General features: G+C 55.9%; 207 protein-coding genes and 4 tRNA genes (2 of these 211 running past the window's edge). 99 read left to right on the top strand and 112 right to left on the bottom strand.

Annotation, left to right across the window (positions count from 1 at the left end):
- From AC5TBW_RS03790 to AC5TBW_RS03755, 8 genes are all read left to right on the top strand, one after another.
- A protein-coding gene (locus AC5TBW_RS03790) for an alpha/beta hydrolase (RefSeq protein WP_495510792.1) crosses the window boundary here: on the top strand, positions 1-1,102 show its 3' portion. 50 nt of this gene lie to the left of the window's left edge; only the last 1,102 of its 1,152 coding nucleotides appear in the window; its start codon lies off the left edge, out of view; its stop codon occupies positions 1,100-1,102.
- A gap of 44 nt (positions 1,103-1,146) precedes the next feature.
- The gene (locus tag AC5TBW_RS03785) at positions 1,147-1,527 is read left to right on the top strand and encodes a hypothetical protein (RefSeq protein WP_495510791.1); all 381 of its coding nucleotides are present in this window, start codon (positions 1,147-1,149) and stop codon (positions 1,525-1,527) included.
- 88 nt (positions 1,528-1,615) lie between these two features.
- Positions 1,616-2,140 carry a TetR/AcrR family transcriptional regulator gene (locus tag AC5TBW_RS03780; RefSeq protein WP_495510790.1) on the top strand — a complete coding sequence of 175 codons (525 nt, stop codon included), beginning with the start codon at positions 1,616-1,618 and terminating at the stop codon, positions 2,138-2,140.
- Positions 2,124-3,332: an MFS transporter gene (locus AC5TBW_RS03775; protein WP_495511908.1), complete on the top strand. Its 1,209-nt coding sequence runs from the start codon at positions 2,124-2,126 to the stop codon at positions 3,330-3,332. Before AC5TBW_RS03780 ends, AC5TBW_RS03775 begins: the two co-directional genes overlap by 17 nt.
- 702 nt (positions 3,333-4,034) lie before the next feature.
- A complete protein-coding gene (locus AC5TBW_RS03770) occupies positions 4,035-4,463 on the top strand; it encodes a DUF2231 domain-containing protein (RefSeq protein WP_495510789.1) in 429 nt (142 codons plus the stop codon).
- The gene (locus AC5TBW_RS03765) at positions 4,460-5,749 is read left to right on the top strand and encodes a PQQ-dependent sugar dehydrogenase (RefSeq protein ID WP_495510788.1); all 1,290 of its coding nucleotides are present in this window, start codon (positions 4,460-4,462) and stop codon (positions 5,747-5,749) included. The genes AC5TBW_RS03770 and AC5TBW_RS03765 overlap by 4 nt, the downstream gene beginning before the upstream one ends.
- Positions 5,750-5,829: 80 nt before the next feature.
- Positions 5,830-6,375: a hypothetical protein gene (locus tag AC5TBW_RS03760; RefSeq protein ID WP_495510787.1), complete on the top strand. Its 546-nt coding sequence runs from the start codon at positions 5,830-5,832 to the stop codon at positions 6,373-6,375.
- 79 nt (positions 6,376-6,454) lie between these two features.
- Positions 6,455-6,751, top strand: a complete 297-nt coding sequence (locus AC5TBW_RS03755; protein ID WP_008957813.1) for a DUF1330 domain-containing protein — start codon at positions 6,455-6,457, stop codon at positions 6,749-6,751.
- Between the two features lie 111 nt (positions 6,752-6,862).
- On the opposite strand, the gene AC5TBW_RS03750 is transcribed toward AC5TBW_RS03755, so the two are convergent.
- The gene (locus AC5TBW_RS03750; protein ID WP_495510786.1) at positions 6,863-8,989 is read right to left on the bottom strand and encodes a TonB-dependent siderophore receptor; all 2,127 of its coding nucleotides are present in this window, start codon (positions 8,987-8,989) and stop codon (positions 6,863-6,865) included.
- 269 nt (positions 8,990-9,258) lie between these two features.
- Between AC5TBW_RS03750 and AC5TBW_RS03745 the strand changes: the two genes are divergently transcribed.
- The 5 genes from AC5TBW_RS03745 (at position 9,259) to AC5TBW_RS03725 (ending at position 13,806) form a co-directional block, all read left to right on the top strand.
- The gene (locus tag AC5TBW_RS03745; RefSeq protein WP_495510785.1) at positions 9,259-10,254 is read left to right on the top strand and encodes an iron-siderophore ABC transporter substrate-binding protein; all 996 of its coding nucleotides are present in this window, start codon (positions 9,259-9,261) and stop codon (positions 10,252-10,254) included.
- Positions 10,211-11,302: a FecCD family ABC transporter permease gene (locus tag AC5TBW_RS03740; protein ID WP_495510784.1), complete on the top strand. Its 1,092-nt coding sequence runs from the start codon at positions 10,211-10,213 to the stop codon at positions 11,300-11,302. The genes AC5TBW_RS03745 and AC5TBW_RS03740 overlap by 44 nt, the downstream gene beginning before the upstream one ends.
- Complete coding sequence (locus AC5TBW_RS03735) at positions 11,299-12,342, top strand: FecCD family ABC transporter permease (RefSeq protein WP_495510783.1); 1,044 nt, start codon at positions 11,299-11,301, stop codon at positions 12,340-12,342. The genes AC5TBW_RS03740 and AC5TBW_RS03735 overlap by 4 nt, the downstream gene beginning before the upstream one ends.
- Complete coding sequence (locus AC5TBW_RS03730; protein WP_495510782.1) at positions 12,339-13,178, top strand: ABC transporter ATP-binding protein; 840 nt, start codon at positions 12,339-12,341, stop codon at positions 13,176-13,178. The genes AC5TBW_RS03735 and AC5TBW_RS03730 overlap by 4 nt, the downstream gene beginning before the upstream one ends.
- 115 nt (positions 13,179-13,293) lie before the next feature.
- Positions 13,294-13,806 (top strand): cupin, encoded by a 513-nt coding sequence (locus tag AC5TBW_RS03725; protein ID WP_495510781.1) that lies wholly within the window; start codon positions 13,294-13,296, stop codon positions 13,804-13,806.
- Between the two features lie 61 nt (positions 13,807-13,867).
- Here the strand turns inward: AC5TBW_RS03725 and AC5TBW_RS03720 are convergent, their stop codons facing one another.
- From AC5TBW_RS03720 to AC5TBW_RS03710, 3 genes are read right to left on the bottom strand one after another with little or no spacing between them, the layout of a single operon-like run.
- Positions 13,868-15,391, bottom strand: a complete 1,524-nt coding sequence (locus tag AC5TBW_RS03720) for an MFS transporter (protein ID WP_495510780.1) — start codon at positions 15,389-15,391, stop codon at positions 13,868-13,870.
- 4 nt (positions 15,392-15,395) lie between these two features.
- Positions 15,396-18,515: a multidrug efflux RND transporter permease subunit gene (locus tag AC5TBW_RS03715; RefSeq protein WP_495510779.1), complete on the bottom strand. Its 3,120-nt coding sequence runs from the start codon at positions 18,513-18,515 to the stop codon at positions 15,396-15,398.
- An 18-nt stretch (positions 18,516-18,533) separates the two neighbouring features.
- Positions 18,534-19,697, bottom strand: a complete 1,164-nt coding sequence (locus tag AC5TBW_RS03710; RefSeq protein WP_495510778.1) for an efflux RND transporter periplasmic adaptor subunit — start codon at positions 19,695-19,697, stop codon at positions 18,534-18,536.
- Positions 19,698-19,866: 169 nt separating this feature from the next.
- On the opposite strand from AC5TBW_RS03710, the gene AC5TBW_RS03705 reads away from it, so the two are divergent.
- Genes AC5TBW_RS03705 through AC5TBW_RS03690 form a run of 4 tightly spaced genes read left to right on the top strand, consistent with a single transcriptional unit; the run spans position 19,867 to position 22,180 of the window.
- Positions 19,867-20,598 carry a response regulator gene (locus AC5TBW_RS03705; RefSeq protein ID WP_495510777.1) on the top strand — a complete coding sequence of 244 codons (732 nt, stop codon included), beginning with the start codon at positions 19,867-19,869 and terminating at the stop codon, positions 20,596-20,598.
- Positions 20,595-21,659, top strand: coding sequence for an ATP-binding protein (locus AC5TBW_RS03700; protein ID WP_495510776.1), 1,065 nt, complete (start codon positions 20,595-20,597; stop codon positions 21,657-21,659). The genes AC5TBW_RS03705 and AC5TBW_RS03700 overlap by 4 nt, the downstream gene beginning before the upstream one ends.
- A gap of 54 nt (positions 21,660-21,713) precedes the next feature.
- On the top strand, positions 21,714-21,890 hold the full coding sequence (locus tag AC5TBW_RS03695; RefSeq protein ID WP_495510775.1) for a hypothetical protein: 177 nt from the start codon (positions 21,714-21,716) through the stop codon (positions 21,888-21,890).
- Positions 21,890-22,180, top strand: coding sequence for a hypothetical protein (locus AC5TBW_RS03690; RefSeq protein WP_495510774.1), 291 nt, complete (start codon positions 21,890-21,892; stop codon positions 22,178-22,180). Before AC5TBW_RS03695 ends, AC5TBW_RS03690 begins: the two co-directional genes overlap by 1 nt.
- A 110-nt stretch (positions 22,181-22,290) precedes the next feature.
- Here AC5TBW_RS03690 and AC5TBW_RS03685 read toward each other — a convergent pair whose 3' ends face one another.
- Together AC5TBW_RS03685 and AC5TBW_RS03680 are read right to left on the bottom strand one after the other, a co-directional pair.
- A complete protein-coding gene (locus tag AC5TBW_RS03685) occupies positions 22,291-23,241 on the bottom strand; it encodes a DUF808 domain-containing protein (RefSeq protein ID WP_495510773.1) in 951 nt (316 codons plus the stop codon).
- A 206-nt stretch (positions 23,242-23,447) separates the two neighbouring features.
- On the bottom strand, positions 23,448-24,332 hold the full coding sequence (locus tag AC5TBW_RS03680; RefSeq protein WP_495510772.1) for a LysR family transcriptional regulator: 885 nt from the start codon (positions 24,330-24,332) through the stop codon (positions 23,448-23,450).
- A gap of 108 nt (positions 24,333-24,440) precedes the next feature.
- Between AC5TBW_RS03680 and AC5TBW_RS03675 the strand changes: the two genes are divergently transcribed.
- Positions 24,441-25,280 carry an SDR family oxidoreductase gene (locus tag AC5TBW_RS03675; protein WP_495510771.1) on the top strand — a complete coding sequence of 280 codons (840 nt, stop codon included), beginning with the start codon at positions 24,441-24,443 and terminating at the stop codon, positions 25,278-25,280.
- A gap of 178 nt (positions 25,281-25,458) precedes the next feature.
- Positions 25,459-25,767: a hypothetical protein gene (locus AC5TBW_RS03670; RefSeq protein WP_495510770.1), complete on the top strand. Its 309-nt coding sequence runs from the start codon at positions 25,459-25,461 to the stop codon at positions 25,765-25,767.
- 331 nt (positions 25,768-26,098) lie between these two features.
- Here AC5TBW_RS03670 and AC5TBW_RS03665 read toward each other — a convergent pair whose 3' ends face one another.
- The gene (locus tag AC5TBW_RS03665; RefSeq protein ID WP_495510769.1) at positions 26,099-27,004 is read right to left on the bottom strand and encodes a LysR family transcriptional regulator; all 906 of its coding nucleotides are present in this window, start codon (positions 27,002-27,004) and stop codon (positions 26,099-26,101) included.
- A gap of 111 nt (positions 27,005-27,115) precedes the next feature.
- On the opposite strand from AC5TBW_RS03665, the gene AC5TBW_RS03660 reads away from it, so the two are divergent.
- Positions 27,116-27,712 (top strand): flavodoxin family protein, encoded by a 597-nt coding sequence (locus AC5TBW_RS03660; protein WP_495510768.1) that lies wholly within the window; start codon positions 27,116-27,118, stop codon positions 27,710-27,712.
- 237 nt (positions 27,713-27,949) lie between these two features.
- On the top strand, positions 27,950-28,324 hold the full coding sequence (locus tag AC5TBW_RS03655) for a GFA family protein (protein ID WP_495510767.1): 375 nt from the start codon (positions 27,950-27,952) through the stop codon (positions 28,322-28,324).
- 65 nt (positions 28,325-28,389) lie between these two features.
- Here AC5TBW_RS03655 and AC5TBW_RS03650 read toward each other — a convergent pair whose 3' ends face one another.
- Entirely contained in the window at positions 28,390-29,313 is a 924-nt protein-coding gene (locus AC5TBW_RS03650) for a LysR substrate-binding domain-containing protein (RefSeq protein WP_495510766.1), read from the bottom strand.
- 93 nt (positions 29,314-29,406) lie between these two features.
- Between AC5TBW_RS03650 and AC5TBW_RS03645 the strand changes: the two genes are divergently transcribed.
- Positions 29,407-30,327 (top strand): DMT family transporter, encoded by a 921-nt coding sequence (locus AC5TBW_RS03645; protein WP_495510765.1) that lies wholly within the window; start codon positions 29,407-29,409, stop codon positions 30,325-30,327.
- Positions 30,328-30,545: 218 nt separating this feature from the next.
- On the opposite strand, the gene AC5TBW_RS03640 is transcribed toward AC5TBW_RS03645, so the two are convergent.
- The 7 genes from AC5TBW_RS03640 to guaB form a co-directional block, all read right to left on the bottom strand.
- Positions 30,546-31,484, bottom strand: coding sequence for a nucleotidyl transferase AbiEii/AbiGii toxin family protein (locus tag AC5TBW_RS03640; protein ID WP_495510764.1), 939 nt, complete (start codon positions 31,482-31,484; stop codon positions 30,546-30,548).
- Complete coding sequence (locus AC5TBW_RS03635) at positions 31,468-32,286, bottom strand: type IV toxin-antitoxin system AbiEi family antitoxin domain-containing protein (protein ID WP_495510763.1); 819 nt, start codon at positions 32,284-32,286, stop codon at positions 31,468-31,470. Before AC5TBW_RS03635 ends, AC5TBW_RS03640 begins: the two co-directional genes overlap by 17 nt.
- A gap of 213 nt (positions 32,287-32,499) precedes the next feature.
- Positions 32,500-32,763 (bottom strand): DUF4172 domain-containing protein, encoded by a 264-nt coding sequence (locus tag AC5TBW_RS03630; RefSeq protein WP_495510762.1) that lies wholly within the window; start codon positions 32,761-32,763, stop codon positions 32,500-32,502.
- A 448-nt stretch (positions 32,764-33,211) separates the two neighbouring features.
- The gene (locus AC5TBW_RS03625; protein WP_495510761.1) at positions 33,212-34,078 is read right to left on the bottom strand and encodes a RelA/SpoT-related domain-containing protein; all 867 of its coding nucleotides are present in this window, start codon (positions 34,076-34,078) and stop codon (positions 33,212-33,214) included.
- Positions 34,078-36,207: a hypothetical protein gene (locus AC5TBW_RS03620; RefSeq protein ID WP_495510760.1), complete on the bottom strand. Its 2,130-nt coding sequence runs from the start codon at positions 36,205-36,207 to the stop codon at positions 34,078-34,080. Before AC5TBW_RS03620 ends, AC5TBW_RS03625 begins: the two co-directional genes overlap by 1 nt.
- 237 nt (positions 36,208-36,444) lie before the next feature.
- Entirely contained in the window at positions 36,445-38,022 is a 1,578-nt protein-coding gene (gene guaA / locus AC5TBW_RS03615; RefSeq protein ID WP_495510759.1) for a glutamine-hydrolyzing GMP synthase, read from the bottom strand.
- Between the two features lie 96 nt (positions 38,023-38,118).
- Positions 38,119-39,588: an IMP dehydrogenase gene (guaB, locus tag AC5TBW_RS03610; protein WP_495510758.1), complete on the bottom strand. Its 1,470-nt coding sequence runs from the start codon at positions 39,586-39,588 to the stop codon at positions 38,119-38,121.
- 222 nt (positions 39,589-39,810) lie between these two features.
- Here guaB and xseA point away from each other — a divergent pair, with 222 nt between their 5' ends.
- A complete protein-coding gene (xseA, locus tag AC5TBW_RS03605; protein ID WP_495510757.1) occupies positions 39,811-41,151 on the top strand; it encodes an exodeoxyribonuclease VII large subunit in 1,341 nt (446 codons plus the stop codon).
- Between the two features lie 56 nt (positions 41,152-41,207).
- Here xseA and AC5TBW_RS03600 read toward each other — a convergent pair whose 3' ends face one another.
- From AC5TBW_RS03600 to AC5TBW_RS03585, 4 genes are all read right to left on the bottom strand, one after another.
- The gene (locus tag AC5TBW_RS03600; protein WP_495510756.1) at positions 41,208-41,402 is read right to left on the bottom strand and encodes a hypothetical protein; all 195 of its coding nucleotides are present in this window, start codon (positions 41,400-41,402) and stop codon (positions 41,208-41,210) included.
- 275 nt (positions 41,403-41,677) lie between these two features.
- Positions 41,678-42,727 carry a DUF3618 domain-containing protein gene (locus AC5TBW_RS03595; protein ID WP_495510755.1) on the bottom strand — a complete coding sequence of 350 codons (1,050 nt, stop codon included), beginning with the start codon at positions 42,725-42,727 and terminating at the stop codon, positions 41,678-41,680.
- A complete protein-coding gene (locus tag AC5TBW_RS03590) occupies positions 42,724-43,161 on the bottom strand; it encodes a phage holin family protein (protein WP_495510754.1) in 438 nt (145 codons plus the stop codon). The genes AC5TBW_RS03595 and AC5TBW_RS03590 overlap by 4 nt, the downstream gene beginning before the upstream one ends.
- 22 nt (positions 43,162-43,183) lie before the next feature.
- Positions 43,184-43,720 (bottom strand): hypothetical protein, encoded by a 537-nt coding sequence (locus AC5TBW_RS03585; protein ID WP_495510753.1) that lies wholly within the window; start codon positions 43,718-43,720, stop codon positions 43,184-43,186.
- A 513-nt stretch (positions 43,721-44,233) separates the two neighbouring features.
- Between AC5TBW_RS03585 and AC5TBW_RS03580 the strand changes: the two genes are divergently transcribed.
- Positions 44,234-45,088: an SDR family oxidoreductase gene (locus tag AC5TBW_RS03580; RefSeq protein WP_495510752.1), complete on the top strand. Its 855-nt coding sequence runs from the start codon at positions 44,234-44,236 to the stop codon at positions 45,086-45,088.
- 95 nt (positions 45,089-45,183) lie between these two features.
- Here the strand turns inward: AC5TBW_RS03580 and AC5TBW_RS03575 are convergent, their stop codons facing one another.
- Positions 45,184-46,071 carry a MurR/RpiR family transcriptional regulator gene (locus AC5TBW_RS03575; protein ID WP_495510751.1) on the bottom strand — a complete coding sequence of 296 codons (888 nt, stop codon included), beginning with the start codon at positions 46,069-46,071 and terminating at the stop codon, positions 45,184-45,186.
- Positions 46,072-46,232: 161 nt separating this feature from the next.
- Here AC5TBW_RS03575 and AC5TBW_RS03570 point away from each other — a divergent pair, with 161 nt between their 5' ends.
- Complete coding sequence (locus AC5TBW_RS03570; RefSeq protein WP_495510750.1) at positions 46,233-47,558, top strand: aspartate aminotransferase family protein; 1,326 nt, start codon at positions 46,233-46,235, stop codon at positions 47,556-47,558.
- Between the two features lie 45 nt (positions 47,559-47,603).
- Positions 47,604-48,170, top strand: coding sequence for a carboxymuconolactone decarboxylase family protein (locus tag AC5TBW_RS03565; protein ID WP_495510749.1), 567 nt, complete (start codon positions 47,604-47,606; stop codon positions 48,168-48,170).
- Between the two features lie 22 nt (positions 48,171-48,192).
- Here the strand turns inward: AC5TBW_RS03565 and argA are convergent, their stop codons facing one another.
- The 3 genes from argA to AC5TBW_RS03550 form a co-directional block, all read right to left on the bottom strand.
- Complete coding sequence (gene argA / locus AC5TBW_RS03560; RefSeq protein WP_495511907.1) at positions 48,193-49,506, bottom strand: amino-acid N-acetyltransferase; 1,314 nt, start codon at positions 49,504-49,506, stop codon at positions 48,193-48,195.
- A gap of 217 nt (positions 49,507-49,723) precedes the next feature.
- Positions 49,724-50,989 (bottom strand): inorganic phosphate transporter, encoded by a 1,266-nt coding sequence (locus tag AC5TBW_RS03555; protein ID WP_495510748.1) that lies wholly within the window; start codon positions 50,987-50,989, stop codon positions 49,724-49,726.
- 10 nt (positions 50,990-50,999) lie between these two features.
- Positions 51,000-51,680, bottom strand: a complete 681-nt coding sequence (locus AC5TBW_RS03550; protein WP_495510747.1) for a TIGR00153 family protein — start codon at positions 51,678-51,680, stop codon at positions 51,000-51,002.
- 137 nt (positions 51,681-51,817) lie between these two features.
- On the opposite strand from AC5TBW_RS03550, the gene AC5TBW_RS03545 reads away from it, so the two are divergent.
- Both AC5TBW_RS03545 and AC5TBW_RS03540 read left to right on the top strand, forming a co-directional pair.
- Positions 51,818-52,717, top strand: a complete 900-nt coding sequence (locus AC5TBW_RS03545; RefSeq protein WP_495510746.1) for a CYTH domain-containing protein — start codon at positions 51,818-51,820, stop codon at positions 52,715-52,717.
- Positions 52,718-52,768: 51 nt separating this feature from the next.
- Positions 52,769-53,662 carry an ion transporter gene (locus AC5TBW_RS03540; RefSeq protein WP_495510745.1) on the top strand — a complete coding sequence of 298 codons (894 nt, stop codon included), beginning with the start codon at positions 52,769-52,771 and terminating at the stop codon, positions 53,660-53,662.
- Positions 53,663-53,675: 13 nt separating this feature from the next.
- Here the strand turns inward: AC5TBW_RS03540 and AC5TBW_RS03535 are convergent, their stop codons facing one another.
- A complete protein-coding gene (locus AC5TBW_RS03535) occupies positions 53,676-54,299 on the bottom strand; it encodes an L-threonylcarbamoyladenylate synthase (RefSeq protein WP_495510744.1) in 624 nt (207 codons plus the stop codon).
- Between the two features lie 68 nt (positions 54,300-54,367).
- On the bottom strand, positions 54,368-55,282 hold the full coding sequence (locus tag AC5TBW_RS03530) for a PHP domain-containing protein (protein ID WP_495510743.1): 915 nt from the start codon (positions 55,280-55,282) through the stop codon (positions 54,368-54,370).
- 150 nt (positions 55,283-55,432) lie between these two features.
- Between AC5TBW_RS03530 and AC5TBW_RS03525 the strand changes: the two genes are divergently transcribed.
- Both AC5TBW_RS03525 and mnmC read left to right on the top strand, forming a co-directional pair.
- On the top strand, positions 55,433-55,732 hold the full coding sequence (locus AC5TBW_RS03525) for a YciI family protein (RefSeq protein ID WP_495510742.1): 300 nt from the start codon (positions 55,433-55,435) through the stop codon (positions 55,730-55,732).
- 158 nt (positions 55,733-55,890) lie between these two features.
- Positions 55,891-57,960 (top strand): bifunctional tRNA (5-methylaminomethyl-2-thiouridine)(34)-methyltransferase MnmC2/FAD-dependent 5-carboxymethylaminomethyl-2-thiouridine(34) oxidoreductase MnmC1, encoded by a 2,070-nt coding sequence (gene mnmC / locus AC5TBW_RS03520; protein WP_495510741.1) that lies wholly within the window; start codon positions 55,891-55,893, stop codon positions 57,958-57,960.
- A gap of 9 nt (positions 57,961-57,969) precedes the next feature.
- On the opposite strand, the gene AC5TBW_RS03515 is transcribed toward mnmC, so the two are convergent.
- The 4 genes from AC5TBW_RS03515 to AC5TBW_RS03500 all read right to left on the bottom strand — a co-directional run bounded on the left by AC5TBW_RS03515 (position 57,970) and on the right by AC5TBW_RS03500 (position 63,647).
- Positions 57,970-58,245: a YheU family protein gene (locus tag AC5TBW_RS03515; RefSeq protein WP_308320442.1), complete on the bottom strand. Its 276-nt coding sequence runs from the start codon at positions 58,243-58,245 to the stop codon at positions 57,970-57,972.
- Entirely contained in the window at positions 58,245-60,278 is a 2,034-nt protein-coding gene (ligA, locus tag AC5TBW_RS03510) for an NAD-dependent DNA ligase LigA (RefSeq protein ID WP_495510740.1), read from the bottom strand. Before ligA ends, AC5TBW_RS03515 begins: the two co-directional genes overlap by 1 nt.
- A gap of 154 nt (positions 60,279-60,432) precedes the next feature.
- Positions 60,433-62,292: a cell division protein ZipA gene (gene zipA, locus AC5TBW_RS03505; RefSeq protein ID WP_495510739.1), complete on the bottom strand. Its 1,860-nt coding sequence runs from the start codon at positions 62,290-62,292 to the stop codon at positions 60,433-60,435.
- A gap of 485 nt (positions 62,293-62,777) precedes the next feature.
- Positions 62,778-63,647 carry a LysR family transcriptional regulator gene (locus tag AC5TBW_RS03500; RefSeq protein ID WP_495510738.1) on the bottom strand — a complete coding sequence of 290 codons (870 nt, stop codon included), beginning with the start codon at positions 63,645-63,647 and terminating at the stop codon, positions 62,778-62,780.
- 98 nt (positions 63,648-63,745) lie between these two features.
- Here AC5TBW_RS03500 and AC5TBW_RS03495 point away from each other — a divergent pair, with 98 nt between their 5' ends.
- Positions 63,746-64,915, top strand: coding sequence for a mandelate racemase/muconate lactonizing enzyme family protein (locus AC5TBW_RS03495; RefSeq protein ID WP_495510737.1), 1,170 nt, complete (start codon positions 63,746-63,748; stop codon positions 64,913-64,915).
- A gap of 12 nt (positions 64,916-64,927) precedes the next feature.
- On the opposite strand, the gene smc is transcribed toward AC5TBW_RS03495, so the two are convergent.
- The 10 genes from smc to ccmA form a co-directional block, all read right to left on the bottom strand.
- Positions 64,928-68,422 (bottom strand): chromosome segregation protein SMC, encoded by a 3,495-nt coding sequence (gene smc, locus AC5TBW_RS03490; RefSeq protein ID WP_495510736.1) that lies wholly within the window; start codon positions 68,420-68,422, stop codon positions 64,928-64,930.
- A 24-nt stretch (positions 68,423-68,446) separates the two neighbouring features.
- On the bottom strand, positions 68,447-69,694 hold the full coding sequence (gene ccmI / locus AC5TBW_RS03485) for a c-type cytochrome biogenesis protein CcmI (protein ID WP_495510735.1): 1,248 nt from the start codon (positions 69,692-69,694) through the stop codon (positions 68,447-68,449).
- A complete protein-coding gene (locus AC5TBW_RS03480; protein WP_495510734.1) occupies positions 69,691-70,161 on the bottom strand; it encodes a cytochrome c-type biogenesis protein in 471 nt (156 codons plus the stop codon). Before AC5TBW_RS03480 ends, ccmI begins: the two co-directional genes overlap by 4 nt.
- Entirely contained in the window at positions 70,152-70,679 is a 528-nt protein-coding gene (locus tag AC5TBW_RS03475) for a DsbE family thiol:disulfide interchange protein (protein WP_495510733.1), read from the bottom strand. The genes AC5TBW_RS03480 and AC5TBW_RS03475 overlap by 10 nt, the downstream gene beginning before the upstream one ends.
- Positions 70,676-72,685 carry a heme lyase CcmF/NrfE family subunit gene (locus AC5TBW_RS03470; protein WP_495510732.1) on the bottom strand — a complete coding sequence of 670 codons (2,010 nt, stop codon included), beginning with the start codon at positions 72,683-72,685 and terminating at the stop codon, positions 70,676-70,678. Before AC5TBW_RS03470 ends, AC5TBW_RS03475 begins: the two co-directional genes overlap by 4 nt.
- Positions 72,686-72,736: 51 nt before the next feature.
- Positions 72,737-73,246 (bottom strand): cytochrome c maturation protein CcmE, encoded by a 510-nt coding sequence (gene ccmE, locus AC5TBW_RS03465; RefSeq protein ID WP_485874924.1) that lies wholly within the window; start codon positions 73,244-73,246, stop codon positions 72,737-72,739.
- On the bottom strand, positions 73,243-73,434 hold the full coding sequence (gene ccmD / locus AC5TBW_RS03460; RefSeq protein ID WP_495510731.1) for a heme exporter protein CcmD: 192 nt from the start codon (positions 73,432-73,434) through the stop codon (positions 73,243-73,245). The genes ccmE and ccmD overlap by 4 nt, the downstream gene beginning before the upstream one ends.
- A complete protein-coding gene (locus AC5TBW_RS03455; RefSeq protein ID WP_495510730.1) occupies positions 73,434-74,201 on the bottom strand; it encodes a heme ABC transporter permease in 768 nt (255 codons plus the stop codon). The genes ccmD and AC5TBW_RS03455 overlap by 1 nt, the downstream gene beginning before the upstream one ends.
- A 14-nt stretch (positions 74,202-74,215) precedes the next feature.
- Entirely contained in the window at positions 74,216-74,929 is a 714-nt protein-coding gene (gene ccmB, locus AC5TBW_RS03450; protein WP_495511906.1) for a heme exporter protein CcmB, read from the bottom strand.
- A 72-nt stretch (positions 74,930-75,001) separates the two neighbouring features.
- Positions 75,002-75,643 carry a cytochrome c biogenesis heme-transporting ATPase CcmA gene (ccmA, locus tag AC5TBW_RS03445; RefSeq protein WP_495510729.1) on the bottom strand — a complete coding sequence of 214 codons (642 nt, stop codon included), beginning with the start codon at positions 75,641-75,643 and terminating at the stop codon, positions 75,002-75,004.
- A 197-nt stretch (positions 75,644-75,840) separates the two neighbouring features.
- On the opposite strand from ccmA, the gene AC5TBW_RS03440 reads away from it, so the two are divergent.
- Positions 75,841-76,245, top strand: coding sequence for a LexA family protein (locus AC5TBW_RS03440; protein WP_495510728.1), 405 nt, complete (start codon positions 75,841-75,843; stop codon positions 76,243-76,245).
- On the top strand, positions 76,245-76,862 hold the full coding sequence (locus AC5TBW_RS03435) for an IMPACT family protein (protein ID WP_495510727.1): 618 nt from the start codon (positions 76,245-76,247) through the stop codon (positions 76,860-76,862). Before AC5TBW_RS03440 ends, AC5TBW_RS03435 begins: the two co-directional genes overlap by 1 nt.
- A gap of 85 nt (positions 76,863-76,947) precedes the next feature.
- On the opposite strand, the gene AC5TBW_RS03430 is transcribed toward AC5TBW_RS03435, so the two are convergent.
- The 3 genes from AC5TBW_RS03430 to AC5TBW_RS03420 all read right to left on the bottom strand — a co-directional run bounded on the left by AC5TBW_RS03430 (position 76,948) and on the right by AC5TBW_RS03420 (position 80,443).
- On the bottom strand, positions 76,948-78,270 hold the full coding sequence (locus AC5TBW_RS03430) for a sodium ion-translocating decarboxylase subunit beta (RefSeq protein ID WP_495510726.1): 1,323 nt from the start codon (positions 78,268-78,270) through the stop codon (positions 76,948-76,950).
- A 10-nt stretch (positions 78,271-78,280) separates the two neighbouring features.
- Entirely contained in the window at positions 78,281-80,095 is a 1,815-nt protein-coding gene (gene oadA, locus AC5TBW_RS03425) for a sodium-extruding oxaloacetate decarboxylase subunit alpha (protein ID WP_495510725.1), read from the bottom strand.
- A gap of 90 nt (positions 80,096-80,185) precedes the next feature.
- A complete protein-coding gene (locus AC5TBW_RS03420) occupies positions 80,186-80,443 on the bottom strand; it encodes an OadG family protein (RefSeq protein ID WP_495510724.1) in 258 nt (85 codons plus the stop codon).
- A gap of 183 nt (positions 80,444-80,626) precedes the next feature.
- Between AC5TBW_RS03420 and AC5TBW_RS03415 the strand changes: the two genes are divergently transcribed.
- The gene (locus AC5TBW_RS03415; protein ID WP_495510723.1) at positions 80,627-81,577 is read left to right on the top strand and encodes a tRNA dihydrouridine synthase; all 951 of its coding nucleotides are present in this window, start codon (positions 80,627-80,629) and stop codon (positions 81,575-81,577) included.
- A gap of 180 nt (positions 81,578-81,757) precedes the next feature.
- Here the strand turns inward: AC5TBW_RS03415 and AC5TBW_RS03410 are convergent.
- From AC5TBW_RS03410 to AC5TBW_RS03370, 9 genes are all read right to left on the bottom strand, one after another.
- Positions 81,758-81,834: transfer RNA gene (locus AC5TBW_RS03410), tRNA-Arg, on the bottom strand.
- Between the two features lie 109 nt (positions 81,835-81,943).
- A tRNA-Arg gene (locus AC5TBW_RS03405) sits at positions 81,944-82,020 on the bottom strand.
- A 49-nt stretch (positions 82,021-82,069) separates the two neighbouring features.
- Positions 82,070-82,162: transfer RNA gene (locus AC5TBW_RS03400), tRNA-Ser, on the bottom strand.
- Between the two features lie 121 nt (positions 82,163-82,283).
- On the bottom strand, positions 82,284-82,472 hold the full coding sequence (csrA, locus tag AC5TBW_RS03395; RefSeq protein ID WP_007111501.1) for a carbon storage regulator CsrA: 189 nt from the start codon (positions 82,470-82,472) through the stop codon (positions 82,284-82,286).
- 194 nt (positions 82,473-82,666) lie between these two features.
- Positions 82,667-83,917 carry an aspartate kinase gene (locus tag AC5TBW_RS03390; RefSeq protein ID WP_495510722.1) on the bottom strand — a complete coding sequence of 417 codons (1,251 nt, stop codon included), beginning with the start codon at positions 83,915-83,917 and terminating at the stop codon, positions 82,667-82,669.
- 96 nt (positions 83,918-84,013) lie between these two features.
- Positions 84,014-86,623 carry an alanine--tRNA ligase gene (alaS, locus tag AC5TBW_RS03385; RefSeq protein WP_495510721.1) on the bottom strand — a complete coding sequence of 870 codons (2,610 nt, stop codon included), beginning with the start codon at positions 86,621-86,623 and terminating at the stop codon, positions 84,014-84,016.
- A 223-nt stretch (positions 86,624-86,846) separates the two neighbouring features.
- Positions 86,847-87,311, bottom strand: a complete 465-nt coding sequence (locus AC5TBW_RS03380; RefSeq protein ID WP_495510720.1) for a regulatory protein RecX — start codon at positions 87,309-87,311, stop codon at positions 86,847-86,849.
- Positions 87,312-87,335: 24 nt separating this feature from the next.
- Complete coding sequence (gene recA / locus AC5TBW_RS03375; protein ID WP_495510719.1) at positions 87,336-88,409, bottom strand: recombinase RecA; 1,074 nt, start codon at positions 88,407-88,409, stop codon at positions 87,336-87,338.
- A 90-nt stretch (positions 88,410-88,499) separates the two neighbouring features.
- Positions 88,500-89,033, bottom strand: a complete 534-nt coding sequence (locus AC5TBW_RS03370) for a CinA family protein (protein ID WP_495511905.1) — start codon at positions 89,031-89,033, stop codon at positions 88,500-88,502.
- 147 nt (positions 89,034-89,180) lie between these two features.
- On the opposite strand from AC5TBW_RS03370, the gene mutS reads away from it, so the two are divergent.
- A complete protein-coding gene (gene mutS / locus AC5TBW_RS03365; RefSeq protein WP_495510718.1) occupies positions 89,181-91,742 on the top strand; it encodes a DNA mismatch repair protein MutS in 2,562 nt (853 codons plus the stop codon).
- Positions 91,743-92,061: 319 nt separating this feature from the next.
- Complete coding sequence (gene fdxA / locus AC5TBW_RS03360; protein ID WP_071695439.1) at positions 92,062-92,385, top strand: ferredoxin FdxA; 324 nt, start codon at positions 92,062-92,064, stop codon at positions 92,383-92,385.
- Between the two features lie 529 nt (positions 92,386-92,914).
- Here fdxA and eno read toward each other — a convergent pair.
- From eno to pilM, 12 genes are all read right to left on the bottom strand, one after another.
- On the bottom strand, positions 92,915-94,204 hold the full coding sequence (gene eno, locus AC5TBW_RS03355) for a phosphopyruvate hydratase (RefSeq protein ID WP_495510717.1): 1,290 nt from the start codon (positions 94,202-94,204) through the stop codon (positions 92,915-92,917).
- 81 nt (positions 94,205-94,285) lie between these two features.
- A complete protein-coding gene (gene kdsA, locus AC5TBW_RS03350; RefSeq protein ID WP_495510716.1) occupies positions 94,286-95,137 on the bottom strand; it encodes a 3-deoxy-8-phosphooctulonate synthase in 852 nt (283 codons plus the stop codon).
- 12 nt (positions 95,138-95,149) lie between these two features.
- Positions 95,150-96,805 carry a CTP synthase gene (gene pyrG, locus AC5TBW_RS03345; RefSeq protein WP_495510715.1) on the bottom strand — a complete coding sequence of 552 codons (1,656 nt, stop codon included), beginning with the start codon at positions 96,803-96,805 and terminating at the stop codon, positions 95,150-95,152.
- A 263-nt stretch (positions 96,806-97,068) separates the two neighbouring features.
- Entirely contained in the window at positions 97,069-98,487 is a 1,419-nt protein-coding gene (locus tag AC5TBW_RS03340; protein ID WP_280105755.1) for an FAD-dependent oxidoreductase, read from the bottom strand.
- 36 nt (positions 98,488-98,523) lie between these two features.
- Entirely contained in the window at positions 98,524-102,966 is a 4,443-nt protein-coding gene (gene gltB / locus AC5TBW_RS03335) for a glutamate synthase large subunit (protein WP_495510714.1), read from the bottom strand.
- Positions 102,967-103,492: 526 nt separating this feature from the next.
- Complete coding sequence (aroB, locus tag AC5TBW_RS03330; protein ID WP_495510713.1) at positions 103,493-104,599, bottom strand: 3-dehydroquinate synthase; 1,107 nt, start codon at positions 104,597-104,599, stop codon at positions 103,493-103,495.
- Positions 104,596-105,180, bottom strand: coding sequence for a shikimate kinase AroK (aroK, locus tag AC5TBW_RS03325; protein WP_495510712.1), 585 nt, complete (start codon positions 105,178-105,180; stop codon positions 104,596-104,598). The genes aroB and aroK overlap by 4 nt, the downstream gene beginning before the upstream one ends.
- The gene (locus tag AC5TBW_RS03320; protein WP_495510711.1) at positions 105,180-107,264 is read right to left on the bottom strand and encodes a type IV pilus secretin PilQ; all 2,085 of its coding nucleotides are present in this window, start codon (positions 107,262-107,264) and stop codon (positions 105,180-105,182) included. The genes aroK and AC5TBW_RS03320 overlap by 1 nt, the downstream gene beginning before the upstream one ends.
- A 14-nt stretch (positions 107,265-107,278) precedes the next feature.
- The gene (locus AC5TBW_RS03315) at positions 107,279-107,797 is read right to left on the bottom strand and encodes a pilus assembly protein PilP (RefSeq protein ID WP_495510710.1); all 519 of its coding nucleotides are present in this window, start codon (positions 107,795-107,797) and stop codon (positions 107,279-107,281) included.
- Positions 107,798-107,829: 32 nt separating this feature from the next.
- Positions 107,830-108,489, bottom strand: coding sequence for a type IV pilus inner membrane component PilO (locus AC5TBW_RS03310; protein ID WP_495510709.1), 660 nt, complete (start codon positions 108,487-108,489; stop codon positions 107,830-107,832).
- A complete protein-coding gene (locus tag AC5TBW_RS03305) occupies positions 108,486-109,088 on the bottom strand; it encodes a PilN domain-containing protein (RefSeq protein ID WP_495510708.1) in 603 nt (200 codons plus the stop codon). The genes AC5TBW_RS03310 and AC5TBW_RS03305 overlap by 4 nt, the downstream gene beginning before the upstream one ends.
- Entirely contained in the window at positions 109,085-110,146 is a 1,062-nt protein-coding gene (gene pilM / locus AC5TBW_RS03300) for a type IV pilus assembly protein PilM (protein ID WP_495510707.1), read from the bottom strand. The genes AC5TBW_RS03305 and pilM overlap by 4 nt, the downstream gene beginning before the upstream one ends.
- 203 nt (positions 110,147-110,349) lie before the next feature.
- On the opposite strand from pilM, the gene AC5TBW_RS03295 reads away from it, so the two are divergent.
- On the top strand, positions 110,350-112,878 hold the full coding sequence (locus AC5TBW_RS03295) for a penicillin-binding protein 1A (protein WP_495510706.1): 2,529 nt from the start codon (positions 110,350-110,352) through the stop codon (positions 112,876-112,878).
- Positions 112,879-112,999: 121 nt separating this feature from the next.
- Here AC5TBW_RS03295 and AC5TBW_RS03290 read toward each other — a convergent pair whose 3' ends face one another.
- From AC5TBW_RS03290 to AC5TBW_RS03280, 3 genes are read right to left on the bottom strand one after another with little or no spacing between them, the layout of a single operon-like run.
- Positions 113,000-115,018 carry a TRAP transporter permease gene (locus AC5TBW_RS03290; RefSeq protein WP_495510705.1) on the bottom strand — a complete coding sequence of 673 codons (2,019 nt, stop codon included), beginning with the start codon at positions 115,016-115,018 and terminating at the stop codon, positions 113,000-113,002.
- A 32-nt stretch (positions 115,019-115,050) separates the two neighbouring features.
- Positions 115,051-115,563 (bottom strand): DUF1850 domain-containing protein, encoded by a 513-nt coding sequence (locus tag AC5TBW_RS03285; RefSeq protein WP_495510704.1) that lies wholly within the window; start codon positions 115,561-115,563, stop codon positions 115,051-115,053.
- Positions 115,564-115,591: 28 nt separating this feature from the next.
- Positions 115,592-116,551: a TAXI family TRAP transporter solute-binding subunit gene (locus AC5TBW_RS03280; protein WP_495510703.1), complete on the bottom strand. Its 960-nt coding sequence runs from the start codon at positions 116,549-116,551 to the stop codon at positions 115,592-115,594.
- Positions 116,552-116,871: 320 nt separating this feature from the next.
- Between AC5TBW_RS03280 and csiR the strand changes: the two genes are divergently transcribed.
- The 6 genes from csiR (at position 116,872) to gabT (ending at position 123,564) form a co-directional block, all read left to right on the top strand.
- Complete coding sequence (gene csiR / locus AC5TBW_RS03275) at positions 116,872-117,591, top strand: DNA-binding transcriptional regulator CsiR (protein WP_495510702.1); 720 nt, start codon at positions 116,872-116,874, stop codon at positions 117,589-117,591.
- Between the two features lie 154 nt (positions 117,592-117,745).
- Positions 117,746-118,924 carry an acyl-CoA dehydrogenase gene (locus AC5TBW_RS03270; protein WP_096282008.1) on the top strand — a complete coding sequence of 393 codons (1,179 nt, stop codon included), beginning with the start codon at positions 117,746-117,748 and terminating at the stop codon, positions 118,922-118,924.
- A gap of 67 nt (positions 118,925-118,991) precedes the next feature.
- The gene (locus tag AC5TBW_RS03265; protein ID WP_495511904.1) at positions 118,992-120,206 is read left to right on the top strand and encodes a CaiB/BaiF CoA transferase family protein; all 1,215 of its coding nucleotides are present in this window, start codon (positions 118,992-118,994) and stop codon (positions 120,204-120,206) included.
- 249 nt (positions 120,207-120,455) lie between these two features.
- Entirely contained in the window at positions 120,456-121,265 is an 810-nt protein-coding gene (locus AC5TBW_RS03260; protein WP_495510701.1) for an EAL domain-containing protein, read from the top strand.
- On the top strand, positions 121,252-122,190 hold the full coding sequence (locus tag AC5TBW_RS03255; RefSeq protein ID WP_495510700.1) for a sensor domain-containing diguanylate cyclase: 939 nt from the start codon (positions 121,252-121,254) through the stop codon (positions 122,188-122,190). Before AC5TBW_RS03260 ends, AC5TBW_RS03255 begins: the two co-directional genes overlap by 14 nt.
- 96 nt (positions 122,191-122,286) lie before the next feature.
- Entirely contained in the window at positions 122,287-123,564 is a 1,278-nt protein-coding gene (gene gabT, locus AC5TBW_RS03250; protein WP_495510699.1) for a 4-aminobutyrate--2-oxoglutarate transaminase, read from the top strand.
- A gap of 103 nt (positions 123,565-123,667) precedes the next feature.
- On the opposite strand, the gene AC5TBW_RS03245 is transcribed toward gabT, so the two are convergent.
- From AC5TBW_RS03245 to AC5TBW_RS03230, 4 genes are all read right to left on the bottom strand, one after another.
- Complete coding sequence (locus AC5TBW_RS03245) at positions 123,668-123,916, bottom strand: YkoF family thiamine/hydroxymethylpyrimidine-binding protein (protein WP_038481590.1); 249 nt, start codon at positions 123,914-123,916, stop codon at positions 123,668-123,670.
- 9 nt (positions 123,917-123,925) lie between these two features.
- Positions 123,926-124,753, bottom strand: coding sequence for an alpha/beta fold hydrolase (locus AC5TBW_RS03240; protein WP_495510698.1), 828 nt, complete (start codon positions 124,751-124,753; stop codon positions 123,926-123,928).
- Between the two features lie 128 nt (positions 124,754-124,881).
- Positions 124,882-125,928 carry a DNA polymerase IV gene (gene dinB, locus AC5TBW_RS03235; RefSeq protein WP_495510697.1) on the bottom strand — a complete coding sequence of 349 codons (1,047 nt, stop codon included), beginning with the start codon at positions 125,926-125,928 and terminating at the stop codon, positions 124,882-124,884.
- Between the two features lie 43 nt (positions 125,929-125,971).
- Complete coding sequence (locus tag AC5TBW_RS03230; protein WP_495510696.1) at positions 125,972-127,435, bottom strand: protein adenylyltransferase SelO; 1,464 nt, start codon at positions 127,433-127,435, stop codon at positions 125,972-125,974.
- Between the two features lie 95 nt (positions 127,436-127,530).
- Here AC5TBW_RS03230 and AC5TBW_RS03225 point away from each other — a divergent pair, with 95 nt between their 5' ends.
- Entirely contained in the window at positions 127,531-128,142 is a 612-nt protein-coding gene (locus AC5TBW_RS03225) for a DNA-3-methyladenine glycosylase (protein WP_495510695.1), read from the top strand.
- Positions 128,143-128,315: 173 nt separating this feature from the next.
- On the opposite strand, the gene AC5TBW_RS03220 is transcribed toward AC5TBW_RS03225, so the two are convergent.
- Entirely contained in the window at positions 128,316-129,071 is a 756-nt protein-coding gene (locus AC5TBW_RS03220) for an SDR family NAD(P)-dependent oxidoreductase (RefSeq protein ID WP_495510694.1), read from the bottom strand.
- Between the two features lie 143 nt (positions 129,072-129,214).
- Here AC5TBW_RS03220 and AC5TBW_RS03215 point away from each other — a divergent pair, with 143 nt between their 5' ends.
- Positions 129,215-130,111, top strand: coding sequence for an AraC family transcriptional regulator (locus tag AC5TBW_RS03215; protein ID WP_495510693.1), 897 nt, complete (start codon positions 129,215-129,217; stop codon positions 130,109-130,111).
- 51 nt (positions 130,112-130,162) lie between these two features.
- Here the strand turns inward: AC5TBW_RS03215 and AC5TBW_RS03210 are convergent, their stop codons facing one another.
- Positions 130,163-131,029, bottom strand: coding sequence for an NAD-dependent protein deacetylase (locus AC5TBW_RS03210; RefSeq protein ID WP_495510692.1), 867 nt, complete (start codon positions 131,027-131,029; stop codon positions 130,163-130,165).
- Positions 131,030-131,135: 106 nt separating this feature from the next.
- On the opposite strand from AC5TBW_RS03210, the gene AC5TBW_RS03205 reads away from it, so the two are divergent.
- Positions 131,136-132,308, top strand: a complete 1,173-nt coding sequence (locus tag AC5TBW_RS03205) for a UbiH/UbiF/VisC/COQ6 family ubiquinone biosynthesis hydroxylase (protein ID WP_495510691.1) — start codon at positions 131,136-131,138, stop codon at positions 132,306-132,308.
- Between the two features lie 110 nt (positions 132,309-132,418).
- Here the strand turns inward: AC5TBW_RS03205 and AC5TBW_RS03200 are convergent, their stop codons facing one another.
- A complete protein-coding gene (locus AC5TBW_RS03200) occupies positions 132,419-133,381 on the bottom strand; it encodes an alpha/beta fold hydrolase (RefSeq protein WP_495510690.1) in 963 nt (320 codons plus the stop codon).
- Between the two features lie 92 nt (positions 133,382-133,473).
- Here AC5TBW_RS03200 and AC5TBW_RS03195 point away from each other — a divergent pair, with 92 nt between their 5' ends.
- Together AC5TBW_RS03195 and AC5TBW_RS03190 are read left to right on the top strand one after the other, a co-directional pair.
- A complete protein-coding gene (locus tag AC5TBW_RS03195) occupies positions 133,474-134,046 on the top strand; it encodes a CGNR zinc finger domain-containing protein (RefSeq protein WP_495510689.1) in 573 nt (190 codons plus the stop codon).
- Positions 134,047-134,219: 173 nt separating this feature from the next.
- A complete protein-coding gene (locus tag AC5TBW_RS03190; protein WP_495510688.1) occupies positions 134,220-135,413 on the top strand; it encodes an E22 family MetX-like putative esterase in 1,194 nt (397 codons plus the stop codon).
- A gap of 94 nt (positions 135,414-135,507) precedes the next feature.
- Here AC5TBW_RS03190 and AC5TBW_RS03185 read toward each other — a convergent pair whose 3' ends face one another.
- Positions 135,508-136,161, bottom strand: coding sequence for a DsbA family oxidoreductase (locus AC5TBW_RS03185; RefSeq protein WP_495510687.1), 654 nt, complete (start codon positions 136,159-136,161; stop codon positions 135,508-135,510).
- Between the two features lie 99 nt (positions 136,162-136,260).
- On the opposite strand from AC5TBW_RS03185, the gene vapB reads away from it, so the two are divergent.
- From vapB to AC5TBW_RS03170, 3 genes are read left to right on the top strand one after another with little or no spacing between them, the layout of a single operon-like run.
- Positions 136,261-136,491: a type II toxin-antitoxin system VapB family antitoxin gene (vapB, locus tag AC5TBW_RS03180; protein ID WP_495510686.1), complete on the top strand. Its 231-nt coding sequence runs from the start codon at positions 136,261-136,263 to the stop codon at positions 136,489-136,491.
- Complete coding sequence (gene vapC / locus AC5TBW_RS03175; RefSeq protein WP_101145769.1) at positions 136,491-136,889, top strand: type II toxin-antitoxin system tRNA(fMet)-specific endonuclease VapC; 399 nt, start codon at positions 136,491-136,493, stop codon at positions 136,887-136,889. The genes vapB and vapC overlap by 1 nt, the downstream gene beginning before the upstream one ends.
- A gap of 34 nt (positions 136,890-136,923) precedes the next feature.
- A complete protein-coding gene (locus tag AC5TBW_RS03170) occupies positions 136,924-137,346 on the top strand; it encodes a hypothetical protein (RefSeq protein WP_495510685.1) in 423 nt (140 codons plus the stop codon).
- A gap of 176 nt (positions 137,347-137,522) precedes the next feature.
- Here AC5TBW_RS03170 and AC5TBW_RS03165 read toward each other — a convergent pair whose 3' ends face one another.
- Positions 137,523-137,954 carry a MarR family winged helix-turn-helix transcriptional regulator gene (locus AC5TBW_RS03165; RefSeq protein WP_485750497.1) on the bottom strand — a complete coding sequence of 144 codons (432 nt, stop codon included), beginning with the start codon at positions 137,952-137,954 and terminating at the stop codon, positions 137,523-137,525.
- Between the two features lie 59 nt (positions 137,955-138,013).
- Here AC5TBW_RS03165 and AC5TBW_RS03160 point away from each other — a divergent pair, with 59 nt between their 5' ends.
- Both AC5TBW_RS03160 and AC5TBW_RS03155 read left to right on the top strand, forming a co-directional pair.
- Positions 138,014-138,391 (top strand): VOC family protein, encoded by a 378-nt coding sequence (locus AC5TBW_RS03160; protein ID WP_495510684.1) that lies wholly within the window; start codon positions 138,014-138,016, stop codon positions 138,389-138,391.
- A gap of 1 nt (position 138,392) precedes the next feature.
- Positions 138,393-138,821, top strand: coding sequence for an EVE domain-containing protein (locus tag AC5TBW_RS03155; protein WP_495510683.1), 429 nt, complete (start codon positions 138,393-138,395; stop codon positions 138,819-138,821).
- Positions 138,822-138,959: 138 nt separating this feature from the next.
- On the opposite strand, the gene AC5TBW_RS03150 is transcribed toward AC5TBW_RS03155, so the two are convergent.
- From AC5TBW_RS03150 to AC5TBW_RS03110, 9 genes are all read right to left on the bottom strand, one after another.
- The gene (locus AC5TBW_RS03150) at positions 138,960-139,922 is read right to left on the bottom strand and encodes a ribonuclease Z (protein WP_495510682.1); all 963 of its coding nucleotides are present in this window, start codon (positions 139,920-139,922) and stop codon (positions 138,960-138,962) included.
- 227 nt (positions 139,923-140,149) lie between these two features.
- Positions 140,150-140,965: a hypothetical protein gene (locus AC5TBW_RS03145; protein WP_495510681.1), complete on the bottom strand. Its 816-nt coding sequence runs from the start codon at positions 140,963-140,965 to the stop codon at positions 140,150-140,152.
- A 751-nt stretch (positions 140,966-141,716) separates the two neighbouring features.
- Complete coding sequence (locus AC5TBW_RS03140; protein ID WP_495510680.1) at positions 141,717-142,403, bottom strand: DUF4145 domain-containing protein; 687 nt, start codon at positions 142,401-142,403, stop codon at positions 141,717-141,719.
- A 153-nt stretch (positions 142,404-142,556) separates the two neighbouring features.
- Positions 142,557-143,426: a DUF7281 domain-containing protein gene (locus tag AC5TBW_RS03135; protein WP_495510679.1), complete on the bottom strand. Its 870-nt coding sequence runs from the start codon at positions 143,424-143,426 to the stop codon at positions 142,557-142,559.
- Positions 143,423-144,667: a hypothetical protein gene (locus tag AC5TBW_RS03130; RefSeq protein ID WP_495510678.1), complete on the bottom strand. Its 1,245-nt coding sequence runs from the start codon at positions 144,665-144,667 to the stop codon at positions 143,423-143,425. Before AC5TBW_RS03130 ends, AC5TBW_RS03135 begins: the two co-directional genes overlap by 4 nt.
- Positions 144,664-145,299 (bottom strand): condensin complex protein MksE, encoded by a 636-nt coding sequence (locus AC5TBW_RS03125; RefSeq protein WP_022520046.1) that lies wholly within the window; start codon positions 145,297-145,299, stop codon positions 144,664-144,666. The genes AC5TBW_RS03130 and AC5TBW_RS03125 overlap by 4 nt, the downstream gene beginning before the upstream one ends.
- A complete protein-coding gene (locus tag AC5TBW_RS03120; RefSeq protein ID WP_495510677.1) occupies positions 145,296-148,961 on the bottom strand; it encodes an ATP-binding protein in 3,666 nt (1,221 codons plus the stop codon). The genes AC5TBW_RS03125 and AC5TBW_RS03120 overlap by 4 nt, the downstream gene beginning before the upstream one ends.
- A gap of 101 nt (positions 148,962-149,062) precedes the next feature.
- On the bottom strand, positions 149,063-150,085 hold the full coding sequence (locus tag AC5TBW_RS03115; RefSeq protein ID WP_495510676.1) for a histone deacetylase family protein: 1,023 nt from the start codon (positions 150,083-150,085) through the stop codon (positions 149,063-149,065).
- A 7-nt stretch (positions 150,086-150,092) separates the two neighbouring features.
- Positions 150,093-150,788, bottom strand: coding sequence for a GntR family transcriptional regulator (locus AC5TBW_RS03110; RefSeq protein ID WP_495510675.1), 696 nt, complete (start codon positions 150,786-150,788; stop codon positions 150,093-150,095).
- 215 nt (positions 150,789-151,003) lie between these two features.
- On the opposite strand from AC5TBW_RS03110, the gene AC5TBW_RS03105 reads away from it, so the two are divergent.
- The 6 genes from AC5TBW_RS03105 to AC5TBW_RS03080 all read left to right on the top strand — a co-directional run bounded on the left by AC5TBW_RS03105 (position 151,004) and on the right by AC5TBW_RS03080 (position 158,659).
- On the top strand, positions 151,004-152,560 hold the full coding sequence (locus tag AC5TBW_RS03105) for an ABC transporter substrate-binding protein (protein ID WP_495510674.1): 1,557 nt from the start codon (positions 151,004-151,006) through the stop codon (positions 152,558-152,560).
- A gap of 63 nt (positions 152,561-152,623) precedes the next feature.
- Entirely contained in the window at positions 152,624-153,604 is a 981-nt protein-coding gene (locus AC5TBW_RS03100) for an ABC transporter permease (protein WP_495510673.1), read from the top strand.
- Positions 153,601-154,434 (top strand): ABC transporter permease, encoded by an 834-nt coding sequence (locus AC5TBW_RS03095; RefSeq protein ID WP_146876019.1) that lies wholly within the window; start codon positions 153,601-153,603, stop codon positions 154,432-154,434. The genes AC5TBW_RS03100 and AC5TBW_RS03095 overlap by 4 nt, the downstream gene beginning before the upstream one ends.
- A gap of 9 nt (positions 154,435-154,443) precedes the next feature.
- Positions 154,444-156,084: an ABC transporter ATP-binding protein gene (locus tag AC5TBW_RS03090; protein WP_495510672.1), complete on the top strand. Its 1,641-nt coding sequence runs from the start codon at positions 154,444-154,446 to the stop codon at positions 156,082-156,084.
- Between the two features lie 27 nt (positions 156,085-156,111).
- Positions 156,112-157,494 (top strand): FAD-binding oxidoreductase, encoded by a 1,383-nt coding sequence (locus AC5TBW_RS03085; RefSeq protein ID WP_495510671.1) that lies wholly within the window; start codon positions 156,112-156,114, stop codon positions 157,492-157,494.
- Positions 157,495-157,534: 40 nt separating this feature from the next.
- Positions 157,535-158,659 (top strand): pyridoxal phosphate-dependent aminotransferase, encoded by a 1,125-nt coding sequence (locus AC5TBW_RS03080; protein ID WP_495510670.1) that lies wholly within the window; start codon positions 157,535-157,537, stop codon positions 158,657-158,659.
- 206 nt (positions 158,660-158,865) lie between these two features.
- Here the strand turns inward: AC5TBW_RS03080 and AC5TBW_RS03075 are convergent, their stop codons facing one another.
- The 9 genes from AC5TBW_RS03075 to AC5TBW_RS03035 form a co-directional block, all read right to left on the bottom strand.
- Positions 158,866-159,819, bottom strand: a complete 954-nt coding sequence (locus tag AC5TBW_RS03075; RefSeq protein WP_495510669.1) for a branched-chain amino acid transaminase — start codon at positions 159,817-159,819, stop codon at positions 158,866-158,868.
- The gene (locus AC5TBW_RS03070; protein ID WP_495510668.1) at positions 159,816-160,922 is read right to left on the bottom strand and encodes a class II histone deacetylase; all 1,107 of its coding nucleotides are present in this window, start codon (positions 160,920-160,922) and stop codon (positions 159,816-159,818) included. Before AC5TBW_RS03070 ends, AC5TBW_RS03075 begins: the two co-directional genes overlap by 4 nt.
- Positions 160,919-161,950, bottom strand: coding sequence for a histone deacetylase family protein (locus tag AC5TBW_RS03065; protein WP_495511903.1), 1,032 nt, complete (start codon positions 161,948-161,950; stop codon positions 160,919-160,921). Before AC5TBW_RS03065 ends, AC5TBW_RS03070 begins: the two co-directional genes overlap by 4 nt.
- A 28-nt stretch (positions 161,951-161,978) precedes the next feature.
- Positions 161,979-163,253 (bottom strand): TRAP transporter large permease, encoded by a 1,275-nt coding sequence (locus AC5TBW_RS03060; protein ID WP_495510667.1) that lies wholly within the window; start codon positions 163,251-163,253, stop codon positions 161,979-161,981.
- Positions 163,250-163,795 carry a TRAP transporter small permease gene (locus tag AC5TBW_RS03055; protein ID WP_495510666.1) on the bottom strand — a complete coding sequence of 182 codons (546 nt, stop codon included), beginning with the start codon at positions 163,793-163,795 and terminating at the stop codon, positions 163,250-163,252. Before AC5TBW_RS03055 ends, AC5TBW_RS03060 begins: the two co-directional genes overlap by 4 nt.
- Positions 163,796-163,851: 56 nt before the next feature.
- The gene (gene dctP / locus AC5TBW_RS03050) at positions 163,852-164,925 is read right to left on the bottom strand and encodes a TRAP transporter substrate-binding protein DctP (RefSeq protein ID WP_495510665.1); all 1,074 of its coding nucleotides are present in this window, start codon (positions 164,923-164,925) and stop codon (positions 163,852-163,854) included.
- Positions 164,926-165,015: 90 nt separating this feature from the next.
- On the bottom strand, positions 165,016-165,957 hold the full coding sequence (gene lhpI, locus AC5TBW_RS03045) for a bifunctional Delta(1)-pyrroline-2-carboxylate/Delta(1)-piperideine-2-carboxylate reductase (RefSeq protein ID WP_495510664.1): 942 nt from the start codon (positions 165,955-165,957) through the stop codon (positions 165,016-165,018).
- A gap of 1 nt (position 165,958) precedes the next feature.
- Entirely contained in the window at positions 165,959-166,315 is a 357-nt protein-coding gene (locus tag AC5TBW_RS03040; RefSeq protein ID WP_495510663.1) for a RidA family protein, read from the bottom strand.
- Between the two features lie 204 nt (positions 166,316-166,519).
- The gene (locus AC5TBW_RS03035) at positions 166,520-167,287 is read right to left on the bottom strand and encodes a helix-turn-helix transcriptional regulator (protein WP_495510662.1); all 768 of its coding nucleotides are present in this window, start codon (positions 167,285-167,287) and stop codon (positions 166,520-166,522) included.
- Between the two features lie 196 nt (positions 167,288-167,483).
- On the opposite strand from AC5TBW_RS03035, the gene AC5TBW_RS03030 reads away from it, so the two are divergent.
- Positions 167,484-168,866, top strand: a complete 1,383-nt coding sequence (locus AC5TBW_RS03030) for a glycosyltransferase (protein ID WP_495510661.1) — start codon at positions 167,484-167,486, stop codon at positions 168,864-168,866.
- A 109-nt stretch (positions 168,867-168,975) separates the two neighbouring features.
- Here AC5TBW_RS03030 and AC5TBW_RS03025 read toward each other — a convergent pair.
- A tRNA-Leu gene (locus AC5TBW_RS03025) sits at positions 168,976-169,062 on the bottom strand.
- Between the two features lie 114 nt (positions 169,063-169,176).
- On the opposite strand from AC5TBW_RS03025, the gene queA reads away from it, so the two are divergent.
- The 5 genes from queA to secF all read left to right on the top strand — a co-directional run bounded on the left by queA (position 169,177) and on the right by secF (position 174,866).
- A complete protein-coding gene (gene queA, locus AC5TBW_RS03020; protein WP_495510660.1) occupies positions 169,177-170,208 on the top strand; it encodes a tRNA preQ1(34) S-adenosylmethionine ribosyltransferase-isomerase QueA in 1,032 nt (343 codons plus the stop codon).
- Positions 170,209-170,301: 93 nt separating this feature from the next.
- Positions 170,302-171,420, top strand: coding sequence for a tRNA guanosine(34) transglycosylase Tgt (gene tgt / locus AC5TBW_RS03015; protein ID WP_495511902.1), 1,119 nt, complete (start codon positions 170,302-170,304; stop codon positions 171,418-171,420).
- A 157-nt stretch (positions 171,421-171,577) separates the two neighbouring features.
- Entirely contained in the window at positions 171,578-171,904 is a 327-nt protein-coding gene (gene yajC / locus AC5TBW_RS03010) for a preprotein translocase subunit YajC (RefSeq protein ID WP_007111584.1), read from the top strand.
- A gap of 132 nt (positions 171,905-172,036) precedes the next feature.
- Complete coding sequence (gene secD / locus AC5TBW_RS03005) at positions 172,037-173,890, top strand: protein translocase subunit SecD (RefSeq protein WP_495510659.1); 1,854 nt, start codon at positions 172,037-172,039, stop codon at positions 173,888-173,890.
- A 49-nt stretch (positions 173,891-173,939) separates the two neighbouring features.
- Positions 173,940-174,866, top strand: a complete 927-nt coding sequence (gene secF / locus AC5TBW_RS03000; protein WP_495510658.1) for a protein translocase subunit SecF — start codon at positions 173,940-173,942, stop codon at positions 174,864-174,866.
- Between the two features lie 130 nt (positions 174,867-174,996).
- Here secF and AC5TBW_RS02995 read toward each other — a convergent pair whose 3' ends face one another.
- A complete protein-coding gene (locus tag AC5TBW_RS02995) occupies positions 174,997-175,791 on the bottom strand; it encodes an inositol monophosphatase family protein (RefSeq protein WP_495510657.1) in 795 nt (264 codons plus the stop codon).
- A 181-nt stretch (positions 175,792-175,972) separates the two neighbouring features.
- On the opposite strand from AC5TBW_RS02995, the gene trmJ reads away from it, so the two are divergent.
- The 14 genes from trmJ to der all read left to right on the top strand — a co-directional run bounded on the left by trmJ (position 175,973) and on the right by der (position 189,495).
- Positions 175,973-176,725, top strand: a complete 753-nt coding sequence (trmJ, locus tag AC5TBW_RS02990; RefSeq protein ID WP_495510656.1) for a tRNA (cytosine(32)/uridine(32)-2'-O)-methyltransferase TrmJ — start codon at positions 175,973-175,975, stop codon at positions 176,723-176,725.
- A 158-nt stretch (positions 176,726-176,883) separates the two neighbouring features.
- Positions 176,884-177,747 carry a serine O-acetyltransferase gene (gene cysE, locus AC5TBW_RS02985; RefSeq protein WP_495510655.1) on the top strand — a complete coding sequence of 288 codons (864 nt, stop codon included), beginning with the start codon at positions 176,884-176,886 and terminating at the stop codon, positions 177,745-177,747.
- Between the two features lie 78 nt (positions 177,748-177,825).
- Entirely contained in the window at positions 177,826-178,293 is a 468-nt protein-coding gene (gene iscR / locus AC5TBW_RS02980) for a Fe-S cluster assembly transcriptional regulator IscR (protein ID WP_495510654.1), read from the top strand.
- A gap of 52 nt (positions 178,294-178,345) precedes the next feature.
- Entirely contained in the window at positions 178,346-179,530 is a 1,185-nt protein-coding gene (locus tag AC5TBW_RS02975) for an aminotransferase class V-fold PLP-dependent enzyme (RefSeq protein WP_495510653.1), read from the top strand.
- 13 nt (positions 179,531-179,543) lie between these two features.
- Positions 179,544-179,870 (top strand): HesB/IscA family protein, encoded by a 327-nt coding sequence (locus AC5TBW_RS02970; protein WP_308320544.1) that lies wholly within the window; start codon positions 179,544-179,546, stop codon positions 179,868-179,870.
- A 212-nt stretch (positions 179,871-180,082) separates the two neighbouring features.
- Positions 180,083-180,508 (top strand): nucleoside-diphosphate kinase, encoded by a 426-nt coding sequence (ndk, locus tag AC5TBW_RS02965; RefSeq protein ID WP_495510652.1) that lies wholly within the window; start codon positions 180,083-180,085, stop codon positions 180,506-180,508.
- Positions 180,509-180,597: 89 nt separating this feature from the next.
- On the top strand, positions 180,598-181,797 hold the full coding sequence (rlmN, locus tag AC5TBW_RS02960; RefSeq protein WP_495510651.1) for a dual-specificity RNA methyltransferase RlmN: 1,200 nt from the start codon (positions 180,598-180,600) through the stop codon (positions 181,795-181,797).
- Positions 181,798-181,911: 114 nt separating this feature from the next.
- Positions 181,912-182,646 (top strand): type IV pilus biogenesis/stability protein PilW, encoded by a 735-nt coding sequence (gene pilW, locus AC5TBW_RS02955; protein WP_495510650.1) that lies wholly within the window; start codon positions 181,912-181,914, stop codon positions 182,644-182,646.
- A gap of 47 nt (positions 182,647-182,693) precedes the next feature.
- Positions 182,694-183,710 carry a RodZ domain-containing protein gene (locus tag AC5TBW_RS02950; protein ID WP_495510649.1) on the top strand — a complete coding sequence of 339 codons (1,017 nt, stop codon included), beginning with the start codon at positions 182,694-182,696 and terminating at the stop codon, positions 183,708-183,710.
- Between the two features lie 8 nt (positions 183,711-183,718).
- Positions 183,719-184,834, top strand: coding sequence for a flavodoxin-dependent (E)-4-hydroxy-3-methylbut-2-enyl-diphosphate synthase (ispG, locus tag AC5TBW_RS02945; RefSeq protein WP_495510648.1), 1,116 nt, complete (start codon positions 183,719-183,721; stop codon positions 184,832-184,834).
- 61 nt (positions 184,835-184,895) lie between these two features.
- Positions 184,896-186,197 (top strand): histidine--tRNA ligase, encoded by a 1,302-nt coding sequence (gene hisS / locus AC5TBW_RS02940; RefSeq protein WP_495510647.1) that lies wholly within the window; start codon positions 184,896-184,898, stop codon positions 186,195-186,197.
- A gap of 75 nt (positions 186,198-186,272) precedes the next feature.
- Positions 186,273-186,929, top strand: coding sequence for a YfgM family protein (locus AC5TBW_RS02935; protein ID WP_495510646.1), 657 nt, complete (start codon positions 186,273-186,275; stop codon positions 186,927-186,929).
- On the top strand, positions 186,926-188,095 hold the full coding sequence (gene bamB, locus AC5TBW_RS02930; RefSeq protein ID WP_495510645.1) for an outer membrane protein assembly factor BamB: 1,170 nt from the start codon (positions 186,926-186,928) through the stop codon (positions 188,093-188,095). The genes AC5TBW_RS02935 and bamB overlap by 4 nt, the downstream gene beginning before the upstream one ends.
- A complete protein-coding gene (der, locus tag AC5TBW_RS02925; protein WP_495510644.1) occupies positions 188,092-189,495 on the top strand; it encodes a ribosome biogenesis GTPase Der in 1,404 nt (467 codons plus the stop codon). The genes bamB and der overlap by 4 nt, the downstream gene beginning before the upstream one ends.
- A gap of 85 nt (positions 189,496-189,580) precedes the next feature.
- Here the strand turns inward: der and AC5TBW_RS02920 are convergent, their stop codons facing one another.
- The gene (locus AC5TBW_RS02920) at positions 189,581-190,519 is read right to left on the bottom strand and encodes a sensor domain-containing diguanylate cyclase (protein ID WP_495510643.1); all 939 of its coding nucleotides are present in this window, start codon (positions 190,517-190,519) and stop codon (positions 189,581-189,583) included.
- Between the two features lie 291 nt (positions 190,520-190,810).
- On the opposite strand from AC5TBW_RS02920, the gene AC5TBW_RS02915 reads away from it, so the two are divergent.
- The 3 genes from AC5TBW_RS02915 to AC5TBW_RS02905 all read left to right on the top strand — a co-directional run bounded on the left by AC5TBW_RS02915 (position 190,811) and on the right by AC5TBW_RS02905 (position 192,647).
- Positions 190,811-191,425: a hypothetical protein gene (locus tag AC5TBW_RS02915; protein WP_495510642.1), complete on the top strand. Its 615-nt coding sequence runs from the start codon at positions 190,811-190,813 to the stop codon at positions 191,423-191,425.
- A gap of 123 nt (positions 191,426-191,548) precedes the next feature.
- Positions 191,549-192,352, top strand: coding sequence for a M48 family metallopeptidase (locus tag AC5TBW_RS02910; RefSeq protein ID WP_495510641.1), 804 nt, complete (start codon positions 191,549-191,551; stop codon positions 192,350-192,352).
- A gap of 34 nt (positions 192,353-192,386) precedes the next feature.
- On the top strand, positions 192,387-192,647 hold the full coding sequence (locus tag AC5TBW_RS02905; protein ID WP_495510640.1) for a hypothetical protein: 261 nt from the start codon (positions 192,387-192,389) through the stop codon (positions 192,645-192,647).
- A 77-nt stretch (positions 192,648-192,724) separates the two neighbouring features.
- Here AC5TBW_RS02905 and aroE read toward each other — a convergent pair whose 3' ends face one another.
- The 5 genes from aroE to AC5TBW_RS02880 all read right to left on the bottom strand — a co-directional run bounded on the left by aroE (position 192,725) and on the right by AC5TBW_RS02880 (position 197,391).
- Positions 192,725-193,546 carry a shikimate dehydrogenase gene (gene aroE / locus AC5TBW_RS02900; RefSeq protein ID WP_495510639.1) on the bottom strand — a complete coding sequence of 274 codons (822 nt, stop codon included), beginning with the start codon at positions 193,544-193,546 and terminating at the stop codon, positions 192,725-192,727.
- Positions 193,543-194,496: an oxygen-dependent coproporphyrinogen oxidase gene (hemF, locus tag AC5TBW_RS02895; RefSeq protein WP_495510638.1), complete on the bottom strand. Its 954-nt coding sequence runs from the start codon at positions 194,494-194,496 to the stop codon at positions 193,543-193,545. The genes aroE and hemF overlap by 4 nt, the downstream gene beginning before the upstream one ends.
- 86 nt (positions 194,497-194,582) lie before the next feature.
- Positions 194,583-195,140 (bottom strand): L-threonylcarbamoyladenylate synthase type 1 TsaC, encoded by a 558-nt coding sequence (gene tsaC, locus AC5TBW_RS02890; RefSeq protein ID WP_495510637.1) that lies wholly within the window; start codon positions 195,138-195,140, stop codon positions 194,583-194,585.
- 43 nt (positions 195,141-195,183) lie between these two features.
- Positions 195,184-196,308: a DNA-processing protein DprA gene (gene dprA, locus AC5TBW_RS02885; protein ID WP_495510636.1), complete on the bottom strand. Its 1,125-nt coding sequence runs from the start codon at positions 196,306-196,308 to the stop codon at positions 195,184-195,186.
- A gap of 33 nt (positions 196,309-196,341) precedes the next feature.
- Positions 196,342-197,391 (bottom strand): LysM peptidoglycan-binding domain-containing protein, encoded by a 1,050-nt coding sequence (locus AC5TBW_RS02880; protein ID WP_495510635.1) that lies wholly within the window; start codon positions 197,389-197,391, stop codon positions 196,342-196,344.
- A gap of 192 nt (positions 197,392-197,583) precedes the next feature.
- Between AC5TBW_RS02880 and def the strand changes: the two genes are divergently transcribed.
- The 7 genes from def to AC5TBW_RS02845 all read left to right on the top strand — a co-directional run bounded on the left by def (position 197,584) and on the right by AC5TBW_RS02845 (position 205,090).
- Positions 197,584-198,096, top strand: coding sequence for a peptide deformylase (gene def / locus AC5TBW_RS02875; protein ID WP_495510634.1), 513 nt, complete (start codon positions 197,584-197,586; stop codon positions 198,094-198,096).
- A gap of 47 nt (positions 198,097-198,143) precedes the next feature.
- Positions 198,144-199,160: a methionyl-tRNA formyltransferase gene (gene fmt / locus AC5TBW_RS02870; RefSeq protein WP_495510633.1), complete on the top strand. Its 1,017-nt coding sequence runs from the start codon at positions 198,144-198,146 to the stop codon at positions 199,158-199,160.
- Positions 199,157-200,494, top strand: coding sequence for a 16S rRNA (cytosine(967)-C(5))-methyltransferase RsmB (gene rsmB / locus AC5TBW_RS02865; RefSeq protein ID WP_495510632.1), 1,338 nt, complete (start codon positions 199,157-199,159; stop codon positions 200,492-200,494). The genes fmt and rsmB overlap by 4 nt, the downstream gene beginning before the upstream one ends.
- 49 nt (positions 200,495-200,543) lie before the next feature.
- The gene (locus AC5TBW_RS02860; protein WP_240717036.1) at positions 200,544-200,750 is read left to right on the top strand and encodes a dodecin; all 207 of its coding nucleotides are present in this window, start codon (positions 200,544-200,546) and stop codon (positions 200,748-200,750) included.
- Positions 200,751-200,888: 138 nt separating this feature from the next.
- A complete protein-coding gene (trkA, locus tag AC5TBW_RS02855; RefSeq protein WP_495510631.1) occupies positions 200,889-202,262 on the top strand; it encodes a Trk system potassium transporter TrkA in 1,374 nt (457 codons plus the stop codon).
- A gap of 52 nt (positions 202,263-202,314) precedes the next feature.
- Positions 202,315-203,763, top strand: a complete 1,449-nt coding sequence (locus AC5TBW_RS02850) for a TrkH family potassium uptake protein (RefSeq protein ID WP_495510630.1) — start codon at positions 202,315-202,317, stop codon at positions 203,761-203,763.
- Between the two features lie 43 nt (positions 203,764-203,806).
- Complete coding sequence (locus AC5TBW_RS02845) at positions 203,807-205,090, top strand: TraB/GumN family protein (RefSeq protein ID WP_495510629.1); 1,284 nt, start codon at positions 203,807-203,809, stop codon at positions 205,088-205,090.
- A gap of 17 nt (positions 205,091-205,107) precedes the next feature.
- Here the strand turns inward: AC5TBW_RS02845 and AC5TBW_RS02840 are convergent, their stop codons facing one another.
- Entirely contained in the window at positions 205,108-205,908 is an 801-nt protein-coding gene (locus tag AC5TBW_RS02840; RefSeq protein ID WP_495510628.1) for a tRNA-uridine aminocarboxypropyltransferase, read from the bottom strand.
- Between the two features lie 178 nt (positions 205,909-206,086).
- On the opposite strand from AC5TBW_RS02840, the gene bioB reads away from it, so the two are divergent.
- Genes bioB through bioA form a run of 6 tightly spaced genes read left to right on the top strand, consistent with a single transcriptional unit; the run spans position 206,087 to position 211,831 of the window.
- Entirely contained in the window at positions 206,087-207,166 is a 1,080-nt protein-coding gene (bioB, locus tag AC5TBW_RS02835) for a biotin synthase BioB (protein ID WP_495510627.1), read from the top strand.
- Entirely contained in the window at positions 207,159-208,328 is a 1,170-nt protein-coding gene (gene bioF / locus AC5TBW_RS02830; RefSeq protein WP_495510626.1) for an 8-amino-7-oxononanoate synthase, read from the top strand. Before bioB ends, bioF begins: the two co-directional genes overlap by 8 nt.
- Complete coding sequence (locus AC5TBW_RS02825; RefSeq protein ID WP_495510625.1) at positions 208,310-209,056, top strand: alpha/beta fold hydrolase; 747 nt, start codon at positions 208,310-208,312, stop codon at positions 209,054-209,056. Before bioF ends, AC5TBW_RS02825 begins: the two co-directional genes overlap by 19 nt.
- A complete protein-coding gene (locus tag AC5TBW_RS02820) occupies positions 209,053-209,835 on the top strand; it encodes a methyltransferase domain-containing protein (protein WP_495510624.1) in 783 nt (260 codons plus the stop codon). Before AC5TBW_RS02825 ends, AC5TBW_RS02820 begins: the two co-directional genes overlap by 4 nt.
- The gene (gene bioD, locus AC5TBW_RS02815; RefSeq protein WP_495510623.1) at positions 209,832-210,521 is read left to right on the top strand and encodes a dethiobiotin synthase; all 690 of its coding nucleotides are present in this window, start codon (positions 209,832-209,834) and stop codon (positions 210,519-210,521) included. Before AC5TBW_RS02820 ends, bioD begins: the two co-directional genes overlap by 4 nt.
- Positions 210,518-211,831, top strand: a complete 1,314-nt coding sequence (gene bioA, locus AC5TBW_RS02810) for an adenosylmethionine--8-amino-7-oxononanoate transaminase (protein WP_495510622.1) — start codon at positions 210,518-210,520, stop codon at positions 211,829-211,831. Before bioD ends, bioA begins: the two co-directional genes overlap by 4 nt.
- Here bioA and AC5TBW_RS02805 read toward each other — a convergent pair.
- The 7 genes from AC5TBW_RS02805 to AC5TBW_RS02775 form a co-directional block, all read right to left on the bottom strand.
- On the bottom strand, positions 211,803-212,309 hold the full coding sequence (locus AC5TBW_RS02805; protein WP_495510621.1) for a lysozyme inhibitor LprI family protein: 507 nt from the start codon (positions 212,307-212,309) through the stop codon (positions 211,803-211,805). The genes bioA and AC5TBW_RS02805 overlap by 29 nt on opposite strands.
- A gap of 49 nt (positions 212,310-212,358) precedes the next feature.
- Complete coding sequence (locus tag AC5TBW_RS02800) at positions 212,359-213,072, bottom strand: SIR2 family NAD-dependent protein deacylase (RefSeq protein WP_495510620.1); 714 nt, start codon at positions 213,070-213,072, stop codon at positions 212,359-212,361.
- A 44-nt stretch (positions 213,073-213,116) separates the two neighbouring features.
- Positions 213,117-214,877, bottom strand: a complete 1,761-nt coding sequence (gene aceK, locus AC5TBW_RS02795; protein WP_495510619.1) for a bifunctional isocitrate dehydrogenase kinase/phosphatase — start codon at positions 214,875-214,877, stop codon at positions 213,117-213,119.
- 84 nt (positions 214,878-214,961) lie between these two features.
- Entirely contained in the window at positions 214,962-215,456 is a 495-nt protein-coding gene (locus AC5TBW_RS02790; protein WP_495510618.1) for a CIA30 family protein, read from the bottom strand.
- A gap of 90 nt (positions 215,457-215,546) precedes the next feature.
- Positions 215,547-216,983: an ethanolamine permease gene (gene eat, locus AC5TBW_RS02785; RefSeq protein ID WP_495510617.1), complete on the bottom strand. Its 1,437-nt coding sequence runs from the start codon at positions 216,981-216,983 to the stop codon at positions 215,547-215,549.
- A gap of 126 nt (positions 216,984-217,109) precedes the next feature.
- Positions 217,110-217,958 carry an ethanolamine ammonia-lyase subunit EutC gene (eutC, locus tag AC5TBW_RS02780; RefSeq protein WP_495510616.1) on the bottom strand — a complete coding sequence of 283 codons (849 nt, stop codon included), beginning with the start codon at positions 217,956-217,958 and terminating at the stop codon, positions 217,110-217,112.
- Positions 217,948-219,363 carry an ethanolamine ammonia-lyase subunit EutB gene (locus AC5TBW_RS02775; RefSeq protein ID WP_495510615.1) on the bottom strand — a complete coding sequence of 472 codons (1,416 nt, stop codon included), beginning with the start codon at positions 219,361-219,363 and terminating at the stop codon, positions 217,948-217,950. Before AC5TBW_RS02775 ends, eutC begins: the two co-directional genes overlap by 11 nt.
- A 210-nt stretch (positions 219,364-219,573) precedes the next feature.
- Here AC5TBW_RS02775 and AC5TBW_RS02770 point away from each other — a divergent pair, with 210 nt between their 5' ends.
- A complete protein-coding gene (locus tag AC5TBW_RS02770; protein WP_495510614.1) occupies positions 219,574-220,521 on the top strand; it encodes a helix-turn-helix domain-containing protein in 948 nt (315 codons plus the stop codon).
- A gap of 83 nt (positions 220,522-220,604) precedes the next feature.
- Here the strand turns inward: AC5TBW_RS02770 and mdoH are convergent, their stop codons facing one another.
- The 3 genes from mdoH to AC5TBW_RS02755 form a co-directional block, all read right to left on the bottom strand.
- The gene (mdoH, locus tag AC5TBW_RS02765) at positions 220,605-223,124 is read right to left on the bottom strand and encodes a glucans biosynthesis glucosyltransferase MdoH (protein WP_495510613.1); all 2,520 of its coding nucleotides are present in this window, start codon (positions 223,122-223,124) and stop codon (positions 220,605-220,607) included.
- Positions 223,117-224,703, bottom strand: a complete 1,587-nt coding sequence (locus AC5TBW_RS02760) for a glucan biosynthesis protein G (RefSeq protein WP_495510612.1) — start codon at positions 224,701-224,703, stop codon at positions 223,117-223,119. Before AC5TBW_RS02760 ends, mdoH begins: the two co-directional genes overlap by 8 nt.
- 370 nt (positions 224,704-225,073) lie before the next feature.
- Entirely contained in the window at positions 225,074-227,419 is a 2,346-nt protein-coding gene (locus AC5TBW_RS02755; RefSeq protein ID WP_495510611.1) for a putative bifunctional diguanylate cyclase/phosphodiesterase, read from the bottom strand.
- 511 nt (positions 227,420-227,930) lie between these two features.
- Here AC5TBW_RS02755 and AC5TBW_RS02750 point away from each other — a divergent pair.
- From AC5TBW_RS02750 to AC5TBW_RS02740, 3 genes are all read left to right on the top strand, one after another.
- A complete protein-coding gene (locus tag AC5TBW_RS02750; RefSeq protein ID WP_495510610.1) occupies positions 227,931-228,278 on the top strand; it encodes a helix-turn-helix domain-containing protein in 348 nt (115 codons plus the stop codon).
- A gap of 306 nt (positions 228,279-228,584) precedes the next feature.
- Complete coding sequence (locus AC5TBW_RS02745; protein WP_495510609.1) at positions 228,585-229,217, top strand: class I SAM-dependent methyltransferase; 633 nt, start codon at positions 228,585-228,587, stop codon at positions 229,215-229,217.
- Between the two features lie 96 nt (positions 229,218-229,313).
- Positions 229,314-230,686 carry the 5' portion of a PepSY-associated TM helix domain-containing protein gene (locus AC5TBW_RS02740; RefSeq protein WP_495510608.1) on the top strand. The gene runs 22 nt beyond the window's last position, so only the first 1,373 of its 1,395 coding nucleotides appear in the window; its start codon is at positions 229,314-229,316; its stop codon lies off the right edge, out of view.

Raw genomic sequence — 230,686 nt, 5'->3', positions numbered from 1 at the left:
ATGCGCTGTGCCGCCGGATTCCGCGGGTTTTCAACCCTCAGAAAATCTGCCTCGCTATGATCAGGAGAGTTTCGATCAATATGTGCACGATACACGTGCATGGATTGCGAATAACCGCGTTTTCATCAGTGAAGACCGCGACCTTGAAATACAGCTCAATACGCCGTTCGAACTCAGCCCTGATAAACCGGCGAAACGCGGCATCCTGTTAGTTCATGGACTGGGCGCAAGCCCGTGGTATTTCATCGATATCGCCACCGCCATGGCGAATGACGGCTGGCTGGTTCGCTCCATTCTTCTGCCTGGCCACGGCACACGCCCTGCCGACCTGATGCTGCCTGATAATGATGATTGGGAAAAAATCATTGCCCATCACGCCAAACTGCTGGCAGCCGAGGTTGATGAGCTTTGGCTTGGCGGCTTCTCAACTGGAGGTAACCTAGTCACCTCTCATGCGTTCACAGACGACAATGTCGATGGCCTGCTGCTGTTTTCTCCTGGGTTTTACCCCGATACCCACTATCTCTTTCTCGCCCCGACCATTTCCTATTTATGGGACTGGATCGATATCGATGATGAAGACAATATTGTCACTTACCAGTCACTTCCTGTACGCGGGGCATCGCTCTATTATCACTCGGTCAGTACCGTGCAAAAAAATCTCGAAGCCGCACGCTTTAATAAACCTGTTCTGATGACGATGAGTCAACATGATAGCGTCCTTGACCCCAACGCTACGCTCACTGCCTTTCAAAACCGCTTTCCCAACTTACAATCGCGCTTCATCTGGTACGGCGATCCACCACAGCACCGTGAAGATGCCCGCGTCACCGTCCTTACCAGCCACCTTCCCGATCGGCGAATCAGCAACTTCTCCCACATGAATGTGCTGTTTGCGCCCGAGAATACCTATTACGGTCAAGCGGGTAGCTACCTCATGCTGGAAAACGGTCAGGACGATCTCTCCCCTCCCGATGACCAAGGCACTCTGTGGTTCGGCGCATGGGGCCAGAGCGAAGCAGAAAAATACCACGCCCGTCTGACTTGGAACCCCTATTTTCTCGAACTTCTCGCCAATATCCGCGCAGTTACAGACGGCTAACCAGCGAAAACATCTGATTGATTGAGAATAAAAAGGGTAACGACATGCTTGTAACTAAGCCTTCACAGTTAAAGTTCTTTTTACTAGCGCTCTGCGTGGAAGGGAAAACATTATTCACAGACATTTGGCTGCCGGAAGCGCCTGGCAATTTAAGTTATTTACAGTACTTTGCTTTACTCATAACAATTTCTTTAATTGCTTTTTTGGCCTTACTTCTAATAACAATTAATAATGAATCAGTTGAAATTATTATTGCCATCTTCAGCGTTGAAGCTAGCACTCTAGCCTTTCTCTTTTCAAAAATTAAAACCAAAGGCACTACAGCTTGGCTGCTAAGTTCTATTGAGGATGAGGTAATAGAATCCACCAATACCATAGGGTTAGCAGGTGTTGGGACTCTTGTAGTTATACATTTTTTGGCCTGATCAATTCCTTAAATGTCATGTTGAAGGTCGGATGACGAACTGACCATTAACAATTGACGGTGTAAAGTGATCGTTTTACACTGGCCACATGGATACCAAAACAAAGCTTATTTCGTCAGCAGAACACCTTTTCGACCGGCACGGCTTTACTGCCACAGGTATGGACAAGCTAACCCAGGCCGCTGGCATGTCGAGCCGCACGCTTTACAAACATGCTGGCAGCAAAACGGCGCTGATAAGCGATGTGCTCGCAGAGCGCCACCAGCGCTTCCAGCGCTCCATCGAAGTAGACACTGTTGCGGCACTGTTTGATGCGCTGGAAGCGTGGGTGCGGGTCGAAGGCTGCCGCGGGTGCCTTTTCCTGCGCGCGCAGGGTGAAACCGGCGGCGATACGCCGGAAATTGCCGACGCTGTGCGGACACATAAGGCGGCTCTCTATGAAAAAATTCAGGAAATCGTCAGCCTAGAGACCGGTGGCCGTCATCCGGAACTGGCCGAACAGGTTCTGGTTCTTTTCGAGGGCGCAACGGCGACGGCTATCTACCGTGGTGTGGACGCCATCGTGTCGGCACGCGCTGCGGCATTAACCCTTATCCATCAGGCTCGCGCATGAGCCCCAGCCTTTATTTGGGCGCCACCGCTTTGGCCTAATCGCCGTCTGCTACGGTTTTGCTCGCTTCGCCTTTGGGCTATTCCTGCCCCAGATAGACGCTGACCTTTCCCTATCATCTACCCTCAATGGTTTGATATCCGGCGGCGCTTTTCTGGGCTATTGCGTGGCCATCGTGCTATCGGCGTATCTAACCGAACGCATCGGCGCCCGCGCCGTTGCTGTAGCGGCGGCCCTTGTCGCGGCGGTAGGCATGGTGGGCATCGCAGTGGCGCCTTCTCCCCTGTTGCTCGCTATGGCGGTCATGCTGGCAGGGTCAAGTACCGGTCTTGCATCCCCACCCATGGCCGCAGCGGTAGCCGTCATCGTCCGGCCTGATCGACAAGGCGCCACTAACACAATCATCAATGCCGGCACGGGTGCGGGCGTGGTGCTGTCAGGGCCAGTGGCATTATTGATGGGCGGCCAATGGCGGTTGGCCTTTGCCACCTTTGCCGCATGCGCTTTTTTAATGGCGATAGCAGCCGCCCTCTGTGTCCCAAGCAGTACCAAAAGCAGAACCCAAAGCACATCGAAAAGTGCGCACAATTTTCCACCGCTCACGAGTACGCTCAGGCGTCTTATCATTGCTTCTTTTCTAATGGGCGCCTCGAGTACGGCTCTTTGGTCGTTTGGCAGCCAGCTTGTTTCGCTACGTCTTGGCTGGAGCAGCACGGGCGCCGGACTTCTTTGGATCGCAATAGGGGCCGCAGGCATTGCTGGAGTATTTGCGGGATCTTTGATAACAAGGTTTGGGGTTGACCGCATGCATTGGATATTCCTGGGAGCACTAGCGGCAGGCATTCTTTTGGTTGGATTCGAGAGCACCACACCAGTATTGACATTAAGCGGGGGTATTCTCTTTGGTGCAGCCTATATCATGCTCACTGGTGTCTATCTGGTGTGGGGTGTCTCTGCCCTGCCCGACCGGCCAGCAACAGGTCTGATGATTGGCTTTTTAACCATCGCTATCGGCCAGACCGTAGGTGCGCCAATATTCGGGCTGCTGATGGATCAGTTGAGCATTGATTACGCCGTGATCATCTTCGCGTGCCTCGCGTTTACAGCCGGATTGGCGAAAGCGGGAAACGCGCAGCGCGATCCTTGCTATAACCGCCAGGCGCGGTTAGCCGTCAGTAGAAATAGCGAAAGATGACAGAAAATTTAAGCGTCGATTGAAAAACCTAAAGACTGACTGGTGGGCCTAGCACTGCCAGACCCACCCGCATTACTGGCGATATCAAAACACGCCAGTTTCGTTTACCGATTTATGACAGGTATATCGGACAGGGAAAAGTTCCTTATACCACTGTCTAGCCCTGCAGCTGTCGACGCAGGATAAGTAATTCTGTTGTCTTCACCCGCGCCTTTCTCTGCGAGCGCTACACCTGAAATAAGCACTAATCCAATGATTAATGCCACCCTAAACAGTTTCATGATTTACTCCTTATGCTTAGCGAGTTGTTTAACTTTTTAGGCTTAAAGTTACCCATGGCACCGAAACCATGGCTGACGACATCTCGAGTTTTCTATCTGTCATTTAATCACCTCCTCTACAACAGCCCGATTGGCAATATCCCTCATCAACATCTACATAATGAGATCAAAATGGCAGAGGCGGAATGCAGAATTCTGGCTATTTATTGCCTAATCCGGTCAATAAATTTAGTTTAAAATAGCTATCAATATTGAAGGAAAACGATGGAAGACATTCTCTCTCAAGTCTATTTGGGCAATACCCCGACCATCAACTATACTCCGCCCTAACGAACATGATGTCGTTGTCTGGGATGCTTGGCCGCATGGGTCGTGCCAGCCTCAGTAAATCAATCAGCTCGATCAGCATAAGGAGTTTGCCGTGACAGCCACTGTCGAACACACTGTTCGAAGCGGAATTCATCCGCTTCATGCAGTACTGCTTGCAGGGACTATTCCTCTCTTTCTGGGTGCCGCGTTAAGCGATTACCTCTACTCAACTAGCTACCATATCCAGTGGAGCACATTCGCTTCCTGGCTAATTGCGGGTGGCCTTGTGTTTACCGGCTTTGCGCTATTAGCGGCGATTATTGGCCTGTTTCGTGCCACTGGGCGCCGTGGCCGCTCTCTGTTTTACCTTTTTCTGCTGCTTGTTACCTGGGTGGTTGGCTTTATCAATGAGCTGGTTCATGCCCGTGATGCTTGGGCGATGATGCCCACTGGCTTTGTTCTTTCGATAGTCGTTACCGTACTGGCTTGCGCGGCCACCTGGATCGGTTTTTCTCTTCGCAGCGCAGGAGGTAAGCCATGAAGGTTTCCAGCATTCGTTACATTTCCCCCCTTGCAGTGCTACTAATCGTAAGTAGCGCCAGCGCTCAGCAGTATGGTGCGACCCCAGCACTGCCAGAACCACAGCGCGGACTGTTGCCAAACATGGCCGTGCCTGAGAAAGCAGAATGGGGCAACCATCAGCCCATCGTGCCCGAAGGTTATACGATCACGGCTATCGCTAATGACCTAAAAGTTCCCCGTCAGACCTTGGTACTACCGAATGGGGACATTCTTGTGGCCGAGGGAAAAGGCGGCGGTAACGCACCGAAATCGCGTCCCAAGGATTTCATTGCTGGGTTGATTCAGGCACAGGGCACGACCTCGGTCGAAAGCGGTAACCGCTTGACCTTGCTGCGCGATGAAAATGGCGATGGCAACTACGAACAGTCGGTCTTTGCTGAAGATCTCAATGCGCCTTATGGGCTTGCTCTAGTGGTTGACAACCTCTATGTCGCTAATCAAGATGCCTTGGTTCGTTTCGATTATGAGGAAGGGCAAACCGAGGCCAATGGGCCGCCAGAGCTAGTAACGCTACTGCCATCTGCCATCAACCACCACTGGACCAAATCACTTACCGCGAGCACGAACGGGCGTTTTCTGTACGTCGGCATTGGCTCCAATAGCAATATCACCGAACGCGGTATGGAGGCAGAAGTTGATCGCGCCGAAATTTGGGAGATCAACGCGCGGACGGGTGCCCATCGAGCCTATGCTACCGGCGTGCGTAATCCCACGGCACTGACTATTCAGCCAGAGACCAATCAGCTTTGGGCAGTGGCGAACGAGCGCGATGAACTCGGCCCAGACCTGGTTCCCGACTACCTCACCTCTATTCAGGAAGGCGGCTTCTATGGCTGGCCGTATAGCTATTGGGGGCAGAATGTAGATACACGCGTTCAACCACAGGATCCCCAAAAAGTGGAATCTGCGATTGCGCCTGATTACAGCCTGGGCTCGCATGTGGCGCCGCTTGGCGTAGCTTTCTCAATTCCCGAAATGGGCGATGAGTTCGCTGAGGGTGTGTTTATCGGCGAACACGGTAGTTGGAACCGCGCCGACCCCGTTGGCTATAAGGTCGTGTTTGTGCCCTTCAGCAACGGAGAACCCGATGGCGATCCCATTGACTTCGTTTCCGGGTTTCTGACGGAAGATGGTCAAACCCGCGGTCGTCCGGTCGGCGTCACCATCGACCCCGAAGGCGCTCTTATCATCGCTGATGATCTGACGAACGCCGTATGGCGTGTCACCTATGACGGTGACGAATAAGACGCTTAAATTAATAGCGTGAAGAAGGCGGCAGCCGATTGGGCTGCCGCCTTTTCCGTTTGCTATAAAAAGGACCTTATATGATCCAGTCACTTGAAGAGCTTGAGGCCATTAAACAATCGTGCCGCTCGATGGTTACGAAGAGCTCGGGCCTTTCCGCGGGCACCGCCATCATTCCCATCCCAGGCGTGAACATTGGGTCGGATGTCGCCATATTGCTGCGGTTAATTCCCAAGATTAACGAAAAATTTGGCTTATCGCCTGAACAGATCGAGAGTCTGGATGCAGATACCCGGCTATTTGTAATGAGCTCTATCTCAACGACCGGCAGCAAGATGGCGGGCAAATATATCACCCGTAAATTGATCACGGTGATGTTCAAAAAGATGGCTGGCAGGATCTCGGCCAAAAGTGCGTCGACATATGTGCCCTTCCTGGGTAGCGCTATTGCGGGCGGCATCAGCTTTGCCACCATGAAGTACATGGGCAACAGCCATATCGACGACTGTTACGAGATAGTCCTGGCAACGCTGGAAAACGAGCAACTGGAGCCCTTGGCCTTGATAGCGCCAGCCCCAGAACCGGTGCCGCCCTTAACAGCCGATATTTCCAGCAAAGCTGAATAACGATCTTTCTAATGGGGCTCCGCTGTTAGGCGATGATATGCTCTAGCGGATTGATTAACGATGATATCAGGAGAACTGAATGCCCGCTTATGTCGTACTGACCCGCGAACACACCCACGATGCCCAGGAGATGGAGCGCTACGGCGAGAAGGCGAAAGCCGCTCGTGAAGGCCACGACCCGCAGCCGCTCGCCTTCTACGGTGATTTTGAAGTGCTGGAAGGCAGCGCTATGGAAGGAGCCGTGATTCTGCGCTTCCCCGATATGGCCGCTGCACGCGCCTGGTATGAAAGCCCCGCCTACCAGGAAGCTCGCAAGCACCGCTTCCAGGGTGCCGACTACCGCGTCTTTATCGTTGACGGTGTTCAAGAAGCGTAAAGCGCAAAAACCCCCGCCTTTAAAAGCGGGGGTTTGCGTTAGCTGCCTAGATGGCCCAATACATCGGCTAGTCTCCCCGACCAGTACCGCCTAGAAATGGGCGATAGGGCATCACCAGCGATAGCTTACTTTAGCGCTGATTTCGCGCCCCGGATTATAGTAGTCGGCCGTGCCGGAACCGACCACGTGCTGCTCGTCGAGTAAGTTGCTGACGTTGACGGCTAGATCGGCGTCTTGGGTGAGCTGGTAGCTGAAAGCCGCATCGAAGAGCGTTGCTGCATCGCTTTTGGACGTATTAGCGGTATCAAAGTAGTAAGAACCGACATAGCGGGCGCCAAGGCCAACACTCATATCCTGACTTGGCAAGGTATAGTAGCCCCACAACGACGCCGTATGTTTGGGTGCCGCGGTAAACTCGTTACCTTCTCTGGCGGCGTTACTGTCGCGCACCACCTCCGACTCCATATACGAGTAGCCACCGGCCAAGCTCAGGTTGTCGGTCAGCTCTGCCTTGGCCTCAAGATCAAGGCCTCGTACACGGGACTCACCTACGGTTTCTCGTGCGATAACACCATTGTCCTGTACCACCGAGATCGTCACATCATCCCTGGTCAGGTCATAGATGGCTGCCGAGAACAGTGCATTCGTTCCAAAGGGGGCGTATTTCGCGCCAATTTCGTACTGTTCACCCCGTTCAGGCTTAACGCCAATCGTGGGCGGTGCAACCGACTCCACCATGCTGATATAGGTGGAAATTTCGTCGGTAACGCGGTAGGTCAGCGCCCCGCGAACGGAGGTTTCCGAGTAGTCGTCGGACTCGGTGACGCCAGCCATGTTGGTGCTGGAGATATCCAGAGCGTCGTTGCGCACGCCCGCGGTCACGATGAATCGATCATAGAAGGACAAGTTCTGGGTCAGGAAGACCGACTCGGTGGTGAAGTCCTGCTTGTTACTGCTGTAAACATTCAAGCTACTTGGGGCGCCGCTAAAGACGGGGTTCGCCAGATCGATTGGCTGGGCATCACCGTAGATGGAGCTGTCTTCGGTTGAGGCATCGCGGTACTCGACACCCACCAACGTGCTGCTATCAACCTGATCAAAGCGGGCGTCGTATTGCAGGATAGCGTTGCCGATCAGCTCCTGAGCTTCGTTGTCGGTACCAAAGTAATCGCGATCCACCACGCTACCGACTCGCGCCGCAGAGTCAGTGATATAGACGTAACCGAAGTCGTCGGTCAGGTCGCTGTAACGCAGGTTACCGCGCAATGTCAGCCCATTATTGAAATCATGGGTGAGCTGTCCGGTCAGGCTGGTACGCTCGACATCGTGATAATTAAAGCCAGGCTCACCAAAGAACTCGCTGCGATCATACTCCCGGTCAAGCGGATAACCACCGCTGTTAGGGGTGTCGTCACGCTTCAAGTAATCGAAGATAACGCTCGCTGACGTGGCATCCGTTGGCTCCCAGGTCAGACCGCCCATCAAGAAACCGTTATTGTCTTTGGAGTGATCGTATTCGCGGTCGCTGTCTCTAATGGTGCCGGTGAAACGGTAGGCCACTGTCTCGTCAGCGTTCAGCGTGTCACCCACATCAATACCGGCCTCTTTTGCGTCAAATGAGCCGTAGGAGAGATAGCCCTCGCCAAACCGTTCAAAGCGTGGCCGTTTGCTGACAAAGTTAACCGAACCACCCGGATCTGCCGGACCAAACAGGGTGGAGTTGGCGCCACGCAACACCTCGACACGCTCGTAGGCGTAGGGTTCTTCACGAACACCGCGCATTGAGCCTAACGTCAGCCCATCACGGTAGGTCGTTGCCTGGAACCCGCGAATTTTAAAGTAGTCGTTACGGTCATCGGTGCCGTAGTAATCGGTGAGGACGCCGGGCGTATATTGCAGCACTTCTTCAGTGGTAGAGGCGTTGCGCTGCTCGATCTCTTTCTCAGTAATGACCGACACGGAGGCGGGGGTATCGAGAATACTGGTGGCAACCTTACCACCCACCCACAGCTCCTGGGCAACGATCGAGTTGGCATCATCATCAGCGTAGGCTTGGGCGTTGACGATAATGGGAGCAAGCCGATAGCCCTCACTATTGTCACTGCCATCGCCGGTTTCCTGTGCGTTCCCAATCATGGGAATGGTGACCAGCGTCGTGCCGCACAGAATGGCAGTCGTGGTCTGCTGCCACCGTAAACGGCTTGTGTTACGCCGGACGGTACCTTTGCTATCAGTCATGTTGAAGATCCCTTGAAATGATTAAACCGGCCTTGCTCGCCTTATGGTTTTCTTTTTGAAAAGCCGGGAGAGTATCCGAAGCTAGCATCACCGAGTCAATAGTGCTAATGTCAATCATAATCATTTACTTTAAAAATAGCGACCACACTGGCAACACGCCCTACGTTATCTGAGCCACTTGCCAAGCCCACTGACACCGCGAACTTACCTCTTGGTGATCACGCTATTTCAAAGCGTTATTTCAAATACAAAAGCTTTCGGAGGAAGCGATGGCATCGCTCCATCAATGTCTGGCCACCTATATGGCGCTTTTTACTGCGTGCAGCCTTGGCGCTGCGCCCGTTGGCGCGCAGCAATATCCCCTTGAAATCGAACATGCTCTGGGTACCACCGTGCTGCCAGAAAAACCCGAGCGGGTAGCGACCGTGGCCTGGGCCAATCACGAAGTGTCACTGGCGCTTGGCGTGGTACCGGTCGGCTTTGCCGCTGCCAACTTTGGGGATGACAACGGCAACGGGCTGCTGCCCTGGGTGGAAGCCCGACTTGACGAGCTGGGTAGCGCGCCCCCGCCCCTGTTCGACGAAGGCGATGGAATTGATTTTGAAGCCGTGGCTGCCAGCCAGCCCGATGTGATTCTGGCAGCCTACTCGGGGCTGAGCCCGGCGGACTACACCACCCTGAGCCAGATTGCCCCGGTGGTGGCCTACCCCCAAGGCCCCTGGGCAACCGACTGGCGCGATATGATCCAACTGAACAGCCAAGGCATGGGCATGGCCGAGGAAGGCCAGGTACTCATCGAGCAGCTTGAGGCAGACATTGCCGATACCGCCGCCAACCATCCGAACCTTGCGGGCAAAACCGCCATGTTCGTGACCCACCTTGACCCCTCCAACCTGGGGCGCATTTCGTTTTACACCGACAACGACGCGCGGGTGCGGTTTTTTCACGACCTCGGGTTAGTCTCGCCTGAAGTCGTTAAACAGAACTCCACCCCCGGCAAATTCGCTGGCGAAATAAGCGCTGAACTGATCGATGAACTCAACGACGTGGATATTCTCGTCACTTACGGCGGTCAGCCGCTGATCGATCAGCTCAACTCGCACCCGCTTACCTCCCGCCTGCCGGTGGTAGAAAACGGCGCCATTGTCTTGCTCGGCAATACGCCGCTGGGTACAGCTGCCAACCCTACCCCCATGTCGATTTCATGGTTACTGGACGATTATGCAGACCTGCTCTCAAAAGCCGCACGCAAGTCACAACAGTAGCGTCCCGGCGTCTGGCTCAAGCGTTAATCGCGCTGTTGCTCTTCGCATCAAATGCAACGCTGCCCAGCGGTTGTCCGGTGGCGCAGCGCTGCTTATCCTGCTCGGCCATGCCGCCATGCTCTCTGTCGCGTTTGGTGCCCGAGAGGTGGGCTGGTCGGAAATCGTCGCCGCACTGAGCGGCCAGGTAGAAACCATTGGCGATGCCGCCGTGGCCAGCCGCCTGCCGCGCACGTTGCTTGCCATGCTGGCTGGGGCCGCCCTAGGAGTTTCTGGTGGAGTCATGCAGGGCCTAACCCGCAACCCGCTGGCCGACCCCGGTCTGCTGGGCGTCAACGCCGGGGCGGCGCTAGCGGTGGTGATTGGCATTGCTTGGTTCGGTATCGATGAAACGACCAGCTACCTCTGGACAGCCATTGCTGGCGCCGGGATCGCAGCCTGTGCGGTTTACGCCATTGCCAGCCTCGGCCACGGCGGCGGCACGCCGCTCAGGCTGGCCCTGGCTGGGGCGGCCATTACCGCCGCGCTTAGCTCGCTGACGACCGCCGTGGTACTGCCAAGGGGGGATATTGGCGGATTGGTGCAATCCTGGCTGGTGGGCGGAGTAGGCGGCGCGACCTATGGCCAGCTGCTGCCGGTGCTGCCTTTTCTGGCGACGGGATTTGTGATCACCCTGCTCGCCGCGCGCAAGCTCAATATGCTGGCACTGGGCGATGACACCGCTACCGGGCTGGGTGAAAAGGTAGCGGTAGCTCGAGCCATGTCAGCCATCGGTGCGGTGCTGCTGTGCGGGTCGATCACCGCCGTTTGTGGCCCGATCGGTTTTGTAGGACTGGTGGTGCCCCACGCCTGCCGCCTGCTAGCAGGTGGCGATTACCGCTGGCTGCTGCCCTTCTCTGCTCTGGGTGGTGCCGTACTCCTGACGTTTGCAGACGTGGCCGGGCGGCTGGTGGCCCACCCATCGGAGCTGGACGTGGGTATTGTGACCGCCTTTATCGGCGCGCCGGTATTTATCTGGATTGTGCGCAACAGCAAGGTAGGCTCGCTATGAGCCAGCCGCCCCTCAACGCCATCAGCCACATCCGGCACATTCGCCGGACGAACGCCAGGCACCGCACACGCATCATGGCGGTGCTTGCTGCCTGCCTTTTAACAGGCGTGCTATTAACCCTGATGCTGGGGCAGTCCTTCACGCCGCTAACCACGGTGCTACGCATACTGGGCGGTGCGGAAGTGCCGGGCGCTGGTTTCACCGTGCGCGAGCTGCGCCTACCCAGGGCCGTCGTTTCCGTGCTGGTGGGCGCCTGCTTTGGCCTGGGCGGCATCGCCTTTCAGACCATGCTGCGCAACCCGCTAGCAAGCCCGGACATCATTGGCATCAGCACCGGCGCCAGCACCGGTGCCGTGTTTGCCATCGTAGTGCTTTCGCTAAGCGGCCCGGCGGTGTCGATGGTCGCGATTGCTGCCGGGCTGGGTGTGTCGCTGTTGATCTACACGCTCTCCTGGCGCCAGGGCGTGACCGGCGGGCGGTTGATTCTGATTGGCATTGGCCTGGCCGCGATGCTGCAAAGCGTGACCGCCTACCTTCTGATGCGCGCCCCCAGTTGGACGCTACAAGAAGCCCTGCGCTGGCTCACCGGTAGCGTCAACGGCGCGCAGCTGGATCAAGCGCTGCCGCTATTAGTTGCCCTACTCCTGTTCGGCGGACTATTGCTGAGCCGCCAACGCGATCTAGAAACCCTGCGCATGGGTGACGACCTTGCCGCCGGGCTGGGGGTTCGCCTGGCGGTGACGCGGGTAATCGTGATCATCACCGCGGTGGCACTGGTGTCATTTGCCACCGCCGTTTCCGGCCCGGTGGCCTTTGTGGCGTTCCTTTCCGGCCCCATTGCGGCGCGCTTGGTGGGCCACAACGGCTCACTGCTGCTGCCCGCCGCGCTGGTAGGTGCTCTACTGGTGCTATTAGGCGATTATGCGGGCCAGTTTCTACTGCCCGCCCGCTACCCGGTCGGCATTGTGACCGGCGTATTGGGCGGGCCCTATCTTCTCTATTTGATACTTCGCGACAATAAAACTCGAGGCTCCCTATGAGCGCTTGCTCACTACTCGCCCAAGGTCTGGTGGCAGGCTATGGAGAACGCACCATTCTCAATGAGGTGAATCTCAACGTACTGGCTGGCCACACGACCGCTATCGTGGGCGCCAATGCCTGTGGGAAATCAACGCTTTTGCGCGTGCTTTCCCGGTTATTAACGCCCACCCAGGGCAGCGTATTGCTGGAGGGTAACGCCATCCACCAACTGCCCACCCGCCGCTTGGCGCAGCAACTTGGGTTTCTGCCGCAGTCCCCCATCGCCCCGGAAGGCATTAGCGTGCTCGAACTGGTCAGACGGGGCCGCCACCCGCACCAGGGGCTTTTCAAACGCTGGAGCGCAGCGGATGAGGCTGCGGTTGCCGACGCCCTGGCCGCCACCCATATGAGCGAGCTGGCCGAGCGCCACGTGGACGAGCTTTCCGGCGGTCAGCGCCAGCGGGTGTGGATCGCCATGGCACTGGCCCAGCAAACCCAGGTGCTGCTGCTGGACGAACCCACCACCTTTCTGGACATCAACCACCAGGTCGACGTGCTCGACCTTCTCACCGACCTTAACCAGCAACGCGGCACCACCATTGTGATGGTGCTCCACGAACTCAACCTGGCTGCCCGCTATGCTGACCAACTGGTCGCCATGGCCAACGGAAAAGTGTACGCGGTAGGCCCACCAGAGAGGATTCTGACCGAGCAGATGGTGCGCGACGTGTTTGGCCTGGAGAGCCGTGTCATCGAAGACCCCGTCACCGGCAAACCGATGATGATCCCGCTCGGGCGGCACGGGGTGAGCAAGCGGCATCAGGCTTCGACTACTGGGAGATCGGTACCGGTTTGAAGCCATTCGGAACGTCCCCAATAGCCCGATGAGCGTTGGTAATGAAGTACACGCAGGCAGCCATATTGGAAAACTCTGCTAGGCTGGAACGGGCATCCCACAGCAGAAGGAGACCATGGTGAGCACCCCGCAGCCTGAAATACTCCATTTTGATAGCGATAAAGCGACCGGCTACCCCAATTCACCACTGCCGGTGCTTATTTACCGTCAGGTTCTCGATCTCAGCAATCCCGAGGAACGAGCCGAGTCGTTCGAAGCCATGTTCAAACGCCACGGCTGGCCGCCGGCGTGGCGCTACCACCTGTATGACTTCGACCACTTTCACTCCACTGCCCACGAAGCACTAGGCATTTTCCGTGGGCAGGCCAAGGCACGCCTGGGCGGCCCTAACGGCAGCGAGCTGATGCTTTATGCGGGCGATGTGCTGGTGCTACCCGCAGGGGTTGGGCATGCCAGCGTCGAAGCAGACGAAGATTTCTGCATGGTCGGCGCTTACCCACCCGGCCAAGAGGAAGAGATAGAGCGCGGCGACCCCGCACAGTTTGCAGCAGCACAATCGCGAGTCGCTGCCGTGACATTACCGAAGGATTTCCCGGTAGGCGGGCCGCTTACAGGGCTGTGGCGGTAAGGCGACGGTTGATCAACTGTTTGATGGACGGGTCAGATAGATGAGCCTGCCGCGGCGACAATCACTCGTGCGCTCCCGCCTTGCCTGGGTGACGACCCAGCATCAGAAACACCACCACCGACAGCAACGCGATGAGAATCGCAGCAGTTGTTAGCAGGATCGAGTGCGTGGTGGAGAACGCTGCCTTCGCGGCTCTGATGAGAGCATCCGCCTGGTGGGTGGTCAGCCCTTGTGCCACAACGATGCTGTCGCTGATCGAACGCGCAGCCTGTGCACCGAGGGCTGGCGTCAAAGATGACGGCAGCTCGATGGTGTTGGTGTATACGCTGGCCATGAAAACCCCGAACAGGGTGATGCCAAGCCCACTGCCCAATTCGTAGCCGGTAGCTTCCAAAGAGCCTGCAGCCCCTCCTTTACTCGCGTCCACTGCCCCCATAATGGCAATTGAAGAAGCCGTCAGACCGATGCTCAGTGTAAGCCCCAGCAGGGCCAAAGCGGTTGGCACTGTCCCGTCAGGCGCGTGAAAATCGGTATGTGCCAGATAGACTAAAGCGGCTGCCGCGATCGCCAGCGACAGGCTGGCAACCCGCCGTAAGCCAAATCGGTTGGAAAGGTAGCCCGCAACGGGACCACCGACGGCTGCGGCCGCCATAATCGGCACCATGAAAAGGCCAGCCTGCAACGGTGTCTTGTCCAGCACGTATTGCAGCTCTTGCGCCAGCGTCAGCTCGACACCTGCCAGTGCACCGGACGCCACTAGCGCCATCACCATGCCCGCGACGATGGTCGGATGACGAAAGAGCGATAAGTCCAGCATCGGCATCAGCGAGCGTAACTGGATACGGGTAAACCAAGCCAGCATCACCAATCCCAGGGAGAGCACCAATCCAGCCCGCCACAGCGGCTGTCCCGCCGCCACCCCAGACTTGATCCCATAGACCACCGCAATGATGCCAATAAGCAGGATCAACGCCTGACCAAACGCCCATTTGCCGGGTGTTGTCGCCTCGCGGCGCGGCAGTAGTGCATAGGCGACCGGCGCCACCACTAGCATGATGGGCACATTGATCAGGAATACCGAGCCCCACCAGTAGTGCTCCAGCAAGGCTCCACCCATCAATGGGCCCACTGCTGCACCGGCGGCCCCCACCGTTCCCCATAAGCCAAGGGCCATCGCACGCTCGCGCTCGTCTTCGAAGGTTTTGCGGATGACGCCCAGCACACAAGGCATAATCATCGACCCGCCCATGGCGAGCAGCACGCGAGCAGCGATCAACATGGCGGATGTCGTCGAGAACGCGGCTAGTAAGGACGCCACCCCGAACACGAAGAGCCCCGTTAGCAGCACACGGCGCGTGCCGACTCGGTCAGCCAGCGTGCCCATCGGCACCAGCAGGCCCGCCATCAGCAACGGATAAATATCGATGATCCACAGCACCTCAGTACCCGTGGCACCCAGCGCTGGCGTCAGTACCGGTACCGCCACGTGCAGAATTGTCATGTCGATGACAACAGGCAGGAATGCCAGCATGACGGCAAACAGCACCAGCCAGCGCGTCGGGATAGCAGAAAGCATTAGACCCATGACATTAAAGTGCCTTGCCGTTGCGGGCTCGCCAGCTATTCACCCGCTCCTGAAGGCTCATCACGAAAACGAAGAACACCGGAACAAAGAGAATCACCAGCAGCGTTCCGCTCACCATGCCACCGAACACCCCCGTGCCTATCGCATGCTGGGTGTTGGCGCTGGCGCCAAACGCGACCATCAACGGCACCACCCCCAAACCGAAAGCGAGTGAGGTCATAAGAATCGGGCGCAGTCGCAGGCTGGCGGCTTCCACCGCGGCCTCCCTCAGCCCCTTACCTTGCTCACGCAACTGTTTTGCGAACTCAACGATCAGGATCGCGTTTTTCGCCGACAAGCCGATCACGGTGACCATACCGACTTTGAAGAACACATCGTTAGGCAGGTCACGCAGCAGCATGGCGGCCACCGCGCCCAGCAACCCCAGCGGGACAACCAGGATGACCGATAGCGGAATGGTCCAGCTCTCGTAGAGCGCAGCTAACACCAGAAACACCGCCAGGATGGATAGCCCAACCAGCATGGGGGCCTGGGCAGCGGACTGGCGCTCCTGCAGGGACTGCCCCGTCCAGGCCACGGCGAAGCCAGGTGGAAGCTGCTGCGCCAGACGCTCCATTTCAGCCATCGCGTCACCCGTAGAAGCCCCCTTCGCCGCACTGCCGGAAATACTGGTGGCGGGATAGCCCAGGTAGCGCGCCATTTGTAGCGGTGTCTCATCCCATACCGGGGTAACCACCTCTGACAGCGACACCATGCCTCCCCGGCTATTACGCACGTGCAGTTTGAGCACGTCGTCAACCTGCATGCGCGCCGACGCATCCGCTTGCATAATCACCTGCTGCATCCGGCCCTCATTCGGGAAATCGTTGATATAGGACGACCCCATCGCGGTCGACAGGATGTCGCTAATGTTGGCAAACGACACCCCGAGCGCTTCGGCCTTTTGGCGATCAATATCAAGACGAATGCTCGCCCCTGCAGGAAGGCCGTCGGAATAGACGTCGCTGACCACCTTGCTCTGCGCTGCCAGTTCCAGCAGCGTTGCCTCGGCCGACGTCAGGGCGGCCGCCCCCTGGTTGCGTCGATCCTGCAAGAACATCGTAAAGCCGGACTTAGTACCCAGCTCATCTATGGCTGGCGGCAACATACTCATCACCGTCCCCTCGTTCAGTTGGCTCATGGCTTCCTGAGCGCCTTCCGCTTCGCTCGCCGCCGTGGCACCGTCGCGCTGCCCCCACTCCTTTAGCGTGGTGAACGTCAGCGCCGTATTCGCACCGGACCCCGAGAATCCAAAGCCCAAAATAGACATATTGCCGTCTACGGCAGGGCGCGCCATGACGTACGACTCATACGCCTTGACGACATCCAAGGTACGCTCGGTGGTTGCATTGGCAGGTAGCTGGATACTGGTCATGAAATAGCCTTGATCCTCCTCCGGCAGAAAAGCCGAAGGCAACTGGCGGAAAGCGAACATCAGCACGCCTGCGATGACCACAAACACCAGCATGAACCGACCGCTGCGAGCGACCAGCTTCCCCACACGCGATTCGTAACGGACGGTCATCCGTTTAAGCGCTCGGTTGAACGCGCCGAAGAAGCCGCCTTTGTCGTGGTGACCCGGCTTGATGGGTTTGAGAAGGGTCGCGCATAGCGCTGGTGTCAGCGTCAACGCCAGAAACGCCGAGAACAGAATCGAGACCACCATCGACAGCGCGAATTGCTGGTAGATCACACCGACCGAGCCCCCCGCGAAGGCCATCGGGATGAACACCACCGTTAAAACCAGGGTGATGCCCACCACCGCGCCCGTGATTTCCTTCATTGCCTTGATGGTGGCGTCCTTTGGCGACAATCCTTCTTTGGCCATGATCCGCTCAACGTTCTCGACCACCACGATAGCGTCATCGACGATGATGCCAATCGCCAACACCATGCCGAACATCGTCAGCACGTTGACTGAGAAACCTGCCAGCAGCATCACCGTGAAGGTGCCCAGCAACGCAATCGGCGCAACCAGTGCGGGAATTAGCGTGTAACGAATATTCTGTAAAAACAGCAACATCACCAGGAAGACCAGCACCATCGCTTCAATAAGCGTATGGATGACTTTCTCGATAGACACCTTAACGAACGGGGCCGTATTAAAAGGGATCGAGGAACTCATACCCGCAGGTAGTGCCTGGTTTAACTCAGCCAAACGCGCCTGCACACTCTCCGCCGTGCGGACAGCGTTGGCGCCTGGGGCCAACTGTATCGCCGCCGCTGTCGCGGGCCGACCATCTTCACGGTTGGAGAAACCATAGGATTGAGCACCCAACTCAACCCGCGCCACGTCACCCAACACCACGCTGGAGCCGTCGACATCAGCGCGAAGTACGATAGCGGCGAACTCTTCCGGTGTGCTCAACTGCCCTTGTGCGGTCAATAGCGAGGAGACCTTTTGGCCTGGCAAGGACGGAGACGCGCCGATGCTACCCGGCACAATCGGTGCATTCTGCTCCGCGATCGCGGTTGAGAGATCATTCACCGACAAGCCGAAAGCGATCAGCTTTTCAGGGTCTATCCAGATCCGCATGGCCTGCTCAGCACCGAACAACTGCACACGACCGACACCGTCAATGCGGCGTAGCTCCTCGACGATATTGCGCGCCATATAATCGTTCAGGGCGATCTCATCAAAGCGCCCATCCTCGGAATTCAGGCCCACGATCATCAGAAAACTGGAGGACGCTGACTCTACGCTCAGCCCATCTTGACGAACCGCCTGGGGTAACCGGGGTTCGACGGCCTTAAGCCTATTCTGCACATCCACTTGGGCCAGTTCCGGGTTTGTCCCTGGCTTGAAGGTGGCGGTGACAGAGGCCGAGCCCGACGCATCGGCGGACGACTCGAAGTACAGCAGGTTCTTGACGCTGGACAGCTCTCGTTCGATGAGACTGAGCACGGCATCGTTCATGGTCTGCGGTGTGGCACCGGGATACGTTGCGGTGATGGTCACCGAAGGTGGTGCCACTGAGGGATAATGCGCCACCGGCAACTGCGGAATGGCGATCACGCCCAGCAGGATGATAAACAGCGCGACCACCCACGCGAAGACAGGGCGCTGGATAAAGAACTGAGGCATTGCTGAAACTCCTGACGCTTAGTAAGAAGAAGCCACTGAAGCCTCAAGAGGCGATGACCTATGCCAATCAGTCGCGCTAACGTCGGCACCATCAGCCAAGCGCTCGATACCCTCGACGACCACCTTCTGCCCCTGTGTTAATCCTGCCTGCACTCGATAGCTGCCCTCCACGACTTCGCCCAACTGCACCGCCACCATGGTCACCTGTTCCTGAGCGTCAACAACCCAAACATAAGGCTTACCGCCAATGCGCACCACGGACTGTTGCGGCACCGTCAATGCCTTGTCATAGCGGGCATAGGGCACGCGGGCACGCACAAACATCCCGGGTAGCAGGCGTCGATTGGGGTTGTCCACGAGTACTCGCAGCAACAGATCACCCGTGCTGGCGTCCACATTGATGCCCGAAAAAAGAAGGTGACCGGTGACATCGTAGGGTGTGCCGTTGCTGCCGAGGATGGTGACCGGTAAGCCGCTATCGAGGGAGGGTTGTGCCGCCATCGCGTCTTGAAGCGGTTCAAGCGCGGAAGCCGAGCGTCGAACATCGACATAGACCTGATCGATCTGCTGAACACGGGCCATGGGCGTGCTATCGCTACTGCTGACAAGCGCCCCTTCCGTTACCAACGCCTGATCAATTCGGCCAGCAATAGGCGACGCCACCGTGGAGAATTCCAAGTCAAGGCGGCGGCGCGACAGCGTGGCACGCGCTTGGGCCACCTCAGCAGCGGCTTGCTGACTGTTGGAGACCGCGTCGTCATACACCTGTCGGCTTACCGACTGCCCCCTGACCAGCGACTCCAACCGAGCCGACTGCGAACGGGCATGCGCAAGCTCGGCTTCGGCCTTCTGCAACGCCGCTTCTGCCGTTTCCACCTCCGCGCGAAACGGCGCTGGGTTGATGTCGAATAGTGGCTGCCCTGCACTTACGTCGGTTCCTTGCTCGAAAAGGCGGCGTTGGACAATCCCGCTCACCTGCGGATGAATTTCCGCCACTTGAAAAGGCACGACCCGGGCCGGCAGGTCGTCGGTCAGCTCCAATTTAACGGGTTCCAAAGTAACCACAGACACTCGGGCAGGAGGCGGGTCGACGGCTTCTTGCTCAACATGCCCGCAAGCGGTGAGCACGCTTAGCAGCAAGGCACAGAGGCCACCGTTACGGTAAATATGTCGGATCATCATGCATCGTCCCTTCAGGCATCGTTCTTTCAGACCTAGCTCATTGAGAGATAGGTAAACATTTGCCTAGCAATAAAATTGAAGGGGACTATATCGCTGTAGCGTGGTATTCCTGTCGACGGTATGTGTAGATATGATGGAGAACACAATTAATGTTTCATTAGGCGCTTTCATGTCCACGAGTCATCCGTCACCAAGCTCTTCTGCTGGCTTGCAAGCACTGGTTCTCATCGCCGAAGACGAGCCAGAGATCGCTGATATTCTGCAGGCTTATCTGAAACGTGCAGGGCTCCGAACCATCTGCGCAGAAGATGGACGCAAGGCATTGGACATGCATTTGTCGATGAAACCCGATCTCGTCTTACTTGATGTAAAGATGCCTAAAATGGATGGTTGGCAGGTGCTGTCAGAGGTGCGCCACCGTGGCGAGACGCCCGTCATCATGTTAACCGCCATGGATCAGGACATCGATAAACTCATGGGTTTACGTTTTGGTGCCGACGATTATGTCGTCAAGCCATTTAACCCTGCCGAGGTGGTTGCACGCATTCAGGCAGTGCTAAGGCGCACCATGGCGGATGCAAGCCATCAACGTGTCCTCCGGGTTCCGCCCTTTGAGATCGACCTGGAACAACACGAAGCCTTTGTTCAGGTGGGAGGAGACTCGCACAGCCTTGCGTTGACGCTCACCGAATTCAGATTGTTGACGCACCTTGCACGCGCGCCCAAAAAGGTTTGCACCCGTGCAGAGTTGTTGGCTGCCTGCCTACCCGAAGGGGAGGCGCTTGAGCGCACTGTCGACAGCCATATCAGCAAGCTGCGTAAAAAACTGGAAGACGTCGATGTGAAAGGCATACCAGTTGGCATACGCGGCGTTGGGTACAGGCTATGGGGAACAGAATGAAGCTCATTGGGCTGAGCCGCACAATCGCGTTAACAATGGCAGCGATGGCGTTTGGGATAACACTGTTAGTCGTGGTGACCTCTTATGTGTTCTATTTCATTACCTTCCATTTTTGGCAGGGGTCGATTAACGAACCCAACATGTTCCCGTCAGGGCTAGAGTGGGCTTGGCTGGCTGGCACTACGTTGGTTGGGCTGGCGTTCGCGGTGATAGTGGGCATTCACTTGGCGCGTCGTATTCTGGTGCCGCTAAACTCCGTTACAGAAAGCATCCGTCGCGTCGCGCAAGGCGATTTGGACGCACGCGCCACTACCGGTGATCGCTCATTAGGCGAGGCCGCCGTATTAGCAAACGACTTCAACGCCCTGGCAGACCAATTACAGCGAATGTCCAAGGAAATGACGTTCTGGAATGCGGCTATTGCCCATGAGCTGCGCACGCCCGTCACTATTTTGCGCGGACGCTTGCAAGGCTTGGCAGAAGGCGTATTCCCACCCGAAAAACCCCAGTTTCAAAGCCTGCTTAACCAAATCGACGGCATGGCACAACTGATTGAAGACCTTCGCGCCGTAAGCTTGGCTGAAAGCGGTCATCTGAACCTTGAGATCAAGCAATGTGATCTTGCGACTGAAATTAAATCAGTCGTTGAGTTTTGTGAGCATGCCCTCAATACATCAAAACATTATCCAACCCTTGATCTGCAATCTGGCGCCGTGTACTGCGATCCCGTCCGTATTCGTCAGGCACTGCTTGCGTTGCTGGAAAACGTTCGCCAGCATGCATCACCAGGGGCGCTTAGCATCCAAACGCGCCAGGAGGCTGGGTGGTGTGTTTTGCGTGTTGTAGACTCCGGCCCAGGAATCCCTCAGGAATATGCTTCGCAGATTTTCACGGCATTCCGGCATGCGCGAGACGCTGACAGTGGTATGCCAGGAGACAAGCGAGGAAGTGGCCTAGGCTTAGCGGTAGTCGCGGCGATTGCAAGAGCCCACCGTGGCGAGGCCAGATGCTACCCCTCTGATGAGGGTGGGTCTTGTTTCGAATTACGCTGGCCTACTTAATTGCATAGTGCGAGATCGCATAGTGCATGATCGCATGTAGTGCGTGATGGCTGAATGAATCAGCTTTACGTCTTTAAACCCTGCTCCCCTTGGTCAGATGCCATCGCATTGAAGAGTGAATTACGTACCTTTGTAGCCCCTCAGGTTCTGCTCGCCATGGGCATCACTGTCTTCGGCCCCGACGATAGTCGAAAAGGCTTGGGTTTTCCGAAACCGGTGTCGGAAAACTGATGGTTCTGTTCGGGCTGGGGCTGGCTATTGGCAACTGGATAGGTGGTCGGTTTGCTGACCGTTCACTTTTCGGAACGCTGTTTGTGACATCGGCCTCTGTCTTACTCATGGCTACTTTTGGCTTCGCCACAGTCTCCCCTATCCAGAAACTGATGATGAATCGCGCCAGCCAGGCAGGAGCACCCACCATGGCTGCCTCGGTGAACATCGGCATGTTCATGCGTGGGTGGCGCAACGATTGCCGCCGGGTACGGCTTGGCCTCTCCAAACTGGGCGAGCGCCGGTTATAAATATTCAGCGGCACTGGCAGAGCAAGGTCACGGGAAATACCTTCACTCTATCTCACAAAAATGCCCGCCTAATATGGCGGGCATTTTGATACACACTTCGCGGTGCGCACCTATTCGGCATGCGCCTTCTTGGAAGGAATGAAGTGCACCACCCCCACCACCACGGAGCCCACCAAAAAGCCAATCACTGCCGAGCACAGCGTATTGAAGCTCCAGCCCAGCGTGCCGCCCATGGCACCGGTGGCCTCACTAATGCCAAGCTCGATGTGGTGTACCCACTCATAGGGCGCGTTGAACCAACCCGTTCCATCGGCACCCAGATTGACCATCAGGATATGTCCACCCACCCAGAGCATGGCGACGGTGCCCACGACCGAGATGATCGCTAGTACCTTGGGCATGGCTGTCACCAGACCACGGCCCAGTTTCTTTATTCCCGAACTATCCCGCTGGGCGAGCTTCAGGCCGAGATCATCCATCCTGACTAACAGCGCCACTACACCGTACACCAGAATAGTGATGACAAACGCGACCACCACTAGGCTTGCCAACTGTGACCAGAATCCTTGATGGGAAACGGTTGAAAGTGCGATCACCATGATTTCGGCGGACAGAATCAGGTCGGTGCGAATGGCGCCACTGACGATCTTTTTCTCCGCTTCAGGTCCCTTTTCTACCGCTGGCTTGTCGTCCTCATGCTTGCCAGAGAGCTTGTGCCAAACCTTCTCCGCGCCTTCAAAGGCCAGGTAGGTGCCTCCCACCATTAGGATGATCGGCAATAGCATGGGCAAAAAGTAATTCAGCAGCAGTGCTGCCGGCAGGATAAAAATCAGCTTGTTGCGGATCGACCCCAGCGCGATTTTCTTCAAAATCGCCAGTTCACGCTCCGCTGTTACCCCCTGCAAATATTGCGGCGTCACTGCCGTATCATCGACCACCACCCCGGCCGCCTTCGCCGTCGCACGCCCAGCGGCGGCACTCACATCGTCCAGTGATGCTGCGGACAACTTCGCCAATGCGGCAATATCATCCAATAATCCTATCAAGCCGCCTATGGCCATGGGTGTTTCCTCCGTGAATAACAGAAGTAGATAGTAACGCATACAGCAAGTCGATCGGAGTGTCTATTTTTGCCCCAGAACACCGCTGACAAGATATTTAAGCCATTGCGCTAGCTTCAAACAATCGTCAAAAGCAACCGTTTGAGCGGCACCTCACGCAGCCAGCCCAAAGCAATGTGTGCCCCACGATAGCCGCTTGCAGCCGGTCACTCCCGCACCAGATCAATAAAGGCCCGCAAGCTGGGCGGCACATGACGGTTATTGGGATAGTAAAGGTATAAGCCGGATATGTAAGGGCACCAATCCTCAAGCACCATGACTAACGACCCATCGCGAAGGGACGCGCGTGCATAGGGTTCCGGCACATAGGCGATGCCCAACCCCGCCACGGCCGCCTCCACCATCAGCTGACTGCTATCCAGCGTCATGGCTCCCGGCACATCGACCAACACCTCTTGGCCGTGCTGCTGGAATTCCCAGCGGTAACGTTTGCCACTGGGCAGCCTCTGCCTGATGCATTGGTGTAGGGCGAGCTGCTCGGGCGTTTCAGGCATCGGTTTGCCCTGTAAATAACCGGGCGAGGCAACGGCAAGAAACCGCAACTCTCCGCCAACAGGAACGGCGATCATATCCTTGGGAACAGCTTCCCTTAGCCTTATCCCGGCATCGAAGCCCTCCTCGACAATATCAACCAGCCGCCCTTCTGCCACCAGGTCAAGCTCGACATCCTCGTACAGCGTCAGGAATCGGGGCACGACACGCTCAAGCAACAGGCGAATCGCCGCTTCACTAGCGTTAATCCTTAACCTCCCCGTGATCTTGCCTTCAAGGCTTGAGGCTTCTTCCAGCACGGTGTCCAGTTCCCCTAACAGCGGGCCCAAACGCAAGAGTAAACGCTGCCCACTCTCGGTCAACGAGACACTCCGCGTGGTTCGATGCAGTAGCCGCGTACCCAGTCTGCGCTCAAGGGTTCGCAGGGTATGGCTTAGCGACGACCGACTAACGCCCATCAGATCAGCCGCACGGCGAAAGCTCTGGTGTTCGGCCACCGCTTTAAACGCCTTGAGGTCGGCTAACGTCGGCTTATTCATTGATGAATATCCTTCACTAACTTGTCTCAATTGTTGAGTATTCTATTAACAGTATTACTGGCCTAGCCTATCTCTCGCAACGCTCAATCACTTCATGGGAGATAATAAATGGCTAAAACCTGGCTGATTACAGGCACCTCGACCGGCCTTGGCCGCCTGCTCACCGAACGCCTGCTAGAACGTGGCGACCGCGTGGTGGCCACGCTACGCCGTCCCGGAGCCCTGGATGACCTGCTGGCCCAGCACGGAGAGCGCCTTTACGTGGTGAACTTCGACGTGACCGATACGCAGGCAATGAGACAGGCCGTAGCGAACGCCTTTGCCGCCTTCGGTCGAATTGATGTGGTGGTCAGCAACGCGGGCTATGGCGTGTTTGGCGCCGCCGAAGAAGCCACGGACGAACAGATTGAGCGGCAGATAGCGACCAACCTCACCGGCTCTATTCAATTGATTCGGGCGGTGCTACCCCACCTGCGCGAGCAAGGCGGTGGGCGTATCGTGCAGATATCGTCGGAAGGCGGCCAAATCGCCTACCCGTGTTTCAGCCTTTACCACGCCAGCAAATGGGGCATCGAAGGGTTCGTTGAGTCGGTCGCGCAAGAAGTCGCGCCCTTTGGGATTGACTTCATCCTTGCCGAACCCGGCCCCACCGCCACCCAATTCGGCGAGGCGCTGGATCGTACGCACTCCATGCCCGTATATGAAGAAACACCTGCGGGCGAAACGCGACGTGCGTTGGCGTCGGGGGCTTTCGCCATTAAAGGCGATGCGATTAAAACCGTGAACCGTCTCATCGACACCGCTGACCTGCCCTCTGCCCCGTTTAGGCTAGCATTGGGTAGCACGGCTTATCACTCCATTAACCAAGCGCTGGCGCAGAGGAAGAACGAACTGGAGGCAAACAAACCGCTAACACTGGCGGTCGATAAAGATGAGTTCATCGAATAACGCGTGCCCAACGCAGAGGAGAAAATGAGCCGATTATGGCGCCTTTTCGGCTCAGTTTATGAGCCGATGAAGGTTAGCAGTCAGCTCATGGACGATGGGAGGGGCAAAAAGTTATTATCCAGCTAAATAATTTTTCTGATGCCCTCATGCACGTTTATATCCTCTCACTGGACACGCTATGCATAACCTATGGATTCCCATCGTCGCCATTTTTGCCGTTGCGGGCTTAGTATTCGGTAGCCAGGCCTATTCCGAGGCCCAGCGTGATGCCCACATCGCCTCGACTATATCGGAACGCCTCGGCAGCCAGGCACAGGCTGAGATTTCCAACTTGAAGCAAGTCAACAAAGGCTATGGAGTGTGCGGCAACTATGCGCTTTCAAACGCCGAGTCCGGTCACTTCTACTACAACGACGCCACCAAGCACCTAGCGTTGGGCATCGATGCCCCTCTCTATCGCGACAACTGCGAGGGCGTCTCTCACTGACGCCTTAGGCTTTGTAAGAAAAGTCGGTGTGCGGAGGTCATGCAAGGCAAAAAATGGCGAAAAGACGGATCGAGCTCGCGCGCGAGCGAGTTTACGTAGTGGTAAATAGGGCGATACCGTGCCCCGCGACAGCCGCTTGCAATAGCAATGGGTAACTATCGAAAACAGCACTCTCCGCTGATGTGTGTTCAAAGTGCCCCATGGCACGACTCCAGCCATCCCACTCCAGCCAATCCGCCGGGGCAGCGTGGTGGTGCAGTAGCCGTCTGTGGCCATGGATGCTTCCTACGTAATAACGTCTGTTGCCCCTTTGAGCCACTATGCCTAGCGGTTAATCAAAATAGGGTTCCAATACACGCTCAATCCAAGTCATGAAGGCCCGGACGCGTTGGGAAAGGTTACGCCGATGCGCGACTACGAGCGATGCAGCCAGCGGTTCGGGGCGTAGATCGGGCAGAATCTCCACTAGATCGCCGCTTTTAATATGGTGCGCAAGGGCCAAATAACCTGCCTGGATCAGTCCAATCCCCGCCAAGCCCGCAGCATGATAAGCCTGCACGTTATTCACTTGCATCGCCCCTGGTAGTGCAAGTGATGCATAGCCATCACCTTCCGGATATTCCCATCCAGCAAGTCGGGCACCGAGTGTTGGCGTGTAGTGAACTATCTGGTGACCCTGGATGAGGAGGTCGTCGAGTGTTTGCGGTATCCCATGCTTTACCAGATAGCTTGGGCTCGCTGCGTTCATCATTCGCAACTTGCCCAGCGAGCGGGCAATCAGCCTGTCGTCAATGATTGGTCCGATACGGATTACACAATCAAACCCTTCTTGGACGAGATCGACCCGACGATCGGTGCTGGACAGTTCAAGCTCCAACTCAGGGTTCTCGTTAAGCAATTGGGGCAGCGCTGGAATCACCACGGTCTTTGCCAATTCCGTCGGCATATCGACACGCAGTCTGCCCCGAAGAGGGGCGCCGTTGTTCGCGAACATTGACTCCACGTCCTGAGCTTCGGCCAGCAGGTCACGTGCGCGCTCATAGAAAGCACGTCCGTCTTCGGTCAATTGCACGCTACGTGTCGTTCTGTGTAGGAGGGCGGCGCCCATCTCTCGCTCAAGTTCACGAACCACCGTCGACACCCGCCCCTTCTGGATTCCTAGGCTCTCAGCCGCACGCGTGAAACTCAACATTTCCGCAACGCGGGCAAAAATCAAAAGTGCCTGAAGATTGGGCATTGTTCACCAGATAGATAACAGAGTGTTCAGATTTGGATAGTTTATAGCTTTTTTGGGACTCAGTAGAGTATCCCATGTCGTCCATAACTCCACCACATATAGGGAACTCTCATGAACTCCGAAACCACCCCTCTCCGAACGGTCATCGTTTATCACTCAGGCTTCGGCCACACCACCCGCATGGCAGCGGCAGTCGCCGAAGGCGCAGGCACCGGTGCTGTATTAATCGCAATCGACTCCGAGGGCAATATTTCCGACGATGCCTGGCAATCACTCGCTGATGCAGATGCAATCATCTTCGGCTCGCCTACCTACATGGGTGGCCCTAGCTGGCAGTTTAAGAAATTCGCGGATGCCTCCTCCAAGCCCTGGTTCGAAGGCACATGGCAAAACAAGATCTTTGGCGGCTTCACCAACAGCGCCAGCCTCAACGGCGACAAACTCAACACGCTTGAGTATTTCTTCCTGCTTTCTGGGCAGCACGCCGGAATATGGGTTGGCTTGAATATCAAACCGGCAAACGCCAAGGCGTCGAAACGCGACGACCTGAATCGTATGGGCTCCTATATCGCGCCCATGGCGCAAACCCCTGCCGATGCGTCTCCAGAAGAAATGTCCCCAGGTGATCTGGAGACGGCACGTCTGTATGGCGCGCGCGTCGCATTGATTGCCGGTCAGTTCCGATCTGGAAAATCTCAGGCCATCTGAAATTCATCCGTGCCGATGATGTTGGCCCAGTGCTATGCATGATGTGCATGCGTCGAATCTCGAAGGAGGGGTCATGAAATACAACCGTCACCTTGATCTTCTTACAACTATGTAGCAGCGCTGACAGTAGTTTCGGGCGCAGCGTTGTCAGGCTCTCAAACAACAGTACGAGACAGCAGCAAGACAAAACCAAAAGTGCCACCTACTTTGAATGTATGAATCTTCTGGAGATTAACAATGGTTCAACTAACGGGTGGCTGTCTCTGCGGTAAGATCCGAATCGTGGCCAATGGCGAGCCGCTCCGGGTAGGTATTTGCCACTGTATGGATTGCCGCAAGCATCACGGGGCGCTTTTCTATGCAGCTGCCGATTATCCCAAGCAAGCTGTCATTATCGAAGGCGAACCACACAGCTACCAGGGGCGCTATTTCTGCCCGACCTGCGGCTCATCAGTCTTTTCCGTTAGCGAGGAAGAAATCGAAATACACCTTGGCGCCCTTGATTCACCCAATCAACTGAAACCGACGTATGAGCTTTGGAGCATTCGCCGCGAACATTGGCTACCACCATTCCCAGGCGTGGAGCGATACGAACGAGATCGGGAAGTTTGAGCAGGTTCAAGGGCTACCGCTTAGGCCAGAAGGCAATCGATCAGCGCTTACCTTCGATACGCGCTTTACGAGTTAGTACAAGCCTCATCACCCAACACCTCACGCAGCCAGCACAATAACGCTTCGCTGCCTAGGCGTTGAGGCGCGCCCTGGCGAGTGTATAGGGCGATGGCATCGTGCTGGGGCAAACTCTCTGCCACCGGGCGGATCAGTTCGCCATTTTCAATTAAGCGTTGCGTTGTGCGCCGCCAACCCAGTGCAATGCCGTGCCCCGCGACAGCCGCTTGCAGTAGCAGTGGATAGCTATCGAACACAGCACTCTCCGCTGATGAGGGTTCAAAGTGCCCCATGGCACGAAACCAGTCATCCCACTCCAGCCAATCCGCCGGTTCCGCATGGTGGTGAAGTAGCCGCTGGTTCAGCAACGCATTGAGACTCAGCGGCGTGTTGCCCCCTTCCAAATAAGCTGGGCTGCAGACCGGAAATATCTCATCCTCGGCGGTAAACACCAATCGATGGCTCCCGCTGGGTCGTCCGTTGGTTTGCAGCGCAATGTCGAAGCTGCCACTAAATTCGGTAATCGGCCTTGTCGACGTCGCCAGCTGTATCTCAATCTCAGGATAGCGACGATTGAAGTCAGCCAGCTGTGGCATCAACCAATAGAACGCTTCGCATAACTGGCAGAACAACACGACGCGCTTATCATTTGGGTCGCCGCGCAACCCCTGAGCCCCCGTGGCGATACTTTCCAGCGCCTGGGAGACCGTACGGCCAAACTCACGCCCTTCCCGGGTAAGAAACACACGGCGATGACGGCGCTCGAAAAGCATCACGCCAAGGTCTTCCTCCAGCGCACGGATCTGTCGGCTGATAGCCGCTTGGGTCAGGTGGAGCTCATCAGCCGCGCGCGAAAAGCTTTCCAGCCTGGCGGCTGCCTCAAAGGGGCGCAGCGTCGCCAGCGGTGGAAGAGTCCTGATGAAGTTATCCATAATCTGAGCTCATGCATGGTGACGCAAAAGTCGTTTGAAGCACTGCTAGCGGCAGCAGCATTCTAGAGCGGAATTCATACCTGGAACGCTGCAATGAAGGTCATCGCTGAACCACAAGATAATATCCTACAGGGCACAACCCTTATCGTGGGGGCTGTGTTTCTGCTGGCGTTGACCGATGCTCTGGTTAAGTATCTAAGTGCCAGTATGTCGCTATGGCAACTCTATGTCATCGCCTCAACACTCTCGCTGCCGATACTCTTTGGGTTGATCATTGGCCATTCAGGCCCCCGCCCCAAGGTAAAATCACGTCGCTGGGTGGCGATAAGAAGCCTGCTTCTGTTGTTGATGTGGATAGCCTACTACGCAGCACTGCCGCTGATTCCGCTTTCGGTGGCGGCGGTCGCCATCTACACCACGCCGCTGTTTATTGCCGTGCTGGCTGCTTTTGGGGCGGGCGAGCATCTGTCACGCCAGGCGTGGCTAGGCATCCTCTGCGGTTTCCTGGGCGTGGTGGTGGTATTGCGCCCTGGCGGCGACACCTTCACACCTGCCACACTGCTACCCGTGCTTGCCGCCCTCTTTTATGCGCTAGCCATGCTGGTCACTCGCCACCACTGCCAAAGAGAGCACCCCTTACTTCTGACCCTGGGATTGAATCTGGCCTTCCTCGCAGCAGGCAGTCTCTTCAGCGTATTGGTGGCAATCAACAGCACCGCAACAATCGCCGAACGCGCGCCGTTCCTGTTCGCCGGTTGGCAACCTTTAGACGCCAAAGCGTTAGTGATTGTAGGCGCCTACGCCCTACTGCTGATCATTGTGAATACCGGGGTGGCCAGGGCCTATCAAATTGCCCCTTCGGCGTTGATCGGCACCTTTGATTACGCCTACCTCATCTTTGCCAGCCTTTGGGGCTACCTGCTATTCAGTGAAGTGCCCGATGCCATGACGTGGCTAGGTATGGGCATGATCTTAATCGCGGGGGGGATGGTGTTACGGCAACGGCGGGAGTAATCGACATTTCTGCTTACTTCTTCGCAGCCCATACCTACTCGGCATGCGCCTGAATGATCGGTAAAAGCGCGGGCAAAAAGTGATTCAGCAGCAGCGCCCAGGATGAAAATCAGCTTGTTGCGTATGGAGCCCAGCACGATCTGCTTCACAGTTCACGCTCCGCTGTCACCCCTTCAAGTATAGTAAAGCACATAGCGGCTGGGACGGAGCGCCTCTCTTCACACGTCAGAGGCTAACCGTGCCAGGGTCTGCTCAAGTTCATGGCGATCCGCCTGACGCTTGGCCTTCGAGCGACGGGTAAGGTTTTGCAGCTTTCGCCCTACCCCTGGCAATGCTGCTGCTCCTTCTAAATGGATCAATTCAAAATCAGGCTGCTCATCTTCGACGGACCATAGAAAGTCACATGACGGCTTATCCAACTTTTTGGATATCCATAGCAGTAACCGTGCTCTGTTCTCCAGCAGTTGCGCCGCTGTCACCGGCTTAGCGGTCATTCCCTTGAAGTGGCCGTCGAAGATCGCCTCAAAATCCACCGGCTCCCGAGGAGCCAGAACTTCCCAAGCGGGTTTGGGGCTACACGTTAGATACACCAGAAAGGTTCGCCACAATGTCGCATCGGCCCGTTCATCTTCCAGCAGCAAGCCAATATCGAACAGATCCCTGGGATGTTGACGAGACAAGGCCGCCGCCAGCTTTCCAGCGTAGAGATCGGCAAAATCGAGCACCTGTGTTGAAGCAAATCCGAAGGCCTGCTCAACTTCCGGTTGGACCACCATCGTTCGAACCGGGTGTACTGTGCCACGCATCACCGGAGTTGTTTCAATCTGCACACGTGCACGGCCGCGGCTGCAAATCAACCGCGTGAAGCCCCCGGTGTTCGCACCACCCGATGTCTGCACTTGTAATTGCAAAGGGCGGGCACGTAGCGTCTCCGCCAACTGCTCCAATGCCGTTGAAATCGCCACCACGCCCGTCTCAAAGTCCTGCATGGGCAGCCAAGTCAGGTCGATATCCACTGACAGCCTGGGAAGATCATGCTCAAACAAGTTGATGGCGGTGCCACCCTTCAGTGCAAAACGGGTTTCTTTTGCCAGCACCGGCAGGATATCTACCAGCAATTGAACCCGGTCGCTGTAGCGTTTATCCCAACTGCTCATCAAGATCTCCAGGTAGGACAATTTGATACTTGGAATGCAAACGGCCACCAGGAACCAGCGATCGCTTACCACTACCGATATTCAAACCATTAACCGATAGGTGCGGAAACCAGGCATGCCCATGACGTTCGGCCAGCGCGAGAAACAGACGCTTGGCCTTGATGCTGTGGCAATGGCGCAACAGCATTTCAAGCCGCTGCGGACGCAGGGTGGCCATGCCCTGCATCAAGGCATCCACCTCGTAGACCCCACCAGCATCCGACGCCTCATTACATAACTCCAGCATGGCTCGCTCCGGTGTAGAACATACAAGCACCACGTTCGGCACCGCTTCACGCCGCTCCAGCCCTTGGTCCAGCAACGCCTGATCCGTTGTCTCATCAGTAAACGGAATAACTGGCAGATCAAAAGGCCCCTTGCCGCAGTAGTCGACCCGCTCAACCAACGGCAACTTGCACACCCACCCCGGTAGGCGATCAGGCCCATAGAGTGTGACCACAGCGGCTTCGCCCAGCCGCAGGTAGTGCTCATGTCCCAGCCAAGCCAAAGCAAAGCGCCCCCCAATATGCAGCGACAAACCCTCCATCTGTTGCAGCGTGCGCACCACCCCTTCCCACTTCAGGGAGCCTCCTTTGCGCATGTACACCCCACGCGCCGGAGAGACTAGCCAACCACTAGCGACATAGCGGGCCAACAAGCTGCTGTAATAGCCATGCGCTCTTAACCACCGGCTAGTAACGACGCCGGTATCGCTTAGCCCAGCCAGAAGGCGGTTTAATTTTCTATTATTTTGATCACTCATAGTGACTAAAATACACTTTTTATAAACTAATGCCAATGACTAGGGTTTATTGAAAAACAAAAAAAGTCACTTAAAGTGACTTTATCAGGAATTTTATAAACCTCATCAACAGGTGTTTTGTGCACATGCCATGGCATAGCGGTTTGCGTACTCTCCCCTACAAGGCGCCCCGACACCACGTGCATGGGTGATCGGCATGCAGCTCTCCTACTCTTACACTGCCAAGCACGCAGGGCCTTGCGCAAAACACATGGGTTGCCAGAGGCACGACTGTTCGCGGGAAAGCGGCTCATCCAATTGATGCGTGGATTGCAGCAATAGCACTACCAGCGCTTCAGATTCAGATGTTGTTTGGGTTGATATACCGGCCTGCTCTAATCCCAACTGGCGAGCAACGGAAGACCTCACGGAGCCAACGTCCAGGCGCTCACCTTCGATTTCACTGGTGCTAATGGCGTTCTGGATCAGCGCATCCATCTCCACATCTAGATCCGCTTGCCCAGGCTAAGCCTCGGTTTTACCTAGAACCCAGCCCTGCGGTAACCGCACCGCATCCAATGCAGGCCGAAGAACGGATTCGTCCCACTAAAAATGCGGCCAGTTGCGCTGTTCCCAGATATACATGAGCCGATTGCTCCGCCTATTCAGATCACATTATGAGCCGATTATGATTTATGTTTGGCTTATAGGCCAGAGGTAGCCAAGAACTAAGCGACAATGGAAATTTGTCGCTTAGTTCTTAGCGAGACTTTCAGCAGATTCCTAGGTCAACAGATCATAGAGCCAATGGTACTAATCTAGGTGGTAGGAAAGAAGGCGATTGAAAAGAATGGAATGAGCACAATGATCTGATCAACACGAAACAACTAGATGCTCTTTTCAATTATTTAGGAAAATATAATTTTCCATAATAAAATTTCTTAAATTATTCGGAGAATTCTTCCAACATTAGGCTCGGGGTAATCTCTCTGACTTCTTCACTTTTGACGAAAAAAATATTCATGAAAAAAATAATATTGCTTAAGCTTAAGGGATGGCTAAATCCATACTCACTCATCTTTTCAATTAGTTCATTTCTATCAACTCTATAGAATTTTTTAGCCAAACCTATATCATTAAAAATATTAATTATTTCTTCATTAACACTTGCATCAAAAAGCCTTAATCTAAGTTTCTGCCTTAGCATGGCAGACCAATCTCTATTTTTATAATGATGATAGGCCAATTCATCAAAAATCTTCACCATAGTCCATTCACTCGTTTCTAACGAAGCATAAACTCCATTGAGCTTTCTGCTTTGGTTATCTAAACCGGTCCAGTCAGATTTACATTTATATCTTAAATCATGCTCAACTTCGTGCCAGCCCTCCGAAAAAATTGTTCTAATTTGCAATTCAAAGGTAGTATCTATTTTTTCATCAAGTCCTAAAAAACTCAAACCATTTAATAGATCCTCAGGAATTGAATAAACCACATTAAACCTTACGGGCTTAAACTCGTCTTCTCTAAACTCATCAATGCTAGCATCGTTTTCTTTTTCTTTATAGTTTGAAGAAATTATATTTCTAACATTGGGTATATCGTCATTGAAATAAAGAACAACTCTAATCCCAATTAAATCCTGCATCTTTTTTGAAACACCGTACGCAGGATTCTTACTTAGCTTACTTTCAATCGAGGCGCTATTCTTCTTCCTGGAAAAAATACGGTACATTATTCCCACTGAATCTAAGAGAGAAGAAATATGTCTGGAGAGATCATTTTTAACACTGTCAACACCATATAAACTCATCAATCCCTCCCAAGAATATTTTTTATTTCACTTATTTTTGCTTTATTTATAGCAATAAAATTTGAGTCTTTAGCTTCTTCCAAAAAGCCCTTTCTTTTCAAATTTTTAATTTCAGCTATTATTTCTCTCCGACTAAAAACATCAGTATGAAATAAATTTTTAGTGAAATAATGCAGTCTTTCCATCGACTGACTACCCACTGGCCATATCTTAGAAAAAATGTAATGGTCTACTCCTATTGTTATAGATTGCTCATCGTCACCTATACAAGAATCAACTTCATCAATAAAATCATTATTATCTTTACAATTATAAAAACTTAGCTTCACTTCATCACTAACTCCTTCAAAACTACAGTCCCAAAAACTGCAACTCAAAAAAGTTACATTATCAAAATTATTAAAAAAGAAATTTACTTCTTTAAAAACACATTCATTGAATACGCTATCGCTTATGCAACCAGTTTTAAAAAAGCTTAAATCTTTAAATATTAAAGATGTTATTTCACTTTCATTATAAGCTTGTTCTGACACAGCTCCTAGGAGAAGGCTTTCACACCGCATACGTGAAGAGCTATCTAAAAACTCTTTCATAAAAGAAAGCTTATTCCAAAGCAAAAATTTACTTTCTTCGTCTCTAGGAACGTATGAAAAAACAGCGGGTTCAACGAAGCGTTCATCACTAGCCATCCAATCATCATCTATATCAATAATATTTTCACATATATAATTTCCAAAAACGAATTCATTAACAAACTCAATGTTATTATCTCCTTGGTTACTTCTATCAAAAAAAGCATGATTGGATAATGTAGTAGCAAGTTTATCTATCGTAGGTCTTTCTTTAGGACTATAAGACGAACGAACTATGCTTAGAAGCTCTGCACCACGCTCTTTGATAACGCTTATAATCCTTTCTTTAGAATCAGAGGTATAATTATTTTCACACATATCACCAGCAACCATACTTAAAAGTGATGTCTGCTGATCTATATTCATTCTTAGTTCTTGCCTCTCCATTTCTCGCTCAAGCATTGAAACAAAGTATTTCTCGACTATTCTAGAAGGCTGAGAACATAATTCGATGAATTTTGCATCATTTAAAAATCTTATAAAACTTAATAAAACCGGATTCGATAGCTTTTCTAAATCAATTCCAATACCTTCCAGTTTATGTAGTCTTTCAGGCTGAATCCAATCGCTGATTTCGGGTTTCTCGATACGATACCTATCAATAGTAAACTTATCATCATAACGTTGCAGCCATTCATTAAACATTTCTCCATCAAAAATCGCTGAACGTCTTGACGTAAGTATAACTTTGGAATTTTTTACTAACAGCTCACTTATGGTTTCTAACATAGGTTCCGCATTATCAAAATTGATAATTTTGTCAGTAGAAGAACTCTTATCGTGCAAAAGCTCATCGAAACCATCTAAAACAACTGCTACACGCCCCTCTTTGACCTCTTCAACAACCACATTGGAATTCACTGAACTAAAAGACCTATCAACTTCTCTTATAAAAATATGACTAAATACTTTAGCTTGCCTATCTCTAGAAAACTCAGTAAAAAATGGAATAGGCGACTTCACATTATCTGATAGACATTTAATTATTTCGTATGATGTACATGTTTTACCAAACCCTGCAGGCGCTTCAATTATTATCAATTTAGGCCCCATCTTATTTATTGAAGAACAAATATCTTCAACAATTCCACCTTCCCCCTTCTCGCCATTTTTTATAAAAGGTGCTTTTATGTAACTATAACTTCCAGCTCCATCAGGTAAGATACTAAGTATCTTCTTACAATGAGCAAGGTACTCTCTATTAATTTTTTCTCGCCATTCATCTGTATTGAAAAAACCATCAAATAGGCTTTTCTCAATATCATCATAGCTTTTATAAAAGGTTTTTTTAGTAGAGTAGCCCATACTTTGTAACTCGGAGGCTACCTCTACCATCTGCTTCAATGAAGCCTCATCTTCAATACCTAATGCTACAATTTCAGCATTATGAAAAAAACCTGACTTAAATGTAAAAGCTAAAAAATTCTCTTTTGAAGCAATTGCGTTATATGAAAACCCGTATCTTTCAAAAAGATCTATTATTTTTTTTCGTTCCATAGTTATCATCCAAAATTTTAAAAATAAGCACAATGATAATAATTTTTTTATACTTAAGCTCTATATAGGTAGTATATACCACCTATTATTTACATTAATATAATTTAGGTGAGTTTCTGAAAGCAACATAAAAATTAACAACTCAAGAAATTGAAGTCTAAGTAAAACATTGAAATATCTATTGTTATACACGAAAAAGGGCGATCTATGATCGCCCTTTCTGCAATTTGAATTTATTTATTCCCACTCAATAGTAGCAGGCGGCTTACTGCTCACATCATAAGTCACCCGCGAAACCCCTTCCAACTCATTGATAATCCGGTTGGAAACCTTCTCCAGCAGCTCATAGGGCAGGTGCGCCCAGCGGGCGGTCATGAAGTCGATGGTTTCTACCGCGCGTAGCGCGATGACCCATTCGTAGCGGCGGCCGTCGCCGACGACGCCTACGGATTTCACCGGCAGGAACACGGCGAAGGCTTGGCTGGTTTTTTCGTACCAGCCGGAGGCGCGTAGCTCTTCGATGAAGATGGCGTCGGCATCGCGGAGGATGTCGGCGTAGTCCTTCTTCACTTCGCCCAGAATACGCACGCCCAGGCCGGGGCCAGGGAATGGGTGGCGGTAGACCATATCGTAGGGCAAGCCCAGTTCCAGGCCGAGTTTGCGCACTTCGTCTTTAAACAGTTCGCGCAGCGGCTCGACCAGCTTTAGCTTCATGGTTTCCGGCAGGCCACCGACGTTGTGGTGGGATTTGATCACGTGCGCTTTGCCGGTTTTAGAGGCGGCGGATTCGATCACGTCGGGGTAGATGGTGCCCTGGGCCAGGAACTCGACGCCGTCGATCTTGCTAGCTTCTTCATCGAACACGTCGATGAAGGTGTTGCCGATGATCTTGCGCTTGGCTTCCGGGTCGTTCTCGCCCTTTAGCTTGCCAAGGAACAGGTCTTCGGCGTCTACACGAATCACTTTCACGCCCATGTGCTTGGCGAAGGTTTCCATGACCTGGTCGCCTTCCGCTTTACGCAGCAGGCCGTTATCGACGAATACGCAGGTCAGCTGGGTGCCAATCGCTTTGTGCAGCAATGCAGCAACCACAGAGGAATCCACACCGCCGGAGAGGCCAAGCAGTACGTGGCGGTCGCCCACTTGCTCGCGCACGCGATGTACCTGGTCTTCGATGATTTGCGCGGGCGTCCAGAGCTTTTCGGCTTTACAGATATCCAGCACGAAGTGCTCAAGAATCCGCTGGCCCTGCAAAGTGTGGGTTACTTCTGGGTGGAACTGTACGCCGTAGAACTGCTTCTCTTCCCAGGCCATGGCGGCAATCGGGCAGCTCGGCGTGGAGGCGGTCACGGTGAACTCGGCGGGCGCTTGGGCCACCTTGTCGCCGTGGCTCATCCATACGTCCAGCAAGGCTTTGCCGCTTTTCGCGTCTACATGGTCTTTGATGTCTTTGAACAGCGCGTTGTCTTCGTCGATCTGAATTTGCGCGTAGCCGAATTCGCGCTGGTTGGAGCCTTCTACCTTACCGCCCAACTGCTCGGCCATGGTCTGCATGCCGTAGCAGATACCAAACACCGGCAGGCCCATCTCGAACACGCACTGCGGCGCGCGCGGGGAGTCCAGTTCCGTCACGGACTCCGGGCCACCGGCCATGATAATGCCGTTCGGGTTGTACTCGCGGATCTCTTCTTCGGTGATATCAAACGCGCGGACCTCGGAGTAAACACCGATCTCGCGAACGCGGCGGGCGATCAGTTGGGTGTACTGCGAGCCGAAGTCGAGAATCAAAATCTTATGGGCGTGAATGTCACTCATGGCGGGGTCTCGGTTAAGCGGTGCGGATGCCGCTGATAAGGCCAAAAAAGCAAGCGGCGGGGCAATGCCCGCCGCCGTTTTAACTAAAAGCGCTGATTAGCTCACCCGGTAGTTGGGGGCTTCCTTGGTGATCTGCACGTTGTGGACGTGGGATTCGTTAAAGCCAGCGCCAGTAATCTGAACAAACTCCGGCTTGGTGCGCATTTCCTGAATATCGCGGCAGCCGGTGTAGCCCATGGAAGCGCGCAGCCCGCCCATCAACTGGTGGACGATGGCGCCCATCATGCCTTTATAGGGAACGCGGCCTTCGATACCTTCCGGCACCAACTTCTCGGCGCCTTCGCTCTTATCCTGGAAGTAGCGGTCGGCACTGCCCTGATTCTGGGACATGGCACCCATGGAACCCATACCGCGATAGGCTTTGTAGGTACGGCCTTGGTAAAGCTCGACTTCGCCCGGTGCCTCTTCGGTACCGGCCAGCAGGCCACCGACCATCACGGCGCTGGCACCAGCGGCAATCGCCTTGGCCAAGTCGCCGGAGAAACGGATACCGCCGTCGGCAATCAGCGGAATGTCGTACTCTTTAAGCGCTTCGGCCACATTGGAAACCGCGGTGATTTGCGGTACGCCAACGCCTGCCACGATGCGCGTGGTGCAGATTGAGCCTGGGCCGATACCGACTTTCACGGCGTCAGCACCGGCTTCGGCCAGCGCACGGGCCGCGCCAGCGGTGGCGATGTTGCCGCCAATCACTTGAATGGCCGGGAAGTTTTCTTTGATCCAGCGTACGCGATCGATGACGCCTTTAGAGTGACCGTGGGCGGTATCGACAATGATGACGTCGACACCGGCTTCGACCAATGCTGCGACGCGATCCGGCGTTTCCGGACCAGTGCCTACTGCGGCACCCACTAACAAACGACCGTCGCTATCTTTAGCGGCCATCGGGTAGGTGCGGGCTTTTTCGATATCCTGGAAGGTGACCAGGCCGCGCAGGTGGAACTCGTCATCGACAATCAGCATTTTCTCGATGCGGTGTTCGCGCATCTTGGCTTTGCTGGTTTCGAGATCAGTGCCTTCCTTGACGGTCACCAGACGCTCGCGGGGGGTCATGATGTCCGCGACGCTGTCACCGTGGTTGGGCTGGAAGCGCATGTCACGCTCGGTCACAATACCCACCAGGGTTTCGCCTTCTACCACCGGGAAACCGGAGAAGCCGTATTCACGGGCCATGGCGAGCAGGTCTTCGAGCTTGGCTTTCGGGCTAACGGTGACCGGGTCTTTCACAATCACGCTTTCGTGCTTTTTGACCTTGCGCACCTCGGCGGCTTGCTGGGTCATGGCCATGCTCTTATGGATGATGCCGATGCCCCCTTCCTGGGCCATCGCAATCGCTAGACGCGCTTCAGTAACGGTGTCCATCGCAGCGGAAAGTAGCGGAATATTGAGCGAGAGATTGCGGGTCAGGCGGGTTTTGAGGCTGACATCCTTGGGAAGAACATCGGAGAAGCCGGGAACGAGGAGTACGTCATCGAACGTTAGTGCTTCTTGGGCCATACGTAGCATAGCGGCAACACCCTGATTGAGAGGAAGTGGGGCGTGAAAGGTTAATCGCCTATTATAGCGTTTTGAGGGGTGCCCCAGCAATGCAGTCACGCGGTTGTGCTTATACCAAATGCTAATGACGTATGCTGTTAGGCTTGATGGGCTGCTATTTATTAACGAAAGCCCGCTATTTACAGGCATGTTTTAGACACAGCTCGATTTTCTTGAACAAGGCATTTTTTTATGCAAGAAGCTGCAAAAGCCCTCTCCGTCAGCCAACTCAACCAGCGAGCCAAGCAAACCCTTGAGCGCGATGTGGGCGAGGTGTGGGTGGAGGGCGAGCTGTCTAACGTTTCCCGCCCCGCTTCCGGGCATGTCTATTTCACGCTCAAGGATGACCGGGCGCAGATCCGCTGTGCGCTGTTTCGTCAGCGAGCGCGGTTCGTCTCGGCGCCGATGCGTGACGGTGATCAGGTCAAGCTGCGCGGGCGGGTATCGCTGTTCGAACCCCGCGGCGACTATCAACTGATTGCCGATGCCGTTCAGGCCGCGGGCCTGGGCGAACTGTTGGCTGCGTTTGAGCGCTTAAAAGCGCAGTTGGAAAGCGAAGGCGTGTTTGCCAACGCCCGGCCACTGCCCTTCCCACCCCGAAAGCTGCTGATTTTGAGTTCAGGCACGGGGGCGGCGATTCGTGACGTGCTGGCGGTGCTGGAGGCGCGCTGGCCGCTGGCGGACGTGACGCTGATCCCGGTGCCCGTTCAAGGCGCTGAAGCCGCCCCGGCGATGATCTCCGCCTTGGGCCTGCTTAACCGTCAGGCGCGATTAGACCCCGAGCGGGATGTGATTCTGATTACCCGCGGCGGCGGGAGCCTGGAAGATTTATGGGCATTCAACAACGAGCATTTGGCGCGGGCAATTTTTCACTCTCGGCTGCCGGTGATGTCGGCGGTGGGCCACGAGGTGGATGTCACCCTGGCGGATTTCGCCGCAGATATGCGTGCCCCGACGCCGTCCGCCGCTGCTGAACGGCTGGTGCCGGATCAGAACATCCTTAAGCGCCAGTTGGAGCATCAGCACAATCGCCTGCAGCGGGCGATGCAGGCACGGCTTGAACGCGACAGCCAACGGCTGGATACCCTGCGCGCCAAGCTGCGCCACCCCGGTGAGCAGCTCAATCGCCAGCGCCAGCATTTAACCGCCCTTGATCAGCGCTTGAATCGCGCCATGCAGCAAACGCTTACCCAGCAGAAAGCACAGGTAACGCAGTTGAGCAGGCGATTGGCCAGTCAGGATATGACGCGGCTGCATCGTTCTGAAAGCGAGCGAGTCAATCAATTGCAGCGTCGTTTAAGTAGTGCCATGCAGCGCCAGCTAGAGAATAGACAGACACGTTTGAAAGCGGCAGCGCGGGAGTTGAATGCGGTCAGCCCGCTGGCGGTGTTGGGCAGGGGCTATGCAATTGCTCAGGATGAGCAAGGCCAGGTGGTGCGACGTGCGGAAGATACTCAGCCAGGTCAGCGGCTAAAACTGCGCTTGGGCGAAGGGAGATTGAGCGTAGAAATTAAAAGGCGCTACAACAAGTAGTAGCGCCTTGGCCGCATCAGCACTGTTTTGACAATGCCTAGCCGTTTTTAGTGATCTTATTTCTTATCATCCGATTTTTTATCGTCGGAGCCCTTATTTACGTGATGCGTATCCGGCATCGGATTGGCATCATCGTGGTGATCGTCACCATCTTTAGGGGCTTTTTTGTCGTTATCAGGCGTTTGTGTCATCGCTTTTGTCCTTACCGTCGGTGGTCTTAGTTTCTTAAATCCCTTGGCCAACAGTGCCAATGAGACTCCCTGAATAGCGTGATGAGCTTGGAAGAAGGCGATCGCTTATCACCTTCTTGAAGCAGCCTTAACTGTAGCCTTTCTAATACTATTTACAATCCATGCCCCTGTGGACCGAAAAGCACAACATCTTCAAAAAACCAATTGAAAACATAGACCTATATAAAAACATCACTCAAACCAAGGGACATTAGCAATTACAATGCCCTCAATGGTTTAGCGCTATCACCTCGTTGTCTCGCAGTGGCCGCCGATAAGCGGCCACTGCTTCATCGCTAGGTATTGTGGTTAGTGCCCGACCCTTGGGTGTTACCAGAGGGCGTACTCGAGCCCGCTAAACCAGGACTATGACGTTCAGGGCGGTTTTGTTCAGGAGTGTGCTCAGAGCTGGGCTGCGTTGCCCTGGGCGTTTCAGCAAAAGGGGTTGAGGAGTCTTTTAAACCCGTTTCCCTGTTCTTGGTAGAGTCCTGAGAAGCGTCCAGAGAAGCGTTTAGGTTACTGCCCTGGGCTTGCGCCGTCTCGCCCTTATAGGCCTCAACTTTCTCATGAATAGCGTGTTGAGCTTTATCTGCCTGCGCTTGTCCGGTCTCGACGGCCTTATGAAGCACGCGGTCACGATACTCGCCCATGTACTCATCTTCTTTCTTGGTCGCGGGGAAAATTCCCCCTAGGGCAGCGCCAAGTGCAAACCCTAGCGCTCCGACGACCAGCGGATGCTCCTGGATAAAATCGGAGGCCTGGGTCTCTGAACGGCGAGCGCGCTGCCCTAGGTTGTGCAGGCTATCGTGAGTGCCATGCTGAAGGTGGGAGGTGGTGCTGCGCATGTCATCGCCCCACTGATGCACCGTTTGCCTGGCTTTTTCTCCCAGGTGGTGAGCCGAATCTTTCACCTTGTGCGTCATCTCGCTCATGCGGTCTTTGCTTTCGCTTTGGTGCTCTGCGGTAATCCCGTAATCATCATCGACATCAGGGTAATGACGCTCATGCAGGGGAACACCCGGCGCAGCGTGGTGACCGCTATCCGCATATCGGTGCTGACTAAGCTGTCCGTGCGCTTGATCCGGGTGACGCTGCGCCAGCATCAACCAACCCAAGCCCGCCGTGGTGACCAGAAACGGTAACGGATTGTGCTTAATGGTGGCGCCTAAATTCGAGACGAACTCGTTAGCGCCACCATGGCGCAGATACTCGTAGGACGTATTCAGCAGTTGCTGAGGTGAAAAACGTTCTTCGATCTCGTGCAGGGTGGCATCAAGGCGCTCGCGCGATTGATTGATATCCTTTTCAATCTCTTCGGAATTGCGCTGTTTATCATGATCCGTCATTTCAACTCCTCCTTGACGTTGTGCTGATGCTTCTGCGCAAACGTCTTGTCACTTTGCAAACTTTGCATCGTACGACTAGGCATCAGGTTGCGCGCCTGAAGTTTCTTTTGGCCTGCTTTGAGCATAATAATACCGATGATTGTCGCAACGCCGCCGACAAGCAACGCCGACAGCCAAGGTGTGGTGTCGGGCGGAAGCACCTCATTGAGTAGAAACACCAGCGCTGCTAGCAGGGTTAAAAAGCCGCCTAGCAGCACCGCACCGGCAATAGCGATAGCAGTGACGCCTGCCATGGCCTGGTTGGTTTTTTCCGTCACTTCTGTCTTGGCAAGCTCAACCTCGTTGCGCACCAGCGAGCTGATTTCCTGCATCACTGTCGATAACAGTGATGCGACCGAAGAACCTTGTGACGTAGGTTTATTTTCCGGATCCATATTTTGCCTCCCTGCTCGGGTCTTAGAGCGCTTCACTGCCTGGGTTAGAACGGCTGCTCGTGCTTTCCAAGGCATTGTTCATGGTTAAACTACCGGCTTTTTTATTAGCAGCACCGTAAGTATTATCATCACTATGCGAATGATGGCTGGAACTACGCAGAAAACGGGAGACTAAAAAACCTGCAGCAATCACTCCCCCTACAAATAGAGCGGGTTCTCGACGACTAAAACTCTGCGCTTCATGATAAACACTACGTAAGTCTTTATCTCGCAAGTTATTTGAAAACCGCTCAGTCGTATCGGCAAACTTTCTGGCCTGTTTAGAGAAATAAGGCTGCTGCTGGTTATCAAACTCATCCGCCATTTTCTGAAGAACGCTGGTTAACTTGTGGGTCTGTTCCGCTGCGTTATCGCGCTGCTTGTTAAAATAGCTTTCGGCTTGATGATGAGCCGCCTCCCCCACCTCATGCGCGGTCTCCCGCCCTTTCTGCTTCAGGGTGTCGGTTTGGCTCGGCGGCGCTGGCGCGCCAGGGACAGGCTTATTTTCTTGATTGATCATCTGTCACTTCCTCCTTGTCGTCTCACTTGTGTGCTTCCGTGGTGAAACAAATCCCGCATCACTGAAAATCAATTGGTTAAAATAACTCCGTGCGATCATGAGCTTAAACAAGACAATCAATTACACTTAACGATTACTCTTTACCTCCCCTTTAAGACATAAGCTATTTATAGAACATAGCGGCCATTACCTTCTTGTCAACCAATACTCACCCTTGCTTAAAAATCTTATTCGTCACATAACACAGGTTAATAAAAGGAGGCTGATAAAACTTTATCTCTAAAACTAAAGCAAGCCACTTAACATTTAACTGAGATTTATAAACCGCTGAAAAACATATCAACTTACTTGGGATTTGCTTCTTTCTACGTCGTTGGTCTACTTTAAAGGGCAGCGCGCACCCGAGGATCGGATGCGCGCTGCTTGCCATCGGCGCCCATCACGACTGGGCTAACCGATTTCTGTGGCAGCACGCGGTACCAACGAACTGTGCTAACAATGGAGTGACCGCACATGAGTGATCAACAGCAACCTCCCCAGCACCAGGATAAACAGCCTGGCGACGAACATGCGATGCGCCCCGAACCCGAATACATTCGCGACAGCTATCGCGGCGCTGAAAAGCTGCTCGATAAAGTGGCGATTATTACCGGTGGCGATAGCGGTATCGGCCGCTCAGTCGCTGTTCACTATGCCCGCGAAGGCGCGGACAGCGTGATCGTCCATCTGGAAGAAACCCAAGATGCGGAAGAGACCAAGCGGCTGGTGGAAGCCGAGGGGCGCCGCTGTTTAATCTTGAAAGGCGATGTCGCAGCGCCAGCGTTTTGCCGTGAGATCGTTAAGCGTACCCTCGACCACTTCGGCAAAATCAATATTGTGATTAATAACGCGGCTGAACAGTACGATTGGGATGACATTACCGAGATTCCCGACGAGCAACTGATACGCACTTTCCAGACCAATATCTTCAGCCACTTCTATCTCACTAAATCGGCCCTGCCGCATCTCAGCAAGGGCGATACAATTATTGCCACATCATCCATCAATGCCTTTAAGGGCAACGCTACGCTGATTGACTACACCGCTACCAAAGGGGCTATTCAGGGCTTAGTACGCTCGCTGGCCATGTCACTGATGGATCGTGGAATTCGCGTAAACGCGGTGGCGCCGGGGCCGGTATGGACGCCGCTGATTCCCGCGAGTTTTGATGATGAGAAGGTAGCCTCTTTCGGCGATCAGGTGCCGATGAAGCGCGCCGGGCAACCCAGTGAAATGGGGCCGGCCTATGTCTATCTGGCCAGTGAAGAGTCGTCTTACATGAGCGGCCAAACGCTGCACTTGAATGGCGGCGTTATCTTAAATACTTAAGCTATCTAACCGATTACCAGGGCGGCTTATTAGCGCCGCCCTTTGCGCTATTGCGAGCGCACTAGTCACCAGCCAAGCGTTACTGGCTTCGCTTCTCAATCACGCCGAGGGATAGCCGTCGAATAGGTATTGAGATGCGAGAGGTGCTCATCCGCTTGCTGTAAGGCTTCTAGCGTCTTAGGCCGGTCGAATTCCGCCAATAAGCTGCACAACACTTCGGAGACGGCTAATACCGGGGTTAGCGTATGGAAAAAGCTATCGCTTTCCGTGGGGCAAAAAACAGCCTGCTCTGACAGCGCTACCAGCGGCGACACCTCGCTATCAGTAATTGAAACAACGCTCACCCCCTGCTCTTTTGCCAACTGGGCAAGTTCCAGCGTCCCTGTTGCATAAGGTTTGATGGAGATAACGAGCAATACATCCTCAGAGGTGGCGCGAATTAACGCATCTCCGCCAGTTCCTCCAGGCCCATCCAGGTGAACCGAACGCTCGCCGAGTAGGGTCATCACGTAATGGAAGTGCCAGGCAACGGCATGGCAGGAACGTAACCCTAGCACGTATACCTTTCTCGCTGATCTCAGCCTAGTGGCGGTGGCTTCCAGTTGCCGCAGCGAATCAGGCTCGCTGAGTTTAGCAAGCTGGGCACTTAGCCCCTGAAGCATATGCGAAGCGGTATCGCTGACTCCCCTTTCACTGCCTTCCTCTACTCGCTGGCGAACCTTGGCCGCAAAACCATCTCCTCCCTGACGTAACGCCGCCGCATGCTGCGCCCGGAGTTCGTCGTACCCTGCTACCCCCAAGAACTTGGCCAGCCGAGTCATGGTGGCGGGCTGCACGCCCGCTAGGCGCGCCACCTCGCGCATGGACACCAGCGCCACTTCCTCTGGGTGCTCAAGCACGTAGCGAGCGGCCTGTTGCAGCTGCGCAGACATAGCATCGTACTGGGCAATCATCTGCTCTCTTAGCGAATCGCTCGGCTGCATAGTGGTTGGCTCTGTGAAGAATTAAGGGTTGGCTGTGTGAATAAATGATCTATATGTTTCATATTATATTAAAATGATTTATTTGTTGCAAACATCTTTGTGAGTGTGCCAATCTCCTTGTCATGTAAATTTCTCACCGTTTGATAATGAGGGTCAGGGCTATGACGCGTATTCTTCACCGCAGTATCGGCGGGGCCTTGCCTCATGCTGCGTCGGCACAGGGCGTCTATATCACCGATACCAAGGGGCGTCGCTATCTGGATGGGTCGGGAGGCGCTGCAGTCACCAGCGTCGGTCACGGCCACCCGGAAGTGCTGGCCGCCATGCGCGCACAGATCGATAGCCTCTGTTACGCCCACACCTCCTTCTTCACTACCGATGTCGCCGAGGAACTTGCCGAAAAACTGGTGGCTTTAGCGCCCGAAGGGCTGGATTACGTCTACCTGGTGTCGGGTGGGTCGGAGGCCGTTGAAGCGGCACTGAAAATGGCCCGGCAGTACTTTGTAGAGATTAATCAGCCCCGTCGGCGGCACATCATTGCCAGACGCCAAAGCTACCACGGCAATACTATCGGCGCGTTGGCCACCGGTGGCAATGCCATGCGGCGCCAGCAGTTTCAGCCCATTCTGCCAGAAACCCACCATGTATCGGCCTGCTATGCGTATCGCGACAAGGCCACCGATGAGACGCCCGAGGCCTATGCTGCACGGCTTGCCGAGGAGCTTGAGGCGAAGATTCTGGAACTTGGTCCTGAAGACGTCATGGCCTTCGTTGCTGAACCCGTCGTCGGCGCTACTTTAGGGGCGGTCGCCTCTGAGGCGGATTACTTCAAACGCGTTCGGGCTATTTGTGATAAGTACGGGGTACTGCTGATTCTGGACGAAGTGATGTGCGGCATGGGAAGAACCGGCACCGTCTTCGCCTGCGAACAGGATGGGGTAGTCCCGGATATCGTTACGATCGCCAAAGGTTTGGGTGGCGGCTATCAACCTATCGGCGCGGTGATGCTATCGGCCAACATCTATGCCAGTTTCGCCAATGGGTCTGGGCTGTTTCAGCATGGCCATACCTATTTGGGCCATCCCGTGGCCGCCGCGGCCGCTAACAAAGTGGTTGAGATCATTGCACGGCCGGAGACGCTGGCTAACGTAAACACCATGGGCATGAGACTGCAGAGCGGCCTGGAAGCGGCGCTCGGCGCATCGCCCCATGTGGGCGATATTCGCGGCAGGGGCTTGTTTCGCGGTATCGAGATTGTCGAGGATAGGGAAAGCAAAACGCCTTTCGATCCGACTAGAAAGATTTACGCCAAGATCAAGCGGCAGGCCATGGCGCGTGGCCTGATCAGCTACCCAATGGGCGGCACTATTGATGGCATTCACGGCGACCACATATTGCTGGCACCGCCCTATATCATTGCGCCAGACGAAGTAGACCTGATCATTGAGCGTATTGCCGAGGCCATAACCGCCGCCATCGCCGAGTAAGACACAATAAACGACTATCTGAATAATGATCTGACTGGAGCCCTCATGACCCCTTCTCCCTGCCCGCCTATTTCCGACGCCGACTGGCCTGAAGAGATCGCTGATTTACGCGAGGGCTTTGCGGGCGCACTCAACGTTTATCGCACCATGGCCCACCACCCGGCCCTGCTTAGCGCGTGGGCACCCTTGCGCCAACACGTTGTTAAGGAGAATGCATTAGGCCCGGAACTGACCGAAGTGGTGATTTTACGCGCGGGCCTACGCATGGGCTCAGCCTACGAGTGGGCGCACCATGTTAGTCGGGCACTCGCGCTGGGATTCTCCGAACAGCGGATCACTGCAATTCGCGGTAACCCAGAAGGTGTTGACGGTCTGATCGTTAACGCCGTGGATGCGTTATTCGATAAGCGCATGCTGGCCAAGGAGCAGGAAGCGGAGCTTGCCGAGGCGATCGGGCGCACGGCGGTGATCGACCTGATCGCCATGGTGGGTTTCTATTCGGTGCTGGGCTATCTGCTTAAAACCTACGACACGCCAATCGACGACACTATTCAACAAGAAGCGCAACAACAGCCGGAGCTGTTTTCGCTCATGCCGCGTTCAGCCAGCTAAACCAGGGTTGCTAATAAGCGAATTACGTTAACTGCTTGACCAACACCTTCGATTTACGGGCATGGTTATAGGTTTCGCGTTTCAGCGGGGGTAGGTCTTCCAGGCTGGCGGCGCGGAAGCCGTGTTCCACAAACCAGTGTGCGGTGTGGGTCGTCAGCACGAAGATTTCGTTTAAGCCGCGCTGGCGGGCGCGGCGCTCCATGGCTTCCACCAGGCGTTCGCCCCGCTCGCCACCGCGGTAGCTGTCGTGCACCGCCACACAGGCGAGTTCGGCAATACTGGTATCGGTAAACACATGCAGCGCGGCGCAGCCTATCACCATGCCGTCTCGCTCGATCACCATGTAATCATCGATTTCGTGTTCCAGACGCTCCCTTGAGCGTGCGACCAGCATGCCCCGCCGCTCTAGCGGCTCCAGCAGTTCCAGCAGGCCCGCCACATCGTTCAGCGTCGCCGGACGCAGCTGCTCGTAGCGGTGCTGGGTAATCATGGTGCCCACGCCGTCGCGGGTGAACAGTTCACCCAGTAAGGCGTCATGGTTGTGCCAGGAAAGTAGGTGCGTGCGTGCCACGCCTTCCCGTGCCGCGGTGCAGGCGGCCTGCAAGTGACGGGCTAACTCACTGCCCGGTGCAGCATGCGTTAAACGCGGCTCGGCTTCCGCTGGCGAGAGTTGACGCAGCAGTGCACCGTGCTCATCCTCCAGCCCTTCGGACTCACCGAGTAGAATCAGTTTGTCGGCTTTCAGCGCCACGGCGGCGTGCTGGGCGACTTCCGAGGCGTCCAGATCGAACACTTCACCGGTACTGGAGAAGCCCAGCGGCGGGAGCAACACCAGCGAGCCTTTTTCCAGCAATCCCTGAATCGCGCTGGCCCGCACCCGGCGTACTTCGCCGCTGTGGTCGAAATCGACACCTTCACGCACGCCAAGCGGCTTGGCGGTCACCAGGTTGCCAGAGATGACGCTCAGTTCTACACCGTGCAGCGGCGTGCTGGGCAGGCCTAGCGAAAGCCGCGCTTCCAGCCATAGCCGCTGGTGGGCGGCGACCTGTTCTACATGGGCCATGACGGCACGATCCGCTACCCAGCGGCCGTCGATTCGCGTGGGCTCAACGCCCGCAGCGGTTAGCGATTCGTGTACCTGGGGGCGAATACCAAACACCACGACCAGCCGCACGCCTAGCGTATGCAGCAGCGCCAAATCTTGAATCAGCTGCTCCCCTCGGCCAGATGCCATCGCTTCGCCCTCAATTAAGATGACAAAGGTTCGCCCCCGGTGAGCATTAATGTAGGGGGAGGCGTTACGAAACCAATCAACAAAGGGGAAGCGCGTATCCAAGGGCCGCTCTCCGGCAGCAGGTGAAAGAAACATCAGACGTTTACCACGTCCAATGGGGTACTTTACCAGAGCACAAAAAACAGCGGCACCTTCAAATGCAAATCTGCTGTATCTAATGCAGATAAACATGAAGATGCCGCTGTGATTTTATCGCTCAGGTCGTTCTGGTTCTTAATGCGTTCGAGCGTTGGCGTACTGCTTGGTTGCTAGCTATTTATTAGCCGAACATGCCTTTGAACATAAAGAAGAACAAAATCGCAAGACCCGCACCGGCAGGCAATGTGATCAGCCAAGACGCCGCAATCGTACCGATAACCCGCAGGTTGAGGGCGGCCATCCCGCGCGCGAGACCGACGCCTAAAATCGCCCCTACCAGCGTGTGGGTCGTGGAAATCGGCAGACCGGTGCCTGAAGCCAGCACGACCGTAGTGGCCGCCGCCAGGGTCGCGGCGAAACCGCGGCTCGGCGTGAGCTCGGTAATGCCCGTACCAACTGTGGCGATAACTTTATGGCCATAGGTAACAAGGCCTACCACGATGCCACCGCCGCCAAGTACCAGCACCCACCAGGGCACCAGCGCAGAGCTGCCAATTTCACCGCCGGTTTGGACCACGCTGATGACTGCGGCCAGCGGGCCAACCGCATTGGCCACATCGTTTGAACCGTGGGCAAAAGCCATGGCACAGGCGGTGAAAATCATCAGCACGCCAAACACGCGCTCTACGTTGGCATAGCCGAAGTGATCATTTGTGTTGTGCTCGAACTTGATACGCCGCTGCATCACCAAACCAATGCCCATAATCACCAGCCCCAGCAAAATCGATAGCAGCAGGCTCTTATTAAAGGACAGGTCCAGCCCCACATGGGACAACCCTTTGGTCAGCGTGACCATCGAAACGATGAAACCTACCAGAAACACATAGCCCGGCACGTAGCGTTTAGCGGCCGTAAACGGATTGGCATCTTCAAAAATCAGATGATGCACCGATTTAAACAGCACGAAGCCGATCGTACCCGCCAGTAAAGGAGAAACGACCCAACTGGCGGCAATCGTGCCCACCGCACCCCAGTCGACCGTTGCCGGGCCTAACCCCGCGACCGCGAAGCCGACAATCGCGCCGACAATCGAGTGGGTAGTAGAAACGGGCCAGCCTTTCATGGACGCTACCAGCAGCCATGTACCAGCCGCCAGGAGGGCTGCCAGCATGCCGTATACCAGCAGTTGCGGGTCATCCCGCAGAAGCTCGGGGTCGATAATACCTTTACGGATCGTATTGGTAACTTCGCCGCCAGCCAACCAGGCACCGAGGAATTCAAAAACAACGGCAATAAGAATGGCTTGTTTGATGGTGATCGCTTTCGATCCCACCGAGGTTCCCATCGCATTGGCTACGTCATTCGCACCAACGCCCCATGCCATGAAGAAGCCGAACAAACAGGCCAGAATAATGAAGATTTCACCGTACTGGGCAATAATCAGCATGAAGGTCCCCTTAGCGGGCAGTCAGGATCTGCAGACGGCTACCCACACGCTCAGCGCGATCAGATAGTTCGCCAACCCATTCAATGATCTTGTAGAGAAAGATCACGTCTACCGGCGGTAGCTGGCTTTCAAGCGCGAACAGCTGGCGGCGGATCGTCACCTGTTGGTCGTCGGCTTGATGCTCGAGGGTGTGCAGTTCACGGATCATGTTCTGCATCACATCAGAGACGTTTTTTCCAAAGCCGGACTCGAGCAGATCCTTGAGCTCTTCCAGTGCCTGGCGCGCCTGGGCAACGCAGGCAACGCTGGTACGGATGTAGTCACGCATCGGGTCGGCCAGTTCGTCAGGCACACGCATTTTACGGCCCAGCATAATGCCGGTAATGTCGCGCGTTTTATTGGCGATTTTGTCCTGCACGCTGATGAGGTCGAGCAGATCAGAACGCGACACCGGTAGAAACATGGTGTTGGGCAGGTTCAACCGCAACTCTGTTTTCAGCGTATCGGCGTCATGCTCTAAGCGGGTGACGTTTTCGCGCAGTTCAGCCGCCTTGTCCCAGTCATCAGCAAGCGTTGCTTCAAAAAATGGCAACAGTTGATCGGCACAGTCATTCGCCTTGACGATATGGGCCAATAACGGCTGGAATGGCGAGCGGCCAAACATCGAAGAAAAAGGATTGGAGGTAACCATAATGCCTTTTAGCCTGTTTTCGGGAAGCCTGGAAATGGCGGCGCCAGTATAAAGAGTGCGCCCGCCGCCGTCATGAAAAGTTCACAAATGTAATCAAATATTCATTTAAATGTCACGATAACGAGGTGGCGAGTGTCATGAAAAACCTAACCCCCATGGAAGTGGAATTGAAGCTTGCCCTTGCACCAGAAGGGCCTACCGCCCTTATTAAGCACCCGCACCTCGCTTCAACACCAGCGCTTCAGCAGACATTAACCAACACTTATTTTGATACCCCAAATGGGGAGCTAGCCAAGGCGCGCATTGCGGTTCGCCTGCGCAAAGTGGACGGCAAAGTGCTGCAAACGGTGAAAACCGCAGGCCAGGGGGGCGGTGGGCTCTCACAACGTGAGGAGTGGGAGTGGCAAGTGGCTGGCCCCGACCTGGATCTGGTCTCCCTTGCCGAGCTTCCTCCGTTTCAGGGAGAGCTGGGCAGTATCCTTGACTCCCTGGCCCCTCAGCTCAGCACCGATTTTTCGCGGCGCAGTTGGCAACTGATCGACACTTCAACGGGTCAGGAGAGTCATATCGAGCTGGTACTGGATGAGGGCGAGATTATCAGCGGCGGTTACCATACGTCGATTCGCGAGGTGGAGCTGGAATTAAAGCGCGGCGACCCGGAAACGCTGTGGGCGTTGGCAATGGTCCTGGCCGAGCAGGTGCCCCTGCGTCCTTCGGATAGTAGCAAAGCCGCCCGCGGCAATGCGCTAAGCCAACAGCGCTGGCACCTACCTGAAGCGCACTCCCTTGCTGAGTGGCTACACCGCGCCACCCTAGCGCTGGATGCCTACCACGATAGCCAACAAGCAGATTTTTTAACCGATGCCCAACAGGCGCTGGCTACCCTTGCCGCCCACCCCGCGCTGGATGCTACCGCACGCGGTTTTGCCCAAGCGCTACCTGGCGCACTCGACAACCACGGCCAGCCCAATAGCGCTTACGGTAAAGCTGCGTTGGCACTGGCCCATCGCTTGGCGTACCAAACCGCGCTACGCTAGCGGCCTAACGCTATTTCAGGACTGTATTGAGGCCTACTTCAGGATGATGCAATGAATTTAAATTTAACACCTGGCGCGGAAGGCCTACGCACCCGCCTGTTTCACATTATTTTTGAGTCTGACACACCGGGCGCAAAAGCCTTTGATATCGCCTTAATCGTGGCGATTCTGTTAAGCGTTGCGGTCATCCTGCTGGACAGTATTGAGGTTTATGCCGAGCGCTACGGGCATATATTTTTATATGTTGAATGGATGTTTACGCTGCTGTTCAGTATTGAGTTGATCGTGCGCATCTACTGCCTGGAGCGCCCGCTGCTCTATTTAAAGAGCTTTTATGGGATCGTCGACTTAATCGCCGTGTTGCCTACCTGGCTGGTATTACTCGTACCGGGTGCCCACGGGCTAGTCATTGTTCGCTTGCTGCGGGTGCTGCGGATTTTCCGAATTTTACGGATGATGGAGTTTGTCGGCGAAGCCAGCCTGCTTATAGATGCCCTCAAACGCAGCATGCGTCAAATACTGCTGTTTTTTTCGGCTATTTTTATGGTGGTCACGCTGTTCGCGGCGTTGATGTACACCATTGAATCCCCAGAAGCCGGGTTTACCAGCATCCCGATGTCGATGTACTGGGCCATCGTGAGCATGACGACGGTCGGGTACGGCGACATCGTGCCCGCCACCGCGCTGGGCAAAGCCATCACCATGATTCTGATGCTGCTCGGCTACTCGATTATCGCCGTGCCCACCGGGGTTTTCTCCGCTCAGGTGATCCGCTCGATTCGTGAGGACCGTCACTCTGAGGAAGCCTGCCCCGGCTGCGGGCACGACCGCCATGAAAAGCGCGCCCGCTACTGCTTGCGCTGCGGGACCTGGCTCGATGAAGACAGCGAAGACCCGCGCAAGAAGGATGAGAAAGACGAGAAAGAAGCCCCCTCTTCTGACTAGCTCACGTCTACATTTAAGCCTGGAAGGGCGTGATATCCCCGCGCCCTTCACGGATGATAACGGGGGGCAGTTCGCGCAGGTCGATAACGCTAGTGGGGTCTAAATGGCAGGCGCCACCGTCGATGATGGCATCCAGATGCGCGCCAAAACGCTCGCGTATCTCTTCCGGGTCATTCATGGGCTGGTCATCGCCCACGGGAATCAGCGTGACGCTCATCAACGGTTCACCCAATGCGGCCAATAAGGCGTGGGTGATGCGGTGGTCCGGCACGCGCACGCCAATGGAGCGACGCTTAGGGTGCAGCAGCAGACGCGGCACCTCAGACGTGGCATCCAGAATGAAGGTGTAAGGCCCTGGGGTGTGGGCTTTCAGTAGCCGAAACACACCGTTATCCACTTTGGCGTAGGTGCCGATCTCTGATAAATCGGAGCATACCAAGGTGAAATTGTGTTTATCATCCAACGAACGCAACCATTTGATCTTCTCAATGGCCTTCTTCTCGCCCAAATGGCAGCCCAGTGCGTAGCCTGAATCGGTGGGGTAAGCGACCACACCTCCTTTGCGAATAATCGCAATCGCTTGATCGATCAGCCGCTTTTGTGGATTTTCTGGATGAATCTGAAAGTACTGGCTCATTGAGTTACTCCTGATCGTAAGCTTTATTCATACTGCCTTCATATAACATAGTCTCAGCGTTCACCGAATCACCCCGCCGAAAGTATCCCAGCAGGCGCATCGCGTAGATGTGCCAAGCGCGGATGCTGCCATATGGGCGGTGCCGCCGTGCGCGGCACCAAACTCATGCTGCCGGGGGCCGCGTGGCTCCCTGGGAAATGGAAGTCGCTGCCCATGGAGGCGTACAGTTCGCGCTCGACCAGCTGGCGCGCCAGGTCACGGGTGCTGTCCGGGTTCTGCTGACCGCTGACTAGCTCAACCGCTTGCCCGCCCGCCGCTTGGAAAGTATCCATTAATAGACCGCGCTTGCGGCGGGTTAAGCCGTGGCGCAGCGGGTGAGCAATCACCGCCACACCGCCCGATGCGACAATCCAGCCCACTGCTTCGCTGATTTCCGGCCAGTGGGCTTTCACATCGCCTTTCTTGCCGCTACCCAAATAGCGCTTGAAGGCGCTGGCCCAGTCGGGTACCACGCCTTCTGCTACCAGCGCACGGGCGAAATCCGGGCGGCCAAGGGGTCGGTCACTGCCGGCCTGAAGGCGGGCTTTTTCCAGCGCATCGCTTAACCCGATTTTTTCCAGCCGCTCGGCAATCACCGCTGCGCGTTGAATTCGTGCCTCACGCTGCTGAATCAGGCCTTCCAACATTGGCCCGCGCAAGCCGCCGGGCATCAGCGCGACCACATGGATATTCACGCCCTGCCAGCGTGTGGATAACTCACAGCCGGGGATAAGGCAAAGTCCGGCCTGCGCTGCGGCTTGGCCCGCTTCTTCAATGCCGTCCATGGTATCGTGGTCGGTGAGCGACATATGCGTCAGCCCGCGCTCGGCGCACAGCGTTACCAGCTCTGAGGGCGCTAACGCACCGTCGGAAGCGGTTGAGTGCATATGCAAATCAACTGGGTAGCGCTGATCGGCATCAAAGGTATAAGGAAGTCGAGACATAAGCATGACGCCGTGTGGCCAGTTTGTCAGAATGCGCTTTTCAGCTGTGAATGTACCGTTAGCAATGGGTAAGATATGGTGCGCGCTTATGCCAGTGCGGTCAATTAACGCCTACCTTGCATCCCCTTTTTATCAAGGAGTTATCCCCAAATGCTGTATGCCATTATCAGTGAAGATGTACCCAATAGTTTAGAGCGTCGTTTAGCAGCTCGTCCCGACCATCTGGCCCGTTTAGAAGCCCTGCTTGATGAGGGCCGCGTGGTATTGGCTGGTCCCCACCCGGCCATCGACGCTGAAAACCCCGGCGATGCGGGCTTCTCAGGTAGCTTAGTGGTGGCCGAATTTGACAGTTTAGAAGACGCTAAGGCGTGGGCCGACGCCGACCCATACATGATTGCAGGGGTCTATGCCAAGGTAATTGTTAAGCCGTTCAAAAAAGTTTTGCCTTGACCCCAATAGGCGAGTGTGGAGGGTCCGTCGGCTTTTTCACAGAGCCTGTGGAAAACTCTGTGCAAACCCGGCGGACGCTTTGCGCTAAGCCAGAGATAGCGCCAGCGTCGACAAATTGATCATTTTTTAATCACCTGTTCATCAATACGGATACCTGCGTGACCCATCGTCCAAACGCCTTGCCTTCGCTTGCGGCATTAACCACGCCAATTCTTACCTGGAATGAGGGAGCGCCCCATTCGGAAGCGTTTGATGACATCTATTTCACTCGGGGTGATGGGCGCGCTGAAACCGAGCACGTCTTTCTCGGTGCGAACCACCTTCCTAAGCGTTTTGCTAACTGGAATAGCGAGCGGCCTTTTGTGATTGGCGAAACCGGCTTTGGGACCGGGCTGAATATGCTCTGCGCCTGGGCCTGTTTTGAGCAACATGCACCCGCCAAGGCACGCCTGCATCTGTTATCCACAGAGAAATTTCCCTTTGAGCGGGGTGCGCTTGAGCAAGCCCTAGCGAGTTGGCCTTCGTTGGCCGCTTATGCACAGGTGCTGTGTGACCAATGGCCTCCCGCCGTGAGCGGTATTCATCGCCTTCACCTGACCGATCGCGTCACACTTGATCTGCATTTCGGCGATACCACCGAGCGTCTGGAGCAGTTGGATGGCCAGGTCGATGCCTGGTTTTTAGACGGTTTTGCGCCTTCCAAAAACCCGGATATGTGGCAACCCGAGCTATTTAGTGCCATGGCCGCCCGCTCGCGCCCCGGCGCAACGTTCGCCACCTTTACCTGTGCTGGCATCGTTAAGCGCGGCTTGAAAGCCGCGGGCTTTAACTGGAAAAAAGTGCCAGGCTATGGCCGTAAGCGGGAAATGCTCGCGGGCAGCATCGAAGCACCACCCATCGATCAGCGACGTCAGTCAACGCCCTGGTTTACTCCACCGCCGGTGGCGGCGGTAAAGCACGTTGAGATGCACGTAGCAATCGTCGGCGCAGGTCTTGCGGGAAGTAGCGTGGCGGCGGCGCTGGCTAAACGTGGCATTAAGGTAACGGTGATTGAGCGCGAAGCCCCCGGCGCTGGCGGCTCGGGCAATCGCCAGGGCGCGCTATACGTAAAGTTGGCCGCCGAAACCAACCATCAAAGCCGTGTTTATATCGCTGGGCTGCTGTACAGCCAGCGCTGGCTTGCACAACAGCTATCTGCGCAGCAGATACTGTCCACACAGGTACCGCCCTCACAGACATTATCCACACCCCCTTTATGGCAACCCTGCGGTGTTGTGCAGCTGGCGAGTAGTGATAAAGAAGCCCGTCGCCAACAGCGCTTTATTGAGCTGCACCCGCTGCCCAGCGATGTGGTCACCGCCATGGAGAACCCGGCGTTATCGCAAACGGCGGCTATTAGTATCAGCGCACCCCACGGTCTGTTTTATCCACAGGCGGGTTGGGTTCGGCCTAAGGCGCTATGTGAGCATCTGCTCAGTCAACCAGGGGTGACCTTTCAACAGGGTGACGTTAGCTCCCTGACCCAGCGAGAGAGTGGTTGGCAGCTCAACTTGGCCGATGGCAGCTCATTGGAGGCGGATCAAGTGGTGATTGCCAGTGCGCATTTGGCCAATCGTTTTGCGCAAACGGCTGAGCTGCCGCTGCAGTCGGTGCGCGGCCAGATAAGCGAGATCACACTACCTGAAGAGATCGCAGGCCCTGCCCGCGTGGTATGCGCCGGTGGTTATGTAGCGCCTGCGCTGGATGGCGTGCTGACGTTTGGCGCCAGCTTCGTACCCAACAATGCGACAAACCATGTGACGGATGACGATCATCAACGCAATATCGATGAACTGCGTCAGACGCTCCCCGCGTTGGTAGCGGAATTGGAACAGGCAGGTATTGCGTTGAGCCCAGAGAAACTTCAGGGCCGTGCTGCGGTGCGTGCGGCAAGCCCCGACAAGACGCCTTACGCAGGGCCAGTGCCGGTAGCAGAGGCGTGGCGGGCAGACTATTCACTTCTAAGTAAGGATGCCACCCGCGTGAACAACACACCCGGCGAGCACTATACGGGGTTGTGGATATCCGCAGCTCACGGCTCACGCGGCTTGGCGAGCGCCCCACTATGTGCCGAGGTGATCGCCTCACGCATATGCGATGAGCCGATGCCGCTAGAAGCGCCGCTGGCCGATCACCTGCATCCAGGGCGGCGGATAATCAGCGCGCTTATTCGCGATGAGAACGCTTAGGAGGCGCGCCTAAATATCGCCCTCTTCTTCGTCATCGGCAATATCCCGTCCAAACGAACGCCAGCGAGCCAGGGTCATGACCTCGGTCATCTCTAGCTCGAGGTCGTGGGCGATAATCAGCTCGTTGCGCTCTAGCTGTTTTTTCAGTTCGGCTACCCAGCCGTGCATCCCTTCACCCGTGGTATCGGTCGTGTCATAACCCTGGCGGGTCACAAATGCCTCTAACAGAGCATCGAGGGTTTCCGGTGGCAGCATTCTGGCAGGTACTTCAATAAAACGGCTCATTAACTCTGCTCCCACTCTGCCAAACGTTCAATAAAGGTCGCTTCATCGATCACTTCTACACCCATCTGTTCGGCTTTGGTCAGTTTACTACCGGCGGCTTCGCCTGCGACCAGACAAGTCGTCTTTTTCGATACGCTGCCCGCTACCTTCGCCCCCAATGCCTGCAAACGCGCCTTGCCCTCATCCCGGGTCATACCCTCAAGCGAACCGGTGAGCACCCAGGTTTGTCCTTCCAACGGCGTTGGGCCTTGGGTGACTTCCGCCTCTTGCCAGGTGATGCCTGCTTCAATTAACGCGGCAATGGTTTCCTGATTATGCGGCTGACGGAAAAACGTATGCACATGGGCGGCCACAATCGGACCAACATCATTCACGGCCTCCAACGCTGCCAGCTCAGCGGTTTGAATGGCATCGAGCGTGCCAAAGTGATTGGCGAGGTTTGCCGCCGTGGCTTCACCCACTTCGCGAATACCCAGCGAATAGATAAAACGCGCCAGGGTAGTCGATTTGGCTTTTTCGAGGGAGTTGATCAGGTTCGTCGCTGACTTCTCCCCCATGCGCGGCAAGCTCTGTAACTGCTCAGCCGATAAGTGAAACAGTGCTGCGGGGGTTTCCACCCAATTCAAGTCGACCAGTTGTACGATCAGCTTTTCGCCCAGGCCATCAATATCCAGCGCTTTGCGGCTAGCAAAGTGCTTCAAGGCCTCTTTACGTTGCGCTGCGCAGTAGAGGCCGCCGGAGCAGCGCGCTACCGCTTCGCCTTCCAGGCGCTCAATCTCTGAACCGCACACTGGACAGTGTTCGGGAAAAACGATGGGCCTTGCATCAGCGGGTCGCAACTCGGCATGCACTCTTACCACTTGCGGAATAACGTCACCCGCTCGGCGAATCGACACCGTATCGCCGATCATCACATCCAAACGGGTAATCTCATCGGCATTGTGCAGCGTGGCATTGGAAACCGTTACGCCTGCCACGGTGACCGGCTCAAGGCGCGCCACGGGTGTAATGGCGCCGGTGCGCCCCACCTGGAACTCGACATCGTTCAAAGTGGTGACCTCTTCCTGAGCAGGATATTTAAACGCCACTGCCCAGCGCGGTGCACGGGCAACAAAGCCCAACTCCCGCTGGTGGCGCAGGTCGTTTACCTTGATCACCACCCCATCGATATCAAAGCCAAGGGCATCACGTTTTGCGCCCAACTGCTCACAGTAATCGGCGACCGCCTCCGGGCCTTTAACGACTTTTAGCTGTGAACTGGCTCGAAAGCCTAATGAGGATAACCGCTTCATTAATTCGCTGTGGACAGTATCGCCTAAATCAGGTTCTAAACGCGCAACCTGATAAGCGTGAAACTCTAGCGGGCGCTTGGCGGTGATGCGCGGATCTAACTGACGCAGGCTGCCTGCCGCCGCGTTGCGGGGGTTGGCAAAAACCTTGCTGCCCTCTTCCCTCGCGCGCTCGTTCAACGCCTCGAAGCCCGCATGGCGCATAATGACCTCGCCACGTACTTCCAGCAGCTCAGGCACGTTCTTGCCCATTAGTTTTAACGGCACCGAATGCAATGTGCGTAAGTTGGAAGTAATGCCTTCACCCGTGCGGCCATCGCCACGGGTCGCGCCGCTAATCAGCACACCCTGTTCGTAAACCAGCGATACCGCTGCACCATCCAGTTTCGGCTCGCAGGTAAACTCAACCTCATCTGCCGTGCACTCCAAACGTTCGGCGACCCGTTCGGCAAAGGCATGGATATCTTCACGGCTAAAGGCGTTATCCAGTGACAGCATAGGAATCGCATGGGCCACCGATGGAAACCCTTCCGCCGGTGCCGCGCCTACCCGTTGGGTAGGAGAATCACTGGTGATGAGTTCTGGATGGCGCGCTTCCAACTGCTGTAAACGCTGTAACTGACGGTCGTAGTCGGCATCGGTGAGAGTAGGTTCATCCAGCACGTAGTAGCGGTAATTTGCCTCATCCAGGGCGGCCCGCAACTGGGCAATCTCTTCCAACGGTTGAGAATCAGACTTGCTCATTAGAATGGGTTCCAGTACTCGGCAGCGACAACGCAAAACCAAAGGAATTAAAAAATTGAACGAATTAGACCATCGAGCGAACAAAAAATAGTCTGTATTGAACAAAAACACCCGCCTTCTGGCAAGAAGGCGGGTGTTGAACAGCAGATGTTACTTAGCGGACTTGCATATGCCGATGCAGGCGATGGCGGCGTTCAAATTCACGCACCCGCTGACGGGCGAACTCAATCGTTTGTGCGGTCATGACGCTGCGGTTTTCATCTTTCAACTCGCCGCCCATATGACGCACCAGTACCATTGCGGTTTCGACCATGGCTTCAAACGCTGCAGAGCTATCTACCGCACCTGGCAACGGCATTAGCAGGGTGATGCCAGGGGTCATGAACTCACCCATTTCTTCAATGGGGAAAGTACCCGGCTTGACCACGTTAACCATTGAGAACTGGAGTTCGCTGTCTTCACTCTCGGTTTCAAAACGGTGGAAAATACCCATGGCACGGCTGTAGCGCAAGCCACATACCATCATGAGTTCAAGCAGCTTGCTGCCGTCGAAGCCTTCGGGGTCACGGGAAAGAACGCTGATCACCACGACTTCTTCAGCACTGGAGAGCGTCTCCTTAGCGTGCTCGCCGCTCACATCGTGACGTAAGGCTTTTTCTAACGTCGGATGGGCGCGCACTCTCTCGTCAGCAGCCCGATCATCATAGGCTGTGTCGCTGGCATAATCGGCGCCTTCATCAAAGTTTGCATTATAGTCTTCATCATAATGGGACTCTTCACTGGCGGCATGGGCGTTAAGCTCAACATGGCGTGCTTCATCATCCGCCATGCGCTGCTGGGTAGCGAGCCTGTCTGCCGCCGCCGCGTTGGCCGCCGCTTCACGCTCCTCAGCCTTCTCTTGTGCAAGGCGAGCGCGCTCTGCATCAGCCGCTTCTTTCGCTGCACGGCGCTGCTCGGCTTCCAACGCTTTGCGTTCGGCCTTCTGCTTAGCCAACGCTTTGTCGCGTACTGCTTTTTCAGCTTTCTTACGCTGTTTCACTTTGCGCCGCTCAATCAAACGACGTTTCAGCGAACGACCCATGCCTTCGAAATCAACGAGTCGATACTCGTCCACTTCGTCATCATCCAGCTCGTCGTGTTCGCCTACGGTGTCAGAGCGTAACTGACGTCGTTTAGGCGAGTGATCACTGGACGCGTGTTTAGCAAATACGGCATCTTCAGGCTCAGCGCGCAGTACCGACTCAGCGTTATAAGACGGTTGAGCGGCAGTTTCAGTATCAGTGTCGCTTGCGCTGATTGAGAAAGAGTCGGGCGAAGTAGTCGCCTCACGGGTCACTGGCTCTTCTTTCATTGTCACTGCTGGTTCTTGTGCAGACGCGGCAGGAGCAGGTTCAGCGGCGTCAACATGAGCATTAGCCATTGTTGGGCTAAACGCTGTATTAGCATTGGTATATTGTTCTGCACCATGTTCTGCACTATCGGACTGAGCGTTTGCTGCCGGTGGCGTTCTGGTATTTCCAACGTCAGCCTGTGAAGTATTGGCCATGGTGATGCTTGGCTCACGACGCTCATGCTCAGTCGGCATGGACGGCGAAGTGGTCGCCGCCTGTGCGGTAGTAGTCACAGGCGGCGCTGATTTTTCAGCTGCCTTTAATTGCGATTTAGCAATTGACTCTGCTTTATCCGCTTTACGCTTGGCTGCTTTGGCAGACGCAGAACGCCTAAACTCAGAAAGCACCCTGGAAGGTCCAGGGTGCTCTTGACGTTCTAATTTTGGTTTACTGCCTAAGCCACTATAGTCAGCAGGCTTAACAACCCGGGCTCCCCCGTTGGGAAGTTCCCAATTGATTTCTGCTGCTTTAGCAGCCTCATCGGGATCTCCAACTGAAAGATCCTGACCCGCCTGATCCAAACGGGGTACACGACGCTGCCGTTGAAGTCTACGCACACCGTCTATAACGATGAGCGATACCAACGCCAGCCCTAAAATGATTAGCCACTCTCTTAGTTCCATGTCGAACGTTCCATGGTCATCTTGCCGGTTGCTAAGGCACCATGCCTAAATATGGGTAACTGCTATTTAATAATTACTTGCCACCAAGCATAGCGCGAATGCTATGAAAAGGGCCAATTTTTGCTGATAATTAGGTGATTTTCACGCTTTTGAACCTATTATTAAAGCCGATCAGGGCAAAAATTCGACCTTAACTCCACACAAAAGTGCCACAGCTTTTGATCTTGTCTTTTAAAGGGTTTTATAAAACAATCATGAAAGCTAGAACCCCCGCTTATACGCCTGGGATGAGAAGTAACGTTTCAACCACTTGCTAACTAAACGTGCTAATCATACCCTTCTGACAAGATCCATCTATAAGCCACATAACAACCTTATACCCAATATTAATAGGGTAATATAGTTAAGTTGAGCGCTTTAGGAAATTTTTTTACGCATTGAGCGTAATGTTTACCACTCTATGATCAATAAACTGCTGTTTAAAGTTACAGTCTCGCCCAAAATTCTTCTGCCGTCGCACTGACAGGGGCTACCGGTCGGGCAAGATGAATTTCTACCGTAATATCCCAATCTTGATCAAGTGCGCGTACTAACCGGCCATCGCTAATCTCTTGCTCCGCAAGACTCCTTGGCAACCAAGCCACGCCTTTTCCTTCTAATGCCATCGACATTAACACTGCGGCTAAGTGGCTACTAAACTGAGGCTTAGGCGCCAAAACACCTTCATTACCAAATAAACGGTGCGCCACAATACGCCCAAGCCCCGAGGCTGTTGTATAGGCCAAATAGGGCAATTGATGAGACGGGGTGGCTTGGTGTGCGGTACTGCTAATCAGTGCAATGAGGGTATCTTCACCCACTTTTTTAGTAACAAAATGCTCAGAAGTTATCAAGGAAGGAACGCCTGGATGACGATGGCAAAGCAAAAAAGGTACCTTCCCATGCATCAATAGCTGCTCGCAGCCCAGCATGCTGTCCGAGTGGAGTTGAAGAGCTTCTATTGGAGCGCCGTTTTCGACCTGGCGAATCCAACGCGGAAAAAAGGTAAAAGAGAGCGAGTGGGTGGCGGCGAACTGGAGGGTCTTCGCCGCTTTACCGGCCACCTCTTGCGCTTCCTCGCGCAGCCGGTAAAGCCGGCCAGTCGCTTCAAACGCCTTGGCTTGTATATGACGACCCGCTTCAGTCAGCGTGGTGCCATGGGGCGTGCGTATAAACAGCGTTATGCCCATCCACTGCTCTAACGAGCGAATACGGCGGCTAAACGCCGGCTGAGTGATATGACGCGCTTCTGCAGCCCGAACAAAGCTGCCGTGTTCTGCCAGGGCGATAAAGTCTTCGAGCCAAACAAGTTCCATGAGCAATGCCGTTTAAGCATGGGGTGGCGAAGTAATAGCATTGGTGACGCTGGATTACCACGCTTAATGTGGTGCTACCGACTACTAAGGACCACACCATGCGTATCGTTGAAATTCGTGAGAAAACCGTTTCAATTGCGTCCCCCATCGCCAATGCCTATATCGACTTTTCCAAGATGACTTGTTCGGTAGTCGCGGTGGTCACCGATGTCATTCGTGACGGTAAGCCTGTGATTGGTTATGGGTTTAACTCTAACGGCCGCTACGGCCAGGGCGCGCTAATGCGTGACCGTTTTCTTGACCGTATTAGCGAAGCCGACCCCGAAAGCCTTATTGATCAAGCACATAATAATCTTGATCCCTTTGCGATCTGGAAAACCTTAATGACCAACGAAAAACCCGGCGGCCATGGCGAACGCTCCGTGGCGGTAGGCACAATCGACATGGCCGTGTGGGATGCGGTGGCCAAAATCGAAGGCAAGCCACTCTACCGGCTGCTGGCCGATCGCTACCGGAACGGGCAGGCAGACGATAAAGTCTGGGTTTATGCGGCGGGGGGCTACTACTACCCCGGTAAAGACCACAGCAAGCTTCAAGATGAAATGCGTAGTTATCTGGACTGCGGTTATAACGTAGTCAAAATGAAAATCGGTGCGGCCCCGTTAGAGGAAGACCTGCGCCGGATAGAAGCTGTGATCAAAGTCGTTGGTGACGGCAGCCGCCTAGCCGTGGATGCCAATGGTCGTTTTGACCAGGAAACGGCTATCGCCTATGCCGAAGCGCTGAAGCCTTATAACTTGTTCTGGTATGAAGAGGCCGGCGACCCGCTCGACTATGCCCTACAGGCGGAGCTTGCCAACCACTACGAGCTGCCCATGGCCACTGGCGAGAACCTGTTCTCGCATCAGGATGCGAGAAACTTGCTTCGTCATGGCGGTATGCGCGCCGACCGCGACTATTTGCAGTTTGACTGCGCACTCTCCTATGGCTTGGTGGAGTATATGCGCACATTAAAAGTCATGGATGAACTTGGCTGGTCCTCGCGCCGCGTGGTTCCCCATGGCGGCCACCAGATGTCGCTGAATATTGCCGCAGGATTACAGCTAGGCGGCAACGAATCCTACCCAGACGTTTTCCAGCCCTTTGGCGGTTTTGCGGACGGCATTCAGGTGGAGAATGGCTATGTGGCGCTGCCGGACATTCCCGGCGTGGGTTTTGAAGCGAAGTCGAAGCTTTATGCCGTCATGCGCGCGCTTGGTGAAAGTTAAGGGTGAAGGCGCTTAATCGACCAGCGCTGCCGCTTCTTCAATACCCACCGAGACTAACCGCGATACGCCGGGCTCTTGCATGGTCACCCCCATCAGGCGCTCGGCGGCTTCCATGGCAATCTTATTGTGCGTGATATAGATAAACTGCACGTTTTCAGACATCTCTTTCACCAACCGGGCGTAACGGCCCACGTTGGCATCATCCAGCGGCGCATCTACTTCATCCAGCATACAGAACGGCGCAGGGTTGAGCTGAAAGATCGCGAATACCAACGACAGTGCGGTCAGTGCTTTTTCACCGCCCGATAGCAGATGAATGGTGCTGTTCTTCTTACCCGGCGGGCGCGCCATAATCGCCACGCCGGTTTCCAACAGATCATCGCCGGTTAGCGTTAACCATGCTGCACCGCCGCCGAATACACGGGGGAATAGCGCCTGCAACCCGGCATTGACCTGATCGAAGGTCTCACGGAAACGTACGCGGGTTTCCTGGTCAATCCGTTTAATCGCCCGTTCAAGGGTTTCCAGCGCCTCGGTCAGTTCGGCGTGCTGTGCCTCCAGATAATTTCGCCGCTCGGCCTGCTGGTCGTACTCCTCAATGGCGGCGAGGTTAATCGCCCCCAAGCGGCGAATTTTATCCGTGGTACTTTCCAGGCGCTCCTGCCAACGGGTTTCCGTCGCTTCATGAGGCAACTGTTCGGCAAGGATTTCGACGTTATGACCAAGCTCCGTTAGCTGCTCGTCTTGTGTAGCGGCTTTAAGCGCCAGCGCCTGCACGTCCATACGCCGCTGTTGGAGCTGCTCGCGACTCTGTTCCAGATTACGTTCATGCTGTTGGCGGGCAAGTTCGTCATTACGCAGTTGCTCTGCCAGTGCCTGGGCCTGCTGACGAGTTTCGTTTAAGCGCCCCTCCTGCTGCTCACGCTGATGAAGCAGCTCTTCAAGCTCTTCCCCCGCCAGCTCGTCGGGCTCGAGTAACATCTCCCGCGACTCTTCAAGCTCGGCAATACGCAGCGAGAGGCGCTCCTCAGAGTCGCTGGAGCGCGCCTGCTGAGAGCGCAGGCTATCGCGCTCAGCACTTAAGCGTTCACGCTCCAGTGCCAATGCCTGCTGCTGCGCTTTGAGCGGCGCATGCTGCTGGGTCAGTTGATCACGCGCCTCGCGCTGCCGGTTGCGCTGCTCGGCACTGGTTTCGCGTGCTTCGGCGGTGCTCTCCAACTGTTCCATCGCTACATGCCAGCGGGCGCGCTGCTCGTCAAGAGTAAGCGCTAACTCTGCTTCATCCTGTTGTAGCTGGGCAAGCTCTTCATCGAGTTCCGTCGCGCGACTCTCAAGGTGTTCCAAGCGCTGAGCCAAACTGCGCTCTTTCACCGCCAACTGCTGCAGGGTGGTGGCGTGGGCACGCTCTTGTTCGGCCTGCTGTTCACGAGCCTGCTCCAGCGCTTCAATCGTCTCACTGGCCGCCTCACACTGCTCTTCAGCCAGCGCCAAGGCCTCTTCTTCACTTTCACGCTGAGCAGAGAGCTCTGCATAGCGGCGGCGGGTCAACAGCAGCCCGTCGATTCCTTCACCGTTGGCCTGCTGATGCAGCCAGCCACGGCCCAGCCAAACCCCATCCTGGCTCACCACGCTTTCACCAGGCGCCAAATGCGCTACCTGCGCCTCTGCCTCTTCGGCCGTTTGCGTATAGTGAATGCTTGCTAACCACTCGCTCAGCGCGCCTGCGCCTTTGACTAAACTGTCTAATCGCTGACCCGAGGTGGACGGCGCTGGTGAGGTTTGATCAATCAAGCGCCAATCGGTGGCTAAGGCCTCGGGCAAGGCCGCCAACTGATGGCGAGTGACTAAGCGTGCATTGAGCCACGGCGCAAGCAACCAGGAAGTAAGCGCTTCCCAACCGGGTGCTACTTGAAGCATCTCACCCAGCTGGGGAGCCTCTGCCAAGCCATGTGCTTCCAGGGTCGTGCCTATCGCAGGATCGTGATCCACCAATGCAGCATCAATCAACGCTTGCAGCGAGGCCAGCTCCCCCTGACGCTGGCTCAGTTCAGCGCGTTGGTGATCCCGAGCTTGAGTCGCCTGCTGGTAGGCCGCCTTGGCATCGCCGTAGCGCTGCTGCCATTGATCGCGCTGGGCTTGAAAGCCTTCCGCCTGCTGCTGGGCATCCGCTAATTGCGCTTCGCATACGGCATGCTCTTCGCGTAGCCCTGTGAGGTCGGCAACCTCACTGCGTTGCTGACGGCGACGCTGATTTTCGGCTTGCAGCCGCTGAATGCGCTGCTCCAAGTCGCGCAATTGATCCTGGCTCCGCTCCGCGTCGCGGCTGGCATCCCGCCAGCGGGTTTCGGCATCGGCCCACTGCTGTTCAGCGGCTTCCAAGGCGGGGGACACATCGGCTAGCGACTGCTCCAGGCTTTCAAGCTGCTCCGCTAATGCTTCGTGCTCGGGAAGCAGATCGTCAAAGCGCTCATCAATCGCGGCAAGGCGCGTCTGATCGCCTTCACTCACCCGGCGCTGCTCGTCCAATTCGCGGCGAGCCGTGGCAATATCGTTAGCGAGCTGCGTTTCACGGCTACGGCGGTGGGCCTGGTCTTGTTCTAGGCGGGCAATGCGCGTGGTGGTTTCAAAGAACTGCTGTTGATGGCGGTCGAGCACTTCAGAAAGTTCGTCGTGCTGTTCGCGGGCTTGTTCCAAGCGGGTTTCGCACTGACGAACGCCGAAGACATCTTTTTCGACCGCGATTTCCAACTCGCGAACGCGGCTCTCCTGGTGGGACTGCTCCGCCCGCAGGGTGCGCCCGCGTAGTAGCGCAAGCTCACCCTTGAGCCGATACTCCAGCTCCTTGAGATCTTGATAGCGCTTGGCCGCTTCGGCCTGACGTTTGAGACGCTCTAGCTGTTTATCCAGCTCTTCGCGAATGTCGTCCAGACGCTCCAGGTTCTCCTGGGTGCGCCGCATGCGGTTTTCGGTTTCCCGGCGGCGCTCTTTGTATTTGGAAATACCCGCGGCTTCTTCCAGCGTCGAACGCAGGTCGTCAGGGCGGGCTTCGATCAACCGCGAAATCATGCCTTGACCGATAATGGCGTAGGAGCGTGGCCCCAGGCCGGTGCCCATAAACAGGTCGGCGATATCGCGCCGACGGCACTTTTGACCGTTGAAGAAGTAGTTGGATTGCCCATCCCGCGTTACCAAGCGCCTAACGACGATTTCGGCATACTGCGCATAAACGCCGCCCATACCGCCGTCGCGATTGTCGAACTTGAGCTCTATGGAGGCTTGGCTGATCGGCTTTCGGCCAGTGGAGCCGTTGAAAATGACGTCGGCCATGGACTCGCCGCGCAGGGTTTTAGCGGAGGACTCCCCCATGACCCAGCGCACGGCGTCAATAATGTTGGATTTACCGCAGCCGTTGGGGCCCACGATGGCAGTCATATTGCCATCGAAGGGGACCGTCACGGGGTCCACAAAGGACTTGAACCCGACTAAGCGAATCGACGTTAAGCGCATACTTAGGCAGCGTTCCCGTTGCGTTTATTCAAAGACACGGTTAATGACCACCTCAGCGGCTTCCTCGTCAGAAATCGGTCCCACGCTCACACCTTCAAGATCGCCAAACAGATCCCCTGGCTGGGGCATTGCCTGGCCAGAGGGAGACACCCGTACCACCAAACGCGCTTCACGCACTTGAGAGATTTGCGCTTGGGGCGACATGGCCACGCTGTTATCTAATACCACGGTCATCGGCAGTTCAGACACCTGCGCCTGCACCACGGCCAGCGGTGGTAGTTCACCTTCCACGTCGCGAGCGGTAATAAATACCGTGTCGTTGCCGTCAACTCGATCGGCGAGGTCTTCGGCCAACGAGACGCTCACACGCACACCTGAACTCTCCGCTGCTTCCACGGCAGCATCTTCCGGCGTAACGCCCATCCGCTCTTGGGCAACGCGAATGCCATCACGTAGCGAGGCGGCGGTATTAGGGTCTTCGATACTGGCGACTGCACGGCGCCAGCGATCAATGGCCTGTTCATAATCACCGTTATCAAAGGCGTGAATGCCTAACATGCCCAACACGGTAGGCTGGCGCGGATCCTGTTCCAGCGTTTCATCGACCAACGCCTGCACTTCATCGGTGAGTTCTCGCTCGGCCATGAAGAAGCGGATTTGTGCTAATTGAGCCAGCAGCGGAGGAATGCGGCCCTCAATTTCAATCAAGCGTTCAAGCGCATCGACGGCCTGGGGCATCTGTCCAGTTTCGCGATAGACCGGAAACAGCGCGCTCCACACGTTTGGGTTATCCGGCTGCCGCTCGGCCTGCTCTTCCATGCGCTCGATATACATGCTCAGCGAGCCTTCGGGGTCATTCTGCACTTCTTGCTGTACGGCGAGTAACACGAGGTCGCCCTCGGCGCCCTGTTGCTGATACCAGACCACGCTGACCACCACTACAGCCACCATAACGACAGGCACCACCAGGCGCCCCGCCCCTGCTGGTTTGAGCGGTCGGCGCTCGCGCACGGCAGTGTCTTCCAGCAGGCTGCGCTCAAGCTCCAACCGGTCCTCTTCAAAGCGCTCGGCGTCAATCTCGCCACGCTCTCGCGCCGCTTCTAATGACGTTAAACGACGCTTAAAAATCGCCACATTCTGCTCGGCAGAGGTGTCATTGGCTTCAAAAGCGTATTGTTGATCATGTAATCGACGCGCGTTTCTTAGCGGCATGACCAGCAGCCACAGCGCGGGAAGCAGTAAAACGGCAATCGCAATCCAGAGCAGCGTCATGAAGACCTCTTACGGTTAATCAGCGCATCTATACGTTGGCGCTCTTCGGCGCTCAGCGCTTTAGCAGAGGCATTCCGGCGGGCACGAATCATTAACACAACCACCAGCGCGCCTAGCAGCACCAGCGCAATAGGCAGCCCCCAAAGCAGATAGGTGCGGTTCTCCAAACGCGGGTTATAGAGAATATATTCGCCAAACCGCTGGACCATATGATTAATAATTTCGATGTCCGACTGGCCGTCTTGCAGCAGTTGGTAAACACGCTCGCGCATGTCCCCTGAGATAGGGGCATCGGAATCGCCTATGGCCTGATTTTCACACAGCGGGCAGCGCATCGAGGTGGTTAAGTCACGGTAGCGCTTCTCCATGACCGGATCGTCAAATTCGCGTAGCTCGATCCCCCCCGCCACTGCACCTGATGCCATGACCAGCAGCATTAATGCCGCAATGATACGAATTAGCGCCATTTTTCCACCTCTGGCAGGATTCGTTCGCGGATGTCTTGCGGCGATACATAGCCCTTATGGTGATAGCGAATGATGCCGTCGGCATCGACCAGAAAGGTTTCCGGCGCGCCGTAAACGCCAAGGTCAAAACCTAGCTGGCCTTCTGGATCGAAAATATTCACTTCAAACGGATCACCAAATTCGCTGAGAAACTCCATGCCTTTCTCGCGGGTATCGCGGTAGTTAACCCCGACCATCCGAATATTCTGGTCGGCCAGCTCCAGCAATTGGGGCATTTCCTGCTTGCACGAGGGGCACCACTCGCCCCATACGTTAACCAGGGTGACGTCGCCCTGCAGCAGTGATTGATCCACGCGACGATTCTCATCGCGCAGCGTGGTGGCTTCAAAGGCCGGGAACTCTCGCGCCATCAGCGCGGAATCACGCTGCGAAGGATCCAGCGATAGGCCTTGATAAAAAAACAGTGCCAAGCCTAAAAAGCCTACGGGCAGCAGTAATAGCAGTAGCCGTCGTTTCATACCACGGCCTCCTGCGATGAATCGGCTTTACTGGCAGCCTGGGGTGCTTCACGGGCGACTGAGGCCCGACGGTAGCGTTTGTCGAGCACCGCCAGTACACCGCCACATGCCATTAACAGGGCGCCCAGCCATAGCCAGCGTACAAAGGGTTTGTATTGGACACGCATCGCCCAGCTGCCGTCGCCAAGGTCTTCGCCCATGGCCACATACAGATCACGGAACAGCCCTGGACGCAGGGCCACCTGGGTCATCGGCATACCGGTCGCGAGATAAAGGCGTTTTTCCGGACTCATGGTGAAGCTACTGCCGTCCTCGCCACGCTGTACCTGAATAACCGAGGTATCCGCCAGGAAGTTAGGCCCGCGACGCTCGGTCAACTCACTCATGGTGAACTGATAGCCCGCTACTTCTACCGTGGTACCCGGCGACATGCGCACGTTGCGTTCGATGTTGTAGTTGGAAACCACCGCAACACCCACAATCGTTACCGCCACACCAATATGACCTAACACCATGCCCCAGTAGGAGAGTGAGAGTTTGCGTATCCCCGCGATGAACGAGCTGGCGTGACGGGTTTTATCAAACACATCGCGCACCATCGGTAGCACAATCCATAGCGCAGAGACGATCCCCAGGGAGACAAACAGGTTCCACTCACCGCGGTACAGCAGCGGCATCAGTATGCCCACCACCAGCGCAGCAACGCCCGCCAACCAAAGTTTACGGACCAGGTCACGCGCTGCCATCCCTTTCCAGCGCGTGACCGAGCCTAGCCCCATAAAGATACACATCATCACGGTAAGCGGTACAAACAGCGCATTAAAGTAGGGCGGGCCCACGCTGATTTTACCAAGCCCCATGGAGTCGAGAATCAGCGGATAGACGGTGCCGAGCAAAACGGTGACCGTCATGATGACCAAAAAGATATTATTGACCAACAGCAGCGCATCCCGAGAGAGCCAGTTAAAGCCCACTTTATGGCTGACCCTCGGCGCTCGCAGCGCGAACATCAGTAGCGATAGCGTCACCGTAATCGCCAGCAGCATCAGGATAAAGAAGCCACGGGCCGGATCGTTGGCAAACGCATGTACCGAGGTGAGCACGCCGGAACGTACCAGGAAGGTGCCCATCAGCGACAGCGAAAAGGTCGAGATCGCCAATAGCACGGTCCAGCTCTTAAACGAGCCGCGCTTTTCTGTCACCGCCAGCGAGTGCACCAGCGCAGTCCCCGTTAACCAGGGCAGTAGCGATGCGTTTTCGACCGGATCCCAGAACCACCATCCGCCCCAACCAAGCTCGTAATAGGCCCACCAACTACCCAGGGCAATCCCTACGGTCAAAAACGCCCAGGCCAGATTCGTCCAGGGTCGTGCCCAGCGAGTCCAGGCGGCGTCCAGGCGCCCTCCCATGAGAGCGGCAATCGCAAAGGCAAAGACCACGGAAAAACCCACATAGCCCATGTAAAGCATCGGCGGATGCACCACTAGCCCGAAGTCTTGTAGCAGCGGGTTGAGGTCAGCCCCGTCTTGGGGCATGTCGGGGAGCAAGCGCTCAAAAGGATTAGAGGTGATCAGGATGAACAGCAAGAACCCGACACACACCATGCCCATGACGCCCATCACCCGAGCGACCATATCCCGCGGCAGCGTGCCGGTGAACAGGCTGGCCGCAAACCCCCAGCCTGCCAGCATCAGGCTCCATAGCAGTACGGAGCCTTCATGGTTGCCCCATACCGCGCTGAACTTGTAGTACCACGGCAACAGTGAATTGGAGTTATTGGCTACGTTTGCCACGCTAAAGTCATCGAGCATATAACTGATGGTCAAACAGGCGTAGGCGATGGCAATAAACAGAAACTGCCCGGCCGCCATGGGCTGACCATACGCCATCCACAGGGGGCGGCGGGTCGCTACACCGGCCAGCGGCATTACTGCCTGCACCATCGCCATCAAAAGCGCGATAATGAGGGCGAAGTGGCCAATTTCAGGAATCATTTTAATCAGCATGTGCGCTCCGAATTAGCACTGGCGGTCGGGCAAGTCGGTTAAACGATGGGGTTAATACTCGCTTGCTTGGGGGACACCCTCTTCATCAAGCCGCTTACCCACTTCGGCAGCCTTGGCCTGATAGTCGGCTGGCGAATAACCCGCCTCTTCGAGTGCCTGCGCTACTTCAGGCGGCATGTAGTTCTCATCGTGACGTGCCAACACTTTATCCGCATACAAACGGCCATCGGCTTGAAGCTCCCCAACCACCACCACCCCTTGGCCTTCGCGGAACAAATCAGGAAGGATGCCGCTGTAGTAAACCTCTAGGTCATCGACGTAATCGGTCACGGTAAACGCTACGTCCAAGCTTTCCGGGTCACGGGACACGGAGCCCTCTTTCACCATACCGCCCGCACGAATCTGTCGTTCCATCGGCGCATCGCCCTGGGCGATCTGCACCGGGCTAAAAAACAGATTAATGTTGGCACGTAGCGCATACAGCGTTAGCCCGACAGCAATGGCGGTTAACGACACCAAACCCAAAATAACGAAGAGTTTCTGTTTACGTTTTGGGGTCATTGGGCGTTCCCTCTTAAGCTGTTTGCACGCCGCGCCCGACGCTTTATGCCATTCAATAACTGACGATGTTCAACGCGCGCATGCCAAACGGAGGCCACCAGCAGCAGCGCCGTCACTCCCCAGGCAGACCATACGTAAGGTGCATGGCCGCCCATGGCGAGAAATTCGGAAAATGAGGTAAATGCCATTAACGCGCCTCCTCTACCTGTGCGTTCACTATCCGGCCATTAACGAGATCCTGTACCCAGCGTTTGTTCGACTCTCGGCGTAGGATCTCGCTGCGCGTGCGCATCAGCGTCAAGGCTATAAAAAAGCTGTAAAAACCCAGCACCATAATGACCAGCGGCAGCCACATCTCGGTGGGCATCGTCGGGCGCGAGGTTAACGTAAACGAGGCTGGCTGGTGCAGCGTGTACCACCAATCCACCGAGTATTTGATGATGGGAATATTGATGACGCCCACCATGGCCAGCACCGAGGCTGCCCGTGAGGCACTATCGCGGCTGGTAAACGCACCGCGCAGAGCGATCACGCCTAAATAGAGAAATAGTAGAATCAACATGGAGGTAAGCCGGGCATCCCACATCCACCAGGTACCCCAGGTCGGCATACCCCATACAGCACCAGAAAATAGTGCGACAAAGGTCATCGCAGCGCCCAGCGGTGCCATCACTGCTGCCGCCATATCGGCGACTTTAATTTTCCAGACCATGAACACCAGCCCAGACACGGCCATGGAGATAAAAATCGATTGTGCTAAAAATGCCGCTGGCACGTGAACATAAATGATTCGGAAACTGTTGCCCTGCTGATAATCCGCCGGGGCAAACGCCAGCCCCCACAGCGAGCCAGTGACCAATAACAGCACCGCTGCGGCCCAAAACCAGGGCTGTAACTTGGCACTAATGCCATAGAACCACTTGGGTGATCCCAGTTTATGTATAAAGGCCCACATAGTGTGTCCTGTCCTTAACCGTTAATACTGATACGCAGCGATGCGGCAATCGCCCACGGCGCTAACATAAGTGAGACGGCCAACAGCGCGCCTAAAATAGCCAAGTGCGCAGAGACACCATCGCCCAAAATAGCCGCCTGAACCGCACCTGCGCCAAAAATGAGCACCGGAATATACAGCGGTAGCACTAGCAGCGAGAGCAGTACGCCGCCCCGCGCCAGGCCAACGGTTAACGCCGCACCAATGGCACCAATCAGGCTTAAGCTCGCCGTGCCCAGCGCCAGCGACAACGCCAACACCGCGTAACTACCCGGAGGCAGTGCGAGCATAATACCTAGCAGTGGCGCCATTAGTGCCAAAGGCAGCCCGGTCAGCAGCCAATGCACGGCCACTTTCGCCACGCTTAATGCAGCCAGCGGCTGCGGAGCGAGTAGCAGCTGTTCAAGGCTGCCGTCGTCGTAGTCGCTGCGAAACAGGCTATCTAGTGACAACAACGCGGCTAACAGCGCCGCCACCCATAACAACCCCGGCGCAATCGTCGCCAACAGCTCCGGGTCGGGTGAAATAGCGATCGGAAACAGGGTGATCACCAGGGCAAAAAATACCAGCGGATTGAGCACTTCACCGCGACGTCTCAGCAGCAGCGTCAAATCACGCACTAACGTGGCCTTCACTGCGATCATGAGCCCTCCCTTGTGCTCAAGCAGTGGCACTGAAGAGGCATCCATGGCGGTGTCTGATCCGTGTAGAGAGCTATCTGAAGAGCTGTGCAACCCTGTTTCCTGCAATCCGGTCTCCTTCTACCCCAGCGCTACGCGTCTTAGCAGCGGTGACGCGGCTAACTCGTGGTGTGTCGTTACTAGCACGCAGCCCCCCGCCTGAGCATGACTAATAAGCTGCCTTTCAAGGGCGGCGACACCGTGGCGATCAATGGCGGTGAAGGGCTCGTCTAGCACCCATAGCGCGCGGGGTGTCAGCGTCAATCGCGCCAGCGCCACACGTCGCTGTTGGCCTGCCGAGAGCTGACCAGCGGGCACATCTTCAAAGCCTGCCAAGCCAACCTGTTCAAGGGCATCCAGGCGCTGTTCCTCGCCCGCCCCGCTGCCCTGTCCTCCACTGCTCTCGCCACTCAGCGCCTGGTACCACGCTAAATTTTCTAACGGCGAGAGCCCCGACTTAATGCCTGGGGCATGTCCTAAATAGAGCAAATTAGCGAGAAAATGTTCACGGACACTCTGCATCGCAGCGCCATTCCAGAAGAGCTCGCCTTCATAGTCGCTTAGTTGCCCGGAGAGAATTTTAAGCAGGCTTGTTTTACCACTGCCATTAGGCCCTTCAATTCGCACGATTTCACCGCTGCGAATGTCGAGATCCAGCCCTTTAAACAGTGAGCGATCATCACGTTCGCAGGACAGCTGTCGGGCTTGTAAACACAGGCTCAAGAGTCTCTCCAGGCACATTGATTTCGGGTCGAACTCTACACGGAAAGCCCGTTTCTCGCCACTCACTCTATGCGGCGCTGGGTCGCAGCATGAACTCACTCCATATGGCGTAAGACCAATTACTGCTAGCACTGTATGCAAAAACAGGTCTATACTGAAAACCACTGTATGAAAGAACATGCAATGGAGATTTCTCAATGACGTTATTAATGGCAGCACCTACGGTTAAGCCTAACCACTTACACTCGGTCCCGCGTACCTATGCGCCGACGCCCAGCATTACTCGTCGCAATACCTATGCGCTTAAAGTGCGCGGTAACGCAATGCATGATTGCAACTTGTTCGATGGCGATGTCATTATTATTCGGCGTTATCAGCATGATGCCCAAACAGAAACCGCCGTTGCCGAAATCAACCAGCAAAAAATCGCCTTGAAGCAGCTCTCCATCAGCCGCTTTGGCGTAGAGCTATGGCCTGAGGATACGTTGCAGCCAGCGCTATTTTTGCATAACCGTGATATTCAGGTACTCGGCATGGTAATGGGTGTTGAATCTCATCCAAGGACTGGCCTGCAAAACAAGCCTACTATCACGGAGCATTAATGCGCTACCGGGTGCCGGAACTCCCCCTTTCGTCTTGGCAGACAACAGACATCGAAGTCGAAAAAAGTCACTTTATCACCTGGACCTGCCACGCCTCAGATATCGATGCGTTCACCCGGCTGCTGGCTGCGGCTAAAGCCGAGCATCCTAATGCGAGCCATCACTGCACGGCCTATATTGCTGGCCCAACCGGCGAGCAAAACTTGATCGGCTTCTCTGATGATGGCGAACCTGGCGGCACCGCCGGACGCCCAATGTATCAAGTCCTCCAGGGCAGCCAATTAGGTCATGTCGGTTGCGTGGTGATTCGCTATTTTGGCGGCACGAAGCTAGGCACCGGCGGTTTGGCCCGCGCTTACGCCCAGGCGGTTAGCCATGCTTTAGAGACACTTCCTACCCGGGAAGTGGTCGAGCGCGACCTTTATACCCTGCGGCTAGGTTTTGCCAATGAAGCAATTGCCCGCGCCTGGTGTGAAGAGCAGGATATCCCCATTGAGCAAGCGGATTACGATGGCGACGGTGTCCGCCTAACCATTGGTTGGCCACGGGACACCCCACTTGACCTTTCCCCGCTAGAAAACCGCTTGAAGAGCGCTATTGATATTCTCACTCGCTAGATAGCCCTTCGAAACAGCCCATCAAAAAAAACGCGACATACTGAACGTGTCAGTACGCCGCGCTCATATTCTCACTCTTTAAGCATTAGCCCAGATACTTGATCATTACCCCGGCAGCGACCGCCGACCCAATAACCCCAGCGACGTTGGGGCCCATGGCATGCATTAACAGAAAGTTATGCGGGTTTGCTTCCAGGCCCACTTTGTTAGCTACCCGTGCCGCCATCGGCACCGCAGAAACACCCGCGGCACCAATCAAGGGATTAATGGGCATTTTGCTGACTAAATTCATTAGTTTTGCCATCAACACCCCCGCGGCGGTACCTATGCCGAAGGCCACAATACCCAACCCTAATATCCCCAGCGTCTCAAACGCGAGGAAACTCTCGGCCATTAGCTTAGAGCCCACCGACAAGCCGAGAATGATCGTAACGATATTGATCAGGGCATTTTGCGAGGTATCCGATAAGCGCTCTACCACGCCACACTCGCGCATCAGGTTACCGAAACAGAACATCCCCAGCAGCGGCGCGGCATCAGGAAGAAACAGTGCAACCAGAATCAGCAGCATTAACGGAAAGACCACTTTTTCCAGCTTGGAGACCGGCCGCAACTGCGTCATTTTAATTTCCCGCTCTTTCTGGGACGTTAAAAGACGCATAATCGGCGGCTGAATCAGCGGCACCAACGCCATATAAGCGTAGGCGGCCACAGCAATCGCCCCTAGCAACTCAGGTGCCAGCACGCTAGAAACGTAAATAGACGTTGGGCCGTCAGCGCCACCAATAATACCAATGGCGGCAGCCTGATTCAGCGAGAAGTCCATCACGCCCATCGAGGTAAGCACCACGGCGCCAAACAGTGTGGCAAAGATCCCAAACTGGGCAGCGGCACCTAAAAATAGCGTGCGCGGATTGGCTAACAGTGGGCCAAAGTCGGTCATTGCCCCGACGCCCATAAAGATAATCAACGGCGCGACACCAGAGGCAATGGCAACTTTGTAGAAGTTGTAGAGCATGCCATCACTATAGCCAACGCCGATGGCGATATCTCGCGCGGCACGCACCTGATCTGGCGCTGCAGCATCATGGGCGATGATCTTCAGTGCCTCACGCCATGCTTCAGCGTTCGCCAGTGGATCAAGGCTCACGCCCAGGGCAGCCGCCATTTGCTGTAGCACCACAGGTTTAGCTACTTCAATCGCTTGATCGAGCGCTGAAATCGCCAGCCCGGCTTCGGGTATGTTAGCCAGAATGCCGCCAAAGCCAATCGGCACCAGCAGTAGCGGCTCAAACTTCTTATAAATGGCCAGGTAAAGCAGCAGTAGCCCCACCATGATCATCGCCGCTTGACCGAGCTCAAGGTTATATAGCCCCGAGCCTTCCCATAACGTCACTAATTTATCCATTACTGTGCCCTTAGAGTTCGATCAGCGTATCGCCTACGGCTACGCTGTCGCCCTCGCTGACGTTCACCTTAGACACAGTGCCTGCGCTGCTGGCACGCACTTCGGTTTCCATTTTCATCGCTTCGAGAATGATCACCACATCACCTTCAGCGACTTGCTCACCGGGGCGTACATTGACCTTGAAAATATTACCGGCCAGCGGTGCATCAATGGTCTCACCACTGGGTGCAGTCGCTTCATCTTTGGGTGCGCCAGTACTGGCTGCCGTTTGCTCCTGCACCTCGCCCAACTCACCGCCTTCAGAAACCTCCACCACAAAGGATTTTCCGTTGAGCTTAACGGTATAGGTTTCCGGTCCATTGCTAACGGCTGGCGCATTGCTTTCCACCTTAGCGGGTGTCGTTTCAGCATTGGCGTCAGCGACCTGAGGGGCAGGTTCAAAGGCATCGGGATTGTCGCGATTTTTGAGAAACTTCAATCCAATCTGCGGAAACAGCGCATAGGTCAGCACGTCATCGACTTCGCGCTCACCTTCTGCCAAGCGGATACCGTCAGCGCTCGCTTTCTCTTTCAGTTCTATGGCCAGCCTATCCATTTCAGGCGACAGGTTATCCGCTGGACGACAGGTAATCGGCTCTCCGCCTTCCAGCACACGCTTTTGCAGCTCCGCATTAAAAGGTGCCGGAGCGGCGCCATATTCACCTTTGAGGAGTGCCTGAACTTCCTTAGAGATCGACTTATAACGCTCGCCCATCATCACGTTCATTACCGCTTGAGTGCCGACGATTTGCGACGTGGGCGTTACCAGCGGGATAAAGCCAAGGTCTTCGCGTACGCGAGGAATCTCGCTCAGCACATCGTCAAGCTTATCGCCTGCGCCCTGCTCTTTGAGCTGGCCTTCCATATTGGTCAGCATGCCGCCCGGCACCTGGGCAATCAGAATGCGTGAATCAATACCGCGCAGCGAGCCTTCAAAGGCGGCGTACTTCTTGCGCACTTCACGGAAATAACCGGCGATATCTTCCAACAGCTCAAGATCCAAGCCGGTATCACGGCCGGTGTCTTTGAGCATTGCCACCACGGACTCGGTGGGACTGTGGCCGTAGGTCATCGACATTGATGAAATTGAAGTATCGACGTTATCGATTCCGGCTTCTACTGCTTTCAAAATGGTCGACGTAGAGAGGCCGGTGGTGGCGTGGCAGTGCAGATGCACCGGAATCGATAGCTCTTTTTTGAGCCGCGAAACAAGATCGAAGGCTGTGTAAGGAGTAAGTAGCCCCGCCATATCCTTGATAGCCAATGAATCTGCGCCCAAACCAGCAATGGTTTTGGCGAGATCGACCCAGCTATCCAGGGTATGTACCGGGCTCACGGTATAAGAAATGGTACCCTGGGCATGACCTTCAACATTGCGCACCGCCTGAATGGCACGCTCCAAATTACGCGGGTCATTCATGGCGTCAAAGACCCGAAAAACGTCCACGCCGTTGGTTTTCGCCCGCTCAACAAACTTATCGACAACGTCGTCCGCGTAGTGGCGATAACCCAGCAGGTTCTGGCCACGTAGCAACATCGCTTGAGGGGTATTTGGCATGGCTTCTTTCAGGGCACGAATACGCTCCCATGGATCTTCACCCAAATAGCGGATGCAGGCGTCATAGGTCGCCCCACCCCAGGTTTCCAGCGACCAGTAGCCAACGCGGTCAAGCTTTTCGGCGATCGGCAGCATATCGTCCAAGCGCATGCGCGTCGCAAATAGCGATTGATGGGCATCGCGCAGCACGACATCAGTAATGCCTAAAGGGCGTTTTGTTTCGTTCATGGTCTTGGCTCACTGTAGGAGTTGTTAGCTTGTAGTAAAAATAACAAAAAAATAGCCTAAAGAGGGCTGAGATGGAAAAAATTGAGAAAGTTAACGACGTCGCTTTGAGCGATAACGGTGCACTGCAGCACTGATGACGGCCAACATTTCGTCACTTTGGCCAGCGGGCGCCGTAGATTGCGGAGATTTTTTGCTCGTATCAGCCGCGATGGGGACAGGCTGAAAACGGCCAATCAGCTTCGACATTAGCGTAACGCTAATCACTAAAATAGTAAGAAAAACAAACACCACACCCATACCAAGCGCCATTAACGCCAACCCATCCTGCAATAGCTCATGATCCTGCATAAGGCGCTCCTACCTCTCGAAGTACAGTTGCTAGACACGTAATTTCACCAGCGGCTATTAAAGCCCCTTGGCGCAGTGAGGGGAATACACTAACCTGCCACACCCAGAATAGAATGCAATGGCGCGATAGTGGAAGTCATGGTTGTTAATTTACTACAAAACGGCAGAATTGGCCTAGCTCCGATGGAAGGAGTCATAGATGCACTGACACGTGATCTGTTGACCCGCCATGCCGGGTTCGACTGGACGGTTACTGAATTTGTCCGCGTCGTCGATGCCTGCCTACCGCCAAGAGTATTTTATAAGCATTGCCCCGAACTTAAGCAACCGCCGGTGGCAACGCCGAGCGGGATTCCTGTGCATTTGCAGTTGCTGGGCTCTGACCCAGCGGCTTTGGCGGCCAATGCGCAGCAGGCGCTCAAGCTAGGCGCAGTAAGCGTTGACCTTAATTTTGGTTGCCCTGCCAAACTGGTTAACCGACACGATGGCGGCGCTTCGCTACTGCGCCAGCCAGATCGGGTCTATCAAGCGGTTAGAGCCGTTTACAATGCGCTAGGCGGTGAAATCCCCGTCACCGCCAAGATCCGCCTGGGCTTCGCCAACCGTCGCTTAGCGGTTGCCTGCGCCCAAGCCACCGAAGCGGGCGGTGCAGCGCAGTTAGTTGTACACGCCCGCACCCGCGACGAAGGCTACCGCCCGCCTGCACACTGGGAATGGATCGGCAAGATTCGCCGCCATGTCAGCATTCCAGTTGTCGCCAATGGCGATATCTGGACGCTTGAGGATTACTGGAAAGCTCGAACGCTTTCCGGCTGCCGCGATGTAATGTTAGGCCGCAGCGCGCTGGCGGACCCCTGGCTTGCGCCACGCATCCGCCACTGGCTACAGACCGGCGAGCGGTTACCCGAAAGCAGCTGGGCAATGCGCGCCAATGTACTCAAAGAGTACGCTGCCCTGCAGCGCCAACAGCTGCCCGACCGCGTTGTCGTCTCTCTGGTAAAGCAGTGGCTTGCCCAAATGCGCCAAGGCAGCGCCGAAGCCGAGCAGAACTTCCAGCGCGTGAAGCGCCTCACCGAATTAGATCTATTACTCGACAGCCTTATCGTCGACGAGCAGCACGCCGCGCTGGCATAGCCTCTCCTCTAGATGGCACCTATCCAATCAACAAGCAAAAAAAAAGCGCCCTACCGCAAAGCGGGGGCGCTACAAACGATCGTAAGACCGGAGCGCGAGCTACTTCCGGTCAGACTAGAAACTGGCGGTGAGGCTGGAAACAGAAAACCCGCTCTCGATATGAGAACGGGTTTAGAAATCTGGCGCGCCCGGGAGGATTCGAACCTCCGACCCCCTGATTCGTAGTCAGGTACTCTATCCAGCTGAGCTACGGGCGCGTAATCGTGCGTCTAACGCTTACTGACACTCGGCACTTTCTTCAACGACTGCTAAGCATCTCTTACTCTTAAACTACTATCATTTACTCAGCACCAAGCACTGAGAAGGTGGCGCGCCCGGGAGGATTCGAACCTCCGACCCCCTGATTCGTAGTCAGGTACTCTATCCAGCTGAGCTACGGGCGCATACCTTGTGACCATGCACTTTTAACTAAGTACTCAATGGCCATGCTATTGGCGGAGAGAGAGGGATTCGAACCCTCGATAGGGCTATAAACCCTATACTCCCTTAGCAGGGGAGCGCCTTCAGCCACTCGGCCACCTCTCCTCAACGGCACGGCGCGAATATTACCGATTTAGGGATCTTGTGTCTAGTCCTCTGCCGATTTTTTTCGCGCCGGCCATAGCTTACGTCTTGAACATCGAATCATCATGCAAGCCCGCAAGTTTTATTCCACTTCGTTTTCACTGTTCCGTTCACGCTGTATACGCTGATAAATCTCTTCACGGTGAACAGCGACATCTTTGGGCGCATTAACACCAATTCGTACTTGATTGCCTTTTACACCTAGCACGGTGACGGTAATTTCATCACCGATCATCAGGGTTTCGCCAACACGGCGAGTTAGGATGAGCATGGCTGATCTCCTTTTCAGACGTTTTACTGCAACGGGATATGTCAGCCGGAGGCAACACCACGCCATTATGCGGCATAGTGCTGCCTGTCACCAAAAGCACCGGCTCCATGACACCTTACCCTCCCGTTGAAAGAAAGCTCACCACCACACGGCAGCAAGTACCCCTTCAGCGTAGAAGGTTTAAGGCATAAATGTTATTCAGATTCGATATCCGCCTTATCTAAACCAAAAGCTTTGTGTAATGCATTCACTGCAAGCTCCATATGTTTCTCATCAATGACGACTGAGATTTTAATCTCAGAGGTAGAAACCATACGGATATTGATGTTTTCATCGGCCAAAACGCGGAACATTTTCGATGCCACGCCCGCATGAGAACGCATGCCAACACCCACCAAAGAAACCTTGGCAATATTGTCGTCACCACGCAATTCACCACCGCCTAGATCAGGAATCACCGTCTCTTCGAGCAGCTTTTTAGTTGCCTTGTAGTCGCCCTTGGCTACCGTAAAAGTGAAATCGGTATAGTCACCGGCCGGGGCAACGTTCTGAACGATCATATCGACTTCGATATTGGCATCGGCAATCGGGCCCAGAATACGTGAAGCTACACCGGGTACATCCGGCGTATTGAGTAGCGTCAGTTTGGCTTCATTCTTGGTAAAGGCGATACCGGAGATCAGTGGTTCTTCCATAGCGTCCTCGTCTTTGTCTGCTTCTGCAACAATTAGGGTACCGGGGCCGTCTTCAAAGCTCGACAGCACCCGCAGGGGCACGTTGTATTTACCGGCAAACTCTACCGCGCGGATCTGTAACACTTTGGAGCCAAGACTGGCCAGCTCCAGCATTTCTTCCACGGTAATGCTCTCTAGCCGCTGAGCTCTGGAGCATACGCGGGGGTCGGTGGTGTATACACCATCTACATCGGTATAAATCTGGCACTCGTCGGCGCCTAGCGCAGCGGCCAGGGCAACCCCAGTGGTATCGGAACCACCGCGCCCCAGCGTCGTGATATTGCCGTCTTCATCGACCCCTTGAAAACCAGCCACAACGACCACCTGACCTGCTTCTAAATCGGCTTTCAGATCGTCAGTTTCGATGCGCTGAATACGCGCCTTGGTATAAGCGCTATCAGTATGAATGCCTACCTGGGCGCCAGTGTGCGAAGTGGCTGGCACGCCAATTTGCTGCAGCGCCATGGCGAGAAGTGAGATCGTCACCTGTTCGCCGGTCGACAGCAGCATATCCATCTCGCGCGGCGCGGGATCTTCGTTAAGTGCCTGAGCCATATCCGTGAGACGGTTGGTTTCGCCGCTCATAGCGGAGACCACGACGACCACCTGGTGGCCTTTTTCGCGGAAGCCCTTAACCTTTTCCGCTACGGCCTTGATACGCTCGACAGAGCCCACCGAAGTGCCGCCGAACTTCTGTACGTATAGTGCCATATGCCGTTCTTCCTATGCGTTCGGGAATGGAGGATGAAATTGTCGTTAGGTTTACATAAATAAGGCCGGTGACAATCATGCCACCGGCCTTGGGGTTTAGCTAAGCGCGTTTTCCAACCATACCGGTACGCTCTTCAACGCATCCGGCAGGGCGTCGGGTTGACTACCTCCCGCCTGAGCCATATCCGCGCGACCACCGCCCTTACCTCCCACTTGAGAGGCAACATGGTTAACCAGCTCACCGGCTTTCACTCGGCCGGTCAAATCTTGAGTTACCCCAGCAATCAGACTCACCTTGCCAGCAGCCTGATCGGCAACACCAAGAATAATCACTCCAGAACTGAGCTTGTTCTTGAGCTGATCCAGGACGCCGCGCAAATCTTTCCCAGAGACACCTTCCAGCTGTGTCGCCAATAGCTTAACGCCGTTGACCTCTTGCACCTGACTCAGCATATCGCTCCCCGCGGCGCTGGCGAGCTTGGCTTTGAGCTGCTCCAACTCTTTTTCCAGACTGCGGTTACGCTCAACCAGTGACTCTACCCGCGCTTCAACTTGCTCAGGCTTGGTCTTCAAACGTTCACCCAAGCGTTCAAGGCGGGCTTCCTGCTCACGGAAGTAGGCTAGCGCATTTTCGCCGGTGATCGCTTCAATACGACGCACGCCGGAGGCAATGCCCACTTCGTTTATCACATGACAGCAGCCGATATCGCCACTGCGTGTCACGTGGGTACCACCGCACAATTCGATAGAGAAGTCGTCGGCCCCAATCGTCAGTACGCGCACGTTCTCGGCATATTTGGCTTCAAACAGCGCGGCAGCCCCTTTCGCTTTGGCTTGATCCAGGCTCATTTGCTCGGTTTTGGTCGGCGCATTAGCCAAGATCTGCTCATTGACCAGCCGTTCGACTTCCGCCAACTGCTCGGCGGTCATCGGCTCAAAGTGGCTAAAGTCGAAGCGCAGGCGCTCGGCGTTAACCAGCGAGCCCTTCTGCTGCACGTGATCACCCAGCACCATACGCAGCGCTTTGTGCAGCAGGTGAGTTGCCGAGTGGTTACGGATGGTGGCTGTACGTAAGCTGGCATCGACTTCGCCGCGCACGCTAGCACCGACACTCAGCGTACCCTCTACCATCATGCCCTGGTGCAAGTGATGGCCGCTCTGCTTTTGGGTATCCGTCACCTGGAAACGGCCACCGTCGACATACAGGTAGCCGGTATCGCCCACCTGACCGCCGGACTCACCGTAAAATGGCGTGCGGTCGAGCACAACAACGCCTTTCTGCCCGGCTTCCAGCGCGGCCAGTTCATTGCCTTCGCTGTCGACTAGTGCCGTTACCTTGGCTTGATCCTCTAGGCGATCATAGCCAGTGAACGCCGTCTCACCGTCCAGTTCGATGGAGGCGCTGTAGTCAGCGCCGAACTGGCTGGCCGCCCGTGCGCGTTCACGCTGGGCCTCTAAGGCTTGCTGAAAGCCCTCTTCATCCAGAGTAACGCCGCGTTCACGGCAGACATCGGCGGTAAGGTCAAAAGGAAAGCCGTAGGTGTCGTAAAGCTTAAATACCGTTTCTCCCGGCAGTACCTTGCCATCCAGCTCGGCCAGAGCGGCGTTTAATAGCCCCATACCGTGATCCAGGGTGCGGGCAAACTGCTCTTCTTCTTTCAGCAGCACACGGACAATTTGATCGCTCGCTTCCCGCAGTTCTGGATAGGCATCGCCCATCTCAGCGTCCAGCGCCCCGACCAGCTTGTGGAAGAAAGGCTCTACCGCACCCAGTTTGTGGCCGTGACGAACCGCCCGGCGGATAATCCTGCGCAGCACGTAGCCGCGCCCTTCATTGGAGGGCAGCACGCCATCGGCAATCAGGAAGGCGCAGGAACGGATATGGTCAGCAATCACGCGCAGTGATGGCGTGGTTGTATCAGGGTGACCGGTCGCCTTGGCCGCGGCTTGCAGCAGGTTCTGAAACAGGTCGATTTCGTAGTTGGAATGCACGCCCTGCATGACAGCGGCGACCCGTTCCAAGCCCATACCGGTATCAATCGAAGGCTTAGGCAGCGGGTTGAGCGTGCCTGCAGCATCACGGTCAAACTGCATGAAGACCAGGTTCCAGATTTCGATGTAGCGGTCGCCATCTTCTTCCGGACTACCGGGAGGGCCGCCCCATACCTCTGGACCGTGGTCAAAAAAGATTTCCGAACTCGGGCCACAAGGGCCGGTGTCACCCATCTGCCAGAAGTTATCTTCGTCTAATTTGGAAAAGCGCTCAGGATCAATACCGATCTCGTCTTTCCAGATACGCTCAGCTTCGTCATCACTGACATGTACCGTTACCCACAGCTTCTCTTTTGGCAGACCCAGTGTTTCGGTTAGGAATACCCAGGCAAAACGTATGGCTTCGCGCTTAAAGTAGTCACCAAAACTGAAGTTACCCAGCATTTCAAAAAACGTGTGGTGGCGTGCAGTATAGCCAACGTTGTCTAAATCATTATGCTTACCGCCCGCACGTACGCAGCGCTGCGCGGACGTTGCACGTACATACGGACGTGGGTCGCGACCCAGAAATACATCTTTGAACGGCACCATGCCGGCATTGGTAAACAGCAGCGTCGGGTCATTGCCCGGCACTAAAGAACTGGTGGGTACAATCGTATGCCCCTGTTCTTCAAAGAAGGTGAGAAAGGCCTGTCTAATCTCTGCGCTTTTCATAGGGTATCCGTAACAAGAAAGCGTGATGTCCCAGGGCGCTGTCGACGCTACCCTCAGGGGTCGCAAAGGGGCCATTATAGCGCAGTTGTCAAACGACTAAAGCCGCACTTAGTGGCAGAGAGGCAAACTACTCGTTAGAAAAGCGTATGAGAGCGCTATTAGAAAGGTAAGAGGGGGCGTTTTACAGGTAGGAGAGAAAGTATTACAGACAAGAGAAAATGTATTACAGACAGGAGAGCGCGTAGCGGATTTGCTCAAAATCGAAACCACGACTCGCCAGAAAGCGCTCGCGTCGGGCGCGCTCTTTAGGTGTTTCGCCGGGGCTATCGAAGCGCCGCGCCAGGGTTTCCCGCGCTAGTTCGAACCAGTCAACCTGTTCCCCCTCCTCCACCTCTTCAAAAGCAGCGTTAAGGGTTTCCTGATCGACGCCGCGTTGGCGCAATTCACCTTTAATACGAATAATACCCTGACCGCGCTGAATACGTGAGCGTACAAAACTAGCCGCAAAACGGGCATCAGACTGCAGCTCCTGCTCGGCCAGAGCGTCTAAACACTCGTCGATAGCAGTATCGTCGAAGGATTTTTTCTTCAATCGCTGGGCTAGCTCAGCGCGCGAGTATTCACGCCGAGCTAGCAAGCCAATCGCGATGTCACGTGGCGTGGCATCGCGCTGAGACATAAAGGCCATTAGCTTGTCTCGGTTTGAACAGTCTTAGAGCAGGTCGTCATCGTTGGCATCCAACTCGGCCGCTGCTTCGGCAGGTGCATCGTCCTTGTCTTTTTTAGGATCAGGCTTGGCCAAAAGCTGCTCACGAATCTGCGTTTCGATTTCGAGCATAATCTCTGGATGCTCTTCCAGGTAAAGGGCGGAGTTCGCTTTACCCTGGCCGATTTTCTTGCCTTTATAGCTGTACCAGGCACCTGCTTTATCGACCAGATTGCACTGCACGCCCAGGTCGATAACTTCACCGGCGTGATAGATACCCTTGCCGTAAAGAATCTGGAACTCAGCCTGACGGAATGGCGGTGCCACCTTGTTTTTGACCACTTTCACGCGGGTTTCGTTACCGGTGACTTCATCACCGACTTTCACCGAGCCGGTGCGGCGAATATCCAGACGCACACTGGCGTAGAACTTAAGTGCATTACCGCCGGTGGTGGTTTCAGGACTACCGAACATCACGCCGATCTTCATGCGGATCTGGTTGATGAAGATCACCAGGCAGTTGGCATTTTTGATATTACCGGTGATTTTACGCAGCGCCTGAGACATCAAACGCGCTTGCAGTCCAACGTGGGAATCACCCATTTCGCCTTCGATTTCAGCCCGCGGGGTCAACGCAGCCACCGAGTCGATAACAATCACGTCGACACCGCCGGAGCGTACCAGCATGTCGGTAATTTCCAGCGCCTGCTCACCGGTATCCGGCTGGGAGACCAGCAGATCATCCAGGTTAACGCCCAGTTTTTCTGCGTAGCTGGGGTCAAGCGCGTGCTCGGCATCCACGAAGGCACACACTTTGCCCTGCTTTTGCGCCTGAGCAATCACCGAAAGGGTCAGGGTCGTTTTACCCGATGATTCCGGGCCAAAGATTTCACAAACTCGGCCAAACGGTAGACCGCCGATGCCGAGCGCAATATCCAAACCCAATGAACCGGTGGAAACCGACGGCATGACGACACGCGGAGCGTCGCCTAGACGCATAACGGTGCCCTTGCCGAACTGACGGTCGATTTGGGTAAGTGCAGCGTTTAGCGCTTTTGTGCGGTTGTCATCCTGAGCCATTCAGAGATTCCTCATAACAAGCTGTATAATTACCCAGTAGTATGCCAAAGATTGTGCCGTAAACAAATCCTTGATCACGCTTTCTCTCAACTATTTCGTCTTGCTCGCTTTTACACGGGCATCCAGACGCGCTACCAATCCCGCCAGCGCCTGGTGCACAGCCTGCTCGCGCACCGCTTGGCGGTCACCGGGAAAGTGAAAACACTCAGCCTGCTGATCGGCACCGTCTCCCCAGGCCAACCAGACAGTCCCCACCGGTTTTTCAGCGCTCCCGCCATCCGGGCCAGCAACACCGCTAACGGCAACGGCTAAGTCAGCGCCACTTTCACGACAGGCGCCAAGCACCATGGCTTTGACCACCGCCTCACTGACGGCACCGTGTTCGGCCAGCGTGCTCTCAGGCACCCCCAGTAAGCGCGTTTTAGCCGCATTCGCGTAGGTCACATAGCCGGTCGTAAAATAGGTGGAGCTACCCGCCACCCCGGTAATCGCACTGGCAATGCCCCCACCCGTACACGACTCCGCGGCGGTCACCTCTATGTTCAACTGCTGACATAGCCACCCAAGACGCTGAGCCAGTAGCGTTAAATCAAGATTTTTCAGGCTAGATACGCTGGGCACTATTACCACTCCTTCAAGTCAGTCGTCAGATAAGCGTAGAATACTGCGCTTAGCTTTCTCAAAAAATCGCTCAAAGACTTATATAAAGCATATATCCAATGAACAGGCCGTAAGCCGAGTTGGCTTACGCTACGCTCAATCAGGACGCTCATGTCACAGGCCATTCCCCCCAACACACCGATGATCACGCAATATTTAAAGATCAAACGTGAACACCCCGAGGTACTGCTGTTTTACCGGATGGGGGATTTTTATGAGCTTTTTTTCGACGACGCCAAGCGCGCCGCCGCGCTGCTGGATATTACCCTTACCCAGCGTGGGCAGTCGGGTGGCAAGCCGATCCCGATGGCGGGCGTACCTTACCATAGTGCTGAAGGCTATCTAGCCCGCCTTGTCGCCGGTGGTGAATCGGTAGCGATCTGCGAACAGATTGGCGACCCTGCTACCAGCAAGGGGCCCGTTGACCGCCAGGTCGTGCGTATCGTTACGCCCGGCACGCTCCACGATGAAGCGCTGTTGGATGCACGCCGCGACAACGTGCTGGTATCCGTTTCTCCTGGCAAAGAGAGTTGGGGCCTTGCCTGGCTGGAGCTTTCCAGCGGCCGCTTTAACGTACTGGAAGTAGCCAGCGAAGCCGAAATGCTTGCCGAGCTGACGCGCCTCTCCCCGGCCGAGTTACTAGTGCCCGAAAGCCTGACGCTACCCGATGCCTGGTCACAAAAGCGCAGCCTGCGCCGCCAGGGCGAGTGGCTGTTTGACCTGGAGAGCGCTACCCGCAGCTTGTGCGACCAGTTTGAAGTGCAGGATTTACGCGGCTTTGGCTGCGCGCACTTAACCACGGCACTGATTGCCGCCGGAGTGCTGATCGATTACGCCCGCGACACTCAGCGCTCGCGCCTGCCCCACGTAACCGCGATCAGCGTTGAGAATCGCGATGATGCCGTGGTGATCGACGCCGCCAGCCGACGTAATCTGGAAATCGATATTAACCTGGGTGGCAATAGCGATAACACCCTGGCCAGCGTGCTGGACACCTGTACCACTGCCATGGGGTCCCGATTACTCAAACGCTGGCTCAATCGCCCACTGCGTCAGCGCGAGATCGTCCAGGCCCGTCATGCAGGAGTGGCGCTATTAAGCGTTGATGCTGCCTATATGCCGCTGCGTGAGACCCTGAGCGCCGTAGGTGATGTAGAGCGTATTCTGGCTCGCGTTGCGCTGTACAGCGCCCGTCCGCGCGATCTGGCACGCCTGAGGGATGCACTGGTAACGCTCCCGGAACTGGAGCAGCAGCTCAGCGAGGTAGAGAGCGGTAGTGCGCTGGACAACCTGCGCCCGCATATCCGCCCCTACCCGGAAATGGCCGACATGCTCAGCCGGGCGCTGGTCGAAAATCCGCCGGTAGTGATCCGTGACGGGGGCGTCATCGCCGATGGCTTTGACGCCGAGCTGGATGAGCACCGCGGCATGGCAGAGAATGCAGGTGATTATCTCATTCAGCTTGAGCTTCGCGAGCGCGAGCGAACGGGGCTTGCCAATCTCAAAGTCGGCTATAATCGGGTCCATGGCTACTTTATCGAGCTACCCCGTTCACAGGCCCAGCAAGCACCCGTTGACTATATTCGCCGTCAGACGCTTAAAAACGCCGAGCGGTTTATTATCCCTGAACTCAAAGAGTTTGAAGATAAGGCACTTTCCGCCAAATCTCGCGCGTTGACCCGTGAAAAATGGCTTTATGACCGCCTACTGGCCGACCTCAACGACAGCCTGCATGCGCTGCAGAGCACCTCCCAAGCGCTGTCAGAACTGGATGTACTGTGCGCGTTTGCCGAACGCGCAGAGGCGCTAAGCTGGGTTCGACCCACCCTAAGTAACACCACCGGTATTCATATCGAGGCGGGAAGGCACCCGGTGGTTGAGCAGGTCAGCGAAACGCCCTTTGTGCCCAACGATGTGACGCTCAACCCTGACCGGCATATGCTGATCATTACCGGTCCCAATATGGGCGGTAAATCGACCTATATGCGCCAAACGGCGCTAATTGCCCTGCTCGCACACTGCGGCAGCTTTGTGCCCGCCGATGCCGCCGAAATCGGCCCACTGGATCGGATATTTACCCGCATTGGCTCGTCGGATGATCTGGCAGGCGGACGCTCCACCTTTATGGTCGAGATGACCGAAACGGCCAATATTCTGCACAACGCGACCCAACAAAGCTTGATCTTGATGGATGAGATTGGTCGTGGCACCAGCACTTTTGATGGGCTTTCACTGGCCTGGGCCAGCGCTGAATACTTAGCGAAAGGAAGAGCGCTAACGTTGTTTGCGACTCACTACTTTGAGATGACCGCCCTGCCTGAGCACGCTGAAGGAGTTGCCAATATTCATTTAACGGCGACCGAACATGGCGATAGCATTGTGTTTATGCACCGCATTGAGGCGGGTCCAGCCAGTCAAAGCTACGGCTTGCAGGTGGCTCAGTTGGCGGGTGTCCCAAGCCATGTGATTAAGCGGGCTCGTGAGAAGCTGATGAGCCTTGAGCAGCGCGATGTGGACAATACGGCACAGGCACCGCGGAACACGCCCCAGCAAAACGACCTGTTTGCCGCCGCACCGCATCCGGTGGTTGAGGCATTGGAAAATGTCGATATGGATGACTTAACGCCGCGGGAAGCGCTATCACTGTTGTATCAGTGGCGAGACCTGATCTAATGGTGCTTATAGAATAAAGTCTATAAGTGAGATTCAGATGTCAGGACAGGTTGAAGCGAGGGTCTTTCGACAGGGCCGGAAAATGTTCCCGACTATTCCGGCATTTCCGCCATCCATGGCGGTCAGATGTCGAAAGTAGTGCTCCCGCGGAAACCTGTACTGGGATTGCTACCAACTGGAATCATATGGCGCTTGCCGCCAGGTAAGCGCACCACTAGAATGTCGCTCAAACTTTTAGCTTATAAAAAACGGCTGATTTATAACCATTCACGATTGACCATGGCTGGGAGTTACCCGGCCCTGCAAGAGGGATAGCAAGATGACGTTTGTCGTTACCGAGAACTGCATCCAGTGCAAATACACCGACTGTGTGGAAGTCTGCCCGGTCGACTGTTTTTACGAGGGCCCGAACTTCCTGGTCATTCATCCTGACGAGTGTATCGACTGCGCGCTGTGTGAGCCCGAGTGCCCCGCCGAGGCGATATTCTCCGAGGATGAGCTACCGGATGGCCAAGAGGCATTTATTGAGATTAACGCCGAGATGGCCGAAGTATGGCCCAACATTGCCGAGCGCAAAGAACCGCTGCCTGACGCCGAAGAGTGGGATGGCAAACCTGGTAAACTCGAGAAATTAGAGCGCTAGTCTTAGGCGCTAATCTTAGATCGCCCCAATTAAGTACTGCTCTTAAACCCAGCGCTCCTGCTTCTCCCAGGCGCTGGTTTTTTTGTCACCAAAATTATGCCGTCTAATGACAGGCAAAAAAAAGGCGACCCGTAGGCCGCCCGCTCCAAGCACTTCCTCTGACCACTCCCTGGATCAACCTCTTCAGATGACTTCCCTGCCGGGGCTCACCTCACTGTATCACCCGGCGCATCTGACCTACGTCCCGTTGCATCCTGTCTGAAGCATCCCTGCCTCCCCTTGTCCTGCGTGCATTGTGGCAGATCATGGCCGCTTCTCAACAAGCCCAAAATGCAAAAAGGCGAGCCTTAGCGGCTCGCCTTATTTCCACAATTTTTTTAAAAACAATTACTTAAATTTCAATTAGTGGAAAATTTCGTTTTTTCTTACTATAAACCGAGCGATTCACGTCGGCATTTGTAAGATATCTCTTACAAAATCTTAAGACATCTCTTACAAGCCATCCAAAAAGCTCACTCGATATAGGCGCTTACTGACCCTTAATGGCTTTTAGGCCAGGATAGGTCACCTCACCCAGCTCCGCTTCAATCACCAACAAACGGTTGTACTTGGCAACCCGATCAGAGCGACACAGCGAACCCGTCTTAATTTGACCGGCGCAGGTACCTACCGCCAAATCAGCAATGGTGGTGTCTTCGGTTTCACCAGAGCGGTGCGAAATGACCGCAGTAAAGCCAGCATCCTGGGCCATCTTGATGGCATCCAGCGTCTCCGAGAGCGAGCCGATCTGATTGAACTTGATCAAGATAGAGTTACCGATCTGCTCATCGATACCGCGCTTGAGAATCTTGGTATTGGTCACGAACAGATCGTCACCCACCAGCTGCACTTTATCACCCAGCTTGTCGGTTAACGCTTTCCAGCCCGCCCAGTCGGATTCATCCATGCCGTCTTCGATGGACACAATCGGGTACTCAGCACACAGACCGGCCAAATAATCGGTAAAGCCCTCGGCGTCGTAGCTTTTGCCTTCACCGGAAAGGTTGTATTGACCGTCTTTATAGAATTCAGAAGAAGCACAGTCCAGCGCCAGGGTAACGTCTTTACCCAGCTCGTAACCGGCATCAGCTACGGCTTGTTTGATCACTGCCAAGGCATCAGCGTTAGACGCCAAGTCAGGCGCAAAGCCGCCCTCGTCGCCGACTGAGGTGGAGAGGCCTTTTGCTGAGAGCACTTTCTTCAGCGCGTGGAAAATTTCCGCGCCCATGCGCAGCCCTTCACGGAAATTAGGCGCGCCTACCGGCTGAACCATAAATTCCTGGATATCGACGTTGTTATCGGCGTGCTCGCCGCCATTGATGATATTCATCATCGGTACCGGCATGCTGTACTGACCCGGCTGACCGTAAAGCTCGGCAATATGGGCATACAACGGCACGCCTTTGGCGTTAGCGGCTGCTTTAGCCGCCGCCAGTGAAACGGCCAAAATAGCGTTGGCGCCCAGGTTCGCTTTGTTTTCAGTGCCATCCAGCGCCAGCATGGCATCGTCTAAACCGCGCTGATCACGTGCATCCATGCCCAGTAACGCATCGCGGATTTTGCCATTGACCGCATCGACTGCTTTCAGCACGCCTTTGCCCAGGTAGCGCGACTTATCACCATCGCGCAGCTCTAACGCTTCCCGGGAACCGGTTGAGGCACCGCTAGGGGCACAGGCTTCACCAACAGCACCACTAGCAAGGCGAACGTGCGCCTGCACAGTGGGGTTACCACGTGAATCGAGCACTTCCAACGCACTGATAGCAACAATCTTGGTCATGGCAGTATCCTTTACTGTAAAGCAGATAAAGTTATTAAAATGGCGCTCTTATTAGCAAACCCCTGATTCGCTGAACACGGCTTAGCGAATCGTTAGCGGTTCAAACCCCTTAACCAGTGCATCCAACTGGGCAAGCTGGGTTAGGAATGGCTCCAACTGATCAAGCGGTAAAGCACAGGGGCCATCGCATTTGGCATTATCAGGGTCAGGGTGAGCTTCTAAAAACAGCCCTGCTAGCCCGACCGCTACGCCAGCCCGTGCTAATTCCGCCACCTGGGCGCGGCGACCATCGGCACTGTCCGCACGCCCACCAGGACGTTGCAGCGCGTGGGTCACATCAAAAAACACCGGATAGCCGGTTTGCTTCATATCACCAAAGCCAAGCATATCAACGATAAGGTTGTTGTAACCAAAGCTTGAGCCGCGTTCGCAAAGCATCAGCTGGTCGTTACCCGCTTCCTGAAACTTGCTGATGATATGGCGCATTTCATGGGGCGCCAAAAACTGCGGCTTCTTGATATTGATGACCGCGCCGGTTTTGGCCATGGCGACCACCAGATCGGTTTGACGGGCCAAAAAGGCGGGCAGTTGGATAATATCGGCCACTTCCGCCGCTGCCTCAGCCTGCCAGGGTTCGTGCACGTCGGTGATGATCGGCACGTTGTAGCGGGCTTTGATATCGGCCAGTATTTGCAGCCCTTTCTCGATACCCGGCCCGCGGTAGGAGTGAATCGAACTGCGATTAGCTTTATCAAAGCTGGCCTTGAAAACGTAGGGCATACCCAGCTTCTGGGTCACCGTGACGTAGGCTTGGGCAACTTCGTCGGCAAGCTCAGCAGATTCCAGCACGTTCATGCCACCTAGCAGCATCAGCGGCAAGGAATTGCCGGCGGTTAAGCCGGCTACGTTAATATGACGCTCTTGAGAAGCCATGCTTTTGCCCTCTTATTCCTGAGAATGCGCATGGGCGCGATTACGCGCAGTCTTATGCTCTAACGCGGCGTTCACAAACCCCGAGAAGAGCGGGTGACCATCACGCGGCGTGGAGGTGAACTCCGGATGGAACTGACAGGCCACATACCAAGGGTGGTCAGCCAGCTCAATCACTTCAACCAGTGATTGGTCGACACTCTTGCCCGAAATAACCAGTCCCGCCTTCTCGAGCTCATCGATAAACTGGTTATTGACCTCGAAGCGGTGGCGGTGACGCTCAACAATCTCATCCGAGCCGTAGGCTTCGCGCGCTTTGGTGCCGGTTTCGAGATGACATACCTGCCCCCCTAAGCGCATGGTGCCGCCTAAATCAGACGCCGCATCGCGTAACTCGATTTTGCCTTCCGGATTTAACCACTCAGTAATCAGACCCACCACCGGGTGCTGGGTATCGTGGGTAAACTCAGTAGAGTTGGCGTCTTTCCATCCTGCCACGTTGCGAGCGAACTCAATCACCGCTACCTGCATACCCAGGCAAATACCCAGATAGGGCACGTTATTTTCGCGCGCAAACTGGGCAGTCAAAATCTTGCCCTCTACGCCGCGCTCGCCAAAACCGCCGGGTACCAGAATGGCATCTTTGCCCGCCAAACGCTCGGTGCCGTGGCGCTCAATGTCTTCGGAGTCAATATAGTCGACGTTGACCTTAATGCGACCTTGGATGCCAGCATGAATCAGCGCTTCGTTGAGCGACTTGTAGGCATCCAGCAGCTCCATGTACTTACCGACCATGGCAATACTGACGGATTTGAGCGGGTTGAGCTTGGCATCGAGTACCTTCACCCACTCGGATAAATCGGCTTCCGGGGCTTCCAGGCGCAGCTTATCGCAAACGATCTCATCCAGACCGTGCTCATGGAGCATCAGCGGAATGCGATAGATCGTATCGGCATCCTGCAGGGGTACCACGGCACGCTCTTCGACGTTGGTAAACAGGGCGATTTTGCGACGCTCGCTCTCTTCCAGCTCAACTTCGCTGCGGCAAATCAGAATGTCCGGTTGGATACCGATGGAGCGCAGCTCTTTAACGCTGTGCTGGGTCGGTTTGGTTTTGGTCTCACCCGCCGTTTTGATGTAGGGCACCAGGGTCAGGTGCATAAAAAGCGCACGGTTAGCGCCCTGTTCACTACGGATTTGGCGAATGGACTCAAGGAAAGGCAGTGATTCGATATCACCGACCGTGCCGCCGATTTCCACCAGCGCCACATCAAAACCTTCACCGCCCGCGTAAACCCGCTCTTTAATCTCATCGGTGATATGCGGAATCACCTGAACGGTGCCGCCTAGATAGTCACCACGGCGCTCTTTACGCAGTACGTGCTCGTAAACCCGACCGGTCGTAAAGTTGTTGCGCTGGGTCATTTTGGTGCGAATAAAGCGCTCGTAATGCCCGAGATCAAGGTCGGTTTCGGCGCCATCTTCTGTGACGAACACCTCACCGTGCTGGAAAGGGCTCATGGTACCCGGATCCACGTTGATGTACGGGTCGAGCTTGAGCATGGTGACCTTAAGGCCGCGGGCCTCTAAAATCGCCGCAAGCGAGGCGGAGGCGATGCCCTTGCCAAGAGAGGACACAACGCCGCCGGTCACGAAGATATATCGTGTCATGGATAACCTGTCGAAACGTGATCAGAAGGCACGGCAGAAAGCCACGCCAGGATGGGTCGACAGACTAGCAGATTACGACCTAAGGCTCAATTTGAACTGAGCAGTCAAATCCTACTCAACCTAATCACACTCGTGCAATCGCACCAGCGATAGGTCTCCGCGAGGGCGCTGTGAACCCATCCATGGGCGCTACTTTTGTCATCCATGACAAAAGACCCTCGCTACGACCTACCCCTGGTGCTGCTCTATGCGTCAGGCGTGCTCTACACGCCCAGGTAATCCAGAATGCCTTCTGCAGCCTGGCGGCCTTCATAAATTGCCGTGACCACCAAATCAGAGCCGCGCACCATATCGCCACCGGCAAAGATTTTTTCGTTGCTGGTTTGGAAGGCGTACTGACCGTGCTCCGGCGCAGTGACACGATCGCGCTCGTCAACTTGGATATTAGAGCTATCGAACCACGGCGCTGGGCTTGCCTGGAAGCCGAAAGCAATGACCACGGCATCCGCCGCGATGATCTCTTCAGAGCCGGGTACCACTTCAGGGCGCTGGCGTCCGTTTTCGTCCGGCTCACCCAAACGTGTACGTACCACCTTCACGCCTTCGACCTTCTCTTCACCGACGACCGCGACCGGCTGACGGTTGAACAGAAACTCCACGCCCTCTTCACGGGCATTGGAGACTTCACGGCGCGACCCTGGCATGTTGCCTTCGTCACGACGATACGCGCAGGTCACGCTGGTAGCGTTCTGGCGAATGGACGTACGATTACAGTCCATCGCCGTATCACCGCCGCCCAGCACGACCACACGCTTGCCTTCCATGGAGATGTAATCTTCGGGGTCTTTTTCAAAACCCAGGCAGCGGTTGACGTTAGCAATCAGGAAGTCCAGCGCCTTGTACACGCCGGGCAGATCTTCGCCAGGGAAGCCGCCTTCCATATATTTATAAGTCCCCATCCCCAGGAAGACCGCGTCGTACTCCTGCATCAAGGTTTCAAACTCGATATCGGTGCCGATTTCGGTATTGAGGCGAAACTCGACGCCCATCTCCTCAAAAACCGCACGACGGCGCTCCATCACGCTCTTTTCCAGCTTGAACTCGGGAATACCAAAGGTCAGCAGACCGCCGATTTCCGGGTACTTGTCGAACACCACCGGCTTGACGCCGTTACGGGCCAGAATGTCGGCACAGCCCAAGCCAGCAGGGCCTGCACCGATAATAGCGACCTTCTTGTCGGTCCAGGTAACGTGAGACATGTCCGGACGCCAGCCCATGGCAAACGCCGTATCGGTGATGTACTTCTCCACCGAACCAATGGTTACCGCACCAAAGCCGTCGTTCAGCGTGCAGTCGCCCTCACACAGACGATCCTGGGGGCACACGCGGCCACACACCTCGGGCAGCGAGTTGGTTTTGTGAGAAAGCTCAGCGGCTTCAATAATGTTGCCTTCCACCACCAGCTGGAGCCAGTTGGGGATGTAGTTATGCACCGGGCACTTCCACTCGCAGTACGGGTTGCCGCAATGCAGGCAGCGATGCGCCTGACTGGCCGCATCGGTGGGTTTGAACGGCTCATAAATCTCCGCAAACTCTTTGGCACGGGCGCGGGCATCTTTCTTCTGTGGGTCCTTACGACCCACATCGACAAACTGAAAATCGTTATTTAAACGGTTAGCCATGATCTCTCTCCTGTCAGCGTAAGGGGCATAAGCGGGTTATTGCGGCTGACGCCGAGACTGATCCAGCAAACTACCCAAGCTGGCCGCTTTTGGCTTAACCAGCCAGAAGTGACGCGCATAGTCGCTGAAGTCTTCCAAAATAGCCGCCCCACGCGCGGAACCCGTTGCGGCCACATAGGCTTCGATCATTTCACGCAGGTGACGACGATACGCCTCCATGGCCTCGGTGTTGACGCGATGAATCTCGACCAGCTCGTGGTTGTACTTGTCCACGAAGGTGCGCTCTTCATCCAACACATAGGCAAACCCACCGGTCATGCCCGCGCCAAAGTTCACGCCGGTCTCACCGAGTACACAGACCAAACCGCCGGTCATATATTCGCAGCAGTGATCCCCCGCGCCTTCAATCACGGCGGAAGCGCCCGAGTTACGCACTGCAAAGCGCTCGCCCGCGGTACCGGCCGCAAACAGCGTCCCGCCGGTGGCGCCATAAAGGCAGGTGTTACCGATGATGGCCGTTTTATGGCTCTCAAACTGGCTGACTTTAGGCGGCACAATCACGATGCTGCCGCCGTTCATGCCCTTGCCGACGTAATCGTTGGCATCACCTTCCAGGTAGAGGTTAAGGCCACGGGCGTTCCACACCCCGAAGCTCTGCCCCGCCACGCCGACAAAGTTAGCCGTGACCGGCGCAGTTTCCAGGCCATCCTCACCGTAACGCTTGGCAATCGCACCAGAGGTTAATGCGCCTACGCTGCGGTCACAGTTGGTAATGGTGAAGTTAAACTCCCCGCCCGACTGACTTTCGATAGCGTCTTTCAGCGCCGCCAGCACTTCCTGGTTTTTAGCACCGGGATCGTGGGGCACGTTACGGCTAACGGTGCAGAACTGTGGCGCATCTTTAGGTACAAAATCGTTAGTCAGCAGCGGGGTCAGATCAAGCTTACGCTGAGACGCAGTATTTCCTTCCAACACTTCCAACAGGTCAGTACGGCCAATTAGATCGGTCAACTTGCGCACGCCCAATACTGCCATCAGCTCGCGCACTTCTTCGGCAATAAAGCGGAAGTAGTTTTTGACCATATCCACGGTGCCGCGGAAGTGCTCGCCGCGCAGGAAATCATCCTGAGTGGCGACCCCGGTGGCACAGTTATTGAGGTGGCAGATGCGCAGGTACTTACAGCCCAACGCTACCATCGGCGCGGTGCCAAACCCAAAGCTCTCCGCACCTAGAATCGCTGCTTTGACAACATCCAAACCGGTTTTCAGGCCGCCATCGGTCTGTAGGCGAATCTTGTCGCGCAGGCCGTTGATGCGCAGCGCCTGATGCACTTCAGGAAGCCCCAGCTCCCAGGGCGAACCCGCGTGCTTGATGGAGGTCAGCGGGCTTGCGGCGGTACCGCCGTCGTAGCCTGACACGGTAATCAAATCCGCATAGGCCTTGGCCACACCGGTGGCGATCGTGCCGATACCCGGCTCGGATACCAGCTTCACCGACACTTGAGCTTCTGGATTGACCTGTTTGAGGTCAAAAATCAGCTGAGCCAAATCTTCGATAGAGTAAATATCATGGTGTGGTGGCGGTGAAATCAGCGTCACACCGGGCACCGCGTAGCGCAGCCGGGCAATCAACTGGTTCACTTTACCACCGGGCAGCTGACCACCCTCACCGGGCTTGGCACCCTGGGCGACTTTGATCTGCAGCACTTCCGCATTGACCAGGTACGCCGGGGTAACGCCAAACCGGCCGGAGGCGATCTGCTTGATTTTCGAGCTGCGAATAGTGCCGTAGCGCGACGGGTCTTCGCCGCCTTCACCGGAGTTGGAGCGACCACCCGCTTCGTTCATGGCCTGGGCCAGGGCTTCGTGGGCTTCCGGCGAAAGCGCACCCAGCGACATACCCGCGCTATCAAAGCGGGGCAGCAGATCTTCAACCGGCTCCACTTCTTCCAGCGCAATCGGGGTTTCCGCAGGCTTGAGCTTGAGCAAGTCACGAATGGTCGCCACCGGACGCTCGTTCACCAACTGGGCGAACTTCTTCCATTTGGTGTAGCTGCCTTCCTGTACCGCTGCCTGCAGTGACATCACTACATCGGGGTTGTAGGCGTGATACTCGTGACCGTGAACATACTTGAACATGCCCCCCTGGGAAATTCCTTTACGCGGAATCCAGGCATCTTTCGCCAGCAGCGTCTGCTGCATCTGAAGCTCGGCAAAACCGGCCCCCTGAATGCGCGACGCCATACCAACAAAACACAGATCCATTACTTCGTCCGCCAGACCTACGGCCTCGAACAGCATTGAGCCGCGGTAGGAGGCCAGCGTCGAGATACCCATTTTAGACAGGATCTTGAACAAGCCTTTCTGCAGGCCTTTCCGGTAGTTCTCGCGGCCGTCGGCCGGGTTGCCGGTTAGCTCGCCGGTGCGGTGCATATCCGCCATGACCTGATAAGCGAGCCACGGATAAACCGCCGTCGCCCCCACGCCAAACAGCACCGCCATTTGGTGAGCGTCACGGGCGTAGCCGGTTTCCACCACGATATTGGCGTTGGGACGCAGCGCCAAACGGCCTAAGTGAGAGTGCACGGCACCCACGGCCAAGGCGGCCTGGATGGGGATAAGCCCTTTCGCCAGCTCTGCATCGGTGAGCACAAGAATGACTTTACCGGCGCGCACTTTCGCTTCGGCCTCTTCACACAGGGCCTTGAGCGCTTGGTGCAAGCTTTGCTGCTCAGGGTCATAACCCAGTGACATGGTGTGGCTGGCAAAGGCCGGGTCATCCTGGCTAACCAACGCGGTAAATTTACGCGGCGACAGCACCGGCGTGGTCAAAATCAAGCGGTGAGCGTGCTCAGGCGTCGCTTTAAAGACGTTGAGCTCGGCGCCACAGCAGGTTTCCAGCGACATGACGATCGCTTCACGCAGAGGGTCGATGGGCGGGTTGGTGACCTGGGCAAACTTCTGGCGGAAGAAATCCGTCAGCAGGCGCGGACGGCTCGACAGCACCGCCATCGGCGTATCGTCGCCCATTGAGCCCACCGCTTCCTGGCCGCTTTCCGCTAACGGACGCAGCACCTGGTCGCGCTCTTCAAAGCTCACCTGGAATAGCTTCTGCTGCACGCTGAGCGCATCGGTATCCATGCTCTGGAAACGCGCCAGCTCAGTCAGTGCCGACTCCAGGTAGCTGGCTTCCTGCTTCAACCAGCGCTTGTAGGGGTAAGCAGACTTTAGCCGCTGATCGATGTCGGTGGTGTGCAGTACTTCCCCGGTTTCAGTATCCACGGCGAGCATTTGGCCAGGACCAACGCGACCTTTCGCCACCACGTCTTCCGGCTGATAGCCGTAGGTGCCGGTTTCCGAGGCCAGGGTAATGTAGCCATTTTTGGTGATGACCCAGCGCGCCGGGCGCAGGCCGTTACGGTCAAGCATACACACCGCTTGACGACCGTCGGTCATCACCACGCCCGCAGGGCCGTCCCACGGCTCCATGTGCATGGAGTTGTATTCGTAGAAGGCGCGCAGCTCGGCATCCATGGTTTCGACGTTTTGCCACGCGGGCGGCACCATCATGCGTACCGCACGGTGCAGCTCCATACCGCCGGTCAGCAGCACTTCCAGCATGTTGTCCATGCTGGAGGAGTCAGAACCAGTGGTGTTGACGATTTCGTCCAGCTCGGTGATATCCGGCAGGCGCTCGTTAACGAAGTTGGCTTTACGCGAATTCGCCCAGCCACGGTTAGCCTCAATGGTGTTGATCTCGCCATTGTGGGCCAGCAGGCGGAACGGCTGTGCCAACGGCCAGCGAGGTGCAGTATTGGTAGAGAAGCGCTGGTGGAAAACGCAAATGGCGGTTTCCAGACGCGGATCATTCAAGTCTTTATAAAAGGCCGGCAGGTCTTCCGGCATGACCAAGCCTTTATAGGAGACCACTTCTGACGAAAGGGAGGCGACATAGAAATCTTCTTCGTCGCGCAGCGCTTGTTCAGCACGGCGACGGGCCATAAAGAGGTCAACATCGAAGTGCTCACCCAGCCCCGGCTTTACAAAAAGCTGACGAATACGCGGCAGGCAGTCAAGCGCCATAGGGCCACAAACGCTGGCGTCGGTAGGCACATCGCGCCAGCCCAACACGTTGAGGCCACGCGCTTCAAGCTCACGCGTCAGGGTGTCGCGAGCATGCGCTTCACGCTCGTCATCATTCGGCAGGAAGACCACGCCCACGGCAAAGCGTTCGCCCAAGTCGGCATCAAATGCCTCTTTGGCCAGCGCCTGCATGAACGGGGTGGGCATTTTAAGTAGCAAACCACAGCCGTCGCCGGTTTTTCCGTCGGCAGCAATACCGCCCCGGTGGGTCATGCAGGTCAGGGATTCAATGGCAGTTTTCAGCAAATCGTGGCTAGCCTGGCCTTCCATATGAGCAATCAGGCCAAAACCACAGTTATCGCGAAACTCGCCAGGCTGGTGAAGACCTCTATTCATGGGCGTGCCTCTACTAGTCAGCGTATTTTTTTAGCAGCGTGCTTATGGTATAAAGGGCGGTTTTGCTTTTTTTATAGTGCTTACAACCTGCCCAGAATGGGGTATTTCCCACGTTCGCTGCCGCAAGAAAATGGCCGGCCAGCATAGCGATTGGCGCCCACTTTGCGCAATCGCTTGGCGCTTATAACGTTAGAGAAACTCTTTTCAAATCCTGTATTTGCATTCTTACTAAAGGAAAAAACACATACACTTCAAGCACTTGTAACGAAAGGAAACGCTATTTCGAGGTGATTTATTTTCCACTAGACTTTAGTCTAGCATACCTCAATTAACCCATGCCGATAGTGCATAAGGCATACGGATTATATAGAAACAGTGTTCTGCTTCCTGGCAAAAATAGTGCATGAAGAAAAGGGGCATGAAGAAAAACCCGCTGAATGACACCACTCAAGTTGCAAAGTGGTGTTATTCAGCGGGCGTTGGCTGATTGGTTACCGAATGAGTTGGTTGGATGACCGTTCGCCGCTCAGCGGCGCGGATAGCTATCCAGCAGCGAGCGGAGAACTTCAATGGGCGTGGCATCGCTAACACAGGCATCGCCCAATGCGTTGAGCAACACCAGGCGCAGGCGGGAATCAATATTTTTCTTATCCAGCCGCATGCGGGCCAGAAAGTCGTCGCTGGACATGTTGTCCGGCGCTGCCAATGGCAACTCGGCACTCTCAATCACCGCCAAACTGCGTGCCAGCGCCGCATCATCAATCCACCCCAACTGCTTTGAAAGCGTGGCCGCCATGGCCATTCCCGCGCCGACTGCCTCGCCGTGCAGCCAGTTACCGTAGCCTTGGTGCGCTTCAATGGCATGGCCAAAGGTGTGCCCCAGGTTCAGCAGCGCACGTACGCCCTGTTCCGTCTCGTCTTCGGCGACAATGTCGGCTTTGATTTGGCAACTGCGCGCTATGGCTTCGGCAACGACCTCAGGCATCACATTAAGCAGGGCGGTCATGTTGGCTTCCAGCCAGCTTAAAAACGCTTCGTCGCGAATCAGACCGTACTTAATCACCTCGGCGAGACCAGCGGAGAGCTCGCGACGCGGCAGACTCTTCAGGGTATCGATATCCACCAGCACGGCTTTGGGTTGCCAGAAAGCGCCGATCATATTTTTACCCAGCGGGTGGTTAACGCCGGTCTTGCCGCCTACCGACGAATCCACCTGGGAAAGCAGCGTGGTGGGCACTTGGATAAACGCCACACCGCGCTGATAGGAAGCAGCGGCATAACCCACCATATCGCCAATTACCCCGCCGCCTAAGGCGACCAGGGTGCAGCGGCGGTTAAAACCGGCTTCAAGCAGTGCATCCCAAATACGGCTGACCTGCTCGATGGTTTTGTACTGCTCGCCATCAGGGAGCACGACCGTGCGCACATCCAAATGATCCGGCAGGCTAGCGCAGAGCTTTTCCAGATAGAGCGGCGCAATGGTCTCGTTGGTGACCACCATTACCTGGTTTCCCGCCAAGTAAGGCGTCAACGTATCGGCTCGCCCGATCAACCCTGTCCCAATATGAATCGGGTAACTGCGCTCATCTAAAGCAACGTGAAGCGTGCGTTGCGCGCTGGCGGTCGAGGTCATTGCGATACCTTATGGTTAAACGTTCCAGCCGAATGAGGCGGAGATGAGGGCTCAAGCGGATCTACCAGCCGATGCACCCGGCGCAGAATTTCATTGACCACCGCTCGCGGGCTGCGCCGGTCAGTACGCACGGCAATATCCGAAGTGGCACGGTAAAGCGGATCGCGCTGGGCAAACATGTCGTTTAGCACCTGCTCACGATTACCACACTGTAATAACGGCCGATTACGATCTTTCGCCGTTCGCTTAAGCTGCTGGTCCACCGTGGTCAACAGATACACCACCGTGCCGCGCTCGCGCAGCGCGCGGCGATTCTCTTCGCGCAGTACCGCTCCGCCCCCGGTGGCAACTACGACGGACGAAAGCCGGGTCAACTCATCGATCATATGAATTTCACGTAACCGAAAGCCCTGCTCGCCTTCCACGTCGAAGATCCACGGAATATCTGCCCCGCAGCGGTCTTGGATGGCGTGATCACTGTCATAAAACGGACGCGAAAGCTCCGCCGCCAACAGGCGACCAATGGTGCTTTTGCCAGCCCCCATGGGGCCTATAAGAAATAAATTGGGTAAATCCTGCATCAGCGAACCGTTAAGCCATCGTCTAGGAGTCGTGGAGTAATAAAGACTAACAACTCTACCTTTTCATTGCTCTCTTCGGTATAGCGAAACAGTCTACCCAGTAAAGGAATATCGCCCAGAAGCGGTGTTTTGGCGATTTGGCGCAGCTCTTCGGTGGTCAAAATTCCGCCTAACACCACCGTTTGGCCGTTATCTACCAGAACTTGGGTCTCAATCTGGTTGGTATCAATCGGTGGTTCGCCACCAAACTCCGATTCACGGAAGCTGTCATTTTTGATCACCAGATCCATGATAATGCGGTTATCCGGGGTAATCTGCGGGGTAACTTCCAGTGAGAGCTCGGCCTCTTTGAACTCGGTATCCGGGTTGTCGTTGCCATCCACACTTTGAAACGCCCGCTCTTCACCCTGGCTAATCCGGGCAGTACGCTGATTAGCGGTAATGATGCGGGGCTGAGAAATGGTCTGGCTCTTGCCTTCGCTTTCCAGTGCGCGCAGCTCCAAATCCAACAAGATATCACCGGATAAGTAGCCAAAGCTAAAGCCGGTACCCGGCCCTGAAGCAGCGCCTAAATCCACCGCCAAGCCGCCCTGCGCCCGGTTGATGCCATTGGGGTTGATATCCCGTCGGCTGAAGGTACCGTCATCTCCCTCCTGAAAGCCGCGGGTGCTCGACATGCCCCAATTAATACCTAGTTCACGGGAAGCAGTGTCTCGGGCAATAACAATGCGCGCTTCTATTTGCACTTGGCGAACGGCAACATCCAGGCGGTCAATGGTGCGTACGATATCGCTCACTTGGTCGGCGGTATCTTGCACCAGCAGTGTATTGGTGCGGTTATCAATGCTGACGCGCCCCCGCTCGGTGAGCAGCCCAAAACCGTCCCCATCGCCTCCGCGCAGTAGCTGGGCCAAATCCTCGGCCCTGGCATACTTGATCTCGATGAACTCGGTCACCAACGGCGAGAGCGTCTCACGCTGGTTACGCGCCTCTAGTTCCTGGCGTTCCAGGTCAGCCAGCTCACTGGCAGGCGCCACGACAATCACATTGCCCTGTTCACGACTCGATAATCCCTGGCTTTGCAGAATCAGCGCTAACGCCTGATCCCAAGGGACATCGTTTAAGTTGAGCGTCACGCGCCCGGTGACGCTGTCACTGGCCACCAAGTTCAGCCCGGTAAATTCAGCCAGCGTCGCTAGCACTGAACGCACTTCGATATCTTGAAAATTAAGACTCAAACGCTCGCCATTAAATCGTTCACCGGTGGCCTGAGTGGGCTGTGATTCCTGGCTGGCAGGCTGCACTTCCACCGTCAGCGTACGGCCACTTTGCGATGAGATCATCGCATAAGCACCCTGGGTAGCGATGACCAACTGGGTATCACCCTGACTGGTACGGGGCGTAATGCGCGTAATCGGCGTGGCAAAATCGGTGACATCGTAGACTTGGTTAAGCGAGTCAGGAATCGTCACATCGCGCAAACCAACCATCACCTGGTCGGGGCCACCCTCGCGCACGTTCGCCACAACCCCTTCGCGGTCAAAAGTGACCAGCAACCGTCCGGCGCCGTCTGCGCCGCGTCGAAAATCAATATTTTCAATCTGTGGCCCTTCATCGGTCTCCAGCCCCGTCGAAGAGACGCTGGCGACCGGCATGGGCGAAGAATTAAGCGAGGTATCGGCCGCAGGGTTAGCGGCTGATGCAAAGGTGATACGTAGACGATCATCCAGCACGCGAGACGTAAATGACTGCGGCCCAGAGAGGTTGACGACCAAGCGCGTACGACCATTGCCCTCCAGGGCAGTAATCTCCTCGACGCCACGGCTGTTGATGCTCAGGCGTCGGCTGGCTAGCCCATTTTGGGTATCTGCCAAATCCAGCGTCACTCGTGGAGGGGAGTCTAAGCGGTAGCTGCGTAATTCGGGCACGCCACCGGTGAAGAGAAGGTCAACATTGACTCCCCCGTTGTCGTCGGGCTGAGCATCAACACCCGTTAACACCGATGCAACTGTCAGCGAAGGCATCAGTAAAAATAGTGCGGCCATGGCCATAGAAAGAGTAATTCGCCAAGCTGTAACTGCCATGAGTTATTATCCGCTTACTCGTTGTTTTCGTTGATGACTAGCGACACTTGCCGCTCTTGCCACCCTTCCCGTTGGGTAAAGACCCGCTCGGTGACACGGATGTCTTGAGCGCTGATCTGAGCAATTCGTCCGTAGTCGGTGCCCATATAGTTGCCCTCTTTCACACTGGTCACATTGCCATCCGGCGAGGCGACCAGCGCCACTTGCCGACCCGCCATACGCATCGTACCGACCAATCGCAGGTCCTGCAGTGGAAAGCGCTCCAGAGGCTCTGGGGAGCGCTGCTGGTCCGGCGCAAGCGCGCCCTCGCTACGATTCGCGCTCTCCTGAGCAATAGCGTCGGGCGGCAAAAAGGGGCTGCGGTCTTCGCTGTATAAATAAGACACGCGGTGACTTGCGGGCAGCGCGACCGCAATGACCGGCGGCTGACCGCCTGGCGACTGACGAATATCAGCTAAGGTGCGCTCAAGCTGAGTTAAATCGGCATCCACGCAGCCCGTCAGCACAAGTGCCAGAGTAATGACCGTGGCCATCTTCACCCCATAAGGCGCTGTTCGATGACACCTCATAACGCATCCGCCCCATTCGTAGAGGGCTGGTCACTCTCTTCAACATAACGATAAGTACGCGCTAACAGGGATAGGCGCAGCGTATCGCCGCGCCCCTCAACGGGCTCCATAGTAAAATCATGCTGAGTCACCATCCGGGGCAATGACGCGATATCGGCACTAAAGCGTGCCAACTGGTGATAGTTGCCGCGCACCTGAATATCGAGCGGCTGCTCGACATAATGAGCCTGTGTGAGCGTTGGACGCAGCCGTATCGTTTCAATGGTAAGGCGGTTGTCGACGGCGGCATCGCTAATGCTATCGAGCAGTGCAGGGATTTCCGCACCGGTGGGCAGCATGGTACGTAAACGGGCCATTTGCCCTTCCAAGGTAGCTAACTGCTCCCGCATTTCCGGTAAGAAGGCCGCTTCCGAGGCTTTACTGCGGTATTCGCTTAATAGCCTGACCTCATTACGCTGGGCCGCCATATACGCTTCACGCTGTTCGCTCACGACTAGCCACAGCATGACACACAGCGCGACCAGCAGGGCCAAGCAACAGCTCAGCACTTTTAACAACAGTGGCCATCCACCGGCTTCCTTAACGTCCAGATCACGCCAATCAACATCGCGCAGGTGCTGCCACTCAATGCCCCACTGCTCGCGACTCAGGCTCATGGCGCTCCCCTTTCTAGATCCTGACCGACATCCTGCTCTATACCCCGCCCCGCCGGTGATATATCGGCAACTTGCTCTACCTCAAACCGAAATAGGCGACCTGTACTGTTTTGATCACTTTCCACCGCTGACAGCAAAGGCACGCTCAAACCTGGCAGCGCTGCAATACGGCGCAGTTGCTCGGAAACCTGACGTTCACTACCGGCCACGGCGGTGACACTGACACTGCTACCATTTTTCGATAAGCGTTGAAAAATAACGCCGTTAGCAACGCTATTCGCCACGTCATTAAATAGCTGCACGGTGTCCGTTTGCTCGGTTTGCAGCGCCTGAAACACTGCGATCTGCTCACCTAAACGTTCGGCATCGGTTGCGTAGCGTGACACGCCTTCAATATCAGCATTAAGGCGCTCGATATGCTCACTAACGTAGGCATTGCGCTGCTGCTGAGCAGCTAGCTTAAGCTGGTAATAGTGCGAGATCAGCAGGCCAAGCACTACGCCCAGTACCAGTATGCCAGCCACGATCACGTAAAATTTGCGCGTTCTTCGCTCTCGCTGAGCTTCCCGCCAGGGCAGCAGGTTAATCGTCATGCTCATTGGCTCACTCTCATCGCCAAGCCACCTGCGGTCAGCATCGCTGGTGCATCATTCGTCAGCGCCTGAAGGTTGAGGCGCTTATTAACCTGCATACGTTGGAAAGGGTTAGCAATGGTCACCGACATACCACTATCCTCAGCAATACGTTCGGCCAGTCCTGGAATCACGCTCGACCCACCCGCCAACACTATGTGCTTCACCTCTTGCTGACGCCCGGCGGTGTAGTAGAGCTGCAAGGAGCGCCCCACTTGCTGTACCACGGTTTCAAGAAAAGGATTCAGTACTCGCTCATGGTAATCGTCAGGTAGCCCACCCCGCTTTTTGGCGAATCCCGCCTCCTCCATGCTCAAATCGTAGCGTTCGCGAATCGCATCGGTAAGCTGACGACCACCAAACACCGTATCGCGGGTGTAAACAATATGCCCGCCCCGCACGACGTGAAAGGCGTTCATATTGGCCCCAATATCCACTAAACCAACGCACGCGGTGGGATCATTATCGACCTTCAACTGACGGCGAAGCTCGGCGAGTGAACGCTCCATGGCAAAGGTCTCCACATCTACTGCTGCGGGTTCCAAACCGGCGCGTTCCAACGTTTCAGTCAGTTGCGTGACGTCCTGTTGCCGACAAGCCACCAGCACGACCTGCTGCTGCTCATCGTCAAAAGGTGATGGCCCAAGACACTCAAAATCAAACGCCACCTCATTGAACGGAAAGGGAATATGGCGGTCTGATTCGGCCACGATGCGCTCTTCGATCTCCTCTTCACTCAGCCCGATTGGAAAGCTCAGCGTTTTGGTAATCGCCGCGCTGGCAGGAACAGCCACTGCTGCTTTGCGAGTGGAGGGTTTAGCATGTTCAACGGCACGGCTAAGTACGCTAGCCACGTCATCAATATCGCGGATACGGCGTTCAACCACTGCGCCTTCGCGTAATGGCCTTACGGCATAACTTTCTACTTGGTAATTATCATGGCACTGTTTTAGCTCAAGCAGCTTAACGGTCGCTGATGTAATATCGACGCCGATCAAACCTTTACCAGATTTCAGAAAGCGCATATTGGGTTCGGCTCCGCCTACTTGTCGCCCGTCTTTCAGATGTGGTTTGAGGTTACATGATTTTTAGTTAAGTCACACGCGATCGAATTTACGGCATATCAACACTGGTGGCCGCCGCCTCAGCTTCCTATAATGGCAGCCAATTGCATGATACGGCCGTTTAGATGCCGATCTTTTTATTCTTCCCAGGGTGCTCTTCGTACATGACGTTTCTCCGAACCCTTATCGTGTCGCTATTTTTTCTGATTGTATCGTTGGTCGGTGCCGCTGCGTTAGCTGTGGTAGGAGCCGCCATTTACTTTGCGCCGGGCCTCCCCGATGTTCGCCAACTGCAGGATTTCGAACTGCATACGCCGCTACGTATTTTTACCAACGACGGTAAATTGATTGGCGAGTTTGGTGAAGAGCGCCGCATGGCGATCAATTTCGATGAAATACCGCAGGATATGATCAATGCCTTGATCGCTGCCGAGGATGCTAGCTATTTCGACCATGCTGGCGTCGACCCACGCGGCTTAGCCAGGGCCGCGGTGGAGCTTTTGCAAAGCGGTGGCACCATTCAATCCGGTGGTTCGACCATCACCATGCAGGTCGCACGTAACTACATGCTGACGCTTGACCAGACCTTTACACGGAAAATTCGTGAAATTCTGCTGGCACTGCAAATGGAGCAGGTACTCAATAAAGAGGAAATCTTTGAGCTTTATGTCAATAAGATATTCCTGGGTAACCGCGCCTACGGTATCGCTGCCGCCGCCGAAACCTATTACGACAAACCGCTTGCCGAGCTGAACCTGGCGCAGACGGCGATGATCGCGGGCCTACCCAAGGCACCTTCCGCCTTCAACCCACTGGCCAACTCCGAACGCTCGCTGATTCGTCGTAACTGGATTCTGTTCCGCATGCGCGAACTAGGCTACATCGACGACGAGACCTACCAGATAGCCGTGCAGGACCCGGTCACCGCCCGCCGTCACTTTACCCAGGCTGAGGTCGATGCCGCCTATGTTTCCGAAATGGCCCGCCAGTACGCGGTAGAACGCTTTGGCGCCGACGCCTACACCGGCGGCTACCGTATCTACACCACGATCGATAGTGAGCTGCAGCCCTTTGCCCACGAGGCGCTTGCTAATGGATTGACGGACTACGACCTGCGCCACGGCTGGCGCGGACCGGAGCAGAGCGACATTGCCGCCAGTCTGGTGGAAGCCCAGGAGCAGACCGCCACCCAAGGCCTTGAAGAGGAGCTTTCCGAGTCGCCCGAAATCCGCCAGACCGCTCGCCAGGCCGCCCAGCGCAGCCAGACCGAAGTCGAAGGAATCGACGGCGACGTCAGCAACTGGGTGCAGGTGCTTGAGCGCACGCCCAACTATGGCATTCTCCACCCCGCCATTGTGGTAGAGAGCAGTGGTCGTGAAATGCAGGTACTAACCCGCAAGGGCGGCCTGCAGACCATCGGCTGGGAAGGCTTGAGCTGGGCACGCCCTTACCTGAGCCCGCGTAGCCGTGGCGCCGAACCCAGCTCGGCGGAAGAGATTGCCGTTCGTGGCGATATGGTTCGCGTCATTGAGAATGAAGACGGTTCAATACGCCTTTCTCAATTGCCCGATGCTGAAGGCTCCCTGGTCGCTCAAGATCCGCGAACGGGTGCCATCCTGGCGCTCCAAGGCGGTTTCGACTTTAATGCCAGCAAGTTCAATCGCGCGGTACAGGCACGGCGCCAATCGGGCTCCATCTTCAAACCGTTTATTTACTTGGCGGCCCTTGCAGAGGGTGAGATGAACGCTGCCAGCGTGGTTAACGATTCTCCCGTGGTACTTGATGACGGCAGCAACTCATTGTGGCGGCCGGTCAACTCCAGCCGCGACTTCCAAGGTCCGATGCGCTTACGCCCAGCCCTCGCCCGTTCGCGTAACCTGGTGACGATTCGCGTACTGCAGACCATGGGACTGGATTACACGATCAACTTTTTGGAAGGCTTCGGCTTCTCTCCAACCCAGCTTCCTCGTGGCTTATCATTAGCGCTAGGCAGCGCGAGCTTAACGCCGATGGAGATGACCAACGCCTATGCGGTACTCGCCAATGGCGGCTTCCAGGTATCGCCCTGGTTTATTGAGCGAGTCACCCGTGACGATGACAATGAAGTGATCGATGAAGCTACACCCCAGGTCGCTTGCCCCAGTTGCGCGGAAGATCAGGAAACGGTCGAAATTGATGGACGCGAATACCCCATCGCCAAGCGGGTGGCCGACCCGGCAGCTGTGTATATCCTGCGTGATATGCTGCGGGACGTTATCACCTCAGGTACTGGCCGCGGCGCATTAAGCCTTAACCGGGATGATATCGTTGGTAAAACGGGCACCACCAATAGCCAGCGTGACGCTTGGTTTGCAGGCTTCAACAGCAACTTGGTGACCACGGTTTGGGTAGGTAAAGACAGCAACGAAACCATTTCTGAATATGGGGCTCAGGCAGCGCTACCCATTTGGATCGAGTTTATGGGCGATGCCCTGGAAGGTACGCCGAGCGCAGTACCGGAGCGCCCTGAAACGGTGGTCACCGCCCTCGTCGACCCGGATACCGGTCGTCGCTTACAGAACGGTCAAACGGGTGGCATCTCAGAGCTGTTCCATCAGGACCACTTGCCGGATTACCAGCAGCGTCGCATCAGCCGTGAGCTGGAAGAAGCCAGTGGCTCCCAGGGTTCAGGCACCGCTGAGTCGATCTTCTAAACCAGCCACCGCTTAGACCTTAGCGCTTAGCCCAACCCACCAAGCAAAAGGCCCGGAGAGATAATCTCCGGGCCTTTTCTGTTACTGCTGTCTTTCACTCTGGGTGTCGGTTGCCTAGCGTCTATCCGCTAACGGGTGTCGCAGACTCTTCGCGCTTGCTGGCCAGCCAGTTAGCGCCAATGGCGATGATCATTACCACCACACCGGCAATCTCAGTCATCAGATTAGGATAGAACACCCCAAAAATTGCGGCGGTAATCGCGATACGCGGTAGCCACGACATTTTGGTAAAGAGGTAGCCCTCCAACGCGGCGGCAAAAGCACCCAGCGCCAAAATGGCAATCACTCCGTTCCAGATAACCACCGGTACCGGGCCGCCAATGATGATTTCGGGATTGAAGACCATAAACAGCGGAATCAGGTAGAGGCCTTTAGCAAACTTCCACGCCTGGAAACTGGTTTCCATCGGTTTACTGCCTGCAATCGCTGCCCCGGCAAAGCCTGCCAAGGCGATGGGCGGCGTCACGTTGGAGTCCTGTGAGTACCAGAACACCACTAGGTGGGCGACCAGCAGTGGCACACCGAACTCGGCGGTCAATGCAGGCCCGACGAGTACGATAAGCACGATATAGCTTGCAGTGACCGGCAGCCCCATCCCCAGCACCAGGCTTGCCAACAGCACCATCACCAGCGCCAACACCAGATTGCCACCTGAGAAAGCCAGCATCATGGAGGAGAATTTAAGTCCCAGGCCGGTTAGGCCCACCACCCCAACGATGATCCCAGCGACGGCACAGGCCATGGAGACGGCCACCGCGTTCCGCGCACCCAACTCCAAGCCCTCGATCAGCTTGGAAAAGCCTGTGTGGACCACGTCTTTAATGGCCGACGCGGTCACCGGCTGCCCCTGCCGAGGCGCCACAAAGAAGAACCACAGCACGTAGCGCAATACCGCCACCGCCAAGATAGTAATCACTGCGTAGTAGCCTACCCGCATGGGCGACATACTCATCGCTAACAGCCACACCAGCACCGCCAGCGGCAGCAGGAAGTGCCAGCCATCCTTCATGACCTGGCGCATCTGCGGCAGCTCATCTTTGGGCAACCCCTGCATACCTTGCTTAAGCGCAATGATATGCACGAACAGATAGACCGTAGCGAAATACATAATCGCTGGCAGGATACTGACCTTGACGATGTCCAGGTACGGCGTATTGGTGTACTCAGCAATCAAGAACGCCCCGGCGCCCATCAACGGCGGCATGATCTGCCCACCGGTCGAGGCCGCAGCTTCGATACCGCCCGCCTGCTTGGCCTTGTAGCCCAAGCGCTTCATCAGCGGAATGGTAAAGGCCCCGGTGGTCACCACGTTAGCAATCGCACTGCCGGAAATTGAGCCCATGCCCGCCGAGGCTAATACCGCCGCTTTAGCTGGCCCGCCGCGCTGGCGACCAGTCGCTGCGTAGGCCATATCGATAAAGAATTTGCCTGCCCCGGTGCACTCCAAAAAGGCACCAAACAGCACAAAGATAAAGATGTAGGTCGCCGCGACGCCCAGCGGCAGGCCAAAGATGCCCTCTTGTCCCAGGTACAGTTGCCCGGCGACCCGGTCAATGGTGTAGCCTCGGTGCTCCAGAATGCCCGGCATCCATTCGCCCAGCCAAGGCAGCTCGCCCCGCGGCCCAGCAAAGGCGTACACAATGGCCAGCAGACCAATCACGGTCATACCAAAACCCACCGCCCGGCGGCTGGCTTCCAGTACGGTCACTGTGGCAATACAGGCAACCAGAATATCGGTGTCATTCCAGAACCCGGCACGGCTAAAAATCTCATCCAGGTTAAGCACTAAGTAACCACCGGTGAGAATCGCCCCGGCAAAAAACACTAGATCAAGCCCCCAGCCCAATACACCACGCTTACGGGTGGGGCCAAAGGCTGGAAACATTAAGAACGCCAGCACCATGATCAGTGCCAGGTGAATACTGCGCTGATAAAAAAGCCCTAACGGCTGAATACCGGCAGAATAAAGCTGAAACAGGGATAGACCCACCGCCACAATGGTGATCGACCACAGCACCATGCGGGGTTGAATCGCATTACCGCTCGGCACCACGCTCGACGGTTGATTGGATTCGTTCATGAAGTCCTCGGAAGCGTTAACTAATGTCGTTTTTAATCACGCGGGGATGCGTGAGGGGCTATTAGCTGAATGGTCACGCGCTGCCCAGCGGCGTGCTCACTTAGGCTCACCGGCGGATGCTCACCGTCTGGCCACACTACGCGATGGTTGACCGCAGGAGAACCAACTCTCAACACATAACGGTTATTGGCGACAGGCTCGTCGATCGCATTAATCCAGTAGCCGCCCTCACCGTCTGAAACCTGCTCGCCACGGCCAAAAATATGCCCTAGCCCGGCGGCAAAATCGGGTTGATGGCTGCGCTCCAGTTGCATGACACCCGCCACATTGCGATAGCAATCCAACACCGTAAAATGCTCAACGGAGTGCTGCCATTTTATACACCAGCGACCACCAGCTGGTACCGCTTCATCTACCAAGGTGTCGCCTTGCTCGGTCACTACGGCTAGGTGCATAAACGCCGACGCCGAAGCGGGGGAAGCCCCCACTTCGGCGAACGGAGAACATGCAATCAGTAGCGCCAGCAGTCGTTGCTGCCACTGCATGGCAATATCCTTCAATGCACTTTAGCGATTACGGACGCAGACGATCAGGGATCTCAGCACCGACTTCTTCGAAGTAGCGCAACGCGCCTGGGTGTAACGGCACCGGGGTAGAGTCCATGGTGAACTTCACCGTGGTGTCGTTCGCCGCCGGGTGAACCGCAATCAGCTCGTCGGTGTTTTCGAACAGCAGTTGGGTCAACTGGTAAGCCAGCTCTTCGTCCATGTCAGAGTTAACGACGAGAACGTTGGGAATGCCGATCGTCTGTACGGATTCATCCATTCCGTCATACATACCGGCGGCAAGCTCGTAGGGGGCAAAGACTTCTTCTTCTGCCTGAGCATTGGCCACTTCTTCATCAGACAGGCTGATCAGGCGAATATCGCGGGTCGCGGCCAGGTTAAGAATTGAGCTGGTCGGCGGCCCAACGCTCCAGAAGCCGGCGTCGATATCACCGTCACGAATCGCATCAGCGGTTTCGTTGAAGTTAAGACGTTGTGGCGTAAAGTCGTCATAGCTAATGCCATTGGCTTCGAGCAAGGCACGCGCGTTCAGCTCGGTACCGCTACCCGGTGCGCCAACAGAAACCCGTTTGCCTGCCAAGTCAGCAATCGTTTCGATGTCCGACTCAGCCAGGGTGACCAGCTGCACGGCATTCGGATAAACCGAGGCTAGCGCGCGGATGTTCTCAACCTGACGGCCTTCAAAATCATCCGTGCCGGTATAGGCTTGGTAGACCGTATCGGCCAGTGCCAGAGCAAGGTCCGCGTCGCCGCGCATGATCAAGCCCATGTTTTCAACCGAGGCACCGGTCACTTCGGCGGTCGCTTGAGCGCCTTCGATATGGTTGTTGATCATTTCGGCAAAACCACCGCCGATCGGATAGTAAACGCCGCCAGTACCGCCTGTCGCGATAGAAAGCTGCTGGGCGCTTGCTGGAAGTGCGACCGCGAGCATCGATGCGGCAGCAGCATATTTTAGTGATTTCATGAGCGTTTCCTCCGTCCTGCTTGGACTTATAGGTATGGTTGACGATAAAAGGAGGTGTTGAAGCCCCAACTTCTGCATGCCATTAAAAGGTAAGCAGAAGCGGTGGAGGAGAAGTTAGCACGGCTTGTACGTTAGATGCTAATAGGCGTTATCAGCGCTCAAGGGGTAGCGGCAAGGTGGCGTCCGGGGACATACCGCCTCCTCAGAATGAGGAAATCTCGAATAAATGCCTTACTCAATGCCAAATTGTTTATATTTATTGATAATAGTCGTTAATTTACCTTTATCTCACCTTTTATTCGCTCGGGAGCCACACTGTTATGGAGTCAGAAGTTAAGGAGCCAAATGCTAAAGAGCCTAGCGCGCCGCGCCAAAATCTCGCCATTAGCGCTTACCGGCAACTCAAGCATGACATCATTCGTGGCCGCTATGCTCCTGAACAGAAACTGTTAATGAGCCGCCTGAAAGAGCACTACGGCGCGAGCACCGGGCCGCTGCGGGAAGCGCTCTCGCAATTAGTGGCCGACCGCCTAGTGGTCGCGATTAGTCAGCGAGGCTATCGCGTAGCGCCAATGTCGCTGGCGGAACTCAACGATATTTACGACGCCCGCGCCCAGCTTGAAGGACTGATCCTACGGTTAGCCATTCAACGCGGTGACGATGACTGGGAAGCCACCGTTCTGGCCACCGCGCACCGGCTAGCCAAAGTCACCGACATCAACACCCCCGATGATCTGCTCGATATTTGGGATCAGCGTCACAAAGCCTTCCATACCGCCATCGCCAGCGGCTGCAATTCCCCTCACCTGCTGCAAATGCGTAACACCCTGTTTGACCAGGTTGAGCGCTACCGCCACCTGTGGCTGCAAGAGACCGTGATGTCGCCCCAGGCGCTGGAGCTTAAGCGCCAGGAGCATGCTGCGCTGGTGGATGTCATCCTCGCTCGCGATACCGCCGAAGCCGACAGTTTAATGCGCGACCACCTGATGACGCCGGTACCTATTATTACCCGCGTTCTTGAGGCGCGGGGCATCCGTTAAGCGCTGTGTTTGGCAAATTAAATTCTGCGCTTTAAAAAAATGTAGATATTTTAAAAAAACGGCGATACATTGGCTGCATGCTACTTTGCAACCCATCCTTTGCCGTCGGCTCTCAATAAAACCGACCAAACAAACACATCGAGGACTCCACGCCATGACACATTTCAACTGGGACGACCCGCTGCTGCTGGAACAACAGCTCACCGACGAAGAGCGCCAGATTCGTGATGCGGCCTACGATTACTGCCAGGAAAACCTTCAGCCCCGCGTACTGACCGCCTTTCGTGAAGAGCGCTTTGACCGCGAGATCATGAGCGAAATGGGCGAGCTTGGCCTGCTGGGCGCTACCGTTTCGCCCGAATACGGCGGTGCAGGCGTTAATCACGTGGCCTACGGGCTGATTGCTCGTGAAGTCGAGCGCGTCGACTCCGGCTACCGTTCAGCCATGAGCGTGCAGTCCTCGCTGGTGATGTACCCCATCGAGACCTACGGCTCTGAAGAGCAGAAGCAGAAATTTCTGCCTAAGCTTGCCAGCGGCGAGATGATTGGCTGCTTCGGTTTGACCGAACCTGATCACGGTTCTGATCCAGGTGGCATGATTACCCGCGCGGAAAAAGTCGACGGTGGCTACCGCCTGACGGGCGCCAAAATGTGGATCACCAACAGTCCTATTGCTGATATTGCAGTGGTATGGGCGAAATCAGCGGCCCACGACAATCAAATTAAAGGCTTTATTGTCGAGCGCGGCACCGAAGGTTTCAGCACGCCCAAAATCGAAGGCAAAGTCTCGCTGCGTGCCTCGATTACCGGTGAGATCGTGCTGGACAACGCCTTCGTTCCCGAAGAGAACCTGCTGCCCAACGTCAGCGGCCTGAAAGGCCCGTTCGGCTGCTTGAATAAAGCGCGTTACGGTATCGCCTGGGGCGTCATGGGCACGGCCGAGTTCTGCTGGCACGCCGCGCGTCAATACACCTTAGACCGCAAGCAGTTTGGCCGCCCGCTGGCTGCCAATCAGCTGATCCAGAAAAAACTTGCCGACATGCAGACCGAGATCACCCTTGGCCTGCAGGCAGCCCTCCAGGTGGGCCGCCTGATGGATAGCGGTAACTGGGCGCCGGAAATGGTGTCGCTGATCAAGCGCAACAATTGCGGCAAGGCACTGGATATCGCCCGTCAGTCGCGCGACATGCACGGCGGCAACGGAGTTTCCGACGAGTACGGCGTGATTCGCCACATGGTTAACCTTGAGTCGGTGAATACCTATGAAGGCACCCACGATGTGCACGCGTTGATTCTTGGCCGCGCACAGACGGGCATTCAGTCGTTCTTTTAATTGACCTCTGACCAATCGCCTTTAAACGCCATTAGCCAAGGTAGAAACCTTTATGAGCAAGCCCCTTATGAGTGAGCCAACCAAACCACTGACCGGCATTAAAGTACTCGATATTTCCCGCGTACTGGCCGGGCCGTGGTGCGGTCAAATGCTCGCGGACATGGGGGCGGATGTGATTAAGGTAGAGCGTCCCGGTAGCGGCGATGACACCCGCCATTGGGGCCCTCCTTGGCTGGCGGGCACTGAAGAATCAGCGTATTACCTGTGTGCTAACCGAGGTAAGCGCTCGGTGACCGTTGATATGGCCAAGCCCGAAGGCCAAGCGGTAATTAAGCAGCTGGTCGCCCAATCCGATGTGCTGATCGAAAACTTTAAAGTCGGTGGTCTTAAGCGTTATGGCCTGGATTACGCCAGTTTAAAGGCGTTAAACCCCAAGCTGATTTACTGCTCGATCACCGGCTTTGGTCAGGAAAGTCCTTACGCGCACCGGGCGGGCTATGACTTTATGATCCAAGCCATGGGCGGGATCATGAGTCTAACCGGCAAGCCCGACGGTGAGCCTGGAGGTGGCCCGGTTAAAAGCGGCGTCGCCTTTACCGATATTTTCACCGGTCTGTATGCCGCCAATGCGATTTTAGCAGCGCTTTATCAGCGCCGAGACAGCGGCGAGGGATGTCATATTGATATGGCATTAATGGATGTGCAGGTGGGCGTGCTCGCTAATCAGGCGCTCAACTACCTAACCTCGGGCAACGTGCCCCAGCGGCTGGGTAACGCTCATCCTAATATCGTGCCTTACCAGGCGTTTGCCACCCAGGATGGTCATATGATCATGGCCGTTGGCAACGACGAGCAGTTCAAGCGTTTTTGCACCGTGCTTTCGCTACCGGCCTTGGCTGAAGACCCCCGTTTTGCTACTAACGGTGCCCGTGTAAATAACCGCGCGCTACTCGTGCCGCAGTTGGAAGCGGCATTAGCCCAGCGCAGTACTGATCACTGGCTGGCGGCCTTTGAAGCCGTGGGCGTTCCCTGTGGGCCAATCAACACGCTAGATCGGGTATTCGACGACCCCCATGTAAAAGCCCGAGGGCTCAAGCAGACCTTGCCGCATGACCAAGCGGGGCACGTTGACCTTGTGGCCAATCCCATTCGGTTTAACGGCGCGCAAATGAGTGCTTCAACAGCGCCGCCCCACTTGGGGCAACACACGGAAAGCGTGTTGGAAGAGCTTGGCATTACCCCTGAACAGCGCGCGGCGCTTCGCGAAGCGGGCATTATTTAATCGCGTTTTAGTTGACTATATTCCCCCTCTTTGGCGCCTTCACAGGCGCTTTTTTTATGCCTATGCGGCCTGATCAACGTCACAAGGGTTGAGACTCCTTCATCAACAAACACTGTACAAAACCTATACGAAAACAACGTTTAGATTTAAACTAAGCAACCCAAGGTGCTTAGGTGTAGCGTATGAAAACACCTTATTTACTGAAAGCTTTAATGGCGCCCGCCTCTACCGATACCATCAGGAGCAGCAATGAGCCAGTGCGCACGCGTTAATGGCAGCTGTAATCGCTGTGAAGGCGAACTACCTTTTGACTTCACCATGGCTTTTCAGCCGATTGTTGATCTGTCACTGGCTCAAATCGTCACTTATGAAGCGTTGGTGCGCGGTATGCAAGGCGAGTCTGCGGGGAGCGTGCTGGCAAAAGTCACGGATGATTTACTTTACCGCTTCGACCAAGCCTGCCGTGTGAAAGCGATTGAAATGGCCAGCGCACTGGGTATGCAAACTGACCTTTCGATTAATTTCTTACCCAACGCCGTCTACGAACCTGAAGCCTGTATTCAGGCAACGCTTGAAGTCTCCAAGCGTGTAGGCTGGCCCGCCCATCGGCTTATATTTGAGATTACTGAAACAGAGCGTGTCCGTGATCGCCAACATCTCTGCAATATTATCGATGCTTATCGCTCTATGGGCTTCAAAACGGCGCTGGATGACTTTGGCAATGGGTACGCCAATTTGGATTTGCTCACCGACCTAACCCCTGACAAGCTCAAAATCGACCGTGAGTTGGTCATGCACTGCGACAGCGACTCTCGCCGCCAAGCACTGTTAAACGCCATTATCTCTCTCGCCCAAGAGCTCGACATGGTACTGATTGCCGAAGGCGTAGAAACCCGCGAAGAAGCGCTCTGGCTGGCACGCGCGGGCATTGTTCGCCAGCAGGGTTTTTACTTTGCGAAACCGGCCATCAATTCGTTAGGCGATGATATTTCTTATCTACTCGCCGGGTTAAAAAGTGAAGCGAATAATGGAGTCGGAGTAACGAATGAAAGAGATTAGCCCCGATCAGCTTTATCAGCTTTTTAACCGTTCGAAACGCAATACCGAAAACGTCATTAAAGCGGCCCCCATTGGCATCTGTATTACCAATCCTTCCGGCTATTTTGAGATGGTCAATCCTGCCTACTGCGAGTTTTATGGCTATCGTGAAGAGGAAATACTCGGCCAACACTTTACGATGGTCGTACCCGAGGCCTACCGTGCTCGGCTGTCTGCTTTGCACGATGACTTTATGCAGGGCAACGAATCATTTGAGCAGCGCCAGGAGTGGGATGTACTGACGAAAAACGGCGACGTTCATACCATTATTGCTGAAGCGGCGCGTATTGAGGGCGAAGATGGTCAGTCGCGGAAAGTCACTTTTATTATCGACATTACCCAGCGCAAGCAGCTGGAAGTGCGTTTAAAGCAGGCCAATGAGCGCCTTGATCATCTCGCCCATCATGATGAACTAACGGAGCTGTTCAATCGTCGCGCGGGTTTGCTGCGTTTGGATGAAGAGATCAAACGCTGTGAGCGATACAGCAGCACTTTCAGCATCGCGATCTATGACCTGGATGACTTCAAAGCGATCAACGACACCTACGGCCACGGCATGGGTGATACCGTGCTACAACAAACGACTGCGCTAGTGAGCAAAACCCTGCGTGATACCGATTTACATATCCGCTTGGGCGGCGAAGAATTTCTGATCATTATGTCGGGCGTGAACGCTGAAGAAGCCCATCTGGCGATGGAGCGCGTGCGCGAAACCGTGGCGCAGAACCCGTTTACCGAACATCAATTAACGGTCACGCTCTCATCGGGTATTGCCTGCTACGTTGAAGCCTCCGGCACGCGGCTACTTGATCGTGCCGACAAAGCTATGTATCAAGCTAAACAGGCAGGACGAAATCGCGTTGTCATCGCTTCGTCATCCCTGTGATTAATGCTGTCAGACATCACTAGCAGGCACCACTATCAAGCACCACTATTAAGCACTATGCTGAAAGAACATCCCTCATCAATTAGGAAATAAGCTATGAGCAGCAATGCCGAACTGAACGAGTTAAAACACAAATACGTCGCTGCTGGTGCCGCAAGCCCCGCAACGGCATTTGCAGATCGTGCTGAAAACTCTGAAATCTGGGACGTTGACGGCAACCGCTTTATCGACTTTGCAGGCGGCATTGGCGTTCTTAACGTGGGGCATCGTCACCCCAAAGTGGTTGCGGCGGTAAAAGCCCAGCTCGATAAGCTGATGCATACCTGCCAAACGGTCATGCCCTATGAAGGCTACGTAAAAGTCGCCGAAAAGCTCAGCCAGATCGTTCCGGTTCGTGGCCACGCCAAGGTCATGCTGGCTAACTCGGGCGCGGAAGCACTGGAAAACGCGGTCAAGATCGCCCGCGCGGCCACCGGCCGTTCCAACGTGATCTGCTTTGACGGCGGCTACCACGGCCGTACCTTCTTCACCATGGCGATGAACGGCAAAGTAGCGCCTTACCAGAGCGATTTCGGTCCGATGCCGGGCACCGTTTTCCGCGCGCCCTACCCGGTGCCGTATCACGGTGTTAGCGAAGATGAAGCCATTCGCGGTCTGAAAATGACGCTGAAGACCGATGCCAACCCCAAAGACACGGCCGCCATCGTGCTGGAACCGGTACTGGGTGAAGGCGGTTTCTACCCGGCCTCTACCAGCTTCCTGACCAAGGTTCGCGAAATCTGCGATGAGCACGGCATGCTGATGATCGTCGATGAAGTGCAGTCAGGCTTTGGCCGTACCGGCAAAATGTTTGCTATCGAACACAGCGGCGTTGAGCCGGACATCATGACCATGGCGAAGAGTATGGCCGACGGCATGCCGATCTCCGCCATCGTAGGTACCGACAAAGTCATGGATGCTTCAGGCCCCAACTCGTTAGGCGGCACCTACACCGGCAGCCCCACCGCCTGTGCGGCCGCGCTGGCGGTCATGGAAGTGTTTGAAGAAGAGAATATTCTGGAGAAGAGCCAGGCCTTGGGCGATAAGCTGGCCAAGCGCTTCAATGAGTGGGCAGGCAAGTTTCACTGCATCGATAACGTGCGCAACATGGGCTCGATGGCTGCGTTTGAACTGGTGTCGAACAAGTCGGATCACACGCCTAATCCTGAGCTGGCGGCGGCGCTATGCAAGAAAGCCCGCGAAGAAGGATTAATCCTGCTGTCCTGCGGTATGTACGGCAACACCATCCGCTTCCTGATGCCCGTCACTATTCAAGATGACGTTCTCAACGAAGGCCTGGATATTATCGAGTCTTGCTTAGAGTCTTTAGTGTAACGGGACAGATAAATTAGCAGGCCGACACAGCCCGTAGCGGGGGTCTTTTGCCATGGATGGCAAAAGTAGCGCCCCCGCGTAGGGCTGTGTCGGCCGCCTCCCCCTACCGAGGGCGACGGTCACCTTCCAAAAAGTTAGCCGTAAATACCGCTTTACCATGGGTCTCAAACGACCACTTCATCACATCACTTAACGCTGCCATCACGGCATCGAACTCGCCAAATACCTGGGTACTCATGCGGTTCGGGTGTACTTCTAATCCTGTCGCTTCCAGACGTTTTACCACCTCTTTCACTACCGGTTTAAAGTCATCGGCCAGTGGGTAGTAGCTAAGCTGTACGGAAAGGTACATAACGCCTCCTTACGCTGTATGAGAAGACCGACTGGCGTTGGCGATACGCTGCCAAGCAGTCAAAATGGCGGCACGCGTCTCATCCGGGTGTTCCATCGGGAACATGTGCGTTCCAGGGACTTCACTTACCGTTAACCCTTTACGCTTCAAGCGCTTGATACGTGAAGCGGTCAGCAGATGGGACTCCTTACCCGCCACCAACTCTAACGGTACGCCCAACCGCTGGGGTAAGCGCGAAAGGTGATCGGGCAAATGGCGGAAAATTTCCACCTCAATACCTGGATCGAAGGTCAGTTCCGCGCTGCCATCACCCAGTAAGCGCGTCCCTGCTTCAATGTAGTCGTTGAGTGCTTCCGGGGTAAAGCGGCGAAACAGGCCACGGCGTCCCAGAGAGTTCGCCATCGCCTCTCGGCTCGGCCACACGGTGCGCCGCCCCAGCGTTTTACCCGCCGGTGTAACCCGATCCACAAAGCCAAACCGCTTGGCGGCCTTCATTGCCCAGGCATCCGAGCCCAGCATCAATGGCGGGTCGAGCATGATCACTCCACAAAAGCGCTCGGGCTGTTTATCGGCGGCCATGGCCATCAAGGTGCCACCCAGCGAATGCCCCACGCCTAGCAGCGGTGTATCCCTCTCAGGTAGGTAGCTCAGCAGCTCATCCACCAGATTGCCCCAGTTGTGGTTCACGGGATAGTCAGGGTGGTGACCCAGGCGATCCAGCGGGTGGAGATCAAACGTCTCTGCCAGCGGGTTCAGCAGGCTACGATAGCTTAGGCCCGGAAAACCATTGGCGTGAGCAAATACTAAACGGGGACGTTGGGCAGCATTAGCAGACATGGCAAGTCTCGCGCGTTAAAAGGCAGGAAGACGGCTCATGTGAAAACGCTCAATTTCGCCGCCTATCATACATCTGTTTTAACGCGCTCCTGAATGAGCGTCAATGACCATCAGTGTTAACAGGCTAATTAAAACAGCGACAGCTGGTGTTCTTGGGTGTTTTCCGCCAGACGATAGCCCACACCCAACAGACGCACGGGGCGCTCCCCCCTGGCCCAGCCAACGTTAAGCAGCGTTTCGAACTGTTCAAGGTTGGGCGCGGGGTCGGCGTGTTCGACAGTGGTTTGGGTGAAGTCGTTAAACTTCACTTTCACGATCAACCCGCGGACTGCCAATGGTGGGTCAAGCCGCGCATAGCGCCGCTCTAAATCCTCGATCAGCGCAGGCAGCTCCCGGCGGCAGGCATCGAGATTGGGTAAATCCTGGGCGTAGGTCTGCTCGGTACTGACCGATTTACGCTCACGGTGGGTTTTGACCGGGCGCTCGTCCCTGCCCCAGCTCAGCTCGTGCAGCCTCCGCCCAAAGCGGCCAAAGTGCTCGACCAGGTCGGTCAGCGTGCGGGTACGCAGGTCAGCGCAGGTGTGGATATTCAGCCCCGCCAGTTTTTCGGCCGTGCGCGGGCCAACGCCGTGGATTTTCTTGACCGGCAATTGCTGTACGAAGCTATCGACTTTATCCGGCGTAATCACGCACAGCCCGTCGGGCTTGTTCCAGTCGCTGGCAATTTTGGCCAGAAACTTATTGGGCGCCACGCCCGCGGAAACGGTAATGCCCACTTCACGGCTCACGCGCTCGCGGATTGCTTCGGCCATGAGTGTCGCGCTGCCGTGATGCTGAGTGACCTCCGAGACATCCAGAAACGCCTCATCCAAAGAGAGCGGTTCGATCAGTTCCGTCACATCGCGATAAATGGCGAAGACCTGGCGGGCGACCTCTTTGTATTTGGCCATCTCACCGCGAATCACGGTGAGGTGCGGGCAGCGCTTAAGCGCTTGGCCCATGGGCATCGCCGAATGAATGCCAAACTCTCGGGCGGGATAGTTACAGGTGGCAACCACCCCACGCTGCTCGACGCTGCCGCCAATGGCAATCGGGATATCCCGCAGCGTGGGGTTATCGCGCATTTCCACTGCTGCATAAAAGCAGTCACAGTCGCAGTGAATGATTTTGCGCACCGGCTACCCTTCTACCTGTAAAAAACCACAGTTTATCACAGCATCAAGTACCGCAGAATGTTCTTAGCACCTGCTCATTTTCGGTGGCGGGTGCCGCTAAACGGCGCGCTTCTACGGAGTCAGCGAATGGCTTAGTCACAACTGCCAATAAGGTGTGGAAAGGCACAAAATCACCCTCGTAAGCGGCATCAATGACCTCTTGAACCCGGTGGTTGCGGGGAATAATGATCGGATTGGTACGGCGCATGGCGGCAAAACGCTCGCTATCCTGACTGGCTACCTGTGCCGCCTGCCAAGTATCTAGCCACGCGGTTAGCTCATTGGGTTGCGTCGTCAGCGCCAGCAGCCCCTCGCGGTGCTCATCACTCATTGAGGCAGCGTATTGGGTGAGCGCATCGAAGGTGACGGTCATGTCCATCCGCCCCTGATGCATCTGGCTTTCGAGGCCTTCCATAAGCGGCACTGCCTGCTCACTTTCTGACGAGAGGCCTAGTTTGTCAGCGTGCAAGCGGCGCTGTTCAGTGCTGAACAGGGTATCGAAATAGCGAATGGCTTTGGTGGCTTGCTCCACAACTGCATCGCCCTCTTCACGCATCAGCGGCAGCAGCGTTTCGGCAAAGCGGGCCAGATTCCACTGGGCAATCGCTGGCTGGTTGGCAAAGGCGTAGCGGCGGCCTTGATCGATGGAGCTAAACACCTTCTGCGGATCAAACTGCTCCATAAAGGCACAGGGGCCGTAATCGATGGTTTCACCGGCAATGCTGCAGTTATCAGTATTCATCACGCCATGGATAAAGCCGACGCTCATCCAGCGGGCGATCAGCACCGCCTGGCGGGCCACCACCGCCTCCAGCAGCGCCAGATAGGGATCTTCCGCGTTGGCGGCTTCGGGGTAGTGGCGCGCAATCACATGATCCGCCAGGGCTTTGAGCAATGCTTCATCCCGCTGTGCAGCGGCAAACTGAAAGGTGCCCACGCGAATATGACTGCTTGCCACGCGGGTAAAGACGGCGCCGGGCTCGGCCATTTGCCGTACCACTCGCTCGCCGCTGGTGACGGCCGCAAGAGCTCGGGTGGTGGGAATGCCCATCGCCGCCATAAACTCACTGACCAGATATTCGCGCAGCACCGGCCCTAGCGGCGAACGACCATCGCCACCACGGGAAAACGGCGTGCGTCCGCTGCCTTTTAACTGCACATCGCGGCGAACGCCATTCTGGTCAATCACTTCCCCCAGCAGCAGCGCACGACCATCTCCCAGTTGCGGTACAAAGTTGCCGAACTGGTGGCCTGCGTAACCTAAGGCCCCCGGCTTGGCATCCGGCATGGGCTGGTTGCCGCTAAACCACTCAGCAAGCGTGGCGGGATCAGGAATCTCTTGAGCGCCCAGCTCATGGGCAAGCGGCGCATTGAACGCGATCAGCGCCGGGCTGGCCACGGGCGTTGCTTGGGTGGCGACCCAGAGGGGTTCAGGCAAGGTGGAATAGAGATGTTCGAATGGCAGCACGATAGGCTCCGCTTTTAGTGGCAATGACTAATGTTTATCCTTAGCTAATACCCTAGCATTCTACTCAACTAAACGCCGAGACGATGTTGCCAAACATGCCAAATGTTAAAAACAGCCAGCTGAAGCCCCTCCCCCGTGATTTCTATAATCGCGACACGCTTGAAGTGGCGAGAGATATGCTGGGCTGTTGGTTGGTGCGCGAGCATAACGGCGAGCAGATGGCGGCACGAATAGTCGAAACCGAGGCTTACTGCGGTGCTGAAGACACCGCCTGCCATGCCCATCGTCGCCGCTCGCCGCGCACTGAGGCGATGTTCGGCCCTGCGGGCCACGCCTATGTCTATCTCGTTTACGGCATGCACTGGTTACTGAACGTGGTAACCGAGCCGGAAGGCTCGCCCTGCGCGGTGCTGATTCGTGCGGTAGAGCCCACCTTTAACGAAGCCGCCATGCGCGCTATCCGCCAAGCCGTCGGTAAACAGCTCAGCAATGGCCCCGGCAAGCTCACACGTGCGTTGATGGTCGATAAAGCACTTTATGGCCATGATATGACCCAAGCAGACAAGCTGTGGATTAGCGCCGCTACGCATGACGCCTCAATAGCCAGCGGCCCACGTGTGGGCATTGATTACGCCCAGCCCGAGCACCGCGATGCGCCCTGGAGGCTCTGGCTGGAAGACAATTCTTGGGTATCGAAAGCGCGCTAGCACCTTTGCAGGTAACCCACAGAAGCCACACCATAGAAAGTGGCGGCACACTGTCAATCGCTGTTGCAACCAGTGCTATAGATACGTGCCTCTTCAATGAAGCGAGGCCCCAGCACGGGGGTGCAGAGGCCTCTGGCGAAGCTATTTTCCTAGCTTTAGAAACGTATCTTTAATCAGATATTTTGACCACCGGACACTTCAATCCGCTGCGCATTAACCCAGCGATTTTCATCCCCAAGCAGACTGGCGACAACCGGACCAATATCGTCGGGCACGCCGACACGACCAAGGGCCGTCATGCTAGCGAACGCGTCGTTATAATCTGGCGTATCACGTACCGCACCACCCAAAAAGTCAGTCTCAATCGCACCTGGGGCAATCGTGTTTACAGTAATGCCGCGGCTACCCAACTCTTTGGCCAAATAAACACTGAGTACTTCGATGGCACCCTTGGCTGCAGAATAGGCTGAGAACCCCGGGAAGGCGGCACGAGTTAGACCGGAAGAAAAATTCACGATGCGTCCGCCATCGTTAAGCAATGGGAGAAGCGCTTGAGTCAGGAAGAACACGCCTTTGACATGAACATTGAATAGCAGGTCGAATTGAGCTTCTGTCGTCTCGGCAAAAGGCACCATTTCACCATGCCCCGCGTTATTAACAAGATGGTCAAAGCTGTCCCGCCCCCATTTGGACTTCAACGCCGAACGGACACTTTCGACGAAAGCGGGTATGGCATCGATCTCGCTAACGTCGAGGGGCAGCGCAACGGCTTTACGCCCCATGCTCTCAATTTCAGCTACCACGGCGTTTGCGCCCTCAACGCCACTGCGATAGGTGAAGATGACATCGCCGCCATGGCGGGCAATATTGATAGCAGTATTACGGCCAAGTCCGCGGCTGCCACCGGTAATAATTGAAATAGTCGTCATGAAAAGCTCCTGTGCTGGTGAGCATTGTGCCCATCAGTACTATCGCCGACACGCTCCTATCCTTGTTGCTGGATACTTGGCACCTTTTGCCTATTCCTCCAACAATGTTGCGAGACGAAAGGGTATCGCTTAATGTTTAATTCATGAATGAAAACCTACTTGAGACAGTGCACCGCTATGCCGAGGCACGCGTTGGTTCGACGACCAGCGTTACTCAAACACCTATCCCTGGTTTGACGATTATTCGTCAGACTAAGCCTACTGCATTGCACTTCAATATAGACAAACCATTGGTGGCCATGGTGCTTCAAGGCAGCAAACGAGTCATCATGGGAAACCGCACTTATGACCTTGGCGCAGGCGAGTCCCTCGTGATTACCGCTGACGTCCCCACCGTTAGTCAGATCACGCGGGCTAGTATCAAAGCCCCCTACCTCTCGCTCGTACTTGAACTTGATCCCGCCGTCATTGAGGATCTTGCCGTTGAGATAGATGCCAGCTCGCTAGACACCGATAGGCCCGTCCGTGTTGATACAACAGAGAGAGACGTTTCTGACGCTGCATTGCGCCTAATGCGTCTTATTGAGCGCCCAGGATCATTGGCTATACTCCAGAATCAGTTAATTCGAGAGCTGCATTTTTGGCTGATGACAGGACGCCATGGCACTGCAATTCGACGCCTTGGTGTTGTTGGCAGCCACGCCAATCGCATTGCACGCGCGGTGTCATTCATCCGTCAACATTTTGCTGAGCCGCTCCGCATAGAGCAACTGGCAGAAACCGCAGGTATGAGCCTATCTTCGTTTCATGAGCATTTCAGATCCATCACTTCCCTGACGCCTCTCCAATTTCAAAAACAGCTCCGTTTGATCGAGGCTCGTAGGATGATGTTGTCGAAGGGAGAGATAATCAGCCACGCGGCTTACGCAGTTGGTTACGAGAGTGTCTCGCAGTTCACGCGCGAGTATAGCCGTCTGTTTGGATTGCCCCCAGGACGCGATATAAAAAACATCAAAGCCCGAACGCAGTCAGTCGCTTAACCCGTTTATCATGGCTTCTTGTGCTACAAGACATTGAATACAAAAGAGTTATCAACTGCGCTCAGCACCCTTTAAACAGCGCACCGCATGCTCAAGTACTGGCGTCAGCCCCGCGCGCCACTGGTGGGTCAATAGCGCATCCGCCCGGGTGACGCCGAGCGAGAGCGACGCCAGCGGTATGCCCCTATCGTAGGCGGCGCGGCAGAAACGGTAGCCGGAAAACACCATCAATGAGGTGCCCACGGCCAGCACCGCATCCGCATCTGCCAGCGCCACCTGTGCTGCTAACCTGCGTTCGGCGGGTACCACATCGCCGTAAAACACCACGTCGGGCTTCAGTATGCCGCTACAGCGCGGGCAGTCGAAAATGCGGAAACTGCTGAAGTCGGTTTCCAGGTCGGCGTCGCCGTCCGGGGCGTGGCCGGCCTGCAAGCCTGCAAAGGTCGGATTCATGTGCGCCATTTCGGCATGCATGGCGTGGCGCATCATGTGATAGTCGCACACCATGCACTTCACCATGTCCGCCCGGCCATGCAGGTCGATCACCCGTCGCGAACCGGCGCGCTGATGTAAACGGTCAACGTTTTGGGTCACCAGTTGCTGGATATACCCCTGCGACTCCAGCGCGGCCAGCGCACGGTGCGCACCACTCACCTGGGCTTCTCGCATGGCGCTAAAGCCGATCAGCGCCCGCGCCCAGTAGCGCTGGCGAACGTGATAAGAGCTCATGAAGTCGCCATGCTGAACCGGCGGCGGCCGCTTCCACTGGCCATCCGCATCGCGATAGTCCGGAATACCACTGTCGGTACTGACTCCTGCGCCGGTAATCACCCACAGCTTGGGGTGCCGCTGAATAAAATCAGCCAGTTCCTCACCCGCCTGCATAATGCTTTCTGCTATTTCCACGGCCTGCGTCAAACTTTCACCTATAGGCAATAAGGCTCAAACTCAACGATACTGTATAGCAATAGAGGGGCATGCAACGCGCCCTTCAACGGTTATTGTGCACCCAGGAGAGACTCTTATGCAGCACGATCATGACATTATTATTGTCGGTGGCGGCATGGTGGGCGCCGCCCTGGCAGCCCGCGTGGGCCATGCGGGATTCTCCGTTGGGTTAGTAGAACAAGGGGACGCCCCCGCCGAACCCAGCGGTGATTATGACCTGCGTATTTCATCGCTGAATGCGCGCTCACTGGCGTTTATCAAAGCTAGCGGCACGACGTTGCCAGAGGAGCGCTGCTGCCCGTTTCGGCATATCGATGTGTCCAACCAGGACGGCACTGGCCACTCGCTGTTTTCCGCAAAAGATAGCGGTATGGAAGATTTCGGCCTCTTTATCGAAAACCGCACGCTGCAGTACGCGCTATGGCAGCGCCTGGAGCAGTTGCCCAGCGTCACTTGCTACACCCAGTGCGCGCCAATAAACACCCTCACTTCAAGCACTGGCCGTCTGCTGGAGCTGGATAATGGCAAAACCCTAAGCGCACGTTTGATCGTCGGCGCCGACGGCGCCCAATCCACCCTGCGCGAGCTCGCAGGGATCAGCGTTAGCAGCCACGACTACCATCAGCGGGCAATGATCATCAATGTGGAAACGGAGCTGCCACAGCAGGATGTCAGTTGGCAGGTCTTTACCCCCACCGGCCCCATTGCCATGCTGCCACTGCCCGGCCATCGTGCTTCCCTGGTGTGGTACGACACTGATCAAGCCACCAAAGCCCGCGAACAGCTGGACGATGACGCGCTTAAAACGGCCATCGAAATGGCGTTCCCCAAACGCCTGGGTAACCTCATCCGCATCGTCGCTCGGGCCAGCTTTCCCATCAAGCGCCAGCACGCCCACCGCTATATCGGTAAGCGCCTGGCACTGATTGGCGATGCCGCCCATGTGGTGCATCCGTTGGCAGGCCAAGGCTTGAATATCGGCCTGCACGATGCCGACACCCTGGCCGAGATTATCATTCAAGGCCGCGACCCCGGCGACTATGTCAATCTGCTCCGTTTTGAGTGCCAGCGCCGCGCGGCTAACCAAGCGATGATCGCCGCCACCGACACGTTTCATCACCTGTTTACCGGGGCCAAACCGCTGCGCCAACTGGGTGATTTAAGCCTGCAGCTCGCCGAGCGCTTCCCGTTCGCCAAGCGAATGATGATGCAACAAGCCAACGGCTTGAATCCTTTTAAGATGTGGTAGTTACTCATCAAACCATCGCCTTCCGGCGAATGGACATGCCAGCATAACGCGACGGGCGTCGAGCCCGTCGCATAGTGGATAAAAATGCACAAACATGAGCAGTTTGCGTCTCATGCTTTCAGGTGACTGTCCAAGAACTCACGAATAGCCGGGATAATGACACTGCCATGGGTTTCCAATGCGAAATGCCCAGTGTCGTAAAAGCGGATGTCGGCCTGAGGAATATCCCGCTTCCAGGCTTCTGCTCCCGGCGGCAGGAAAAACGGATCATGCTTCCCCCACACGGCGAGCAGCGGCGGTTGGTACTCCCGAAAATAGGCCTGAAATTCGGGATACTTCGCAACGTTGGTGGCGTAGTCCAACAACAGGTCGAGCTGAATATCCGCCATACCCGGCTGAGATATCTGAGCCCCTTCTAACGTATAGGCATCCGGCGCTACGGCACTGGTATCGCTTACCCCCTCCACGTACTGCCATTTGATAGACGCCGGCGTCGGAAAATCGCTAAGGGCATCACGATTCTCCTGCGAAGGCGTATGCCAATATTTCTGGATAGGCTCCCACCCTTTTGAAAGCCCCTCCTCATAGGCATTGCCGTTTTGCGAAATGATAGCGGTGATTTTTGATGGGTGAGCCAGCGCCAAACGCCAGCCCACAGGGGCACCATAGTCGTGAACGGCAATGGCGTAGCGGTCGAGTTTCAATTGCTCAGTAAACTGATCAATCGTCCTCGTCAGGTTGGCAAAGGTGTACTCATACTCACCGCGCGCCGGTGATTGAGTAAAGCCAAACGCGGGCAAATCCGGGGCCACAACGTGATACCCATCGGCAAGCGACTCAATCACATCCCGCCACATGTACGAGGAGGCAGCAAACCCGTGGAGCAGCAGCACGGTCGGCGCTTCAGGATGCCCCGCTTCACGATAGAAAACCTCCACATCGCCCACTTTCTCGACGCGATAGCGAACCTGCCATGCTGTCGAGCCAGAGGGCTGACTAACATTGTTCAGCGACGCTTCACGGGTATTGGTAGAAACCAACGTATTTTTAGATGACATATTTTCAGATGACATAGACACGCCCCTCAGTAACCGTTAATAAAAAATTTTGAAGGTTAGTAAGAATAATAGTAACCTGTCAAACATAAATTAAAAGGTTACTAAATATGGCATCAACTACTACGCCCCTGTTTATCGCAAACAATCTCGCCATTGATTTCATCAACACATGCTTTGGCGTCGGGGAAGCGCGTCAAGAGTGCCTGGAGGACGACAGCAGTGTCATTGCTTGGCTTCAACAGGCGGGGGTGTTGTCGGAATATGGTGAAAGACCCCCGTCTGGGCTCGTCCAGCTTGCTCGGGAATTGCGCGACAACATGCGGGATCTCCTGATCTCGGCACAGCAAGGGCGGGCCGCAGATCCCGAAGCGGTAAACCACGTGCTTGAAAGAGGCTATCCAATCGAGAAAATCGAATGGCAGCCAAGTGAGTTGGTGTTTCAGAAAAGAACCTATCCGCGCAACATGGAAAGCGAGAGCCTGTTGCAACCTATCGCCCGAGCGTTCGTCCAGTTGCTTACCGAGGAAGATTTGCACCTCGTAAAAGAGTGCGAAGCTTCGGACTGCGTTCTACTGTTCCATGATCAAACGAAATCGCACCGTCGCCGCTGGTGTAGCATGGCGTCCTGCGGAAACAGAATGAAAGCAGCAGCGCACCGGGCGAGAAAAAAATCGACATAGCATGCTTTATGGTGTGGCACCTTGCGTCAGCCGCCTCGAGGACAGAGCGCCAAACGCATGACCAGCCAACGAGCTGAATCCGTTTAAAATGCGCTAGGGTCTACTACGCTGAGAGGGTGGCTACTGCCGGTGGCCTAAAACAATCACAATAAACCTTCGTTAAAGGCAACCCAATGGCATCTACACGACAAACGCTGTTCACGGCAACGCTCTGTTCCGGCCTTGGCCTTCTACTGGCATCACCTCTTTGGGCTTGGGATGGGGTCGTCGAAAAACAGACCTTCGAAATGGACAGTTTCACTACCCAGGGTGGCGAGACGATTCCCAACGTCACGGTGGGTTGGGAAGCTTACGGAGAGCTCAACGACGCCCGCGATAACGTCATTCTGATCACCCACTTCTTCTCCGGCACCAGCCATGCGGCAGGCCGCTATGAGGCAGAGGGGCAACCGACCGGCTACTGGGATGCGATCATTGGCCCCGGCAAGCCGCTGGATACCGATGAGTACTACATTATCTCCTCGGACACGCTGGTCAATCTCGGTGCCAATGACCCCAACGTCACCACCACCGGGCCCGCTACCATCAATCCCGATACCGGCGAACCCTGGGGCATGGACTTCCCGGTCGTCACCATCCGCGATTTTGTCGAGGTACAGCGCGAGCTACTGGAGAGCCAAGGCATTGAATCACTGCATGCGGTGATGGGTGCCTCGATGGGCGCGCTACAGGCCATCGAGTGGGCCAGCGCCTACCCAGACCGAGTAGAACGCTTAATCTCCGTGATTGGCGCCGGTGTTACCGACCCGTGGCTGCTGGCAACCCTAAGCGCCTGGGCCGCGCCGATTCGGCTGGATGCCAACTGGAACGAAGGTAATTACTACGACGGCGAACCACCCACCGACGGCCTAAAAGAAGCGCTGAAGCTGGTGACGCTCAACGCCAACCACTGGCAGTGGGCCAACGAGACGTTTAATCGCGACTGGGCCGACGAAGCACGCGACCCGGCCCAGGATATCAACGCCCGCTACGCGATCGAGAAAACGCTGGATGACATTGCTGCCGCCCGGGCTGCCACTTCTGACGCCAACCACCTGCTCTATCTGGTACGCGCCAACCAAACCTTTATAGGGGGCCATGGCGACTCGTTAGAGGAAGGGCTTGCCGCTATCGAAGCACCGACCCTGATGCTGTATAGCGAAAACGATCTCGTCTTTGCGCCCCAAGGTGTGCGCCGCACCGCCGAGCTGATTGAAGCAGACGGCACCGACGTGACGATTGAAACCCTGGAAGGTAATCGCGGCCACTTGGATGGCGTGGTTTCCATCGACCAGGCGAGTGACACGTTGCGAGAGTTTTTACAGTAAAAGATTAAGCGCTGGCTTTTAGACTAAAGCCAGCGCTTAAGAAGTTGCGATATGAACCAGACTAACTAGCCGCCAGGCCAGAGCCTCTAAAACGTTAGCGGCTAGCGTTTTCCTCGGCCACCTGACGAAGCGCATCGACCAACACGTCGGCGGGCTGGGCACCTGAGATCAGGTAGCGTCCATCGAGAATAAATGCCGGTACGGCGTTTACCTCTGCCTCCATAAATCGCTGTTCTGCTGCGCGCACTTCGTCTGCGTACTGGTCTGAGCGGGCGATAGCTTCGGCAGCGTCGCCATCCAGCCCAACCTCAATGGCCTTCTCACGCAGCACCGCTGGGTCGGCGGGGTTCTTCGCCTCACCGAAATAGGCCTCGAACAGTGCCAGTTGCAGGGCTGTCTCTTGGTTTTGCGTTCCGGCCCACGCCAGCACGCGGTGGGCCGCGAAGGTATTGTTCGCCCGACGCTCCAGGGCACCGCGGAAATTCAGGCCAAGCTCTTCGGCGGCGGCCATAATCTCGCGCTGGGACTGCTCCATGCTGGCAGCATCCTTGCCGTACTTGCGGCACAAGTGCTCCAGGATCGGCTCGCCCTCGGACGGCATATCGCGGTTCAGCTCAAAAGGCTGCCAGACCAGCTCAACGTCGATCTCGCCATTGAGTGTCTCTAGCGCTTGCTCCAAGCGCCGGTAGCCAATGGCGCACCACGGGCAGGCCACATCGGATACCAGGTCGATTCTTACCTTTTGCATTTTGTATACCCCATTGACATATCCCAAAATTCGATCAAACTAAAGAAAGTATGTTACGTGTATATAGTGAGTAACGGCAGTACTGATAAGGAGACCGCCATGGAAAAAGCAGCGGTGTTTAAAAGTAACCGCAGTCAAGCGGTGCGTATGCCGAAATCCCTCGCGCTGCCTGAGAACGTTACACGTGTTGATGTTATTGCCTTGGGTCGCGCGCGCTTAATTACCCCCGTAGGTGAAGCGTGGGATAGTTGGTTTGATGGTCAAAGTGTCACTGTAGACTTTATGAGTGAACGCGAGCAGCCAAACGAACAGGAACGCGAGGCGTTTTGATGCTTAAGTACATGCTTGACACCAATATCTGCATTTTCACCATCAAACATAAACCTCCCCATGTTCGTGAGACCTTTAACCAGCATAGCGACCAGCTCTGCATCAGCACCGTGACACTCATGGAGTTGGTGTATGGTGCTGAGAAGTCCGCGTCTCCCGAGAAAAACTTGGGTGTGATAGAAGGATTTGCGGCGCGGCTGGAAGTTCTCGATTACGACCCCAGTGCCGCTTACCACAGTGGCCAGCTGCGTAGCGAGCTGGCCAAAGCGGGCACACCCATCGGCCCATACGATCAGATGATTGCCGGGCATGCTCGTTCAAGAGGCCTGATTCTGGTAACCAATAATCTAGGTGAGTTTAGTCGTGTCCCAGGACTTCGAGTAGAGGATTGGATTTAAGACGACTATTCATCCCCAACGGGTATCAATACCGATGATCAAAACAGCGTTAGCGTTAAGCACCCTATTACTTATCAGCGGGTGCGCTCAAAACAGCAATACCGCCGCATCAGGCGCGCCGGACTCAGATGCGTCGACCGAGCAAAACCAGCCCCACCACCCGGAGACCGATCAATGGGTTGGCCGATGGACAGGCGTAGAAGGGCTATTTCTGGACATCAGCAAGAACGAGACTGCAGGCCCCGGCCACTATCTGCTTGAAATGCAGTACGGCCTGGATGCCGATCAAAGAGGCACCTTCGAAGGACAGGCCACCGCTGCGGGCATTAGCTTCAATCGCGAGGACGGCCCACAGCTGCTTCGTGCGGGCGACGGCGAAGCCACCGGCATGAAGTGGCTATTGGAAAAGGAAGACTGCTTGGTAGTCGCAACAGGTGAAGGCTATTGCCGCGACTGATCTGCGGGGCAAGAACAATAGTATGCCCAGCTTAGTCCAAACTCATATTCCCGCCTGGTTTACCGCCTAACTTTCACGCTGACGCGGAGCACACTATCAACACACCCAACCAAGGCTGCTTTAGCAACCGGCAGCTCAGTGACCTAGCACTGCTCCCTATCCTACGACCAGTTCCCCTAATCCAACGTTTTCTGAATTCGGTAAAGGAGCGCCAACGCCTCGTCTTCTGACAGAGGTGAAACGGCGTTAGCCAGCGCGGCCTCGATTTGTGCCGCGGCCTGTCGGCCTTGCAGCGCCTTAGCTTCACCACTGGGCGTTAATCGAGCGAGCTGACGGCGGCCGTGGCGGTCATCTTGCCGCCTGACGACATACCCTGCTGTCTCTAACCCCGCCAAAACAGATTGCATGGACTGAGGCGTAATAAAGGCTGCATTGGCGAGATCAGCGTTTGTCATGTCCGGTTGGCTCATCAACGCGGAAAGTACGGCATTTTGTGCGGTGGAAAGTCCGCACGCCTTCAGAGCTTCGTCCATGCGACGGCGTAACCGATGCTGAGTTCTTTTTAGGTTGTACCCCAAAGACCTCTCCAGACTGTATTGCTTTACCATATAAGCTTCCTTACACTATATCAGGTAGCTGATATTATACATGACTAGGAGAAAAGGGCATGGCGTCTCTCATCGGCATCGATTTTGTGGGCATTCAGGCAGATGACCTGGAAGCCGCCAAGGATTTCTATCATGGCAAGCTCGGCCTCCCCATCATCAAGGGCCCGCCTGACGCCGTGGTATTCGACGGCAAGCCAGCGCCTTTCGCTGTTCGCAAGCCTCTCTCCGATCTGTCAGCCGCCAACGAGTATTTGGGAGCCGGGGTTGCGCTATGGTTTGCCTGCGATGATGCCGATGCTCTTCATGCAGAGCTCGCCAGAGACCAAGTCGAAATTGTATTTCCTCCCAAGGATGGCCCCTTCGGCCGTTACTTCGCTTTCCGCGATCCGTTCGGCTACACAATCACGGCGCACACCGCCATAAGTCAGGAAAGCTGACATGACCCGCTACTGGATGGGAGTCGCCTGTGAGCAACATGCGCGGGCAGGCCGTGATGGTGGATTTGCCCAACTGGGTCACGGGAAGCAGTCTGCCGTCAGGGGCCTGAAGAAAGGCGACTGGATCGTCTATTATTCCCCACGCGAAAAAATAGACGGCGGCGCTCCTGTGCAGGCATTTACGACCATCGGCAAAATCACCTCGGAAAGCCCCTACCAAGCGGATCAATCCATGGGGTTTCATCCTCACCGTGTCGATGTGGATTACCTGCTCACCGCAGTACCGGCCCCGATCCAACCACTCCTTGAGGTGCTGGAACTGACACGAGGTCGAAAGGCGAATTGGGGCATCGTCATGCGTGGTGCAAAAAGGGAGCTTTCCGAAACGGATTTTCGAAGCATTGCCGTTGCGATGGGCGTGGATTGGTAATCACCCAACAAACCCTCGCGACCTTTTAATAGCAGCGTTGGAGAATCCCACAAAGGTTGCGGATGTTAGCGCTGCGAGATACGTGCAAAGCCAGCGTTGGTAGTGAATCGCCTGCTTGCAAGCGAAGTAGAAAAAAGGTTATTCGCCCGCCAGTTCAGAAAAGTGGCCCGCTTTATCCAGGGTGTATTCGGCAAAATCCCGCGCCAGGTATAGCGAGCCCGAATAGGCGCTCTGGGCTTCTTTGTGAATGTCCTCGATGGAGGGCGACGCATTGGGGTTAGGCTGGTAGCGTGGGCTAAAGTGCGTCAGCACCAGATTGGGCAGTTGTACGGTTTCGGCAAACGCGGCGACAAGCTTGGCGTAGCTATGCCCCACATCACCGGCCTTCTGGGCCATCTCTTCGGTGTAGGTGGCTTCATGCACCAGCACCTGCGCGCCCGCGCAGGCATCAAACAGCAAGTCAGGCTGGTCATTGTCCCCAGCGATCACCACTTTTCTAGGCTTGTGCTTGAAGATTAAGAAGTCATGGCTTTTTAACCGTTCACCCTCAAACTCAACATCAAACCCTTGCTTCAACTGCCCCCACAACGGCCCTCTCGGAATGCCCTTCTGCGCTAGCTTATCCACATCCAAGGCGGCATCGACCTTTGTCTCCGTAAACCCATAGGCATAGGACGGCGCCCGGTGTGAAAGCCTGAACGTGGTCACCGCGATGCTTTCAAACTCAACGCTGGGCAGCTCGTCCGAATCGATAAACTCCAGGGCGAAGGGCAAGCATAGCTGTGTGGCCTCGCAGGTGGCTTCCAGCCATACCTTGATACATGCGGGTGCCACAATGGTAAGCGGCGTTTTCCGCCCGCCCATTCCCGCACTCGCCAGTATGCCCGGCAGCCCATAGCAATGGTCGCCGTGCACGTGGGTAATCAAGATGGCTTTCAGTGAATGGAACGACAACTTAGTATGTAAGACCTGATGCTGGGTGCCCTCACCACAATCGATCAGGTACCAGCCCTTCCCTTTGCTCTCTCGTAAAGCGATGCCGGAGACGTTTCTGCTTTTGGTGGGTACACCAGCGGAGGTGCCTAGGAATAGTAAATTCATAGCTTATTTGTGCTCACTTAGGAGCTAAGACACTTGACTGGCAGTTGACTAAATTTAAGAATAATTGCTTTTACTGTAATAATTAGGTATGCATTTATGCAGTTGACAGCTAGCTATATTTTGCAAGCTTGGCTGACGCTACTTACAGTTAAAAAATTAGCGCTCCTAGCTCATAATGAAGCACGCAACGGCGCGAGCCGCGATCAAGCTCGAATTTCTGCGCTTTGTTACTTGTCTTTATTCGCTCTAACAATTGCCCGTTTAGTAAACGCCTCAAGATTCATTAAGTCATCAATCCTGATTTCATCTACCCAAATATCTAAATTCCCATAAGCATTTCGGAAATCTGACCATTCGAGCGGGGAAAAATCAAGCTCCTGAAAGTCCCTCGTATAATCAAATAGCTTCCCAGCCAATGCGTATAGTTCACCAAGTCGATAGAAATATGAAATCAAATTATTTTTTTCTGGGCTTATATCACTCTCATCATGCATCCGATCAACAAAATCTCTTATCCTAGCATCATGCACTTGCAGCTTGGCAAGTAGTTTTGAGAAGTACACACCGACATCAGGTTCAGCATGTCTAATGCAATTTCCAAATACCTCTTTATATTCGTCCGGTAATATTGGAACAGCGATGTTTGGTTTCTGGCCTGGCGCAAGTTCCCATCCAGCGATAAACACCGACGCTGATTCTTTAAAATAAGAAACCAATTGACTCAGAGCTGCAGGAACAAACGCCTGTGAAGCAAGAAACTCTCGCTCTCTTTGCTTTTCTGCATTGAACCGTGAAATATTGAAAGCGGTGATACTTGAAATGAAAGCTAGCATTCCTACATTTAGACCTTGCCAACGATCCCAAACATCCTGAACATAGGTCCACTCACCGTGACCCTCTATCAAAGGAAATATGAGCATACAGACAACGTAAAGGGCAATAGCTGGAAAGCCTATCCAGTTGAGCAAACCTGCTAATCGCTCTGCTTTCAGAATTCCGATCCGTCTCATATATTCCCTCGCTGTCCGACGTTCAGGACGCATAACGACGCATTCAGCGGCTTGTCCGCTGCAATCATTGGTTTTGGTGCTAAATGCTCTCACCATGATTTTTTATTTTTACATCTCTTCGCATCTCTAAGAAATTCCTCTTGTGACAGCTAATACTGCCACATGCGAACAACTTGTTGCTAGTCATGCTCCCAACCAGCGCGTTTGTGATAGTGCTTGTTAAAAACTTACATTCATGACTTAGTACCAAAACGCTTGTCTTGATGTATTACAAGCAACTTAAATATGCTTGTGCTATAAATAGCTAAACCTGTTATCAGAATAAATAAATTTAAAATAAATACTTTCTGCTCCAGTGCCACATCAGGATTAATCATGCCCGACCAGATTTCGTCCCCATGCTTGAAAAAAAATAGATTGCCCTTCAAAAAAGAATTTCATGACAATTAACATTAATATTGAAATACTTATTACTATCCATAATTTCGGTTTGGTCAGCAATGTAATCAGCAAAAGAGTGAAATTTAATAGTTTGAAGCTCATGAGTCTGGGTATCGTTAAGTACAGTAATGGAGAATATATACCTATCCATAAAGAACTGGTCAAAGATAGGATCACTACAAACTTTGAAATGAACATGACTTTCATCGGTATCAACAATCACTACTCACTTTCGCAAATCTAACTCCTGAATGAACGGAGGATTCTTCGTTAAGAAGCGAAGAAAAAAAGAATGATTAAGGCCCATCAAGACCAAAACGAATTTAAGGCAATTGTTAGGCAGTTACCTATCCCTTTGGTCAATCTGCTCGCGTTTTTCTGTTGGCAGTTTTTCATATAGCGTTTCGATCATTTTTGGCTGGGTGATCATCGTTTCAGTGATGATGTTCACTAAATTGAAAAGTGCAATCGCAGTCTCAGGCTCATCATTGAGGTCGATTGTTCCCGGGTGAACCGCTTCATTTCCAACAACCCGAACTACATCGAGACTTTTTTGGACTATTGGATTGAGACCTTGCTTCACTAACGAAGCGATGTCGGCGTTGATGTTTTTGCCCGGCTCTCCAAGATGCTTACATAACTTCTGGACGCATAGGCGCAACAGAGCAGCGGCACCTCTCGGAGAATCGCCTACAATCCGAGTAGCTTCCTCGTAGTCATCAAAGATTTCCTCTGGGAGATCAGGATTCGGTGGCGGCGCGAGCGTAGAAGCCGGATAAATCAAGTTACCCCCAACCCAGATAGATCTATTCCGACAATGTGTGCAATGTGCAAAAGAGACACCTTCAACGTTTTTGAAACCTGATGAGTTAAAACTTGATAACGCTTCGCCCCAGATTTGATTCGCATAAGCTTGGCAGGCTGGACAGTGAAATGCTGACTTGTTGTGTTTGGGTGGGGTGTGTAGTTGTCCGCTCATACTCTTCAAAATCCCTCGATTTTGTCTCACAGTGATCTTACGCTCAGCCATATACCCTCAATAAAATTGCCAGCGCACTGATTGAGAGTTTACAGCCACATCATTTGACTTTATCCCACTGACTCGCCATGAGGCAAAGCAAATGTTGGAAAAATCCCCCAAAGTAGCATAATAAGGCGTTTTATTTCCCTAGCCACATGGCTTCTAGCTGAGTGCCACACACCCCTTCTCCCCACCAAACCACTGCTGCTTGAGCCCCCGCTGCTTTTCCAACAACAACGTAAGGTAGTCACGCAATGGATGGGCAGATGGCAGCGCGGCCAGATGTTTGCGCAGCCTACGTTGGAAAGGAAACTGTTCAGCAGGCACATGCAGCGGCGTGGCGTTTTGGGTGAGCCATTCAATGTTGGGAAGGAGCAAGTGGGTGGCGTTGCTGTCGAGGGCTAGTGTGACTCCTTTGACATCAAAATCACCGGCGTAGATATGTGTTCGGCGTGTCTTGTACCACGCCTCTGCCAGTAAGGCGAAGCCGCCGCCGTAGTGGCTGTCGCCACGGTAAACGACCAGCGTGTTGGCATAGCTGCGTAGTGCTGAAATATCCGGCGAAAACTCATAGAAGCTGTCCAGGTTTTCGACCTGAATTAGGGCGCTGAACGCGCTCAGTTTTAGCCCTATTACATCTACATCGCGAATAGCGCGTGGCTCGTTGGCAAGCCCCGCTATTGGCTGCGGCGGAAAGCTGACGAGTACCCGCCGCGCACGGGGGCTTTCGCGGGTTACTTTGTCTTCTTCCACACCCTCTTTTGCCTGGGCGCTGCTGGTCAGGCCGCTGAGTGAGCGGCCTAGCGGTGCCAGGCGGGCGCTTTCTAATACGTCATTGATCTGCGCCAGCAAGGTGGCGTCAAAACGTAGCGCTTTACTGTTGATTCGCGTGGCCAGGTCAATATCGTGTTGATGGCACCAGGCCACTACGTCGTCTACCCATTGGCGGCGCGGCTTCTCCACCGCGGGCTGGCGGAGAAGTTCGCGGGCGACGCCGTTAAGGCCATTGCGTGCGCGGCTGGGTAGGTTCATACGGCCAGCTGCAGTTCTACATCGTGGATCAGGCGCAGGTGGTTGAAGCGGCTGGCCTGGCTCTCCTGCTGTTTGAGCCGAAACGCCTTCTGGTCGCTGCGCGGCAGGCCCTGGTACTCGGAAATCACCTGGAAGAGCCAGATCTCATCCGGCCACTCCAGCGGGCTTGCGTGCAGGTACTCAAGGGCGCTGACCGGCTCCACCTGGGGCTGGTCGATCACGCTCAAATAGAAGTGTTCCACATCCTGCTTGAGCGCCTGCTGGCGGGCGGCGGCGAGGCTGCTTTCCTGGGCTTGGGCCGGGGCCGCTGCTTCAACGGTTTGCGTGGTGTGGCGCGGCTGGGGTAGTTGGTGCAGCAGGTCGGCGAGCAACCGGCTATCCAGGTTGCGATCCAGCGCCGGGGCGGCGGCTGCGCTTAACGGTGCGGCCTGGTTGATCAGACCTGGCACTTCGCTGCGCCGGGCGTAGTTGCCCGGCACAAAGCCGGGGTGTTCGCGCATAAAGGCGGCCATGCCGGTGATCAGGCGGCTGCGCGCCTGCTGTTTGCGAAAGCGCGCCATCAGTTCGATCAAGCGCCGCTGCACTTCGCGCAGGCCGGTGTAGTGGTGGCTTAGCTGCTGCTGAAGCTGGCTGATCAATAGCTTGCGCAGGCTGCCATCGCTGCCCACCAGTTCGATCAGCTCGTCGAAGTCGATCAGCGCCAGGCCATCCAGCAGCCGCGCGATCTGCTTCTGGGCGCGGTCGTTTTCGCGGATTTTGTCGTTGAGCTGGCTGACGAAACCAAAATCGCTATTCAGCCGCTGCCATAAGCTGTCGATGGCATCGGCGAAGCGGCCGTTCAGGTCGTCGACCTCCTGGCGCAGGCGCATCAACTGCTGCTCCAGCCGCCAGTGTTCGCCGCGGCTGCGCGCCTCCCGGTAACTGTGAACCAGGGCGCGAATCAGCTCCAGGGTTTCCGCTACATCTGCATTCACATGGCGGCGGGTCTCGTCGGCGAGCATCTCGGCGATCAGCTCGCGCACCTTAGGCGCCAGCTTCACACCGCTCTGCTCGTCCGGCCGCCATAGAATGCGCGCCGCCAGCAGCTTGCGTAGCGCGCTGTCGCTGAGCGATTCCAGCGGCACTTCATCGCGGGTATAGGCCTGCATCAGCACATCGGCGTGCTTGCCGAGCAGCGCCAGCCGTTCGCTGCCGGTTTTTAGCAGGCGGCTTTCCAGAGCGTGTTCTCCGCTAGAACTCACAACAGGGCCTCCTGGGAACCGGAGCCTTCTTCGCTGCCCTCTTCGATAGGCAGGTTCTCTTCATCGCGAATAAAGCGCACCAGATCCACCAGGTAGTCGATCTTGCCGGTGACCACGAATACCTGCCGCTCTGAATGGGGCTGAAGCAGGTAGCCGTGCTCTTTCAGGCGCTTGAAGACCTGCTTTACCTGGGCATCGAGCTGGTCACTTTGCGAGCCGAAAAAGCTGTCAGTGGCTAGGCGTTCCAGGCGTTCGCGCAGGCTTTGGTTGTCTTCGCACTTGGCGCTGAACTCGGCGGGTTTAAGCACATCGCCGGGGGCGGCCAGGGTATCGCGGCCCAGGGCTTCTTGAACCAGTTGTAGCCACTCCAGCAGCGGCAGCAGGCTATTGAGCGTATCGCCGAGCTGACGTGACAGTTGATCCCGGGCGTTGTCATTAAGCTGACGCCAGGCCAGAAAATAGACGCTGCCGTCTTCGTTGCTGGCCAGCCGCCGGTTAAGCGGCCGCAGGTAGGTATCGATCTCTTCCCGGGTCTCTTCATTGGTGAGATGACGATAGCCACTCTCATCGCTGATCGGGCAGACAAATTCCCCGGCCAGCAGGCGCTCTAGCAGTGGGCCATGTTCGATCATACCGTCACCTCCTGCTGACGTTCCTGGAGCCGTTCGGCCAGGCGGCTTAACCGTGGCTCGATGCGTTTTAACACCCGCTTGTTAGGGTTGGCCTCATCGCGGTCAATCAAGTAGCGGTTGGCGAACAGCAGCAGCACGTCGGACTCGGGGTTGGGAAACGCGCCGACGATATGAATGCGGTTGCTGTCGCAGGCGTCGAACAGTTTTTCGACGTTGTGATAAGCCAGGGTGCCGATCTCATCAATGGGCCAGTGGATGGCGATTTCCGCATCGCCGCGCAGCAGGCGGGTAAAGGCGAGCAGGAACTTGCACAGAATCAAATACGCCATGCCGTGGCTGGAGGACTCCAGCAGCTGGCGGTCATTTTTGATCACCAGATCGGTGCCGCCTTCGTTCAGGTGCAGTTCCAGGCGCAGCAGGCTTTCGAAGCTGTACTGCTGGTCGCTGCGCAGCAAATCGACCACGTCCGCTAGGGCGTTGAGGTAGTCGTCGCTGGGGAGCGTCTGGCCGGATTCCCGCCACTCTTTATAGCGCTGGGCGAATAGCTTCAACGGCTCCCAGAAGCCGAGTTCATCAATAGTGGACTGGATGCGCACTTCGGCTTTGGTGATGCCTTCCAGGCGCAGGTCATCGGCGACTTCTTCAGAAAGTCGGCGGCTTTGGGCGCTGATGCGCCGGTTCAGATCGCGGAACACGGTGAAGAACTTATCCAAATCGTCGCTTAGGTTGCGGCCTTCCTGAATCAGCTGCTGCTGTTGATCTTCCAGCAGTTTAAGCATGTCGCGCAGTAGCGGCAGCTGTAGGCGCGGGTTGTCGCTTTGCAGCTTGCTGCGTTCGCTTTCCAGCGCTTCGGCAAAGCCGCTGCTGGCGTCCTTGATCAGTTGGCTTTCGACTTCCAGGCAGCCACGGCGCAGCTGCTCGATGAGCTGGTGGCGATTGCCCAGCGCCTGGCGGGCGCGCTCAATGCGTTCGTCTACATCACCGACTGGCGCACTCGACGCCTGGCCGTCAGGCTCAATGGCCAAGCTTTCCAGCTGGGTGAGTAGCGGCTTCAAGGCTTCCAGGCAGGCGTATTCGCTCTCCCGCTGGGTTTTCAGCATGCTAACCGTGCTTTGGTGGGTTTTGCGCGCCGCCTGGAAGTCGTTTTTCAGGTGCTCTTTATCGCGCTGCAGCTTTTGCTCCGCCTGCTCCAGCTCGGCTTCTTGCGCGACCAGCTGCGGCTTGTGCTGCCCCCACTCGACGCGCATAAAGCGGGTGTATTCGGTGAGTTCATCCTGGCGGGCGGCGGTGACGCGGATGCGTTCATCCTGGCTGGCCAGCCGCGCCTTGGTCTCTTTTAGCTTGGCGGGGTCGACGCCCTGCTCGGCCAGTTCCTGGCTAAAGGCCTCTTCCAGTTCCTCGCGCTGGCGCTGGTGTTCGGCATTGGCGTCGCTCAACTGCTGCTTATACTGGCGCAGCTGGGCCTCCAGGCTATCCACCTGGCTCTGGCCGTCGGCTTTTAGCTCCAGCAGTTGGCTTTGATGGGTCTCGCTAAGGGCGGCGAGCGCCTGCTGCTTCTCTTCGCGCAGCTCGGTTTGCGCCTGCTCCTGGCGGGCTAACGCGGTTTGGTGCGCGGCGCGGCGCTCCTGCTGGCGCTTGGTGTGGCGCTCCTGCTGCTGGCGGCGGGCCTCTATCGCAAACTCGACTTCCTGCTCGGCGCGCTTGTGGGCCATGCGGCCTTGATCCTGGGCTTCATCGGCCTGCTGCACCCGCTCGTTCTGCTGCCTGAGCGATTTCTCGGCGGCCTGGCTCTCCGTTTGCACCCGGCGTTTGGCGGTGTTCGCCTCTTCAATGGCGGCCAACAGGCTGGCTTCATCCTGGGCGTAATCCGGCAGGGCAATGGCGGAAAGATCCAGCGCCAGCCCGAACAGGTCATCGCTTGCGCCTTCCGCCAGCTGCGGGGCGAGGTCACGCCGCTCCAGCAGCTCCGGCGCAATCACCTTGCCTAGCTGCTGCTCCCAGCCGGGGCGGTGGTAGCGCAGGAAGTGGCGCAGGCTGCCCTGCTCCGGGTCGCGCTGCTGATAGAGCGCAAAGCAGCGCTGCTCGGCGCGCTCCAGCTGCTGGCGAAGTTGCACCAGCTGCTGTTCGGCACTGTCGCGTTCGCGTTTGCGGCTTTCAAACTCCCGGCGCAGGCCATCCAGAGTAGCGGCCGAGGCGTTGCGCTCCTGCTGGGCCTGATCCAGGCGCGCCTGGGCAAGCTCCGCCTCGGAAGCCTCTTCGGCGGTCTGGGTCGAGAGCGAGAGCTGCGCTTTTAGTTCGGCTAGCTGCTCGACGCCAAGTTCTAATTGCGCCTGATACTCACCCTCCTGGCGCTGGCGCTCCTGCTGGTAGCGTTCATTGAGCTGCTGTTCGGACTCCCACTGCTGTTCACGGCGCAGGGCTTTCTCTTCGACCAGGGCGTCGATCAGTTCCTGGGACTCACGGGTCTGGCGGGCCAGGGCCTCGGAAAGCTCGCGCAGCCGACCGTCCAGGCGCGCCTGGCTCTCTTTTACTGCGTCCTGCATCACGTTAAGGTGGGCGAGCAACTGGTCGCGTTGCTCCCGCCACTGGGGCAGCGCGTTGATGTCGCGCTCCAGGGCAGGCATATCCGCATCGGCGTATTGCTCGTACTGGGTTTGCAGGTCGTTGAGGCGGCGCTGGGTCTGCTGTAAATCGCTGACCACTTCGCTGTGGCGGTCGTTCAGCTTATCTCGCGCTTCAGCGTAGTCACTCTCCCGCTGCTGGAATTCTCGCTGGTGGCGGGCTAGTTCGGCATCCAAATCGGCCATTTGGCGTTCGGCCCGCTGGCGGTCGTCTTCCAGCTGCGGCTTCAGTTGCCACAGCGTGGCATCCAGGTCGGCGAGTTCACGGTCGATGCCGGCTAGCCGGGCCAGCGATGCCTGCAGCGGTTCCAGGCGCATGGATTGGCGCATTTGGGCAATCCACTCCCGCGCCTTGGTGTTGCGAATCCGGGTCACCGGCAGCTCAACGCCATCCTCTTCGAAAATCGCCGCCAGCATGGTTTTGAGGGTGTCCATCTTGCCCTCTTTGGCATGCACCGCCGAGACCAGCTTTTCGATATGGCGGATGCGCCGCTCGGGTTTGACCAGGCTGAACTGCGCCGCGATCTGGCGCAGCTTGAGGCCGTCGCGGCTGTTGCCGTGCAGTTGGGTAAAGTCGTTCTGGATAACCGAGCGGAATTCAGAGGTCGCGCCCAGCTTGGGCGACACCGGCGTGCCGTTGCGCCTCAGGCCGCTGGCCCACTGGGTATAGTCCAGCGCCGCCACGCCCGCGTCGCTCTCTACCAGATAATCTTCCGGCTGGTAGGGCGCGCCGACAAAACGGTACTCCACCCCGCCCTCGGCCTTGCGGGTCAGCACTGCCTGGCAGATATTGCCCGCTTCGCGGCGGTACTCGTACACCAGGTAGCTGTTGCGGTGGGGCAGGTAGAACGCATCGAACTTCATGCGCGTCTTGGGCACGACCTTGTTGGGTAATTCGCCGTAGAACACCGGCACCAGACGCTGTAGCGTGGTTTTACCGGAGGCGTTGGTGCCGCAAATATTGGTGTGACCGTCCACACTCAGTTCAACCACCCCTTCCAGGTGGCCGTGAATCATCACGATGCGTAGCAAGTGGGCCATGCCGTGTCCTTTCAATGACGATTTCAAGGGCGATCCAAATCGTTTTGCTGATCGCTGAAAGCAGCCATTTTGCCAGACACCTTGATGGCTTGTCTTACTGATTACCTATTGGTTAGCAGACCCTCAAAGAAACTCACCGCATTGGCTTTCAGCCCTTCGAGGTAGTAGCCGCCTTCCTGTACCACCAGCGTGGGTACGTTAAAGTCCGCGACCCGGCGGCCCAGCTCACCAAACCCCGGCGTGGAGACAGAAACTTTGGCCTGGGGGTCGCGCTCGTAGATATCAAACCCCAGCGCCAGCACGATGGCGTCAGGCTCGAATAGGCGGATGGCTTGGCAGGCCTCCTCAAGGCGGTCAAAGAACACCGCTTCTTCTGAGCCGTGAGGCATGGGCAGGTTGAGGTTATAGCCCAGCCCAGCACCCTGCCCGCGCTCGTCTTCGAAGCCGGTCACCGCGGGATAGAAGTTGGTGGTATCACCGTGGATCGAGATATACAGCACGTCGTCGCGCTGGTAGAAAATCTCCTGAATGCCCTGCCCGTGATGCATATCGGGGTCGAGCACCACGATGCGCGGGTAGCGCGAGGTGAGTTGCTGCGCGGCAATGGCGGCATTATTCAGAAAGCAGAAGCCACCGGCCGAGTCGATGCCTGCGTGATGGCCCGGGGGGCGCGATAGTGCATAGGCAAACCGATCACCGGCTAACAGAGCCTCAGCCCCAGCGACCGCACTTTGAGCGGACCAATAAGCAGACTGCCAGGTGTGCTGACCCACCGGGGCGCTACCGTCGGCCAGATAGCGGCCAGCTTCCGCCAAGATGCCGCGCAGAGCGTTGGGCGAACGTACAAAAATATTGGAGATGACCTCTTCACCCCAATCTTCCTCAAGGGCATGCCAGCGCCGATGGGCACTTTCGAGAAAGCGCAGGTAGGGCAACGAGTGCACCGCCCTTATTGGCGCTACGCCATGATCCGCAGGTGCTTGAATATCAAATCCTAACTGATTGGCCGCCGCCAGCAGTTGAGTCGCGCGCTCCGGCACTTCCTGGGGAGTGCGCATCTTCCCGCGGGAGAAGTAGGTTTGCGGCTGATGAAGCAATTGATCATCGTGAAAGAACGTCTTCATCGGCACTCTATTCATCAGAACTATCTCCGTTTTCGCCCACACCCTTCACCACGAATTTGCGGGCTATGCCTATGTGGTAGTCAATCGCCTCACGGCAGGCGTCAGGGCTACCGCTATCCAGCGCATCGAGCAGTTTAAAGTGGCTGGTGGCGATGGTGTCGGGGGCTTCATGGGTTTTGGTAATGAGGGTGATGCACAGGCGCAGCTCATGGGTCAGGTCGTCGAAGGCACGCAGTAGCCGGTCGTTCCCCGCGTAGTGCAGCATGAGGCGGTGAAACTGCAGATCCTCTTCAATGCGACGGGTGCCATCGTTACTGGCCGCGGCCTCACATAGCACTTCTACTTGCTGCTTGAGCGCGCGCTGTGCTTCCGGTGTATAGCGCTCCGTTAAGCGTTGAATCGCATGACGCTCGAGGCATAGCCGCAAATCAAACACATCTTCGAGTTCAACGGCATTCAACGCGCGCACAAAGAAGCCCCGGCGAGGTTTTGATATTAATAAGCCACGGCTTTCCAACAAGCGAGCGGCCTCGCGAACCGGTGCGCGGCTAACGCCCAAGTCACGGGAAAGCTGTACTTCAGAAAGCCGTTCGCCGGGTAAGAAGTGTTGCTGAATAATCGCTTGGGTCAAATAGTCAGCCACTTGCTCGACAAGGTTCTGCTGCTGGATAAAGGGCCTGGGAGCCGCCGTTGATAAGGCCATAAAGTTCACTCGTGGGGTATGACGCGTTACCTTCAGTATGACGAAAAATACTCACTTGTCGACGAACGATTGCCGACTGTCGACAGCTTTACCAAGTGCTGCTATGGTCAAAGCAGGCCCCCAACAAACATCACAACTGGGCCTGACACGTCACGCCTCGCTCGCCTAACGACTACGTAACCTCATTACGTGCTAATAACCGAGGAGCAGGAAACATGAAAAAACCTTTAGCTTTGGCTATTTCCGCTGCAGCACTCGCTTTTACCTCCGCCGCCCTGGCCGATGACCCCAAAGAGGGTGGAGTGGTTAACACCATTATCCAGCCGGAGCCGCCCGGCCTGGTGCTGGGCATGGTTCAGAATGCGCCCACACGTACCGTGGCGGGCAATATTTACGAAGGCCTGTTGCGCTACACCACCGACCTTGAGCCCATGCCGCAACTGGCAGAGTCCTGGGACGTTAGTGACGATGGACGCACCTACACCTTCCATCTGCGTGAAGGCGTTACCTGGCACGATGGTGAAGCTTTTACCGCCGATGACGTGGTGTTCTCTGCCGATGTGTTCCACCGCGAGCTGAACCCTAGTGCCCGCGCCGTTCTTCAGCACGTGGAGAGCATTGAAGCCACCGACGACCACACCGTTGTATTTACCCTGAAGCAACCCTTCGGCCCGTTCCTGCTCTCCTTTGAAGCAGGCACCTTTACCATGGTGCCCGAGCATCTTTACGCGGGCACCGATTTCCGCAATAACGAGCATAACGACCACCCCATTGGCACCGGCCCGTTCAAGTTCGACAACTGGGAACGCGGCACGGTGATCGAGCTGGTCAAGAACGAGGAGTACTACGAAGACGGCCTGCCCTATCTGGACGGCGTTAACTGGCACGTCATCCCCGACGGCGCCTCCCGCGCAGTGGCCTTCGAGAACGGCACCATTGATGTACTGCCCAGCGGCACGGTCGAAAACTTCGATATTCCTCGCCTGGCCGAGATGGATAACGTTTGTATGACTGAAGAGGGCCATGAGTACTTCAGCCCCTTTGCCATGCTGTGGATGAACAATCGTGAAGGCCCAACCGCGGATAAACGTTTCCGTCAGGCGGTGATGTACGCCATGGACCGCGAGTTCGCCAAAAATGTGCTCTGGAACGGCCTGGGCAATGTCCCGCTCTCCGCCTTTGGCTCCAATGCGCGTTTCCAGAACGATGATCTGGAGCCCTACGATTACAATCCAGACCGCGCCCGCGAGTTGCTGGATGAAATGGGCTACGACGGTGAAGAGATCACTATTCTGCCGCTGCCCTATGGAGAAACCTGGACGCGCTGGGCGGAAGCCGTGCAGCAGAACCTGCGCGAAGTGGGCATTAATGTAGAAACCCAAGCCACCGACGTGGGCGGCTGGAACCAGCGCCTGGGCGATTGGGATTACGACCTCGCCTTTACTTACCTTTACCAGTACGGCGACCCGGCACTGGGTATTTCACGCACCTACCTTTCCGACAATATTGCCAAGGGCTCGCCCTGGAATAACGTGGAAGGCTACGAAAACGAGCGTGTCGACGAGCTGTTTAACGAGGCCGCCACGGCATTCCCCGACGCAGAGCGCGAAAAACTCTACCGTGAAGTGCAGGAAATCCTGCACGAAGACGTGCCCGTTGGCTGGCTGATGGAGCTGGGTTTCCCAACGCTCTACCGCTGCGATGTGCAAAACCTGGTCACCTCCGGCGTAGGGGTTAACGACGGCTTTAAAGATGCCTGGCTAGACCGCTAGGGCTTAGCCATACCCAGGCGGTCGACACCGCCTGGGTGTTTCAGCTACATCAGGAAGGTGTCTATGGTTTACGCTCGCTTAATTTCCATGCGGCTTTTTAAAGCCGTTATCGTTTTGTTTTTGATCGTTATTTTCAATTTTCTCCTGATCCAAATGGCCCCCGGCGACCCAGCGTCTATTTTGGCTGGGCAAGCGGGCGCTGCCGATCAGGAGTTCCTCAACCAGTTGCGCGAGCGATTCGGTCTTGATCAACCAATGTACGTGCAGCTGTGGCGCTATGTATCGGGTATTGCCATGCTCGATTTCGGCTACTCCTACCGCTTGGGTGTCCCGGTGTTTGATCTGATCATGGATCGCTTGCCCGCCACCCTATTGCTCACCGGCACCGCTTTTGTGCTTTCGCTGGTGCTGGGCATCGTGGCGGGTTCCATGGCCGCGGCACGGGTTAAAAAACCCTCTGGCTCGCTGATTATGGCGCTGGCGCTGGTGTTCTACGCCACCCCGCTGTTCTGGGTGGCGCTGATGTCGGTGGTGGTGTTCTCGGTCTACCTGGGCTGGCTGCCCGCCTACGGGCTTTATACCGTCGGGGCCGGTCACACCGGGTTTGCGCTGGTGCTCGATGTTGCCCAACACCTGGTACTGCCGGCGACTACGCTGGCGCTGTTCTTTATGGCGATTTACACCCGCATGACGCGTACTTCAATGCTGGATGCCGCTCAACAGGATTACGTCAAAACCGCCCGCGCCAAAGGCTTGAAGCCCAGCATTATCCAGCGGCGCCATGTGCTGCGTAACGCGCTACTGCCGATTATTACCCTGGCAGGCCTACAAGCGGGTCAGATGGTCGGTGGGGCCATCCTGACCGAAACCGTGTTTGCCTGGCCGGGCATCGGCCGCTTGATGTTTGAAGCCCTTGAACAACGGGACTACAACCTGCTGCTGGGTATTTTCTTCTTCTCGGCGGCCTTGGTCATCGTCTTCAATATCATCACTGATTTGGTCTACAGCCTGGCTGATCCACGCATCAAGAAGGGGGCCGCATGAGCTTTTTCGCACGCTTTGCGCAAAACCGTGGCGCCCTGGTGGGGCTGATTATCCTGCTGGTGATTATCGCCATGGCGATACTGGCACCACTGCTATTTCCTGAGTCGCCCTGGCGCATGGTTCAGCGACCGTTTTTGCCGCCGCTCTCTCAGGATGGCTTTCCCTTGGGCACCGACACCATGGGCCGCAATGTGGCCTCAGGCTTGATGCATGGCGCCTGGGTTTCGCTATTGATCGGGCTGGTCTCCACCAGCGTGGCACTGCTGATTGGCGTTCCCTTGGGGGCGATTGCCGGCTACTACGGCGGCATCATTGATGACGTACTGATGCGCTTTACCGAGTTCTTCCAGACCATCCCCAACTTTGCCCTGGCGATCGTGCTGGTCGCGATTATGCAGCCCAGCATCACCTCGATTGTGCTGGCGATTGCGATTGTCAGCTGGCCGCCGGTGGCACGCTTGGTTCGCGCCGAATTTATGTCGCTGCGCAACCGCGAGTATGTGGAAGCCGCGCGTTTAGTGGGTCAGTCCAACACCACGATCATTCTGCGTCAGATTCTGCCCAATACGCTGTCGCCGATTATCGTGCTGGCCTCGCTGATGGTCGCCACCGCGATTTTGCTGGAGTCGGCGCTGTCGTTTCTGGGGTTGGGCGATCCTAACGTGATGTCCTGGGGCTATATGATCGGCGCGGCGCGCACGGTGATTCGTCAGGCGTGGTGGCTAAGCTTCTTCCCTGGCGTGGCGATTCTGCTCACCGTGCTGGCGTTAAACCTGGTGGGTGAAGGGCTAGACGACGCTTTGAACCCCAAACTATCCCGCGAGCGCTAAGGACTTTATATGCCTATTACAGAGAATCAATCGGCTGACACCGTCCTCAGCATTCGAGACCTGAACATTGCGCTCCCCAAAGGGGCGGACCGCGCCCTGGCGGTGGAGGACGTGAGTTACGAGGTGAAGCGCGGCGAAATCATGTGCGTGGTGGGCGAATCCGGTTCCGGAAAGTCGATGGCTGCCAACGCCGTGATGGGGCTGCTGCCCAAGGGCGTGAACGCCACCCAGGGCGAGATACTCTTTGAAGGGCAAGACCTGCTCTCGCTGACGGAAAAACAGCACCGCGCTCTGCGTGGACTAAAAATCGGCATGATCTTTCAAGAACCGATGACCGCCCTCAACCCGCTGATGCGCGTTGGCGCACAGATTGCCGAGGTGTTCGAAGCGCACGGCCAGCTCACCCCCAAGGAGCGACAGGCCCGCGCGCTGGAGCTGCTGATCGAAGTGGGTATTCCCCAGCCTGAAAAGGCGATTCGCGCCTACCCGTTTGAGCTTTCCGGCGGCCAGCGCCAGCGGGTAATGATCGCCATGGCACTGGCGCTGGAACCCATTTTATTGATTGCCGATGAGCCCACTACAGCGCTGGATGTAACGACACAGGCGCAGATTCTTGAGCTGATACGCGACCTACAGCAGCGACGCGGCATGTCGGTGATGTTTATCACCCACGACTTTGGCGTGGTGGCCGAAATTGCCAACCGCGTCTGCGTCATGCGCCACGGCAAGATCGTCGAGTTGGGTGACGCTAAGCCGGTGCTTGAGAACCCGCAAGACGCCTATACCCAAGCACTAATCGCCGCGATTCCCAGTAATGCGGTGCCGCCCCACCGGGAGACCAGTCAAGTTGCTCCGCTGTTGGAGATCAAGCAGCTCAATAAGGTCTTTCGCTCTCGGGGCGGCTGGCTCAAACCTGCTCGCGAAGTGCATGCGCTTAACGATGTTTCGCTCACCCTGGCCCGGGGAGAAACCGTGGGGATTGTCGGTGAGTCCGGCTCGGGCAAGTCTACCCTTGGGCGCTGCGTGGTGCGCTTGGAACACCCCGACAGCGGCGAACTATTGCTGGATGGCGTCAACCTTTCCCAACTAAAAGGCGATGCGCTACGCCGCGAGCGCCACCGCGTTCAGATGATATTCCAGGACCCTTACGCCTCGCTCAACCCGCGCACCAAAGTGGGCATGGCGATAGCCCAAGGGCCAATTGCCAACGGCACGCCCAAAGCTGCGGCGCTTAAACAGGCAGGCGAGCTGCTGGATATGGTGGGCTTGGGTGCCAGCGCCGTGGAGCGCTTCCCCCACGAGTTTTCCGGCGGCCAGCGCCAGCGCATCGGCATTGCCCGCGCACTGGCGCTTAACCCTGAGCTGATCGTGGCAGACGAAGCCGTCTCGGCCCTGGATGTGTCGATTCAGGCCCAGGTACTGGAACTGCTGGAGGAACTCAAACAACGTCTCTCACTATCATTGCTGTTCATCACCCACGATCTGCGCGTCGCCGCCCAGATTTGCGACCGCATCGTGGTGATGCAGTATGGTCGCATCGTCGAGCAAGGCAGCGCCGAGCAGATTTTCCTCGCCCCGCGTGAGGCGTATACCCAGGATCTGCTCAAGGCGATTCCCGGCCGCGAGGCGCCCGTTGCGGCCACTGCGTAAATTGTTTAAAGGTAAAAAGGATACCCAATGCAGATAACCCTGGAGGCGCTGCGCGCTATTGTGGGCCCAGCCCATGTATTGACCGGCGACGATGTGCGCAGCCGCCGCGTGGACTGGATGACCGGCGCGCCCTGCCAAGCCGGGGCGATTGTTCGCCCGGCGGATACCGAGCAAGTCGCGGCGGTCATGCGTGCCTGTCATCAGGTGCAGCAACCGGTGGTCACCCACGGCGGCTTAACCGGTCTGGTACACGGCGCAGAAGCTAGCCCGGATGAACTGGTGATTTCCCTTGAGCGTATGACCGCGATCGAAGAGATCGACCAGGTCGGCGGCACCCTCACCGTGCAGGCGGGGACGCCGCTGCAACGGGTTCAGGAAGCCGCGAAAGAGGTCGGCCTGCAGTTTCCGCTGGACCTGGGTGCTCGGGGCAGTTGCACGATTGGCGGCAATATCGCCACCAACGCCGGCGGCGTTCGGGTGATCCGCTACGGCATGATGCGCCAGCAGGTGCTCGGCCTGGAAGCGGTCATGGCCGATGGCCGGGTAGTCAGCTCCATGAACCGCATGCTGAAAAACAATGCCGGTTTCGATTTGAAGCAGCTGTTTATCGGCAGCGAAGGCACGTTGGGCATTGTGACCCGAGCGGTACTGCGCCTTCAGCCACCTACTCCTAGCGAGCAAACGGCGATGGTGGCCTGCCCTTCATTTGAGGCGCTCACCGGGCTACTCAGCCATATGGGCAAAACACTCGGCGGCAGCCTGGGTGCGTTTGAGGTGATGTGGCAAAACCACTATCGCTTGCTCACCGAGACACTAGGCCGCCACACCCCGCCGATTGCCACCGAGCACCCGTTTTATGTGATCATTGAGTCACTGGGCAGCGACGCTGAACGCAATGCCACTCAGTTCAGCGAAGCATTAGAAAGTGCGCTTGAGAGCGAGCTGATTGTCGATGCAGTGATTGCGCAGTCGACTACCCAACGTGATGGGCTGTGGGCGATTCGCGAGGACATCGAAGGGCTGGTCAAGGGGCTGGCGCCGGTGCTTACCTTCGATGTCAGCCTGCCGATTGCCGATATGCAGCGCTACACCGATGCCCTGGAAGCGCAACTAACTCAGCGCTGGCACGAAGCGCGCCTGGTGGTATTTGGTCACCTGGGCGATGGCAACCTGCATATTTCCGTTAGTGTGGGGAGCGCTGAAGTAGAGGTGCGCCGTGAAGTGGAAGCGATGGTCTATCAACCGCTGGCAGCGCTTGGCGGCTCGGTCTCCGCCGAACACGGCATCGGCCTTGAGAAGCGGCCCTGGCTGAGCACCTGCCGCTCCAGCGCCGAAGTCGAGTTGATGCATACCCTCAAGCATGCGCTAGACCCGCTCAACCTATTGAATCGCGGCAAAGTACTTCAATAACCGTTTTAAGTTACTCATTAACACTGCTTTAGGACTTACCATGCCCTCCCAAAGTACGCCCCGTTATCCCGAGCACTTAACTGGCGAAGGCCCGCATAACCCTTTTCCAGGTATCAAAGTATTAGAGCGTCGCATTGGCAAGGAGATTCCCCATAGGCTGGGCTCTAACGAAGGCCTGGACATGCCCCACCGCGCCCTGCGCGAGCACTTTGGCGATGCCCTGACCGAACACGTTTACTGCTACGGCGATGCCGAGGCGCTGGGTGTGCGCCAGCGTTTGAGTGCTCAGCAAGGTATTCCGTTGGAAACGATGCTGGTCGATGCCGGTGCCGATAGCTTGATTGCCCTGGCGCTGCGCACCACTTGCGAGCCGGGTGAAACGGTCGTCAGCACCGCAGGCACCTACCCCACCTTGGGCTATTTTGCCAAAGGCCAGGGCTGCCGCTTGGTTGAGCCCAGCTATTATGAGGCGCCGGGCGTGCTGGCCCCCGACCTGGAAGCGCTTATCGCAGCGGCGCATCAGGAGAACGCGCGGCTGGTGTATCTAGCCAACCCGGATAACCCCAGCGGCCACTTACATAGCGACAGCGCCATTCTCAAACTGCGCGAGGCGCTGCCCGATACCTGCTGGCTGCTGCTGGATGAAGCCTATGGGGACTTCCGCGACGATGCCAACAGCGAGTTCGCTGCCAAAGCCATACCGGGCGTGATTCGCCTGCGCACGCTTTCAAAGGCTCACGGCCTGGCGGGTCTGCGCATTGGCTACGCCATCGCTGACCCAGAGGTGCTGGCGATGATGATGAAGGTGCGTATTCACTACGCGGTATCGTCGTTGACCCTGGCCGCTGCGGAAGTGGTGCTCGATCATCCTGACGAGGTTCACCAACACGTTACCGATGTAAAAGCCCGCCGTGAGCAGTTGGCTAAACACTTTCACGCACTGGGCGCCGACGTACTCCCCAGCGCCACCAACTTTATCGGCATTCGCCTGCCCAGCGCCGAACTCGCCGCTGAGGTGCACCAGCAACTGCTCGACGAAGGTGTATTAGTCACGCGCCTGACACACCCAGAACTTGCCAATGTAATACGCATTACGGCGGTACAAGCCGCACTGGAACCGGGAAGATTGGCGGCTCTCGAACAGGCGATTAAAGAGCACGCCTGATTAACTTAGTAACGTTGATCAGTAGGTGCGAGGGCAGGTTGGAGCGAGGGTCTTTTGTCATGGCCGGAAAATGTTCCCGACAATTCCGCCATTTCCGCCATCCATGGCGGTCAGATGGCGAAAGTAGCGCCCATGGATGGGTTCACAGCGCCCTCGCGGAAACCTGCCCTCGCACCGGGGCAGGCTGATTACCCGCCACACTTGCCCTAAGGCGTTAACCAATGCCTGAAATCGTCCAGCTCACCGCGCACCGCCTGACGATATAAGCCCTGCAGTTGAGCAGTGACACTGTCGGGACTGATGGGTTCGTTGACGGGCGGTGCGCCAGCGCGACCGCCAATACGACGGCCATCCAGCTCGCGAAGCGGGAGTATTTCGGCGGCGGTGCCGGTTAAAAATGCCTCGTCGGCGGTGTAGAGCTCGTCGCGGGTAATCCGCCGCTCCCGCACTTCAATGCCCAGCACCTTTTGCGCCAGCTGAATCACGCTATCCCGGGTGATGCCTTGTAAACACGACGTCACTTCCGGGGTGTGCAGCACCCCATCGCGCAGCAAAAAGACGTTGGCCGCGGAGGCCTCGGCTACATAGCCTTCGGGGTCGAGCATGATAGTTTCATCAAACCCGGCTTTGATCGCGGTATTCAGTGCCAGTATCGAGTTGACGTAGTGGCCGTTGGTTTTTGCCCGACACAGGCTGATGTTGACGTGGTGGCGCGCCCAGGAAGAGGTCAGCGCTCGCAAGCCGTGGGTGGCGGCCTGGGGGGAAATGTAGGGGCCTAAATCCCAGGCGGCGACCATCACATGGGTCGTTAGCCCCTGGGCGCGTAGCCCTAAACCTTCCGCACCAAAAAACACGGTGGGTTTCAGGTAGGCATTGCTCAGGTTGTTTTTGGTCAGGCATTCGCGCTGGGCATTGATCAACTCCGCTTCACTAAACGGCAGCGGCATATCCAGTGAATGAGCACTTTCTGCCAAGCGACGGGTGTGCTCGGCAGTACGAAATAAATGCGTGCCGCTGGGGCCTGCGTAAGCGCGCACACCCTCAAAACAACCCATGCCGTAATGCAGTGTATGGGTAAACAGGTGCACCTTGGCCTCACGCCATTCCAGCCATTCACCATCCTGCCATATCCAGCCGTCGCGATCATAAAGCGGTGTCATTGTTTGCGTTGCTCCCACTGTTGGCACCAGTCATCGATCAACGTCTGCTGATGCGGTTGCAGGGCCTGATAGCCCCATGCGGCAATTTCATCGTTTTGCGGGTCAGGCACGGCAATCTGACTATCTGCCAAAGTCTGGATCACTGCGTGACCACAGAGCGGCACATAGCCTTCTGAATAACCGCCTTCATGTATGAACACCAACTTGCCCTCGCAACAGCGCTCGGCCAGCGCTTTTAGCTGAGCGGTCATGTCGGCGAAGGCCTGGCTGTTGAGCAACATCTTGCCTAAGGGATCTTTGGCACAGGCGTCGTAACCGCACGCCACCACGATCAGGTCAGGTTTGAACGCCTCCAGCGCGGGCAGCACCAGCTTTTCCATGGCGTAACCGTAGGCGCCCAGGCCGCAGCCCGGTGGCAGCGGCAGGTTGAGATTGGCACCCATGCCTGTGCCTTCGCCCTGCTCGCCAAAGCTGCCGGTTTCCAGCGGGTAGTTGGCCGCCTGATGGATAGAAACCGTAAAGACTTCAGGCTCGTTATAAAACGCCGCCTGCTGACCGTTGCCGTGGTGAACATCCCAATCGAGTATCGCTACGCGGCTAACCTGCCCCAAGGCACGGGCGCGCATCACCGCCACGGGGATATTGCCCAGCAGGCAAAAACCTCGGCCTTGATCGGCTTCGGCATGATGCCCCGGCGGGCGGCATAGGGCGTAGGCATTGCTGACCTCGCCAAGCGCTACGGCTTCCACTGCGGTAATGGCTAACCCGGCAGATTGCGTGGCCGCCGCCCAGCTGCCGGGCATGTAGGGGGCGCAGTCGCCTCCATTGCCGCCTCTGGCTTTATCCCCTGCCTGCAGGTCTTCTAAATAGCGTGAAGTGTGAAAGCGCGATAAATCATCAATGGAGGCAGCGGGCGGTTTAACCACATGAAGTTCGTCAATCAGACCGCTGACTTCGAGAATATTCTTCAGCCGCCGTTTGCTTTCCGGGCTTTCAGATGCAGCTTGAGGCTGTAAAAACTCACCGGGGGCGGAGAAGACCCCAATCGCGCCTTGGTCATGCCAAAAGCAGCGCTCGTGCCAGTAGAAACCGGTTCTGCTCATGCCGTAAAGCCCTGCATAAAGGCGGTCAGGTTGGCGCTTAAGTGCTCAGTGGGGTAGCCACCTTCTTGCACAATCACCATGGGCAGCGAAAGCGACGCCAAACGCTTGCCCACCTCGATAAACGCTTCGGTTTCTACTTTGAGCCCCGCTAGCGGGTCATCTTTGTGGGCATCCAAGCCTAGCGCCACCACCACGGCATCGGGCTCGTAGCGCTGTAGGTGATCAATTAACACTGCCAGAGCGTCCAGATAGACCTCGCCGTCGCTACCTACCGGCAAGGGCAGATTAACGTTAGCACCTACGCCTTCTTCGTCGCCCTCTTCATCAGCGCCGCCCCAAAAAAACGGATAGAAATCACTAGGGTCAGCGTGCAGCGACCCCGTCCAGACATCGCTGCGGTGATAAAAAATATCCTGGGTGCCGTTGCCGTGGTGCAGATCCACATCGATGATCGCTACTTTAGCGAAGCGTTCGCGCAACACCGTGGCGGCCAGCGCTGAATTATTCAGCAGGCAAAAGCCCCCGGCGCGCTCCGGCCCAGCATGATGACCCGGCGGGCGGCACAGCGCGTAGGCCGTTGGCGCGCCATCAAGCACCTCTTCAGCCGCCGCTTCGGCGCTAGCCGCCGAGGCCAGCGCGCCTTGAAAGCTGGTAGCACTCAGCGGGCAGGCCATATCGTGCAAATGCCACCCCGCCTGCCCAATCGGGTGACGGGGGTAGTGGTAACCGCCACCGCAGGGGTGAATATTGGGCGCAACAAACTCCGCCGCATTGGGCAGCGCCTGCCAGCGAGCGTAAATGGTGTCGAGAAACGTCAGGTAGCGCGGCGTATGGATCTGTTCCAAGCGCTTACGCAGCGTTGGCGAATCCGCCTCAGTAGGCGCGGTCAGGGTCAGCCCCGCCTTTACCAACCCCTGGGTAAGCAGCTCGGCGCGCACCGGGCCTTCCGGTGAGGGCACGGGTTGACCGCGCAGCAAAAACGTCGGCGGCGCGTGGTAGGCCTGATCAGGGTGGTAAAAGCATTTCATGGTCAAGTTCGCAATCCTTGGCAGCCCGTTAGAGTAAAGAAGGAATCCAGGTGGAGAGCGCTGGGAACGCCGCCAGCAACACAATCACTACCAGAAACGACACGTAAAACGGCAGCGAGGCCACGATTGCCCGTTCATAAGGCACCTCGGCTATTCGTGCGGCGGTCATCAGCGTCATCCCCACTGGTGGTGTCACGTTGGAGATATTGAGCACCACGATCATCAGGATCGCGAAGTGAAGCGGATCAAACCCAAGCTGAATCATCGCTGGCACCAGCACGGGCGCAATGACCACCAGGGCAGGCAGCACGTCCATCACTGTGCCAATCATCAAGAGTAGCAGACACACCAGCATCAACTGCACAAAGGCCACATCGCTAAAAGTGGTGATCATGCTGGCCGCATCCCTGGCGATGCCCGAGCGAGTAACGAACCAGCCCAATACCGCCGAGGTTGCCAGCAGGAAAAACACCACGCCGGAGAAGCGCACCGTGGTCACCAGCGAATCCCAAATTTTGCGCCAGGTAAGATTACGGTAGAAGACCACGCCAATCACAATGGCGTAAACCGCCGCAAAGCCCGAGGCTTCGGTAATCGTGGTGAGCCCCGAGAGAATCCCACCGAGAATAATCAGCGGCACCACCATGGCGGGCAGCGCCAGCACAAACGACATCAAGGCCATCTTAAACGGCGTCGGCGCCTGTTTCGGGTAGTTGCGTTTCCAGGCCAAAAAGAAGCTGACGCCCAGCAGGGCCAGCGCCATCAACAGGCCGGGAATAATGCCACCGGCAAACAGGTCAATCACCGAAATATCGCGCAGCAGCGTGGCATAGACCACCATCACCACGCTGGGGGGAATAATCGGCCCGATGATAGAGGAGCAGGCGGTAACCGCCGCGGCGTATTCGGCATCGTAGCCCTGCTTTTTCATTTCGGGGATCATGATCTTGCCGATGGCCACGGTATCGGTGACCGCTGCGCCGGTGAGGCCCGCAAAGAACACGGAGACCGAGATATTCACGTGGGAGAGTGATCCGCGTACCCGGCCGAACAGCGCATTATTGAAGGCGATCAATTTATGGGTTAGTCCGCCCTGGTTCATCAGCTCAGCGGTAAAAATAAAGTAGGGCACGGCAATCAGCAGAAAGCCGGAGACGCCGGAGAACATTCGGTCGGCAATGATGCCGAGCATGCGCTCGCCGCCCATGGCAAAGCCACCCGCTAGCCCCGACATGGCCATCACCACGGCTACCGGCGCGCCGATAAAAAGCAGCACGACAAACGCAATAATTGCAGGGGTCATGAGCGGTGCTCCCCGTCAGTAGTGTCGATGAGTCCGCCAATCACGTCCTGCTCATCGATGAAGTGCTCCAGTAGGGCAAAGCCATGCACCAGATGCAGCAGCATAATCACCCCACTAATGGGTATGACAATGGCAGTGAACTTGCTGGGAATGCGGATTTGGTCAGAGACCATATACACCTGGGTGGCGCTGCTGAAGTAGTCCCAGCCGTACCACGTCAGCATTAGCGCAAATAAGCCAATCACCGCCAGGCATAACCCGGCAGCCACTTGCACCATCACGCGGGGCAAACTGCGAACCAGTAGTGTCATGGCGACGTGCTCGCCATAGCGCAGCGAAATCGTCATGGAAAGAAAGCCGATCCAGGGCAGAAACAGCCGCGCCAGCGAGTAGGTCCAGCTCAGCGTGCTGCCGGTGATCAGCTTGTAGAGAAACGCCGTGAACGAGATGCCCAGCATTGCCAGAATACAGCCCACACACACCACGATAGCCACCTGATTGACGAGGTCGCTCACGCGGCGCAAAGGAGTTAAAACGCCCATGGTTTTTCCTCACGCTGGGGCCTCACATCGCCCCAGCGTTTATCGTTCGCTAACCGTTATTGACCATAAATGCGGTAGTCGTCTTCTGCCAACTGCTGGCCGACACGCTCGACTTCATCAAGCAGCCCTTGTACGCGGGCTTCGTCCATGCCGAAGTCATCGACGATCCACTCCTGCCAGGCGGGACGGGCGATTTCCGCCATCCGCTCGCGCTCGGCGTCGGGCATCAGGTAGCACTCTTCGAAGCGTTCACAGGACTCCACCCAACTCGCGGTAGCCAGGGCGCCCGACATACCATGGCTCAGTTGAATCGCTTCCCGCGCGGAGCTAATCACCGCCTGCTGATGTTCTTCGGGCAACGATTGGTACCACGACTCGCTGACCACCCAGGGGGCGCTGTTATACACATGCCCGGTGAGCGTGGTGTAGTCGGTGACCGCATCAAAATTGAAGGTGGTGTTGAGCACCGGCGCATTGAACTGCCCATCGGCAAGGCCGGTTTCCAACGCGGTAATCAGCTCACCCCACGGCAGCGGTGTGGCCGAAGCACCTAACGATTGCATTATCGCCACGTGAGCGGGGTTCTCTTCGGTGCGAATATTAAGACCTTCTAAATCGTCAACGGTCTTGATCAAGCGCACGTTATTAGTGAAGGCGACAAAACCACCGCCATCGTCGAAGGTGCCCAAGTAGCGCAAATCGGCGTCTTCGATGGTGCCGGACATAAAGTCAGCGAACCACTCGCTATCAAAGAAGCTCCACGCCTGACGCCAGTTGGTGAACAGGAAGGGTGCGGTGACGGCCTGGTAGTCTTCGTAGAAGGAGGACATCGCCCCGGCGGACATAATCGTTGACTGTAGCGTACGCCCGCCCTGCACTTCCGAGCCGTTCTCCACCTCGGAACCTAGCTGGCCGCCGCCGAAGATGGTGACCTCAAGATCCCCGTCGGTGCGCGCCTCTACCAAGTTTTTAAAGTGCACCAGCGCCGGATAGATCTCGTTATTACTCATATCCTCGGGCAACTGCGTGGCGATCACCATTTCATAGGATTGCGCCTGGGCATTGGCGCTGGCAATGGCTAGTGGAAGTGCCGCCAAGGCGGCGAAAAAGACTGATTTTTTAGCGTTCATAACACACCTCGTTTTGATTATTGGTCGGTCTTCGTTATGAGTGACGTGGCTACCCACCGGGTATCGATGGTGTTGTTGTTATGGCAATCGTTATGACTGTTCGGGCAGCGACTCCCACACTTCTATCGCAGCGGCTAAATCTTCCAGCGAAGCGCCAACCGATTTGAACAACGTGATGGCCTCCGGAGCAGAGCGTCCCGATTTAGTTCCGCTTAGCACCTCGGCAAGCTCGGCCTGAATCTGGTCGAACTGGAATTCGCCCTCCTCAATGGCTTGTAGGATATCGCCCGCTTCGCCTTTGGCACCGGCGTAGGTATCCACAAATACCTCTGAGCGGCGCAGACATAGCGCATCGGTTTCGCGCATTTGCGGGCGAAACGCGCCGATCAGATCCAAGTGGGTGCCAGGCGTCAGCCATTCGCCCTTGATCAGCGGCTGATGGGATAGCGTTACGCAGCTGATGATGTCCGCCTCTGCGACGGCATCCGCCAGGTCTTCCACCACGTGGGTCTCAAAGCGTTCTGCATACTCGTCAGCAATCGCTGCCGCTTTGCTGGGATTGCGACCCCAGATCAGCACGCGTTTGATGGGACGCACGCTGGCGTGAGCCTCGATCACCATGGGCGCCAACTTGCCCGTGCCCATCACCAGCAGCGTCTCTGCGTTTTCATTGGCCAAGGCTTGGGCGGCCAGTGCGGAGGCCGCCGCCGTGCGACGCCGGGTTAGCTCGCTGCCATCGATGCAGGCCAGCGGCTGGCCGTGTTTGCCCTCGCTGAGCAAATAGAGCCCAGAGATCGCCGGAATACCATGGTCGGCGTTTTGCGGAAACACATTGACCATTTTGACGCCGATATAGCCCGCCGCTTCCCAGGCGGGCATTAGCAGCATAGTGGCTTCGCCATCTGGCCGGTGCATCGCGTGGTGATGGCGCGGAGGTGACTCCACGCCGTTCACGAATGTTGTATGTAGCCGCTTGATCAAGCCATCCCACGTCAGGTGGCGCGTGACCTCTTCGGCAGAAACAACCCGCATATCAGGCCTCCGGCAGCGCGGCTACCACCATAATTTCAACTTTCCACTCGGGCTTGGCGAGCTGGGCTTCCAGCGCTGCACGTACGGGCGGGCGACCGGGCACAACCCAGGCGTCCCAAGCAGCGTTCATTTGGTCGAACTCCGCCATGCTGGTGACCCAGATTTGCGCTGAAATCAGGTGCTCTTTCGAGGTACCCGCCTGGGCGAGCAGTTGATCAATGCGCGCCAGCAACTGCTCGGTTTGGCCACGCATATCCGCCGTGGCATCAGGGGGAACCTGGCCTGCGAGGTAAACGGTGCCGTTGTGAATCGCCACTTGGCTCATACGTGCATTGCTGTCTTGATAGGTAACGCCCATGGTGTTGCTCCTTGAAAGCGGTGCTGCTGATATAAATCGTCTTGATATGAGGGATTAGTCAAAGACTAAAGCGCTAGCAGGCAAATTACTTGCCCGAAGCTGAGGTAGATTTGCCCGCAAGTCATGCAGGCAAGAAAATTTTAGCACTAACGGTGCAGGGAGGGGCTAGCGGTCAGGTGGGGGGCTAACAATCTGCAGAAAGGCCTAACGGTCTGAAGAAGGAGCAATCTCGAAATAACGCCGATAGGCGCGGGAAAAGCTGCCTTGGTCGCGAAAGCCGACCAGCATGGCGATATGCCCCAAACTGAGCGTGCTATGGCGAACCAAGGTGCGGGCATGCTCTAAACGCCTGCGCTGCACATAGGCCAGCGGCGTTACACCGGTCAGCTCGCGAAAGCAGCTGTGAAAGTGCCCTGGGCTCAAGGCGCACAGCGCGGCCAGCTGTTCGACACGGATCTCGTCAGCCAGATGCTGATCCAACCAAGCATCCAGACGGGCAAGGTCGAGACGTTCGCTGATGCAGTGTTGGCCCAACTGTCCAACTGTGGAGGGAGTGGCATCATGCAGATACATGGTCAGCGCGCGTAACAGCAGAATCGCGATTTCATTCTGCAGCGCGGGGCACTGCTCAAGCTGATTCGCCAGGGCGTGGGTAAGCTGGTTTAACGCGGGGGGGACGCTGAAAAAGCGCGGCTTATCAAACAGGCGCTCAATCTCGCTGCCTTTTTCAAGCGACGCCAAGTGCGCAACGGGAATATCCAACACCAAGGTGCGGTTACTGCCATCGCCTTGGTACTCATGATGACGCGACGAAGGAATCAAGCACCCGCGGCGAGCGGTCACCCGCTCCCCCTGGCCTTCCATCGATAGCTCCGTCACGCCACAAGTGGCCAGAATCAGCTGATGGAAATCGTGGGTATGGGCCACCTGCTCTTGGGCCAAGTTGCGGCTATGTAGCTCAAAAAGGGCCATGGTGGGTACCGTCTGTACGTCGAATGCTATTTAAGCACTATAAAACGGCTAAGCAACAAAAAGCGAGGACCCAGCCAACTGTGGGCTAGTGCTATGCCGGGAAGGTGAACGGGCATGCACTAAGAGCACTGCTGTCATTAGCCAGTCATGGACTCAGGATAGCGTGTTCTTCAGCTGTCATAAGAGGCCAAACAAAATGCCACAGCGTCGACGCCACCCTTTTAATCACCCTCTCAGCGAATCAGAAATCGCGGCACTCTCTCAAGCCCTTTCTCGGCTAGCCAATGGCAACGCCATAACCCAGCAGCGTGAAGCAGAGCGTGAGGCGCGACTGACATCAGTATTAACGCGGTTTCACTCGACGACACTCGCCACTGCGATGCCGCTGGAGGGTATGAAAATACTCATGATTTCGGATGTTTACTTTCCTCGCGTCAATGGGGTTTCTACTTCCATTGCCAGCTTCCGTGGTGCCCTTGAGCGTTTGGGACACTCTGCCACGCTGATCTGCCCTGACTATCCCGTGGGCCAAGTAGACGAGCCGGGCGTGCTGCGTATTCCTTCCCGCCATGTACCCGGCGATCCAGAGGATCGCATGATGCGCTATCGGGACTTGATCGCCCTGGCACCGGAGCTTGCCGCTGAAACCTTTGATCTTATTCATATCCACACGCCCTTTACGGCGCACTATGCCGGCGTGGCGCTGGCGCGCCAACTTGAGCTACCGGTGGTGGCGACCTATCACACGCTTTTTGAGGAGTACATTCATCACTATATCCGCTGGCTTCCGCGACGCTGGCTGCGCCTTGCAGCACGTAGGCTTTCGGTGCACCAGTGCCAGCAGCTAGATGCCTTGGTCGCTCCTTCACGAGCAATTCAAGAAGCCCTTACCCACTACGGTGTGGCGACGCCCATCACAGTCATTGCCACTGGCTTGGCATTGGAATCGTTCTGCCATCCTCAGGGAGCCCAGGATGATAGCGACTTTCGTGCTCATTATGATCTGCCTACAGATGCACGCCTGCTGCTCTATGTCGGCCGCGCCGCCTTCGAGAAGAACATCGATTTTCTGATCGATATGCTGCCCAAGGTATTAGCCGAACACCCCACTACCCGTTTGATCATTACCGGCGAAGGCCCCGCCCATGAATCGCTTGTCCGGCACGCCCAGGAAGTTGGCGTGACAGAATCGGTGCTGTTCCTTGGCTATCTCGATCGCCACGGCCCGCTGCAAGCCGCCTACCGCGCCGCCGACGTTTTTGTATTTGCATCACGCACTGAAACCCAAGGACTCGTCCTGCTGGAAGCGATGGCCCTGGGCACCCCAGTGGTCTCCACCGCCATGATGGGTACAATGGATGTACTAAAAGAGGGAGAAGGCTGCCTGATCGTCGAGGATAACCATGACGACTTCGCCGCCAAGGTTAACCGCCTATTAAGCGATGAAACCCTGCGCCAACAAATTGCCGAGCGCGCCCAGACCTACGCCGCGAGTTGGCATGAAGATGCCAAGAGCGAGGAGTTGGTAGCTCTTTATCGACATATTGCGGCTGAGCGTTTGGTTAATGCGAGAAAGTAAGCACCGAAATCTGCGTTGACACTTTGTGGACACATTCAGGGATTGGGGAAGGGAAAAACTCAAATCGCAGACACAAAAAAAGGCGCCTAAGCGCCTGATTTTTAATGTTTGGTGCCGGTAGCCAGACTCGAACTGGCACACCCGTAAAGGCGGCGGATTTTGAATCCGCTGCGTCTACCAATTCCGCCATACCGGCAATGCGTGCGTAGTATACGTAAATTTCTAGGTAGGTCAATCACATTGCCTGACTTTATGCAGCCAAAGCGCTATCCTATGCCGCCTGTTTGATCAACGTTAAGAGTTATACGCCATGCAGCGCGCGGATTTTCATTACGAGCTACCCGACGAATTAATTGCTCGCTACCCTTCTGAACAGCGTAGCGACTGCCGTTTGCTGTGCGTGGATGGCCAGAGCGGTGCATTGGAACATCGCCGCTTTCCTGATTTGCTTGAGCTTCTTGAGCCGGGCGACCTGCTGGTGTTTAACGACACCCGGGTGATTCCGGCGCGCCTGCACGGCCATAAGGCCAGTGGCGGCAAGGTAGAAATGCTGCTGGAGCGCCCGCTGGATTCCCACCGCGGTTTGGCGCATATTCGTTCGAGTAAATCGCCGAAGCCCGGCACCGAGCTGATTTTCGAAGGTGATGTTCACGCCATCGTAGAAGGCCGCCGTGACGCGCTATTCGAGCTGCGCTTTTTAGGCGATACGCCGATGATCGCGCTGCTCGAAAAACACGGCCATATGCCGCTGCCGCCGTATATCACCCGCGAAGACGAGCTTAGCGACCGTGAACGCTACCAAACTGTCTATGCCCGGCGTGACGGCGCCGTTGCGGCGCCGACCGCTGGGCTGCATTTTGATCAGCCGCTGCTGGATGCACTGGCAGATAAAGGCATTAACCGTGCCTTTGTCACCCTGCATGTAGGCGCGGGCACCTTTCAGCCGGTGCGCGTCGACAACATCCTTGAACACCATATGCACAGCGAGTGGATAGAGGTCACGGAAGCCACCTGCCAGCAAGTGCGCGAGACCATGGCAGCCGGTAAGCGGGTGGTGGCAGTGGGCACCACCAGCGTGCGCTGTCTGGAAAGCGCCTGCATGAAAAGTAGCGACGGGCAGATCGCGCCTTATAGTGGCGATACCGACATTTTCATCTACCCCGGTTACCAGTGGCGCTGCGTGGATGCTTTAATTACCAACTTCCATTTGCCTGAATCAACGTTACTGATGCTGGTGTCCTCCTTTGTGGGCTATGACACCATCATGCACGCCTATAAACGGGCAGTGGCCGAGCGCTATGCGTTTTTTAGCTATGGCGACGCCATGCTGTTGACCCGCTAGGTATTGTTGCTGATTGTTGACCCGCTTGCCCTGCACCCGCCGCGCCAAACGAACGAGATTAACGAGTTACTTTATATGCGAAACGAATGCTTTATGCGCTTTGAGCGCTTGGCCGACAATGGCCGTGCCCGCCGTGGCCGCCTTCACTTCCCCCGTGGCACAGTGGAGACTCCGGCGTTTATGCCAGTAGGCACCTATGGCACAGTGAAAGGCATGACGCCCGACTCCATCAAAGAGATCGGTGCCGAAATCATCCTGGGCAACACCTTTCACCTGTGGCTGCGCCCCGGCACCGAGGTGATTGAAGCCCACGGCGACCTGCATGACTTCGCCCAATGGGACAAACCGATTCTGACCGACTCTGGCGGCTTTCAGGTATTTTCCCTAGGCAAAACGCGCAAGATCACCGAGCAGGGCGTGCACTTCCGCTCGCCGGTGGATGGCAGCAAAGTCTTTATGGGCCCGGAAGAGTCCATGGCGGTTCAGCGTTCGCTGGGCTCCGATGTGGTCATGATCTTTGACGAGTGCACGCCCTACCCGGCCACCTTTGAGGAAGCCGAGAAATCCATGGAGCTGTCGCTGCGCTGGGCCAAACGCTCGCGGGAGGCCCATGGCGACTCCCCTTCCGCGCTATTCGGCATCATCCAGGGCGGCATGCACCCTGAGCTGCGCGAACGCTCGCTCAAAGGGCTATTAGAAATTGATTTTGATGGTTTGGCGATTGGCGGGCTTTCAGTGGGCGAGCCGAAAGAAGAGATGATCAAGGTGCTCGACTACCTGCCCACGTGGATGCCGGATGAAAAGCCACGCTATTTAATGGGTGTCGGCAAACCCGAAGACCTGGTGGAAGGCGTGCGCCGGGGTGTGGATATGTTCGATTGCGTGATGCCTACCCGCAACGCGCGTAACGGCCACCTGTTTACCTCGGAAGGCACGGTCAAAATTCGTAACGCCAAGCACCGTTTTGACACTCGCCCACTTGATGAAGAGTGCGATTGCCATACCTGCAAGAGTTTCTCGCGGGGCTACCTGCACCACTTAGACCGCTGTAATGAAATGCTCGGCTCAATGCTCAACACCATCCACAACTTGCGTTACTACCAGCGTGTGATGGCTGATTTGCGCGCGGCAATTGAAGCGGGTACATTGACGACCTTTGTGGAAGGCTTCTATGCACGGCGCGGCCTGCCAGTGCCTCCCCTTGCTACCTAAAATCTAGCGAATTAATCGCCACGCGCTCTGGTGCGTGGTTTAAACTGTTCGACTATGTTTTGAACCAAGCTTTTAATAACCAGGCTTTTATAACCAAGCTTTTCAAAACCTAAGCCTTTAAAAACCTAAGCTTTTTCTAACTCAGGAGCTCTCTACAATGCTGGATTTCTTCATCTCACCAGCCCATGCCCAAGAAGCCGCCGCAGGCGGTGGTATTGCGCAAATCGTCATGCTGGTCGGCTTCGTGCTGATTTTCTACTTCCTGTTGTGGCGTCCGCAAGCCAAACGCGCTAAGCAGCACAAGCAGTTGGTCACCAACTTGGACAAAGGCGATGAGATCGTTATTGGCGGCGGTTTGGTGGGTCGTATCACTAAGGTGAGCGACGAATTCCTGACCATCGAGATCTCTGAAGGCACCGAAGTTAACGTGCAGAAGAACGCCGTTGCCGCCGTACTGCCTAAAGGCACCATCAAGTCCATCTAAACCTTGCCCTACCCCTGCCGAGCCAGTGCCAGCCACCCCGGCAGGGGTGACATGGTATGAATGATGGTGAACTTTGCTGTGCGCGGCGTGGCCGTGCACAGCGTTCCGTTTGTAATTGAAGGCAGGGCTTGCATGCTCAACCGTTACCCCCTGTGGAAGTATCTACTGATACTGGTCGTCCTGGTGGTTGGCCTTATCTACTCGCTTCCCAATCTATTCCCCGAAGACCCCGCCATCCAAATTAGCAGCGCCCAAGGCGATTCGCTGGATGAGCGTCAGATTGAACGCGTGGAAACCGCGCTCAGTGAAAACGATATTGAGATCAAAGCCCTAGAAGAAGAGAACGGGCAGTGGCTTATTCGTTTGCGTCACGATGACGATCAACTCCCTGCACGCGACATCGCCACCGACCTATTGGGCAATGACGCAACGGTAGCCCTCAACCTCGCTGAAGCAACCCCCGAATGGCTGCAGGCGTTTTCTGCCTCACCCATGACGCTGGGTCTTGATCTGCGCGGTGGCGTGCACTTCCTGCTCGAAGTGGATATGGATGCCGCGCTGACCCAGCGCCTGGAAGTCAACGCTAGCGCCATGCGTGAACTGCTGCGGGACGAGCGGATTCGCTATCGTAATACCGATATCGAAGAGCGTTCGCTGTCGATCGATTTTGCCAGCGCCGAAGACCGCGACACAGCGCGCAGCCTGATCAGCCGTGACTTTCCTGAGTTTGAATACAGCAGCGAAGGCGATGGCCGCGCTTCAACGCTGGTTATGACGCTTAGCGATCAGTCGGTGAATGAAATTCAGGATTACGCGATCAATCAGAACTTGACCACCCTGCGCAACCGGGTCAACGAACTGGGCGTCGCGGAGCCCATGGTGCAGCGCCAAGGCCCCAACCAAATTGTCGTAGAACTGCCCGGCATCCAAGACACCGTGGCGGCTAAGCGCATTGTCGGCGCGACGGCTAACCTGGAATTTCGCCTGGAAGCGCGCAACGACACGCCGGAAAACGAAACGGAAACCCTTACCTTTCGTAATGAACCTGCGCGCTCAGCCGAGCTAATGCGCGATGTGATCATTACCGGCGATAGCGTCTCCAGCGCCAGCAACAGCTTCGATGAGAATGGCCGCCCGCAGGTCAACATTGATCTGGACGGCACTGGCGGCACGCTGATGAACCGCGCCACGCGCACCAATATCGGCCGCAATATGGCGGTGCTGTTCATCGAGCACAAGAGTGAAGACACCGTGGTGGTCGACCCGGAAACGGGGGAAGAGACCATTGAGCGTGAGCCTTACGTTGAGCGCGGCCTGATTAGTCTGGCCACGATTCAAAGTGCCCTGGGCAACAGCTTCCGTATTACGGGCCTCGATTCCCCGACGGAAGCCGCTGAACTTGCGCTGCTGCTGCGTTCGGGTTCCCTTGCTGCCCCCATCTACTTCGTGCAAGAGCGCACGATTGGGCCAAGCCTGGGCGCTGAGAACATCGAGCGAGGCCTGCTCTCGGTACAGATTGGCTTGCTGCTGGTCGTGCTGTTTATGCTGGTGCGTTACAAGGTGTTTGGCGTGTTTGCCAACATCGCGCTGGCGCTGAACTTAACGTTGCTGGTCGCAGTAATGTCGATGCTGGGCGCCACGCTAACGCTGCCAGGTATTGCCGGTATCGTGCTAACGCTGGGCATGGCGGTGGACGCCAACGTGCTGATTTTCGAGCGAATACGCGAAGAGCTGCGCAATGGAATGTCGGTTCAGCAGGCGATTCAAGCTGGCTACGAACGTGCCTTTACCTCCATCGTCGACGCCAATATCACCACGCTGCTGGTCGCCGTTATCCTGTTCTCGATTGGCTCCGGCCCGGTGAAAGGGTTCGCCGTCACGCTCTCTATCGGCATTTTGACGTCGCTGTTCACCGCTCTGATGGTGACTCGCGCCATGGTCAACTTGGCCTATGGCAGCAAACCCGTCAAAAAGCTATGGATTTGAAAAGCATGGATCTAATCCACGTGCTTAGCCCAGAACTTAAGAGGTGGTAATGAAACCCCTATCACACCTGCAAATCGACTTTATGGGACGGCGCAACATCGCGTTTGTCGTCTCTGCTGTGCTACTTATCGTGTCGATTGGTGCCATCCTGTTCCAGCAGCTCAACCTAGGGCTGGACTTTACTGGCGGCACACTCGTAGAGGTGCGCTACGGTGCTGCGCCCTCTCTGGACGCTATCCGTGTGCTGCTCGAAGAGAGCGGCTTTCAAGATGTCTCGGTGCAAACCTTTGGGGCATCAACCGAAGTCTTGATTCGTCTCCAGCAGGCGTTTGACGCCGATGTAGGCGGAGAGGTCGTTAACCTGCTGCGCTCCAGTGGCGATAGTGTAGATCTTGTTCGCTCTGAGTTTGTGGGCTCCCAGGTAGGCGACCAACTGCGTGATCAAAGCGGCCTGGGCCTGCTGGTAGCGCTCGGCGTGGTCATGCTCTATGTCGCCTTCCGCTTTCAGTACAAGTTTGCGATTGGTGCACTGCTGGCGCTGCTCCACGACGTGATTATCGTAGTGGGTGTTTTTGCGCTATTTCAGCTCGATTTCGACCTTACCGTGTTGGCGGCGATCCTGGCAGTTATCGGCTACTCGTTGAACGATACCATCGTGGTTTATGATCGCGTCCGCGAATCCATCCGCACCTCGCGCATCGACGATATGCCGCAGATTTTCAACGAAGCGATTAACGCCACGCTCTCGCGCACCCTGGCAACCTCGGGCACCACCTTGCTGGTCCTGCTGGCGTTGCTACTGCTGGGCGGCGATATGATTGAGAACTTCGCCATTGCGCTGCTGGTCGGCATCGTCGTAGGTACGTTCTCGTCTATCTATATTGCTGCGGCGCTACTACTGCCGCTGAAGTTGTCGCGGGAAGACCTGATTCCCACCAAGAAAGAGCTCGATGAAGAAGAGGAAGAGCTGCCGTAACGGCGCATCTTTTTACTCCTCTTATTTAGCCTACAAAAAAGCCCCAGCTGGAAACCCAGCTGGGGCTTTTTTTCGTCTTTAAAGCTGTTGTCTTTAAAAACGATGGTCTTTAAAAACCTAGCAGCGATGCTTAGAAGTGCGGCGTTAGCTGCTTGATCAGCGCCTTATAGAGACGCGGCCCAGCGGCCATTAACTGCCCTTCCACTTTTACCGTGGGTTGGCCGTCTGGCGTTCCCATCAGGGCACCTGCTTCTTTCAAGAAGAGCGTACCTACCAGCATATCCTGCTCTTCCAGACCGAGCACAAAAGCGCTATCTACTCGACCAGTGGCCAACTCACACAAATCCAGTAGCCCACAACCCGTGGCCAGCAGGTTTTCGACCTGTGGGGCAAGCTGCTGAGAAACGGTTAAATAAGCAGGTAAATTGCGGGGACGCAGCCAAACTTCCGGCAGGCTCATGGCCATGCGCGTGCCGCTAATAGCGGTAGGCTTGCTAACGCGCATGCGTTTGTCGTTGTGCTGGGCGCCGCGGCCACGGCTAGCGATATACTCATCGTCAGCGAACGGGCAGATAATCACCGCGTGCTCGGGACGACCTTTGACCAGACACACCACTGAGAGTGCAAAGCCCTTACCGGCCACGGCTAAATTGGAATAGCCGTGCATCGGTTCAATTTTCCAGACGGTATCCGCGCCTTCGCCTTCACCCGAGCGATGCGGGGTAAAGCGGCCGGTAATACCGTGCTGGGGGTAACCGCGCTCCAACTGCTGAACAATCGTCGCTTCGGCCTTGCGCGCTGTCTCGTCGAGCAGGCGATCAAGGTTAAATTCATCGTGTGCGTTCTCAATACGTTCGCGCACGCGCAGGAAGTGTTCAACGGCGCCACGCGCAGCGCGCAGCGTAAATTGGACCATCGGATTCATGGTTGGGCCTTGTCACAGTGATGTTAAAGAACGTAATGCTAATCTTAGAGCAATAAGTAGGCGCAGATGCCGCCTTTGGCGCGCAATTCTAGCAGACCGCTCTCGGGCATGCCATCGACTCATGCTAGACTGCGCGCTTTACGCGATAATAATCACCCTGTTTATTCACCGAGCCTTATTCATGCTTGAGCGCATACGCATTATTTTAATCGGCACTAGCCATCCTGGTAACATCGGCGGCGTCGCCCGCGCAATGCACAATATGGGCTTGGCCGATTTGGCCCTTGTCGCCCCCCGCTGCGAAGTCATTACCCAGGTCAGTATTTCCCGTGCGTCCGGCGCAGATCACCTCCTTCATCAAGCCAGCGTGCACGCCACTCTGGAAGAAGCTGTGGCTGACTGCACGCTAGCCGTGGGTGCCAGTGCACGTTCGCGCACTCTGCCCTGGCCGATGCTCTCACCACGGGAGTTAGCTGACCGGCTGCCCGCCGAGTGCCAGCCTGAAGGCGCGCACGTGGCGCTGGTATTTGGTCGCGAGGACAGCGGCCTGACGAACGCCGAGTTGCAGCGCTGCCACGCCCACGTACATATTCCGACCAATGCTGACTTTAGCTCGCTCAATTTGGCCGCAGCGGTTCAGGTGCTTGCTTATGAGTGCCGCATGGCCTGGCTAAGCCAAACGGATGCCCCCGCAGCCGTAGCGAGCGATGACGATGACTTAGCTACCCACGCCGAACTTGAGCGCTATTTCGAGCACTTAGAGCGCACGCTGATTGGTATTGATTTCCACGACCCTGATCAGCCGCGGCAGCTAATGGCAAGACTGCGCCGACTGTACTTGCGCGCGCGCCCAGAACGCATGGAAATGAATATTTTGCGCGGGATTTTATCGGCCACCGAGAAGGCCACTAACACCAAGCAACCCAAGCCATAACTTAATAGACTTGAAGAAGCTGCCTTAAATAAGCTGACGTTAAGCACCTGGCTTGAAGAAGCTGACTAATGCCCCCATTTTTAAGGCCTGCTCAGCTATCTTCATGCGATGCACGTTCAGTTAAGTGACTGCACCTTTTACCGCCCAAGGATCACCTCATGTTTCAACGTCTACGTGAAGACATCAACAGCGTATTTGACCGCGACCCGGCCGCACGTAACTTTCTTGAGGTGCTGACCAACTACCCTGGCCTGCACGCCCTGCTGCTGCATCGCTGTGGTCACTGGCTGTGGAAAAAAAATCTCAAGTGGCTAGCGCGCACGCTGTCGACATTTTCACGCTGGCTCACCGGCATTGAAATTCACCCTGGCGCTACCATTGGTCGACGCTTTTTTATCGACCATGGCATGGGCGTGGTGATTGGTGAAACCGCCCAGGTTGGCGATAACGTCACGCTTTATCAAGGTGTGACGCTAGGTGGTACCAGTTGGAATAAAGGCAAGCGTCACCCGACATTAGGCGATGGCGTGATTGTGGGTGCGGGCGCCAAGATATTGGGCCCTTTCATCGTTGGTGCCGGGGCCAAAATTGGTTCCAACGCGGTGGTCACCAAAGAAGTACCGCCGGGTTCCACAGTGGTAGGAATTCCCGGCAAAATAGTGAAACGCGCCGACCCCGACGTGGAAGAAGCCCTGGACATCGATCCGGCCCGACGCGAAGCGATTTGCCAAAAATTTGGCTTTGATGCTTATGGTGTCAGCCAAGATATGCCCGACCCGGTAGCCCGTTCTATGCAGGCCATGCTGGACCATATGCACGCCGTAGACGAGCGTATTGAGCGTATGTGCTCAACCCTGCGCAAGCTAGACAACAACTACCGCGATGGCCAGCTTCCGGCCCTACGTGACGAAGATTTTGCCGACATCCTGGATGAGCACGATACCGGCTGCCCCGGCGTTGGTAAGCACTCGGCCACTCCGCCATCAGCCGAGGAAGAAACGTTGCCGCCGCGTAATGGTTGACCAAAGCACTCAGGTTTTCCCATAATGGCCTCACATTTGCCGTTAGTGCGCTGAACATTCAGCGTCGAGGGGCTTGCCATGCGCTTGACCACCAAAGGCCGTTACGCCGTTACCGCCATGCTCGATTTAGCCTTGCATGCCCACAACGGCCCGACCAGCCTAAGCGATATCTCCCAGCGCCAAGAGATATCGCTCTCCTATTTAGAGCAGCTTTTTGCTCGCCTGCGTCGCGCAGGCTTGGTCAACAGTGTGCGTGGCCCCGGCGGTGGCTACCTGCTTTCACAGCCGGCTGAAGAGATTAGCGTTTCAAAGGTGATTGACGCGGTGAACGAAAGCGTTGATGCCACCCGCTGCCAGGGGCTTTCCGATTGCCAGCAGGGCGACACCTGCCTGACCCACCATTTATGGTGCGAGCTTTCCGTTCAGATACGCCACTTTCTTGACGATATGACGCTGGCACAACTGATGCTGCGCCCTGATGTCATACGTATTGCATCGCGACAGAAGCAGCGTGCCGAGGCGGGCATTCTCGCCTCTTCGCCCTGACCTCAAGACACATACCCAATCACCCTGCCCGATCAACCGCTGGAATGTAACGATGACCACACCCACGCTGCCCATTTATCTGGATTACGCCGCCACCGCGCCGGCGGATGCCCGCGTGGTTGAGGTGATGCAACGCTACCTAACGGTTGACCAGTTATTTGCCAACCCGGCTTCGCGCAGCCATATGCTGGGCTGGCAGGCAGAACAGGTGATTGAGCAGGCGCGCCGTCAAGTGGCCGACGCGATTGGCGCCGACCCGAGAGAGATCGTCTGGACCAGCGGCGCCACCGAAGCGGACAACTTAGCGCTGATTGGTTTTATGCGCGCTAACCGCGAACGCGGCCTACACTTGGTGACCTCGACGATTGAGCATAAAGCCATCGTAGATACTGCCCATGCGCTGGAGAAAGAGGGCTTTGAGGTCACCTGGCTAACGCCGGGACGGGATGGCTGCATCCAGCCCGAACAACTCCGCGAAGCCATGCGTGACGACACTGTGTTGGTGTCACTGATGGCAGTTAACAACGAGCTGGGCAGCATCAACGATATCGCCGCTCTGGCGGCCGTTGCCCATGAGTTTGGGGCGGCTTTTCATACCGATGCCGCCCAGGCGATGGGCCGCATCCCCTTAGACGTAGTGGCTCAGCAGATCGACCTGATGTCACTGTCCGGCCATAAAACCTACGGTCCCAAAGGCGTCGGAGCGCTGTATGTAAAGCGCCACCCGGATATTCGCGTTGAGGCGCTGATCCATGGCGGTGGGCACGAGCGCGGCATGCGCTCTGGGACACTACCGACGCACCAAATTGCCGGCATGGGTGAAGCCTTTGCGCTAATGCAGCAGCAGTACGACGACGACAATGCCCATATTACGCGCTTGCAGCAGCGTTTTCTGCGCGGCCTCGAAGGGGTTGAGGGCGTTTTCGCCAATACCCCGCTGGAGGGCGCTGAAAAACGTGCCGTACCCAACATTCTCAACCTGGCATTTGAAGGCGTGGAGGGAGAGTCGCTCTTAATGGCACTGCGCGATGTGGCGGTTTCCACCGGCTCCGCGTGCAACTCGGCCAGCGTCGACCCTTCCTATGTGCTACTCGGCATCGGCACGCCGCGCTCGTTGGCACTCTCATCGCTGCGCTTTAGCTTCGGGCGCTTTACCACTGAAGCAGAAATTGATCATGCGTTAACGCTCATACGCCACGCGGTGAACGGCTTACGTACACCGCCACGCAATTTTTAAGGGAGGATGCCTCATGGCAACACTCAATATTACCCCGGCTGCCGCACAACAGATTCGTCACGTGCTTGATGAGCGTGGCCAAGGGCTTGGCCTGCGCGTTTCGGTCAAGCCAAGCGGTTGCTCTGGCTATAGCTACGTGCTTGATTTTGCCGACACCGTCAGCGAAGAAGAAGTGCATTTTGAAGCTCACGGAGCCAGCGTCTATGTTGCTCCCGATGCGGTCGAGATGCTCAACGGCAGTGAAGTGGATTATGTCAGCGAAGGGTTGAACCGCTTTTTCCGCTTCAACAACCCCAACGTCAAAGATGAATGCGGCTGTGGTGAAAGCTTTACCGTTTAGCCTTTGTCCGGCCAGGTTTCATCACCGGTATTCATCCCCTGGCTTAAGCGTTATAATCGCGCCCCTAGATATCCAACACCAAGCGCCGGGCAAATCCCGACCCTTGTTAAAACGCTAGCTGCTTAAACGCTAATAGCCGAATTATTTTCTGGGCCGCCCCGGCTTTCTGGGGCGGCAATTTTGCTTAGACCCCATTTATGGAGACCATTAACATGGCTACTGAACGCACTCTTTCTATTATCAAGCCTGATGCCGTTGCTAAAAATGCTATCGGTGACATCATTGCCCGCTTCGAAAAAGCTGGCCTGAAAGTCGTTGCCGCGAAGATGGTTCAGCTCTCTGAAGAGAAGGCTGGCGGTTTCTACGCAGAGCACAAAGAGCGTCCTTTCTTCAAAGATCTGGTCGGCTTCATGACCTCTGGCCCGGTGGTTGTTCAAGTGCTTGAAGGCGAAGGCGCCATTGCCAAAAATCGCGACCTGATGGGCGCAACCAACCCGAAAGAAGCGGCACCCGGCACTATTCGCGCCGATTTTGCGGAAACAATCGACGCTAACGCTGTCCATGGTTCTGATTCTGCAGAGAGCGCTGAGCGCGAAATTAGCTACTTCTTTGGCAACGACGAAATCTGCCCGCGCTAAGCCTTCCTGGTAGCGCCGCCGTCTCAACGTCAGTTGCCGGCCATTTTGCGGGGGCTAGTCCCCCGCCCCTTTCTATAATGCTGACCGCCATGACCACCACTGTAGCCCAACATACGCCCGCCCCCCGTACTGACGCCGATAGTTCAGACGCCGCAAGCACGCCTGCTGCAAAAGCGACGCCGGAGCGACACAACCTGCTTGGTATGTCCCGAGAGCAGATGGAAGCGTTCTTTTTGTCCATCGGCGAAAAGAAGTTCCGTGCTGCGCAGTTGATGAAGTGGATTCACCAAGAAGGCAGTGATGATTTTGCTGCCATGACGAATCTATCCAAACCGCTGCGTGAAAAACTGGCGCGGGTGGCAGAAATTCGTGGCCCAGCGGTGATCTACGAAGGCACCTCTAGCGACGGCACTCGCAAGTGGGTGCTTGAGGTAGAGGATGGCAGCTACGTGGAAACGGTGTTGATCCCGGCCGAAAATGGTAAACGCCGTACCCTCTGCGTTTCATCTCAGGTTGGCTGCTCGCTGGATTGCAGTTTTTGCTCTACCGGCAAGCAGGGGTTTCAGCGCAATTTGACCGCCGCTGAAATTATCGGCCAGGTGTGGGTCGCCCAACGCAGCGTTGGGCCACGTCGCGATACGGCAAATCGTCCGGTCACCAACGTGGTAATGATGGGCATGGGCGAGCCGTTGCTCAACTTCGACAACGTTGTGCCTGCCATGAAGCTGATGCTTGATGACAACGGTTACGGCTTGTCCAAGCGTCGCGTAACGCTGTCGACCTCAGGCGTTGTGCCGATGATCGACAAGCTCGGCGATGAGATGGACGTTAGCTTGGCTATTTCGTTGCATGCCTCCACTGATGAACTGCGCAATACGCTGGTACCCATCAACCGCAAATACAATATTCGCGCGCTGTTGGATGCCTGCCATCGCTATCTTTCAAAGTGCCCGGACAATCGACAGGTCACTATCGAATATACGCTGATCAAAGATATCAACGATCAGCAGGAGCACGCCGAGCAGCTCGCCGCACTGCTTAAAGAGCTACCGTGTAAGATCAATTTGATTCCGTTTAATCCGTTCCCCAATTCAGGGTACGAAAAGCCATCGCGTAACCAAGTCATGCGTTTCCAGCAGTGGCTGTACGATTTGGGTTACAACGCGACGGTCAGAACGACCCGCGGTGAAGATATAGACGCCGCCTGTGGTCAACTTGTTGGTCGCGTGAAAGACCGTACCAAACGCAGTGCACGCTACATTCAGTCGGTACAGCTTGATGCTGACTAACGTTGGGCTCAAAACAGGGCTTGTCTTGACTTCCGCTTAGCACGGCGCTTTGATGGTCACGGTTTTTATGTAGCATCGGGTTAGTTGTTGGACATTCATCACAAGAGGATTTACATGATCACTCACCGCAGGCGCCAACACCCATCACGGGTGCCCATGCTAGCCGTACTTATCGGCAGCCTGTGGCTAGCCGGCTGTGCCTCGTCCAACACCCTGACACCTCAAGACAACCCAGCGGCGGCAGACGCCTACACCCAGTTAGGCGTTGCCTATCTGGAGCGTAACAATTTACCCCGCGCACTCAATGCACTGGATCGGGCGCTTGAAATTGCCCCTCGCCATGCAGAAGCATTGCAAGCACTGGCACTGGTCTATCAACGCCAAGGTGAAAGCGCGCTTGCTCACGACTATTTTCAACAGGCAGTGAACGCCGAACCTGACTTCACCCGTGCCCGCAATAACTATGCAGCGTTTTTATACGGGCAAGGCCAGTTCAACGCGGCCTGTGAACAGTTAGAAACCGCATCAGAAGATGCCCAGTATGCCAACCGCGCCCAGCTATTTACTAATTTAGGGCAGTGTTATCTGGCACTGGAAGAATTTGATAAAGCCCGCGCTCGACTGGAGCGTGCGCAAAGTATTGACCCGCGTAATTCTCGCGGTTATTTAATGTTAGCTGAACTCGAATATTCGCAGGGCAATTACTCTCAGGCCTGGGCACCGCTGCAAACCTATTTACAGCTAGCCGAGCCCGACCCAGCAACGCTAAGAATGGCGGTTGATATCGCCCATGCGCGCGGCGAGCATGATGTCGCCGCCGATTACCAGCGCCTGCTTGGCAACGACTGACTGATTGACGCCCTGATCACCGCTTATTTAATGAAGGATGCTCAGCCATGAGCGATACACAGTCACACGAAAACGTTATCGAAAGCCCTAACACCAGCGCCTCTCCTGGCGAACTTCTTGCTCGCCAGCGTGAGCAGCTCGGCATTCCACTCGCCGATGCGGCCCGGGCGCTGAATTTACGGCCCGCCGTCGTGGGAGGGCTTGAGCAGGACGATTATCAAGAAATACCGGTCGCCGCTTACCGACGCGGCTATCTGCGCGCGTATGCCAAATATCTGGGCATGGATGACCGATTAGTACTCGAGGCTTACCAGGCCCACAACGGCAGTATCGACACCGAGCGCAAAGTCTCACTCGTCTCCACTGCCAAGCCGCCCTCTCGCATTGGTGCCTGGCTGTTTAAGCTGGTGACCCTGCTGGTGATTGTCGGGCTCATCGCCGTCACCGTTATGTGGTGGCAGAGCCGGGGGGGCAACGAGCCACCGGGATTTGGAACGACCTCGACAGAAGAGTCCGCTAACGCTCCGTCCGAGCCAGCCAATGACCCGGCGGTTGCAGAGCCAGAAACCAACTCAAGTTTCACCAGCGGAAATGAGAGTACGACGCTGCAAAGTGATGCTGCTCGCGTTACACCTACGGTTTCGCAAGACGACGCTGACACCGTTGCAGGGCTAGATGAGCCGCTACAGGGTAGCGGCAACAGTGATGCCAATGAAAATGATCAGCTCAGCAGTGCTGCAGAGACGAATAGTGAAGAGAGTAGTACTGAACAGAATGACGCTGATAGCGAGCAAGCCGCTGCCGCCGAACAAAACACCAATGCCAACCTGCTTGAGCTAACGTTTAACGAGCAGTCGTGGACTGAAATTTTTGATGCCACCAACCAGCGCATTTTCGTTGGTCTGCAAACGCCCGGCACCTCGACGAGCGTCGAAGGCGAGCCTCCATTTCGCTTAACCATAGGCAATGCCACCGGCGTTGAACTGCGCTACCAAGGCGAGGAAGTTGATCTTCCCGCTCGCGCAGGCGCCAACAATGTTGCCCGATTCACCCTGGGAGAGTGACCCGTCCTATGCACGCCCCTTCTCCGATAAAACGCCGTGTTTCCCGCCAGATTCAAGTTGGCAACGTCGCGGTGGGCGGTGATGCCCCCATTGCCGTTCAAAGCATGACCAATACCAACACACTGGATGTCGCCGCGACCGTGGCCCAAATCCAGCAGTTGGAAAAAGCCGGTGCAGATATCGTCCGCGTCTCAGTACCCGATATGGACGCCGCCGAAACCTTTGGTCAGATCAAAAAGCTGGTCAATGTCCCGCTGGTTGCCGACATTCATTTTGACTACAAAATTGCTCTGCGCGTTGCCGAACTCGGCGTTGATTGCCTGCGCATCAACCCCGGCAATATCGGCCGTGAAGATCGCGTGCGCGCCGTTGTCAGCGCAGCCCGTAACCATGGCATTCCGATTCGGATTGGCGTCAACGCGGGTTCGTTGGAAAAAGACCTGCAGAAAAAGTATGGCGAACCTACGCCTGCGGCGCTGGTGGAATCTGCCATGCGCCACATTGACTACCTGGATCGCCTCGACTTCCAAGAATTCAAAGTCAGCGTCAAAGCCTCGGATGTGTTTATGGCGGTGGCCGCCTATCGCGACTTGGCCGCACGCATCGAACAGCCGCTGCACCTGGGTATTACCGAAGCGGGCGGACTGCGCTCAGGTACCGTGAAGTCATCGATTGGCCTGGGCATGCTGCTGATGGACGGTATTGGCGACACCATCCGCGTCTCGTTGGCGGCAGACCCTGTGGAAGAGATCAAGGTTGGCTTTGATATGCTCCGCAGCCTCAAGCTGCGCTCTAAAGGCATCAACTTTATTGCCTGCCCCAGCTGTTCGCGCCAGAACTTCGACGTCATTGATACCATGAACCAGCTTGAAGAACGGCTGGAAGACGTGATGACACCGCTCAACGTCTCAGTGATTGGCTGTGTGGTCAATGGCCCCGGCGAAGCCAAAGAGACCGATATCGGCCTGACCGGCGGCAGCCCCGCCAACCTGGTGTATATCGATGGCAAGCCCGCCAGTAAGCTGCGCAATGACCACTTGGTCGATGATCTTGAAAAGTTGATTCGCGATAAAGTCCGCGAAAAACAGCAGCAGCAAGACGATATGATTGCTCGCAGCGTTTAACCGCTGGGGCTAGCTGCCCGCTAAGACAAAGAGCGTCTAGCGGCAGAATAAGGAGTTTTCTTTGAGCAAGTCCGCCGTTAAAAAGATTCAAGCCATTCGTGGTATGAACGATCTATTGCCCAGCGACAGCCCACGCTGGCAGTTTTTTGAAGCCAAAGTACGCCAGCTCATGCTGCGTTACGGGTTTAATGAAATTCGTACGCCTATCGTGGAGCAAACCGCTCTGTTTGCACGCTCTATCGGTGAAGTCACCGATATCGTCGAAAAAGAGATGTACACCTTCGACGATCGCAACAATGAGAGTTTGACCCTGCGCCCCGAAGGCACCGCCAGCTGTGTGCGAGCGGCGATGGAACACGGTCTGCTGTATAACCAAACCCAGCGGTTATGGTATCAGGGTCCCATGTTTCGCTATGAGCGTCCGCAGAAAGGCCGCTATCGCCAGTTTCATCAGATTGGTATTGAGGCCTTTGGTTTTGATGGCCCTGACATCGACGCCGAGGTGATCCTGCTTTCGGCTCGCCTATGGCAAGAGCTGGGGTTGATGGAGCACGTCACCCTGGAGCTAAACTCACTGGGTTCGTCTGAGGCGCGTGCGGCCTATCGAGATACGCTGGTGAGTTACTTTGAGCAGCATCATGATGTGCTTGATGAAGACTCCAAGCGCCGCTTGACCAGCAACCCATTGCGTATTCTCGACTCCAAGAACCCGGCCATGGCCGAGATGCTTGACGCTGCGCCGCAGTTGATGGATCACCTGGATGCCGAGTCCCGTGAGCACTTCGAGCAGCTCACCAAGATGCTTGAAGCCGCTGGCATTGACTATGTAATCAACCCACGCTTAGTGCGCGGGCTCGACTACTACTGCCGGACCGTCTTCGAGTGGACGACGACCGCACTGGGCAGCCAGGGTACCGTCTGCGCAGGTGGTCGTTACGATGGACTGGTCGAACAGCTGGGCGGCAAACCTACCCCAGCGGTGGGCTTTGCCATGGGCATTGAGCGGCTGATTCTGCTGCTTGATACCCTGGAACTGATTCCTGAAGACGCGCTTGGCGGCTGCGATGTCTATTTGCTACCCATGGACGATAACGCCACCACGGCGGCCATCACCGTGGCTGAGCAACTGCGTAGCGAGCTACCTGAACTGCGTTTGCAGCTTCACTGTGGCGGCGGCAGTTTCAAAAGCCGGATTAAAAAAGCCGATAAAAGCAATGCCTCAATGGCGATCCTGCTCGGCGAAGATGAAATCGCCAAGCAGTCGGCGACAGTCAAGTTTCTACGCGATGACCGCGAACAGCGAAGCGTCTCCCAAGCAGCATTAGGCCGCACGCTGCGCGAGCTATTAACAGCTAACGCATAATACGCCCTCTAGGGTAACCGCCTGCTCGCATGCGACGGTCTAAACATACGACTTTAGAAGAATAGGAGCCCGCCCGTGGTGGAGCTGAGAAGCGAAGAAGAGCAGCTAGACGCTGTTAAGCGCTGGTGGAAAGAGAACGGCATGTCGTTGATCGCAGGCGCGGTCCTGGCTGCGGCGGGGGTGTTCGGCTGGAATGCTTGGCAGGACTATCAGCAAGGCCAGTCTGAGGCCGCTTCCATGCGCTATCAGCAGTTGATCAACATGACTGCTGGCAATGAGCTTGGTGATGATCAGTTGGCCAGTGCGCGTGAAATGGTCGCCGAACTGACCGATGAACATGGCGACACGCTCTATGCCGAACTCGCCCTGCTGCTTGATGCACGTTTAGCGGTTCAACAAGGTGACTTGGAAGCTGCCAGAAGTGCACTGGAAAGCGCTGCCAACTCATCTCGCCGCTACGTGCAAAGCCTGGCGTGGCTTCGCTTAGCGCGTATTGAGCTTGCCGACGGCAACCCCACACAGGCGCATGCGTTGCTGGACGAGCCAATTACTGACGCCCTGGCAGCACAGCGAGCTAACGTACGCGGCGATGCGTTTGCCGCTCAAGGCGACACTGATGCAGCCCGCGATGCTTGGGAAACGGCGCTGGAAGTGTCACAAACCCAAGACCAGCCGCTTTACGGCGTGCAGTTCAAGCTTGACGATCTCGGCGCTCAGGAGGCGACACAATGACTTTTGGTATCCCAACGAAACAGCTAGTACGCGCAAGCTTAGGCGCGTTGTCACTGGCTCTGCTGGTTGGTTGCGCTAACAAAGGTGAGCCTGCTTATACGCCGAAAGAGTTGCGTAGCTTCGACGAGACCTCCTCGCTAGACACCCAATGGCGGCGCACCGTAGGCGATGGTTTCGGCCATGCTCGCTACCCCATTGCACCTTCCCGTGAAGGCGACACCGTGTTTGCCGCAGACGCTGAAGGCGTGGTGATGGCAATGAATGCCAATAACGGCGATGTTGAGTGGGAAATCGATCTCGACACCACCATCTCCAGCGCGTTAACGGCGATTGCTGGTCAGGTTTACCTGGCGACCGGTAACGGCGAAGTCATTGCGCTGGATCAAAATGACGGCAGCGAAAGCTGGCGTTCACGGGTTTCCAGCGAAGTGCTTGCTGCGCCCCAGGCTAACCAGCAACTGCTGGTCGTGCAAAGTGTTGATGGCCGCGTGACTGCCTTGGATCGCGCCACTGGCGAAGAGCGCTGGGTCTACACCAGTTCGCAGCCTTCACTCACGCTGCGCGGTACCGGCACGCCGATGGTCATTGACCCGGTTACTTTTGTTGGCCTAGCCAATGGCCGTTTAGCCACACTGGATAACCGCAGCGGCCAACCGCTATGGGATATGCAGATCGCCACACCGAGTGGTCGTAGCGAAGTAGAGCGCCTGGTTGATCTTTCTGGCCAGCCGATTATCAGCCCCGATGGCCGCCTGTTTGTGACCAGTTACAACGGTCGCGTTGTAGCGCTAGAAGCCACCCAAGGCGATGTGCTTTGGGAAGCGGATCTGTCTAGCCGACATACACCGATTTTGGTCGGTGATTTTTTATTCGTGGTCACCGATGACAGCCAGGTGGTTGCGCTAGATGCCAACAGTGGCCGCGAAGTTTGGCGCAATGACGATTTAGAAGAGCGTTGGTTAACCGCCCCGGCCTTCGCCGATGGCCGCTTAGTGTTCGGTGATTTTGAAGGCTATCTTCACCTGATCGACGCTCGTGAAGGCAATATCGTAGGACGCACTCGCGTGCACAGCTCGGGCATCACCGTTCGCCCGGTCACTGAAGGCAGCACCATTCATGTCCAGGCCAACAATGGTCGCCTGGAAACCCTGGAAGTAACTCCATGACACCCGTCATTGCTTTAGTCGGTCGCCCCAATGTGGGCAAATCGACGTTGTTTAACCGCCTAACGCGTTCGCGTGATGCACTGGTGGCCGACTTTCCTGGCCTCACCCGCGACCGCAAGTACGGCAATGGCATGCTGGGCGATAAGGTCTATACGGTTATCGACACTGGCGGCATCAGCGGTGACGAAGAGGGTATTGACGCTGCGATGGCAGAGCAGTCGCTTGCTGCCATTGATGAAGCCGATATCGTGCTGTTTATGGTCGACGCCCGCGCCGGCCTTATCGCCGCCGATCAGGCAATTGCCAACCACCTGCGGGTTAACCAGAAAAAAACCTGGCTGGTGGTGAATAAAACCGATGGGTTAGAAGAGCATTCGGCGATGGGCGACTTCTGGTCGCTCGGCCTAGGGGATCCTTGGCCGATTGCTGCCGCTCACGGGCGCAACGTTTCCACCCTGATTGACGTGGTACTCGAACCTTTTCCCGAGCGCGATGCCAGCATTCCTGCCGACACCGGCAGTAAAGGCGTTCGCATCGGCGTGATTGGCCGCCCCAACGTGGGCAAATCGACTCTGGTCAATCGCCTCCTCGGTGAAGACCGGGTTGTCGTATTCGATGAGGCGGGCACTACTCGCGATGCCATTGAGATTCCCTTCGAGCGCCGCGGCAAGCCCTATGTACTGATTGATACCGCAGGTATTCGTCGGCGCAAAAACGTGCGCGAAATCGCCGAGAAATTCTCCATCATCAAGACCCTGGATGCGATCAAAGAGTCCCATGTAGTGATCATGGTACTGGATGGCTCCAGCGGCTTGGTGGAACAGGATTTGCACCTGCTCGACTACGTATTAACCACCGGGCGCGCCCTGGTGCTGGCAGTCAACAAGTGGGACGGTCTGGAGACTGAGGCCAAGGATAAAATGCGCACCGAAGTGAAGCGCCGCTTGGGCTTTGCGGATTATGCCGAACTGCACTTTATCTCTGCCCTGCACGGCACGGCGGTGGGCGATCTTTACCCGTCGATTGACCGCGCCTTTGATGCCGCCAACGCTCACTGGTCAACCAACCGGCTCACTACCCTGCTACAAGATGCTGTTAGCCAGAATCCGCCGCCGATGGTACAAGGCCGACGGATTAAACTGCGCATGGCTCACCAGGGTGGCAGCAATCCGCCGATTATCGTTGTCCACGGTAACCAAACTGAGTCATTGCCTGAAGCGTATCGCCGTTATCTCACCAATACGTTCCGCAAGGTATTGAAGGTACGCGGCACGCCGATTCGCTTTGAGTTTCGCTCGGGCAGCAATCCGTTTGACACTATGGCGGGCGCCAGCGACAAAGAGAAGGCCAAGAAGCGCGAGTTAAACCGCACTAAAGAGGCGCGTAAAAGTCGTCGCTGAGATGATTGGAAGCGGTACTTGATCACGCCTGCTGTTACCAGCAGGCGTTTTTAATGGTGCCGAATCAAACGGTGGAGATTGCCACCTATGAAGCATCAACGAACTCAAGGCGATTACGACCTTTACGCTTTGCTTGGTATAACTTCTGATCAGCGGTTTCAAAAAAGGCTTCGAGCGTATCGTTTTCCGAAGGCACAATAGTGTTTATCCCTATACTGACAGTCACTATGTCCGACACCTCCGACGTTGGATGTGGAATTCTCTGATTGGCGACCAGCCTTCGACAGGTTTCGGCAATCTCAATTGCTTCTTCACCCCTTGTGGTTGGCATAATCAACACAAACTCCTCACCGCCATAGCGAGCGAGCAAGTCGGTCGAGCGCATGGCAGCACAGTAATGGAGGGCCTCAGCCACTTTACATAAACAGTCATCCCCTGCGGCATGCCCGTGTTCATCGTTAAAGTTTTTAAAATGGTCGACATCAAAAATAGCTAACGACAGCGGAGTTCTGTACCGTTGGGCCTGCGCCCAAGCGACGCGAATTGACTCGTCATACATGCGCCGATTAGCAATTCCTGTGAGGCTATCGTGAAAAGAGAGCGCTTCAAGCTGCTTATTCAGACGAAGCAACACATCTTCCATTTTTTTGCGCTCTGAAATATCGAATATAAAGCCAACCAGAGCGGTTGTGACGCCGTTTTCACGAATAATATGTACCACGTCTCGTACCCACACATAGCCACCACTGGCAGTCAGAGCACGATAGTCCGCCTCATGATCAATACCGCAATCAGACTGCGAAATACATAAATTAGCGGTCGCTTCGCGCTCGTCCAAATGTATGCGATCGATCCAATCCTGAGCGGTTTTCCAACTATCCTGTCGCCAACCTAGCAGCGTCTCAATTTGGGGGCCGATGTACTCAAACTCTTTCGTGATCCAATTTAACTTCCATGGGATCGCCTTGGTCGACTCTAAAAGGGTTTTATAAAGCCCGTACTGTTCCTGGGTTAAATGCCCCATGGCATTACCTCTTTCAAGCGTTAAAAGCTCGTCCCTGAGGGAAAGATACACACTAAGCAACCAGCACTATGACGTAATAGCTCTGGGCTTCGTGGACTCATGATCATTTCTATACTAAGAAGATTGTTTTTGTCATCCCATTAGTAATTATTGGCCTAACCTCACATCAGACATTCAGCCTATTAGCTTCCGCTAAAACGCTATTGACAATTGATGAGACTGGCCCCCAAATAGCCGCACCTAACGGCAACACTCACTCTGACACTTCAGTCCTTATTAGGATGTAAACATATGCTTTATGCTGCTAACCGCTGGCGTGGTGTTGTTATGCTCGCTATGGCAAGCCTATTGGCTGGTTGCATTGCTTTGCCTCAAACTAGCCTGTTTGCATTTCGTTTGGCGGTGACCTCCCTGGGGATCGAAGATGTACGCATTGGCCCTTACAGCATTAATGCGGGATTGGATACGAGTGACCTAACCAGCCTGATCGCTTCAAGCCTGGGTGCGGGTAGCCTGCCCATACAGGCCACCATTGCCATGGGCCTTGGCTTACCCGCTGGCATGCCGCCGGTCGAGATGTCAGGTTTTCGCTGGTCGCTGGATATGCCTGGCGTTGACCCTGTGCAGGGTAACTATAAGCAGGATGTCACGCTGACCTCCGGTGACGATGCTAATTTACGCCTGCCGGTTGCCTTTGATGTGCTGGCAACCGACACCCAACGCATGTCCTCCATGCTGGAGCTTGCCAGTCAGTTGGCGTCTCGAGGCGAGCTACCGGCCGGTAGCCAGTTGGCTATCACGCCAGGCGATCTGCGCGGCTTAGGTATGCGGCTTCCTGCGGGACTATTAACGCCGACCATTCGCCTGAATGTCGGTGCCGATGGACAGCTAGTTCCCCAGCGCTGAGGGTTGCTCAGTTCAGCCTCCATACTCACCCTCCAGGTAGGTTATGATGGGAGGGATTGATTTACTGCTATCAGCGGTTATCTTGTGATCAAGAAACCCATTCGTCTATAAGGAAACCGTCTCATGCGCTGGCTTCGCCCTCTCGCTGTTACCGCTTTATGTGCCTCTATTGCCGCTTGTACCACGTCTCCCACCGGACGTTCGCAGCTATTGCTGCTCTCAGATGGTGAGCTCAATGAGATGGGCCGCCAGGCATTTTCTCAGTATCAGCAGGAACTGCCCACTGCTGGTCAGTCTAGTCAGCGCTACGTTCAGTGCATTGCCAATGCCATCGTAGCGGAGCTACCCGCTCAGCAGCAGCAATTAGACTGGCAAATCCGCGTATTTGAATCTGAACAGCCCAATGCCTTCGCCCTACCCGGCGGCTATATGGGCGTCAATACAGGTATGTTGGATATCGCGACGACCCAAGACCAGCTTGCTTCCGTGATTGGTCACGAAATTGGACACGTGTTGGCCAACCATGCCAATGAACGCGCCTCAACCGAGAGCGCCACCTCGTTAGGCCTGTCGGTGATTTCCAGCACCTCAGGCATGCAGTCTGCCGGTGGCCAGCAACTCATGAGCGTCCTGGGAATGGGCGCTCAGTACGGCATCGTACTGCCGTTTTCCCGGGCCCATGAGAGTGAGGCGGACGTGATTGGTCTGGACCTGATGGCGCAAGCCGGTTTCGATCCACGTGAAAGCGTCACCCTATGGGAAAATATGCAGTCAGCGACTGGCGGCGGCGCCCCCCCGGAGTGGATGTCGACTCACCCTGGTCAAGGTCAGCGCATTGAGGGTCTACAGGGTAATATGAATCAAGCCTTGGCTATCTATGAACAAGCCCGCAGCAATGGCCGAACGCCCAACTGCCCGCGCCCCTAACGTTTCGCTGAGTGAGTCGGCTCTTGAGGTTTAAATGATTCGATTGGGATTACTGCTGTTGGTCCTGCCGTTGTTTGTGCTGATGGGGGTCTACTTCTGGGAGTTAAACGACGTGCGCGCTTGCCAGCTTGACGGCGGACATTGGGATTACATCGAGAGTGTTTGCGCCGATGCCTCGCAGCCCTTTGTCTCGTGGCTACAGCGTTCGCCTCTGCTCGTCAATGGCGGCATGCTGCTATCGGTAGTGGGGCTAGTATTGTGCATGGTGGGGCTGTACGTTAAACGCGCTAAGTAAAGCGTTGTTAGCAGTTTAAAAAAGCGGGGGCAGATATATTATCCGCCCCCGCTTTTTTGCAGCGTTAACTCAGTAGATTAGGAATAGTTAAGCGACTGGCGCAGCATTTCACGCACGGGCGCCGTGTCAGGCCGCACGTTGCGCCACAGAAAAAATGACTCAGCGGCCTGTTCTACCAGCATTCCTAGGCCGTCGAGTAGCTTCGCACCGCGCGGGCCTGCCCACTGTAAAAACACCGTAGGTTCGGCCCCGTACATCATGTCGTAAGCCCAGGCATTAGCGGCAAAGAGCTTATCCGGTAGCGGTGGCAGCTCCCCCGTAAGGCTAGCGCTGGTGCCATTTATGACTACGTCAAAGACCCCACTAACGGTGTCGAAACCACCGCCATGAATAGGCCCAAGATCGGCAAAATCGCTAGCCAGTTGGGCGGCCTTAGCGGCGGTGCGGTTAACCACGACGACTTCGCTGGGCTGTTCGGCGAGGAGGGGCTCAAGAATACCGCGCACTGCTCCGCCAGCCCCAACTACCAAAATGCGCTTCCCCGCTAACGCCACGCGGTGGTAGGCCAAATCACGTACTAAGCCAACGCCATCGGTGTTGTCGCCGTAGGTACGGCCATTACCGCCCAGAATCAGCGTATTCACCGCGCCTGCCCGGCGCGCGCGATGGCTCAACGTATCGCATAGCGCAAAAGCATCGCCTTTGAACGGAACGGTAACGTTGGCACCACGCCCGCCCGCGTCGATAAAGGCTCGCCAGGCACCCGCAAAGCCGTCCAACGGCACCTCTTCAGCAGAGTACTCAAGCGCCTGTTGCGTTTGATGAGCAAATTCAGCCTGTATCAACGGCGACTTGGAGTGCTTGATGGGGTTGCCAAATACGCAGTAACGATCAGTCATGTGAGCTCTCCGCTTTTTCTTTTGCTGGCATCCGCAGCGGATTCGCCGAGCCAGTCGCGAGGATGTAAAAAGTCATTCAAACGCGCTTCGGCGCTGCCGGGCTGTGGCTCAAAGGCGTACTCCCAACGCGCCAAGGGGGGCATCGACATTAAAATCGACTCCGTGCGCCCACCACTTTGTAAGCCAAACAGCGTACCGCGATCCCACACCAGATTGAACTCCACATACCGACCACGACGATAAAGCTGGAAATCGCGTTCGTGCTGCGTCCAGGCATCCTTTTTGCGGCGCTCCACAATGGGTAAATAAGCCTCTAGGAAGCTGTCGCCCACCGCCCGCTGCATAGCAAAACAGTCGGCAAACTCGCCTTCATTTAAGTCATCGAAAAACAGCCCACCCACGCCACGGGTCTCATCGCGATGCTTGAGATAAAAGTACTCGTCGCACCAGGTCTTGTAGCGGGCGTATACGTCATCGCCAAACGGATCACAGGCTGCTTTTGCCACCCGGTGCCAGTGGACGACGTCCTCCATGACGGGATAAAACGGCGTTAAGTCATAACCGCCGCCAAACCACCACACAGGCGGCTCGCCGACTTTCTCTGCTATAAAGAAGCGCACGTTGCCATGGCTGGTGGGGACATGCGGATTTTCAGGGTGTAGCACCCAGGAAACGCCTACCGCGTGAAAGCTACGCCCGGTAAGTTCAGGGCGTGCGGCGGTAGCGGAAGGCGGCAGCTGAGTACCATACACATGGGAAAAGTTGACGCCGCCCTTTTCAAATACGCCGCCATTAGTCATCACCCGAGATCGGCCACCGCCCCCCTCTGCACGCTCCCAACTATCTTCCTGGAACTGAGCAGCCCCGTCGGCTTCGGCTAATCCAGCGCAGAGCCTTTCCTGCAAATCAAGAAGGTAGCGTTTAACGTCATCAAGGTGCTCGTGTGCCACGGTAACTCCTGAGGGATAAAGGATAAGTAGTGGTGAATGAAAAGTAGTCAGTCGGCAATTATCAGGGATGAATTGAGACGTACCGTTTAGGAGCGCATGACGTTGCCTGTGGCTAAATCCCTAATAGTGCTGGGCTTGGCATTGCCCCCTAGCTCGCCTCTCACCACATGAGCTACTTCATCGCCAAAGATTGAGGTGATTTCAGCGGCGCTCATCGCAGGCGGCTCTCCGGAGCGGTTAGCCGAGGTAGATACCAGCGGGCCGCCAAAGGCTTCACAAAGCGCTTTCATTAGTGGGTGGTCGGTCACTCGAAGTGCCACACGCTCGTGGGCACCACGCACCAACCCATGACTGCGGCCATAGTCAGGCACTAGCCAGGTATTGGGTCCCGGCCAGCTTGCCGCCAGGGGTGCGTGCATCGCGAGAGGAAGCTGGCTCAACCAGGGTTGGAACTGGCCAATGTTGGCAGCAACGAGGATGACGCCCTTGGCAGGATCGCGCTCTTTCATGCGCATCAGGTGCGCTAGGGCCTCGTCGTTTTCGGGGTCACAGCTAAGCCCCCAAACCGCTTCGGTGGGGCAGGCAATCACTCCCCCACTACGCAGCGCGCTAATCGCAGGGGCTAGATCGGTCGCCAAACTCATGTTCTCTCCTCACGGCTAACAGGCCTTTAATCGTTTTATCCTATCATGGCCGCGGCAGCCGCACCCAGCCTCCCGCCTGCTGGGCGACCCAGCCTTCTAACTCCAGCATCAGCAGGCGCTGCTGACAGTCGCTGACCGTCACACCGGTGGCGTGCACCAAGAGATCGATCGGCGTTGGGGTAGCGGATAAAGACGCTAATAATGAATCGGGCAGTAGCTCTTGTGCGGGTGATTTCTCTGCCGCCGCCGGTAAGGTTTGCTGCATGGTGTCTTCGGGCGGTATAAACGCCTCCGCCCAGTGACCAAGATCGGCGATGATATCGTCGACGCTAAGGGCAAGGTGGGCACTGCCCTGACGCAGTAGTGCTAAGCAGCCGCGGGCCTGAACGTTGTGTAGCGAACCGGGCAGCACAAACAGTTCGCGATTTTGCTCTAAGGTGAGCCGCGCACTGACCAGCGAACCGCTTTTTTCGGTGGCTTCGACCACTAGGGTACCGAGCGAGAGACCGGTAACGATTCGGTTGCGCCGCGGGAAAAACGCCGGGCGGGCCAGCGTACCTGGTGGATGTTCAGACACCACCAGGCCACCGGGTAGAGAGCTAAGCTGCTCGTGGAGATCACGGTGGGAGGCAGGATAGATCACATCTACACCACAGCCGAGTACGGCGATCGTGCGTCCGCCGGCATTTAGCACTGCGCGTTGGGCAACGCCGTCAACCCCTAACGCCATACCGCTGACCACGCACCAGCCGCGACGGGCTAGATCGCGAGCGAAGGTTTGGGCGTTATGGGTGCCTTCGCCGGTGGGACGACGAGTGCCTACCATCGCAAGCTTGGGACCCTCCAGGGCGCTAAGATCACCCTGGGCCCAGAGCACCACGGGCGGGTCGGGCAGCTCATTTAACAGTGCTGGCCAGGCGGGGTGATCACGATGCAGTACGTGACGGCTTGGACCGCTTTGCTGCCACGCCTCGGTTTCATCAATTACTTTTTGCAATGGGCTGCGGGTGGGGTGTTCTAGCCACAGGCGCAACCCGTTGGCAGCACGGCTCGGCAGTGCTGCCAGCCAGCCTTCCGGCCACTGCGGCTGTCGGGCAACCAATTGCGCGATACGTAGCGCTCCCATACTAGGTAAAGCATTGACCGCCAGCCACTCCTGGGCGTCCATACTCTCTCCTTATTAAACGCGTTTTGCCATCCGCTAGTCAGCCGGTGACTCAACTTGATCCCCCACTTCCAGCACACGGGATGCCTGCATCACCAACGCGTAGCTGACGCGATCATAGGGCTTGAAGACCATCACGATGCCCGCCTCGCTGCTGGGCAGTTGAACTAGCTCCTGGGTCCGTGGGTCATTGATCAGTTCTCCTTGCTGATTAACCCGCAGTACATGGCCCGCCTGCAAGCCATCCAGGGTGCCCAGATCCAGCGCGACAATTTGGAAGCGGCCAATAAAGCGCACGCCACCTGGCACGGCAATTATGTGGCCTTCAACCGCATTTAACGGCGCGCGTGGCATAAACTCATTACTCAGCTCGCGCTCTTCCAGCGGTAAAATAATATCGTTAATTCGCACTTCCTGATGAGAGCTAATCACCTCGATCTGAGCAATGTCGTCCTCACTGCTGATATGCCGAGCAACGCCCACATTGATCAGTTCTAAGCCAAGCGGCGTGCCATCTATCGCTTGGTAGGGTTCTGATTGCCGGTAAATGCCCACCTCACCATGTCGCGGCACCTCACCTCGTACGTATAAACGATCACCGGCACCGCTGATCAAGCGTCGATCATTACCGGCGACCACATAGGCCAATTCCTGCAATGCCTCAATATCATCCACGACGCGATGTTCGCGTAAAAATGCCCGCACCACCTCCATGGGAATCGGCGTAATCGCTTCGCGATGGGGCAAGGTACGCATCTGAGGCGAAAGCTTCACGATGTTTTGGCCACGCTCCAGCGTTAAACAGGGGGAACCCTGGCATTCGCCAAGGATCAGTATATCGCCGGGATAAATCAGGTGTGGGTTAGCAATCTGGAGGTTGTGCTGCCATAGCTGGGGCCACTGCCAGGGGGTGTGCAGAAAACGCCCGGCGATATCCCAAAGTGTGTCACCTGCAACCACCTGATAGCGTTCAGGCGCATCGCTGCGCAGGCGTTCCCACGCCGCTGCTTCAACGCTTATTAGCATGACAACACTCAGCAGCAGAGCGCCAAAAGCGTCACGATAGGCGTGTTGTCTCGCCGCCATCCTGCTCTCCCCTTTCATATAAGTAAGGTCAAAATTCTATCGTTGATAACACGTCACGCGTCTTGGCCATCCATGCCCAGAAACGTTGACAGCATGATATAGTGACCCATCATAAAGTACCTAGGCTAGAAGATGCTCGTCACTGCCTAGCTTGACTTAATTTAGACTCAGCATAACGGTGATTGTAACGCCATGGCCAAACTTCCTATTCTTGAATTCCCCGATGAGCGCCTGCGCACCAAGGCTGCCCCGGTGGAAACCGTCGATGATGAGGTGCGTAAACTTGTCGACGATATGCTGGAGACCATGTATGACGCCCGTGGTATCGGTCTAGCCGCGACCCAGATCGATGTCCATCGTCGTGTTGTCGTCATGGATGTCAGCGACGATAACTCCCAGCCGCTGGTGCTCATCAATCCGCGCTATACCCCCATTGGAGAAGAGAAAGAGCTGCTTTCGGAAGGCTGCCTGTCGATTCCCGAGCACTACGCCGAAGTGCCGCGCTACCTTAAGGTGCAGCTCAACGCGCTGGATCGTAATGGCGAGGCCTATGAGTTAGAGGCAGAGGGTTTGCTGGCACACTGTATTCAGCACGAGTACGACCACCTTGAGGGAGTGCTCTTTGTTGATTACTTGTCGCCGCTAAAACGTGACCGTATCCGCAAGAAAATGCAGAAACGCCATAAGCAGATGCAGGACGCCTAAGCCTTTTTCCTACTTACACATCCGATACGCTAGGTAGCCCTCTCTCTATGTCAAGATTGCGCGTTGTTTTTGCTGGCACGCCTGAATTCGCCGCCTCTAGCCTTGCCGCGCTGCTGGAAAGCCAGCACGAGGTGGTCGCGGTGTATACCCAACCCGACCGCCCTGCTGGTCGCGGACGTAAACTCACGCCCAGTCCGGTCAAACAGCTGGCGCTAGAGCACGGCCTGTCCGTTTATCAGCCCCAGACGCTAAAAGAACCCGATGCTCAGACCGAGTTGGCCGCGCTGAATGCTGACATTATGGTGGTCGTTGCCTACGGGCTGCTGCTTCCCCAGGCCGTGTTGGACATACCGCGCTTAGGCTGCGTGAATGTTCACGCCTCGCTGCTACCGCGCTGGCGCGGCGCTGCTCCCATTCAACGGGCGATTGAAGCGGGCGATAGTGTGTCGGGCGTGACCATCATGCAGATGGACGCTGGCCTGGATACCGGTGCAATGCTTACGGAAGTGCGCACGCCGATTACACCACGCACCACCGGCGGCGATTTGCACGACCGTCTCGCCATTCAAGGCGCCAATGCGCTGATCAATACGCTGGATGCGCTGTCCACCGGCTCCGCTCACGCCACACCTCAGCCGGACGAAGGCGTGACCTACGCCGCTAAACTCAGCAAAGCGGAAGCCGAACTCGACTTTGGCCAGCCCGCGCATCAGCTAGCCAATAAAATTCGCGCCTTTAACCCCTGGCCAGTGGCCTGGTGCGCGCTGGGCGATGATCGCCTACGTTTGCTAATGGCCAATGTACAGGAAGGCGAGCATCCTCCCTGCGCCCCCGGCACGCTACTTGAGCATGGCGACGATCATCTGCGCATTGCCTGCGGCACCGAGGGTCGCGAAGTATTGTGTATCACCAGCGCGCAGCTGCCCGGCGGTAAGGCCATGGCTGTGCGAGAGCTACTTAATGCGCGCCACGCGCGCCTTGCCACCGGCACCCGCCTTGGCGCTCATCTTGACACTCGTCTTGGTAAACCAGCGGCTCAGGCCAGCGAAGGAGAAACACCATGAGCCAAAAGCGCTCCCCTCAAAGCGGTGGCAGTGGCCAGGAAGTCCGAGCTGCTGCGGCCCGCGCGCTGGCCCCTGTACTCAGCGACCAAGGCTCACTGGCGGGGCTGGATGAGCACAGCGTGGTGGCTCGCGACCGCGGGCTGCTCAAGGAGCTCTGTTTTGGCACCTGCCGCCGTTTACCACGCCTGGAAGCGTTAGCGGGCGTGTTGCTTAAGCAACCGTTTAAGAAGCGCGACAGCGATGTTCAGGCGCTGCTGCTGCTGGGCATTTATCAATTGCTGTATATGCGTATTCCTGCCCACGCCGCAGTAGGCGAAACTGCGGGCGCTGCGCGCTTATTAAATAAAGAGTGGGCAACCCGTGTGCTCAACGGCTGCCTGCGCCGCCTTCAGCGCGAATCCGAAGCGCTCCAGGCTCAGGTTGACCGGGATGAGAGCGTGGCGCTAGAGCATCCCCCCTGGCTACTTAACGCGTTGCGCCAGGCGTGGCCGGAACAGTGGCGCGATATTATTGAAGCCAATAATATCCCTGGTCCGATGACATTGAGAGTGAATCAGCGCTACAACGACCGTGAAGCCTATTTAGGCATGCTCACCGAGCAGGGGCTGAGCGGTCACTTATGTCCTCACGCCCCAGACGCGATCACCTTGGAAACGCCTTGCGATGTAACCGCGCTGCCCGGCTTTGAAGAGGGCCACGTTAGCGTTCAGGATGAGGCCGCCCAGCTTTCTGCCGCACTACTAGGCCCCGCGCTCGCGCCGCGCCCGGGTGCTCGTGTACTGGATGCCTGCTGCGCGCCCGGCGGTAAAACGGCCCATTTGCTCGAGCAGTTTGATATTGCGCTAACGGCTATCGATAGCGACAACCAGCGCCTGGCGCGGGTGGAGGACACCCTCAGCCGTCTCGGCGTTGAGGCGGTGCTTGAGCACGCTGATGCGACCGAGCGCGACTGGTGGAGCGGCACTCCGTTCGATGCCATTCTGCTCGATGCCCCTTGCTCTGGCACCGGCGTTATTCGACGCCACCCCGATATTAAAAAGCTGCGCCGTAAAGACGATATTCGCCCGCTGGCCAAGCTTCAACGCCAGCTGCTAGATAACCTCTGGCCGATGCTGCGCGAAGGCGGCACCCTGCTCTACGCCACCTGTTCGGTTCTGCCGGAAGAGAATAGTGAGCAGATTGAGGCGTTTCTCGCCCGCACGCCTGACGCTCATGTCACTACGCCTAACGACGTTGCCTGGGGAATTGCCAGCGGCGCGGGTCGCCAACTGTTTCCGGCCCAGAGCAGTCACGATGGCTTTTTTTATGCCAGACTAGAGAAGCGGTCTGCCTAGGTACTCACTGATGCCAGGGCAGTGAATTTATGACAAGGAAGGAGACATTATGAGTCATCATACCTACAAGCATGTAGAACTGACCGGATCTTCAGAGAAAGGCATTGAAGAAGCCGTTCAGAACGCCTTGGCCAAAGCATCGGAAACGATTCAGCACATGCGCTGGCTGGAAGTTGTCGATACCCGTGGTCATATTGAAGATGGCCAGGTGGCCCACTGGCAGGTCACGGTTAAAGTCGGCTTTACGCTAGAGTAATCCTCACCTGCTTTTCGACGGCGGCTGGTTTACACTGGCCGCCGTCTTTATTGCAGCGCATGATAGACCGTCCCGGTCTCAGGGTATGGTCTCAACAACATCGCGCGCTGGCGCTTTTAATGGAACCGATGCTCAGCAATGAAAATCATCATTCTCGGCGCCGGCCAGGTCGGCGGCACCTTGGCAGAACACCTCGCCCGCGAGGAAAACGACATCACCGTCGTTGATACCGATGCCAAAAAACTGCGCGATCTGCATACCAAACTCGATATCCGCACCGTGACCGGGGCGGGCTCTTACCCCATTGTGCTACGCCAGGCAGGCTGCGAAGACGCCGATATGCTGATCGCCGTGACCAGCAGCGACGAAATCAACATGATCGCCTGCCAGGTCGCCCACACGCTGTTTCGCACCCCGACCAAGATTGCCCGGGTCCGCGCCACGGCGTACCTGACCCGCAAGGGGCTGTTCGCCCATGAAGCGATCCCCATTGATGTGCTGATCAGCCCCGAGCAGGTAGTGACCGATCATGTCCGCCGCCTGATCGAGCACCCTGGCGCCCTTCAGGTGCTGGAGTTTGCCGGTGGCCTGGTACAACTGGTGGCGGTCAAGGCATTCTATGGCGGACCGCTGGTAGGACAGGACCTGGCTTTTTTGCGTCGCCACATGCCCAACGTGGATACCCGCGTGGCGGCGATCTATCGCCGCAATCGACCGATTATCCCTCGCGGGGATACAGTGATTGAAGCTGACGATGAGGTCTTCTTCCTCGCCGCTCGCCGCGATATTCGTGCGGTCATGAGCGAGCTGCGCCGTGTCGAGCGGGACTTCCGTCGGGTGGTGATTGCCGGGGGCGGCAATATCGGCGAGCGGCTGGCGGAGCATCTGGAGCACAGCCATCAGGTCAAGATCATCGAGCACAACCTGGAGCGCTGCACCACGCTGTCGGAGCGGTTGGATCGCACCGTGGTGCTCCACGGCAGCGCCACCAGCAAGCGGCTGCTGGAAGAGGAGAACATCGAAGAGTGCGATATCTTCTGTGCGCTGACCAACGACGACGAGGTCAATATCATGTCGTCGCTGCTGGCCAAGCGTTTAGGGGCCAAGAAGGTGCTGACGCTGATCAACAACGCCGCTTATGTGGATTTGGTGCAGGGTGGCGAGATCGATATCGCCATTTCGCCCCAGCAGGCGACGATTGGCAGCCTGCTGACTCACGTGCGGCGCGGCGATATTGTCAACGTTCACTCGCTGCGCCGGGGTGCCGCTGAAGCCATTGAAGCCATTGCCCACGGCGACAAGCAGTCGTCGAAAGTGGTGGGCCGCACCATCCGCGAGATCGACCTACCCGATGGCACGACGATTGGGGCGATTGTGCGCGGCAAAGAGGTCATTATCGCCCACGGCGATGTGAAGGTGGAAAGCGGCGACCATGTGATTCTGTTCGTAGTCGACAAACGCCGCATTCGCGATGTGGAGCGCTTGTTCCAAGTCGGTCTATCGTTCTTTTGATAACCCCCGAACCACTGCCGCTGGCAGCCAATAACAGGAGCATGCGACAACCATGAGTCTGCGGGTTATTTTGCGCATTTTGGGGCTGCTGCTGATGCTGTTCAGCCTTACCATGCTTCCCCCTACGCTAATTTCACTCTGGTTTCGCGACGGCGTATGGAGTGCCTTTATTAGCGGCATTGCGATTTCCGTGGCGACGGGATTACTGCTTTACCTGCCCAATCGGCACTCGCAAAAAGAGCTGCGTATCCGCGACGGCTTTATTATCGCCGCGATGTTCTGGACGGTGCTAGCGCTGTTTGGTTCGCTACCGCTGATGCTATTTGGCGAAGGTTCGCTAGGCATTACCGATGCGGTATTCGAGTCGTTTTCCGGATTGACCACCACAGGCGCCACGGTGATTACCGGCATCGATTTTTTACCCGAGTCGATTCTTTACTATCGCCAGCAGCTCCAGTGGCTGGGCGGCATGGGCATCGTCGTTTTGGCCGTTGCCATTTTGCCCACCCTAGGCGTGGGTGGTATGGCGCTCTATCGCACCGAGATTCCGGGGCCGCTGAAAGACTCCAAGCTCACACCACGCATCACCGAAACCGCCAAGGCGCTGTGGTACATCTACGCGACGCTCACCCTCGCCTGCATGATCGCCTATATGCTAGCGGGCATGAGCTGGTTCGATGCCTTGAGCCATAGCTTTTCCACCGTCGCCATTGGGGGTTTCTCAACTTACGACGCCAGCATCGGGTATTTCGATAGCGCCACCATCGAGATGATATGCGTAGGCTTTATGTTGATTTCAGCGTTCAGCTTTAGCCTACACTTTATCGCCTGGCGTGAAAAAAGCCTGATGCACTACTTTCACGACCCCGAAGCGCGCTTTTTAATGCTATTTCTGCTCACCCTGGCCGTGATCACCGTGCTCTCCCTGTGGTTAACCGACACCTACGACACGCTGCGCGGTCTACGGCATGGGGTCTTCCAAGTCGTTTCGGTGGCCACGACCGCAGGGTTTAGTGTCGCCGACTTCTCCATGTGGCCCGGCGCGCTACCCTTTCTGCTCTTTGTCGCGGCCTTCGTTGGCGGATGCTCTGGCTCTACCGCTGGCGGTATGAAGGTGATACGGATTATTTTGATCATCAAACAGGGCATGCGCGAAATCATGCGGCTGATCCACCCCAATGCTGTGATTGCAGTCAAAGTGGGCAAGGTCAGCGTTCCCGACAGCATTGCCCAGGCGGTCTGGGGGTTCTTTTCGGTCTATGTGATGCTGTTCTTGTTAATGCTGGTGGGCGTCATGGCCACCGGGGTTGATCAGGTAACCGCTTGGTCGACCGTGGGATCTGCGCTCAACAACCTAGGCCCTGCGCTAGGAGAAGCCAGCACTAACTATGGCGACATGCCCAGCTTGGCGAAATGGATACTGGTAATAGCCATGCTGCTTGGTCGCCTAGAAATTTTTACGGTACTGGTACTGTTTACCCCCGCTTTCTGGCGGCGTTAAGCACGTTACGCCTGACCCTTATTGATTGATTTGAGAGCTGTAAATGAACCAAGATAATACGTCTCACCAAGAAGCTTCTCAGCAAGAGAGCGGGCCACTGACGGCAACGCCGACTTCGCTTCCGGCCACTAGCGGGCCGTTAAAAACTTTCACCATCGGCGACACCCGCTACACGCTGCTGGGTACGGCCCATGTGTCGGCAGAAAGCGCCGATGATGTCCGGGCGCTATTAGATAGCGGCGCCTTTGATGCGGTGGCCATTGAGCTTTGCGATGCCCGTCACCACAGCATGTCCAACCCGGATGCCATGGGCGAGCAGGATCTTTTTCAAGTATTCAGGGAAGGCAAGGCAGGCATGGTCGCAGCGAGCTTAGCACTCGGCGCCTTTCAGCAGCGTATTGCCGATCAATCAGGCATTCAGCCAGGAGCTGAAATGCGCGCTGCAGTCGAAGAGGCCAGCCGTCTCCAGCTACCACTGCTGCTGGTTGACCGCGATGTGGGCGTGACGCTAAAGCGCATCTACCGCAACGTGCCCTGGTGGCAGCGTTTTTCGCTCTTTTCAGGGCTTATCGGCAGTGTCCTTTCGCGCCAGGATGTCTCTAAAGAGGATATCGAAAAGCTCAAAGAAGGCGATATGCTGGAAGCCACCTTCAGCGAATTTGCCGCTGAATCCGAAGCGCTCTATACGCCGCTCATTCGCGAGCGTGACCGCTACATGGCGCTACGGTTAGCCGAAGAGGCGCCGCCGGGGCGTTACCAGCACGTGCTGGTAGTGATCGGCGCGGGCCACTTAAAAGGCACCGGCGAACACTTAGAAGCACCACTGCCTGCCGACCCAAAAGTAGAGCGCGAATCGCTGGAGGCCACGCCGCCGCCGTCCAAAATTTGGAAGGCGCTGCCCTGGCTAATTACCGCGTTGGTGCTCACGGGCTTTGCGATTGGCTTCTCGCGCAATACCGGACTTGGCTGGCAGCTGGTGCTTGAGTGGTTCTTGATTAACGGCATTCTCTCGGGCGGTGCGACGATTATCGCCCTGGCACACCCCGTTACCGTGATTGCCACCTTCTTTGCCGCCCCGCTGACCTCGCTGAACCCCACTATCGGCGCTGGCTTTGTGGCCGCCGGGGTTGAGCTCTATATGCGCAAACCCAAAGTGCGCGATTTTTCATCCCTACGCCACGATGTCACGCAGTTGAAAGGCTGGTGGAAAAACCGCGTCTCTCGCACCCTGCTGGTATTTATTCTCGCCACGCTAGGCTCCGCGGTGGGCACCTGGGTGGCCGGATTCAGAATCGCCGGAGCCCTGTTTGGCAGCGGCAGCGCGTAAAACGACCTTCGCAGCGCTCATACCTCTATGGGCGCTGCTTCTTGCTGAGCTAATAGGCGCCGCATTGCCGCGGTCGGTGAGTCGATTCTGTGATGCAGTCGGCTCGCCGCATAGCTATCGTTAAAGACCTCAAAGTAATCATCCAGTATATCCGCAGCGACCGTATCCCCGCCCTGACGCAGCAGTTCGATAGCCACTTCCGCAGTACACAGGTGCGATTTTGACGCCGGTTTGCGCAGCCGATAACGCGTCTCCCGCTCAGTACTCAACGGCAGTACGGGAAGCGCGTCAAGGTAAGCACTCTTGCGAAACATCCGCCGAGCCTGCCGCCAAGTGCCATCCAAAATGATAAATACCGGAATGCGCGCCTGTTCTTTCGCCGTGTGAACTGCTGCGATATTCACCACCCGATCCGCGTAGTCGGGCTGGTCATCGGGGAAAATCACAAAGGGGGCGTAGCGAGGGTCTTTCAACAGCGCTGCCAGCTGTGCATCCGGCGCCATACGGTACCAGGTAAAGATTCGCGTCTCGCTAAGCACATCACCAATCAAGCGACCGGTATTCGTCGGTTTGTAGTGCTCTATCGGATGCGTTAACAGCCATACTTGAGCGACGCTTTCCGCCGTCACTTGATAGGGGCATAAACAATTGAGTGCCGGTAAATTGCACCCTTCACAACGCGTGACAAAGCTACCGCGGGCTTTAAATTCGCGCCGCGGTGGACGCGGATGCTCATTGCCTGGGCTGTTAACGCAGCCCTTATCAACACAGCCCTTATCAATCGAGCCCTTATCAGCAGAGCTTTCAAAAGCAGACATCCGCGCTCCATAGGGTTGAACAATCAAGGGTGGCAAAGGGCGCAGAGTATAAATGAGCACACCATCTTTTGACGAATGTTTCCAACACTGTCGTAAACCTAAAAAATCTCCAACGTTGACACCAAAAGCGCAACGCCGCTAAAGTCTCGTCAACTAATATAGATAACAAGGTTTACAGATGACCGTGCATTACGAACAGTTTCTTCATGAGCAGCGCCACGACTGGACGCTGGATGAGATCAACGCGCTTTTCGCGCTGCCGTTCAACGACCTGCTGTTTCAAGCCCAGCAAGTTCACCGTGCCCACTTCGATGCTAACGCGGTGCAGGTCTCTACCCTGCTGTCGATCAAGACCGGGGCCTGCCCCGAAGACTGCAAATACTGCCCCCAATCCGGCCACTACAACACCCAGCTGGAGAAAGAGAAGCTGCTGGAAATAGAAAAGGTCGTCGAACAAGCCAAGGCGGCGAAAGAGGCCGGTGCCAGCCGCTTTTGTATGGGCGCGGCGTGGCGCACCCCCCGTGATAAAGACTTGCTGTTAGTCGAAGAGATGGTGCGTCAGGTGAAAGCGGTAGGCCTGGAAACCTGTATGACGCTGGGAATGGTCGACGGCGAACAGGCCAGTCGATTGGCCACGGCAGGGCTCGATTACTACAACCACAACCTGGATACCTCGCCGGAGTTCTACGGCGAGATCATCACCACCCGCACCTACAGCGACCGGCTGGAGACCCTCTCCAACGTGCGCGATGCGGGCATGAAGGTCTGCTCCGGCGGCATTCTGGGCATGGGCGAAGATGCCAAAGATCGTAGCGCCCTGCTGCAACAGCTGGCCAAGCTTTCCCCGCACCCTGAATCCGTGCCCATCAATATGCTGGTGAAAGTGCCCGGCACGCCGCTGGAAAATGTCGAAGATCTAGATCCCATTGAGTTCATACGCGCCATTGCGGTTGCCCGCATTATGATGCCTCAAAGCCACGTGCGGCTCTCCGCTGGCCGCGAGCAGATGAATGAATCAACCCAGGCGCTGGCGTTTTTGGCCGGCGCCAATTCGATCTTCTACGGCGACAAACTGTTGACCACTGGCAACCCTCAGGTGGATCGCGACCGAGCGATGTTTGCCAAGCTGGGCCTGCACCCTGAAAAGCGCGAAACTTGCGAAAGCGAAGCTACCCAAGCGGCCCGCCTTGCCCAACAGGCACAGCAGCAGGTGTACGCCGAACGGGTTGCCGAGCTGGCGGTGGACGCCAGTGTCTGAAGCGTGGCAACAGCTCTTAGCCGACGCCCGCGCTGATCGCCAGCGTGCGCAACGCTGGCGAACCCGCCGGGTTGTGGCAAGCGGCTCTTCCAGTTCGACGCTCGACTTTGCCGGTAACGACTACCTAGGTCTTGCCCAAGACCCTCGTGTGCGCGAAGCCCAGTCGGACGGCGCGCACCGCTTTGGCGCGGGTGCAGGCGCTTCGCATTTGGTTAGCGGCCATTTGGAAGTTCACGATGCCCTCGAAGACGCCCTAGCGCGCTGGACAGGACGCGAACGTACGCTGCTGTTTTCTACCGGCTATATGGCCAATCTCGGCGTGCTGCAAGCGCTGGCAGATCGCCATACCGCACTTTTCCAGGATCGCCTCAACCACGCATCGCTAATTGATGGCGCCGCATTAAGCGGAGCCCGCTCGCGGCGCTTTCATCACCGCAACGCCATTGATCTGGAAAGCCTGCTGGCGCGCAGTGAGTGCATGCATAAGCTCGTGGTTAGCGATGGCGTTTTCAGTATGGATGGCGATATCGCCGACATAGCCAGGCTTGCCGAAGCCAGTCAGCAGCACAACGCCTGGCTAATGATCGATGATGCCCACGGGGTGGGCGTGCTTGGCGACAATGGCAGCGGCTGCGTGGCCAGCACCTGGAACAGCACCGAAGTGCCGATTTTGGTCGGAACCCTGGGCAAAGCATTAGGTACCGCCGGGGCTTTTGTAGCCGGAGATGCCGAGCTAATTGAGCACTTGATTCAGTTTTCACGCAGCTATATCTACACCACCGCCCAGCCACCGGCGATTGCCGCCGCTACTTTAAAAGCGCTGGAGATCGTTCAGAGTGAACCGGAACTCCGCGCCCAGCTAAACGCCAATATTGCTTACTTTCGCCGCGAAGCGCTTCTCTTGGGGCTCCCGCTCAGCGATTCGGTCACCCCCATTCAGCCACTGGTCTTGGGTGATGAAAAGCGCACCCTAAGCTGGGCGGTGCAGCTTCAGCAAAAAGGTATACAGGTGGGGGCGATTAGACCGCCAACGGTGCCCAAGGGTGAATCCCGTCTGCGTGTGACTTTAAGCGCTCGCCATCAACACGACGATATTGATCGACTGTTAGCCGCGCTCCACCACTGCCAGCACCAAGAGGCGTTATGCAGCCCTTGCGCTTAATCCTGCTCTCCGGCTGGGGAATCGATAAGCGTATTTGGCAGCCGCTTGAGGCGCACTGGCCCACCGGCCTAACGGCCCAGGCGGTAGAGTGGCCCGGCTACGGTGATACTTCCCCGCTTGCGGCCAACGCGACGATGGAAGAACTGGCAGACGCTATGGCCGAGCCGTTAGCCAGCGATGCGGTCTGGGTCGGCTGGTCATTAGGTGGGCTACTTGCTACGGCGCTACTGGCGTACCTTCCCCCACCTCGGGGCCTGATTTTGCTCGGTGCAGGGGATGCGTTCTGTGTCAAAGACGAGGTCAGCGCCAAAGGTGGCGTCACTAGCGCCGAACTGAGCGCCTTCCAACGTGCCTTTCAACGCGACCCCACCGCAACCTGGCAACATTTTTTGCGCTGGCAGACCCAAGGGGAGCCCAGCCCTCGGCAGGCTTACCGGCAACTGCATGACTTGCTGGGTGATACGCCCCCCGCCGACAGCAGCACCTTGGCTACCGGCCTGCAGTGGCTGGCGTCGATTGATAATCGCCCACGCCTAGCAGCCCCTCCTTGCCCGGTGGTACATCTCATCGGCAACCATGATCCATTCATCAGCCCCGCACAGCGCCGCATCAGCGAACCCCTAAGCGATGTCGGCCACTGCCCGATGCTCTCGCAGCCCAAGGCTCTCGCCGCTGAGATTATTTGTCACGCCACCCAGATGGCTAACATCAGTACGGCGGCTTTATGAGTATTCTAACGCTAAACAGCGAAGCTACCTGGCAGGCACGGGTCGCCCACGCCTTCTCTCGGGCCGCTCCCCGCTATGATGCGCTAGCCACTGCACAACGCCACATAGGCGAGGTGCTTTGGAGTTCGCTACCTCCTCGCGCTTTTAACGTGTTGGATATGGGATGCGGGACCGGTGTCTGGACACAACGCTTGGCTGAACGTTACCACTGCGCTCAGATTACCGGGTTAGATTTGGCTCCCGGCATGCTGGAACAGGCCCGCCAGCGTTATGGTGAAAGTATCCACTGGCAACCGGGTGACGCTGCTGCCCAGCCATTTGACGGGCATTCATTTGATCTGGTGTTTTCCAACCTGGCAGTACAGTGGTGCCCCGACATTGGCGCGGTCATGAATGAACTTTACCGGGTTCTCGCTCCCGGGGGACAGGCGCATATCACAACGCTCCTGCCAGGAACATTGCAAGAAGTTGCCCATGCATGGCAGAGACCCGAAGCGCTGCTGCAAACGCCTGATCGAGCCAGCGTAGAGAGAGCCATCGATGAAAGCGGCTTAACCATCACCCGCCAGGCGGCCACCGTTGAGCGCTTTTATTACCCTGACTTGAAGGCGGTACTGGCATCTATTAAAGGTGTCGGTGCCCAGATTGCCCGGGCGCAATCCAACCTGACACGTGCTGACATCACCTCCGCACAAGCGCGCTTTGAACAACTCCGCCAGCCGGAAGGCCTACCCGTGAGCTACCACTGCTTAACGCTGCACTTGGAAAAATCACTATGAACGTCTGGTTTGTGACGGGCACCGATACCGATGCGGGTAAAACATTGGTGACGAGCGCTTTGCTATATGCCACACGCCAACAGCAGTTGAGCACGCTGGGCTTAAAACCTATCGCCTCGGGTAGCCAAGAGACGCCTGAAGGCTTGCGTAATAGCGATGCTCTCGCCCTTCAGCATCAAAGCGTACCGTCTGTCGACTACGCCACGGTGAATCCCATCGCCTTTGCCCCCGCCATTGCGCCTCACCTTGCCGCAATAGAGGCGGGACAGCGGCTTGAGGTTAGCGCTGTTACTCACTTGCTGGGTGAAACGATCAAACAAACACCCAGAGATGTCACCCTGATTGAAGGCGCCGGTGGCTGGCGCGTACCGTTAAACGCACAGGAAGATTTCGCCGACTTGGCGTTGGCGCTTGAGCTGCCGGTGATTCTGGTGGTCGGCCTAAAGCTGGGCTGCTTGAATCATGCTCGCTTAACAGCGGAAGCCATTCGCGCCGACGGCTTGGTAGTGGCAGGGTGGGCAGGCAGCGTGGTTGACCCCGCCTTTGCGGCTGACACAGCCCACTTTGAGGCCAATATTGCTCATCTAAACGCCAAACTCGCGGCCCCCTGTTTAGGCATTATTCCCCATCTTGATGCCCCCGACGCCGCGACTGCCGCCCCCTATCTCTCCCTGGAGCCGTTATGAAAACGCCGGTTTGGCACCCCTATGCCCACCTAAAAACCCAAATGCCCGCGCCCAAGGTGGTGGGCGGTGACGGCGCTCACTTTGTGCTTGAGAGCGGCGAGCGCCTGCTGGATGCCACCTGCTCTTGGTGGTGCATGATTCACGGCTACGGCCATCCGCGTCTGGTGGCCGCCATTCGCGAGCAGGCAGGTGAGCTGTGCCATGTGATGCTTGGCGGCTTGACGCATGAGCCCGCCGATCAATTAGCTCGTGAGCTGGTGCGCATTACCCCGGACGGGCTGAATCATGTGTTCTATTCGGACAGCGGCTCGGTGGGCATGGAAGTGGCGATGAAGATGGCCCTTCAGTACCAGGTACTCACCGGCCACCCAGGCAAGCGAAAGATGCTCTCGTTGATGAAGGCCTACCACGGCGACACCACCGGCTGCATGGCGGTATGCGACCCGGAAGAAGGCATGCACAGCCTGTTCGCCAGTCTGCTCCCCCAGCACCATTTCGCCCCGGCGCCCACTGCTCCTTTTGATGCCACCGCTGAACAGGTCGAACACGACCTTAGCGCCCTGCGTCGCGTACTTGAGCGCCACCAAGATGAAATCGCCGCGCTGCTGATGGAGCCCCTGTTACAAGCGGCAGGGGGGCTCAACATGACCTCGCCAGCTTATGTTACTGGCGCCAGGGAACTGTGCGATGAGTTTGGTGTGCTGTTGATTTTCGACGAAGTCGCCACCGGCTTTGGCCGTACCGGCAAACTGTTTGCCGCCGACCACGCGGACGTCACCCCGGATATCATGGTGCTTTCCAAAGGCTTGACCGGCGGCTATTTGGGCCACGCTGCGACTCTCGCCACGGATCGCGTCCATGACGCCTTTATCGGCGACAGCCCTCACTACGCCTTTATGCACGGGCCTACCTTTATGGGCAACCCGTTAGCCTGCCGGGTGGCGCTGGAGAGCCTGCGCGTCTTCGAGGAAGAGCATTACCTGGACAAGATTGCGACGCTCAGCCAGCAGTTGCAGCGTGAGCTACTGGAAGACCAAGCGCTGAGTGCGCACCCGGCCGTGGCTGACATTCGAGTCCTTGGCGCCACCGCCGTGATCGAAGCGCACTCCGCCGAAGCGCTGAAAGGCGTAGGAGACTTCGCCCGCGAGCATGGGGTTTGGCTGCGCCCCATTGGCCGCTGGCTGTATACCATGCCCGCCTATATCACCTCTGAAGCAGAAATCACTCAGATTACCAGCGTCATGAAAGCGTGGTTACGGAGAGGCTCGTTCGCGGCGCGTGTCACTGCAACCCGTCCAGACCATCGATAAGCACCAGTGTTTGCTCTGCCGTGACCTGCATCAGACATTGCGCGGTTGCAGGACTACCGCCGGTGCCGCCACCCCATTTCGCCCGCTCGAAATCGCAGCGTGCATCGCGGTAGCCGATCCAGGCCCGTTGCATCTCCCTCAGCGCCGGCACCTGTGCTGGTGAGTTCCAATTCTCAGCCTCTGCCTCTGCGTCAGCTGAGGCGTACATCGCCATCAGGTCGCTGTAAGCGGTGTTTAACCGATCGTCCCAAAACTGCCGTTCCCGATCCAGACAACCGCCCATAGCAACCGTCGTGGAACCGCCCTCTGTGTCGGCCATGCAGGCATTCGCGGATTCACCGACGCAGGCCAGCCGCGCGTCATCCGATGCGTCAGCAAGGCAGGACTCAGTTGCCTCGTCCGAATAAGCCAAGTCCTGAGCAGAAACATCGCCCGCCCAAATCATCGCGATAACAATGCTAAAGATTGCGTGCTTCATTTGATTTTCCTTTATGCACAGCAGGCTGTGCCGATTCAGTCTCGAATTTTTAAGATAACAGCAAATTACCCTGCTGCTTCCAGCGATTGACCAGCGCCGGAACGCCCTCACCGGCGGTGGTGTTAATCGCCAACACCCCCGGCGGGCTAAGCATATCCGCCTCTGGGTCGACCAAGGCGCAGGGCGTGTCGTAATCAATGTAAGACAGCAGTGATGCCGCAGGCATGACCGCCAACGATGTGCCTACGACCAGCAAGAAGTCAGCCTGACTCACCCATTCGCAGGCGTCTTCAAACAGCGGCACCGACTCGCCAAACCAGACGACGTCAGGCCGTAGCTGGCTACCTTTATCGCAGACATCCCCCAGTTCAATTCCCCCTTTGAGCAGCGGGTAGCGCATACGCTCATCGATCGAGGAGCGTGCTTTTAAAATCTCACCGTGTAGATGTAATACATGGTGGGAGCCTGCCCGCTCGTGTAGGTCATCAATGTTCTGAGTAATGATACTAACGCTAAAACCGTCTTGCTCCAGTGCAGCCAGCGCTTTATGGGCGGCGTTGGGCTTGGCACGGCGGATCTGTTCACGGCGCTGATTATAAAAATCCAATACCTGTTGCGGGTTGCGCCGCCAGGCTTGAGGGGTGGCGACATCTTCGACCGGATGGTTCTCCCACAGGCCGTCGCTGGCGCGAAAGGTTTTAATCCCGCTCTCGGCGCTAATCCCCGAGCCGGTAAATACCACCAAATGCGGGCTTGCTGCCATGTTTACCTCGTCGTTTATGTTCCACCGCACCTTAATATAGAGGCCTAATATACTAGCTGGCCGATACTGCCCGCAAAACGCTGCTTGTTACGGTAAGGATAAACATCGATGACGCGGCCATCGATGATGGCCTGCTGCAGCTCCAGCCAGTAATCGGGGTCGAATAGCTCGGGGTGTTGCGCCATGAACATATCGCGCAGCGCCTTATTGGCGAACATGAAGGGCCCAAACTCTTCTGGAAAAATATCGTTAGGGCCAATGGATAACGTATCGCCCCCCTGGAAGTCATTGCCCTGGGATTTGGGTATATGCCGAAAACGGCACTCGGTGAGATAACAGACTTCATCGTAGTCATAGAAGATCACCCTGCCATGGCGCGTCACGCCAAAGTTTTTAAGCAGCATATCGCCAGGGAAAATATTTGCCGCGGCCATCTGCTTAATGGCATTGCCGTAATCTTTAAGCACCATCTCCTTCTCTGGGTCGCTGCACTGCTCGAGGTAGATATTCAGCGGCGTCATCATGCGCTCGGTATAGCAGTGTTTGATGATGACTTTGTCGTCTCTAAGCACCACCGTGGAGGGCGCCACTTCCAGTAGATGGGCTAAACACTCGGGGGAGAAGTGATCCTGGCGGACGATAAAATTGGAGAACTCCTGAGTGTCCGCCATGCGCCCTACCCGGTCATGGCGCTTCACCAGCCGATACTTTTCGCGCACTACGGCGTGGGTCACGTCTTTAGCCGGGTCGAATTTATCTTTAATGATCTTAAACACGGTGCGAAAGCTGGGCAGTACAAACACCGCCATCACCATGCCGCGCACGCCTGGGGCGATAATAAATTGATCTTCGCGCTTGGCCACTTGGCGGTTCAATGCACGGAAAAATTCAGTTTTACCGTGCTTGAAGAAACCGATTGAGGCATAGAGCTCACCTTCCGGCTTATGCGGCATCAACTGCTGAAGGTAATCGACAAACTCCCTGGGTACCGCTACCTCGACCTGGAAATAGGCACGAGTGAAGGAGAAGATAATCGACACCTCGTCAGTTTCGATCAATACCGTATCCAGGTGCAGGCTGGGATCACCCCCTGTCTGTTCACCAAATCCCTCGCCGTGGAGTACTGGTAGCACCAAAGGCACCTGCTCACCGCCACCCAGGATTCGCCCGACCAAGTAGGCACCTTTGTTGCGGTAAAAGACGCTATTTAGTAGCTCAATTTCAGCATCTTCAGCGTTCAAAATCGTCGCGGGCAAGTGCTGCTGTAAGAAGCTGGCACCTAGGTGGGTATCCTGGTCTATGTCGGCAAAGCGATTATCTAATGGCGCATCGATAAGCGCCCATTTGAGCGCAGCCTGCCAGTCGCCGTTAACCTTATGCCGACGGCATAGTTCAATCCCCGAGCGGTGGGCGGCATCCTCCCGGGAGCTGTAGACGAACATCCACTCGTTGCGAATATGGCGGTGATGGAAAATGGAGCAGAACAGTGAGTTAAAGAAGGTCTCGGCTAGTTCGTAATCAAGTCGGTGGCTGATCAGTTCGGCGTAATGATTGCGTGCCTCGCGCCAGCACTCGCAGTGGGACACCACGTCAGGATCGAAAGTGCGCTTTAAGCGCCCCAAGGTAATATCGATTTTTTCCTGATAGAGATTGATCCTCTCTACCGATGCTTGCTGGGCGTCACGCCAGGCCGCGTCGCGGAAACGGCGACTGGCATCGGCAGTAATCTCTTTAAAGCGCGCACGATACTCATCGAAGCCATGCAAAATCGTCGTCGCCAAGCGGTACGCAGGTGCGTGTTTCACGGGCCGAGCTCCTGATCATTTTTACCAGTTTCGCGTAACGGGAAACTACATGCGAGACGACCTTGGTGGGTAGCCAACATCAAGTTAGCGCAGGGGCTCGATACGGCTAATCTGAAGGCAGAAAGGCCCCGCGGTGCGGTCAGCGATTAAAAAGCCGAGTTGGTGAATCTCGCTTGGCGTTACGGCAGGGGCGTCGCTCAATAGCGTCCCTCGCCGCACCGCTTCAAAGGCGCTCCAGGGGAAATACAGCGTTTCCCAGTTATCCTGAGCAGGCGTAAATTTAACGCGGTATGCTGAAGCATCACCCAGGGAGGTACTTTTAAGGCGCAGTTGGTAGGTGCGACCATCACCCCGCACGGTTAGCGCTATGCCTTGGGCACCCGCTAGTGTGTGTTCAAAATCATTGGGCTCGCGGCGAACAGACGCAAACCCCCCGCCGTTTTCCAGCGACACCTCGCCATGAAAGCGACCTTCGCTGTCAGTAACGCTGAACATGCTTTCGGAAACACCACCCATTACGCCATCATCCACTGCGTACCAGCGCTGCTGTTCGTCAGGATTAGTAAAGGTCAGCGTCATAAGGCCACCTCGTAACGGTTAATAGATAAGAAAAAGCCCCTAGCGTCTTACCGCCAGGGGCTTATCACAGTAGCCTAATCGTTGGCTCGCTTACAGCTTAGCAGCGGCTGCCGGTGCGGGGTCGCTCCCGTCTAGCTCCTCAGGTGAAGCGGACACCAGCGCAAACTCCTCCTCGGCGGTTTTCGCCACCAGATGATTTTTACTGTAGAAGAAGTAGTAGGCCGCCCCGGCGATAAACAGCACGATGGTGTAGTTAAACGCACGGGGGTCAAAGGCGTAGACCCCGGTTAGCGCGATCAGTGACAGTACTAGCGCAATGCCTGACGTTACGACACCACCAGGCGTTTTATACGGACGTGGAAGATCGGGCTGCTGTACGCGCAGCATAATGTGGCTTAGTGCCATCAGCGCATAGGAGATCGTGGCACCGACCACGGCCATGCCCAGCATGAGGTCACCTTCACCACTGAGTGAGACCAAAAAGCCAAATACGCCCGGTACGATCAGCGCCAAATAAGGTACTTTTCGCCCGCTGGTCAGCGATAAGCGCTTAGGCAAATAGCCCGCCCGTGAGAGAGCGAACACCAATCGACTATAGCCATAAATAATCGAAAAGAACGAGGCAATGAGCCCTGCTAACCCCAGTACGTTTACTATCGTAGCCAGGGTTGGATTGCCCGCCGCGTTCAGTGCATCGACCAACGGCACGCCGCTTTGACCAATCATCTCGGCGCCCGCCGCACCGGCCAGGAGCACCACGACTAATAGCGCAGTAAAAAGCAGAAACAGCATCGCCGCGATAATGCCTTTGGGCATATCTCGAGCGGGATCTTTGGCCTCTTCCGCCGCCAGAGGGACGCCTTCCACTGCCAGGAACAACCACATGCCAAACGGCAGCGCCGCCCAAACGCCGTACCAGCCAAACGGCATAAAGGTGCTGGCGCCCGCCGCATCGGTGGGAGCAATATCAAACAGGTTGGCAGCGTCGAAACTGCCAATCAGCGCGACAGCGGTGGCCAGAATAGCGAACACCGCCAGACCGCTAATCACCATCATGACCTTGAGCGCTTCCCCCACGCCTGCCAAGTGAATGCCAATAAACACGGCGTAGAAAATCAGGTAAACCAGCGGGCCGTTAATACCGATTAATGCCTCTACGGCGGCACCGATAAAAATCACAATCGCCGCTGGGGCCAGGGCGTACTCGATCAATACCGCAAGCCCCGTTAGATAACCACCGGCAGGCCCCATTGCTTGGCGGGCAAAGCTATAGCCACCGCCCGCGGCGGGAATCGCCGCGGACATTTCCGCGAGCGACAGCACCAAAGCTAAGTACATCAGCGCCATCAAACAGGCGGCAATCGCAAAGCCACCCCAACCCGCTTCGGCGATGCCAAAGTTCCACCCGGCGAAGTCACCGGAAATGACGTAGGAAACCCCAAGCCCGGCCAGCAGTATCCAGCCAGCGGTGCCTTTGCGCAGCTGGCGTTTTGCCAGATACGCCTGATCAATCGATGGTTGTGTCATCGTTTTGCCCTTTCAGTGTGGAACGAAATCGTCGTCAGCGGCGTGCTGTCATTTACCAACGTTGTTCCATTTTGTTATGTGACTGTTGTTGTTTGATCGTTGTTATAGGTGTCGCTTTTTGGGAAGTTACTCAGCCACCAGGAAGTTACGCGTCGAGCCTGGGGCTGAGTCGCCTTCCAACACATCGTCTTCGCTGCGGTCTTTCAACTTAACGCCAGACAATTTGAGCTGGTGGGCCTCTTTTAAGAGTAGGAAAAAGCGTCTGGCGGCCTCCTCTACTTGCAAACCCGCCGGGCGTACGTTGGAAATACAGTTGCGTCGGTCATCTTTAAGCCCCGGTTCCGGCGCCCAGGTCATGTAAAGCCCTAAGCTATCCGGCGAACTCAGCCCTGGCCGCTCGCCGATCATGACGAGCACGGCGTCGGCATTCAGCAGTGCGCCAATTTCGTCGCCAATCGCCACTCGCCCCTGCTCGACAAACGTCAGTGGTGCTAGCGTCCAATCAGCAGTATCGCTGCTCAGCATCTGATAAAGCGCACTAAGAAACGGCGCGCTATTCTGCTGCACGGCCAACGCAGAAAGCCCATCGACCACGACCACCGCAAGGTCATAGTGCTGCTGGGACGCGGCGGCTTTCTGCAGTTGCTCACGCAGGTATTCACGGCTCTCGTCGTTCAGGCGACGGCCATAGTCGGGCCGCTGCAGATACATAGCGCGATCTTGGGCATGGCTGTGCAGGCGCAGCGGTGCCTCAGACAAATCTAGGGCTTGGGTCAGCTCGTTGGAAAGCGCTTCCACATCCAGCGGACAGTGAACCGCATCCTGCGCTTGGGCATGGGCTAGCTGAAATGCCAGCAGCTTGCTGGTGGGCAGGCTGACCCCTGCGCGCCCCAGGCCAATCCGCGCGTCGGTAAAGGCATTCAGTCTCTCCCAGGGGTTCTCCACCACGATGGGGGATGAAGGATCATGTGCCATGACGCGGCTCCTTGGGCAGATGGCGCAAACTGTTGGCAAAGGCGGCCGGAAGCTGGTCGTTGAGCCGGTGGGAGCTGACATCCTGGAAAATCTGCATCTCTTCAAGCCAACACTCAAACTCCGGCGCAGCTTTTAGCCCCAGCACCCGCCGCGCATAGAGCGCGTCGTGAAACGAAGTCGTCTGGTAATTGAGCATAATGTCGTCGGAGCCGGGGATGCCCATAATGAAATTGCAGCCCGCCACGCCGAGTAGCGTCAGCAGATTATCCATGTCGTTCTGGTCGGCTTCAGCGTGGTTGGTGTAGCAAACGTCGCAGCCCATAGGCACTCCCAGCAGTTTTCCGCAGAAGTGATCCTCAAGCCCCGCGCGGGTGATCTCTTTGCCGTCGAACAGGTACTCGGGGCCGATAAAACCCACCACGGTATTCACCAGCAGTGGATTAAACTTACGTGCCACCGCGTAGGCGCGGGCCTCGCAGGTTTGCTGGTCGAGCCCGTGGTGCGCATCGGCGGAGAGCGAACTGCCCTGGCCGGTTTCAAAATACATCACGTTGCGGCCCACCGTGCCGCGATTGAGCGACTGCGCCGCCGCCTCGGCTTCGGCGAGAGTCCCCAAATCAAAGCCAAAGCTGCGGTTAGTCGCCTCGGTGCCGCCGATCGACTGGAAGACCAGATCGACCGGGGCGCCCTGCTCGATCGCTTCCAGGGTGTTCGTTACGTGGGTAAGCACACAGGATTGGGTAGGGATCTGATACTTCTGGATCACTTCATCCATCAGGCGCATCAGCTTGACGCTCTGGGCAACGTTATCAGTAGCAGGGTTGATGCCAATGACCGCATCGCCGCTGCCATAGAGCAGGCCATCTAAAATACTGGCTGCAATACCGGTCACATCATCGGTGGGATGATTGGGCTGCAGTCGTGTCGAGAGCCGCCCCGGGAGACCAATCGTATTACGAAAGGCGGTGGTGACCTGGCACTTCTTGGCGACCAGAATCAAGTCCTGATTGCGCATCAGCTTGCTGACGGCAGCGGCCATTTCCGGCGTAATGCCCGCTTTCACTCCCGCTAATACTTCGCTAGTAGCGTGATCAGAGAGTAGCCAGTTACGAAAATCGCCTACGGTGAGATGTCGGATGGGGACGAAGGCGTCGGCGTTATGATCATCGATAATCAGCCGGGTGATCTCATCGTCCTCGTAAGGAATCAGGGCCTCATTCAAAAAAGTGGTCAGCGGGAGATCGGCAAGTACCATTTGAGCAATCACGCGCTCTTCGGCACTCTCCGCCATTATTCCAGCCAGCCGGTCGCCGGAACGGGGTGGTGTGGCTTTGGCCATCAGCTCAGCTAGGCTTGCGAAGCGGTAGCTGCGACTCCCCACCGTGGTGTGATAGGACTGCGCCATGGAGCTTTCCTTTTTTACGACTGCTCTTTTAAACGCGCTGACTGCGCGTTGAGGTATAAAACTTGCTTGTTTACACCATAGCGCTATCACTAGAGAGGGAGTATCGAGTTTTGGCAAACCCGTGAATATTTAATAAATTTAAATAAATACAGAAAGTTAAGGCTTTAACACAGCAATAATAAGTGCTTATAACGCCCCTAGGAGAGCCCCATGACCACGCTCGACAGCGCATTTGCACCCAAAAGGTGCGTCCAGGTGGCGTTCGATGCTGATGAGCACGCGCAAAACTTGACGCGCTGGCAGCAGGAGTACGACCAGCTTAGCCCTGGCAGCTTCTATGGTCGTCTGGATGAAGTGGCTTTAGAGACGATGCAGGTGTTTAAGGAGCACACCGGGCAAGCGCTACGCCAGCAGTGTCGGGTGTGGCCAAACTCGCTATGGATCGGTATCCCCACTACTCGACATGGCACACGGATCAATGGTCAATCGCTTTGCGAGGGCGAAGTAATGTGCCGCCCCGGTGGGCGGGATTTTGAACTGGTTACCCCGGAGGACTTCGACATCTATGGGCTGGTGATTCAATTGCCAGCGTTGGCAGAGGCGGCTAAGCGACAAGGGGTGAGCTTGGATACAGGCTGGCACGTCATGCCCCGCCGACAAGCGGCTAAGGAAACGCTCAAGGCCGTCGTGTTTCTTATCGAGCGCCTTTTTACTAGCCAAACGCTGGCTATTGCTAGCCATATCCATCAAGACATTCTGCTGATGGCGCTACTGGAACTCCTGCAAGCCGAACAGCCTAGTGCAGAGCTACCACCCAGCTACGCCCATCGTAAGGAAGTGGTTGACCGGGTAAAGCGCTACGTGGACGAGCACATGGATGGCCCGGTGACGATGGACCAACTTTGCCAGCTGACCCATGTTAGCAGACGCACACTGCAGTACAGCTTTACGGCCATTTTAGGCATTAGCCCGCTGCAGTATTTACGTTTAACGCGGCTCAATCGCGTGCGGAGGGCGCTGCGCTCGGCATCACCCGAGCAGTCGGTTACGGAAATAGCCACTTACTGGGGGTTCTGGCATCTGGGTCAATTCGCCCACGACTATAAGCAGCAGTTTGGTGAGTGCCCATCACATACGCTTAACGCGAATGCATCGTGAGCGAGTACACATGGCGTCAACTCAAGCCAGCCTCTCTCAGCTGGCCTGATTGAATGCATGAGTCATTAGACGCGATAGTAAGCTTAGTTAAAGGTGGGTAGATGCGTGGATTCGCGTCCTGGCAGACCTAGCTCAAACCAACTGCGATGCGCCTTGCTGTCGACCCATAGGCGATAGTGCAGTTGCGACATCATCACCGGGTCATCTAGAAAATCCAACCGCTCCAATCGACTCATCCCTGCTGGCCCCATCAATACGGCGCGAGAAACCCGCTCGGCTCGGCGCCGGCGTATGGGCTCGACATCGTTGTGCCGCGATGTGCCTAAGGCAGTTGCCAACGCATTAGGCACGGGCTCGACCACTACTCGGATAAAAGAGGGTGCCGACATCCCTGTGTTCATGCGGGCAAGTAAGCTCACCATGCGCCGCAGCACCCTTGGCGGCTGCGTTTCTTCAGGAATACGAAACAGACGTTTTTGAAAACTGAGCTGCCCTAGCGAGACACGGCTTGAGAGTGCCGATACCGGGATAGAAAGCATCAAAGCGACGACGATGGGCGAGAGCCACCAAAGAAATGTCGGTTCCATAACGTAAACACCCGCTGCCCACACAGCCCCTATTAGCGTTTGGGTCCAATGCGCGCGGATGGCATCCCTCCACGTCGTGTCACTATTTTCTCGCGAGGGTGAGCGCCATTGAACCGCCCACCCCATCACTGACGTGAGTACAAAGCGCGTGTGAAACAGCATTCTTACCGGCGCTAATAGCATCGAGAATAGCGACTCGAGAACCATGCTCGCCAACACCTTGAGCGGCCCACCAAATTGACGGCTGCCCTTTATCCACACCAGCAGTACGCTGAGCAGTTTCGGCAAGAACAGCAGTAACGCCGTTACACCGAACAGCCCCACCGCTAAGGTGGGATTCCATTGTGGCCAAACAGGAAACAGCATCCCCGGTTCAGGAAAGTAGTTGGGCGTGCTAAAGCTATGCACGGCTAACAATGCGGTAGAAAGGACTAAGAAAAGGCACCATAGCGGCGCTGAAAGGTAAGACATCAAACCGGTCAGGAAGACGGCACGGTGAACGGGATGAATGCCTTGCGAGAAAAACAGCCGGAAGTTCATCAAATTGCCGTGGCACCAGCGCCTGTCGCGATTGAGCTCATCAAGCAGGTTAGGAGGCATTTCTTCATAACTGCCTTCCAATTTGTAGGCAATCCATACCCCCCAACCGGCGCGGCGCATTAGTGCAGCCTCGACAAAATCATGGGATAAAATCTCGCCGGACATTGAGCCTTTACCGGGTAGCGGCGCTAATATGCAGTGCTGCATAAACGGTGCCAGGCGAATGATCGCGTTATGCCCCCAGTAGTGCGACTCACCTAACTGCCAAAAATGTAGCCCTGCGGTAAACAAAGGCCCGTAAACCCGCGTCGCAAACTGCTGCATCCGAGCGTACAAATTGAGGCGTCCGGAAGCCCGTGGCGCCGTTTGGATAATACCAACCTCAGAACGCGCCTCCATCATTTGCACTAGCCGGGTAAGGCACTTGCCACTCATGACGCTATCGGCGTCCAGTACCAACATATAGCGGTAGAGCGCCCCCCAGCGTCGGCAAAAATCGTCTAGGTTACCGCTCTTGCGTTTGACTCGGCGCTGGCGACGGCGATAGTAAACTTGGCCGAAGGCATCCAGGTCACGGCACAGCACCAGCCATGCATAGGTTTCTTGAATGGCAATATCGGCGTCAGACGTATCGCTTAGGATGAAGATATCGAAATGCCGATCATTGCCCGTGCTGCGCAGAGACTCGAGGGTGGCACGCACCCCGGCAAAGACTCTGGCAACATCCTCATTACAGATCGGCACCAACAACGCTGTGCGCGCCTCATCATCAATGGGCTCGTCGCCCACCTCGCTATCAATGGCGTAGCGATCATGACTCCGTAATAGCTGGAAGAACCCCATCAACGCGGTCCAAAACCCAGCGGATACCCAGGCGAATAGCAGCACAAATAAAGACAGGATAGCGATCTCAAGCCACTGCAGGCCTTGGCCGGGGAGTACGGTACGCATCTGATTGGCAGCGATGATGCTTTGGCCAAAAATCAGTACCAGCAAAACCCAACGGCGCCTTCTGGCGACCCACTTCCAAGATGCGGAAGGTGACGCTCTTTTGCGTCGACCAAAATCACCGTTAGCCCAGCGCTTGAAACGTCGCCCAATATTTACGAAAGGATTGGTCGACCACTTTTGGGGGGCCAACGGCGTTCGTTTCATCGGTGGCGCAGTGCGCAACCGCGTAATGCCAGACGTATCCGTTGACAATACCTCTGGGGGTGCTAGCGGTGGCTCTGCGTAGGCAAGCGCTAAGCGTCGACCCACTGATAATGCCGCCGGATCATCTATACCCTGACTCTGCCAATCACTCTCGTCATCACTATCCCCACCCAACGCAGCATGCAGCGACGCCATATCGTGTTGATCAAGATCACCTACTAATAACGTGTAGCGCTGCTTACGATCCTGTGTCTCCAACGCCAATCGTTCTAAATAAAGATCCGTTGACGTTGCCTGCGAGGAAGATATTGTTTCAGCCATTAGCGGGCAGCCTATAGTACCAAGTCTCGGACATTTGCTTGCCATCGAGTAGTAGTTTGGCCCTGATATCTAAAGGCTGGTTGCCATTATTGCGCTTCACGTTAACAAACACACGCCAGCCATTGGTCGCTGGATTATGAACAACACGGCTAGTGGTTAATTCGCCATTTTCGCCAACGCTTGCCTCAACGCTCATGTTTGCACCGCTGCCGATCCCGGCAAGCGAAGACCCGACAAAATCGAGAACGAAAGAGAGTGTACCGTCGGGCTCACGCACTAGGTTATCCCGAATCACCTCTCCCCGTGAGCGACGGGTTTCGTCTACCCACGCAAGTTGAGGATCAAGGTGACGGCTTTCATTGGTTGTGAACGTAAGGCGGTAATCGAACGCCAGTGGTGTTCCCGGCTCATGCGTTTCATCAGCCAGCCACATTGATACGATGTTGTCGTTGGTCTCGTTGTCTGTCGGAATCTGAATCAGCTCAACGCTACCTGCCCCCCATTCGTTTAGTGGCTCAACCCAGGCGCTTGGACGCAGATCATAACGTGCGGCAATATCTTGATAATTGCTAAAATTGTGACCACGTTGCATCAGACCATATCCACGTAACTGTGGGGTGGCGTGTCTATTGATCATTAATCTGGCTGGATTGGCTAGCGGCCGCCACAGCCAGCCATTCTGCGCATCATTGATCAAAAGACCATTCGAGTCATGGATTGCCGGGATATAGTGTAGTGTCGAAGAGGGCTGTTCGGGGCCGTAAAGGTACATGCTGGTGAGCGGCGCTATCCCCAGTTTCTCGACAGATCGGCGCAAATATAGCCGCGATTGAACGTCGACTAAGGTATCTTCTCCGGGGCGTAACACGAAGCGGTAGGCACCGGTAACACTAGGCGAATCAAGCAGAGCGAAAATCGTCAAGTACTGGCTTTCTGGGCTAGGTTCAACGATCCATATCTCGCTAAAGCGCGGGAACTCTTCGCCCGATGGCAACCCCGTATCAACAGCCAGGCCGCGCCCGGAAAGACCATACACCTGCCCTCTGCCAACAGCGCGAAAATAGCTTGCTCCCAGGAATACCATTACCTCATCTTTACGCTCTGTATCTTTGAGCCCATGGTTAATCCTAACGCCGGCAATACCCAAGCCATCGCTACTTTTAACGTCGTCGGAGATATTTAAATCACCGTACGTAAAGTCGTCAGGATTGTAAGCAAAGCCATGAACCTCGCCATCCTGATCAATACTGTTTAATTGGATGGCACTGTCATAATGCATCCCTTCATGGATAAAACTCAGTGTGAAAGGTACGCCTGCCCCGCTCCACACATCGCGATCTCGCTTGTACTGTATTTGCGCATACTGCGCATAGCTGAGTTCTCGCAGCTCACTGGGCAACGATGTTTCTGGGGCACGGTAGCCCTGCTGAGCAAGTTCCTCAGCTCTTCGGGCGACATCATCGAAGCCAAACGCAAAAGCCTCAAGAGGGATACTTCCAACCAGCAGCCCGCCTAGAACGGCTAGTGAAAAAAAGCCTTTGCGGTATGACAGTTTACGTTGCAGGGTCGGTCCACTCATTTAGCTCAATGCTCCTGTACAATCCTTTGACTGAATTCAAATTCGCTTTTTTGCCGAATCGACATACGATAGAGTCCATTCGATCAGCTAAATGCGTCTTTCTGCTACTGCTGGCCGTCGTTAAGACGCACACCATGCGCGTATGTAAAGATTAGATTACATTTTAGGTATAGCATGAGTCTAGACTACTTGGCACCCTGACTGACCGGGCTTTTTGAAAGGGATGAGGAAAAAATTAGAACTTGCTCAACATGTTGAGCCGCGGGGATAAACGCTATATTAAGCTGGTCACCTACAAACTTCACTCTTTCGTCTGAAAACTGCTTTACCCTATAGGCATGAAGCACCTTTCATGGCCTATCTCTTATAGCTAGATGAGCCATCTTAAGGCAAACTGCTCGGCCGTTAATGGCCGGTCAAAATAGTAACCTTGCCCTTGGTTGCAGCCAAGAGAACGCAAGGCGGCGATTTGATCTTGGTACTCAATACCTTCGGCAATGGTCTCTAAGCCCAGCGTATTGGCCATGGCAATAATCGTCGCGACGATGACACGGTCATTATCACTAATCAACATATCGCGGACGAATGAAATATCGATTTTGATTTTATCGGCAGCGAAGCGCTTTAGGTAGGCCAGCGATGAATATCCTGTGCCAAAATCATCAATAGAAAGCCCCAGCCCTTTTTCCTTCAAAACTTCCGTCATGGCGATCGCCTTTTCAGGGTTGTCCATGATGCCGCTTTCGGTAATTTCTAGGCTAAGTTGTGAAGGCTTGATGTCGAAGCGAGAACAGCTATTGAGTAAGCTGGCGACAAGGTCATCCTCTTCAAACTGCTGAGCGGCGATATTAACCGCCAGTTGTCCGGTCATCAAATAGCCCTGCTCCCGCCACTCAGCAAGCTGTCGACAGGCTTCTTCAATCACCCAATTGCCAAGCGCTACAATCATGCCGCGCTCTTCGGCAATAGGAATAAACTTGCCGGGTGAAACATCACCAAGCTCCTCATCGTGCCAACGGCATAGGGCTTCTGAACCAATCAACTTTCCACTGCGTAAATCAACCTGAGGCTGAAAGTGCAGGCTCAGTTTTTTTTCTGCAATCGCCGTGGCCAAGCGTTTGGCGATATTCAACTGCTCAGCGACGACGCGCCCCATCCAGGGCTCAAATACACATACGGCAAGCTTTTGCCGTTTAGCTTGATACATGGCAATGTCAGCATGCTTCAACAGCTCCAAAGGCGTTGCCGCATGCTGGGGATAAAGCGAAATACCGATTCCCACCGAGAGTTCGAAGGAGTGTTCTTCAACCATCATCGGGCGCGCAATGCTGTCGCATAACCGCTGAGCGGTGGTTAACGCACCCGTCGCATCTGCCCCAGGGCAAACCACGACAAACTCATCGCCCCCTAATCGGGCCAGAAACTCACTCGTATTTAGCGCCGCAGAAAAGTTGCTAGCAACGGCCTTGAGGACTAAATCGCCCAGGTCGTGCCCAGCGGTATCATTGATCTCTTTGAAATTGTTCAGATCTAGCAACAATAAGGCTAATTTTGAGGTATGCGTATCGGCGAAGACTTGCTCCAAATGCCGCATAAAAGCGGCACGGTTAGGTAGCTGAGTGCCGGGGTCGCAAAAAGCTAATTGCCGTATACGCACTTCGTCTTGCTGACGCTCAAGTTCAGAAGACGCCCTTGCCGCAAATAGCTGCAGCACATTACGCACGATATCCACATCGTCTAGGGTCTTTTTAAACATGACGCCAATAAGGCCCATCGGCTGGCCGTGACTATTGTCCAGCCGACGCCCTACGTAGCCGTTCACCCAACTCAGAGCACCGTTGCTTTCCGTAGGCAACATAATGGCTGCCCCTTCGTGAACGATGCACTCCTGTTCAACCATCACCTTATGGCAGGGAACACCAGGTAAATAGTAGGCAAAATTATCCTGAAGTTGACCATTTACATATAACGTTAAGGTATGCGCGATATCTGAATCCTGTTCATCCAACAACGCAATAAAGCCCACTTCAGCGGAAAGCGCCTCAGCCATATGGACAGTAAGTTGATGTAGGAACGCTTCGCCATTTTCAGCCGAAACAGCGGTCGCCACGTTAACAACAGCCTGCTGAAAGCGTTGCTGTTCGTTAATGGTATTGATTAAAGACTCGTTATATTTTTCTATGCGCTGCAACGCCTTTTTTTTGTACAGTAGCCGCTCTTGCGTTTGGCTCTTAACCACCTGGCGCGCCAGCTCAGCCCCCGCTAGCGCGGAAGCAATGCGTAATAGATCATCGGCATATATAGGTAGTACCAAGGGTGAGGAGTGCATTAGCGCAATAACACCTAAAAAGCTGCCATCAGGTGCAGTAACAGCGATACCCAAATACCCTTCAACGTTCATGGTCCCAAGGCGAGCATCACTCGGAAACAGTTGGCGAACCTGGGAAGCAGCAAAATATCGTGACTGGCGGGTAACACATTGGGTTGGAGTAGCTTCCAATGGGTACGACGCTATATCACTGAAGGCGCCTTGGGACCATGCTGCTATGGTTGTCGCTATATTCTGTTGGCGATCGACGTGCTCTACAACGGCATGATCCACATTGAGGATATCAGCTAAAGACTTCACCAAATGGTGAAAAAAACCCTCGTCACTGACGTTAGACAGCTTATCTGCTAACTGTCGAAAAATCTCTGGTGTGCAATTAGGAGACATGCTATTAAACACCTTCGGCTTTAGTCGTGCCAAAAATCAAGCTTCTCGCCAGCCCTTTATGAACAGCTTTATTGAAAACAACACGCCATAACCGCCACATAATCTATTTTCCAGTAATTAGTCAGCTTTCAATAATCTTTAATAGGAAAACAACGATCACCGAACATACACTAACCACTTTTTTCCTTAAAAAACCCTGGCAAAAAACTCAACTTATAATCGCAGCATCTCACACTTTAATATTAAAAAACCTGACTCTCTTCCCTTTACCCAAAGCGCTTAAGACCTAATGGCTTCAGTGTCACAAGTACTCTCTATGCACATTATTTTTTTATTTTTCGGATGCTCAATTAAATCAGCTCTATTAACATCAGACATTTCAAGGCGTAACCACATGAAACAAAAAGTTACCTTAATCATCCAAATCAACCTTAGAGGATGATATTCAACCTAAACAGTCCTTCATGTCAATAGGTCGTTCCTCAACCATCTAGGTCTAATGGAGGACATTGTGAATAAAACAGATCAGGATCGGCTAGCGGGCAGTATAGGCCGGGCCATTGCCAAACAAAGGGCTCGCAGTCACTTGACCCAAGAAGAAGTTGCTGAACGTTTAGGTGTGGGCAATGAAGCCGTTTCGCGCATTGAACGTGGGCGGGTGATTCCCAATATCGTGCGTCTTATAGAACTTGCGGAGATTTTTAATTGCGAAGCTGCAGAGTTACTCGGTCAAGCAAGTTTTCATGTTGATGATCAGTCAAGCAGAATGAAACAACTTTTAGCGCCGTTAAACCAAGCTGACCGAAAGCTTGTTATCGATATTGTTGAAAATTTAACCACCCGTTTGCAGCAGGGGTAATACGACACAATGGCACACCCACATGATGACTAATCTAACATTGAAATATAAAATCAATCTCTACCCAGCAAAACAAACCAATAAATTTACTAATTTCACTACTACTTAATTAATATTGCATGGCAGAAAAAGAGCACTGTTTAGCACCAGCATTATAATACTTAACTTATAAAAATGGCTTTACGAATCCATTTAAAGCACTGACTCGCCTAGTTGGTCGGTCAGACGCTTTTATGCTACTTTTATGCTATAGGTAGTCGGCACCTGCCGTTCAGCCAACGCAGCATTGCGCTGCAAAGAGGCGTTATGTTCAACACTACCGCTTGGAACCGCCTACGCTATACCGCCTACGCCCCATTTTATGATGCGCTCGCCGCTCGCGTATTTCGTAAGCCAAGACGTATTGCGCTAGGCCAAGTGGACTGGGAGCCTGGAATGCGGGTGTTATTGGTCGGCGCCGGTACGGGCTTAGACCTGCCTTTTCTACCTCAGGATATCGAATTGCATGCCACCGACTTAGCGCCAGCCATGGTGAAGCGCATAGCCAAGCGGGCTGAGACGCTCCGACGCGATGTGGAGTGCCGCGTCATGGATGCCGAGGCGCTCGACTACCCTGATGAACACTTTGACGCGGTCATCATGCACCTGATCATTGCGGTGATGCCGAACCCACAGCGTGGGCTTAGCGAGGCACAACGCGTGCTCAAACCAGGCGGACAGCTATGCGTGATGGACAAGTTTCAGCCAGATGAGCAGCCTACAGGGGCGGGACGGCACCTTCTGAACCAACTGACATCAGCGCTTGCGACCGACATTACCCGTCAAGCTCAGCCGCTGCTTTCAGAGGCGGGGTTCTTAATCCGTCACGACGAACCAGTGTTAATGAACGGGCTCTTTCGCGCATTATTGGCAGCGAAACCCGTACACTCACTTCGTTAATGATGCGACCTTTCACCGCTGCCTCTACGCTGGCGATAGCAGCGCTGATTGTCTACTCTGGCAAACTACTTCGCCGATGATGCTCGGATTAATTCCATGACCCCGCGCTCCCCCGCCCGTACCGAAAAACTGCTGTTTGCGCTGCTTAACCGCCTGCACTTATATATTGGTCTTTTTATTGGACCTTTTATTCTCATTGCAGCGCTATCAGGCATCGCTTACCTGCTTAGCCCTCCTCTTGAAGAGTGGTTCTATCACGACACGCTCTATGGGGAAACTCAGGGAGACCCACAGCCGCTATCCGCTCAGATTGCCGCTGCTCAGCGCTTCTTAGGAGATGCGACCTTACCAAGCGCCATACGCCCGGCTCCTGAACTAGGTGACACCACGCGCCTCATGTTTAACGCACAGGACCTTGGCCCTTCGGAACATAGAGCGGTGTTTGTTGATCCTATTTCGCTCGCCGTGACAGGTGATACAACGGTTTACGGGACTAGTGGTATTTTACCCCTGCGCACAGCGATTGATCACTTTCACCGCCAGCTGTTAATGGGTGATATAGGCCGACTTTACAGCGAATTAGCCGCGTCTTGGCTTTGGCTTGCTGCCTTGGGTGGCGTCATATTGTGGATGTGGCAGCGCCCTGCGCTGAAAGGGCTTGTTGGAGCCCATAAAGCCCGGCGACGCCACGCCACCCTGGGATTGGTGCTGTCCATCGGACTGCTGTTCTTCTCGGCGACAGGACTTACTTGGTCGCAATGGGCGGGGGGCAATATTGCAGAACTGCGTAATGCCTGGGGTTGGAACACGCCTAGCGCCTCAACAGCGCTGAACGATACAGATAGCCAAATCAATGACGAGCATGCTGAACACCACCGTCACACCGCACCCGTTTCCGCCAGTACGCCGCTACTTCCAGAAGATTTTGATCGTGCACTCACGGCTGCACGTGCGGCAGGGCTAATGGCAGATCGCATTCAACTCTCCCCACCAACCAGTGAAAACCAAGCTTGGCGGGTAGCAGAAATTGATCGGCGTTGGCCCACTCAGGTGGACCAGGTCGCGCTGCATCCAAGCAGCATGGAGGTCACCGATCAAACCGACTTTGACACATTCCCCTTAGCCGCCAAGCTCACCCGCTGGGGGATTGACCTGCATATGGGCGTACTGTTTGGTATCGCTAACCAAATATTGTTGGCGTTGATCGCCGCAGGGCTTGTGACACTTATGGCGTGGGGTTACCTAATGGCGTGGCGGCGGCTACGCACTGCGAGTGGCCAGCGTTTTCCGACGGTTTCAGAGCCATGGTTACTGCTCCCGCTCAAAGCCAAGCTCAGCGTGCTGTTAGTTGCTATCGCGCTAGGTTTGGCGCTACCCGTTTTAGGCGTTAGCCTTGCGATGTTCATCGTGATCGATGCGTTACGCTGGTATATGAAAAAGCGTTACACTGCCCGCCACCTAAATGCCCA

The sequence above is a fragment of the Vreelandella sp. ssv genome (assembly GCF_059448525.1).
The sequence above is the reverse complement of the archived record's forward strand: the minus strand, read 5'-3'. Positions and strand labels throughout refer to the sequence as shown.

Bases quoted from the DNA above. Each gene is read 5' to 3' on its own strand.
- AC5TBW_RS03785 (WP_495510791.1), top strand. From the start codon at position 1,147: ATGCTTGTAACTAAGCCTTCACAGTTAAAGTTCTTTTTACTAGCGCTC.
- AC5TBW_RS03780 (WP_495510790.1), top strand. From the start codon at position 1,616: ATGGATACCAAAACAAAGCTTATTTCGTCAGCAGAACACCTTTTCGAC.
- AC5TBW_RS03765 (WP_495510788.1), top strand. From the start codon at position 4,460: ATGAAGGTTTCCAGCATTCGTTACATTTCCCCCCTTGCAGTGCTACTA.
- AC5TBW_RS03760 (WP_495510787.1), top strand. From the start codon at position 5,830: ATGATCCAGTCACTTGAAGAGCTTGAGGCCATTAAACAATCGTGCCGC.
- AC5TBW_RS03755 (WP_008957813.1), top strand. From the start codon at position 6,455: ATGCCCGCTTATGTCGTACTGACCCGCGAACACACCCACGATGCCCAG.
- AC5TBW_RS03750 (WP_495510786.1), bottom strand. From the start codon at position 8,989: ATGACTGATAGCAAAGGTACCGTCCGGCGTAACACAAGCCGTTTACGG.
- AC5TBW_RS03745 (WP_495510785.1), top strand. From the start codon at position 9,259: ATGGCATCGCTCCATCAATGTCTGGCCACCTATATGGCGCTTTTTACT.
- AC5TBW_RS03740 (WP_495510784.1), top strand. From the start codon at position 10,211: ATGCAGACCTGCTCTCAAAAGCCGCACGCAAGTCACAACAGTAGCGTC.
- AC5TBW_RS03735 (WP_495510783.1), top strand. From the start codon at position 11,299: ATGAGCCAGCCGCCCCTCAACGCCATCAGCCACATCCGGCACATTCGC.
- AC5TBW_RS03730 (WP_495510782.1), top strand. From the start codon at position 12,339: ATGAGCGCTTGCTCACTACTCGCCCAAGGTCTGGTGGCAGGCTATGGA.
- AC5TBW_RS03725 (WP_495510781.1), top strand. From the start codon at position 13,294: ATGGTGAGCACCCCGCAGCCTGAAATACTCCATTTTGATAGCGATAAA.
- AC5TBW_RS03720 (WP_495510780.1), bottom strand. From the start codon at position 15,391: ATGGGTCTAATGCTTTCTGCTATCCCGACGCGCTGGCTGGTGCTGTTT.
- AC5TBW_RS03715 (WP_495510779.1), bottom strand. From the start codon at position 18,515: ATGCCTCAGTTCTTTATCCAGCGCCCTGTCTTCGCGTGGGTGGTCGCG.
- AC5TBW_RS03710 (WP_495510778.1), bottom strand. From the start codon at position 19,697: ATGATGATCCGACATATTTACCGTAACGGTGGCCTCTGTGCCTTGCTG.
- AC5TBW_RS03705 (WP_495510777.1), top strand. From the start codon at position 19,867: ATGTCCACGAGTCATCCGTCACCAAGCTCTTCTGCTGGCTTGCAAGCA.
- AC5TBW_RS03700 (WP_495510776.1), top strand. From the start codon at position 20,595: ATGAAGCTCATTGGGCTGAGCCGCACAATCGCGTTAACAATGGCAGCG.
- AC5TBW_RS03695 (WP_495510775.1), top strand. From the start codon at position 21,714: ATGAATCAGCTTTACGTCTTTAAACCCTGCTCCCCTTGGTCAGATGCC.
- AC5TBW_RS03690 (WP_495510774.1), top strand. From the start codon at position 21,890: ATGGTTCTGTTCGGGCTGGGGCTGGCTATTGGCAACTGGATAGGTGGT.
- AC5TBW_RS03685 (WP_495510773.1), bottom strand. From the start codon at position 23,241: ATGGCCATAGGCGGCTTGATAGGATTATTGGATGATATTGCCGCATTG.
- AC5TBW_RS03680 (WP_495510772.1), bottom strand. From the start codon at position 24,332: ATGAATAAGCCGACGTTAGCCGACCTCAAGGCGTTTAAAGCGGTGGCC.
- AC5TBW_RS03675 (WP_495510771.1), top strand. From the start codon at position 24,441: ATGGCTAAAACCTGGCTGATTACAGGCACCTCGACCGGCCTTGGCCGC.
- AC5TBW_RS03670 (WP_495510770.1), top strand. From the start codon at position 25,459: ATGCATAACCTATGGATTCCCATCGTCGCCATTTTTGCCGTTGCGGGC.
- AC5TBW_RS03665 (WP_495510769.1), bottom strand. From the start codon at position 27,004: ATGCCCAATCTTCAGGCACTTTTGATTTTTGCCCGCGTTGCGGAAATG.
- AC5TBW_RS03660 (WP_495510768.1), top strand. From the start codon at position 27,116: ATGAACTCCGAAACCACCCCTCTCCGAACGGTCATCGTTTATCACTCA.
- AC5TBW_RS03655 (WP_495510767.1), top strand. From the start codon at position 27,950: ATGGTTCAACTAACGGGTGGCTGTCTCTGCGGTAAGATCCGAATCGTG.
- AC5TBW_RS03650 (WP_495510766.1), bottom strand. From the start codon at position 29,313: ATGGATAACTTCATCAGGACTCTTCCACCGCTGGCGACGCTGCGCCCC.
- AC5TBW_RS03645 (WP_495510765.1), top strand. From the start codon at position 29,407: ATGAAGGTCATCGCTGAACCACAAGATAATATCCTACAGGGCACAACC.
- AC5TBW_RS03640 (WP_495510764.1), bottom strand. From the start codon at position 31,484: ATGAGCAGTTGGGATAAACGCTACAGCGACCGGGTTCAATTGCTGGTA.
- AC5TBW_RS03635 (WP_495510763.1), bottom strand. From the start codon at position 32,286: ATGAGTGATCAAAATAATAGAAAATTAAACCGCCTTCTGGCTGGGCTA.
- AC5TBW_RS03630 (WP_495510762.1), bottom strand. From the start codon at position 32,763: ATGGATGCGCTGATCCAGAACGCCATTAGCACCAGTGAAATCGAAGGT.
- AC5TBW_RS03625 (WP_495510761.1), bottom strand. From the start codon at position 34,078: ATGAGTTTATATGGTGTTGACAGTGTTAAAAATGATCTCTCCAGACAT.
- AC5TBW_RS03620 (WP_495510760.1), bottom strand. From the start codon at position 36,207: ATGGAACGAAAAAAAATAATAGATCTTTTTGAAAGATACGGGTTTTCA.
- guaA (WP_495510759.1), bottom strand. From the start codon at position 38,022: ATGAGTGACATTCACGCCCATAAGATTTTGATTCTCGACTTCGGCTCG.
- guaB (WP_495510758.1), bottom strand. From the start codon at position 39,588: ATGCTACGTATGGCCCAAGAAGCACTAACGTTCGATGACGTACTCCTC.
- xseA (WP_495510757.1), top strand. From the start codon at position 39,811: ATGCAAGAAGCTGCAAAAGCCCTCTCCGTCAGCCAACTCAACCAGCGA.
- AC5TBW_RS03595 (WP_495510755.1), bottom strand. From the start codon at position 42,727: ATGACGGATCATGATAAACAGCGCAATTCCGAAGAGATTGAAAAGGAT.
- AC5TBW_RS03590 (WP_495510754.1), bottom strand. From the start codon at position 43,161: ATGGATCCGGAAAATAAACCTACGTCACAAGGTTCTTCGGTCGCATCA.
- AC5TBW_RS03585 (WP_495510753.1), bottom strand. From the start codon at position 43,720: ATGATCAATCAAGAAAATAAGCCTGTCCCTGGCGCGCCAGCGCCGCCG.
- AC5TBW_RS03580 (WP_495510752.1), top strand. From the start codon at position 44,234: ATGAGTGATCAACAGCAACCTCCCCAGCACCAGGATAAACAGCCTGGC.
- AC5TBW_RS03575 (WP_495510751.1), bottom strand. From the start codon at position 46,071: ATGCAGCCGAGCGATTCGCTAAGAGAGCAGATGATTGCCCAGTACGAT.
- AC5TBW_RS03570 (WP_495510750.1), top strand. From the start codon at position 46,233: ATGACGCGTATTCTTCACCGCAGTATCGGCGGGGCCTTGCCTCATGCT.
- AC5TBW_RS03565 (WP_495510749.1), top strand. From the start codon at position 47,604: ATGACCCCTTCTCCCTGCCCGCCTATTTCCGACGCCGACTGGCCTGAA.
- AC5TBW_RS03555 (WP_495510748.1), bottom strand. From the start codon at position 50,989: ATGCTGATTATTGCCCAGTACGGTGAAATCTTCATTATTCTGGCCTGT.
- AC5TBW_RS03550 (WP_495510747.1), bottom strand. From the start codon at position 51,680: ATGGTTACCTCCAATCCTTTTTCTTCGATGTTTGGCCGCTCGCCATTC.
- AC5TBW_RS03545 (WP_495510746.1), top strand. From the start codon at position 51,818: ATGAAAAACCTAACCCCCATGGAAGTGGAATTGAAGCTTGCCCTTGCA.
- AC5TBW_RS03540 (WP_495510745.1), top strand. From the start codon at position 52,769: ATGAATTTAAATTTAACACCTGGCGCGGAAGGCCTACGCACCCGCCTG.
- AC5TBW_RS03535 (WP_495510744.1), bottom strand. From the start codon at position 54,299: ATGAGCCAGTACTTTCAGATTCATCCAGAAAATCCACAAAAGCGGCTG.
- AC5TBW_RS03530 (WP_495510743.1), bottom strand. From the start codon at position 55,282: ATGTCTCGACTTCCTTATACCTTTGATGCCGATCAGCGCTACCCAGTT.
- AC5TBW_RS03525 (WP_495510742.1), top strand. From the start codon at position 55,433: ATGCTGTATGCCATTATCAGTGAAGATGTACCCAATAGTTTAGAGCGT.
- AC5TBW_RS03515 (WP_308320442.1), bottom strand. From the start codon at position 58,245: ATGAGCCGTTTTATTGAAGTACCTGCCAGAATGCTGCCACCGGAAACC.
- ligA (WP_495510740.1), bottom strand. From the start codon at position 60,278: ATGAGCAAGTCTGATTCTCAACCGTTGGAAGAGATTGCCCAGTTGCGG.
- zipA (WP_495510739.1), bottom strand. From the start codon at position 62,292: ATGGAACTAAGAGAGTGGCTAATCATTTTAGGGCTGGCGTTGGTATCG.
- AC5TBW_RS03500 (WP_495510738.1), bottom strand. From the start codon at position 63,647: ATGGAACTTGTTTGGCTCGAAGACTTTATCGCCCTGGCAGAACACGGC.
- AC5TBW_RS03495 (WP_495510737.1), top strand. From the start codon at position 63,746: ATGCGTATCGTTGAAATTCGTGAGAAAACCGTTTCAATTGCGTCCCCC.
- smc (WP_495510736.1), bottom strand. From the start codon at position 68,422: ATGCGCTTAACGTCGATTCGCTTAGTCGGGTTCAAGTCCTTTGTGGAC.
- ccmI (WP_495510735.1), bottom strand. From the start codon at position 69,694: ATGACGCTGCTCTGGATTGCGATTGCCGTTTTACTGCTTCCCGCGCTG.
- AC5TBW_RS03480 (WP_495510734.1), bottom strand. From the start codon at position 70,161: ATGGCGCTAATTCGTATCATTGCGGCATTAATGCTGCTGGTCATGGCA.
- AC5TBW_RS03475 (WP_495510733.1), bottom strand. From the start codon at position 70,679: ATGAAACGACGGCTACTGCTATTACTGCTGCCCGTAGGCTTTTTAGGC.
- AC5TBW_RS03470 (WP_495510732.1), bottom strand. From the start codon at position 72,685: ATGCTGATTAAAATGATTCCTGAAATTGGCCACTTCGCCCTCATTATC.
- ccmE (WP_485874924.1), bottom strand. From the start codon at position 73,246: ATGACCCCAAAACGTAAACAGAAACTCTTCGTTATTTTGGGTTTGGTG.
- ccmD (WP_495510731.1), bottom strand. From the start codon at position 73,434: ATGGCATTTACCTCATTTTCCGAATTTCTCGCCATGGGCGGCCATGCA.
- AC5TBW_RS03455 (WP_495510730.1), bottom strand. From the start codon at position 74,201: ATGTGGGCCTTTATACATAAACTGGGATCACCCAAGTGGTTCTATGGC.
- ccmB (WP_495511906.1), bottom strand. From the start codon at position 74,929: ATGGATGCCTCTTCAGTGCCACTGCTTGAGCACAAGGGAGGGCTCATG.
- AC5TBW_RS03440 (WP_495510728.1), top strand. From the start codon at position 75,841: ATGACGTTATTAATGGCAGCACCTACGGTTAAGCCTAACCACTTACAC.
- AC5TBW_RS03435 (WP_495510727.1), top strand. From the start codon at position 76,245: ATGCGCTACCGGGTGCCGGAACTCCCCCTTTCGTCTTGGCAGACAACA.
- AC5TBW_RS03430 (WP_495510726.1), bottom strand. From the start codon at position 78,270: ATGGATAAATTAGTGACGTTATGGGAAGGCTCGGGGCTATATAACCTT.
- oadA (WP_495510725.1), bottom strand. From the start codon at position 80,095: ATGAACGAAACAAAACGCCCTTTAGGCATTACTGATGTCGTGCTGCGC.
- AC5TBW_RS03420 (WP_495510724.1), bottom strand. From the start codon at position 80,443: ATGCAGGATCATGAGCTATTGCAGGATGGGTTGGCGTTAATGGCGCTT.
- AC5TBW_RS03415 (WP_495510723.1), top strand. From the start codon at position 80,627: ATGGAAGGAGTCATAGATGCACTGACACGTGATCTGTTGACCCGCCAT.
- csrA (WP_007111501.1), bottom strand. From the start codon at position 82,472: ATGCTCATCCTAACTCGCCGTGTTGGCGAAACCCTGATGATCGGTGAT.
- AC5TBW_RS03390 (WP_495510722.1), bottom strand. From the start codon at position 83,917: ATGGCACTATACGTACAGAAGTTCGGCGGCACTTCGGTGGGCTCTGTC.
- alaS (WP_495510721.1), bottom strand. From the start codon at position 86,623: ATGAAAAGCGCAGAGATTAGACAGGCCTTTCTCACCTTCTTTGAAGAA.
- AC5TBW_RS03380 (WP_495510720.1), bottom strand. From the start codon at position 87,311: ATGGCCTTTATGTCTCAGCGCGATGCCACGCCACGTGACATCGCGATT.
- recA (WP_495510719.1), bottom strand. From the start codon at position 88,409: ATGGCTCAGGATGACAACCGCACAAAAGCGCTAAACGCTGCACTTACC.
- mutS (WP_495510718.1), top strand. From the start codon at position 89,181: ATGTCACAGGCCATTCCCCCCAACACACCGATGATCACGCAATATTTA.
- fdxA (WP_071695439.1), top strand. From the start codon at position 92,062: ATGACGTTTGTCGTTACCGAGAACTGCATCCAGTGCAAATACACCGAC.
- eno (WP_495510717.1), bottom strand. From the start codon at position 94,204: ATGACCAAGATTGTTGCTATCAGTGCGTTGGAAGTGCTCGATTCACGT.
- kdsA (WP_495510716.1), bottom strand. From the start codon at position 95,137: ATGGCTTCTCAAGAGCGTCATATTAACGTAGCCGGCTTAACCGCCGGC.
- pyrG (WP_495510715.1), bottom strand. From the start codon at position 96,805: ATGACACGATATATCTTCGTGACCGGCGGCGTTGTGTCCTCTCTTGGC.
- AC5TBW_RS03340 (WP_280105755.1), bottom strand. From the start codon at position 98,487: ATGGCTAACCGTTTAAATAACGATTTTCAGTTTGTCGATGTGGGTCGT.
- gltB (WP_495510714.1), bottom strand. From the start codon at position 102,966: ATGAATAGAGGTCTTCACCAGCCTGGCGAGTTTCGCGATAACTGTGGT.
- aroB (WP_495510713.1), bottom strand. From the start codon at position 104,599: ATGACCTCGACCGCCAGCGCGCAACGCACGCTTCACGTTGCTTTAGAT.
- aroK (WP_495510712.1), bottom strand. From the start codon at position 105,180: ATGCAGGATTTACCCAATTTATTTCTTATAGGCCCCATGGGGGCTGGC.
- AC5TBW_RS03320 (WP_495510711.1), bottom strand. From the start codon at position 107,264: ATGGCAGTTACAGCTTGGCGAATTACTCTTTCTATGGCCATGGCCGCA.
- AC5TBW_RS03315 (WP_495510710.1), bottom strand. From the start codon at position 107,797: ATGGCCACGGTCATTACTCTGGCACTTGTGCTGACGGGCTGCGTGGAT.
- AC5TBW_RS03310 (WP_495510709.1), bottom strand. From the start codon at position 108,489: ATGAGCCTGAGTCGCGAGCAGTGGGGCATTGAGTGGCAGCACCTGCGC.
- AC5TBW_RS03305 (WP_495510708.1), bottom strand. From the start codon at position 109,088: ATGAGCATGACGATTAACCTGCTGCCCTGGCGGGAAGCTCAGCGAGAG.
- pilM (WP_495510707.1), bottom strand. From the start codon at position 110,146: ATGCGCTTTCTGAAATCTGGTAAAGGTTTGATCGGCGTCGATATTACA.
- AC5TBW_RS03295 (WP_495510706.1), top strand. From the start codon at position 110,350: ATGACGTTTCTCCGAACCCTTATCGTGTCGCTATTTTTTCTGATTGTA.
- AC5TBW_RS03290 (WP_495510705.1), bottom strand. From the start codon at position 115,018: ATGAACGAATCCAATCAACCGTCGAGCGTGGTGCCGAGCGGTAATGCG.
- AC5TBW_RS03285 (WP_495510704.1), bottom strand. From the start codon at position 115,563: ATGCAGTGGCAGCAACGACTGCTGGCGCTACTGATTGCATGTTCTCCG.
- AC5TBW_RS03280 (WP_495510703.1), bottom strand. From the start codon at position 116,551: ATGAAATCACTAAAATATGCTGCTGCCGCATCGATGCTCGCGGTCGCA.
- csiR (WP_495510702.1), top strand. From the start codon at position 116,872: ATGGAGTCAGAAGTTAAGGAGCCAAATGCTAAAGAGCCTAGCGCGCCG.
- AC5TBW_RS03270 (WP_096282008.1), top strand. From the start codon at position 117,746: ATGACACATTTCAACTGGGACGACCCGCTGCTGCTGGAACAACAGCTC.
- AC5TBW_RS03265 (WP_495511904.1), top strand. From the start codon at position 118,992: ATGAGTGAGCCAACCAAACCACTGACCGGCATTAAAGTACTCGATATT.
- AC5TBW_RS03260 (WP_495510701.1), top strand. From the start codon at position 120,456: ATGAGCCAGTGCGCACGCGTTAATGGCAGCTGTAATCGCTGTGAAGGC.
- AC5TBW_RS03255 (WP_495510700.1), top strand. From the start codon at position 121,252: ATGAAAGAGATTAGCCCCGATCAGCTTTATCAGCTTTTTAACCGTTCG.
- gabT (WP_495510699.1), top strand. From the start codon at position 122,287: ATGAGCAGCAATGCCGAACTGAACGAGTTAAAACACAAATACGTCGCT.
- AC5TBW_RS03245 (WP_038481590.1), bottom strand. From the start codon at position 123,916: ATGTACCTTTCCGTACAGCTTAGCTACTACCCACTGGCCGATGACTTT.
- AC5TBW_RS03240 (WP_495510698.1), bottom strand. From the start codon at position 124,753: ATGTCTGCTAATGCTGCCCAACGTCCCCGTTTAGTATTTGCTCACGCC.
- AC5TBW_RS03225 (WP_495510695.1), top strand. From the start codon at position 127,531: ATGCCAAATGTTAAAAACAGCCAGCTGAAGCCCCTCCCCCGTGATTTC.
- AC5TBW_RS03220 (WP_495510694.1), bottom strand. From the start codon at position 129,071: ATGACGACTATTTCAATTATTACCGGTGGCAGCCGCGGACTTGGCCGT.
- AC5TBW_RS03215 (WP_495510693.1), top strand. From the start codon at position 129,215: ATGAATGAAAACCTACTTGAGACAGTGCACCGCTATGCCGAGGCACGC.
- AC5TBW_RS03205 (WP_495510691.1), top strand. From the start codon at position 131,136: ATGCAGCACGATCATGACATTATTATTGTCGGTGGCGGCATGGTGGGC.
- AC5TBW_RS03200 (WP_495510690.1), bottom strand. From the start codon at position 133,381: ATGTCATCTGAAAATATGTCATCTAAAAATACGTTGGTTTCTACCAAT.
- AC5TBW_RS03195 (WP_495510689.1), top strand. From the start codon at position 133,474: ATGGCATCAACTACTACGCCCCTGTTTATCGCAAACAATCTCGCCATT.
- AC5TBW_RS03190 (WP_495510688.1), top strand. From the start codon at position 134,220: ATGGCATCTACACGACAAACGCTGTTCACGGCAACGCTCTGTTCCGGC.
- AC5TBW_RS03185 (WP_495510687.1), bottom strand. From the start codon at position 136,161: ATGCAAAAGGTAAGAATCGACCTGGTATCCGATGTGGCCTGCCCGTGG.
- vapB (WP_495510686.1), top strand. From the start codon at position 136,261: ATGGAAAAAGCAGCGGTGTTTAAAAGTAACCGCAGTCAAGCGGTGCGT.
- vapC (WP_101145769.1), top strand. From the start codon at position 136,491: ATGCTTAAGTACATGCTTGACACCAATATCTGCATTTTCACCATCAAA.
- AC5TBW_RS03170 (WP_495510685.1), top strand. From the start codon at position 136,924: ATGATCAAAACAGCGTTAGCGTTAAGCACCCTATTACTTATCAGCGGG.
- AC5TBW_RS03165 (WP_485750497.1), bottom strand. From the start codon at position 137,954: ATGGTAAAGCAATACAGTCTGGAGAGGTCTTTGGGGTACAACCTAAAA.
- AC5TBW_RS03160 (WP_495510684.1), top strand. From the start codon at position 138,014: ATGGCGTCTCTCATCGGCATCGATTTTGTGGGCATTCAGGCAGATGAC.
- AC5TBW_RS03155 (WP_495510683.1), top strand. From the start codon at position 138,393: ATGACCCGCTACTGGATGGGAGTCGCCTGTGAGCAACATGCGCGGGCA.
- AC5TBW_RS03150 (WP_495510682.1), bottom strand. From the start codon at position 139,922: ATGAATTTACTATTCCTAGGCACCTCCGCTGGTGTACCCACCAAAAGC.
- AC5TBW_RS03145 (WP_495510681.1), bottom strand. From the start codon at position 140,965: ATGCGTCCTGAACGTCGGACAGCGAGGGAATATATGAGACGGATCGGA.
- AC5TBW_RS03140 (WP_495510680.1), bottom strand. From the start codon at position 142,403: ATGGCTGAGCGTAAGATCACTGTGAGACAAAATCGAGGGATTTTGAAG.
- AC5TBW_RS03135 (WP_495510679.1), bottom strand. From the start codon at position 143,426: ATGAACCTACCCAGCCGCGCACGCAATGGCCTTAACGGCGTCGCCCGC.
- AC5TBW_RS03125 (WP_022520046.1), bottom strand. From the start codon at position 145,299: ATGATCGAACATGGCCCACTGCTAGAGCGCCTGCTGGCCGGGGAATTT.
- AC5TBW_RS03120 (WP_495510677.1), bottom strand. From the start codon at position 148,961: ATGGCCCACTTGCTACGCATCGTGATGATTCACGGCCACCTGGAAGGG.
- AC5TBW_RS03115 (WP_495510676.1), bottom strand. From the start codon at position 150,085: ATGAAGACGTTCTTTCACGATGATCAATTGCTTCATCAGCCGCAAACC.
- AC5TBW_RS03110 (WP_495510675.1), bottom strand. From the start codon at position 150,788: ATGGCCTTATCAACGGCGGCTCCCAGGCCCTTTATCCAGCAGCAGAAC.
- AC5TBW_RS03105 (WP_495510674.1), top strand. From the start codon at position 151,004: ATGAAAAAACCTTTAGCTTTGGCTATTTCCGCTGCAGCACTCGCTTTT.
- AC5TBW_RS03100 (WP_495510673.1), top strand. From the start codon at position 152,624: ATGGTTTACGCTCGCTTAATTTCCATGCGGCTTTTTAAAGCCGTTATC.
- AC5TBW_RS03095 (WP_146876019.1), top strand. From the start codon at position 153,601: ATGAGCTTTTTCGCACGCTTTGCGCAAAACCGTGGCGCCCTGGTGGGG.
- AC5TBW_RS03090 (WP_495510672.1), top strand. From the start codon at position 154,444: ATGCCTATTACAGAGAATCAATCGGCTGACACCGTCCTCAGCATTCGA.
- AC5TBW_RS03085 (WP_495510671.1), top strand. From the start codon at position 156,112: ATGCAGATAACCCTGGAGGCGCTGCGCGCTATTGTGGGCCCAGCCCAT.
- AC5TBW_RS03080 (WP_495510670.1), top strand. From the start codon at position 157,535: ATGCCCTCCCAAAGTACGCCCCGTTATCCCGAGCACTTAACTGGCGAA.
- AC5TBW_RS03075 (WP_495510669.1), bottom strand. From the start codon at position 159,819: ATGACACCGCTTTATGATCGCGACGGCTGGATATGGCAGGATGGTGAA.
- AC5TBW_RS03070 (WP_495510668.1), bottom strand. From the start codon at position 160,922: ATGAGCAGAACCGGTTTCTACTGGCACGAGCGCTGCTTTTGGCATGAC.
- AC5TBW_RS03065 (WP_495511903.1), bottom strand. From the start codon at position 161,950: ATGAAATGCTTTTACCACCCTGATCAGGCCTACCACGCGCCGCCGACG.
- AC5TBW_RS03060 (WP_495510667.1), bottom strand. From the start codon at position 163,253: ATGACCCCTGCAATTATTGCGTTTGTCGTGCTGCTTTTTATCGGCGCG.
- AC5TBW_RS03055 (WP_495510666.1), bottom strand. From the start codon at position 163,795: ATGGGCGTTTTAACTCCTTTGCGCCGCGTGAGCGACCTCGTCAATCAG.
- dctP (WP_495510665.1), bottom strand. From the start codon at position 164,925: ATGAACGCTAAAAAATCAGTCTTTTTCGCCGCCTTGGCGGCACTTCCA.
- lhpI (WP_495510664.1), bottom strand. From the start codon at position 165,957: ATGCGGGTTGTTTCTGCCGAAGAGGTCACGCGCCACCTGACGTGGGAT.
- AC5TBW_RS03040 (WP_495510663.1), bottom strand. From the start codon at position 166,315: ATGGGCGTTACCTATCAAGACAGCAATGCACGTATGAGCCAAGTGGCG.
- AC5TBW_RS03035 (WP_495510662.1), bottom strand. From the start codon at position 167,287: ATGGCCCTTTTTGAGCTACATAGCCGCAACTTGGCCCAAGAGCAGGTG.
- AC5TBW_RS03030 (WP_495510661.1), top strand. From the start codon at position 167,484: ATGCCACAGCGTCGACGCCACCCTTTTAATCACCCTCTCAGCGAATCA.
- queA (WP_495510660.1), top strand. From the start codon at position 169,177: ATGCAGCGCGCGGATTTTCATTACGAGCTACCCGACGAATTAATTGCT.
- tgt (WP_495511902.1), top strand. From the start codon at position 170,302: ATGCGCTTTGAGCGCTTGGCCGACAATGGCCGTGCCCGCCGTGGCCGC.
- yajC (WP_007111584.1), top strand. From the start codon at position 171,578: ATGCTGGATTTCTTCATCTCACCAGCCCATGCCCAAGAAGCCGCCGCA.
- secD (WP_495510659.1), top strand. From the start codon at position 172,037: ATGCTCAACCGTTACCCCCTGTGGAAGTATCTACTGATACTGGTCGTC.
- secF (WP_495510658.1), top strand. From the start codon at position 173,940: ATGAAACCCCTATCACACCTGCAAATCGACTTTATGGGACGGCGCAAC.
- AC5TBW_RS02995 (WP_495510657.1), bottom strand. From the start codon at position 175,791: ATGAATCCGATGGTCCAATTTACGCTGCGCGCTGCGCGTGGCGCCGTT.
- trmJ (WP_495510656.1), top strand. From the start codon at position 175,973: ATGCTTGAGCGCATACGCATTATTTTAATCGGCACTAGCCATCCTGGT.
- cysE (WP_495510655.1), top strand. From the start codon at position 176,884: ATGTTTCAACGTCTACGTGAAGACATCAACAGCGTATTTGACCGCGAC.
- iscR (WP_495510654.1), top strand. From the start codon at position 177,826: ATGCGCTTGACCACCAAAGGCCGTTACGCCGTTACCGCCATGCTCGAT.
- AC5TBW_RS02975 (WP_495510653.1), top strand. From the start codon at position 178,346: ATGACCACACCCACGCTGCCCATTTATCTGGATTACGCCGCCACCGCG.
- AC5TBW_RS02970 (WP_308320544.1), top strand. From the start codon at position 179,544: ATGGCAACACTCAATATTACCCCGGCTGCCGCACAACAGATTCGTCAC.
- ndk (WP_495510652.1), top strand. From the start codon at position 180,083: ATGGCTACTGAACGCACTCTTTCTATTATCAAGCCTGATGCCGTTGCT.
- rlmN (WP_495510651.1), top strand. From the start codon at position 180,598: ATGACCACCACTGTAGCCCAACATACGCCCGCCCCCCGTACTGACGCC.
- pilW (WP_495510650.1), top strand. From the start codon at position 181,912: ATGATCACTCACCGCAGGCGCCAACACCCATCACGGGTGCCCATGCTA.
- AC5TBW_RS02950 (WP_495510649.1), top strand. From the start codon at position 182,694: ATGAGCGATACACAGTCACACGAAAACGTTATCGAAAGCCCTAACACC.
- ispG (WP_495510648.1), top strand. From the start codon at position 183,719: ATGCACGCCCCTTCTCCGATAAAACGCCGTGTTTCCCGCCAGATTCAA.
- bamB (WP_495510645.1), top strand. From the start codon at position 186,926: ATGACTTTTGGTATCCCAACGAAACAGCTAGTACGCGCAAGCTTAGGC.
- der (WP_495510644.1), top strand. From the start codon at position 188,092: ATGACACCCGTCATTGCTTTAGTCGGTCGCCCCAATGTGGGCAAATCG.
- AC5TBW_RS02920 (WP_495510643.1), bottom strand. From the start codon at position 190,519: ATGGGGCATTTAACCCAGGAACAGTACGGGCTTTATAAAACCCTTTTA.
- AC5TBW_RS02915 (WP_495510642.1), top strand. From the start codon at position 190,811: ATGCTTTATGCTGCTAACCGCTGGCGTGGTGTTGTTATGCTCGCTATG.
- AC5TBW_RS02910 (WP_495510641.1), top strand. From the start codon at position 191,549: ATGCGCTGGCTTCGCCCTCTCGCTGTTACCGCTTTATGTGCCTCTATT.
- AC5TBW_RS02905 (WP_495510640.1), top strand. From the start codon at position 192,387: ATGATTCGATTGGGATTACTGCTGTTGGTCCTGCCGTTGTTTGTGCTG.
- aroE (WP_495510639.1), bottom strand. From the start codon at position 193,546: ATGACTGATCGTTACTGCGTATTTGGCAACCCCATCAAGCACTCCAAG.
- tsaC (WP_495510637.1), bottom strand. From the start codon at position 195,140: ATGAGTTTGGCGACCGATCTAGCCCCTGCGATTAGCGCGCTGCGTAGT.
- dprA (WP_495510636.1), bottom strand. From the start codon at position 196,308: ATGGACGCCCAGGAGTGGCTGGCGGTCAATGCTTTACCTAGTATGGGA.
- AC5TBW_RS02880 (WP_495510635.1), bottom strand. From the start codon at position 197,391: ATGGCGGCGAGACAACACGCCTATCGTGACGCTTTTGGCGCTCTGCTG.
- def (WP_495510634.1), top strand. From the start codon at position 197,584: ATGGCCAAACTTCCTATTCTTGAATTCCCCGATGAGCGCCTGCGCACC.
- fmt (WP_495510633.1), top strand. From the start codon at position 198,144: ATGTCAAGATTGCGCGTTGTTTTTGCTGGCACGCCTGAATTCGCCGCC.
- rsmB (WP_495510632.1), top strand. From the start codon at position 199,157: ATGAGCCAAAAGCGCTCCCCTCAAAGCGGTGGCAGTGGCCAGGAAGTC.
- AC5TBW_RS02860 (WP_240717036.1), top strand. From the start codon at position 200,544: ATGAGTCATCATACCTACAAGCATGTAGAACTGACCGGATCTTCAGAG.
- trkA (WP_495510631.1), top strand. From the start codon at position 200,889: ATGAAAATCATCATTCTCGGCGCCGGCCAGGTCGGCGGCACCTTGGCA.
- AC5TBW_RS02850 (WP_495510630.1), top strand. From the start codon at position 202,315: ATGAGTCTGCGGGTTATTTTGCGCATTTTGGGGCTGCTGCTGATGCTG.
- AC5TBW_RS02845 (WP_495510629.1), top strand. From the start codon at position 203,807: ATGAACCAAGATAATACGTCTCACCAAGAAGCTTCTCAGCAAGAGAGC.
- AC5TBW_RS02840 (WP_495510628.1), bottom strand. From the start codon at position 205,908: ATGTCTGCTTTTGAAAGCTCTGCTGATAAGGGCTCGATTGATAAGGGC.
- bioB (WP_495510627.1), top strand. From the start codon at position 206,087: ATGACCGTGCATTACGAACAGTTTCTTCATGAGCAGCGCCACGACTGG.
- AC5TBW_RS02825 (WP_495510625.1), top strand. From the start codon at position 208,310: ATGCAGCCCTTGCGCTTAATCCTGCTCTCCGGCTGGGGAATCGATAAG.
- AC5TBW_RS02820 (WP_495510624.1), top strand. From the start codon at position 209,053: ATGAGTATTCTAACGCTAAACAGCGAAGCTACCTGGCAGGCACGGGTC.
- bioD (WP_495510623.1), top strand. From the start codon at position 209,832: ATGAACGTCTGGTTTGTGACGGGCACCGATACCGATGCGGGTAAAACA.
- bioA (WP_495510622.1), top strand. From the start codon at position 210,518: ATGAAAACGCCGGTTTGGCACCCCTATGCCCACCTAAAAACCCAAATG.
- AC5TBW_RS02805 (WP_495510621.1), bottom strand. From the start codon at position 212,309: ATGAAGCACGCAATCTTTAGCATTGTTATCGCGATGATTTGGGCGGGC.
- AC5TBW_RS02800 (WP_495510620.1), bottom strand. From the start codon at position 213,072: ATGGCAGCAAGCCCGCATTTGGTGGTATTTACCGGCTCGGGGATTAGC.
- AC5TBW_RS02790 (WP_495510618.1), bottom strand. From the start codon at position 215,456: ATGACGCTGACCTTTACTAATCCTGACGAACAGCAGCGCTGGTACGCA.
- eat (WP_495510617.1), bottom strand. From the start codon at position 216,983: ATGACACAACCATCGATTGATCAGGCGTATCTGGCAAAACGCCAGCTG.
- eutC (WP_495510616.1), bottom strand. From the start codon at position 217,958: ATGGCACATGATCCTTCATCCCCCATCGTGGTGGAGAACCCCTGGGAG.
- AC5TBW_RS02775 (WP_495510615.1), bottom strand. From the start codon at position 219,363: ATGGCGCAGTCCTATCACACCACGGTGGGGAGTCGCAGCTACCGCTTC.
- AC5TBW_RS02770 (WP_495510614.1), top strand. From the start codon at position 219,574: ATGACCACGCTCGACAGCGCATTTGCACCCAAAAGGTGCGTCCAGGTG.
- mdoH (WP_495510613.1), bottom strand. From the start codon at position 223,124: ATGGCTGAAACAATATCTTCCTCGCAGGCAACGTCAACGGATCTTTAT.
- AC5TBW_RS02760 (WP_495510612.1), bottom strand. From the start codon at position 224,703: ATGAGTGGACCGACCCTGCAACGTAAACTGTCATACCGCAAAGGCTTT.
- AC5TBW_RS02755 (WP_495510611.1), bottom strand. From the start codon at position 227,419: ATGTCTCCTAATTGCACACCAGAGATTTTTCGACAGTTAGCAGATAAG.
- AC5TBW_RS02745 (WP_495510609.1), top strand. From the start codon at position 228,585: ATGTTCAACACTACCGCTTGGAACCGCCTACGCTATACCGCCTACGCC.